Source organism: Paramicrobacterium agarici (assembly GCF_002563955.1).
In the GTDB taxonomy this organism is placed as follows: Bacteria; Actinomycetota; Actinomycetes; order Actinomycetales; family Microbacteriaceae; genus Paramicrobacterium; species Paramicrobacterium agarici.
On sequence record NZ_PDJE01000001.1, the window covers coordinates 846,509 to 1,072,214 of the forward strand.

The window sequence follows — 225,706 nt, forward strand, 5'->3', positions numbered from 1 at the left end:
CTCGAGCAGGCGGTGATACTTGTAGGAGTCGAAGAGTGAGGAGCGACTGTGGGGGAACAGGCCGTCGGAAATGGGTCTGAGATCCAACGTGAGCTGCCGGTAGCGATCCATGCTCAGATCTCGGATCGTTTTCGTTCGCGAATCGCTTCGGGGGAATGGCCGGCCAACTACAGGCTGAAGAGCGAGCCGGAGCTCTCACGCGAGCTCGGCGTAAGTCGAGGCACGCTCCGACGCGCGATGACCACCCTTATCGAAGAAGGGCTGCTAAAACAGGTGCGCGGTCGGGGAACGTTCGTGACCTCGACGACAATCGAACCCGCAATTGCGCAGAAGCTGAGCACGCTGACCGAGGACTTTGCAAATCAGGGTATCGAGACGAATACCGAAGTGATCGAGGCGACGCTGATCGACCCGCCTCGGCCGATCGCGGCTCTGCTCGACGTTGGCCCCGGGGGCTCAGTGCTCAAGCTTGTGCGGCGCCGCAGCACCGTCGAAGGGCCCGTTGCCCTGCTCTACAACTACGTGCGCGCGGATCTTGCGCCGGGAATTCAGAAGGTGGACTTTTCGAAGGCCAGTCTCTTCGGAGCCCTCGAAGGGCAGTTTGGGCTCAAGATCGCGTCAGCGCGGCGAACATTCAGTGCCCGAGCGGCCGAGGGAAATGTTGCTGAGTATCTCGAGCTGCCGACCGGATCGCCGGTGCAATATCTCGAGCAGGTCACCTACCTTTCGGATGATCGGCCCATTGAGTACTCGGATGTCTGGATTCATTCAGGGCGCCTTCGTGTGACGTCGTTGCTCTCGCGCCGCTGAGCGTCGCGGAAAGAACCTTGGTCGCGTTGCTCGCCGGGCTGTACGCAGCAAGATAGCGAGACGACATAGGGAAAGGTCGACGTTCGTGCGTTCAACGATGCTTTTCCGTTAGTTGATGTCGAACTCATTGCCCTCCGGATCGCGCATCGCGATCGCGTAGTGGTCGAGACCTTCCGTTTCGAGGACGCGGATGACCGTGGCGCCAAGGGCGGTCAGCCGCTCGGCCTCGTCGTCGATGCGTCGCTTGCGCTCCGGCATCGGCACTTTGCGCCCGCCACTCGCGTTGACGTCGAGGTGCAGCCGGTTCTTCAGCGACTTCTTCTCGGGCACGATCTGGAACCAGATGCGCGGACCATCTCCCTCGGGATCGATGATCGAGTCGAAGCCGACGCCGAGCTCGTCTTCAGAAACGCCGACGCTTCGCCAGTACTCGTTCCAGTCGTCGAAGCCCTCGGGTGGCGGCTCGAGCTGGTAGTGCAGTGCCTCTGCCCAGAAGCGTGCAAGCAGTTCGGGGTCACTGCAGTCGATCACCATTTGGAAGCACACCATTGTCGTCCTCCGCTCGACGGCTCTGATCTGCTCGCAGTATGACACCGACCGCTGACAGGGGGCGTCGTGGAGATCAGCCGAGGCGCGTGCGCGTGTCGGGCGGGACGTTGAAGGCGATCAGCTGCGGGTCGGCGTTCGACGTGAGGCGGAACGCCGTGACCGCTGCGTTCGTGACGCCCGGGAACAGTGCGCGGTAGCGGTCGAGGTCGAGACCCAGCAGGTGGCAGAGCAGCAGTCGCATGAGCGTCGAATGCATGACGACGAGCACACGGCCGTCAGGATGCTGCGCACAGAGGTCGTCGAGGGCAGGAGCGCAGCGCGCGACAGCATCCGCCCCCGGTTCGCCATCCGGCAGCGGTACGGTGCCGGGGGCACCGAGGAACGCCTCAAGCTCGACGGGGAAGCGCTCGCGCATCTCGGCGCGCGTGAGGCCGTCGCCACGCCCGAAGTCGACCTCGACCAGGCGCGGGTCTTTCGTGAGCGGAAGACCCGTCGCCTCGGCTGCCGGTGTCGCCGTGAGTACCGAACGGCTGAGCGTCGAGCTGCACACCGCGTCGAGTTCCGCGCGGGCGGCCCACTCGCCGAGCTGCTCCGCCTGCTCGTATCCGCGCGGCGTCATGCCGACGTCACTGCGGCCGGCGTAGCGGTTCTCGGCATGCCACTCGGTTTCGCCGTGGCGACTCAGAAACAGCGTGGTCACGTCAGATCCACCCCTTCTCAGTGAGAGCATCGCGGAACGCGGCATAGGCGTCGGCGAGGCGCGTTGCGCGAGCAGCATCCGGTTCGACAATGGTGCGGATGCGGCTCATCGACGACGCTACATGGTCGAGTGCGAGTGGGGTCGAGGATACTTGCGCGGCACCCCACCGTGCGAGGATCGCCATGCCCAGGCTGCCCTCTGCCGTTTCGGGGAGCGCGATCGGGCGATCAAGCAGCGCTGCCCGCATGCGGTTCCACGTGGCGCTGCGCGTACCGCCTCCCGACGACGAGAACCGGCCGGTCAGCGGGGCACCCTGCTCGGCGAGCACGTCGAAACATAGGCGCTCCACGCACGCGATACCCGTCCAGATGGACTCGACGGCTTCGTCGAGAGGACGCGAGCGGAGGGCGTCGAGAGGCCGGAGGCGGTATCGGTCGGAGCCGGTCGCGGGGAACAGTGCGAAGCCAGACGCGTCAGGCGAGAGAAACGGGAAGCGCTCGCCGCGGCGCGTGAGCGGATAGCTCGGGGTGATGGCGCTCGTGCGCTCGCCGATCACGGCGTCGAGCGCAGAGAGGTCGGCGTCGGGAAAGACGCTCGTGAGCGCACCCGCGCCGACGTTCGACGCGCCTCCCGGAAGCCAGAGGTCGCCATGTGGTGCGCGATGCGAGTACACCGCTCCCGACCCATCGCTGACCGGCTTCGGCGTGACGCCCTTGATCACGAGCGTCGTGCCGACCACCGTGTGCCAGTCGCCCGGAGCGAGAGCGCCCGCGCCGAGCTGGGCCGCGCAGCCGTCGGTGAGCCCCGCGAACACGGCGGTGCCCTGCGGCAGACCACTCGCACGTTCCCAGACGGCCGAGGTCTCGCCGATGCGAGTGCCGGGCGCGACGACGTCGGGCAGCTGGCTCAGGGCGATGGATGCTGTCGCCAGCACCTCCGTCGGCCACTCGCCCGCCCGAACGTCGTACCCGCTCTTGAGCGCACTCGTCCAGTCGGTGGGCGCGGCGTGCCCGAGCATGGCCGCGGCGAGCACGTCGCCCTGGAGCGCGACGCGGTGGCCAGGCGGCAGGAGCCCTTCGGCGGCGAGCCAGGCGATGCGGCAGAGTGCCCAGCTCGGCTGAATGGAGACCCCGAGCTTCTGCCAGCGGTCGGCGCCAGCGTCACGCAGAGCGGGTGCGAACGCGGCGCCGCGCGAATCGTCGTACATGAGCCCCGGCGTCGTCGGGGTGCCGTGTTCGTCAAGCGCGACGATCGTTCCGCTCGTTGAGCAGTACGAGACGCCGCCGATGAGGGCGCGCTCAGCGTCGGTGAGCTCACGCAGTGCCTGCGCGAGCGCTGCTGCCGCAGCATCCGTCCACTCTGTCGGATTCTGCTCGTGCCGCTCGGCGTCGCGGGTGCTCGTCAGCGGATGCTGCCCGGTCGAACGGATCGTGCCCGACTCGGTCGCGACGATGGTCTTGACACTCTGGGTGCCGAGGTCAATGCCGACCCAGAGCCGTTCGGCGTCAGACGTGTCGCCGCCGGTCATGCGTTGTTCCAGCGCGTGCGCGCGGCCCCGAGCTCGGCGAGGTACTCGCGGTAGACCGCGTCGAGCGCGGCGTGGGCGTCGGGGTTCGGGTCGAGACGCGTGCGCTGTTGCCGCCACGCATCGGTGTCGACCGGGGTGCCGAGGCGCTTCCACGCCACCTGCGCGGCGCCGCGGATGCCGACCTGCGCCTCATGGGGAATCCAGATGGGCGTACCCATGGTGTCGGCGAGCAGCTGCGCCCACGCCGTCGAGCGCACGCCTCCGCCGCTTGCTGAGAGCTCGCCGTCGAAGCCGGGCACCTCGAGGCAGTGCCGGGCGGCGAACACGACCGATTCGCACAGCGCTCGCACGACATCCGCACGCGTGTTCGCGATGGTGAGCCCGGTGAACTGGCCGCGCGCGAGCGGGTCGACGAAGGGAGCGCGCTCGCCCGCGGGTGAAAGGAACGAGAGCGCTCTGACGCCGTTCGCGCCTGGAGGACTCTGCTCCAGCAGCCCAGTGAGGTCGCTCGGCTCGAGCCGGAACATCGACAGCATCCAGTCGATGCCCGCGGTGCCGACCATCGACGGCATGACCCGCAGGTAGAGGTCGGGGTCGGGCGTGCAGAGCCACATGCCCGCGGGTTCGAACTCCGGGCGGATCGTCGTGTCGCGTGTGAACACCTGGCACGCGAGAGTCGTGCCGATGATGACGGTTCCATCGCCCGCGTGCTCAGCGCCGGCCCCGAAGCTGCACGCCTGCAGGTCGTAGGGACCGCTCGACACCGGTGTGCCGGCAGGGAGCCCGAGAAGCTCTGCTCCCGCAGCATCCAGAGTAAAGACCTTGTCGACGGCAGCGGGCGCGGAGAGCAAGTGCTGCCACTTGGCAATGCCGCATAGCTCGAGGGCCTCGGTGACGTACTCGCGCGTGGTCACGTTGAGAAACGGCAGCGACGCGTCAGAGGCATCGACGGTGATCTCTCCGGTGAGACGCTGCAGCACGGCATCGGCGCAGTACCCGGCGACGGCCGCCTTCTCGAGCGACTCGGGCTCATGCTCCGACAGCCACGCGAGCAGCCCCGCGTGGCTTCCGGGAAACACGCCTGACCCGGTCAGACGGAAGACGCGCTCGGTGACGCTGTCGGCGCCGCCCTCGCCCCACCGCGCCACGATGCTCGATGCCCGAGCGTCCATCCACGACATTGGGTTGCGCACGGCCCGGCCCTGAGCGTCGCGCAGCCAGAGTCCGTCGCCCTGTGCCGTGATCGCAACAGCATCAATGGGACCGGATGCTGAGTGCACGACCTCACGCGCGACGCGTGCGACCGAATCCATGACGTCATCGAGGTCTTGCTCGACCTGCCCATCGGGCCCCTTGATGAGCGCGGAGCTCGTCGACGCGTGGTGGTGCGATGTGCCGTCACGGTCGATGAGCGCAGCCTTGGTCACCGAGGTGCCGATGTCGATTCCGAGAATCATGTCTCACCCTTCTCTTCGCCCGCGAGCGGTGGATGTCAGCGGTTCAGGACGTCTGGGTTGGCGAGATGCTGCAGAGGTTCGCCCGCGATGAAGCGAGCGGCTTCGCCGGCGATGATGGATGCTGCCCGCTCGGCGGTCTGCCGCGACGCGCCCGCGAGATGTGGTGAGAGCACGACGTTCGGTGCGTCGAAGAGCGGCCACTCCGGCCCCGGCGGCTCTTCGTCGTAGACGTCGAGTGCGAGCGCGCCGATGTGCCCGGAGCGCAGCAGCTCGGGCAGTGGCGCGTAGTCGAGCAGGCCGCCGCGCGCAGCGTTGACGAGCACGGTGCCCGGCCGCATCCGTAGCAGCCTTTCGCCGTTGATGATGTGCTCGGTCTCGGGGCTGAGGCGCGCGTGCAGACTCACGACGTTGCTGCGGTCAATGAGCTCGTCGAGCGACACCGCGCTGACGCCGTCGGACTCGATGCTCGCAGCATCCGCATAGGGGTCATACGTCACGACGTCGGCGCCGAACGCGAGAAGCACGCGCGCGACAATGCGGCCGATCGCGCCGTATCCGACGAGACCGACTGTCGACCCGCCGAGCTCGGTGCCGGCGCTGTCGTGACTGTAGTAGTCGCCGCGCCACGTGCCGCGCTTCATCTCGGCATCCGCGTCGCTGATGTGCCGCATGCCCGCGAGCATGAGTCCGATCGTGAACTCTGCCGCGGCCTGCGCGTTGCGCCCCGGAGCGAACGACACGCGCACACTCGCTGCCGTCGCCGCCTCGAGGTCGACGTTGACGGGACCGCCGCGGCTCACCCCGACGAACTTGAGGTTCGGGCACGCATCGAAGACCTCTTTCGTGAACGGCGCGAGCTGCGTGACCGCGATGTCGGCGTTCCCCACCGCCTCGATCATCTCGTCGATCGTGCCCGTGGCCTCGGCGACGTTGCCGACCGGGCCGAACGGCACTTGCGGCCATGGGAACGTGACTTCAGAGAAGGTCAGCTCGGCCTGCGCACCGGTGCGCTCGCGCAGCGCGTTGACGAAGAGTTCGGGAAGAACGAAGTTGTCGCCCGCGGAGAGTACGTGCATGGTCCCACCTTCCTGCATCGGACCCGACGGCCTCGATTCAAAATAGCATTCTGGGTGGTAACAATAACAAGCTTGTTGAAAATTGCCTACACCCGAGCGAGATGCACGGCGACGGTTTCGTCGACATCGTCGATGAAGCCCTTCTCGACGTCGTCGGTGACGACGAGGTCGGTGAACTCAGATACCTCGACGTACCGGTGCAGTGAGGACTTGCCGACCTTGCTCGAGTCCATCATGAGAATGCGCCGGGCACCCGCGCTGAGCATGACGCGTTTCATCGACACGACGTCTTGCTCTTGATGGAACGTCCACGACGCGTTCATCGTCGACGTCGACTGGAACACGATGTCGACCGAGTAGCTGCCCAAACCCGTGATGTCGGGCGGCCCGATGTATGAGTCGTGCGAGCGCGAGTAGGTGCCGCCGATCATGATCAGGTGGATGCTCTCGCTGAGGCGCAGTTCCTCGCCGAGCTGGCGGAAGTTCGTGAGTACCGTGAGGGGGCCGATTTCCGCGAGAAACGGAGCGAGCGCGAGGCACGTCGTGGAGTCGTCGACCATGACGGACATGCCCGGTTCGATGAGTTCGGATGCTGTCTTCGCGAGCGCGCTCTTCGCGGCGGGGTTGCGGGTGCGGCGAAACTCGGCGCTCGACTCGAAGACGCTCGTGGGCAGCGCCGAGACGCCACCGTGGAACTTGCGGATGAAGCCCTTCGCTGCGAGCTCGTCGATGTCGCGATGGATCGTCATGAGGCTGCGACCCGTGAGCTCGACGAGTTCTGCCGCGCTCGCGCTGCCCTCGCGCGTGAGGTGATCGATGATGCGGTTCTGCCGCGCCTGGCGGCTCAGTCGATCGGGTGCGTCCGATGCCATGGTTGCCTCCTCGGGTTTCATCCAAGCATTTCCCGCTCATCGGCGACGATTTTCTCTCACTCAGAGAATGGATCTCGCAGCCCTCTCGATACTCTACGCCGAGAAATATCATCGCGTGTGTTAACTTTCCCGAAGTTTTCGAGTACTGTCATGGCTCAAGGTCACATTTCAACGAAGGAGACTCAACGATGAGGGCACAACTGACGAAGGTGGCGCTCATGGGCGCCGCGGCTTCGCTCCTCATGGGTTCGCTTGCGGGGTGTTCGGCAGCCGATTCCGGCGCAGAGTCGGGCGGCAAGATCGCCTTTCTCATGCCGGACCGCGCATCGACGCGCTATGAAGAGCAGGACTCGCCGCTATTCAAGAAGAAGGTCGCAGAGCTCTGCGAGAACTGCGAGGTTCTCTACCAGAACGCCGATGGCGACGCCGCGAAACAGCAGCAGCAGGTCGAGTCGATGATCGCCCAGGGCGTCGACGTGATCGTCATTGACGCTGTGGACACCACGGCCGCAGCATCCAGCGTTCAATCGGCACAAGCCTCAGACATCAAGGTCGTCACGTACGACCGCCCCGTTCCCAGCGTTCCCGCCGACTTCTACGTGTCGTTCGACAACAAAGAGATCGGATCGCTGATCGCCCAGTCGCTCGTCGATCACCTCACCGAGCAGGGCATCACCGACGGCAACCTGCTCATGGTCAACGGTTCGCCCTCCGACGACGCCGCCATGCTCATCAAGGAGGGCTCCGTCGAGGTCGTCGAAGACAGCGGCTTCACGGTGCTCGCGTCGTACGACACCCCGGACTGGGTACCGCAAAAGGCTCAGGACTGGGTCTCGGGGCAGATCTCGCAGTTCCGCGACCAGATTGACGGCGTTGTCGCCGCCAACGACGGCACGGCCGGCGGCACCATTGCCGCATTCAAGGCAGCCGGAATCGGCGACGTTCCGCCCGTGACGGGCAACGACGCCGAGGTTGCTGCGATTCAGCGAGTGATCGCGGGCGATCAGTACAACACGATTTCCAAGCCGATCAGCATCGTCGCCGAGAAGGCGGCGGAGGTCGCGGTCGGCTACATCAACGGGGAAGAGCCCAAGGCGGATGCTGAACTCTTCGAGACGCCGTCGGCCCTGTTCGTTCCCGAGGTCGTCACAGCCGAGAACGTCAAGGAGGTCATCTTCGACGGCGGAATCTACACCGCTGAGGAAGTATGCACCGACGAGTACGCGGACGCGTGCACGGAGCTCGGAATCGAATAATCGCACGGGGACGGCTTGGCGGAGGCACCAAGCCGTCCCTGATGCATGACCAAAAGTGAGTGCACATGCCACAAGAGCAGACTGACGCCCCGGTTCTCCGCTTGAGAGGGGTGAGTAAGAGGTTCGGTGCCGTCGCGGCACTGTCCGACATCGAGCTGGAAGTGCGCGCGGGTGAAGTCGTCGCGCTCGTCGGTGACAACGGCGCCGGAAAGTCGACGCTCGTGAAGATTCTCGCAGGAGCGCACGCGCCGACCGAAGGCGAGATCTTCTTCGGCGGTCAGAAGGTGTCAATCGAGGGTCCGTCGAAGGCGATCGAGCTCGGTATCGCCACGGTCTTTCAAGACCTCGCGCTGTGCGACAACATGACGGTCGTCGAGAACCTGTTCCTTGGTCGCGAACTCTCGCCATGGGCCGTTGACGATGTCGCCATGGAGGTTGAAGCGTGGCGCCTTCTGCGACAGCTGTCGGCGAAGATCCCGTCCGTGCGCATCCCCATCGCCGCGCTCTCGGGTGGACAGCGCCAGACCGTCGCGATTGCGCGGTCACTTTTGGGGAAGCCGCAGCTGATCATTCTCGACGAGCCAACGGCCGCGCTCGGCGTCGCACAGACGGCTGAGGTGCTGAACCTCGTCGAGCGTCTGCGAGAGAACGGCCTCGCGGTCATCATGGTGAGTCACAACATGGCTGACGTGCGCGCGGTCGCCGACCGTGTCGCCGTGCTGAGGCTCGGCCGTAACAACGGAACCTTTGACGGAAAAACCACGACGAGCGATGAGCTCGTGGCCGCCATTACCGGCGCGAGCGACAACGTCGTCACGCAGCGCGCGAGCCGCAGCGCGGCACCAGCGGCGGGAGAGAACTCATGAGAACGAAGACCGATACTCGCGGCCCGGCAACGGTCGCCACCGACCTCGCCGACGAACGCCTGCTTCAGCGCGACGGTGTACGCGGTGTCATTCAGCTCGGCATCGATCGCGTGCGAGGTGGGGAGCTTGGTCCGCTTCCGATCATCGTCGGTCTCGTCGTGATCTGGTCGATCTTTCAAGCGCTCAACCCGGTGTTTCTGTCGCCCGCGAACCTCGTGAATCTGCTCATGCAGAGCGCCGCGCTCGGCGTGATCGCGCTTGGTGTCGCCTGTGTGCTGCTTCTGGGGGAGATCGACCTTTCGGTCGGCTCGGTGAGTGGTCTGTCAGCCGCCGTGCTCGCCGTGACCATGGTGAACCTGCAGTGGCCCACGATCGTCTCTCTGCTTGCGGCCGTGGCAACAGGATGCCTCATCGGACTCGTCTATTCGGCCGTGTACGTGCGGTTCGGCGTTCCGTCATTCGTGATCACGCTGGCCGGACTTCTCGCCTTTCTCGGACTGCAGCTCTGGGTGCTCGGACCCGAGGGTACGATCAACCTTCCGTACGACTCGTTCATCGTCTGGTTCGGGCAGCTCGCCTTCGTTCCCAAGTGGCTGTCATATGTGCTGAGTGTTGGGGTGGGAGTGGCGTTCCTCGCTGCCCGGCTGCGCACGGCGCAGCGTCGCCGTGCCGCTGATCTGTCGGCGACGCCGTTCGGGTACATCCTTGCCCAGGCCATCGCGCTGACGGTGCTGATCGTCGCGGTCGTCTGGTATCTCAATCAGGCCCGTGGCGTTGGCTGGATGTTCGTTCTGTTCGGCGCTCTGGTCTTCACGGTGCAGTACGCGCTTCGGCGCACGAAGTGGGGGCGCTCGGTCTTCGCGATCGGAGGCAACCGTGAGGCGGCGCGACGTGCGGGCATCAACGTGTCGGGAATCATCGTCTCGGTGTTCGTGCTCGGTTCAAGCCTTGCGGCGCTGGGCGGGACCCTCGCTGCAGGTCGTCTCGCGGCGGCAGCGCAGAGCAGCGGCGGCGGCGATGTGAACCTGAATGCGATTGCGGCCGCGGTGATTGGCGGAACGAGCCTCTTCGGCGGTCGCGGTTCTGCCTACTCGGCGCTGCTCGGCGTGATCGTGATCCAGTCGATCTCAAGCGGTCTGACGCTGCTGAACCTCGACTCATCTTTCCGCTACATGATCACGGGCGCCGTGCTCTTGCTTGCGGTTATCCTCGACGCGGCGTCACGAAAGTCGCGCGCCGCCCACGGACGCGGCTAAGCCTGTCGTCCTGGCGCGGGCCGCGGTGCTGTGCACCGCGGCCCGCCTCGTTTAAGTCAGACGAAACCGAGCAAGAGACCTTGAAGTCGTGCACCCTCGTTCGTTAGCAATTGTGCATTCCGAAGCATCGGCGTCTGCCTTCGAAACCTGATTCTGCCCCCAGCGCTTTCGGTGAGCACTTGAGTAAAAAGCTTGACACTCGTCGGTGACCTTGTCTAATGTCCCGGTCATGGGAGTTGCACTCAATGAAGAGGGACTTGCACTCAGTGGAAGTCCAAAGCCCAGCTACATGGGTCGGATTCTCGATGTTCTCGAGCTCGCGGTCATCTCGGACGATGCGCCGTTGACGATGACCGAGATCTCCGAACGCGCCCGCGTCCCGATCTCAACAACGTCGCGCCTGATCAAGAACCTCGAGGAATGGGACTTCCTCGTACAGGACGGGCACGGAAAGTACCTTCCCGGTGGCCGCGTCGTCAGGATGGCCGTCGTCGTGAGCGCACAGCTGCACACGCCGCAGCGCATCGAGGCAGCGACGACGCGCATCACGCAGGCGACGGGGGAGAGCGTGACTGGCGGTCTCATCATCGGCGACCGAGTCGTGATCGTCGCGCGCACCGAGTCGGAACATCCGCTTCGCGCCGTTCACCGCGTCGGCGAACAGGTGTCGCCGACAGCATCCGCTTTGGGCAAAGCCATCCTGTCTCGCTCGTCTGAGCAGCGGAAGCGCGAGCTCGCGGCCGCCTGGGAGCGCGACGACGACAGCCCGAGCCTCGAGGAGCTCGACAGCGAACTGCAGCAGGCACTCGAGGACGGGTACACGAAAGACGAAGAGACGTTCGCGCCCGGACTGCGTTGCCGCGCCGTTCCGATCATCGGTCAAGACGGCATGGCCGTCGGCGCGGTCTCGGTCGCGGGTCCCGCGGCGCGATTCCGACCCGAGATCGCAGACGAAGCAGCACAACTGCTCATGAACGAGGCGTCCGCCCTGTCGTCTCTCCCCACTGACCACGTCGTCACGTTCTCCCGGGAGGTATCCCATGTCGACTGAGCTTGATATCGATGCGCGTAATGTGCGCAAGGTCTTCGGTGGCAGCGTCGTGGCGTTGGACAAGGTTGATCTGACGGTCGAGCGCGGGTCGTTCTTCTCGCTTCTCGGCCCGTCAGGATGCGGTAAATCGACGCTATTGCGGCTGCTGTCCGGACTTGACGAGCCCACCGAGGGTGAGATTCTCATTCGCGGAACCTCCGTGAAAGACACCCCGGGGCACAAGCGGGCCACGAACCTCGTGTTCCAGCGCCTCGCCCTCTTTCCGCAGATGACGATCGCCGAGAACGTGGCGTTCGGACCGAAGGTTCACCGCCGCGGGCGTGATGAGATTCGGCGGACCGTTGATGAGAAGCTCGAGCTCGTCGGGCTCTCGGAGCTTGCGAAGCGGTATCCGCACGAAATCTCCGGAGGGCAGCAGCAGCGGGTCGCGATTGCGCGAGCACTGGCAAACGAACCAGCCGTTCTGCTGCTCGATGAGCCGCTGAGCTCTCTCGATCAGAAGTTGCGTGTTCAGATGCAGCGCGCACTCAAGCGCATTCAGAAAGACTCGGCGACCACGTTCGTCTACGTCACGCATGATCAGCACGAAGCGTTCACGATGTCCGACGCCATCGCGGTCATGAACAACGGCGTCGTCGAGCAAGTCGGCTCACCGCGCGAGGTGTACAACCGCCCCGCCAGCCGCTTCGTTGCGTCGTTCGTCGGCGATACGAACGTCATCGAGCAGAGCGACCTGCCGCCAGCGTCCAGGGCAGGCGAGGGAGCCATTGCCGTCAAGGCGGAGGTCGTGCAGATCGGGACGACTCTCGCGAACGAACTCGAGAATCGGTTCGCTGGAACAGTGACCGACGTCTCATTCGGTGGGTCGAAAGTCAGTTATCGCGTCGGTATCGAGAGTGGCGCGACCATCGCCGTCGAGAGCTCTGCGGTCTCGGCATTCCACGCCGATGTGGGAGAAAACGTTGAAATCGGGTGGCCGTCCGACGCAGTCGTCGAGTTGAGCCGCTAAAGCTTCGAATGGATTGGGGAATCACTCATGGGTTACACGGACAACAGCAGTACGCAGGGCCTTGACGCGATCCGCAGCAGGCTGTCACGGCGAGGCTTTCTCGTCGGCGCTGCCGGACTTGCGGCGGCCTCGACGCTGAGCGCATGCTCGTCGCCTTTTGAACAGGGTGGCGGAAGCAGCGGCGGCGGTGGAAAGAAGCTCACGATCACGATGTTCGTGTTCCTCGGCGGAGATCTGGCAAAGATGCCCAAGGAATTCGCCAAGGAGTACATGGAGAGCAATCCGAGCGTCTCGATCGAGTTCTATGAGCAGTCGAACTCGGTCGGGTACGGAAAGATGCTCGCTCAGCGAAAAGCGGACCCGGAGAAACCGCTAGTGAACATGGGGTTCTTCAATACGAACACGTCGATCCAGGGTATCGGCGACGAGATGTGGGAGCCTCTCGATTACTCGGCAATGTCGAATGCCGCCGACATTCGGCCGATCTTCCAACGCGACGATTCAATGGGCATTGGAATAGGCACCGACCAATACGGACTGCTCGTGAATCCTGACGCGCTTGGAAGCACTCCGAAGTCGTGGTCCGCACTGTGGGACCCGGCCTACAAAGGACAGGTCAGCTTCTTCAACTTCCCCTGGTACGCCGTTTACACTGCGGCGCTCGCGAACGGTGGCGGGCTGGACAACATGGAGCCGGGCTGGGAGCTCTGGGAGGAGCATGCAGACCAGATCAAACTGATCGTGGAGTCGAACCCGCAGTACATGAACGTTCTCAGTGACGGAACTGCTCCGTTGACGTCGTACTTCGCAGGCACCGGCCAGCAGTGGATCAATGGAGGCGCGCCTCTCGAATATGTGGTCCCCGAGGAAGGCGCGATCCCTCTTCCCGTTTTCTTGCAGTCAGTCGCCGGGCAAAGCGACGACGAGAAGGAAGTGTGCCAGGACATCATCAATGAAATGCTGTCGCCGAAGTGGGTGACACGGTGGGCAGAAACCTCCATTGAGATCCCTGCGAACGAGAAGTCAGAGACCCCGAAGTCGCTGGCCGACCTCCCCGCGTTCCAGCAGTCGACAGTCGATGGGCTGATGGAGATTGACTACGACATCGTGGGCAATAGTCAAGCCGAGTGGACAGAGCGCTGGAATAACAACGTCGTCTCGAAGATCTAGGGCGAGGTCATTGTGGTCTCTCAGATGACGGTACGGGGCGGTGCACGCGCGCAGACCCGCGAGGGTGGCGGGGTCGAGCGGGCGAACCGACCGCGTTGGGTCGGGCTCGCACTTGCCTCCCCGACGGCGCTTTTGCTGCTCACCCTGTTTCTCGGATCCATCGCGCTCCTCGTTGATCAGTCTCTGCAGGAGGACATGAACGGCGGGTCCGCGGCAACACTGACGCACTGGACATCGTTCTTCGGCTCAAGCAGCAGGATCGCCGCCATCGGCGAGACGTTTCTCATCGCGGGGCTGAGCGCCGTCATCTCGACGGTGATCGCGGTGCCCACCGCGTACGGACTCCATCGTATGAAGAGCTCGACGTGGCGCTTCGTGGGAATCTTCATCGTCTTTGCACCGCTGATGACGAGCGTCATCGCCCGCACATACGGGTGGAGCCTGCTTCTCGGTCAGCAAGGAATCGTGAACTGGGCCGTTGGCCTGTTCGGGATGCCTCCGCTGGAGATGCTCTACGCGCGACCGGCCGTTGTGATCGCGCTCGTCCACATCTTTCTCCCGTTCGTCGTGTTCCCGATCCTCAGCTCGCTCGGGCAGGTTGATGGAGCGCTGCGGGATGCCGCGATGGACCTCGGTGCACGGCCGTGGACGACATTCCGCCGCGTCATTCTTCCGCTTATCCTTCCGGGCATCATTGCGGGAACGCAGATCACCTTCGCACTGTCGATGAGCTCGTTCGCGACGCCCTCGCTGCTCGGCGGCGGACGCGTTGCCGTACTCGCGACGCTCGTCTACAGCGACGTCAACACGGTGCAGTGGCCGATGGCCGCGGTGACGAGCATCGTTCTGCTCGTCCTTGCCGTGATCGTGCTCGGCCTGTTCACGCTCGCTCAGCGTCGCGCGCAGGTGGGAGGCGCACAGGGCGTCACCGCCGCGCCGGGCGAGAAGGGGATCAAAGCGGGACTGAGCATCTGGCTCATCGCCGTGTACGTGTTTGTGCTCTCGCCATTGGTCATCATCATCATCTCGTCGTTCTCGTCGGCATCCTATGGCGCCTGGCCGTTGCCTGGCTGGTCGACGAAGTGGTACACGAACCTGCTCAGCCAAGACGGTCTCGCCGAGGCCGCCTACGCGAGCGTCTTCATTGCAATCTGGTCGACGATCATCGTGCTGGTCATCGGCACGATGGCCAGTGTCAGCTTCCATCGCTATCGGAGCATCGTTCTGCGCGGCGTCTCGGTCTTCAGCCTCGCGCCCATGGTCGTTCCGAAAGTGACGATCGGGCTCGCCGCCTTCCTGCTACTGAACGTCACTGGCGTGCTTGACGGTGTGGCCGGGATTATCGCCATGCACGTGGTGATCACCCTTCCCTTCGTGATCATCGTCGTGACCTCGGCGCTCTCGCGGACAGATGCCACCCTCGATGACGCAGCGCGCGATCTCGGGGCCGGCCCGCTTCGGGCGTTCAGAGCCTCAACGCTGTTCGCGATCCGGCCATCGCTGATCGCTGCGGGGCTGTTCGCCTTCATCGTCAGCTTCGACGAAGTCGACATGACAGTGTTCCTGCTGAAGCCTGGCCAAGAGACGCTACCCGTCTGGATGTTCACCTACATGCAGAAATACCAAGACCCGACACTAGCGGCGTTGGCCTCGTTGCTCATCGCGCTCTCGCTCGTCATCGCTTTTGTCGCCGGTCTCTTCCTCTTGCGCGGCGAGAAGGCCGCACTCACACCGTCACACTGACGGCACGTCGTCGCCGCGGCGACGGCATGCATCCACGCACACGTCCATCACCAGATACAAAGGAGAATCATGGGTACTGCATCTCGCACTCTTGACCACAAGCACATCACCACAATGCCCACCGGCGCAGACATCTCTCTGGCCATCCACACGATCACGGGAAGCGAGCCCGGCCCTCGGTTCCTCATCTTCGGGGGAATCCACGGCGACGAGGCCACGGCGGTCGAAGCCGTCAGGCGCATCGTCGAAGCCGTCGACGAGAACGAGCTGAAGGGAACGCTCGTTGCGGTGCCCGTCAGTAACCCATACGCGTATGAGAGCATGACGCGGCACACGATGCAGGACGGGCTCAACCTGAACCGCATCTTCCCCGGCGACGCCGCGGGCTCCTTGACGGAGCAGCTCGCCGCAGCACTTGTCGAGATTCAGGAGGGTGCCGACTACTTCATCGACTTCCACAGCAGCGGTCTGTATTCGACCGTCGACTATGCGTACGTTCACTCCGGTGCCGAAATACTGGCGCGCAACTACGGCACGTCGCTGCTCTACCACCACGACCCGTACTCCGGGTCGTCAGCAGAGATGATGCTGTCGGCCGGCAAACCGGCGATGGTGAGCGAACTCGGCGGTGGCGGGCAACTGACCACCGACTTCCTCGACCGTTCCGTCGCCGGAACTCTGAACGTGCTGCGGGCCGTCGGGATGCTTCCGGGCGACCCGGTTGATCCGCCGGAGCAGAAGGTCATGACGAAGCTCGTCACCCTGCGGCCCACCACCGGAGGGGCAGTCATCTCGGATTACGGACCCGAGACGCTGGGAACCGTCGTGCCGGGTGGTACGGTGCTCGGCCGCGTCGTGAACCCTCACACGTTCGAGGTGATGGAGGAGCTCGTGGCGCCGTTCGACGAGACCATCATCGTTCTCACGCGAGAGCAGTACACGCGCTGCGCACCGGGCGACTACGGGTTCATGGTTGGCGACAACGGCAGCGTCACATCAGTCGACGCCATCTGAGCGCGGCGCGCAACTCATTTAGATCAGGAAAGAAGGGGAAATCCATGATCCGCACGATTCTCACGTTCGATGTTCCGCTCGATCGTATCGACAGCATCCTCGACGCCTATGAGCGTGAAGACATCCTTCAACGCTCGATGGATGAGGCTGGAGGCGTAGCCGCAGACATCTCCGTCGCCACCGACGGCTCGGGTCGTGTGCTCGTGACAGCGTTATGGCCAGACGAGGCCGCATACCAGCGGTGGGTGGATAACCCGTTCCGCGCCGAGTCGAACGGACGGCTGGGTGAGCTCATGAACGGCGTTGTCGGCGTCGGTCAAACGTTTCGCGTCATGAGTGGTGCAGAAGGATGACTGGTGACCTGACCATCACCAATGCTCTCGTCTTCGACGGGGCATCGGCTGACCTCGTCGAGACCTCGATCGAGGTTCGCGGCGGACGAATCGTCGAGATCGGAGGCGCGTCACGCGGCGCGGCTGTCGTCGATGCCGCGGGCCGTGTGGTGATGCCTGGTCTCATCGATGCCCATTTTCATGCCTATGGCATCACGCTCAACGGGTTCTTCAACGACCACGCGCCGCTGAGCTATGTCGCGCTCGTCGGCGCGAACCGGGTCCGCGCTGCTCTGCGACGCGGATTCACGACGGTGCGCGACGTTGCAGGAGGAGATAAGGGGTTCGCGATGGCCCTCGCTAAAGAGGTGATCGACGGGCCTCGATACCTCTATACCGGCCCAGCGCTCAGCCAGACCGGCGGCCATGGTGATCCCCGCTCCGACGAGATGGAGCTGGAATTCTGCTCGGGCCATTCCAACCAGATTGTCGACGGCGTCACCGATCTCAGGCGGGCCGTGCGCGATCGATTCCGCACGGGAGCGCACGCGATAAAGATCATGGCGTCCGGCGGCGTGATCTCGCCCGTTGACCCTCTGGAGATTCCGCAGTACTCGGCAGAAGAGATCCAAGCGGTCGCAGACGAGGCCGCACGGCGCGGCAGCTACGTCGCCGCGCATGCGTACTCGGCCGAGGCAGTTCAGCACGCCGTGGCGAACGGAGTGAGGTCGATCGAGCACGGCAATTTGATGGATGCCGATGCGGCACGAGCGATGGCGGCGACCGGCAGCACGCTGGTGCCGACGCTGATCGCCTACGACGCCATGCGGAGGCGCGGTGCGGAACTCGGACTCCCCGAGACGGCGCAGCACAAGAATAAGGAGGTATTCGCGTCTGGTCAGCGGGCGATCGAACTTGCGAGGGACGCAGGCGTGCGGATCGCCTATGGATCGGATCTGCTCGGCGGGCTTGAGGAAGAGCAGCTCAACGGGTTGCGGCTGCAAGCCGAGATTCTCGGCAATCTCGAGACGTTGAAGTCAGCGACATCGGTCGGCGCAGGGCTGATCGGGCGTAGCGATTTGGGTGGTGTCAGCGAGAACGCGGTCGCCGACCTGCTGATTCTCGATGGGAACCCGCTCGACGACATCGATGTCCTCGTCGATGCGGATCGTCCGCGAACGGTTGTGCAGGCAGGCCACGTTGTCTTCGACAGCCTCGAGCTGGAGGGCACGGAATAACACGGCGTCACCTAAAGCGCGCCGCGACATTCACCCGAATGTCGCGGCGCACTGCTTCGCCACGCTCATAGAAACTGAGTTGGAAATCGGCGGGGCCGGTGCCTCATGAGGAGTCTTAGCTCGAGAGTTGATCGATGAGGGCGGGGAGGTCGGCCATCGAGCGGAAGACCGTGATGTCTGGCCTGTCGAACCAGCCGGAGGGTGTCATGTCAGTTTGGTACGCGAGGACAGTCATACCCGCCGCGCGTGCTGCCTGCACGCCGAACCTGCTGTCTTCGACGGCGATGCAGCGTGCGGGGTCGACGCCGAGCGTTTCGGCCGCCTTGAGGTAGACATCGGGTGCCGGCTTGCCGTTCGGTACGTCTTCCGCGCTGCAGATGCGCCCCTCGAACCGGGCGAGAAGACCGACGGTCGTGAGCGATGACCGGATGCGCTCGTGCTTGCTATTCGATGCAACCGCCGTGGGGAGTTCGATGCTGTCGAGGGCTAGCGAGATTCCCTCGATCTCGCGGAGGTCTTCAGCGAATGCCTTGTCGTACCAAGGCTGATACGGGACCGACCAGTCGTCGTCGAGTGCACGCCCGATGTTCTTCTCGATCTGCGCGATGTAATACTCGTGGGAGCATCCCATGAACGTCTCGACGAGCGTGGGAAGGTCGGCCTCCCAGCCCAGATCGGCCATGACCTTCTGCCCAATCTGCAGCGAGAGAACTTCGCTGTCGACGAGGACTCCATCGCAGTCGAAGACCACGGCATCAATGACACTTCGCACGGGACATCCGTTCTCGGCCGTGACGGCCGCCTAGATTCTCGGTTGAGCACACCAACGTTGGGACGCGAACCGTATTCGCGCTCATCGCGAGCCATCCTACTGAGCTTTCTTCAACCGAAGCCGGGCGTGAGGCGAGGGTTGGCCCGCGGGATCGTAGGCGGACAGAGAGCTCAGGCCGGGGCCGCGGATGAACGTGCGCTCGCCACGGCAGCGGCATAGCGAGCCGAGGTGATGAGGGGGTCCGTCAGGGCGCGACCCACCACCGCCGCATAGGCACCGAGGTCGAGGACGCGCACCACATCGGCGGGGGATCGCAGACGGCCCTCCGCGATCACGCGGACGCCACGGGCGGCGAGCTGCTCGACCAATGCAAAGTCCGGGTGCTCGGGATCCGCGCGAGTGTAGGGCGTGTAACCGGACAGGGTGGTGCCGACCAGTGCGGCACCGGCATCCCATGCCCTCAGTCCCTCATCGAGGGTCGAGACGTCGGCCATGACGGGAAGCCCTGTCAGATCGCGTACCGCGCCGATGATCGACAGGTCTCCGCCGCGGATCTCGCGCGAGGCGTCGACGGCGACAATGTCTGCTCCCGCCTGTGCGAGTTCGAGCGCATGCTCAACCAGGGGCGTGATGACATCACGGGTGCCGTTGTGCTGCTTGTGCAACCCGATGACCGGCAGATCGGTGATCTCCCGCACGGCGCGAATGTCGGCCGGGGAGTTGATGCGCAGTCCGTTGGCTCCGCCGAGCACGGTAGCGTGCGCAAGCGCGGCGATCAAGCGGCTGTCGCGCAGCGGGCTGCCCTCGTCAGCCTGAACCGAGGCGATGAAGCCGTGCTTGAGCTGGGCTATGCGTTCGTGCATCACTTAATGGCTCCCGCACTGATTCCGCCGATGAAGAACTTCTGCCCGATCAAGAAGATGATCAGCGCAGGAATGGTGAACATGGTACAAGCGGCCATGAGCGGACCCCACGCGACGTCGTTCTCGCCGAAGAACGCATAGAGACCGATGGACAAGGTGTACGTCGACTCGTCATTCAAATAGATGAGGGGATTGAGGAAGTCGGTCCACGCCCACACGAACTGAAACACCGCGGCCGTGACGATCGCGGGACGCGCGATGGGCAGAACGATGGTCGCGTACGTACGAAATTCGGATGCTCCGTCGAGACGCGCGGCCTCGATGAGGTCGTCGGGAACGTTCATGAGGAACTGCCGGATGAGGAAGATGAAGAACGGCGTTCCCAGGAACGCGGGGACGACGAGCGGCAGGTAGGTGTTCGTCGCGCCGACGCCGTTCCAGATGAGGAAGAGGGGGATGAGCGTTACCTGCGGCGGCAGCATCATAGTAGCGAGAACCATGATGAACAGCGGCTTCGCTCCGGCCCACTTCACCTTCGAGAGCGCGTAGGCGACGAGCGGGCACGACAGGGCGGTGCCCAGCACGCTGAGCCCGGCAACGAGCATGGTGTTGCCCAGGTACCGCCAGACCGGAATCTGGTCGAATGCCGTTGCGAAATTATTGAACGTCCACTCCGTGGGAATGAGCGTCGGTGGCGAACTGAAGACGTCTTGCGGTGACTTGAGTGCCGTTGACAGCATCACGAGCAGCGGAAAGACGAAGACAAGCGCCAGTGCGATGACGAGCCCGTGCTGCCGCAGCCTGCGGAGAACCTTCGGACGACGCTTGTTCGCCGCGAGCTCACGTGGCGAGCGAGCATCCGTCATGATCTGCGTGTCACTGAGAGCCATAGTGCACCCACCGTTTCGAAGAAGCCAGCACGACGAGCGTGACGATAAGCGTGACGATAAAGAGCACCCAAGCCATGGCGGAGGCGTAGCCCATCTTCAGGTACACGAACGCGTTCTGGTAGAGGTACATGGCATACGTCAGCATCGACTGGTCGGGGCCGGAGCTGATGTTGTTGAGCCGTTCCTGCGCCAAGACGTACGGCTCGGTGAAAATCTGCAGGTAGGCGATGAGGCACACGATCACCTGGAACAGCGTGACTGGCGAGACCGTTGGCCAGCTCACGTTGAGAAAGCGACGCCAAGGGCCGGCGCCATCAATGGATGCTGCCTCGTAGAGTTCGTGCGGAACATCCTTGAGCGCGGCGAGGTAGATGATCATGGTGCCGCCGACCGTCCAGAGCACGACGAGCACGATTGCCGGCTTCGTCCAGTCCGGCTCCTGCAGCCAGCTCGGCCCGGTGATGCCGAACCATGACAGAAAGTAGTTGACGAATCCGTACTGCGTGTTCAGCAGCCAGCGCCACAGATAGCCGCCGACGACGACCGGAATGATCGAGGGTAGATAGATGAATGCCCGGTAGAGCGGCTGCCCTTTGATGGGAGTGTTGAGCAGGTGCGCCCCACCCAGCGCGATGGCGATGGTGAGGGGCACACCCATGACGGCGAGGACGAGCGTGTTCGCCAGTGACTTCCAGAACACATCGTCGTTCGCCATCTGCTCGTAGTTGTCGAGCCCAACCCAGTCCGGCGACTGGAAGAGGTTGAAGTCCGTGAAGCTGTAGTACCCCGACGCGAGAATCGGGTACGCGAAGAGACCGAGAAACCCGATGATGAACGGCGACGCGAACGCCACGCCGATCCAGAAGGATCGACGTCGCGTGCGCGGCCGCTTCGGGGCACCGGCTCGCGTCTGCGCCCGGGCTTCAGGGCGTCGCCTCGTGAGCATCGACATCAGCAGGTCACTTCGCGTAGCTCTTCGTGCGCGATGTCACGTAGTCGAGCGCCTTCTCGGCCGTTGACTTTCCGCGCACGACGTCATCGAACGCGTTGCCGAGGTCCGTCGAGTACTCCGCGCTGTACGGAGCGCTGGCGAGCGACTGGGCATTCGGGCTCGTCAGAGCGTTGGCCCAGACCTCGAAGTTCGGCAGGTCCTTGTACGCATCGCTGTCGAGCAGCGACGTTCGCGCCGGCAGATTTCCGAGCGTGAGGCTGAACTTCTCCATCACCTCGGGGCTGAGCAGATACGCGAGGAACGTTGCAGCTTCGTCTTTGTGCTTCGAGTTGGTGGGGATGAACAGGGTGCTCGAGGTGACCTGCGTAGAGTTCTCGAGCTTCGGGCTCGCTGCGGGAATCGCCGTGACGCCCCAATCCAGGTCGGGAGCGACCTCAGACGCGGATGCTGCGCGCCACTCGCCATCGATGATCATCGCGACTTTTCCGCTGAAGAACGAGTCTTCTGCCGAGAGATACTGACCCTCACCCGCCTTGAAATCTGCGAGGTTGTCGGCGCCGACGAGCTCGACAACGTTCTTCTGCCACCAGTCGACTGCTTCAACGTTGCCGGGATCGGTCGGTGTGGGTCCGTCATCATCGCTCCACGCGCCGCCAAAAGCGAATCCCAGCGTCGTGAGGGTTGTCGTCGTGTTCGCGTCGCCGATTCCGAGCTGCGTGATCTTGCCGGAGTCGTCGGTGATGGTCAGCTTCTCAATGGCATCCGCGAGCTCGTCCATCGTCGTGGGCGGTTCGACGCCTGCCTCGTCGAGGAGTGTCTTGTTGTAGAGAAGCTGGAAGCTGTGAACGGCGATCGGTAATGCGTACGTTTGGCCATCGTGCTTCATCTGCTCGAGGGCCGCCGGGGCGAAATCGTCGAGGTCGATGCTCTCAGACTCGATGTACTCGTCGAGCGGCGCGAGCACGCCCTTCGACGCCCACGACCCGACGTTCTCGCCGAAGTTGTCGGAGATGTCGAACGATCCGTTCGATGACGACATCGATGTGAGCTGCTTTTGCTGGTCGGGGCTGGAGACGCCCTTGACGACGATGTCGTCTTGACTGTCGTTGAAGTCCTCAATGATCGATTCGAGCACCTCGGCTTCAGGCCCGGACCAGAGGTACGAGAATTTGATCGTCGTTGGGCCGTCGGAGTTACCTCCGCCCGAGCATCCAGCGAGGGTAAGCGCGGCGGTGGCCGCGATGGCGACCGCCCCCAAACGGCGGGAACGTGCTGTGCTGAAGAAGCTGTTCTTCATGATGCCCTTTCCATCATTGGCTATGGCAGGTGAGAGAGTGGTATATACCAATCGAAGTGGATGCTGGAAATCTTGACACACAAGCATCGGAAACGTCAATATTGGTCATAACCATTTTTCGCGAAGGAGCCGAATTGGCGGGGTCACCACGTCAGACGAAGCACACGCAGGTGCGTGAACACCTCGTCGAACTGATTGCCGAAGGGCTGCAGCCTGATGAGCGGCTTCCCACAGAACGCGAGCTTGCCGAGACGCTAGGCGTCACCCGGGTCACGGTACGCAAAGCGCTCGACGAGCTCGAGAAGGACCACCTCGTCTACCGCGTCCAGGGCGCGGGCACCTTTGTGAGCCAACAGCGCATCAGCAAGACCTTCGAGTTTCACTCGTTTTCTGAAGACATGCTGGCGCGCGACCTGACGCCCGGGTCGTCGGAGACGCAGATCTCGCTCGAGAGCGCCGGCGGCCGTGTCGGCTTCGCACTCGGGCTGAGTCCCGCTGAGCAGGTCGTGCACATCATGCGCGTACGTACCGCCGACGGTCGCCCGATGTGCCTTGAGCATTCCTACCTGCCCGCGGCGCTCGTTCCCGGACTCGCGGAACGCTTCTCGGGGGACTCGCTTTACCGCGAGTTGCGCGATTCATACAGCATCCGGCTTGAACGTGCCGACCAGACGATTCACGCTGTCGTGCTCGAGGAGCCGACCGCTGAGCTGCTGAAGGTTCCGCCGTTCTCGCCCGCATTCAACGTGCAGCGCACCGCATACGACCAGCGCAACCGGGCGATCGAGTACGCCGAGTCGCTGTACCGAGGCGACCGCTACTCGTACGACCTTTCCATCAACCGACTCTCAACCTGACGAGACAGGACGCTATGAACTCTGACGACCGCCGAATCGCCCTGATGCCGCTCGACGATCGCCCCGTCAACGTGCTGCTGCCGCAAGATGTTGCGAACGTCGCCGGCGTTGCGCTCGATGTGCCCGATGCGTCGATGCTGCCCCGCTACCGCGAGCAGGGGGACACGGATGCTCTCGCCGCGTGGCTGCGCGAACGGGCGGCCGACCCCAGCACAACGCATCTCGTCGTTTCGATCGACATGCTGCTCTACGGCGGGCTCATCGCGAGCCGAACGTCGCAGGATTCGGTGCGCGAGGTCGTGGGAAGGCTCGATGTGCTGCGTGACATCAAGCGGGAGCGGCCGGAGTTGACGATCTTCGCCGTCTCGCTCGTGATGCGCGCGAGCAATTCGTACTCCAACGCCGAGGAGCCGGAGTATTGGAAGGACTACGGCAAAGATCTGCACGCGCTCGGCGGCGCGCTGCACCAGCAGCTCGACAGCGCCGACGTTGGCGATGTTGATGCATTGGCCGAGGTGCCCGATGGCGTCGTCACCGACTACGCGTCACGTCGCGTGCGCAACCACGTTGTCAATCTCAATGCGCTGCTGCTGCGCAGTGAGGGCACGATCGACTTTCTGGCGATCACGGCCGACGACACGGCGACGTTCGCCGCTGGCTCGGCCGAGCAGGTGTGGCTGCGGCACTGGATGCGCTTCCTGCCCGGAGCGCGTGACACGCTCATGTACCCCGGAGCCGACGAAGTGGGTGCGGCCCTCGTTGCGCGCGCGATCGCGTCGGCCGACGGCATCCGACCCCGCTTTGAGGCGCGGACCGCGCAGGAGGGCGGGTTCGAACTCGTACCGCCGTTCGAGAACCGCCCGCTTATCGAGTCAATCGAGCGACAGATCCGCGCAGCGGGTGCGGAGCGCGTCGAGTCTGGCGCCGACATCGTGCTTGTGCTGCACGCACCGGACCCGGCGCGTCACGATATGTTCCGGGGATACCCCGAGACGCCAGACGTGGATGCTGCAGAGGCGACGGTCGAGCTGGTGGGGCGCTCTCTTGATGGCGGAAGCCGCGTCGCGCTCGCCGACGTGCGGTTTCCGAACGGCGCTGACGCGGAGCTGCTGTCGCGCCTCGCCGCGGCGGGTCTGCTCGAGCGCCTTGAAGCGTTCGGCGGCTGGAACACGGCGGGCAACACGATTGGCAGCGTGGTTGCGCTCGCTGTCGCGGGAGAAGCGGGTCGTGCATCGGGAGCGTTCGACGCCGAGGCGTCGAAGCGCGCACTGTTGACGCGCCTGCTCGATGACTATGCGTACCAGACGGTGATCCGCAGCGAGAAGGGTGCCGATCTCTTTCCCGACCGCTTCCCGCTCGCCGACGAGGCACATGTGGAGAACGCGCAGTCCGTCATTCGTGATGACATGAATCGGATGCTGCGCGACACGCTACCGGGCGGCGACTGGTCTGTGACCTCGCTGTCGTTGCCGTGGCGCCGGAGCTTCGAGGTCGCGATCATGCTGGAGCCGCGCGTTTAGAACCGTCGCCTCGTCGGTCGGGCACGCGACCGTAGAACGTGGTGGGCCGATGCCTTACGTCGCCGGAATCGTCAGTGGAATGTGGGACGGATACGCCCAGATTCCTCCGCGATGGGTATCTGGACGGATCACGGTGAGCCCGGCCTCTTCGGCGATCAGGGCTCCGGCCGCCCAGTCGAACTCGTAGAGATCAGTCTCGACGAAGGCGCTCGTCGAGCCGTCGGCAGCCATGCAGAGGCCGAGAGCGGCCGAGCCGACGCTGCGTACGTCTGTGAAGTTCTGCATATAGTGCGGCAGCTGGGCGAACTGCGTAGCCCGCATCTCGCTGCTGTATGAGAAGCCCGTGCCGAACAGCACGGTGCGCGCGTCGGGGTCCGGCCCGGTCAGCTCTGCCGTGCTTCCGCGCGAGACGCGCCAGGCGCCCATGCCCCGCTGCGCGTAATATTCCTGCCGCAAAACAGGGGCGTTCACTGCCCCCGCGATCCAGTGCCCCGACTTGGCCTCTTGCACCGCAACAGACGAGCCAAAGTACGGGATGCCCGTGACGAAGTTCGACGTGCCATCGAGTGGGTCGATCGACCAGCGGTAGCGTGAAGCATCACCGCCCGTCGCGTCGAGCTCTTCGCCCGTGATGGCGTCGTCGGGGCGGCGCGCGCTGATGTAACTGCGGATTGTCTGCTCTGCGCGACGATCGACGTCAGTGACGACGTCGCCCAGCTCGCTCTTCGCCGTCACGCTGATGTGGGCGCCGACGGAGTCGTCGAGAATCAACGCTCCGGCCTGGGCGGCGCCGCGGGCGATGGTGAGTAGCTCGTCGTCGATTGATGCATCCATGTGTGCTCCGTTCACAAACAATGCGAGAACCTCACACGGTACCAACAGTGTGCGAGAAAATCTCAGCTAGGGTGGGAAAAATGATGGGGACGTCAGAGAGGACAACACCGGTGGCACTGGGCATCAACACGTGCTTCGCTGTGAAGCGGTGGACGCGACCAGACGAGATACTGCACATCGTCAGAGACCAGCTCGGCCTGCAGATGTGCCAGCTCAGCGTCGACACACTGCCGTTGGCCGACCCTCGGTCGGCAGAAGCACGTACGTACGTTCGTGAGTTCGCGCGGGCGGCCGAGGTTGCGGGCGTTGAGGTGCATTCGATCTTCACCGGTCTCGCCGCATATGCGACGAACCTCCTGCTGAGCGAAGACGTTGCCGCGCGCGACGCAGCCGAAGTCTGGTACGCGAGCCTGATCGAACTCGGCGGCATCGCTGGAGCGCGCTCGGTCGGCGGGCACATTGGCGCGCTCACGATCACGACGGCTTCAGAGCCTGCGCATCGCGCGCGTGCGCTCGATGAGCTGCGTGAGCGGATGCGGCGGCTATCGGACCGCGCCAAGGCCGAAGGGCTGTCGACGTTGCTGTTCGAGAACATGGCGGTCGAACGTGAACCGGGGTCGCTGCTCGAGGATGCTGTGGAGTGGGAACGGACGCTTTCGACAGCATCTGTTCCCTGGCAGCTGTGTCTTGACGTGGGGCACCCCGTGGCGATGGCGCCGAGTGAGGATGATGACGCACTCGCGCCCTGGCTCGCCACCCGTTGGGCCACGGACCCCATGCTGCAGCTGCAGAATTCGCGCCCTGGTGCCGACATGCACGCAGGCTTCGAAGACGCAGACCCGACGAACGGCGTGAATCCCTCTCGCGTTGCCGCGGCGCTCGCCGATGCGGGATGGCGCGAGAGCCCGCTGCTGATCGAAGTCATGCCCGCACACGAGCTGCGCGACGACGCCGTCGTGCCGATGCTGCGCCGCACTGTTGATGTCTGGGCGAAGGTGCTCGCCTGATGCCCAGTCACTGCGCTCCAGCTCGTGACACGACGGCGTCTGCATTTCACTGCTACGCAGCGGCCTCCGCGCGGTACGACCGTGCTGCTGACATGAGCTCTTCGACGCGCGACTGGTCGGCAGAATTCTCGAACTTGCCATCCTTCTTGAAGAACGTGCCCACGATGGCGCCGTCTGCGACGGAGAGCTGGTCGGCGACATTCTCGGCTTTCACGCCGGTGTTCACGAACACGGGAACGTCGCCTGCTGCCTGCTTCACAATCGACACCGACTGGGTGTCTGTCGGAGCGCCGGCGGTGAGGCCAGACACGCAGAGTGCATCAGGGAGAGTTGCGAACACCGTCGAACGGGCGATCGATGAGAGATCGCGGTCGGCGAGGTATGCGGCCGACTCCGGAACGATGTTGAAGAACAGCTTGACGCCGCCAGCCCCGATACGATGACGATGACGAGAAACCTCACCGACGTTGGTGTTCCACAGGCCGAAATCGCTCGCATAGACGCCCGTGAAGATCTCGCGCACGAACGCGGCATCCGTTGCGACGGCCAGATCGATCGACGCACGCGCATCCCACAGCACGTTGACCCCGTAGGGCACCGAGAGGTCGCTGGACAGCTCGCCGATGACACGCGCCATCGTCACCGATGTGATGCGCTCGGTGTCGGTCAGATACGGAAGGCTGAACTCGTTCGAGATCAGCACGCCGTCGACGCCGCCGCTCTGCAAGGCGTCGAGTTCGCGCTTTGCCCTGTCGACGATTGCGGCGATACCGGCGTTGGAGTCATAGCCTGGATCACCGGGCAGTGCGGAAAGATGAAGCATCCCCACAACGGGTTTCGGTGATGAGAAGACGTCGGGCAGCCAGTTGGTCATTGTTCCTCGTTTCAGCTCTGACGCAGAGGTGATGGTATGAATTCACAAGAGCCTAACCATAAGTGAACAATTAACACAAGAGAGATCCCCATCGGGGTGAGAAGGGACGGATGCTATGGCGATGGAAGCGCACGAGCGTCGCGCACGCGTCGAGCAGCGGGTGCTCGCTGACGGAGAGGCGGAGTTCAGAACGCTCGCCCTGGAGTTCGATGTGTCTGAGATGACGATCAGGCGAGACATCGAGCTGCTCGAAGAGAAGGGCAGCGTGCGCCGTGTCGTCGGCGGCGCCATCGCCTCGCGGGGAAAGGCGTCAGAGCCGACGTTCACCTCGCGTGCGCTGATGGGCGCACGCGAGAAGGCGCACATCGCAGCGGCGGCGGTGGAACTGCTGAAGCCGGGTGAGACCGTCGCGCTCGACAGCGGCAGCACGGTGCTGGCCGTCGCTCGCGCGATCAGGGGGCGCGGTCTCGGCCTCACGATCATCACGCCGAGCATCCTTGTCGCTCTTGAGCTTCATGATGAACCGAATACGAAAATCGTGATGACCGGGGGAATGGTTCGCCCGGGTGAGCTCAGTCTCATCGGGACGCCGTCTGTGGCGTCGTTCGCCCAGTACAACTGCGACGTCTTCGTCATGGGCGTCGCCGGCGTTGATGGCAAGCGGGGGCTCTCCGACTACAACGGTGAAGAAGGCGCCGTGAAGAAGGCGGCGATGCAGACGGCCGACCGCGTCATCGTCGTTGCCGACGCCTCGAAGCTCGGCCGTGTGCAGCTGATGAACGTCGCAAGCCCTGGCGAGATCACAGCGCTTGTCACAGACGGGGACGCCGAGCACCCCGCACTCGCGGGATTCCGCGCTGCTGGCGTTGCCGTCGAGTGCGTGCCCGCGCGCTGACGGCAGGCGCTGGCGTTACTTAATTGTTGTTAATTCACATAGCGGCGTCACATTGACAAATTGCCACAGATGCATTTAGGTTCCTGGAAGGGTGTCATTTAATCCCGTCATCGACCCGCGATGAGGGAATATCACAAAGGAGTGCACATGCATCGCAAACTTACCTCGGGCCTCGCGCTCGGGGCCGTCGCCCTTCTCGCTCTCACCGGCTGCGGAACCGTCGGTGGTGGCGGAGGAGGTGGAGCTGACGACGGCGAAGCGCTATCGCCCGAAGATATGACGATGGTCACCGTCGTCAAGATCACCGGCGTTGGCTGGTTCGACCGCATGGAAATCGGCGTCAACGAGTTCGCAGACGAAACGGGAATCGACGCTCGCCAGGAGGGCGCTGACGACGCGAGCCCTGAGAAGCAGGTTCAGATCATTCAGGACCTCATCCCGCAGGCCCCGACGGCGATCACCGTCGTTCCGAACTCGCCGAAGGCCCTCGAGACGGTTCTTGAGCAGGCACGCGATCAGGGGATCATCGTCGTCACCCACGAGGCCGCGGGAATCGAGAACGCAGACATCGACATCGAGGCGTTCGACAACAAGGCGTACGGTGCGCAAATCATCGACAGCCTTGCCCAGTGCATGGGCGAAGAAGGGCAGTACGTCTCGTTCGTCGGTGGTCTGACGGCGAAGACCCACATGGAATGGGTCGGCGGAGCTCTCGAGCGGCAGGAAGCCGAGTACCCCGACATGGAGCGCGTCGAGGACCCGATTGAGAGCAAAGAAGACGAGAACGTCGCCTACCAGCGCGCGAAGGAATTGCTTGCGAAGTACCCCGACCTCAAGGGCTTCCAGGGCTCGGCTGGGACCGACGTCGCCGGCATCGCCCGTGCGGTGCAGGAGGCGGGCCTCGAAGACAGCGTCTGCGTGATGGGCACCAGCATCCCGTCTGTCGCCAAGAAGTACCTCGAGGATGGTTCGATCGACAAGGCGTTCTTCTGGGATCCGGCACTCGCAGGCAAGGCGCAGCTGAAGATCGCCGAGCTGCTGGCCAGCGGCAAAAAGATCGAAGAGGGAACCGATCTCGGCATAGACGGCTACGAGTCGCTGACGAAGCTCGATGGCTTCGACAACGTGTACGTCGGAGATGCCGCGATCGAAGTCGACGCCGATAACGTCGACGACTTCGACTTCTGATCCTTTTCATCCCAGGCTGGCGGTGGGGCTCGCAGGAGCCCCACCGCCGAAAGGACAACAATGGCCGAACGCAACGAAGCACCCGTTCTCGAGGTGCGCGGCATCGTCAAAGTCTTCGGAGGAGTGACAGCGCTCGACGGGGTATCCATGTCGCTTCTGCCGGGTCGCGTGCACTGCCTCGCGGGCGAGAACGGCAGCGGCAAATCCACGCTCATCAAGATCATCAGCGGTGCGGACGCCCCGGATGCGGGGGAGATCCTCATCGACGGCGAGGCGATGAGCGGCATGACCCCCGCTCGAGCATTGCGAGCAGGCATCCAGGTGATCTACCAAGACTTCTCGCTCTTCCCCAACCTCACCGTGGCCGAGAACATCGTGCTTCCCGCCGCGATCGCATCACGAAAGAAGCTGTTCAATCGCGCCAGAAGCCGTCCCGATGCCCAGCGCATCGTCGACGAGCTGGGGCTCACCCTGAACTTGGACGCTGACGTTGAAAAGCTCTCGGTCGCCGACCGCCAACTCACAGCAATCTGCCGTGCTTTGGTGCAAGACGCCCGCATACTCTTTATGGACGAACCGACAACCGCGCTGACCCACTCCGAGGTCGAGAGGCTCTTCGGCCTCGTGCGCAAGCTGCAGGAGCGCGGTGTCGCGATCGTGTTCGTCAGCCACAAGCTCGACGAGGTGCTCGAGGTATCGCACGACATCACTGTGCTGCGCAGCGGCGAGCTCGTCGCGAGCGGAGACGCCCGTGAGTACAGCGTGCAGTCGCTGACCGTCGCGATGACCGGGCGCGAGGTCGACACCACACGTCTGGTGAATGAACCAGGCGAGCCGGGCGCGGCTCTGCTCAAGGTGACGCAGCTGGATCTTCCCGGTGCCTTCACTGACGTCTCGTTCGACCTCGCGCCGGGCGAGATCCTCGGCATCACGGGGCTTCTCGGCTCGGGCCGCGGCGAGATCGTCGAGGCACTGTTCGGGCTACTGAAGCCTGACTCCGGAACCGTGACGGTCAACGGGGCACCGTTGCGCCCCGGCAGCATCCGCTCGTCGATCTCGGCTGGAATCGGGTACGTTCCCGAAGACAGACTGACGCAGGGCCTCTTTCTCGAGAAGTCGATTGCAGACAACATCATCGCTGGGTCGCTCGACAGCCACGCACGGGGAAAGATCGTGCTCAGCCAGAAGCGTATCGCCGAGACGATTTCGACGCTCTTCACCCGGCTGCGCATCAAGGCCCCCAGCGTCGCCGCGCCCGTGCGCTCGCTCTCCGGTGGCAACGCGCAGCGCGTCGTACTGGCGAAGTGGCTGGCGACGAAGCCGAAGATCCTGATTCTCAATGGACCAACCGTCGGCGTCGACGTCGGGTCGAAGAACGAGATTCTCGCCATTCTGCGCGACGCGGCCCGCGAGGGCATGGGAGTCATCATGATCTCTGACGACGTTCCTGAGCTCGTCTCGATCTGCAACCGCGTGCTCATCGTGCGACGCGGTTCGCTTGTCGCCGAGTTCGACAGCGAACAGATCGAAGCCAAGCGAATTCAGGAGGTGATGGCCGCGTGACACTCGCGAAGCGCATGAAGTCACTCGCGCCCCGGCTGATCGGCGCGAACAACGAGGGCGTGCTTGCCGTCATCATCGTCGTACTCGTCATCGTCATGAGCGTGCTCAGCCCGTCATTCTTCACGGTGCACACGCTGTTCTCGATCGTGCGCTCTGCCCTCGTGCCGAGCATCCTCGCGATCGCCGTGCTGCTTGTCATCATCTCGGGCGGCATCGATGTCTCGTTTGCCGCGATCGCGATCTTCGCCGCCTACACGACAGTGCATCTGGCGTACACAGGCCAGTTCGATCCGGGGATCATCGGCATTCTGCTGTTCGCGTGCGCGATCGGAGCCGTACTCGGGCTCGTGAACGGCGCTGTGATCGCGCGCTTCCGATTGCCGACCCTCATCGTCACCCTGGCCACACAGGGCATCTTCCGCGGCATCCTTCTGGTGTACATCGGATCGCGCTATATCGCGCAGCTGCCCGACAGCATGGCCGGCCTCTCGACGGCGAACCTGATCGCCATCGAGAGCAGCCGTTCCTACCTGCCGCTTCTCGTGGTTCCCGTTGCCGTGATCGTGCTGATCGTGGCCTGGATGCTGCGCCGCACGATGTTTGGGCGCGGAATCTACGCCATCGGCGGTGACACCGAGGCGGCACGTCGCGCCGGCTTCCCTGTCATGCGCTTTCAGATAATCCTCTACATGATGGTCGGAGCGATTGCGGCAATCGGAGGTCTCATCCATGTGATCCTGAACCGCAATGCGAACCCGCAAGACATCGTCGGCACCGAGCTCGACGTCATCGCAGCCGTCGTGCTGGGCGGTGCCTCCATCTTCGGTGGTCGCGGCTCAGTTCTCGGCACCGTGCTCGGCGTTGTGCTGGTGCAGCTCATCAACAACAGCCTGCTGCTGATGGGTGTTCCGACGGCGTGGCAGCGCGCTGCCGTCGGCATCCTGCTCGTCGTCGGTGTGGGAATTCAAGCGCTCTCGGCCCGGCGCGCATCACGACGAACCTTCGTACTCGACACAGTGGAGGCGTAGCCCATGCCTACTCGCACTCATCAATCAGCAGCCGGCCGGGTCAATACGCGCATCGACAACACGGTGCGCACCTGGATGTCGCACATTCACGTCGACCGCGGAATCGGTCGGATGCTTGTGCTGCTCGTCATCGCCTTCGCCCTGTTCGCTGTGCTGAACCCGCGGGTCTTCATGAATCCGCTGAACCTGCAGAACATCATGGTGTCGGCGCCAGAGGTCGGGATTCTCGCGATTGCGATGACTCTGGCGATGCTCACGGGCGGGATTGACCTGTCTCTCGTCTCGATTGCGAACCTCACGGCCATCACGATCAGCACGATGTACACAGGTCTCGTCGCCAGCGACCCGGCGCTCGCCGAATCGCTGGGCGGGGTGATCGTACTCGTCGGCGTCGCCGTCGGAGTGCTCGCCGGGCTCATCAATGCGTTTCTGATCAGCACTGTCGGTATCACTCCGATTCTGGCCACGCTCGCGACGATGCAGATCTTCAACGGCATCGCCATCGTGTGGACGGGAGGCAAGACTCTCTACGGTGCGCCTCAGGCGCTGTCCGCCGTCGGCAAGTCAACCGTCGCGGGCGTCCCCGTGCTGTTTCTGCTGTTTCTCGTCGTCGCCATCATGATCGGGCTGCTCGTGAACCGCACTCCATTCGGGCGCAAGACGCAGCTGCAGGGTGCGAACCCGACGGCAGCGCGCTTCTCCGGCATCCAGAGTGCATCGGTGCTGTACGGCACCTACCTCACCACCGGTCTGCTGGGCGGTCTCGCTGGAGTGCTGTTCATCACGCGCAACCCGACGGCCAGCGCCGACTACGGAACCTCGTATGTGCTGCTCGTCATCGTGATCGCCGTGCTGGGCGGAACGAACCCCATGGGCGGGTTCGCGACGGTCACGGGCGTCGTGCTCGCCACTCTCGTGCTGCAGGTCGTGCAGTCGGGGTTCAATGCGATTCGCCTCTCGTCATACGAGTACTCGATCGCGCAGGGCGTCATTCTGATCGGGGTGATGGTGTTCGACCAACTGCGGTTCCGACGACGATCGCGCTACGTCGCCTCGACGCAGACACGCAACATCGCGTCGATGTCGAACGTCGGCGAGGATGCCGAAGAGGCCCCTGACACAGCGGGTGCAGATGCGGTGGAGACGAAGTGACGCAGCTTTTTCTGGGAATCGACATCGGCACCTACGAGACGAAGGGAGTTCTCGTCGACTCGGCGGGAGCGGTGTTCGCGACAGCACGCTCGCGCCACGGCATCTCGACATCGCTCCCCGGGCATGTCGAGCAGGATGCCATGGATGTCTGGTGGAGCGACTTCACGCGCGTCTCTCGTGAGCTCGTCGGGCAGCTGGCGCCGGACGACGAGATTCTGGCCGTGTCGTGCAGCGCGATCGGGCCGTGCGTCCTGCCCGTCGACGCACAGCTGAATCCGCTGCGGCCCGCCATCCTCTATGGCGTCGACACGAGGGCGGACGCGCAGATCGCTGACTTCGAGCGTCGCATCGGGCGCGACGAGATCGTGCGACGGTCGGGCAACACGCTCACGAGCCAGTCAGCCGGGCCCAAGATCGCGTGGATCATCGAGAACGAGCCCGAGGTGGCCGAGGCGACTCGGTGGTACATGACGAGTCAGAGCTTTCTGGTGGCCAGGCTCACGGGCGAGGTGGTGATCGACCACGCGACGGCCGGCTACTACCACCCGTTCTACGACCTGGCACGAGGATCCTGGGATCTCACCGGCTTCACCGATCTGCTGCGCGTCGAGCAGCTGCCGGCACTGCGCTGGTCTAGCGAGGTCGCCGGGCGTGTCAGAGCTGAAGGCGCTTTCGAAACCGGCATCCCCGCAGGCACGCCCGTGCTGACGGGAACGACGGATGCCGTCGCCGAGGCGATTGGGGCGTCAGTTCTCGACGACGGCGATCTCATGCTCATGTATGGATCGAGCGGATACATGATTCGCGTAGTATCCGAGCCGATCGCGGACCCTGTGTTGTGGTCGGCGCCATTCGCCTTCCCCAACAGATACGTGCTCGCCGCAGGAACTTCGACTGCCGGAACAGCGACGCGCTGGATCGCCGACGTGCTGGGGCTCGACGAGGGGAAAGGAGACGCCGCGCTCTTCGCCGAGCTGATGCGTCTCGTGCACGACGCTCCGGTGGGGGCCGGCGGCGTCGTGCACATTCCGCACTTCAGCGGTGAACGCACGCCGTTTCACGATGCGGGCGCCCGGGGCGTGTTCGCCGGGATCTCACTGACGACGAGCCGGGCCGACATGGCGCGCGCCGTGGTCGAGGGCGTGGCCCACTCGGTCGTCGCGGCTGTGCGCTCTTACGCCGAGATCGGCATGGAGCCGAAGCGGGTCATGTCGATCGGCGGCGGCACGAAGAACGATGTGCTCATGCAGACTGTGAGCGATCTGCTCGGGTTCGAGCAGAACCTCGCCGCGACGATCGGGGCTGCCTACGGCGACGCGATTCTCGCCGCCCTCGCGCTCGACACCACCTCGCAGGCTGACATCCGCGACAACTGGGTATCGATCGACGCGACAGTCGCGCCACGGGCTGGCGATGACCCAGCCGTCGCCACGTTGAGCCGTGCACACGATGAATTTCTCGCAACCTACCGTGCGCTGCGTGGCCGATTTGCCGAAGAGGAGACGACTGAATGAGCAGGTGGCCCGAGTTGGCTTCGCATCTCGCCAATGTGAACGACGTGACCGAGGGGAGCCGCGTCAGCATCTTCATCACATCACCCGCCGTCACCGATGCCGCCGACGCGTTCGTTCGCGAGGTCTATCGCCGTGGCGGCCTTCCGCAGGTGCAGCTGACAGACGAGACCTACGACAGGCATGCTCTCGACTTCGCGTCAGATGACGTGCTGGGCGCTCCGGGGCCGATGGAGCTCGCGTCGATGAACTGGGCCGATGTGCACGTGTCGTTCCGCGGCATGGTAGTGCCGCCCGACACTATCGACGAGCGCCGGCTCAGCCTGCAGCGCGCGGGCAAGGGAGCCGTGTCGACGGCGCGCTGGCAGAACACCAGGTGGACGCTCGTGCGAGTTCCGAGCCCCGAGTGGGCCGAGCTTATTGGCGTGGACTTCTCTGACCTGATGACGGAGTTCTTCGCGTCGACGCTGGCCAATTGGCCGGCGCACAGGCGCTCGCTCGACGAACTGTGCGCGCGGCTCGACACGACATCGGTTGTGCGCATTCAGGATGCCGATACCGACCTCGTTCTCAACTGCGTCGGGAGAACCTGGGTGCCTTTCGCTGGCGATGCCAACCTCCCAGATGGCGAGATCGCGACGGCACCTCGTGAAGACGGCGTCGACGGTGGCATCGTGTTCCCGGGTACGTTCTGGTTTGGCGGTGCTCGCATCACCGATCTCGAGCTTGAATTCGAGCACGGTGTGGTCACCGCCTCGAGCGCCCGCGAGGGAAGCGAATTCGTCTCGCGCATCCTCGACGCACCGGGCGCCCGCACGGTCGGCGAACTCGGCATCGGAACGAACCCGGCGATGACGACGCTGACCGGAGACCTGCTGCTCGACGAGAAGATCCTCGGTACGGTGCACATCGCGCTCGGGCGGTCGTATCCGCAATGCGGCGGCCTCAACGAGTCGACGATTCACTGGGACATCGTCAAAAATCTGCGCGGCGGGGGCAGCCTCTTCGCCGATGACCTGCCGCTCATCGAGAACGGCGAGGTCCAGCCTGTGCTTCAGCGCGACTACGACGGAGGGTGAGCATGCGAAAGATCATCAACACGGCAGACGAGTTCGTCGACGAGGTTCTCGACGGGATTCTTCTCGCGCATGGCTCGCAGTTGCGTGCCGCGACCAGAGACGGACGCGCGCTCATCCGGGCCGATGCTCCCGCAGAAGGACGCGTAGGCATCGTGACGGGCGGCGGTTCGGGTCACCTACCGTTCTTCCTCGGCTACGTCGGAACGGGTCTGTGCTCGGCCGTCGCGGTTGGCAACGTCTTTTCGTCTCCATCTGCTGCCCAGATCCACGCAGCATCCGTCGCCGTGTCATCGGGCGCGGGACTTCTCTACCTGTACGGTAATTACGGGGGAGACGTTTACAACTTCGACATGGCCGCCGACCTCTGCCGATCAACGGGAATCGATGTTCGCACGGTGCTGGGAACCGACGACATCGAGTCGGCTCCCGCGGAAAGCGAAGACACGCGCCGAGGAGTTGCCGGTCTCGTACTCGTCTACAAGGCGGCAGGCGCCGCAGCTGAGCGGCTGTACTCGCTGGATGACGTCGAGCGCATCGCACGTCGCGCCGTGGCGGTAACGCGCACGATGGGCGTCGGCATCTCGCCCACCGTTCTGCCCACCGCTGGCGAAGAGACGTTCTCGCTCGACGATGGCGAGATGGAGATCGGCGTCGGAATCCACGGTGAGAGGGGAACGCATCGCGGGCCACTCGAAACGGCAGACCAGATCACAGACCGATTCCTGACCCGCATCGAGACCGAACTCGACCTGACCGAGGGCGCACGCGTGGCCGTTCTCGTCAACGGGCTCGGCGCGACTCCGCTCGAGGAACTGTACGTCGTGTACCGCCGGGTTCACCGGGTTCTGGCCGATCGAGGCGTTACCGTCGCGTACAAACTAGTCGGCGAGTACGTGACGAGCCTCGAGATGGCCGGAGCGTCCTTGTCGATCATGCGACTCGACGACGAGCTCGAAGAGCTGCTCAAGGAGCCGGCGGCGTCGCCCTTCTTCAAGCAGGGAGCGGTCGCTGAGCTCGACGTTCCTGCCGACAGCGACGGCGTGGATGTCGAGACTGCGAACGTTGTAGAGGCCGGTAGAACAGGGCGGCGCAGCGCACTGCGAGACGTGCTTCTCGACGCCCTGCCGCGCATGGCCGCGCACACAGACGAACTGCGCGATCTCGACGCCGCCCTTGGCGACGGCGACTTGGGGATCACCGTGGCCGCGGGAAGCGACGCAGTCGTCAATGCGCTCTCCGAGCTGCCCGACGACGCTGATGCGCGCAGCATCCTGACCTCGGCTGGGCTGGCATTCTCGGCGGCGAACCCGTCGACGTTCGCCGCGCTCATTGGTAGCGGTCTGATGGGGGCAGCGGAGACATTTGAGCCGGGTGACGATCTGACGACGGATCGTGTCGCGCCGTTGCTTCGCGCCGTTGTGGAACGAATCGCCGAGCGCGGAGGTGCGGACGTCGGTGATAAGACGCTTCTCGATGTGCTCGACGCCGTTGCTCGCGAGGCAGAGAGCGGAGCGTCGCGCGAGCAGATCGGCGCTGCGGCTCGATCGACGGTCGAATCGACGACGCGACTGCAATCGAAGCGCGGCCGCGCTGCGTGGCAGCAGGAACGGTCGATCGGTCAGCCCGACCCGGGCAGCGTCGCAGTTCTCCGTTTCGTCGACGAGATTGTCGGGACCCGAGGTTGAACTCGGCGGCGCCACCGACGAGCTCGAGCCCGCTCACCGAGATGAGCGTCTTATCGAGACGGGTGTCTCTGTAGCGGTCGAACGCTCAATGGTCGTCTGACCACAGTGGTCTGAAGATCCCCCTCTCAGCGAGTCGAAGGAAGAAGTCGCTGAGGTAACCGCCGTACAAGACGTTTGTGTCCAGCAATGCGGAGAGGGACATGTCAGTGGTTGAACTCGTTTAGTCGAATGAGGCCGAGGTGCTCGACCGCACGAGCTGCTGCGTTCCGAGCACGATCGCGAGAGCAAGGCGTTCCGCGTCGGCCGTGCCCGGCTCCGCCGAGTAGACCATGACCCGGAGGTCGTCTTCGGCGACGACGAGCGTGTCACAGTCGAGCGCGATCGGCCCGACCGCCGGATGCTCGATGACCTTATTTCTGCCTGTTCGCGGAGCAGGTGCGTCCGAGTTCCAGAGCTCGACGAAACGGGGGCTCGTCGCGCCGAGTTCGTTGATAAGCCGGCGAAGGCGCCGGTCGGCGGGATAGCGGGCTTCGGCGAGCCGCAGATCGGCGACCAGCTGCATTTCAAGCTCGGCCTTCTCTGAAGCTGTCTGAGCCGAACGATTGCCTGACCCGACCAGATTGCGCCAGACAGCGTTGCGCTCGATGCCGCGCAACGATGACGTCTCTCCCATAAGCGCGTCGTAGGGGGCGTTCGCGACGACGAGCGTCCACGTCGCGTCGTACACCGCGACCGGCGTGCTCGCCAGGCGGTCGAGCAGGCGCTGCACACTCGGCGCGATGCGCATGGAGACGAGGTCGCTGCCCGGCGCCGTCTGCCCAGAGAGCCGGAAAAGGAGTTCCCGCTCGCGATCGCTGAGTCGGAGCCCGCGAGCAAGGGCTTCGACCACCTGCGTGGACGGCGACGTCGCCCGCCCCTGCTCAAGACGCGTCAGGTAATCGACAGAGATGCCGACGAGACCAGCGAGTTCTTCGCGACGGAGCCCCGGCGCACGGCGCCGCTCGCCGGTCGGAAGTCCGACAGCATCCGGCGTCACGCGTTCGCGCCAACGTCGCACCGCGCTGGCGAAGTCCCAGTTCTCCACGTATCCAGTGTGCCTCTGAGAGCGAAGGATGTCGTAGCCCTGCCAGTCCTACGACAAGCGGAGGACTGGCTCCGCGTTTGCGGGGCGGCGAGGCTTGACCCATGACTACGACACTGATCACCGGGGCGAACAAAGGCCTCGGCAAAGAAACTGCCCGTCGGCTGATCGCGGCCGGGCACACCGTCTATCTCGGAGCGCGAGACGCCGATCGGGGACTCGCTGCCGCGCGTGAACTCGGTGGCCGCTTCGTGCAGATCGACGTCACGGATGATGCTTCGGTTCGCGCCGCTGCCGCGCACATCGAGGTCGAGGGTGGGCTCGATGTTCTCGTCAACAATGCCGGAATGGAGCCGCGGCTGCCCGACAACAGTTTTCCGCCACCTGCAGGCACGACCGCTGACGACGTGCGCGCAACGTTCGACATCAATGTGTTCGGCAACGTGCGAGTGACCCACGCGTTCCTGCCGCTGCTGCAGCGTTCGGCCGAGGCCGTCATCGTCAATGTCTCCAGCGGGTTGGCGTCGCTCGCGGGTCTCAGCGACGTCGCGAGCCACACCCACTTCTACCCGGGCATCAGCTATCCCGCATCGAAGGCCGCCGTCAACGCGCTCACCATTCAGTACGCGAAGGCGTTCCCCGGCATGCGCATCAACGCGATCGAGCCCGGCTTCACGAAGACGGATCTCAACGGACGCACCGGAACGCAGACCGTCGAAGAAGGCGCTGAGATCATTGTGCGCATGGCGCAGCTGGATGCCGACGGCCCGACGGGATCGTTCGTCTCGGTGAACGGACCGCTGCCCTGGTGAAGGCTCGTTGCGCACGTTTGCGTGCAGCGACGGAGAGGGGGTCAGTGGCCCGGAATCGGGCCAAACGCGAGGATGCCGGTACCCGCCCCCGCGAGCTCGCCACGCGCCGGAAGCAGAGCGTCACCCGCACGCCGCGCGGTGGCTTCGTCGCCCACCACGTCGGCCGCTCGCGCGACGAGCGTCCACAGCGCCTCGAGCAGATGGTCGCGCGGCGGGTCGGGGAGTGCGTAGAGCGCTGCCCTGGCAGCATCCAGTTCGCCGTGTTCTGCCCGCAGGAGGGGCTCGACCCATGGAGCGTAAGGACCGAGGTCGAGGGTGCCGGGCTCGGGGAGCGGCCGGCCGTGCTGAACGCGTACGCTCAGCAGAGCGAGCGACAGCATCCCACGCTGCATTCCCGGCATGCCCGAGCGGTCAAGCAACGGGGATGCAGCGCGGTAAGCCTCGGCGACATCGGATGCTGCGGCTCCCGTGAGTGCACGACGCAGAGCGCGATACCACGTGGTGAACACGGTGATCAGCGGGGAATCGTAGCGGCCGGCGAGTTCGTCAGCGGCGCGGGCCTGCGCGTCAGCGCCCGCGACATCACCCCGTGCACAGCATGACTGCAGCCGGATGAGGCGACCGAGCAGCTCATACGCTGGCAGGTCATGGCGTGCGGCCAGATCGATGAGCTCAGCGCCGATCTCCTCGCGCTCGGCGGCAAGACCGGCGCGGTAGAACGTCTGCATGAAGAGGCCGTTCAAGGCGAACGCCAGCAGCGCCGGGTTGTCGAGCCGCCGCGCAATGCGCACGGCCTCGAGCGCGGCCGTGCGCGGCTCGTCACGTGAGCTGCCGCGCGACTCGATTGCGACGATCGCGAGCAGGCGGACTCGCGTTGCGTCGTTCTCGGCGACGGGCAGCGCATCGAGCGTGCGCTGCGCTGCCGCGACGACCTGGGCGGCCAGCTCGGGGGAGTCGGAGCGCGACCAGATGGCGGGAACGTCGTATGCTCCGATCACGCGGGCCGTGAGGTGCGGGTCGCCGAGGTCTTCAGCCGCGTGGATCGCGGAAACGCGCTGCTGCTGCGCCGCTTCGAGGCCCTCGCCTCCCGCGATTGCGAGGCTGCGCAGCAGGTCGACGGTGGAGCGCAGCCGCGCACGCTCACCCAGAACGGCGCCGTGCGCGTGACTCTGCGCCGCTTGAGCCCACAGTCTGCTCGCAGCATCCGCTGGGTGAGAGGTCGAACCGAGCGATGGAGCGTGCGTGAGGATGTCGGATTCCATGCGCACGAGCTCGTCGCTCGGGTCGAGACCCAGCTCGTCGGCCAAACGCGTGCGCGCGCGGCGCACGACGTCGAGCGCGTCTTTCTGCCTGCCCGCGCGGTAGAGCGCGAGGGCAAGCAGTCGCCACGCCGACTCGCGCCACGGGTGCTCGGTCACGTGCGCGTCGAGGTCGGGAATCGCGTCAGCCGGACGCTCGAGGCGAAGGAGCGCATCGGCGCGAGTCTCGACGGCGTTCAGGCGCAGCTCGGTCAGCCGGGCGCGCTCGGCCTGTGCCCACTGCTCGGCGTGAAAATCGGCGTAGGCAGGGCCGCGCCACTCGGCCAGTGCGCGCTGCAGCAGATCGAGGGCACCGCTCGCGTCGAGACGGCGCGCCTCGGCGACGGCGCGCTCGAAGCGCGTCGCGTCGACAGCATCCGGAGCCATTGTGAGCGAGTACCCGGTACCGCTTGTCACGAGAATTCGGGATGCTGCGCGCGGCGGCCTGTCGGGTTCGAGCGCTCGCCGCAGATCGCCGACGAACGTGCGGATCGCCCCCGTGGCACGCGGTGGTGCGATCTCCCACAGGTCGTCGATGAGTGTCCCGATCGGCACGACGCGGCCGTGTGCCACAAGAAGCCGGGCGAGCACGGCGCGATGCTTGGGGCCGCGAAGAGCGATCGGCGTGCCCGCAGCATCCTGGGCCTCGAGCGAGCCGAGAACCGAGAAGGTCACCATGCTCCGCACCTCCAAGCCTCGAAGCGAGTCTAGGGCGACGGCGCAGGCTTGGCGGTGGATGCTGATTCGTTGCTGATCGGTGTGCGCCATCGTATGACGTCGATACTGACGCGTCGACACTGACGAAAGGACACCCCATGACCCTGACCATTCCGAACTTCGACTACCACCGCATCCCCGTCGACGATGGCGTCGAGCTGAACGCCGCCGTGGGCGGAAGCGGCAGCCCGATCATGCTGCTGCACGGTTTTCCGCAGACGCACCTGATGTGGCGGCACGTTGCCGCGGCACTCGCTGCTGACCACACCGTGATCGTTCCCGACCTGCGCGGATACGGTTCGAGCGACAAGCCCGACGATGATGGTGAGACGTATTCAAAGCGCACGATGGGGGCGGATGCTGTGAAGCTCGCCGCCGCGCTCGGGCACGAGCGATTCGCCCTGGTCGGTCACGACCGCGGCGCGCTCGTGGCGTTTCGCGCGGCGATGGACCACCCGGATGCTGTCACGCACGCGGCATTTCTCGACGTGCTGCCAACGCTCGACTCGTGGACCGCGCTGCACGGCGCATCCGGCGCGGTGGGCTTTCACCTCTACCTCATGGCGCAGCCGTCCGGGTTGCCCGAGACGATGATCGCGAACAGCGCCGACGCGTTCTTCGGCTACTTTCTTGACCTGTGGACGAAGAATCCCGAAGCGATCCCGGAGAAGTACCGGCGGGCGTACCTCGAGGCGAGCGCTGCTGCCGTGCCGTCGATTGTCGCTGACTATCGCGCGACGGCGGGCATCGACATCACGCTCGACCAGGCGGATGCTGACCTGGGCGCTCAGCTGCGCATGCCGGTGAGCGTCGTGCAGCAGGATTGGGGCGCGGCACTTGGCTATGACGCCACTGCGCTGTGGAAGCGGTGGGCGCCGAACCTCGCGCACTACACGACCGATGCCGGACACTTCATGGCGGAGGAGTCTCCGACCGAAATCGAGGCGGTGATCCGCGAACTGCTCGCGCGGTAACGCAGTCGTGGTCAGGTCGTGGATGCCTCGCGTGGAGGCAGCGCCGTCACGGCCGGATGGTCTTCGACCGGACCATGCGCTGCCGCTCCACCGGGAGAGCCGACCTTGTCGAAGAGCTCATACGCGATGCCGACGAACTTCTCGTCTTCGGGCTCCACATCGTCGACATACGTGATGGCCTCGACCGGACACACGGGCTCGCACGCGCCGCAATCCACGCACTCGTCGGGCTGAATGTACAGCGTGCGATCACCCTGGTAAATGCAGTCCACCGGGCACGCGTCGATGCAGCCCAGATCCTTCACGTCGACACACGCCGACCCGATCACGTAAACCACTGGTCACTCCTTTATATAGGGGCTTGTCTGCGAGGCGCCTACTGCACGGCGCCACTTGCGACGAGTTTGTCAATGCGCGCCGCGTCATAGCCGAGGCCCTGCAGCAGCTCACGGCTGTGCTCGCCGAGCCGCGGCGGGGCGTGCCGGATCTCGGGCGGAACCTCCGACATCGCAATCGGCGACGCGATCGTGCGCACGGCCTGCCCCGTGCCGTTGTCGAACTCGATGATCATGTTGTTGTGCGCGGTCTGCGGGTCGGCGAGCGCCTCGGCGAGGCTGCGCACCGGCCCGCACAGCACATCGTGCTTCTCGAGCGCCGCGAGCCACCGCTCGGCCGTGCCGTCTTTGAGGCGGTCGGCGATGATCTGCCGGATCTCGCGCCGGTTCTCTTTCAGGCGGTCGAGCGTCGAAAAGCGTTCCTCGAGCGACAGGTCCGGCAGCTCGAGCGCGGCACAGATGTCGCGCAGTGGATTGGGCTTGAATGCCCCGACGATCACGATCTCAGAATCGGCAGTCGGGAAGCACCCGCTCAGCGGCATGAGCGCCCAATTGAGCTCCTGGTCGTACATGAGACGCGTCGTCGCCTCTTGCATCTGCATCGCGAGCATCGAGTTGTACAAGCTCACCTCGACCTTCTGACCCTCACCCGTCTTCTCGCGGTGCAGCAGGGCGAGAAGAATCCCCTGCACGAGGTGCTGGCCGGCCGTGTAGTCCGCGAGGGGCGTCGCATAAATCGAGACCGGATGCTCTGGGTCAGCGAGCCGCTTCATGACACCCGAGTACGCCTGCCCCAGAATGTCCTGGCCGCCCTTGTGCGCGTACGGCCCGGAGGCGCCGAACCCGGAGCCCGCTGCCCAGATGATTGCCGGGTTGATCGCGGCGACGGCGTCGTAATCGAGGCCGAGCCGTTCCATGACACCGGGGCGGAAGTTGCTCACGACGACGTCCGCGGTGCGCAGCATGTCGCGAATGACCGCGCGACCAGCATCCGTGCTCAAATCGACAGCGATGCCGCGCTTGTTGCGGTTGAGACTCAAGAAGACCGGGTTGTCCTGCCCCGTGTGCGCGAGGACGCCGCGCCGCGAGAGATCGCCGGATTCGGGGCGCTCGACCTTGATGACATCGGCGCCGAAATCGCCGAGCGCCTGCGTGCACGACGGGCCGAGCATTACCTGGGTGAAGTCGATGACGGTCACGCCGTCGAGTGGCCTGGACATGCTGCCCTCCTGAACTGTCGGTGGGTGGTATTGAGGGCCGATGCGCGCCTCCCGGCGGACATCGACCCCCAAGCGGTGGTGTCTCTCACTTACATCTTGGACTCCGCCGACCACGTCACGACCAGGCGTTCGCCGATCGTGACGATCGAGAAGAACACGACAGCGACGAGCGACGCCATGATCATGGTCGCGTACAGCAGCGGGGTGTCGAAGTTGTAGGTGGCCTGGATGATCATGTACCCGAGCCCGCGCTGCGAGCCGATCCACTCCGCGACGATCGCGCCGATGACCGACGTGGTGGCCGTGATGCGCAGTGACGAGAACAGGAACGGCATCGACGCGAACACCCGAAGCTTCCAGAACGTCTCGCTGCGCGACGCCGAGAGCAGGCGGAACAGCTCGAGGTGCTCCTTCTCGACCGCTTTGAGGCCCTTGACCATGTTGACGAGCGTCGGAAAAAACGAGATGAGCGCGGCGATGACGACCTTCGGCGCGTACCCGGTGCCGAGCATCAGCACGAGCACGGGAGCGATCGCGACGATCGGCACCGTCTGAATGAAGACGGCGACCGGCATGAGCGCGTCTTCTGCGGCCTTCCAGTGTACGAACAGTACCGCCAGCAGAATCGCAATCGAGTTGCCGACAAGAAAGCCCGCGCCCGCCTCGATGACCGTCGGGACCGAGTGCTCGAGCAGTGTCGAGATGTTGTCGCCGAACGACTGCCCGACTTCGAGGGGCGAGGGCACGATGTAGTACGGCACCTTGAAGACAACGCACACGATCTGCCACAGCACCACGAGCACAAGCACGGCCAGTAGTGGAGTGCCCACGCGTCGAAGCGCTGAGCGCTTGGGCTTCGGCTTGCCGCCGCGACGCGTTGCGCTCAGCACGAGGTTCTCTGTCTGTGTTCCGACCATCGTGATCACACCCCTTCCAGCAGGTTGCGCAACTGCGTCACGTAGCCGGCGAACTCGGGCAGCGCACGCACCTCGCGGGTACGGGCGTCGGGCAGGTCAATGTCGACAACATCCCGGATGCGGCCGGGCTGCGCAGACATCACCACGACCTTCTGCGACAGAAAGACTGACTCGGCGATGCTGTGCGTGACGAAGATGATCGTCGTCTTCGTCACCTGCCAGATGCGCAGCAGCTCTTCGTTCAGACGGTCGCGCGTGATCTCGTCGAGCGCCCCGAACGGTTCATCCATGAGCAGCACCTTCGGCTGGGTGATGAGCGCTCGCGCGATCGAGACGCGCTGGCGCTGACCGCCCGAGAGCTGTGACGGCAGCGCGCCCTCGCGACCCTCGAGGCCGACGAGAGCGAGCAGTTCGCGACCGCGCTCTTTGTCTGCATCGGTGACTTTGCCGTTGCCGACCTCGAGCGGAAGCGTGACGTTTTTGAGCGCGTCGCGCCACGGCAGCAGCGCCGCATCCTGAAACACGAAGCCGAGGTGCCTGCTCGTGCGCGCCGACTCCGGAGTCTCGCCAAGCACACTCACCGAGCCGGCGGTCGGCTCCAGCAGATCGGCGATGATGCGCAGAAGCGTCGACTTTCCGCACCCGGACGGACCGAGAAGCGACGTGAAGCTCTGCGCCGTGAGATCGGTCGTCACTCCCTCGAGCGCCGTGACGCGGCCGTCTGTCGTGTCGAACGTGATGCCGACATCGTCAATGCTGATGGGCTGCATTCTGGTTTCCTCTTTCACGGTCATGCGCGTCGCCTCAGCCCAGCTTCGGCCGCGCATCGGCCGTGGCGTCGAGGATCTCCCACGTCGCGAGCTCGTCGACGGTGGGCGGAGCCGAATCGAACTGCCCGAGCTCGTCCCACAGGGCGATCTGGTTCTCCCAGATCGAGGTGTCCATGGTTCCCCAGCCCTTCTCGGCCGTCGACTTCGTGAAGACGTACTGCATCATCGCCTCGCCGTCGTCTTGAATGTCCTTGAGCTTCGACTCGGGAGACATCTCGACGATCGCCTTGGCCGCGTCTTCGACGTTGTCGTACGCGAACTCCCAGCCGCGCGCCGTCGCCGACGTGAACTCCTTGATGACGTCTCCCTGCTTCTCGAGCGCATCGTCGGTGGAGTAGTAAATGTAGCCGTAGAGCGGAACGCCGAAGTCGGCAAGGCGCATCGACACGAAGTCATCGCCAAGGGGGCGGCGCTGCGAGATGGAGTTGAGCCAGGTTCCCCACGCGTCGATCTTGCCGGTCATGAGCGGGGCGACAGATTCGCCTGTCGCGACGAATTCGACGTCGTCGGGGTTGACCTTGTTCGCCGCGAGAAGCGCCTTGACGAGAATGTCGGATGTTGCAGGGCCGCCGACCGTCTTGCCGACGAGATCCTGCGGCGTCTCGATCGGACTCTCGGTCTTCGAGAGCCACGCATAGGGGTGATCCTGCACGCAGACGGCGAACGCCTTAACCGGGATTCCCTGCGATCGGGCGAGCATGTGCGAAGGGCTCGACGAGATCTGGCCGATCTGCGATTCGCCCGCAGCGACGAGCGCGATGCCGTCGATGCTCGGCCCGCCGGGGTTGATCGAGAAGTTGATGCCCGCCTCGTCGTACCAACCCTTCGAGAGCGCAATCGCCTCGCCAAACTGACCCGAGTTGATGAGCCAGCCCAGCTGCATTCCGAGCGCGGTGCCGTCACCTCCGCCCTTTCCCGCGCCTCCCGGACCGCGACCGGGTTCGCTGCACGCCGTGAGCAGTGTCGAGCCGAGCGCGAACGCTCCGAGCGACAACCCTGCTCCGGCCAGGAGGTTTCTGCGTGAGAACTGCTGATGTGTAGACATGTGTGCTCTCCTCGTTGAGATGCTGCTGTGTAAGGTCACGGCCACCTGCGTGGACATGACGATCTGAGGTATCCGCGGGCACCGGGCATGACCAGGCGCCCCGCTGTCTCAGGGACTGAAATTGGGATGCTGCACAAGCGCTGCCGTGAAAGGCAGAGCAGGTGATCTTCGTGTGCGCGCGGTGTCACTCTCGCGCTGGGATCTCCAGCTGCCGGTTCAGCCACGAGCTCTGTGAGCCGAACCGTGAAAGTGACTTTAGTATATTGAACATTTTTAGCGAGTCAACAGTTCCGGGAAAGGATTGCGCCGAATCGACGAATCAACGGTCGCGACGCGCGTGCCGTCGGTAGCCTGGGTGAGCGTGGTTGTGCATGGCGGGCGCCTGCTTTCGCAGCATCCTGTCGCCCGGATGTTTTCGCAAAGGAGCGAAAACATTTGACCCAGTAAAAAACTTCAATATACTAAAATCATTCGCACCGATCAGGGAGTTGCATTCATGGCCTTCTCAACTAGCGAGACGTCGCAAGGGCCGGCCGTTGATGCGATTCTGTCTAGCGTGGGGAGCCAGGTGCGCTCGCTGCGCAAAGAGAAGGGGCTGACGCTGCAGGAACTGTCTGAGGTCACACACCTCAGCCCGGCAATTGTCAGCCAGATCGAGCGAGGACTCGCCAACCCGTCATTCACAACAATGGCGCAGCTGGCACATGGTCTGGACATCCCCGTGGGGAAGCTCTTCCCCAGCCATGAAGAGAAGCGATCCCCCGTGGTGCGCAAGGCAGAACGGAGAGATCTCAAGGGAGTGGCTCCCGAGGCCGTCGGCGAAGCAGCATATGAGCTGCTGACCCCCGACCTCAATGGAACCCTCGAAGCGCTCTGGGTCGTGACCCCTCCGGGACACGACACCAGTGACATTCCGTTCACACACGGAGGCGAAGAGTTCGGGCTCATCATCTCGGGCAAGAAAGATGTGTACCTCGATGGCCAGAGGCACCAGCTTGACGCCGGAGACTCGATCACCTTCGACTCCACGATTCCGCACTGGTTCAGAAACGACTACGACGAAACGTGCGTAGCGATCTGGGTTGTCACGCCACCGACCTGGTAAGTCGGCGGCTGGGCGACTCCCACCGCATCCTATTCATCACCTCCGCACGCCTCCCGCCTGGGATGTGCGTTGATGGAGCCTGCCCTCAAGCGCAATGACGATGCTTGATTAAGGAGCACCATGATTGACACCGGCGTCAACAGCAAAGACCGCAAGCGTGAGCGGCTCACTCCAGAAGTGAGGCGCGGCATTCTGGGCCTCGGGCTCGGAAACACGCTCGAGTGGTACGACTGGATGATCTTCGGACTGCTGTCGTCATACATCGGCCCGCACTTCTTTCCGAGCGTCGATCCCGTCGTCGCAACGCTCGACGCGCTCGCGATCTTCGCGGTCGGATTCCTCTTCCGGCCCCTCGGCGGTGTCGTGCTCGGCACGTTCGCCGACCGCATCGGCCGGCGCAAGATCATGATGCTGTCGATCACGATGATGGCACTCAGCACGCTCGTGATCGCCGTCGCCCCGACGTTCGAGACGATCGGAATCTGGGCGCCGATTCTGCTGCTCGTCTGCCGCGTGGTGCAGGGTATCTCGACGGGCGTCGAGGCCCCGCTGTCAACGGCGCACGCCGTCGAGCTGGTACCTGAGGGCCGTGAGGGCTTCGTGGCCGGCATCATCTCGTTCTTCGTGAACGTCGGCATTCTGCTCGCGCCCCTCGTGAGCTTCATCGTCACCACCAGCATCGGCGCCGCGGCGATGGACGAGTGGGGCTGGCGCATTCCGTTCATCGTCGGCGCTGTCTTCGGCTTCGTCATTCTCTACCTGCGCCGCACGCTTCCCGAGACCATGAAGCAAGACGAGCTCGAGCAGGCCACGACCGGTTCCGTGTGGATGGGCGTGCGCAAGAGCTGGCTCAGCGTTTTGGCGATCGTCTTCGTCGTCGGCGCCGTTCAGGCGTACAACTACGCGTGGAACGTCGGCCTGCCCAACGCCGCTCGTTCGACCATGAAGGAAGACCCGTCGGCCGTGTTCGCGCTGACGACGATTCTCGGGCTGATCCTCGTGGTCGGAAGCCTCACTGTCGGGCGTCTCGTCGACGGTCGGGCCATCTCGAAGTGGTTCATCGTCGCGCGCATTCTCGTCATTCCCTCGGTGTTTCTCATGCTGCTCTACGTGGAGCCCGGCATCGGCGGGTTCGCTGCGGTGCTGCTCGGCGGGTCTGTCGTGCTCGTCGTCAACATGACCCTCTACAACGTCGTGTCGGCATCGCTCATGCAGAAGAGCTACCGAGGCGCGGGCACGTCCCTCGGATACGGCCTCGGCGTCGCCATCTTCGGTGGAACCGCCTCGTTCCTGCTGGTCTGGTTCCAGTCCATCGGCCTGGATTGGGCCTTCCCCGTCTACGTCGCCGTGCTCTCTGCACTGAGCGTCGTCTTCTACCTGATTGCACGCCGTGTCAACGGCATCCACGTTGGAAAGTGAGAAATTCAATGACAACCCTCGATCTTCGCGTCACCAGTGATGACCTGAGAGCGCCGATTGCCTCTCGCTCGAACGTGCTCGTCGTCGGCGGCGGGCCTGCCGGAGTCGCGGCTGCCGTCACGGCCGCGCGCTCCGGAGCATCCGTCACCCTTCTCGAGCGCTACCCGTCACTCGGCGGACTCGCCTCCGGCGGTATGGTGCTCGTGCTCGACGACATGATCAACGGCCAGGAGATCACCGTCACGGGCGTGGTCTCGGAGTACATCGAGCGCCTCAAGAAGCTCGACCTCGCGATTGTGCCGCCGGCCGAAGACCGCAAGGCCTCGCAGGAGCTGTGGAACAAGTGGGGCCGCTTCGGCACCTTCGACTTTCACACGCACGTCAACCCGAAGCCCATCTGCTATGCGGCGGCCTTCGATCCCGACGGGTGGAAGCGCGTGTCGAACGATCTCGTGCGCGAGTCGGGCGTCAACCTGCTGCTGCACTCGTGGTTCTCGCGGCCGATCGTCGACGACGGCGTCATGAAGGGCGTCATCGCCGAGACCAAGGCCGGCCCTCAGGCGCACATGGCCGACGTCGTGATCGACACGACCGGCGACATCGACGTCGCCTCGCGGGCCGGAGCCGATTTCATTCACGGCAGCTACATCACGACGCTCGTGTTCCGCCTCGCCGGCGTCGACACCAAGCGCGCCGAAGAGTTCGAGCAGGCCGACCCCAAGGGCGCCCGCGCGATCAACCGCAAGGTCAAGCGCATTCTCGGCGGAGCGTGGGAGCTGTGGTGGCTCAAGACGCCGCTGCCGGGAGTCGTGTGGTGCAACGCGCCGCACATGTCCGGGTACGACGGCGCCGATCCGGCATCCCTCACCGAGGCCGAGTTCGCGGCCCGTGAGCGCATCGCCGAGGCCGTGGAGTACGTCAAGGAGTACCTGCCCGGCTTCGAAAACTGCTTCGTCATCGACACGGCTCCGCAGATGGGCGTGCGTCAGACGCGCCTGCTGCAGGGCGAGTACGTCATGACGAAAGACGACGTCACGCAGCGCCGTCACTTCCGCGACACCGTCGCCCGGGGCCGCGACTACTACTACCCCTACCGTTCGCTGCTGCCGAAGAACGTCGACCAGCTGCTCGTCGCCGGCCGGCACTACTCGGCCACCTCAGACGCGCAGAAGGCCTCGCGCGAGATCCCGCCGTGCATGGCCATGGGGCAGGCCGTCGCGTCGGCGGCTACCCTCGCGATCGAGCAGAAGACGCTCGTGCGCGACGTCGCGATCGAAGAGATTCAGCAGCGCATGCGTCAGCACAACGCCGACCCGGGCGACATTCCGTCAGAGAATGCGACCATCAACGAAGAGGAAACGGTGGCGGTATGACCATGCATGACACGACACAGGCTCAGGATGCTGCCACGCCAGCGTCCCGCGCCCTGCCGCTCGATGGCGTCACGGTCGTCGACTTCACGCAGGTGTTCATGGGGCCGAGCTGCACCCAGCTGCTCGGCGACTTCGGGGCCGACGTGATCAAGATCGAGCGACCGGGCCGCGGTGACACCTCGCGCAACTCGCTTCCCGACAAGGACGGGCAGGACAACCCGATCTTCCTGTCGATCAACCGCAACAAGCGCGGCATGTCGATCGACACGAAGTCTGACGAGGGGCGTGCGGCGCTGCGCGACATCATCGCCCGCGCCGACGTCGTCGTCAGCAACTTCCGTGCCGGCGTCATGGAGCGCATGGGTTTCGGATACGAGGAGCTCAAGCAGCTCAACCCACGGCTCATCTGGGCGTCGGGGACCGGCTTCGGCACAACGGGACCGTACTCCTCCCTTGGCGGGCAAGACGTCATCAACCAGGCCTACTCGGGCGTCATGTGGCGGCGCAGCTCAGACGACGACCCGCTCACGGTCTACCCCACGACGCTGTGCGACTACACGACGGGCATGCACCTCTTCCAGGGAATCCTGCTCGCTCTGCGCTCGCGCGACGAGACGGGCGAGGGGCAGAAGGTCGAGGTCACCATGTACGACTCGATGCTGCACATGCAGATGCAAGAGGCCGCGATGCAGCTCAATCGCGGGTTCGAGGTGAACTGGGGGCGCATGCCGCTCACGGGCGTGTTCCCCACCACGGACTCCGCGGTTTGCATGGTGGGCGGGTTCGCGGCCGATCCGCTGCTGCATATCTCGCGGGCGCTCGAGCTCGACGACGACCTCACTCAGCGACCGGAGTTCGCGACGCACGACAAGCAAGTCGAAAACCGGGCAGCGCTGCAGACGATCTTCGCCGACCGCTTCGCGACGAACACCACGGCGTATTGGACGCAGCGGCTGGAAGACGAGGGGATTCTCAACGCGCCGGTTCGCACGCTCGCCGAGACTCTCGCCGATGAGCAGACCGCCGCGAACGAGATGGTCATCGAGGCGCAGCATCCGACGGCCGGCTCCTTTCGCATGCTGAACGCGCCGATCCATCTCTCGGACACGCCCGCAACCGTGCGCCGCGTCGCCCCGCGACTCGGCGAGCACAACGACGAGATCCTCGCCGAGAACGGCTTCAGCGACGACGAGATCCGTCGCTTGCACGATCTCGGCGTTCTGAAATGACAGGGGTGTTGACATGACAGACCAGCAGACAGACGCGCAGCCCGACGAGGTGCGCTTCGACATCGACGACCGCGGCGTCGCTTCAGTCGTGATCGACCGGCCGCGCGTGCTCAACGCCGTCGACCGGGCGACGCACGACAGGCTCAACGAGATCTGGGCGGCGATCGAGGCAGACGACCGCGTGCGTCTCGTCGTCGTCACCGGCGGCGGCGAGAAGGCATTCTGCGTCGGGGCCGACATGTCGGCGGATGCTGTCGACAAGACGGGCCTCGAGTACTGGGCAGAGCTTGATCCGAACGGCTTCGGCGGGCTCAGCCTGCGCACGACGCTTGACGTTCCCGTGATCGCCAAGGTTAACGGGTATGCGCTCGGTGGCGGCATGGAGATTGTGCTGGGTGCCGACGTCGTCGTCGCCGCCGACCGGGCACAGTTCGGGCTGACCGAACCGCGTGTCGGCCGGCTCGCGTTGGACGGCGGCATCCACCAGCTTGTGCGCCGGATTCCGTACACGCAGGCGATGGGTCTTCTCGTGACGGGGCGCAAGGCGCCGGCCGACGAGCTGCAGCGCATGGGCCTCGTCAACGAGGTCGTGCCCGCCGCCGACCTCGACGCCGCCGTTGAGCGGTGGGTTGAGCAGGTTCTCGCGTGCGCGCCCACGTCGGTGCGCGCCGTTAAGCAGATGGTCACGCGCACCGCGCACCTCAGCGCGCACGAAGCACGTGCCATGCGTCTGCCCGCGCTCATGGACGCCCTCGACAGCGAGGACTCCGCCGAGGGCGTCGCCGCGTTTCAGCAGAAGCGCTCGCCCGTCTGGCCGGGGAAGTGATCGCATGACGACACGTGTTGAACCCTTGGCTCGCGGTGTCTGGGGAGTGGTCGCCACTCCCTTCACGGATGCTGGTGAGATCGACGAGGCGAGCCTCGGCCGTCTCGTGCAGTTCTACGAATCCGTCGGTGCTGCCGGTCTCACCGTGCTCGGCGTCTTCGGTGAGGCTGCCGCACTCACGGCCGCCGAGCGCATGCAGGTGCTCGGTGTCGTCGCGGCGAACAGCCGACTGCCGATCGTTGCCGGCGTGACGTCGCTGTCGACCGCCCCGGCCATCGCCGAGATCGAGAACGCCCAGGCCGCGTCGGGAGATCGCCTGCGAGCCGTCATGGTGCAGGCGAACTCGGGCAGCGCCGATCGCGTCATCGAACACCTGCGCCGCATCAACGACGCCACGGGCGCTGCGATCGTGCTGCAGGATTACCCCAAATCGAGCGGCGTGACGATCTCGACAGACAACCTCGTCGCCGTGGTCGAGGCAAGCCCCTTCGTCTCGGCCGTGAAGGCCGAAGCCCCACCGACAGCCGCAGCGATCGCCCGCATCACCGCGCGCGTTGACGTGTCGGTGTTCGGCGGGCTCGGCGGGCAGGGCTTGCTCGACGAACTCGCCGCGGGATCCGCCGGTGCGATGACCGGGTTCTCGTACCCCGAGGCGCTCGTCGGCTGCGTCAGCGCGTGGCTTGCCGGAGACGAGGATGCTGCACGGGCAGAGCTGCTGCCGTACCTGCCGCTCATCAACTTCGAGCAGCAGCCGGGCATTGCGCTCGCGCTTCGCAAAGAGCTGTTCCGCCGGAGGGGGCTGTTTGCCACGGGGATCGTGCGCGCTCCCGCAGCATCCTTCCCTGCCGAGCTCGACGCCATCGCGACCGATCATCTCGCTCAGCTCGACGGATCGGAGGTGCGCTGATGGATCTGCAGCTTCAGGGAAAGACCGCGTTCGTCGCGGCATCCACGGGCGGACTCGGCCGCGCGATCGCTGAGGCACTCGGTGCCGAGGGCGCGAACGTCGTGGTCACCGGTCGCCGCGGCGACGTGGCCGAGCAGATCGCCGCGGGGCTGCCCTCAGCCGTCGGCATCGAACTCGACGTGACCGACGCGGCCTCGCGGGCCGCTGCGGTCGAGAAGGCGACGCACATCTTCGGCCCCATCGACATTCTCGTCATCAACGGGCCTGGACCTCGACCGGGAACGGCGGCGGATTCGACGGCGGCAGACGTCGCCGATTCATTCGAGCGGCTCGTCGCGCCGGGGCAGGACCTCGTCTCGCGCGTGCTTCCGGGCATGCGTGAACGAGGCAGCGGCCGCATCGTCGCGGTGGGCTCGAGCGGCATCGTCTCGCCGATTCCCAACCTCTCGTCGTCGAACATGGGGCGGGCGGCGCTCGCGGGCTACCTCAAGACGCTCGCCGCAGAGGTCGCCGCCGACGGAGTGACCGTCAACCTCGTGCTGCCCGGACGCATCGCCACTGACCGCGTCGCCCAGCTCGACGCGGCTCAAGCCGAGCGGCAGGGAATCGACCCCGCCGAGGCACGGGCGCGCTCTGAACAGACCATTCCTGCGGGCCGCTACGGTGACCCGAGCGAGTTCGGCGCCGCTGCCGCGTTTCTCTGCAGCGCCCAGGCCGCCTACATCACCGGCGTCGCCCTGCGCGTCGACGGCGGCCTCGTGCGCACCCTCTGACTTCAACCGACCGTTCGCGAAAGGACGATTCTCATGACTTCACCCGCTATCGCCCAGCACCTCATCGGCGGCGAGCTCTTCGGCGACGCCGCCAAAGAGCGCCGCAACCCGGCACGTCCCGGTGACGTCGCCGTGCTCGCTCCCGTCGGGGGAACGACAGAGACGGATGCTGCCATCGCAGCGGCCGTCGATGCTCAGCGCGCCTGGGCGACGACGCCCGCGCCCGCCCGCGGCGCCGTTCTGCTGAAGGCTGCGCAGCTGCTCACCGAACGCAAGACGCAGATCGCCGAAGACCTCGTGCGCGAAGAGGGAAAGACCCGCGCTGAGGCCGAGGGTGAAGTGGGGCGCGCGATCGGCGTTTTCCAGTTCTTCGGCTCGCTCGGCTGGTCGGCGAGCGGCTCGGTCTACCCGAGCGGCATGCCGAGCACCACCGTGACCACGCGGCGCGAACCCCTCGGCGTTGTCGGGCTCATCACCCCCTGGAACTTCCCCATCGCGATTCCCGCGTGGAAGACCGCGCCAGCGCTCATCAGCGGCAATGCGGTCGTGCTGAAGCCCGCCGAGATCACGCCGATGTCGGCAACGCACCTCGGCATGGCGCTGCGCGACGCCGGACTGCCCGCCGGCATCTTCAATGTCGTGCATGGCCGCGGGAGCGTCGTCGGCGACGCGCTCGCTCGTGACCCCCGCGTGGCGGCGCTCTCGTTCACCGGATCAACCGCCGTCGGCCTCAGCCTGCAGCAGACCCTGCACGCCCGCCGCGCCCGCGCGCAGCTCGAGATGGGCGGAAAGAACGGTGTTCTCGTGCTCGACGATGCCGATGCTGCCAAGGCGGCGCAGGTCGTCGCGGCCGGCGCGTTCAGCCTCACGGGCCAGGCGTGCACGGCGACGTCGCGCGTGTATGTCACGCCCGGGGTTCGCCAGGCGTTCCTCGACGAGCTCACGACACTCGCCGGCACGTATGTTCCGGGCGATGGGCTCGATGCCGGCACAAAGATGGGCCCGGTGGTCAGTGACGCGCAGCTTGAGCGCGATGTCTCTGCGGTTCAGGATGCTGTCGACGGCGGGGCTCGCCTGGCCTACGGTGACGCGAGTGCCGACGGTCTGCGCTTCGCCCCCGTTGTCGCCACCGACGTCGCGCACTCGGACCCGATCGCGACAGACGAGATCTTCGGACCGGTCGTCGCCGTTCTCGACGTCGACGACTACGAATCCGGTCTCGCGGCGATCAACGACTCGCCGTACGGCCTCACGGCGGGCATCTGCACAGACAGCCTTACGCATTCGACGGACTTCGCCGCGCGCGTGCAGGCCGGTGTCGTCAAGATCAACCGGCCGACGTCGGGGCTCGACCTGCACGTTCCGTTCGGCGGCGTGAAGGACTCGTCGTCCAACACGTTCCGCGAGCAGGGGCACACGGCCACGGAGTTCTACACGTGGGAGAAGACCGTCTACACAGGACTCGAGTAGGCAGGGCGGCGAATATGCAGACGCTGACGAGTGCCGATGACGAGCTGCGCGAGGCAGCATCCGCTGTGCTTGTGCGTGCACACGATTCGCGGCAGCATCGTGTCGCGGCGGCCGTGCGCGGCACGTCTGGTGCAATTTACACGGGGCTCAGCCTGTCGACGGCCCGCGTGAACGTGTGCGCGGAGCCGACGGCGATCGCGAATGCGCGCATCGCGGGGGAGGACGCGGTCGACACGATCGTCGCCGTGGGGCTCGACCCAGACGACGTGCCGATTGTGATCAACCCCTGTGGCGTGTGCCGTGAACTGGTGCCGAACTTTGGCGACAGCATCCGCGTGATCGTTTCGGACGGCGGCGATGTGGGAGCGGTGTCGACGTCGGACCTGCTGCCGATTCCGTGGGTGCGGGCCCGCTCGTACGACTGAGTCTCCTCTCGGCGAGCTGAGTGATATCATTGATATCGAGTGGAGGTGCGTAGCGTGGCTCAAATTCTGATTCGCAACCTGCCCGACGAGGCGAAAGAAGCTTTGCGTGCGCGGGCACAGGCTCGCGGGCATTCGATGGAGGCCGAAGCGCGGCGGATTCTCCTTGACGCCGCGCTTCCAGATCGTGACGCTCCCGTGCTCGCCTGGCTCGATCATGCAGCGCGTCTGCGAGAAGAGGTCGGGGGCGTTGAGCTGCCGCTGCCAAGCAGGAGGGAACCGCGATCAGCTGAGCTTTCATGATCATTGTCGACACAAACGTCTGGTCAGAGTCGTTGCGGCCGCAGCCTGATCAAGCAGTGCTCGCGTGGCTGCGTGAGCAGCACCGCGAAGCGCACCTGGCGGTAACCACTGTGCATGAGTTGCAATTCGGGGTGTTGAATATGCCAGAGGGAGCTCGGAAGGAATCGCTCGAACGTGCGGTGTCGCGGATGCTGGTGCAGCTCGCCCCGCGGGTGATCTCGTACGATTATGCTGCAGCGATTGCCCATGCTGAGCTACGGCATCATGCGCGAGAGACTGGTCGAGCTATAAGCAGCGAAGACGGGCAGATCCTCGCGATCGCTGCCCTGAATGGTGCTTCGATTGCTACTCGCAACGTTCGTGATTTCGATGGTTTCGGAGTTCCGATTGTCAATCCCTGGGAAGCATCCTGAACGGGCGATGTCCGCACTGCGCTCGCTTCTGATCAGCCACGCTAGCCGAGCGCGGAGTTCAGCGCCCCGACGAGGATCGCGACGAGCAAGACGGCGAACGTGCCGACCGCAATGAGCGTCGCGACGTGGTTCTCAACGAGCAGGGCGATGAACTCTCGAATGAAGGCGCTCGGCACGAAGTAGCGGGCCGTGCGCGACCCGACGACCTGAGCATCGACGTTCATGCGGCGCGCAAGCGATGCCGTACGCAGCACGTGGTAGTCGCTCGTGACGAGCATGATCGGGCCTGATCTCCCCACGCTTTCGAGAAGCTCGAGCGAGCGTGTGATGTTCTCGCTCGTGCTTGTCGACGTCGTCTCGCTAAGGATGTCTGACGCGGGAACGCCCTGGTCGCGCAGGTACTCGGCCATCGCCTCGCCCTCGGGTCGCGGCTCGTCGTCGCCCTGTCCGCCCGACGGCACGAGCAGCGGGCGATTGCCGCGCGCGAGTTCCTTGCGGTAGACCTGCAGCCCGCGATCGAGACGCCCGCGCAGAAGCGGTGGAACGCGACCGCGAATGAGTCCCGAGCCGTGCACGACGATCGCCGCCGGCGTGAACGAGTGGCGCATGCGCCCATAGACAACCGAGTAGACCGCGAACGAGACGAAGGCCACGCTCGCATACGCCGAGGCGAGGCCGATGAGCGCGGCGAGCCAGAACCCGGTCATGCCGAACTGCAGGACGAGCACGACGGAGACGACGGGCAGGGCGAGAACGATCACGCCGACGATGAGCGAGAGCTGGTTGCCCAGACTGTGCCCCTCGCGGCGCAGCATCGTGATGCCGTTGGCAATGAGGCCGATGCCGAAGACGAGGATGCTGAGGGGAATCGCGAGAGCGAGCAGCCACAGTGCCACGGCGGCGAAGAAGTTGTACTCGGCGAGCACGAGCAGAATGCCGACTCCGCCAAACGCGATGGCGGCCACAAGGAACGGTCCGTTGCGCAGCAGCCGCGGGTCCTTCTTGTGCGACACGAGATAGCACGCGCCGAACACGATCCCGATGGCCAGAAGCAGCATGGTTGTCACACTACAGACGGAAGCTGCCGCACCGCGTCGCTCGCGAGAACGAAGCACGGCAACGTCCTGATGACTTTTGCCGTGACCATTGACCGAAAGCACCGATATGTCTGGCCCAGAACTATGCGATGAGCAGGCACGCGGATTCACCATCGTTCGCATCTTTGAGGCAACGCCCGAAGAAGTGCGGAAGGCGTGGGCGGTCAGCCGGGTGATGGCTTCTTCTATGACGGCTGCGTCGGCGTGCTCGATGTGCTCGGCGACTACGTGAGCTGAGGAGTGTGGGGAGCGCGGTATGACAGCGCGCCCCAGACGGACATCTAGGGGTGGTTCGCGACCGTACTCTCGCGTGCGACGAGACGGTGAGGGGCGATAACTTCTTCTGCTGGTGTCTCGGGCTCGTCGATTCGCGTTGCGATTCGGCGCACCGCTTCTCGTGCGATGAAGGGGGTGTCGAGCGATACGGTGCTGAGTGATGGACGAGCGAATCGTCCCTCGTCCACGTCATCGATGCCGATTACGGCGATATCGCCGGGCACATCGAGACCCGCGTCGAAGACCGCGCGCATTGCTCCGATCGCGAGGAGATCGGAGAAGCAGAAGATTGCGTCGGGCAGCGGTGACAGTGCCAAGAGCGCCCGCGTTGCTTCGTAGCCGGCTTCGCGACTGTAGTGTTCGGCGGTAATGGCGAACTCAGGGTGCGTGACGAGGCCTGCTGTGTCCAGCGCCTTCGTGTATCCGGCGAATCGCTGGAGTGGCGTCGAGTATTCTTCTTGCGGCTGCGAGCCGATGGCTGCGATGCGCTCGCGGCCGATCTCGGCGAGGTGCGCTACCGCGTCCATTGCCGCTGCCACGTTGTCGATTGCGACGTGATCGTAGCGCCCGTCGAACTCGTGCTCACCGAGGAGCACGAGGGGCATTTTCGTCGAGCCGTGCATATCGAGGAGCTCAGCCTTTGTCACCAGGGGGCTGAACAGCATCCCGTCGAACAGCATCGTTCGGTCGTCGCCCATGAGGAGCTGGCGTTCCCGATCGTGGTCATGACCCGTCTGGTCGATCATGACGCGATATCCGTATTCTGCCGCTGCGTCGATGACATCACGAGCGAGCTCGCTGAAGTAGGGCACCGTGATCTCGGGCACGACGAGACCGAGCAAGCCAGTGCGCCCCGTTCGCAGCGTGCGGGCCACGGGATTCGCGCGATAATCCAGCTCTTCGATCGCAGCTAGCACCTTCGCACGCATGCGCTTACTGACATGCTCGTACCCGCTTACAACATTCGAGACAGTACGGACGGATACTGCGGCCCGTTCGGCGACATCGCGAAGAGTGGCTGGCATGAAAGCATCCTATCGTTTGCAACGTGTGCAAACAGGCGCTACAGTTTGCATACGTTGGAAAATTCACGAGGGAGTGTCCATGTACCCCAACTCCAAACGGCGCAGCCCCCGCCTCGCCGCCGCCGGCGCCGTTGCGCTTGCCGCCCTAACGTTGACAGCGTGCGGCCCGAGCATCACCAGCGGTGGTGATGATGCCGCATCCGATCGCCTTCAGGCTCCGACAGCCGAGCAACCCGAGGGCGAGATCACCATCTGGGACCGCTCAGGCGATCTCTTCGAGGTCTTTGAGGGAGTCATCGACGACTTCAACGAGAAGTACCCGGAGATCACCGTCAATCACGAAGCCGTCGACATCGACGCCAAGCTGCAGAACACGCTCATCACGGGAACCGACGTGCCCGATGGCGTCTTTCTCGACGACGCGATGGTCAGCGGATACGCCGACTACCTATGGGATCTGAGCGACGTGCTCGATCCGTACATCGACGACATCGCCCCGCAGAAGATTGATGTGAACACGATCGGCGGAGGCATCTACGGCGTCCCATACGACCTTGACCCCGGACTGCTGTTCTATAACGCTGCGGCCCTTGATGAGGCAGGGGTCGACGTCGAGAGCATCGAGACCTACGATGATCTGCTCGCTGCCGCTCAGGCATATAAGGACGTGAATCCCGACGCGCATCCGATTCATCTCGAGCAATCGGAGTTCCTCGGCCAGTTGCAGCTTGAGATGTACGCGAGCCAGATGGGCACATCAATTGCGGATGCTGACGGCACGCTGCGTCTCGATAGCCCGGAGTACGAGAAGATTCTCACATTCCTCGACACGGTTCAGTCAGAGGGTCTCGGAACCCGGGCCGAGTATCTGACGCCCACCGACATTGCCGAGATGGAGAACGGCAACCAGGTGTTCTACCCCTGGGCGATCTGGTTCAGTTTCGCACCGCAGCAGCTTCTGCCCGAGACCAGCGGAGACTGGCGAGCGATGCCCCTTCCCGCCTGGGAAGACGGCGGTGCGCGAAGTGGAGCGATGGGAGGCTCATCGTTTGTGTTGCCCAAGGATGGCGAGAACTCTGAACTCGCGTGGCTCTTCTATGAATTCCTCATGTACGACGAGGCCGGCTACACAGCGGTCTGGGGGCCGAACGACGTCTATCCGAACGGGCTCAACACGTCGATTCCTGCGTACCTGCCAGCAGCCGACCCTGAAAACCCGCTCTTCGAGCCGGTCGAAGCGCTGGGCGGCCAGGATCTCTGGGAAGTTGCCACCTCAGCCGGCTCGCAGATCCCGGCGGGCACCTCGATCCCGCCGTGGTGGAACGGTGCAGCCGAGTACCTCGGAAATGACATCCAGCGGATGCTCGACGGCGACCTCACGCCCGAAGAGGTGATCAGACAATCGTCCGACGCCATTCAGAAGAACCTCATCGATCGACAGTGACCCAAACACACGCATGACGACAACAGCCCTCCACTCCGCGGACCGGACGTTCACACGCCGCCACCGCGCAGCGAAATTCAAACGCCGCATCGCACCGTATGTGTTCGTCGCGCCGTTCATCGCGATCTTTCTCGCCTTCAGCGTCTACCCGCTGTTCTTCACCGCGAGACTGAGCTTCACGAACTGGCGCGGCACCGGGGCCGCGGAGTGGGTGGGCTGGGGAAACTACACGTATCTGCTCACGAGCCCGGGCTTCTGGAACTCACTCGCCAACTCCGGTGTGCTGTGGCTTCTGATCGTGCCCATTCAAATCGTTGTCTCGGTCATCGTCGCCGTGCTGCTCAACTCTGCGAAGCTCAAGCTGCGTGGCATGTATCGCGTTGCGTTCATTGTGCCGTTCGTCACGCCGCTGGTTGCGGTCGCTCAAATTTGGGTCGTGCTCTTCGACCAGCACTACGGGGCCATCAATGCCGTGCTCGGCACGGTCGGCATTCCTGAGATCGGCTGGCTGACGACGAGTGCATGGGCGAAGCCGACGTTGGCACTGCTCTTTCTCTGGAAGACGACGGGATTCATCATCATCATTCTGCTGTCGGGGCTTCAGTCGATCGATGGCTCGCTCTACGAGGCTGCCGAGCTCGACGGCGCGTCACGGATTCGCCAGCTGTGGAGCATCACCGTTCCTCTTCTACGGCGAACGATCATGTTCGCCGTCGTGCTGCAGACGCTTGCCGTGTTTCAGATGTTTGCCGAACCGTTCGTCGTCACTCAGGGAGGCCCCTACAACTCCACGACCACGGCAGGGTACTACCTCTACAACCACATCACGCGAGCCGATCTGGGAACGGGAGCGGCGAATTCCTTCCTTCTCGTGATCCTCGTGATGATCCTCTCGCTCTTCTTCGTCCGACTGCTGAGAGCAAAGGACTGATCATGACAGACACCGTTACGCCGCTGCCGAGCACAGCATCCGCGCGCACGCGCTCTCGTCGGCTCCGACCGTCACGCGACTCCGGCCAGCGCGATCGCCCCGCGCTTCGCATAGCGAGCCACATCTTTCTGCTTCTGCTCATGCTGCTCTTTCTCGCGCCCGTGGTGTGGGCAATCGTCTCGGCGTTCAAACAGCCGAACGACATCATCACGGACCCGCTCGCCTTCGACCCGAGCGCGTTCACGTTGCAGAACTTCACCGCGATGTTCCACGACGTACCGATCGGCCACGGGTTCGTGAACACGGCGATCGTTCTCGTGGTGAAAGGGGCGATCACTCTCTTCTGTGCACCGCTCGCGGCGTTCGCCTTCGCGAAGTACGAGTTTCGAGGCAAGAACCTGCTGTTCGGCACCGTTCTCGTCACACTCATGCTGCCCGTGATCGTGCTCATCATTCCACTGCTGCTCGAGATGAAGATGCTCGGCTGGGTGAACACGTACCAGGCGCTCATTCTGCCCGGAGCCGTCGACGCCTTCGCGATCTTCTGGATGCGGCAGGTGATCAGCGCCGTTCCTGACGAACTGCTCGACGCCGCGCGCGTTGACGGCTGCAGTGAATTCGGCATCTTCTGGCGCGTGGTCGTCCCCGTCATCCGACCGGGGCTCGCGGGCCTCGCCGTGCTGACGATCATGAACATCTACAACGACTTCGTCTGGCCCGTCGTTGTGGCCAGCTCCGAGCAGATGGCCACGCTCCAGGTCGTGCTCTCGACACTCGCGCAGAACATCACGGGCAACCGCATCGGCGCGGACTACGCCACCGTCACGGGCGAACTCCTCGCGGCAAGCTCTGTCGCACTCATACCCCTGCTGGTGCTCTTCATCGTGCTCCAGCGTCACTTCATCAACGGCATCCTCGCAGGAAGCGTGAAAGGTTGAACATGTCACTCTCCTCACCCCAGACCGTCGTCCCGGACCAGACAGTCGAGTCGACGATTCCCCGCTCCGAGTACCCGCGGCCCGATCGTGATCGCTCAGCGCGGTGGCTGACGCTCAACGGTCAGTGGGACTTCAGCGCCGACGGCATCGCCGCGCCGATCACAGTGCCCTTTGCGTGGGAGAGCGAAGCATCCGGAATCCACCGCACCTGGCTGGAACGGGGCGAGTACCGGCGATCGATCGTCGTGCCCGAGGAATGGGCGGGGTCGAGCATCGTCGTGAGTTTCGGAGCCGTGCACCACCGCGCTACCGTATCGCTCGACGGTTCGCTCGTCGGCGAGCACGTCGGGGGCTACGAATCGTTCGAGTTCGACATCACGTCGTTCATTACTCCCGGAGTCGCCGCGGAAATCTCTGTTGTCGTCGATGCTCCGGCGGACAAACGCGCCATTCCACATGGTAAGCAGCGGTCGATCCCGCGCGATGACTATGACGGCGTCTCGTTTACGCCGACGTCGGGAATCTGGCAGAGTGTCTGGCTTGAGGCTCGCGGCACCACGTATGCCGAGGGCGTCGAGCTGCGCGGAGATAGCTTGAATGGCATCGACGTCGCCGTGACGTTGTCGAGCCCGCGCGGCGCTCGCGTGACAGCCCAGGTCGAGGGAAGCGAGAGTGCTGTCACCCTGGATGCCGACGCGAACGGATGCTATCGAGGGCGCATCGACCTGCAGCATCCGCGGCTCTGGTCGCCCGAGCAGCCGCATCTCTATCGTGTGGAAGTGTCGGTCGACGACGGCCAGGGATATCCGGATGCTGTCGTCGCGACGACTGGACTTCGTCGCATCGAGACGCGGGGCGAACAACTCCTTCTCAACGGGCGGCGATTCTCAATGCGCGGTGTGCTCGACCAGGGGTACTGGGCAGACACCGGGCTGACGGCGCCGAGTGCTGACGCGTTGCGCCGCGACATCCATCTGGCACGCGAACTCGGGTACAACCTTGTGCGCAAGCATCTGAAGTTCGAAGACCCGCTGTGGCTGCACGAGGCCGACGTCACCGGCACTTTGGTCTGGGCCGAACCCGCGTGCCCGAGCCGGTTCTCCGACGAGGGTGCCCGCGCGTTCGAGGCGCAGCTGCCCGCCATGGTCGAGCGCGACGGAAACCACCCGAGCATCGTGATCTGGGGACTTTACAACGAAGAGTGGGGGCTCGATTGGGATATTCCGGCAAGCCCCGCACGAGCCGAGGCCGCTGCCCGCGCCTACGACCGGCTGCGCGAGCTCGACGCGACGCGACCCATTGTCGAGAACTCGGGCTGGTCGCACGTCAAGAGCGATCTGGTCGACTGGCATTACTACGAGCCCGACCTGGCGACGTGGAAGCAGGCGATGGCCGACATGGCAGCAGGCGCTCGTGAAACGTTCCCTGTCAGACTCGCTCCTGACTTCGTCGTCGACAAGTCTCTGTACGGTTCGGCCGAATTTCCGCGTCACGGCGTTCCGATCGTCAACAGCGAGTACGGTGAGGGCTTCACAAGCCTTGAGCGCGCCTGGCATCTGCGCTGGGAGACCCAGGAGATGCGACGGCACGATCGTTTCGCCGGTTATATCTATACCGAGTTCGCCGATGTCGAGCACGAGGGTGCTGGGTTGTTGGCCGAAGATCGCCGAGCGAAGGACTGGGGCGGGTGCATCCCCGCCGATGTCAACGCTGAGACGGTTCTCATTCTCGACCTCGTGCCGCTGCGCGCCGGGGCAGACATCGAGCCTCCCGCCGAGGAGTTCACGCTCGATGTACACGTGTCGCATCACGGCGATGCCGACGTGCGGGGTGCCTTCCACGCCGCGTGGCTGCCGTTCGGAGCGCCGGTCTCCGACGTTCCCGCAGCGCAGGCAATCTCTGACGCGCTGATAGTCACGCCGTTTGAGGTATCGGACGCTGTCAGGATCACGGTGCCGCCGGTCGCGGAACCCGCGCGGCTTCTGCTGTGGTTCGCCGACGAGTCGGGCGCGGTTCTCGCGCGCTCATTCCTCGACGCGGCCGAGGTCGAGCCGCCGAACCGACGCGGAGCCCGCCCGGGCGAGTTCGTCGGAGTCGCGCAGCCGGGAGTACCGAATTAACGGTCACCGGTAGGCTGGGGGAGTTGCGTGCGCGACGGTGAGATGCAGCTTCCCCATTCGTGATGATCGTCGAAGCGCGATATCGACCGCCCCTCACGAGGAGAGCATGAACGCGCGAAAGTCGGCCGCCCCACAGTCACAGGGCCCTGGGCGCCAGCGCGGGCTCATCGTTCTGCTCGGCGTCATGGCCGCGCTCGGCCCCATGACCGTCGACATGTACCTGCCGGCTCTGCCCGAGATCACGCGCGAGTTCGAGACGACCGAAGCGACAATCCAGATCACACTCACCGGGTCGCTGCTCGGCATGGGTGTCGGGTCTCTTCTGTTCGGGCCGATTTCGGATGCTCGCGGGCGACGCGTTCCGCTCATCATCGGACTGTCGATCCACGTGATCTTCTCGATCGCGTCGGCCTTCGCCGGCAACGTCGCAGCACTCATCGTCTTCCGCACCCTGCAGGGGGTCGGGTCGGCGGCGGCTCCGAGCATCGCCATGGCGATCGTGCGCGACATCTCGCATGGCCGCGCAGCATCCGTTCGCTATTCCCTGATCATGATGGTGTCGATGTCGGCGCCGATCGTCGCGCCGCTGATCGGATCGCTGATCCTGCTCGGCACCGACTGGCACGGCATCTTCATCGCCCAGGGTGCGATGTCAGCTCTGCTCGTCGTGCTCGGACTGCTGTTTCTGCCCGAGACGCGGTCGGAGCGGATGCCGCTACGCGAGTCGCGCGTGTTCGCCGGGGCGGCATCCCTGTTCTCTGATCGCATGTTCGTGGGCGCTGCCCTGTCGCAGCTCGCGATGATGGCCGCGAGCTTCTGCTATGTCTCCGGTCTGAGCTTCGTAGCGCAGGATTGGTACGGCGTTTCGCAGCAGGCCTACGGCGCGATTCTCGCCGTCGGAGCCGTTGTGATGCTCATGATGAACCCGCTCAGCCCACTGCTGCTGCGGCGGTTCATGCCGCACAAGGTGCAGATCATCGGGCTCGTCGGCGCACTGGCATCGTCGGCGATGATCATGGTGTCTGCCGGGTGGCTTGGGCTGCCGGGCGTCACCGCGTTCGCGTGGCTGTGCATCGGGTTTCAGCAGCTCGTGATTCCGAACAACCAGGCGATGGGGTTGTTCAATCATGCGCCGCGCGCGGGAATGGCCGCCGCCCTGATCGGCACGGCAGGCACGATCGGCGCGGCTTTGTCTGCCCCGCTGCTCGGCCTCGCCGGAACCGACAACGGCTTCAACATGGGCTTCGGCATGTTCGCGTTCTACGCGACGTCGCTCGCGGCATCCGTGTTCGTCATCGGCTTCAAGAACGACGATCTGACGACGCGGCCTGTGCCGATCGTGCGGTAGACGGATGCTGGTACCCTTCACGTCCGTCAGCGGGCGACCGGGGTGAAGAAGTTCACGAGGTTGCCGTCGGGGTCGCGAAAGAGTAGCGAGCGGTTTCCCCACGGCATCGTCGTGGGTTCATTCACGAAGTCGTCGACGACGTCGCGCAGCGTCGGGAAGACCGCATCGACGTCGTCCACACGAAAGTCGATGATGACCGAACGGTTCGCCCGCGGCTCGGCCGAACCTGCGCCCAAGAGAGGGACGGTGGCCGAGCTGGCGAACGCGAGCGTTCCAGAGTCGGTGCGCAGCTCGGCGAAGAGTTCATGCAGCTGCGTTGTCTTGATGCCGGTGATGCGCTCGTAGAAATTGACGAGGCGTGCGACGTCGTCGGTGATGATGCGAGTTGCGGTCAGGTCCATTATGGGTCTCCGTTCTGAGTCACGACGAGTTGCCGTGCGGACAACGGTATGAGCAATACCGGACAGATCTCGCCCGGTATTCTGAGATCATTGAGACATGAGCACGTCGACGTCGCGAGTGCTGCAGCTGCTCGAGCTTCTGCAGACAGCGGGAACGCGCTCGGTCGGCGAACTCGCTGAACGTCTCGATGTCGATGAACGCACTGTCCGACGTTATGTGGGTCACCTTCGAGAGCTCGAGATACCCGTTGAGACAGTTCGCGGCCGCTACGGCGGTTACCGTATTGCCGCGGGTCTTCGAATGCCGCCGCTCATGCTCAGCGACGACGAAGCGCTCGCCGTAGTACTCGGACTGCTGCACGCGCAATCGTCTCCCGCGGCATCGACCACGGCCATGCAGACCGCGATGTCGAAGGTGCGGCGCTCGCTTCCAGCTGAGTCGGCTCGCAAGCTCGGCGTTCTGCTGAGCACGGCTGCGTTCGCCGATGATCGAGACGTCTTCGTGCCCGATGCCGGAATACTGCTGACGGCAGCCGAGGCCGTGCGTCGGCGGCAACCGATCGAGCTGCGCTACCGTTCGCGCGACGGCGAGCCGTCGAAACGGACGGTGCACCCGTACGATCTGATTGCCTTCTCGGGGCGCTGGTACCTGGTCGCGTTCGACGTTGGCCGGGGAGCAGAGAGACGCTTCCGTCTCGACCGCATCGCAACGGCCCGCACCGTCTCGGGAACGTTCGCGCCGCCGAAACCACGTGACCAAGCGGCAGCGACGCGTCTCGTCGACGACTTCGCGGGAGCAGACTATGCCTGGCACGTGAAGCTGCGCGTGAACGCTGGTCGCGAGCACATTCGCGCTCATCTGCCGGCGAGCGTTGCTCGGCTCGAACCGCTTCTGGATGACGGGTCGGAGGGCGCGTGGCATCGCGTCGAGATCAATGCCGCGAGCCTCGAGTGGCTCCCGCCCGTGATCATTGCGCTCGGATGCCCCGTCATCGTCGATCAACCCGCAGAGCTTCGCACGCTCATTGCCGACGTGGCGTCGCGACTTCGCGATATCGCGGCGTCACCGTGAGGCGGCGTGCCGGCGCACCCGATCGGACCTAAGGCGCGACCGTGCGGGAGAGCGCCGTGCCCGAGTCGCTAACTGCGCTTGCGAGCGAAGCGTCGCGTCGCGACGAGACCAGCTCCGAGCAGCAAGAGTGCTGCCGCGAGGCCCAGTGGCCACGCAATATCGGCGCCCGTCACCGGGAGGTCGCTCGCGGCATCCGTGCTCGAATCATCATTTGCCGCTCCGTCTGATCCGGTACCCGGAGCGTCGGTAGAACCGTCGTCACCTGCGCCCGGGTCGTCGCCCTCGCCCGGGTCGGTGGGCTCCGGCGTCGGGGTCGGCGTTTCTGTGGCAGCATCCGTCGTCAGTTCCCAGTTCTCAACGAAGAAGTCGGCGGGGTCGATTGTGCCGCGCTCGCTGGCCCAGTCGATCAGCAGCTGACGAATCTCGAGACGTTCGTCATACACGACAGGCGCGTCGGCGACGTTGGGGAACGCCCCACCACCGCTCTGGCGGTAGTTGTTGACGGCAAGCACGAACGTGTCGTCGGCGGCAACGGGTGTGCCATCGGGGTGCGCGAGGTCGAGAATGCGCTCACCGACCGGCTGTGAAATATCGATGGTGTAGCTGAGGCCCGTCAGAACGTCGTAGTTGTAGTCGGGAACGCCGTCCGGACGGTCGGGATACACGGCGTTCGTGCCGGTTGCGGGGTCGAACTCCGCGCCGGGCTCAGTCTGCACGAAGTAGCGGGCTGAGTACTCGAGGTACTCGGCGATCTCGGCACCGGTCATCTGCACGCCGACGAGCGTGTTCTCGTAGATGTACAGTCCAGCGATGTCGCGAATCGTCACCTCGCCCTCGGGGAACAGCGCGGTGCGCGAGAACGGAGAGGCTTGGGAAATCACGGGAACGTCGGCGTACTCGGTGCCGTCGAGCGCAGCATCCACGGTTTCTAGCTGGATGCTGTTGATGAAGTCGATGATCGCGGTGTCTTCGTAACGCGAGGTCGCTGCGGGCAGCTCTTCCACCGAATCGGCGACGGGCGTGTTGACGTACTCGATTGTCGCCTCGTGCTCCTCGCTGATGACCTCGAGCACCTGCGGGTCTTCGGGCGTTCCGTCGGTGCCGTAATGCGGTGTGACGACGGGAGCGTATCCGTCTGACCAGTCCACCTCGAACCCGTCGGCGGTTGGAGCGAGGCTCAGTGTGACTTCGCTGACGCTGCGCGCCCAGTAGTTGGGCTGTGTGATGAGCGTCTGCTCGCCCGCCGTGTTTGTGATGAGGGTCTGCGGTTCGTCCTGGTGGCTGTGGCCCGCGACGAGAACGTCGATTCCCGGCACCTGGAAGGCGATGTTGTTCGCGACGTCTTCGTTGAGGTCTGCGGGGTCGTACGCGTCATCCGGCACTGTTCCCTGACCGGTGTGCGCGAGAACCACGACGACGTCTGCCTGAGCATCCACCTCGGGGACCCATTGCTTGGCGGCCTCGACCATGTCTTGGAATTCGAGGATGCCCTCGACGTGCTGCTTGTCCCAGATGCGCACGCCCGGCGTGACGAGCCCGATGACGCCGATCGTCACCTGTTTGCCGTCGATCTCGCGGTCGATGAGCGTGTAGGGATCGTGGTAGGGCTCACCTGTTGCAGCGTCGATGACGTTGGCGCCGAGCAGCGGTGCCTCGAGGTCTTCGTCGTAGGCCTGCAGCAGGTCGAGGCCGTAGTTGTACTCGTGGTTGCCGACGACCTGCGCGTCGTACCCGATGGTGTCGAATACCTGGGCCATTGGATGCTCGATGGTGTCGTTCAGTACGGAATCGCGGCTGTCGCCGTAGCCGTAGAGGTAGGTCAGCGGCGTTCCCTGAATCGCGTCGCCGTTGTCGAGAACCACGACCGATTCGTCGCCTTTCTCGGCCCGCACATCGTCGACGACGGAGGCGACGCGTGAGAGTCCCAGGGAGTCGTCGGTGGGGTACGGCGCGTTCTGAAAGTAGTCCCAGTCGGCGACATGCCCGTGGGTATCGGTTGTGGCGAGCAACGTGAGCTCGACGCCGCCTGGGGGCGTCGCGGCATTCGCCGCGGTTGGTGCGATGAGTGCTGTGCCAAGAACGGCAAGCGTGCTGACGAGGGCGACGCGGCGTGCGGCGGGCATGTGGTCCTTTCGAGGGCCAAGATCCAGTTGTGTGCCGCCACACTATCGGCGGAGCGTGAACTGGGGAAGACCTGAATCTGTCGAATCAGGGATTCGCCCCCCCGCTCATTCGAGCAAAGCGAGAACTGTACAGAATTATGCGGCGTCGTTCAGCGGCCGGTCGACGCCCTCTCTGCCGGTTCGCTCGGCCTCGAAAGTGAGAGCGACCGTCGAACCCTTCGCGAGGCGCGACCGTTATGATCGGCCCTGCTCGTCAGCGATGTGGCCGTCTTCGCTCACGGATCTTCCGACCGCCTCGAGGGAGGTCTGAGCCGCAGCGACGATCGCAGAGACTGTTACGCCCTTGCGCGCGAGCACCTCGTCTCCGGCACCCGATTCCCCGAACTCGTCAATGCTGACAACGCCGCCCTCGCGACCGACCCAGCGGTACCAGGCGTCGCCGCACCCGGCTTCCACCGCGACGCGAGCGCGCATCGCAGCCGGCAGCACCGACTCTTGCCAGTCTGCTGACGATTGCGCAAACCACTCGACGCACGGCATGGAAACAACTCGAGAGGTGACGCCCTCGCGCGCAAGGTCGCGAGCCGCTTCGATAGCGAGAGCGACCTCGCTTCCCGTCGCAATCAGGGCGACGTCATTTCCGGCGCCCTCTTGCCATGCCACGTACGCACCGTTTCTCACCTTCGCGTCGAGGTCGTCGCGATGCGCAAGAACGGGGACGTCCTGCCGCGAGAGTATGAACGCCGTCGGTGCCGGTGGCAAACTGACAACGGCCTTCCAGGCGGACACGACCTCGGCAGCATCCGCCGGTCGAACAACAGCGAGCCCCGGCACGGTGCGCAACGAAGCGATCTGCTCCACAGGCTGATGCGTCGGCCCATCTTCGCCTACAGCAACGGAATCGTGGGTGTAAATGTACGTCGCGGGGAGTCCCATGAGCGCGGCGAGTCTGATGCTGGGCCGTTGGTAGTCGCTGAACGCAAGGTACGTCGACCCGTATGGTCGCCACAGACCATGCAGCGCAATGCCTGACAAGATGGCGGCCATGGCATGCTCGCGGATGCCGAAATGCACAAAGTCGCCGCCCGGGTTGTCCGCGGTGACAGCGTCTCCGGGAAGGGCGACGTTTGTCGACCCCGAGAGATCCGCTGAACCTCCGAAGACAAGGCCAGCGCGCGCGAGTGCGGCCACGACCGCTCCGTTCGTCTTCCGCGTGGCAACCGACTGCCCTTCGTCGGGGAGGGGCACCGTGTCGAGCGCCGACGATGCCTCGTCGGGAGCCGCTGCAGCGAGACGGTCGCGCTGAGAAGCGAGTTCAGGATGCCGTGACCGCCACGCATTGAGGCGGACGGTCCATTCCCGTTCCAACCTCTCGCCGCGACGCTTCGCCTCACGCATGACGGTGTACGTGTCGTCGTCGACGAGTTCGTCGAGGGTCGCATTCGGCGGGAAACCGAGCGTCTCAAGCACGGTCTGCGTCTCTTCAGCGCCGAGCGCGCCCGCGTGTCCCGCACTCGTACCGCCGATCTTCTCGGAGGGCGATGCGATCACACTGCGCACCGCGACGAGCGTCGGCGCCCCCGTGGTGGAGCGCGCTGTCTCAAGCACGCGTTCGATCTCATCGAGGTTACGGAAGTCCTCGATCTCGAGCACGTTCCACCCGTATGCACGAAAGCGCCCGCGCACGTCCTCAGAGAAGGCGAGGTCGGTTGCGCCGTCGATGGTGATGCGGTTGTCGTCCCAAATGGCTACGAGGTTGTCGATTCCCAAGGTCCCAGCGAGACTTGCGGCTTCCGCCGAGACTCCCTCCTCGAGGCATCCGTCTCCCGCAAGAGTGAAGACGGTGCTGCCCCAGACTCCCTCGCCCGAATCGTGCAACGCAGCATCGCGTCGAAGCGCGAGTGCGAGGCCGACGGCGCTCGCGAATCCCTGTCCCAGTGGGCCGGTCGACATCTCGATGCCGGGCGTTACGCCCAGCTCGGGATGGCCCGGTGTGCGAGCGTCGAGTGTCCGGCTCTTCGCGATGTCATCAAGAGTGACGTCGTATCCCGAGAGATGCAGCTGCGTGTACAGCAGTAGACTCGCATGGCCAGCCGAGAGGATGAACCGGTCGCGTCCCTCCCAGCCCGGGTTCGCCGGGTTGTGGCGGAGCACACGGTGAAAGAGCGTATGTGCGAGAGGTGCCATGGCCATGGCCGTTCCCGCGTGCCCGTGCGACTTCGCCTGCACTACGACGGGCGGAATCGCGATGGCCGCGGCGACGGCGCGCTTCTCGCTCTCATCGCGGGCGCCGCGGACAACCGCACGGCCGGAATCATCAGCGACAGTGGTGAGTGACATAGCGTGGACTTTAGTCTATGAATAGACTAAAGCCAAGGGGAAGGCGCACAGACTATGCCGGGCAGAATCATGACGGGGTCGGGAATCGTCCTCGACCTCATTCGGTCGGGGAAAGCGACTACGCGTTCGGGCCTTCTTGACGGGCTCGGCTGGTCACGAGTGACGTTGAGCCGGCGTCTCGACGAGCTTCTCGAACACGAGATCGTGATTCAAGCCGGCCATACATCAAGCGGCGGAGGGCGACCTCGCGAAGAATTCGAGGTGAATCCGGCGCTCGGACTTGTGCTCGCCGTCGACATCGGCAGCTCTCACACCCGTGTGGGCATCACCGACGTCGTCGGCGCCGTGCTGACCGAGGACGAGGCGGATATCGGGCTCTTCGACGGTCCGGAAGAAATCTTCAGATGGGCAGAGCAGGTCTTCGATTTTCTTCTCATCAAGGGTGGGTGGTCGCGGGCCGACGTTCGAGGCATCGGGATCGGAGTGCCGGGCCCCGTCGATTCGCACACGGGCAGGCTGGGCAGCCCTCAGCTCGACCCCCGCTGGGACAACGTCCGCGTTCGCGATTACCTGGCGGAATGGCCTGATGACATCGTGATCGCAATCGATCGGGACGTTAACGTCCTCGCCCTCGGCGAAGCACGGTTCGGCTGGCCCGAACTCAGCGATCTCGTCGTTGTGAAGACGGGGATCGGAGTCGGGTGCGCCTTTGTCATGGACGGCAACGTCGTGCGCGGGAGCCGGGGTGGCGCGGGACAGCTCAGCGCGCCGCTGCGCGATCGGCTGAGTGAGCCCCTTCGTCGGCTCGAGACCGTCGCGAGCGGCGGGACCATTCGGGACCGCCTCGTGCGCTCAGGAGAGTACGTGCGCACGAGCGCCGATATCGTTGCGCTCGCTGATGACGGCAATCCCGATGCCCTCGCGCTTCTCGAGGAGGTGGGCGAAATCATCGGCTACGCGCTCGCCGACGTCGTGGGGCTGCTCAATCCGTCAGCGGTGATCGTGGGCGGCAACCTTGCCGAGGCGGGGGAGCGCTTTGTCGCTGCTGTCCGGCGGTCACTCTTCGGTGCGGCGCACGTCTACTCGCGCCAGAGCCTCGTCGTCGCCCAGTCGCGCCTTGCAGCGAAAGCAGGTGTCCGCGGAGCCTCGGCGCTCGCTCTGGACGCGCTCTTCGACCCGGACCGCATCAGCGCTCTGACGCGATCTCGAGCGGCCTGACTCCGCGTGCGCGATCACGTGGCAATCGTTGCCCTCTAGCGCTTTGGCATAGAAGTGTGCAAAAGTGGGATGCCACAGTGCAGGTGGTGGTGCACGTGCCAAAGGAGGACCGCACATGACTCTCGCTGATCAGCTTCCCGACGCAGCGGTAGCGACGCGTGCCCATGCTGCAGATTGGCGCGACGCAGTGAAACTTGCGGGGCGTGGGCTCGTTGACCAGGGGGCGACGACCGACCGCTACACCGACGAGATGCTTCAGGCGATCGACGATCATGGCCCGTACATCGTCATTGCGCCAGGGTTCGCACTCGCGCACTCGCGTCCGAGTGATGCTGTGCTTCACACGGGGCTGAGTTGGGTCGCGCTCGACGAGCCCGTGGAGTTCGGAAGCGAGGCAAACGACCCGGTGAGGCTCGTGGTCGGCTTGGCTGCAACGGACCACAAGGCCCACCTTGACGTGATGGCGGAGCTGGCCGGCGTGCTCGCAGACGAGGCCGTTCTCGACGAGCTCATGCACGCCGACACCGCGGGGGATGTTCGCGCGATATTGAGACGCGTTGCCGACGATGCGTCGTGAACCGAATAAGACAGCCGAATGTGAGGAGTAAGAAATGAAGATTGTCGCTGTGTGTGGCATGGGAATCGGAACGTCCGTGCTGCTCAAGATGAATGCCGAGAAGGCCCTGCGTGCTATGGACGTCGATGCGGATGTCGAGGCCGCTGACATCGGAATTGCGCGCGGCGCTGCCCGAACGGCAGACATCGTTCTGACCTCCGCCGAACTCGCTGAAGAGGTCGGCGACGTGCCGGCGAAGGTCGTCGTCATCAACAACTTCACCGACGTGAACGAAATTACGGAGAAGCTCGAACAGAGCATGGAGCGCTGACGGCGAAGCCGTAGCGCGAGAGGAAAGGAGCCCCAATGGAGTGGCTGGTTGTCGTCCTGAATTTCATCGGGCAGCAGATTCTCAACGTTCCCGCGTACTTGATCGGGATCATCACCGCCATCGGTTTGATGGCACTTCGCCGGTCCGCCGGGCAGGTGATCGGCGGTGGCCTGAAAGCCGCACTCGGATTCCTCATTCTCGGGGCAGGTGCGAACGTCGTTGTGGGATCGCTGGATCCGCTCGGCAAGCTCATTCTCGAGGTGACGGGTGCGCAGGGCGTGATTCCGACGAACGAGGTGATCACGGCACTGGCCGCGGAGGAGTACGGTGCGACGAGCGCCTACGTTCTCGTGCTCGGCTTCATTGTGATGCTTCTACTCGCTCGATTCACGCCGCTGAAGTACATCTTTCTCACTGGCCACCACATGGTCTTCATGTCACTGCTGTTGAGCGTGGTGCTGACGGTCGGATTCGGCGAGGAATTCAGCTGGCTCGTTGTGATCATCGGGGCCATGTTGCTCGGCGTGATCATGGTGGTGATGCCGGCCTTCGCGCACCCCTGGATGAAGAAGATCACGGGTGATGACACGATTGCCATGGGGCACTTCGGCTCAGCCGGCTACATCGCCGCAGGTGCGATCGGGCAGGCGACGGGCGGTCGGAGCCGCTCGACGGAAGAGATCAAGTTCCCCAAGGGTCTGAGCTTCCTGCGGGACTCGATGGTCGCGACGGCACTCTCGATGGTGCTGATTTACATGGTGTTCGCGATCTGGGGACTGATCGTCGACCCCGCAGCAACTGCAGAGTTGCTCGGCGGTGACGACGCAGGAGCGACGATCATGGCTGGCTTCGCCCTTGCGCTGCAGTTCGGCGTCGGTGTGGCGGTGATCCTCTACGGTGTTCGCACGGTACTGGGTGAACTCGTCCCCGCCTTCCAGGGCGTTGCCGAGAAGATCGTCCCGGGCGCGAAGCCCGCGCTCGACGTTCCCATCGTGTTCCCGTTCGCCGCCAACGCGGTGCTGATCGGATTCATCAGTTCGTTCGTGGGTGGTCTCGTGTCGCTTGTGCTGCTGGCGATCTGGCTCAACCCGATGTTCGGACTCGCTCTGATTCTGCCCGGCATGGTTCCGCACTTCTTCACGGGCGGTGGCGCCGGCGTCTTCGGCAATGCCTCGGGCGGCAGAATCGGCGCAGCTCTCGGCGGCTTCGTTAATGGCATCATCATCACGATCCTCCCGGCGATCCTGCTGCTGGTGCTCGGCGAGTTCGGCTTCGCCAACAGCACCTTCGGCGACGCGGACTTCGGCTGGTTCGGGTCTCTCGTCGGTCTCAGCGTGATCGGACCCACCGGCCTCGGCGTCGTGCTGTGCATTGTGCTCAGTCTCGTGCTCGTCGCAGGCGCGTCGATCTTCCAGAAGAAGGTCGTCGACACCGGGTGGGTGCCTGGGGCGAAGCGCGACGCGTTCCTCGCCGAGAAGAAGGAGCAGCCGACTCACTAGGGCGCAGCTGCGAAATGCGGGGCGGGGAGACGCGTGGCGGCTCCCCGCCCTCACTCGTCGAGGAGGTTCGCGATCGCCGTCGCAAGGGCGAGGTCTTCCCACGACATGCCCGTCGTCTTCACGACAATGGGAGCATTGCGGTGCAACTCGTGCTCTCCGCGGATCACCGCCCGCATCGGAATCAGATCGCCGCGGGTGATCGAGCCGTCAGCGGCCGCCATCACGATGTCACCTCCGCTGCGGTAGGCCGTGTCGACGTCTTCGACGACGATCTGCGCACGACGCATGAGGGCGCTCGGCAGCTCGCGCTCCGCGGGGTCGTGTGAGCCGAGCGCGATCACGACAGCATCCGGGCTCACCCCGTCATCGTCGAGCACAGGGGTCTTCGCCGTACTCGCGCACACGATGAGGTCTGATGCTGCAATGGCAGCACGCGCCTGGTCCGAGCCCGTCGCGGCCCACCGTTCGCACCAGTCGGGCTGCGTGCGGCTCACATATGTGACAACGGCCTCACGCTGCCCGCCGAGAACCGCCCGCAGCGTCGACTCGTGCGCGACGCCCTGAGCGCCGGTTCCGACGATCACGACGGTGAGCGGCTCGGCGCTCGCCGTGAGCAGCGGCGCGACCGGCGCGAACGACACCGCCGGGGTACGCAGCGACGTCAGGGCGATGCCGTCGAGCATCATGTGCGGCGACAGCGTCTCGGGGTGAAACAGCAGGTACTGGCCCTGAATGCGCGGCACCGTGCGGCTCGGGTCGTCGGGCCCGACCGTGAGCACCTTGATGCCCGTGGCCTGCTCGGTCGCGGACGGCATGACGAGCAGTTCGCCGCCGGGAATCGGCAGCAGCTGCCGCGGAATGTCGTCGGCCGGGTCAAAGCCTTGCAGCAGGGTGTCGCGGATCGCTGCGACGGCAGCATCCTCTGTCAACGTGGCACGAACGGTGTCGGCGTCAACGTAGGTCATCATTATCGGCACTCGCTTTCTCAAACGTCGCTACCTCAGCACGAAGCCGGGGGTCAGGGGGTCTCGCGGGTCAACGGTGAAGCGGCTCTCGCCCGTGCGGTAGGCCATGCCGGTCACCTGCGGAATCACAGCGTCGCGGCCGTGCACGTAGGTTCGATTCAGGATGCTGCCGGCAAACGTCGAGCCGACGATCGAGCCGTGCTGCAGTACGTCGCCGTCGCGCATCGTTCCGGCCGCGGCAAGCGTCGCGATGCGGGCCGCCGTGCCGGAGCCGCACGGGGAACGGTCGACCTGTCCGTCGGCGAAGATCGCGACATTGCGCTGCGCGATGACGCCCGACGCGCTGTCCGGCGCAGCATCCGGTGTCTCGAGCTGCTCGAAGAGGATCGTGCCATAGATGCCGCTCAAGCGCGGGTCGGCAGGATGCTGCGCGACATCCGCCTCGTTGAGCGCCCACTTGATCTCGCGGCCGAGCGCGATGAGGGCGCTCACGTTCTGCGGCTCGATGGTGAGGCCGACGGATGCTGCGTCAAGCTGCGCGTAGATTGCGCCGCCGTACGACACGTCGACCCGCACCTCGCCGAGCGAAGCTTGCACGGCAACGTCGGTCGCGATGACGAAGCTCGGCACGCTCACGAAGTCGACGGCGGTGACGTTTCCCTCCACGGTGTGCACGCGCGCGGCGACGCGGCCGGAGGGAACATCGATCACGACGTCCGTCGTGCCCGTGTCGGGCGCTGCGACGAGTCCGGTCTCGACGGCCCACACGCCGAGCGCGATCGTGCCGTGTCCGCAGGCCGTCGAGAAGCCGTCCTTGTGCCAGAACAGCACACCGAAGTGCGCGCCGTCATCGTCGGGCGGCACGATGAAGCCGCCGTACATGTCCGCGTGCCCGCGAGGCTCGTGGCAGAGCACCCGCCGCAGGTCGTCGAGCTCTGAGCCGGGGCGCATCGCGTGGACGCGTCGCTCCGCAACGGTGAGACCCGGCGCAGTCGCGTCGGCGCCGCGCGTTGTCGTCGCACGAAGCACCGTGGCAGAGGGCAGCGCTTCGACAATGCGAAACGGCTCGCCGCCCGTGTGGTAGTCGATCGTGCTGACAGCATCCATGTTCTTGAGTCTCCCAGGTTGCGTGCGCAGCAGGTCACCGCGTCTCGTCGTCGAGCAGGCCCTCGGACTCGGCCCGCGCGATCGTGCCCGTGTGATTCTCCATCCAGAAGTGCGCACGCTTGATGCCGAGCGCCTCCGGATTGAAGCTCAGGTCAGTGCCCGCACGGCGCTGGCGGTCGTAGTCGCGCGTGACCTTGAAGACGATGGGGCTCAGCAGCAGAATGCAGATCATGTTGACCCAGCCGATCGAGCCGTAGCCGATGTCGCCGATCGCCCAGATAAGCGAGGGTGACTCGACGCTTCCGTAGAACGTGATCGCGATCATGCCGGCCTTGAGCACCCAGTCCGCGATGATGACGGCCCGCCCGCGGAACAGGTAGACGAGGTTGGTCTTGGCAATGTAGTAGAACGCGATGAGCGTTGTGAAGGCGAAGAAGAACAGCGCAACGGCGACGAAGCCCGGCCCGATCCCCGGCGCTATCGTGTCGATCGCGGCCTGCGTGTACGCGGGTCCCGCCTCTATGCCGTTCGCTCCGCTGAAGATCAGAGTGCCGTTCTCATCTGCGACATCGTAGATCCCCGAGATCAGGATCATGATCCCCGTCGCGTTGCAGACGACAACGGTGTCGATAAAGATCGAGAATGCCTGCACGAGGCCCTGCTTGGCGGGGTGGCGAACGGCAGCGGATGCTGCGCCGAACGTGCCTTCACCGACACCCGCGACATTGGAGAACACGGCCCGTCGTACACCCCACGCGACAGCAGCGCCGAGAATACCGCCGAACACCTGGTTGACGCCGAACGCGCTCGAAAACACAAGCTGCAACGTCGGCCAGATCTGCTCGGCATTCATCGCGAGCATAATGATCGTCGCGATGATGTAGCCAGCGGCCATGAAGGGCACGAACACCTGGGCAACGGCGACAATGCGCTTCGTGCCGCCGATGATGACGAAGGCGAGCAGCGCCGTCACGAAAAGGGCGCTGGCCCAGAGCGGGATGCTGAAAGCTTCGTTCACACTCTGCGCGATGTTGTTCGACTGCACGCCGGGAAAGACGAATCCGTAGCCGATCAGAATCATGGCGGCGAGAATGACCGCGAGCCACTTCGCCTTGAGCCCCTTCTCGACGTAGTAGGGGACGCCGCCTCGATGCTCGCCGTCGATCTTCGTCTTGAACACCTGCGCGAGCGTCGACTCGGCATACGCGCTTGCCGAGCCGAGCAGGGCGCACAGCACCATCCAGAACATCGCGCCGGGACCCCCGGCGTAGATGGCGGTGGCGACGCCGGCAATATTTCCCACGCCGACGCGGCTCGCGAGAGTCAGCAGCACAGCCTGAAGAGGGGAGTTGCCATCTGGCGTGTCTTTCTTGGCCCCGAGCTCGCGAATCATGTCGGGAATACGTCGGAACTGGATGCCGCGGGTGAGCACCGTAAAGAACAGGCCAAGGCCGAGGGCGAGGTAGGCCATCGGGTTCCAGATGAGGTCGTTTATCGCAGAGATGACGTCCATGTCTTCCTTACTTCCGGCGCCGATGACGCCGCATTCGTCGGCGAATGGGAGCGATTGCGTTTAAAACATGTGACATATTACATATCACCTGCGCGTGTGGGAAGAGGACAGGGCACATTTGCCAGAGGTGTGCTTTGCGCCTCGATACCCTGAGGGTGGTGCAGATCGTCGTGCGGCTGCATGTGAGAGAAGTGGAGGATGACCATGAAGGCACATGCTCTTGGCGGACCTGTGGCGTGGCACGGTGAAGGGCCGGTGTGGGATAGCGCCGGCGGGCGCCTGCTCATCGTCGATATGACCGCCGGAGTCGTCGTCGACCTCGGCTCGCCCGAACAGGAGCCCGAGGCTGCGGCACGCCACGATGTGGGAAGCACAGTTGCCGCAGCACTCAGGCCGAGGGCGAGCGGCGGATTCGTTGTTGCGACCGAGCACGGCTTCTCGCTCTTCTCGCGGGATTTCACCCGAGAGCGGCGTTTCGACGATGTGATCACCGACGACGGAATTCGCATGAACGATGGCGGCTGCGACCCTCAGGGGCGCTTCTACTGCGGCACGATGGCCTACGACGCCGAACCCGGGCGAGGCGAGTTGTTTCGGCTCGACGCCGACGGCAGCACGCGCCGTATCTTTGGCGGCGTCACCATTTCTAACGGACTCCAATGGAGCGAAGACGGAACGCTGGCGTACTACAACGATACCCCGACAGGGCGCATCGACGTGTTCGACTTCGACGGAGATCAGGGAACGTTCGAAAACCGCAGGCCATTCGTCATTCTTGACGAGGGAGTGGGCACTCCCGATGGTCTCACCGTCGACGCTGAGGGAGGCGTCTGGGTGGCGCTGTGGGGTGGCAGCGCTGTTCGTCGGTACGACTCCGACGGTGGCTTAAGCGAGGTCGTCGAGGTTCCCGGAGTGACGAATACGTCGGCGTGCTGCTTCGGCGGGACCGACCTGCGCACGCTGTTCATCACGACGTCTCGAGAGGGCGTCGCCGAGGGTGACCAGCCAGCCGCTGGCGCGGTCTTCGCCGTCAATCCAGGAGTTGCCGGTCGCCCCCTGCCGGTGTTCGCCGGCTGAGCACGTGCAGGCGCAGGGGACCGTCATGACCGCCCTGCGCCTGCATCGCGCTACTGCCGGTTGCCCGCGGAATTGCGGCGGCGCATGAGCATCAGCCCGGCTCCGGCCATGAGGGCGAGAACCGCTGCAGCAACGGTGCCGGCGATGTCAGCACCCGTGCGCGGTAGTTCGCCCGCGGCATCCGATGCCGGATCTGCTGCATTGCCGGGGGAGGTTCCCTCGTCAGCACCATCCGCATCGCCTGGCTCAGCTGGATCTGTTGTCGGCGGCGTCACCGATGCGGGCTCCCATACAGCTTCAAGAGAGAGCGCCGTCGTGCCGTCGGGAATCACCCAGTCGGCGGGGAGGATGCTGTCGTCACTGACGACCCGCCAGCCAGAGAACGTGTAGCCGTCACGGGACCAGTCTGCACCGAACACGTCCGTGATGTCAGGCAGCGTGAATCCCTGCTGGGCAACGTCGATTGTGACGGCATCCTGAGCCGCAGCGGCGGCATGAACTCCGGTCGCGCGCGTCGCGGCCGGTTCGGCCTCTGCATCTTGCGCGCGCGGCGTCAGGGTCACCGTGACCGGGGTGATGTACGCCGCTGTTCCCTGCGCCTCGGTGCGCGTCGTGTCTTCGAGCATCCAGCGCGTGCCTTCGTCGGCGGTTCCGAGTGTCAACGACACTCCGGTCGCAGCTCGATCACTGAGAGTGAGGGCGCGTCCATTCGCCTCGTTGATGAGCTGCCCGTCGAACGGAGCATCCGGTGTCGAAGTGTCGGGCGAAAGCCGCCACTTCTGCGCGTCGTCCGTCGCATCCGCTTCGATACCGGCGTAGCGCACCTCGGTGTCTGAGATCGCCGAAAGAACGCCACTGCCGTCGGAGGCGCTGATCGTGTAGAGACCGTTGTCGTAGTCGATCGACCACACGCCATCGCCCCATGTGAACCAGACGCAGACATCGCGGTCCGGGTGATTGGCGTCGCCGGCGAACCTGTCGATTTGGAAGTCCCCGCTCACAGTCTGGGTCGAGATGCGAAAGAGATCACGTCCGAACTCGACGTCCGTGGCCGACACGCGCGGCTCCTGCTCGGGAAGCTCCGTGTAGTCGCCGTGGTACTCGTCGGGAGCCGGCTCGTCCCACGGGGCGGGCAGCGTGAGATCTGCCGGATAGATCTTCTCGAAGAACGCATACGACGTGGGGTCGTACTCCTTCAACTCTGCCCGGGTGTTGATCGGGCTGCGCACGCCGTCTGACCAGTCGGGCTTCTCGGCCATGACGTTGAACCAGATCGCCGACAGTGTGGCGAAGAACTCGTCGCTGTTGCCGATCGCGTACGTGTTGGGCCAGAGCCCCGTGAGGTACGCATTCTCGTATGCGGCATAGAACTCGTCCGACAGCGTCGTGTCGTCCATTGTCTCGATGCCGACGAGCCGCACGGCGTGGCCGAACTCGTGGATCAGGATGTTCTCGTTCGGGTAGCTCGTGTTGAGGAACGGGTCGGCGTTGCCGCGAGTTCTCAGCACATTGCGCTCGGAGATCGACGAGACGCAATTGTTGTATGTGCTCCCTCCGTACCCCTCGACGTCATACATCTCGGGGTCGTAGCCGCCACGGTGCTCCGGAATGAGGTACGCGTTCTCACGCGACGCGTAGACGGCGAGCGAACAGCCGAAATCGGCCATCTGCTGGGCGATCCCGGTTTCGGTCTTCGCCAGTTCGACATCGACTTGTTCTGCAGCGAGAGTCAGCGTTTCTGGGGCGACCCGCGCGTTCGCCTTGACGACGATGCCCGTCTCGGTCGTCACCGACTGCGTGTAGTAGTCGAGCTTCGGGACGTCTGTGTACACAGCATCCTTCGCTTGCCTGCCCTGCTCGTCGACGATCGCCGAGCCGGTCACGGTGAGCGTGAGCGGCTTGCTCATGTCGATCGTTCCCGTGTAGGCGATGCTCGCGAGGTGCAGATCGTCCGGCAGGCGCTCCATGCTGTTGGCATCGGTCGCGGCCATCTGCTTGTTGTTCTGATCGAAGAAGATCGTGTCCGTGCGACCGGACGCGGGCTTCGGCGTCAGCGCGACCGTCTCATCGCCATTGGTTAGCGTAATGTTCGACGGCGAGACCGCCTCGATCTCATCGACGTACCGATCCCAGTAGATCTCGAGGTACTTCTGCTCATTGATCACACGAATCTCCGTGATTTGCGGACCGTCGTACGCGGGATCTGTCGCGACGCTGCCGTCTGCGCCGACGTTGATCGGTGAATCTGTCTCGGCCGCCGCTGCCGGACTGGCGCCGAAGAGAAGCGCGGGCGTCATCAGCAAGGCCGTGGCCAGCGCACCTCCCGCTGTATATCGTGATCGTGTCATGTGGGTTCTCCTGTGAACTCAACTGCGGATACATGAGTGAGTTCGCGCCCACCGCGTGACATGTAACACATCACAGATACGCGCAGGAAACTCCAGAACCCCTGAGGGCAAACGACTCGGTGGATCAAGTCGTGCAGCGGCGTCGCCTGCGGTCGTCCACCACTGCGCCGATGGTCGGCGGAACTCTCAAGCGGCTGGCAAGAGCTGCCTTGCTCCTGCCGTGCGCTTGATTGCCCGTGACTCTACACACTGCTCGCGCTCTTCGGCACCCCTTGAGGGAGATTGGCCGCTGCAGTGTGTGAACGGTCACATTTCTTGTCACAGTTTGGTCACGAGGCATTGACGGCGGCGGACAAGTGCCGTGTAACATATCACCCACTACAGTCCACCGCTGGGTCCCGCTCAGCGCCCGAAGCAGCACACTCCGCGTGCATCCGTCACAGAGCAGTGAGGTACCGTGCCGAACCCGACAGAAGCCCGATCCGCCGCGAGCGGCGTCAGGATGCGCCCCGCCGTCGCTTCGGCAGCATCCCGTTTCACCTCTCTGGGCTCCGCCGAGGTGGTGCTCACCGACGGGCTCCTCGGTCAGTGGCAGCGCCGCAACCGCGAGCAGACGCTCGTGCACAGCGTTGAACAGCTGCGGCTCGCCGGCAACCTCGACAACTTTCGCGCCGTCATCGGCGGCGCGACGGAGCCGTACCGCGGCCGCTACCCGTTTCTCGACACCGACGTGTACAAGACCCTCGAGGGCATCGCGTATGAGCTTGCGCGCGCCGACGTAGACGTCTACGCGTCGGTGCGCGACTTCTACGAAGAAGCCATCGACCTGATGCAGCAGGCGCAGCTGGCCGACGGCTACCTCAACACGTACTTTCAGGCGGACTCGATCGACAAGAAGCCCTGGAGCGACCTCGCGTGGGGACACGAGCTCTACTCGCTCGGCCACCTCATTCAGGCGGCCGTCGCCGCGAATCGCCAGCTCGGCGACGCGAGACTGCTCGACATCGCCGTTCGTTTCAGCGACCTGGTCTGGCAGAAGTTCGGCCCAGACACGGAGGAAAAGCTCGCGTTCTGCGGCCACCCCGAGGTCGAGATGGCGCTCGTTGAGCTCTTCCGCGAGACCGACGACCGCCGGTACCTCGAGCTCGCCGACCTCATGGTGCGTCGTCGCGGTCACCAGACGATCGACTCGACGATCTTCACGAGCGAGTACTTTCAAGACCTCGTTCCGTTCGTCAACCTCGACTCCGTCACGGGGCACGCGGTGCGCATGATGTACCTCGCCTCGGGCGCGACAGACGTCGCCACCGAGACCGGAGCCGATGACCTGAACGCCGCCGTTCTGCACCTCTGGAACGACATGGTGGCCAGCAAGCTGTACATCACGGGAGGCCTCGGTAGCCGGCACTCAGACGAGGCGATCGGCGACCGCTTCGAACTGCCCAGCGAGCGCGCCTACAACGAGACGTGCGCGGCCATCGCCCTCATGCAGTGGGCATGGCGGATGCTGCTGAACACGGGCGAAGCCCGGTTTGCCGACATCTTCGAGATTGTGCAGTACAACGCGTTCGCAGTCGGACTCTCTGACGACGGCTGCGCCTTCTTCTACGACAATCCGCTGCAGCGCCGGGCCGACCACATGCAGCGCTCGGGCTACGAGTCCGACGGACCGCTGCTGCGCCGTGCGTGGTTCGGCTGCCCGTGCTGCCCGCCGAACATCGTGCGGTGGGTCGCCGAACTGCAAGACCACGTCGCCTTCGTCGGTGACGGTGCCCTGCACATCGCCAACCTCACCGCCGCCGAGATCAGCCACGACGGGCTCGAGCTGAGCATTGCGACCGCGTACCCGTGGGACGGCGACATCCGACTCGACGTCACGGCAGCGCCGGACGCCGGTCGCGACATCGCCGTGCGCATCCCGGCGTGGGCGCGCGGTGCGACCGTCGTGCACCGCGACGCGACGAGCGAGGCGGCGGCGGGAAGCTGGGTGCGCCTGGCAGACGTCGCCGCGGGCGACAGCATCCGTCTCACCCTGCCGATGCCGGCACGCGCCCACGGGGCAGATCCGAGAGTGGATGCTGCTCGCGGCAGCCTCGCCGTGGCTCGCGGCCCCCTCGTCTACTGCGCCGAGCAGCAGGACAACGCTGCCGACATCGACACGATCGTCGCCACGCCCGCCGACGTGCGCGCGCTCGAACCAGAGCGGCGAGACATCGTCGCCTCCGGTCCGAGCGTCGTGCTGCACGGCGCCGTGGAAACGGCGGCGATCGACCCCGCAGAGCTCTACCCAGAGCTCCGCGATGACACAGCCCACCCCGACCCGGCTGCACGGGAGGCAGCCCGAACCCACCTCACCCTCGTTCCCTACTTTCAGTGGGGAAATCGTGAGGCCCAGGCCATGCGCGTATGGCTGCGCACGGTCTAACCCCCTGAAACACCCACCGTGCGGGCAGAGACGCTCGCATCAAAGGAGAGTGAATTCCATGAAAAAACGCAATGTCGTGCTGGGCCTTGGCCTGGCGGCGGCCCTCGCCCTGACGGGCTGCAGCAGCGGAGGTGACTCCGCCAGTGACGGAGGAAGTTCTGGCGAAGCCGTGAAGGGCGGAACCCTCCACGTTCTCGCCACGACCGACTTCTCGCACCTCGACCCCGCTCAAGGCTGGGACGGCGGAGTCAACAACTTCTACCGGCTGATCTACCGTCAGCTGACCATGTTTGCCGGCGGAGATTCGGAGAACCCGACAGAGATCGTTCCCGACCTCGCCACCGATCTCGGTACCCCCAACGAAGACAACACGGTGTGGACCTTCACGCTGAAGGACGACATCTTCTTCCAGGACGGCACGCCGATCACGAGCGAAGACGTGCGCTTCGGCGTCGAGCGTTCACTTGACCCGGACATCGCCGTCGGCTCGCCGTACGCGAAGATCCTGCTCGACGGCGCAGACGAGTACGAGGGCGTCTACAAGGACGGACACCTCGACTCGATCGAGACGCCGGACGACAAGACGATCGTCTTCCACCTGAACCAGTCGTACGCAGACTTCGGCAGCGCCGTCGCACAGCCGGTGTACACGCCGTTCCCCGCCGAGGGAGACGTGACGACCACCAGCATCGACAAGCAGCCGATCTCGTCTGGACCGTACGTCGTCAGCGAGTACAAGCCGGGCAGCTCAATCGTGCTCGAGCGCAACGAGTACTGGGAGCCCGACAGCGACGAGGTGCGCAAGGCGTACCCCGACAAGTTCGTGTGGACGCTCGGCCTCGACAACTCGACGATCGACGAGCGCATGATTGCAAACCAGGGTGACGACAAGAACGCCATCTCGGGCATCATTCTCGCGTCGTCGCTGTCGCGCATCCAAGAGCCGTCGATCCAGGAGCGCACCCTCGAGGGTCTCAAGGGCTGCACGACCTACCTCGCGCTCAACACCACGAAGGAGCCGCTGAACGACCTCAAGGTGCGCCAGGCAATCTCGTACGCCATCGACAAGAAGTCGGTTCAGACGGCGACAGGCGGACCAGCGCTCACGGACATTGCGAACACGATGCTCCCGCCCACCGTCAAGGGTCACCAGGACTTCGACCTTTACCCGAGCGAGGGCGGCGAAGGCGATCCCGAGAAGGCCAAGGAACTCCTCGAGGAGGCGGGATACGCGGACGGCTTCGAGCTGAGCCTCGATATGCGCGCAGTTCCCGTCACGCAAGCTCAGGCCGAGTCGATCCAGGAGTCGCTCGCGAAGGCGAACATCGATGTGAAGCTCAACGTCGTCGACACGGCGAAGTACTGGCAGATCATCGGTACGCCGAGCCAGCAGACGGATGCTGCCATCGCGGGCTGGTGCCCCGACTGGCCCACCGGTGCGACGTTCCTGCCCCCGCTGTTCGAGGGAAGCCAGATCTTCGATCAGGGCAACTCCAACATCGCGCAGTTCGACAACGAAGAGGTCAACAAGCGCATGGATGAAATTCGTGCGATGACCGATGTCGAGGAGGCGAACAAGGCCTGGGGCGAACTCGACAAGCAGATCCTCGAGTCGGCGCCCGCCGTGCCCCTGACCTGGGAGAAGGCGGTCACCGTGACGGGCAGCAACATCGCCAACGCGCACCTTCACGAAGGCTACTCCGGCGGTATCGACTACGCCGTGGTCGGGCTGAAGAGCGTGGACGAGTAGCGGTATGTCAGCACCTGCGAGTGAACTCGCGGGCGGCACGCGCAAGGGGGTGCTGTCGTCGCTCGACGGCGGCAGCTCCCCCAGCCCCGTCAAGCGTGTCGTCGCCGCGCTGAGAAGCACGCCATCCGTCGTCGTCAGCTTCGGATGGATCGTATTCATCGTTCTTCTGGCGCTGGCCGCGCCGCTGCTCGAGCAGATCACGGGAATGAGCCCGTACGCCTATCACGAGAATGCGATCGACCCCGCGCTCGGCGGTCTTCCCATCGGTCCATGGGGAGGCGTCAGCGCCGAGCACTGGTTCGGCGTCGAGCCGGGAAGCGGTCGCGACATCTTCATGCGCATCGCGTATGGAGCGCAGGTGTCTCTGACGATCGCCGTGTCGGCGACAATCGTCACCACAACGCTGGGTGTGGTCTTCGGCATGCTCGGAGGATTCTTCGGCGGCGTGCTCGATCAGCTCATCTCGCGGCTCATGGACTTTCTCATGGCCTTCCCCGCGCTCATCTTCATGATCGCCCTTCTCTCGGCACTGCCCGCGGGCAACCGGCCGCTGCTGCTCGTGATCGTGCTGAGCATCTTCGCCTGGCCGTACACGGCGCGCGTCATCCGCGGCCAGACGATGTCGCTGCGCAACGGCGAGTTCGTCGAATCGGCCCGTGCCTCGGGAGCGAGTCCCGCGCGCATTGCGTTCAAAGAAATCTTGCCCAATCTTCGCGGCACGATCATCGTGCTCTCGACACTGTCGGTTCCGCAGTACATCGGAACAGAAGCGGCGCTGTCATTCCTTGGTGTCGGCGTCACTCCGCCGACGCCGTCATGGGGTCAGATGATCGCTTCATCTGTTTCCTGGTACGCGGTCGATCCGATGTACTTTGTGATCCCCGGTCTCTTCCTCTTCTTCACGGTGCTCTCGTTCACCGTTGTGGGCGACCACCTGCAACGCCAGCTCGACGAGGGGGATGCTGCCTGATGCTGCTTTACATTCTCAAGCGCGTCCTCGCGGGCGTTGTCGTTCTCTTCCTCATCACGGTCTTCACGTACACCGTCTTCTTCGTGCTGTCGCCCGATCCGGCCTACATGATCTGCGGCAAGACCTGCACGCCAGATCGCATTGCGGACATCCACGAGAAGCTCGGGCTCGACAAACCGTTCTGGGAGCAGATCTGGGTCTTCCTCTCCGGTCTCTTTGTCGGGCGTGACTACGGCGAAGGCGTCAACGCGTTGCACTGCGCGGCTCCCTGCCTTGGCTACAGCTTCCAGACAAGCCAGTCGGTGTTCGAGATGATCGTGCAGCGTCTGCCTGTCAGCGCAACGCTCGCCGTCGGTGCAGCCGTGCTGTGGCTCTTCGCCGGCATCGGCGGCGGTCTGATCGGTGCCGTCAAGAAGGGCACCTGGTGGGACCGCGGCATCATGGTCGTCGCGCTCTCCGGTATCAGTCTGCCCAACTACTTCGTCGCACTCGCCCTGCAGTATCTTCTCGTGGTCAAGCTGAAGTGGCTGCCGTTCCCGACTGCGGTTCCGTTCGCAGACGACCCGCTCTTGTGGTTCCAGTCGTACATCATGCCGTGGTTCGTTCTGGCCTTCATGTATGCCGCCATGTACACGCGTCTTGTGCGATCGAACGTTATCGACACGCTCGGCCAGGGCTTCATTCGCACAGCCAGGGCGAAAGGGCTCGACACCAACGTCGTGATGGGAAAGCATGCTCTCCGTCCGGCCCTGACGCCGGCGCTGACGCTGTTCGGAATGGACTTCGCCGCGCTGCTCGGCGGCGCGCTCATCACCGAGACGGTCTTCGGGCTGAACGGTGTCGGAAAGCTGACCGCCGACTCAATCACACAGAACGACCAGCCGGTCATCATGGCGGTGACACTGCTCGCCGCAGCCCTCGTCGTCGTGGCGAACATCGTGGTGGACCTGCTCTACTCCGTTCTCGACCCGAGAGTGAGGGTGAAGGCCCAATGAGACGCGCCAAGCAGAAGAGCACAGCGCCCAAGACGGGCTCGCTCAAGACCGTGTCGATTCCCGTTGAGGGGTCAACGCTGCTCGAGGTGGAGAACCTCGCCGTCACCTTCCCGACCGTGCGCGGACCCGTCGACGTCGTCAAGGACTCGTCATTCCGAATTGAGCCGGGCAAGACGCTCGGCATCGTCGGGGAGTCGGGGTCGGGAAAGTCCATGACGTCCCTCGCCATCATGGGGCTGCTGCCCGAGGGCGGAACGGCGAGCGGCCGCATCCGGTTCTTTGGCCACGACCTGCTCGACCGCAGCGATAACGAGATGCGCCGTGTGCGGGGAGAAAAGATCGCCATGATCTTTCAAGACCCGCTGTCGTCGCTCAACCCGTACTTCACAGTCGGCATGCAGATCAGCGAGGCCTATCGCGCGCATCGCGGCGGATCGAAGAAGCAGGGCAGACAGATCGCGATTGACGCGATGCGCCGGGTCAAGATCACCGACCCCGAGACGCGCGTCGACCACTATCCGCATCAATTCTCGGGCGGAATGCGCCAGCGCATCATGATCGCCATGGCGTTGTGCCTCGAGCCCGACCTCGTGATCGCCGACGAGCCGACGACAGCGCTCGACGTCACGGTGCAGGCGCAGATTCTCGACCTCATGAAAGAGCTGCAGCAAGAGACGGGGACGGGGATGCTGTTCATTACGCACGATCTCGCCGTCGTCAGCGAGGTGGCCGACGATGTTCTCGTCATGCAGAACGGCGAGACGCGTGAGCACGCTCCCGTGGCCGAGATCTTCTCGAACCCGCAGTCGTCGTACACGAAGGCGCTGCTCGACGCCGTGCCGCGCATCACCGACGTCGTCGGAGACATCAAGGGAGTGAGTCATGACTGACGCTCACACACCGCTGCTGCAGGTTAAGAACTTGACGAAGACGTTCATCACGCAAGGCAGCGGCGTCGTGTTCTCGGGAAAGAACGAGTTCACCGCCGTCGACGACGTGAGCTTCGACGTGAACCCGCGCGAGACGCTCGCGATCGTGGGGGAGTCGGGCAGCGGCAAGTCGACGATGGCGCGCATCGCGGCGAAGCTGCTCGAGCCGACGTCAGGCAACGTGCTGCTCGAGGGCAACGACGTCACGCAGGCAAAGGGCAAAGAGCTCGCGCACTTCCGCTCGAAGGTGCAAGTGGTCTTTCAAGACCCGTTCTCGTCGCTCAACCCGAAGCACACAGTCGAGCGGATCATCATGGCCCCACTCGACTACCAGGGCGTGAAACCGCCGAGGAAGCGCCGCGACTTCGTGCGCGACCTCATGGACCGCGTCGGGCTCAACCCCGACCACAGTCAGCGCTATCCTGGGCAGTTCTCTGGCGGTCAGGCGCAGCGCATCGGCATCGCCCGCGCGCTCGCCGTCGGGCCGAGCCTCGTCGTGTGCGACGAAGCGGTGTCTGCGCTCGACGTCTCGGTGCAGGCCGTCGTGATCCGGCTGCTGAAAGACCTGCAGCGCGAGCGCGACCTGAGCTACATCTTCATTGCCCACGACCTTGCCGTCGTGCGGCACATCGCCGACCAGGTCGCCGTCGTGCACAAGGGAAAGATCGTGGAGCAGGGTGATCGCGACAGCATCTTCGATGCTCCGCAGCACGAGTACACGCGCGAGCTGCTGAGTGCCGTGCCGCAGATCAATCCCGAGTGGGAGGCCGCTCGCGTGGCCAACGCAGAAAAGGAGCGCCAGTGATCACCGCGCAGTACACGATGCCGGGCATCCACGTCGTCGATCACGAGTGCGAGGTTCCGCTGAACTGGTTTGACGACGGCGACTCGAGGCGCATCACCGTGTTCGCCCGCGAGCTCGTCGCGCCAGACAAGAAGAACGACGACCTGCCGCTCATCGTCTACCTGCAGGGCGGACCTGGCGGCAAGTCGCCGCGGCCGACGGATCGTTCGGGGTGGATCGGCGAGCTGCTGACGACGCATCGCGTGATTCTCCCCGACCAGCGGGGAACGGGGCGCAGCAGCCGCCTCGACGCTCGCGGCATCCAGACCATCGAGGGCACGCAGAACCAGGCGGACTACCTCGCGTGCTTCCGTGCCGACTCGATCGTGCGCGACCTTGAGCACCTGCGCGTCGCCGAGTTCGGTGGAAAGCGCTGGGAGACCCTCGGGCAGAGCTACGGCGGGTTTCTCACACTCACCTACCTCTCGCAGGCACCGCAGGGGCTTGCCGGGTGCTACGTGACCGGCGGGCTCGCGAGCATCGATCCGAGTGCCGCAGAGGTGTACCGCCGCACGTACCCGCGTACCGCAGTGAAGAACCGCATTTTCCGCGAGCGGTACCCGGACGACGTCAGCATCGTGGCTCGCATTGCAGACCGGCTCGACGCGGGGGACGTGAGACTGCCCGACGGCGACGTGCTCACCGTGCGGCGGTTGCAGAGCCTCGGCATCGACTTCGGCATGAAGCCGGGATTCGAGCGCATGCACTGGCTCTTCGACGAGGCGTTCGCGACGGGTGCGGGCGACGACGAGTTGAGCGACACGTTCCTCGCGCAGGTGCTCGCACGCACGTCGTTTGCCGACAACCCACTGTTCGCCGTGATGCAGGAGAGTATCTACGGCAACGCAGGCGGCGGAGCGACGGCGTGGGCCGCGCAGCGTGAGCGCGAGCAGCATCCGGAATTCTCTGAATCAGCCCGGCCCCTGCTGTTCACGGGCGAGATGATGTACCCGTGGATGTTTGACGAGATCCGGCTGCTGAAGCCATTTAAGGATGCTGTTGAGAAGCTCGCCCGCCGGGAGGACTGGAGCCCGCTTTACGACCGCGACCGGCTGCGCGACAACGCCGTGCCGGTCGCCGCTGCCGTGTACTACGACGACATGTACGTCGACGCGCACCTGCAGCTGGACACCGTGAGCCGCGTCGGCAATGCGCGCGGCTGGGTGACCAACGAGTTCGAGCACGACGGCATCGGGTCGGAGCGCGTGGTGCCGCGGCTTCGCGAGATGGTTGCCGAGTTCGGCGGCCCGATCAACGATGAGAAGGGGGCACGATGACCGCACGGTCCATGCCAACGGGAAAGGATGCCCGCATGCCGCGGCTTTCGCAGATCGATGCGTTCACGCGGTTCATGGGCACGGGGTGGGCGACTCCCGATCGCTCGCCGCAGGTGGAACCGGGAGTTGCCGGCGCCTCAGCACAGCATCGGGAGCGGCTGAGTGCGCAGTTCGCGGGCGAGACCGTTGTGGTGTTCTCGGGAACAGCGCCGATCCGGGTGAACGACTGCGCATTCGACTTTCGCCCCGACAGCGGCTTCTTCTGGCTGACAGGGTGCACGGCAGAGGATGCCGTCATCGCGCTGTACCCGCGAGACGGCGGCCACGATGCAGTGCTCTACGTTCCGGAGCCCGCGTATCCCGGCGACACCGACTTCTTCGGCAGCGCACTGCACGGTGAGCTGTGGGTGGGCCCGGCTCCGTCGCTGGGGGAATGGTCGACCGCTCTGCAGATCGAGGTGCGCGGGCGCCGTCAGCTCGACGCCGATCTGCGCGGCGCTTCCGATGCGCACGTCGCGGGACGCCTCGACACCGCGACGCTGCCTGACACGCTCGTGGGCGCGGCAGCATCCGATCGCCTTGAACGCGAGTTGTCAGAACTGCGCATGATCAAAGACGCGTGGGAGATCACGCAGCTGCGGCGCGCCGTCGATGACACGATGGCCGGCTTCGCCGCCGTGGCGCGCGAGATTCCGCGCGCTGTTGCCGGGGGAGGCGAGCGGTGGCTGCAGGGAACGTTCGAGCGGCACTCGCGCACGCACGGCAACGGGCCGGGGTACTCGACGATCGTCGGCAGCGGCGACCACGCCCCGATTCTGCACTGGGTGCGGTGCGACGGCGACGTGAACTCCGACGATGCGCTGCTGCTCGACATGGGCGTTGAGGCGCGCACGTTCTACACCGCCGACGTCACACGCACGCTTCCCGTGTCGGGCACGTTCTCACCAGCGCAGCGGCACGTGCACGATCTCGTCGAGAAGGCGCACCGTGCAGGGCTCGACGCCGTGCGGCCGGGTGCGCTGTTCAGCGACTTCCATTCGGTGATGATGGAGGTCATCGCGCAGGGGCTGCACGACTGGGACCTGCTGCCGGTATCCGTCGACGAGGCTCTGAGCGAGCGTGGTCAGCACCACCGCCGGTACATCGTGTGCGGCGTCGGGCACCACCTCGGGCTCGACGTTCACGACTGCGCGCGCGCCGACTACTCGGCGTACCAAGGTGCGCCGCTCGCCGACGGAATGGTGCTTACGGTTGAGCCCGGGTTGTACTTCCACGCCTTCGACGAGACGGTTCCCCCCGAGTTGCGGGGCATCGGAGTTCGGCTCGAAGACGATATCTTGGTGACGGAACGCGCCACTGAGGTTCTCTCTGAGTCGCTCCCGATCAGCGCGGACGGGATCGAGGCCTGGACGGCCGCACACCTCACAGCCGCGGATTCCTGAGGGGATGAGAACGAGATGACGACGAGCGCAATTCAGCCCATACCGCAGCAGTCGAGCCTGAGTGATTACGTGCAGCAGATGCTGTCGACCGGAATCATCTCGGGTGAGCTGGCGCCGGGGGAGCTGCTGACGGTACCGACCCTCGCGGGCAAGTTCGGTGTGTCGGCGACGCCCGTGCGCGAGGCGATGCTGGGACTTGCACGGCGCGGCTTCGTGGAGTCGGTGCGCAACAAGGGCTTTCGCGTCACGAGCGTGAGTGACGAAGAGCTGTCGCACATCGTGCAGGTGCGGCTGTGGCTCGAGCCGCCCGCCATGTACGAGCTCGCCGCCGATTTTCCTGAGGCACGCGCTGCCGAGCTGCGCACGCTGGCCGACGAGATCGTGGCCGGTGCCGCGGGCGGAGACCTTGTCGCGTACCTGCAGTCGGATCACGCGTTTCACATGGCGCTTACGCGGCTGCTCGGCAATCACACGCTCGCCGAGATGGTGGCAGACCTGCGCTCGCGCACGCGACTCGTGGGACTCGCGTCGATGATCAAGACCCAGCGGCTGCAAGACTCGGCCGCTGAGCACGTCGAGTTGCTCGACTTCTTGGCGGCGGGCGACCAGGAGGGTGCGCGTGACCTCATGGCCAAGCACATCCACCACACGCTCGGTTGGTGGTCGGGTAAGCCCGAGGATGCTGTCGAGTGACGTGCGACGCGAGCATGGTTCGTTGTGACGTGGTCGCCCCGCCGGCCGTTGCCACTCGATGCCGCTTTGACGCCGCGAAAGCAGCGCCCAGTGGCAACGGCCCCGTCGCAGCTGGGTGCGGAGCGGCTCACCCTCCGCGGTGAAGCGGGTTTCGCGGCGCGTCCCACAGAACCCGGGCCGCGGCACGTCGTACAGGACCCGGGCAATGCGCGCGGAAGTGCGCTTCACTTTTCCCGCAATGTGTGACATATTACATATGACAGAGCTCACGATGAGGAGGGCGACATGGGCAACCGCGGAGCGACGTACGACGTTGCTGTGATCGGTGCCGGCATTGTCGGCGCGGCGATCGCGCGCACCCTTAGCCGCGACGGCGTGCGCGTCGTCGTTCTCGAGCGCAGTGCGGCTGCATCGGGCACGAGCGGTCAGGGCGAGGGGAACCTCCTCGTCTCAGACAAAGCTCCCGGCCGAGAGCTCGAGTTGGCTCTGCACGCCAATCGTCGCTGGGCGGAGCTCGCCGACGAGCTGGCAGACGAGCTCGGTCCTGACTTTCCAGACATCGAATTCGAGCGCAAGGGCGGCCTGGTCGTCGCGACGACCGAAGCGGGCGCCGAGCCGCTGAAGAACTTCGCCCGCTCGCAAGCCACGGCCGGTGTCGATGCGCAGATCATCGCGCCGAGTGAGGCGCTGCAGCTCGAACCAGACCTCAATCCCGCCATCACCGCAGCTGTCGCATACCCGCAGGACGCCCAGGTGCAGCCGGTCATCGCGACAGAAGCGCTGCTGGCGTCTGCGCGTCGTGCCGGCGCAGAGGTGCGCTGCGGCGTCGACGTGCTCGGCAGCATCCGCTCTGCCTCGGGCGAGCTCACGGGCGTGCAGACGACGGCGGGCGCCGTGACAGCATCCACCATCATCAACGCCGCGGGCCCGTGGGCCGGCGATGTCGCATCGCGGCTCGGCGTCACGCTGCCCGTGCGCCCGCGCCGCGGCGTCGTGCTCGTGACCACGCGCATGCCGCACCGCATTTTTCGCAAGGTGTACGACGGCGACTACTTCGGCGCGACGCAGTCGAACGATGCTGCCCTGCAGACCTCGAGCGTCATTGAATCGACGGCAGCCGGCACCGTGCTCATCGGGTCGAGCCGCGAGCAGATCGGCTTCGATTCGCGGCTGCGCGCCGAGGTGATCCGCGAGATCGCCGCCAAGTCGACGTGCGTGTTCCCCTTCTTGCGCGACGCGAGTGTCATGCGCGCGTACGGCGGTTTTCGCCCGTTCATGCCCGACCACTTGCCCGTGATCGGACCAGACCACCGCGTCGCGGGACTCTGGCATGCGACAGGCCACGAGGGCGCCGGAATCGGGCTCTCGGTCTCGACCGCAGATCTCGTGAGCGACCTCTTCGCGGGGCGTGCGCCCGAGCTGAATGCTGCCGCGTTCAGCGTCGCGCGCCCGACGCTCGCCGCAGCACTCGCCGCAGAGGAGGGCGCCGCATGACCGCGTACCGCCTGCCTCCGCAGAACGATCCAGCCGAGCGCGTCGAGAACGAGCGCGTGCACATCACTGTCGACGGCGAGCAACTCAGCGGCCCTGCCGGCAGCACGATCGCCGGCGTGCTGCTCGAGAACGGCCGCGACTCGTGGCGCACGACGAGCCGTGACCGTCGCCCGCGCGGCATCTTCTGCGGCATCGGCGTCTGCTACGACTGCATTCTGCAGGTGGGCGACGAGCGCGACGTGCGCGCGTGCCAGCGGCGTGCGTGCGAGGGTGACGTCGTGTCGCTGCAGAACGAAGGGCGGCCGGATGCTGCGGGCAGCCCGCGCCCCGGCAGCGACAGTTCGGCCCCAGCATCCGAGTCGATCGCGGGGGAGGCATCATGACCGTCGTCGTCATCGGAGCCGGTCCCGCCGGACTCGCCGCGGCCAGCGCAGCGCTGCGCGCCGGAGCCGATGTGACACTGCTCGACTCGTCCGACCAGCTTGGCGGGCAGTTCTGGCGGCACCTCCCCGACTCCGCGCACGCTGCGAAGCAGCACGTGCTGCACCACAAGTGGGGAACGTTCGAGGCGCTTGCGCGCGAGGTCACGCAGCATCCGTCGTGCTCTGTCGTGGCGAACGCGCAGGTGTGGCTCCTCGAGCAACGAGCTGCCGGGGCGCCCCGCGTGCACGCGCACGTCGGCCCCGTGGACTCGGGCGGACGCGAAACGCTCACGCTCGACCCCCACGCTCTCGTTCTCGCGACCGGTGCGCACGACCGTACGCTGCCGTTCCCTGGCTGGACGCTGCCCGGCGTGTACACGGCCGGAGCGGCGCAGGCCCTCGCGAAGTCAGAGCGAATCGCGCTCGGCTCGCGGGCCGTGGTCGCCGGAGCAGGGCCGTTTCTGCTGCCCGTCGCCCAGTCGCTTGCGCTCACGGGCGCCCGCGTTCTCGGCGTCTACGAGGCGACGACCACGGCCGCTCTCCTGCGCGGCTGGGGCGCGAAGCCCTGGCAGCTCACGGCCGCCGTCGGAAAGATGCCCGAGCTCGCCGGATACGTGGCGGGTCACGTGCGTCACAGCATCCCGTACCGCACCGGGCGCGCCGTCGTCGAGGCGCACGGCACCGATCGCGTCGAGGCCGTGACGATCGCCCGCGTCGACGAGACCTGGGCGCCGATCGCGGGAACCGAGACGACGATCGAGACGGATGCTGTCTGCGTCAGCCACGGCTTCACACCGCGCCTCGAGCTCGCGATCGCCGCGGGTTGCACGATCAGCGCCGACCGCTTCGTCGAAGTCGACGCGCGTCAGCAGACCAGCATCCGCGGTATCTACGCAGCGGGGGAACTCACGGGCATCGCCGGCGCGGACGCCGCGCTCGCAGAGGGTGCTCTCGCCGGACACTTCGCGGCGAACGGCCCGCGCTCGGCGCACATCGGACGCGCCGCTCGCGCCCGCGACCGCTTCATCGACTTCGGCACCAGACTCGACGCCGTGCACTCGCCGCGCCGCGGGTGGACGCAGTGGCTGCGCAACGACACGACGATCTGCCGGTGCGAAGAAGTGACGAACGGCGAGCTCACCAGCATCCAGTCGCAAACCGCGTCGTGCGGACTGCGCTCCCTCAAACTCTCGACGCGCGCGGGCCTCGGCATCTGCCAGGGCCGCATCTGCGGGCGCAACGTCGAGGAGCTGCTCGGCGAGGACTTCGCCGACGGCGTCACAACCGACCGCAGACCCATCGTCTCCCCGGTGCGCATCGGCGATCTCGCCGATGCTGCCGCCGCGGAACCTCCAACCGAAGACCCGCACACAGCAGGCGATCTTCACCCACGAGAAACACTGAAAGGTACGTCATGAGCAAGAAGTTCGACCTCGGAGGCGTCGTCGTCGCGACAACGCTTCCCTTCACAGAAGACGCGAGCGCCCCGGCCGGCCTCGCCGTTGACTACGACAAGTTCGCCGAGCACTGCAATTTTCTGATCGAGAACGGATGCCGCGGCGTCGGCCCCAACGGCTCGCTCGGAGAGTACTCGTCTCTGACGGACGAGGAGCGCCGCAAGGTCATTCAGGTTGCCGTTGAGGCCGTCGGAGGCCGCGGCATCGTCGTCGCGGGCGTTCACGGTGTCGGCTGGCACCAGGCTGTGCAGTGGGCCGAGTACGCGAAGGAAGACGGGGCCGACGGCGTTCTGTGCCTGCCGCCCACCATTTACCGCGCCAACCGCGACGAGGTTATTGAGCACTACACCAAGGTCAACGAGGTGGGCCTGCCGATGATGCTCTACAACAACCCCCTCGACACCAAAGTCGACCTGACGCCCGACATCATCGCCGAGCTGTCGAAGCTCGAGAACGTCGTGGCCGTCAAGGAGTTCTCGACAGACATTCGCCGCGTCATGGACATTCAGGACGCGTGCGACATCGACGTTGTCGCGGGAGCCGACGATCTGCTCTTCGAGTCGCTCGTCGCGGGCGCCGTGGGCTGGTTCGCCGGATACCCGAACGTGTTCCCCAAGGAATCGGCCGAGATCTGCGAGCTGGTGTACGCGGGAAAGATCGACGAGGCGCGCGACCTCTACCGCGAGCTGCGCCCGGTGTTCTACTGGGACTCCGAGACCGAGTTCGTGCAGGCGATCAAGCTGTCGCAGGATGTTGCGGGCAACACGTTCGGCGGCAAGACCCGCCCGCCGCGCGGCCCGCTGTCGGCCGCGCAGGTCGAGGCCGTCACGCGTGACACCAAGCGCGCCCTCGACTACATCGCGAGCCGCTAGGGTTTCACACATGAGATCAAGCCGTGTGATCACCGCGGTCGATTCACACACCGAGGGGATGCCGACGCGCGTCGTGACCGGCGGCGTCGGTGTCATCCCTGGCGCGACCATGAACGAGAAGCGCCTGCACGTCATCGAGCACATGGATGACGTGCGGCAGTTTCTCATGAACGAACCGCGCGGTCACGGCGCCATGAGCGGGGCGCTGCTGCAGCCGCCCACGCGGGACGACTGCGACTGGGGCATCGTCTACATCGAAGCATCCGGCTGCCTGCCCATGTGCGGTCACGGCACGATCGGCACCGCGACGGTGCTCGTCGAGACCGGCATGGTCGAGGTCGTCGAGCCGGTCACGACGATCAGGCTCGACACCCCGGCCGGACTCGTCATCGCCCGCGTTGACGTGACCGATGGGCATGCAGACTCCGTCACGATCGAGAACGTGCCGAGCTTCGTCGACAGAATGGATGCTGTCGTCACGGTGCCCGGCCTCGGCGACGTTCCGTATTCCCTCGCGTTCGGCGGCAACTACTACGCCATGGTGAACCTCGACGACGTCGGGCTGCCCTTCGACCGCTCACGTCAGCAGGAGATCCTCGACGCGGGGCTTGCAATCATGAGCGCGATCAACGAGACCGCTGCCCCGCAGCATCCGTCGATCTCTGGCGTCGACCACTGCCACCACGTCGAGTTCATCGCCCCCGGTTCGACGGCGCAGCACTCGCGCCACGCCATGGCGATTCACCCCGGGTGGTTCGACCGGTCGCCGTGCGGAACGGGAACGTCCGCACGCATGGCCGAACTCTGGGCGCGCGGCGAACTCACGCTCAACACCGACTTCGTCAACGAGTCGTTCATCGGCAGCCGCTTCGTCGGGCGGCTGATCGCCGAGACCGACGTCGCGGGCACGCCGGCCGTCATTCCGACGATCACCGGCCGCGCCTGGGTCACCGGCATGGGGCAGTACATGCTCGACCCGACCGACCCCTTTCCGACCGGATTCGTCTTCTAGGAGGAACCACATGAGCACCGAAAACACCGACGTCGACCAGATCGCGCAGAACGCCGACCGCGCGTTCCGCGAGCTCTCGCACATCGAACCGGCCGTGCGCGCCCGCGCGATCGTCGCGGCGGCAGACGCCCTCGAGGCGAACGCCGACGCGCTCGTGCCGATCGGCATGCGCGAGACAGGGCTCGCCGAGGCGCGTCTGCGGGGCGAACTCAAGCGCACGGCCGTGCAGCTGCGCATCTTCGCCGACACGGTCGTCGACGGCTCGTATCTCGACGTGCGCATCGACGCGGCCGACCCGGACTTCGCTCTCGGGCCGCGGCCTGACGTGCGCAGGTATCTGCAGCCGGTGGGCCCCGTGCTCAACTTCGCGGCGAGCAACTTTCCGTTCGCGTTCTCTGTTGCCGGCGGCGACACGGCAGCCGCGCTCGCCTCGGGCTGCTCGCTCGTTGTCAAGACGCACTCAGGGCACCCCGAACTCTCGGCCGAGACCGCGCGCGTGATCTCAGAGGCGCTCGTCGGCGCAGGCCTGCCCGAGCACGTGTTCCAGACGATCTCGGGCCAGCAGCAAGGCGTCGACCTTCTCAAGCATCCGCTCATCGCCGCAGGCTCATTCACGGGGTCGACAAAGATCGGGCGGATGCTGGCGGACATCGCCGCCGCGCGCCCGAAGCCGATCCCGTTCTATGGCGAACTCGGCAGCGTCAACCCGGTGTTCGTCACCGAGCAGGCGCTCGCCGAGCGCGCCGACGATATCGCGGCGGGCCTCGTGACGAGCGTCGGAGGTTCTGCCGGGCAGCTGTGCACGAAGCCCGGATTCGTGTTCGTTCCCGACGCGGCGCCGCTCGAGCAGGGTATCGCGACGGCAGCATCCGGAGCCGAACCACATCGCATGCTCAACCCGCGAATCGCCGACGGCTACGCGGACCGCCGCGATGAGATCCTCGCTACCGACGGGGTGCGGGCGATCGTCGAGGGCACGGTTTCACGGGATGCTGACGGGCAGGGCTGGGTGACGCCGACGATCGTCGTGACCGATGCAGCGACGCTTGCCGCGCAGCGCGACCGTCTGCTCGACGAGAGCTTCGGACCGCTCACGGCGCTGGTGCAGTACTCGGCGCGCGATGACCTGGGGGCGATTGCCGAGGAGCTGTTCCCGGGCAACCTGACCGCCACCGTTCATCATGGCGACGGTGAGGCGTCCGACGCGCTGCGCGACCTCGTCGCGGTGCTCTCGGAGACCGCAGGACGTGTGCTGTTCAACGGATGGCCGACGGGCGTCGCCGTGACACCGGCGATGCAGCACGGTGGTCCGTGGCCCGCGACGACGAATGACTCAAACACCTCGGTGGGCACGGCAGCGATCACGCGCTTCGTGCGCCCCGTGGCGTACCAGAACGCGCCGCAGGCTCTGCTGCCCGAGCCGTTGCAAGACGCCAACCCGTGGAACGTGCCGCAGCGGCACGCTGCGGCCGGCGAGTCGGCTCACTGGGGTGACGCCGCCCGCTGATCTGCTTGCCGCTCACAATCGGGTGCCAACTTTTCCCACGAAACGTAGCGTTCTTATGGGCAAAGTTGGCACCCGATTGCTGTGACACACGCCAGATGTCGAGAGTTCCTCGCGAGCAGCATGTGCCGCGGCACTCTGGGCGTCAGACGCGGCGGCCCGCCAAGAAGTACGTCAGGGGGCCGACGATGTCGATCATGGTGATGAGGCGCCACGCGGTTTTGGATGCTGTGAGCTCGCGTTCATCGCGCTTCGAGATGTCGCGGTAGGCAGCGACAGCCAGCGTGACCTGCACCGCGGTGAGGGCGACGACGCCGACGCGCTGTCCTGTGCTGAGTTCGTTCCACTGCTTCTTCTTCGCCATACGTCAAACCTACGCGTTCGATCGCCGACCGGCGAGCCTCTCGCGCCGTTGCGTCGGCTCGATCTCGGTGCCCGCGGCAGGTTCGCGTGCCATCAGGCGGGCGAAAGCGCGACGGATGCTGTCGCGAATTACGCGCCGTCGATGCTGCGGTCGAGCCAATCGACGAGAAGCTGCCGCTCGGCGTCGCTCAGCGCGGGCAGATTCGGCGCAATGGCCCGAAACGCGATGGTCGTCGCCGTGCTGCTGTCGCCGCCGCGCGGGGGTGCGTCGGTGAGGATCTCCCGCATCACCGTGTCGATCATCGATGATGCGAGATCGGGGTCGCGATCTTCGGGCGACGTGGTCAGCAGTGTGAAGACAACGCCAGCTCCAGCGGAGCGGATGAGGCCGACGGCGCGTTGCTCGCTGACCCGCAGCCGACCGGCCGTCGCCACGCGATGCACTCGTTCGCGCAGAATGTCGAGTCCTGCGAGCGCCGCGGGCGATGGCGCTCCGCGGCCCGGGGCGTTGACGAGCGAGAAGAGCACGGGGTTGCTGAGCCCGAACTCGATCTGCATCTCCCACCCGGCGCGCAGGTCGTCGACGGGGTCGACGTCATTCGCCGTTGCGGCACTGGCCTCAGCTGCTTTGGTCGCGACGAACGTCTCCATGACGTGTTCTGCGACGGCGTCGAGAAGGCCATCTTTGTCACCGAAGAGGCGGTAGAGGGTTGGAGGCTGCACGCCGGCCTCGGCCGAGACGCGTCGCGTCGTGACGGCATCCACGCCCCTGTCTGTGAGAAGGCGCGCGGCAGCGTCGATGATCGTCGATCGGGCTGCGGGCTGCTCTGCGCTCTGCATGGCGTCGTCCATATTCCAATGATATCGATGCATTGCTATCGGCGATATTCCAGTGGTAACGTCTAACGGTTATCACTGATATAGAAGGAGCACTATCGATGATTGTCATCACGGGAGCAACGGGCGCGCTGGGCGGAGCGGTTGTCGACCATCTACTCAAGACGCACGCACCCGAGCGGATCGCTGTCGCCGTCCGCGATCCGCAGAAGGCGCAGCGCTTCGCCGACCGCGGCATCGAGGTGCGTCACGCCGACTACGCGGAGCCGACATCACTGCCCACGGCGTTTGCGGGGGCAGACCAGCTGCTGCTCGTGTCGTCGAGTGACCCGGCCGCCGACGCCGTCGCGCTGCACCGAAACGCTGTCGATGCCGCCGCCGAGGCACGGGTCGGTCGCGTTCTCTATACCAGCCATCAGGGCGCACACCCGCTGAATCCGTTCGCTCCCGGGCGCGATCATGCCGCCACCGAGTGGATGCTGCAGGAATCGGGTCTCGCGTGGACGTCTCTGCGCAATGGGTTCTATGCGCACAGCCTCGCGTGGCTGCTTGGCCCGTGGCAGCAGACCGGTGTCATGACTGTTCCTGGCGAAGGGCCGGTCTCGTGGACGGCTCGAGAGGATGCCGCGGAGGCCGCTGCGGCGATCATCGCCAGCGAGGCCCCGCATGACGGTCCGATCACGCTCACTGCAGGGCACGCGCCAACGTTTGCCGAGATATCGTCGACGGCGTCAGAACTCGTCGGGCGCAGCATCCGTGTCTCTGTCGTCGATCCTGAGGAGTGGGTGGCTTCTCAGATTGCGGCGGGCTCACCTGAGGGAGCGGCGCGCTTCACATTGGGCATCTATCTGGCGGCGGCGGAAGGGTATTTCGCTGGCGTCGACCCGTCGCTGCGCACGATTCTCGGCCGTGAACCGCGGACGGTGCGCGACGTGCTCGGGGACGTCGTCGCCTGACAGTCGGGCGGCGAAGCCATTCCGCCGGGTCCTATCGCCTCCGGCACGTTGACGCTGATGCCTTGAAAGCGGCGATGAGAGGCACTGAATGGACAGTGCCTCTCATCGCTTGCTCTACCGAGATGTTGGCGTTGGTGCGTTCTGGCTCAACGGATGCGTGGGAGCTCACACGTCGACGAGGCCCGCCCTGATATCGAGCTGCTGCTGAGCTTCTTTTTCGCGCTTCTTCTCGGCGTCGGCGAGAACCGTCTCGAGGTCTGCGCTCGGAATCACCGCAATGCCATCGCTATCGCCCACGAGCCAATCCCCCGGCGACACGACAACGCCACCGATGGCAACCGGCACGCCGATCTTTCCTGGGCCATTGCGGTACGGGCCGGCCGGAGTCACGGCGCGCGCGTATACGGGGAACTCCAGCGCGCCGATCTCGTCGACGTCGCGAATGGCGCCGTCGATCACGTAAGCAACGCACCCCCTGCGCTGACCGCGCTCGGCCACGAGCTCGCCGACGAGTGCCCGCGAGGTGGCGCTCTGCCCGTTGATCACGAGAACGTCACCCGGCTGCAGAGTCGGAATGACATCATGAATGACCTTGTTGTCGCCTGCTGCCGTCAGCACCGTGACCGCGCGACCGGCGAACCGCGCCCCTTTCCAAGTGGGAGCGATCGAACTGTCGACAAGACCGAGCCGATCCATGACGTCGCCGATCTGGCTCACCGCCACCTCGCTCAGGCGGCGACGGATCTCCGATTCCGCACCGCTCATTGCTACTCCTTCACCTCATCCCAAACAATGTCGGAATACGCAGGACCTTCCGGAATCAAGCCTGAGTTCACGTGGAAATCCACGGCCTTCTCGTAACCGTCCTCAGGCACGGTCGTCGAGGTCGCCATCTCCTCGGGGAGCAGCTTGATGAGAGCATCCACTGTCTCTTGGTCGGTCGCCTTGAGGTATGTCTTCAGCAGTTTGGCCGCGTCGTCTGGGTTGTCGGCAATGAACCCGAGGGCAGAGTCGATCGCCTTGTTGAATCCCTGAATCTGCTCCGGCTTGGCGTCGATAGCGGTCGTGGTGCTGAAGAGCGCACCGTGAAGCTGCCCCGCCATCTCTGGAATGTCCCCACGCTGTGGCGAGATGTAGATCTCACCGACGCCCTGTGTCTCGGCCATCTGACCGACGGGCTGGAAGAAGGCAAGAGCGTCGACCTGCCCCTCCGAGAGCGCGCCGATCGCACCTGTTGTCGAACCGCCGAGGTTGACGAGGGTGGAATCTTTCGACGGGTCTTTGTCGATGGTTCCGAACAGGTACTTCACGAGGGCTTCGGTTCCTGAGCCAGGGCCCGTAATCCCGATGTTCTTGCCGACGAGTGACTGCACGCGCTCTTCGAGTGGTGCGTCGACGCCGGGGCCGTCGTAGTTCTCACCGACGATGATGTCGACGTAGTACTCCGTGACAAGAGAGCCCGTAATCCGGGTCTTGTCATTGTTTTCGTGCAGGTTGAACGCGTCGGTGATGACTCCCGCCGCGATATCGATGCTGCCCGACGTCAGCGCGGCCGCGAGCTTGGCACCTGTTCCGAGGCGGGGACGCTCGCCGAGGTTGACTCCTTCGTCGTCGAAGTATCCGTTCTCTTCTGCGACGTAGAGAGGGAAGAAGGCGACCGAGTCGCTGATCTGTCCCACGTTGAGAACATCGGCGTCTTCGCCTCCGCCGCCTCCGCCGCCGGATGAGCACGCTGTGGCCGATATGCCGAGGCTGAGCACCGCCGCGGCCGCCGCAAGCGACCTCCAGATCGTTCTTGAGCTGTGTTTCGTCATGATTGTGAACTCCTCACTGAGTTTGCGGGATAGGGGACGTTGAGGTCAGGCGTCGCCCAGCGGCTTCCACCGGCTGGTGCGCGACGAGATCAAAGCCACGACTCCATTGAGGAGCATGGCGAGAACCGTCAGCACGGCAACGGCCGCGAAGACGCCCGCCGTGTTGAACTGGGCGGCCGAATCATTGATGAGGTACCCAAGACCACGGTTCGAGGCAACGAGTTCACCGATCACGGCTCCGATGAGCGCGTAGGGAATCGATACCTTGAGTCCCGTCAGCAGACCGGCCATGGATGCTGGAAGGACAACCTTGAATGCAACATCGCGTTTGCTGCCGCCCATGAGCCGGACGGCATCAATGAGGCCGCGGTCTACCTCTCGGACACCGGATGCTGTGTTGAGAAACACGAGGAAGAACACACTGACTGCGGCGAGGATGATCTTCATGTCGATGCCGATGCCGAACCACACGATGAAGAGAGGGGCAAGCGCCACTTTCGGAATCGAGTACAGCGCCATCATGAAGGGTTCGAAAACGTCGTAAATGAGGTGAATTGACGCGAGAATGAATCCTGTAACTGCTCCCGTGAGTACGCCGATGACGTAGCCGAGCGCGACTTCCTGAATGGTGATCCATGAGTGGAACGCGATCGTACCGTCGACGACCCATTCGACAAGCTGCTCCCAGACCGCGAGGGGCGTCGAGATGAACATCGGGTTTGGCACAACGAGGCTCGCGATGTACCAGACGACGATAAACGCGACGAACAATGCGACCCGCAGCATCCAGACTGTCGCTTGTCTTCCGTTCTTACCCCACCATGAGCGCTTGCGCGCTTCTTTGACGGGGCCGCTGGCGGCGGGAGCATTTGTGGTTTCAATCATAGACATGGTCTGCACGGCAGTCATTGCCGAGCCCCTTCTTTGAGAGCGGTTGCCAGTTCAAGGTGAAGTTCGATGAATCGCGGGTCGACAGTTGTACTGTCGGGATCCCGAGGCCTGGCGATGTCGATCTCGCGATCGAGTAGGACAGTGCCGAGAGCGCCGAGCACAACCACGCGGTCGCCCAGCAGCAGTGCTTCGTCGATGTCGTGTGTGACGAAAATGATCGTCTGCCCGGTCTGCGCCCAGAGCCGGAGTAACTCGCCCTGGAGCTCTGTGCGCAGCTGCGCATCAAGTGCTCCGAACGGTTCGTCCATGAGGATCGTCTCGGCGCCGTACGCGAGCATGCGCGCGAGACTGGCCCGTCGCCGCATTCCGCCGGAGAGCTCCCTGGGGTAGCTGTCGGCAAACCCGTCGAGCCCAACTCGCGAAATGAGGTCGCGCGCGATCTCGGAACGCTCTGACTTGTCGCGGCCCGCGATTTCGAGGGGCATCTCGACATTGCGAAGCACCGTGCGCCACGGCATGAGCGTGTCGCTCTGTGTCAGGTACCCGATTTCGGGTGTGGGACCCGTGTGCGCGTCCCCGTTGTGGAGCACGCGCCCCGATGTCGGCTTGGAAAGGCCGGAGAGCAGGTTGAGCATGGTCGACTTGCCGCATCCCGACCTGCCGAGCACCGTGACGAACGTACCGCGTTCGATGGTGAGGCTGAAGTCGCGCAGGGCGACTGTCGCGACATCGTCGCGCTGAAACTCCTTTGTCAGATGCTCGATCTCGAGGACGGTGCTCATCGCTGGGCCTCCTGTGCACGCGCCGGTTCGGCTGGCGCGTCATCGAGCGGCTCCGCGCCCGCCAACCAGCGTGAGTTGTGCACCGTCATGAGGCGAACCTCGTCACTCGAGAAGCCGTTCTCAAGCAGAATGTCCGCCGCGATGGCCAGTCCATCTTCAACCGGCGGGTTGAAAGGCTGTCCAAGGTCTGAACTAATGACCGAGTTCTCCGGTCCTGCAGCTCTGATGTTGCCGAGCCAGTCTTCCCAGCTGACCTTGCCCGTGAGGGGAGTCGTCAGGCAACGCTCGAGAAGAGCACCGAACGGCACGAGGCTGCGCTGATTCTCGACGGGAATGCGCTGCGACGTGAACTCGGGGTGTGTGATCACGATGCGGCGAACGCCGCGGTCGCGCGCGGCTTCAACGACGCGGGCCGACTCGTCGCCGTGCAAGTGGCCCGTGGCCAGAGTCATGTCATGCTTCGCGATGACGTCGAGCACTTGGAGCGTCTGCGTCGTGACAGAACCGTCAGCCTCGAGAACGTCGACAACCGGGCTGGCCATACCCGCATCGCGCAGGTCCTGCTGGAGCTGCGCCCACATGGGTGGCGTCGCGCCATCTGGCTCTTCGGCGAGACAACTGCGCTGGTTATCGCTGTCGACGGTGGGGAGCCACACGAACTGTGCCCCGCTGCGACCCGCGATCTCCACGGCTACCGGATTCATGCCTCCCACGGAGGCATTGAGTGTGATGGCGCCGAGAGCGTCGACCTCGGGATGCACGGCCCTCACGACGCTGGCGCGCTCCGCGGTGGGGACGTAGTGAGATTTCAAAACGAAGCCGGCCATCTTGAGCTCGGCGTAGCGCTCAGCCAACTCGAGGTCTGTAATGCGACGCTTCATGACGTCGGGCGCGATATGCACGTGAACGTCATACGCGCCCATCACGAGTTCGCGTGCTTTCTCACTGGGCTGCGGGTGTGCAGACATGGCGCTCCTTTGCGATCAATTTCGTTGTCTACATTGTCAACATTTTTGTAGACAGTGTCAACGGTCAGTTTCTGACCGGTCGAAAATGATCGCGAAGCGTCAGGAGAAGTACGTGCGCGTGGCCTCGAGGACGCTCTTCAGGTGTGTCTCCATTGCGGCTGCTGCGCGAGGGGCATCGTGGTTGCTGATCGCCTCGATGATCTCGAGATGCTCGGGCAGTGAGACCGTTGGCCGGTTGTGGTGGCGCGCAAGCCGAATGCGGTATCGCACGTTCTGGGCTCGGAGTCGGCTTACGACTCCTGGCGCGACCTTCATCGCGCTCAGGCGCAAGATGAGCTCGTGCAATTCCTTGTTGCCGGCCGAGTATGTCTCGGTATCGCCCTCCTCGACAGCGTTGCGCATGCGCTCGCCGATCGCTTTGAGCCGGGCTATTCCAGCATCGTCCGCGCGTTCGGCTGCCTTGGCCGCGCAAATCGACTCGAGTGCGGCGCGCAGCTCCACGATCTCCAGTGCCTCGTCGAGATCGATAGCGCGCACGCGAGAGCCGCGATTCTGAATTCGCTCGATGAGACCTTCGGCTGCGAGATTGGCAAGAGCGAGTCGCACGGCACCGCGACTCGCTTCGTACTGTTCTGTCAGATCTGCCTCGATCAGGCGCTGGTTGGGGGCTAGTTCCCCAGCTGTGATTGCACGGCGTAGCTCGTCGGTGACGTAGGTGCCGTCGTGTCGCTGCGCCGTCTCGGTATTCGGCATTACCAACCCCCTGTGGTCGAAAGTGTTGCAACAACTGTAAACAAAACTGCTCACAGTCGACGTATTCTCATGGGTCCATTATGTGCCCATTTTTGATTGCAAAATTGTTGACAATGTACTACGTTCGTTCCGACACCGCCGCGCCAAAGGAGGAACGCTGATGACAGCAGCCGTGATCATCGGGCTGGGTGAGGCCGGTGAGCTCTACGCTCGCGGGTTGAGGGACTGCGGCTACACGACGGTCGGCTTTGACCCATTTGTGACTCTTAACGCTGACGGCATTGCGCAGGCGGCGACCATCGAAGAAGCTGTGGCATCGGCAGATCTCGTTCTGAGTCTCGTCGGCGCTCGTGCCGCTTCGGCTGTCGGTGAGCAGGCAATTCCCGTCATGCAACACGGAGCCGTCTTCGCCGATCTCAATACAAGCTCCCCAGAGCTGAAGGCGCGATTGGCGCACATCGCGTCGGCACACAAGGTCCTCTTCGCTGATGTCGCTGTGCTCGCACCTGTCCCCCGCGAGGGTGCTCGCACTCCACTGATGGCAAGCGGTGACGGCGCGGATGAATTCGCCGACCTGATGAGTCAAGTGGGAGCGCCCGTCGAATCGATAGGTGGGGAGCCGGGCGATGCCGCCGGGCGCAAGCTTCTGCGGAGCGTGTTCATGAAGGGACTGGCTGCGGTTCTGCTCGAAAGTATGACGGCCGCAAGCGAGGTCGGGCAGGCGGCGTGGCTTCGAGACCAGATCGCGTCAGAGTTCTCCGGCGACGCTCGGCAGCTCATCGAGCGCCTGATCGCTGGCTCTCGCGAGCATGCGGAACGGCGCGTGCACGAGACAGAGGACGCGAACGCCTATCTTGACTCTCTTGGCGCGCCGAACTGGTCGACCAAGGCCGCCCACGCGTGGCTGTCCCGGCTGCGCGATGAGCCACGAACAAGCGACGGATTGTCGTCCGTCGTATCACAAGGAAAGGATGCCGCGTCAGAATGAGCACACGAAGGATGCTGGTTGTCGGAGCCCACAGTGCGGACTTTGTCTGGCGCGCAGCCGGCGCCATCGCCAAGCACACTGAAGCGGGTGGAGAGGCGCGCGTTGTCTCGCTGTCGTACGGAGAGCGCGGCGAGTCGGGCGAGCTTTGGAAGATTCCGGGGCAGACGGAGCAGAACGTCAAGAAGCATCGGCACGCCGAAGCCACGGAGGCAGCCGCAGCCGTCGGAGCGAGCTTCGAGTCCCTAGATCTCGGCGACTACCCACTCAACGTTGATCAAGCCGGAGTCGATCGACTCGCAGAGTTTATGCGCGACTACGCGCCGGACGTCGTGCTCACGCACGCAGACAAAGATCCGTTCAACCCCGATCACCCGGTCGCGTATGCCGTCGTTGCCAAGGCGCGTCTTCTGACGGCCGGCGCCGTTGTCGAGGCGGGCTTCCGAACAGCGCCGCCGAGCGAGTTTCTCGTCTTCGAGCCACATCAGCCCGACCTCTGTGGTTTCGTCCCGTCGGTATTCGTCGATATCACGAGCGTGTTCGAGAAGAAGAAGCAGGCGATGTCTGCGATGAAGGCGCAGTCCTATCTGCAGCAGTACTATGCAGAGCGCGCTGAGCACCGCGGAAATCACGCTCGCAAGGTCACCGGCAACAAAGAGATTCGCCAGGCAGAGGCGTTCCAGCGCATCGTGCCCAACGTCGTCACTGGGCTCTGATCGCGCTTAGTCCAACGGCCGAAACAGCTCCGCCACGTGTCAGGACGTGACGGAGCTGTTGCGCAGTGAGCGTTACGCCGCCGACCACCCTCCGTCAGACGGAAGCACGACACCGTTGAGGTTCACGCCGTCGTCACTGAGGAGGAAGGTGATGGATGCTGCAAGGGCGCTAGCCTCGACAGCATCCGTCATCACCGCCATGCCCTTTCGCATGCGTGCCTCACCGAGAGGCGACGCGAACCGCGCTTCGATGTTGGTGATGACGCCTCCCGGCGCGACCGCGTTGATGCGCAGGCCGAGCGGGCCGTACATGTAGGCGCTGCTCTTGGTGAGGCCGATCACCGCGTGCTTCGATGCCGTGTATGCCGCTCCCGCCGCCGAACCGCGCAGCCCGGCCTCCGACGCGATGTTGACGATCGTCCCGGTCGCGCGCGGCAGCATGTGGGGAACGACCGCTCGCATGAGCTTCATGGTGCCGTCGACGTTGACGCGGAAGACGCGCTGCCACACGGCATCCGTCAGCTCGCCGACGGGCGTCATGTCGTCCATGATCCCTGCGATGTTCGCGAGACCGTCGATCGTGTCACCCGCGGCCGCGACGATCGACTGCACGTCGGCGTCATCGGCGATGTCGGCTCCCACTGCCACGATGTCGGCATCGGGCAGCTCGGCGACCAGTCCGTCAAGGCGGTCGGCCGCGATGTCGACGGCGATGACGCGGCCTCCTTCGCGCGCAATTCGCGACGCTGTCGCCTTGCCGATTCCGGAGCCCGCGCCTGTGACGATGATCGTCTTGCCGGCGAAACGGCCTTCGGTGATGCGCTCCGACCATGCCGGGATGGGCACGGCGGGCTCGTCGACGGCAGGCTCAGAGCTGGATGCTGTTGCAGCATCCTCTTCGGGAATCTCACCCGCTTCGATGCGGCGAACGAGCTCGGTGACGAGCTCTGCGGGGAATGCGCCCTTGCTGAGCTCGACCATGCGCTCGAGAGGCATGCTGCGCACGGGGCGGAGTGCGTCTGCGGTCTGGCCGGACTCGGCGAGAACGGCGCGGAGCACGGGGCCGCCTGCTGGGTGGGCCAGCCACTCGCCAATTGTCGATTGCGAACTGAGGGGGGTGGAGTTCTGGGGCATGGGTGCCTGGCTTTCCGTCGGATGGTGAGCGGCGCGCTGGTCGCCACCGGATAACACTGTCCGGTATCAGCGTAACTCTGTTCTGGCGGATTGCGGCTGAGAGTTTGCGGAGTCGCCGGGTGCGGAGCGGTTGCTGCAGGCTCGGATCTATGGGTGGACAACGAGGGATCAAGATCGTTGACTGAAGACGCAAGTGACACCGACGACCCGAGCAAGGAGTGCAGCATGGCAGCATCCGTTCCCGAACCCGTTCAGTCGTTCATCGACACTGTCAACGCGCATGACGAGGATGGTTTTCTCGACGCCTTCACGCGCGATGGTTTCGTCGACGACTGGGGCAGAATCTTCACGGGTCGCGATGAGATCAAAGCATGGAGCGACAAGGAGTTCATTGGCGCCACCGGTGTGCTCACTCCCGACGAGGTCGCGGAGCAGGGAAGCGCGATCACCGTCATCGGAGACTGGGCAAGCACCTGGGCGAATGGGCGAAGCAGCTTCACCTTTCAGGTTGATGGCGACAAGATCACGTCGATGACGATTCGCGAGGGCTGAGCGCAATAGATGAAGTGCGCGAATCCTGGCGAGGGGGAGCGCGTACCGCAATTGAGGTAAACTTAGCCTGATGACTTAGTCCACGGGGACGTCTGGGAGGCGGAAATGGAAGCTGTCGTGAATGTCCATGTTGCCAAGACGCAGCTGTCACGGCTGCTCGAGCGGGCACATGCCGGCGAGGAGATCGTCTTGGCGAAATCCGGTAAGCCGTATGCGCGGCTTGTGCCGCTTGCGCCGATCGAGGGGAAACGCGTACCCGGCGGATTGGAAGGCCAGGTCGACGATAGCTTCTTTGAGGACCTGCCTGAATCTGAGCTCGCCGCGTGGAACAACTGATGCAGGGCTTCCTCATCGACACGCACGTTCTGCTGTGGTGGTTCACGAACGATGACCGGCTCTCAGCGACAGCGCACAGCATTATTGAGGATCAGTCGAACGTTGTCTATGCCAGCGCCGCAAGTGCGTGGGAGGTTGCGACGAAGTCTCGTCTCGGCAAGCTGTCCGGCGTACCGAAGGTGACCGAGATGTTCGGCGAGCTGGCCGCGAAGCATGGATTCAGTCATCTACCCATCACCCATCGCCATGCGCTGCTCGCCGGAGGGCTTGAGGCTCCGCATCGAGATCCGTTCGACAGAATGCTCGCCGCTCAGAGTCTGATCGAGGGCCTTCCTCTCGTCAGTCGGGACCGGACCTTCGCAGGGTTCGACATCGAGGCTGTCTGGTAAGGGCCGCAACAATAACGCCGCGTGTCATGCGTCTTCCGGTGCGAGGTCGCCCTCCCCCTCGTCTCCGAGGTCGGCGATCACGGGATCGACACCCTGTGTCTCTGGTCGCACCATCGTTCGGGGCGGATCTTCTGCGGGGATCTCGCCGTCGGTGCGCTCCCACTCCTGCTGTGCAGCGTCGTCCTGCGCGCCCGTTGACGTCGCATCGTCGTCGCGCAGCGGCTGAACAGCGTCGGCATCACCCGAGGGGGAAACAGCATCCGGTGTAGAGTTCATGGCTCCTCCTTCGTCTTCGTGACGGCCGCAAAATCCGTTCCGTCACCGCCCACTCTGAACGCCGGGCGGCGTACCGTTCAGGGGGTTGAATATGCGCATCGTGCGGGCTAGAGTGCCTCGGATTCGAGCGAGCTACGCTTGTCGCCGCTCCTGGATTTCAACGCGCGACGGTAGCGGAACTCCGTAGGCGACGCCCGCGAGGGTGAGAGCGATCGCGATTCGGTATCTCTGAGGCACGACGAGAGAGTGTCGAACTCGCGTGAACGAACGGTGAACCCGTCAGCTGCCCGCGAGAGAGACGAGGGTCGAGCAGCTCGCGTTTGGCCGATGGGCCCCTTTCGTTCACGTTCATGTCATTCAGCCTCCATACGGTTTCTCGGTGGGTCCCAGACGGGATCCAAGGCCGCGGCCGCCCCGGCCGACAACGTGGAGGAAGAATGACCGCACCGCACACAGCGGTTCCGCGCACGAGAGCATCGCACCGCTCTCGACGCACCATCGCGACAGCCAGCGCAACAGCCCTGCTGGCGACACTGTTTGGCACGTCGGCAGCCACAGCATTCGCCGCCGAGCCGCCCGAGAGTTACATCGATACAGCATCCACCGTGTGGAGCTACTCCGACAACGACACCGACCCGGCAGCAGGATCTGACGATCGGCTCTCGTGGACCACAGCCGCCTTCGACGATGCAGAGTGGAAGACCGCGACGGGCCCGTTCGGCGCAAAGAACGGCGAGGCCGACGGCATCGGCACAGACTTTCCGATCACAACGCTGCTGAACCAATATGTCGACGGTGAGGCCGCGCCGAACGTGCGCACCTTCCACTTCCGCACCGCCATCGACATCAGCGCAGACGAGCTCACCGAGCTGACGAGCCTCACCGGCACGGTGACCTACGACGATGCGATTCAGATCTTCGTCAACGGCACACAGGTGGCTGGCTTCGTCGACGACAAGGTGGATGCTGCGCCCGAGGCCGAGCGCAACCTGATGTATGCGGGCGACAGCAACGGGTCGCCGCTCACCTCCAACTTCACGGTCCCGGTTGACGTGCTCCATGACGGCGCGAACACGGTGGCCGTGGCCCTCTACCAAGACCGCGACACCAGCTCGGACATCTACTTCGACATGAGCGCGCTCGCCCCCACCGTCGTTCCCGAGCACGCGAGCTTCGACAACCTCGTCATGACGATCGGCAGCGACGAAAGCTCACGCAACCTGACCTGGTACACCGATGTCAACGAGGCGCAGTTCGTGCAGTACGCCGTGGCACCGGCATCCGGCTCTGAATTCCCCACCGACAGCGCGATGACCGTCGAAGCCTCGGGAGGCGAGACGACGAGCGGCGAGCAGAACCGTCGCGCCGCCCTCGAGGGGCTGAGCGAGAACACGACCTACGTGTACCGCGTCGGCAGCGATGCACTCGGCTGGTCCGATGTCGAGACGTTCAGCACAGCCGACTTCTCGGGCGACTACAACTTCTTGTTCTTCGGTGACCCGCAGATCGGAGCCTCGGGCAACGTCGAGTCCGACCGTATCGGCTGGCAAGACACCCTCGACGTGGCGCTCGAGCAGTTCCCCCAGAGCGAGATGCTCTTCTCGGCCGGCGACCAGGTCAACACGGCGTCAAGCGAGAACGAGTACGACGCGTTCCTGTCGCCGCAGCAGATGCAGCAGATTCCCGTCGTGCCCGTCAACGGCAACCACGACGTGGGATCGAAGGCCTACGAGCAGCACTACACGACGCCGAACCTCGACACCGAAGCCGGCGCCGCGCTGAGCGACTCATCGTCGGGCGGCGACTACTGGTTCATGTTCAAGGGCGTGCTCTACATGGTCATCAACTCGAACAACCCCGACATCGACGCGCACGAGCAGTTTCTGCGCGACGTCGTCGCCGAACAGGGTGACAAGGCGCGCTGGTCAGTCGTCGCGTTCCACCACTCGATCTACTCAGTTGCCGCGCACGTGAACGACTCCAACATCATCTCGATGCGCAACGAACTGCCCACGCTCATCAGCGACCTCGATGTCGACCTCGTGCTGCAGGGTCACGACCACAGCTACACGCGCAGTTACCTCATCAACGACGGCGAGCTCGCGAACCCCGACGAGACAGCGGCCTCGAACGAGGTCGTCGCGGGTGAGGGCGACGTGCTCTACGTCACGGCGAACTCTGCAAGCGGCTCGAAGTACTACGACGTTCAGGCTCCTGACGCCTGGTACGCCTCCGTCATCAACCAAGAGAAGGTGCGCAACTACACAAATATCGAGGTCACAGACGACGCCATCACCATCACCACCTACCGCAGCGAGCAGACGAACGCGCGTGCGGCCGTGAATAGTGTGGTCGACGAGGTGACGCTCATGCGTGAAGACACCGAAGCTCCGCAGCTGACGGTGCCCGAATCTGGCGAGGTGCAGCGGGGTGCCGACTTCGATCCGATGGCCGGCGTGAGCGCCGTTGATGCACGCGATGGCGACGTGACGAATGCTGTCACGGTGACAGGCAGCGTCGACACGGCGACCCTCGGCACGTACTCGCTTGAGTACAGCGTCACGGATGCTGCGGGCAACACGCAGACCGCCACGCGCGAGGTGACTGTTGTCGCCGCGGGCGCCGCAACCGGGCCTGGATCAGAGCCCGGCGACGGACCGGGAGCCGGTTCAGGTGACGACGCAGCTCCCGGCGGATCAACCGACGACGCAAGCGGCGAGCTGCCGTTCACGGGGGCCGACGCCCTGCCCGGTCTGATCGCCGCGGCGCTTCTTGTGATGCTCGGCACCGGGCTCGCGGTCACTGCGGCCGTGCGTCGCCGTCGCGAGCAGAACGCGTAAAACACGGGGGCGGCTGGTGTCGGCTCACCGTCGGCGCCGGCCGCCCCGTGCATTCCAGCGATGATCGGAGAACCTGTGTCCCCTCTCACACGCATCGGCGCGGCGGCGCTCGTGCTCGCCGCCGCGTTGACGGCGACCGCGTGCACGACCACCGGCCAGGCGAGTGACCACGCTGCGACATCACAGGTGCCCGGTGCTAGCGGCTCTTCCGAGCCGAGTGCGGAGCCGTCGCCGGGGAGCACGATGCCCGTCCCCGAGAACCTGCCGGCAGTCGCGCCAGGACTCGACATTGCACTTGTCGTCTCTGCTAGCCCGGGCACTGAGATTCCGGATGCTGTCACGGCGGCCGCCACCGAGATCGACGCCACGGTGGACGTCATCAGCTCTGAGCCGTCGAACGTCATCGACGGGCTCGTCGCCGCGGCAGAGGGCGCCGACGTTGTGTTGATGACCGGAGCCGACCTTCTCGTGAGTGTTGACGCGGTGTCGTCGCAAATGCTCGACACGCAGTTCCTCATCATCGGCGCGCAGCTGCCCGAACCGACGGGCAACGTCACGGCGGTCGTGTGGCGCGGGGCTAACGCGCGAACGGCCGGCGCGGCAGCATCCGCTGATCTTGTCGATCGGCTGCCCGCAGCACTGCGAGCAGGGCTGGCGATGATCGGCGACGGCAGTGCCGGAATGGTCTACGAACTTCCCGAGTGATCCCGCCGCTGTCGCCCTGCTGCGCGGATCCCACGTCGCGTGCGGCGCGTGAGTCCGCAGTGCGGTGACGATTCGCCCCGTACACCGCTGTGCGCTAATGTTTAGGGCACGAAGCATTTACGAGGAGTGACATGGGCGAGCGTTTTTGGCGTTTCTATGAGCTGATGAACCGCGGCATCCGCACGTTCACGGGCCCCGCGCAGATCGGCGCCGGCTACGCCGAGGGTCCCGATGTGAGACCGGCGGACCCCGCGTGCCCCATGTGCTCCAAACTCATGTCTCTGCACACCATCAGGCGCAGCAACGACCAGTACCACGCGACACGAGTGCTGTGCCCGCGATGAACGACGCCGGTACGACCCAGGATGCTGCCGCGGACGCTGTACCGACAGCATCCACTGGTGCTGACCCGCTCGCCCTCGAGAGCCAACTGTGCTTCGCGCTCGCCGTGGCGTCGCGCACGGTCATCGACGCGTATCGCTCCGAGCTGGAGCCGCTCAATCTCACACACCCGCAGTACCTCGTCATGCTCGCCCTGTGGGAGCACCGTTCGCTCTCGCTGACCCGGCTCGGCGAACTGCTGATGCTCGAGCGGGCGACGCTGTCACCCATGGTCAAGCGCCTTGAACGGCTCGGCTACGTCCATCGTGCGCGAAACCCGCACGATGAGCGGCAGCTCGCGATTGAACTGACGGAGGAGGGGCGGGCTCTGCGCGAGCGGGCGCAACAGGTTCCCGTCGCCATGATGCAGAAGTTTCAGATGACGCCGTCAGACGTCGAGGCCCTGCGCGACGCCGTGAGCGGTGTGATCGCGGCAGCGAGCCCGGCTTCGCGGTGACCGCTCAGCGGGGCCACACACCTGAGCTGCCGCGACGGTGACTATCGACGAGGTGCGTGTCGACAATGCCGACGGCCTCCATCAGCGCGAACATCGTCGTCGGACCGACAAACCTGAAACCGCGTTTGCGCAGCGCCTTCGACAGCGCAATCGACTCAGAACTCGTCGTGGGGACCTCAGCGGGAGTGCGCGGTTCCGGCGTCTCGACCGGCTGAAACGACCACACGAAATCGACGAGGCTGCCCTCGTCGCGAAGCTCGATCGTCGCTCGGGCGTTGCCGATGGTCGCGAGAATCTTCGCCCGATTGCGCACGATGCCGGCGTCGGCGAGCAGACGATCGATGTCGCGGTCGTCGAAGGCGGCAACAGCATCCGGATCGAAACCGGCGAATGCCGCGCGAAACGCCGGACGCTTGCGCAGGATCGTCGCCCACGAGAGACCTGACTGGAACGCCTCAAGACTGATGCGCTCGAACAGTCCCCGTTCGTCGCGCACCGGCATGCCCCACTCGGTGTCGTAGTACTCGCGCATGAGGTCGTCTGCGGCAGCCCACATCGGACGTACCAGCCCATCGTCGCCACGCACGGTGCCGTGTGTCATCTCGGTTGCCATGCGTGAGATGCTATCGCCGGTCGGTGACAGCGTGAGCGCGCTCGAGCTGAAGCAGACGAGACTTCGCCTCGGGGCCTCCCGCGTAGCCTCCGGTGCTGCCGTCGCTGCGCAGCACGCGGTGACACGGCACGACGATCGGCAGAGGGTTCACGGCGCACGCGGTGCCGACCGCCCTCACCGCGCGGGGGCTGCCGACCTCGCGAGCGACGTCGGCGTACGTCTGCGTCGCGCCGTACGCGATGTGCGGCAGGTGCTCGTGCACCTGCCGACGAAAGCCACGCGAGAGTGCGCGATCGAGGGGCAGGTCGAAGTCGGTTCGTCTGCCCGCGAAGTACTCATCGAGCTCTCGGCGGGTGTCGTCGAGTCGTGCGGGCGCCTCGAGAATGCGCGGGCTGATGCGCTCGCTCAGCGTCGTGAGAACGTCGTCGAAACCCTGCACCTCGAACGCGATGCGAACGAGCCCGGCGGGCGTCGCAGCAACGAGCAGTGTTCCGAGCGGCGAGTCCGCCGTCGCGTAGGCGACGTCGAGCACGTCGTCGGCCTCGGCGCGTGAGGCGAGCTGGTCGTGCAAGTGCGAAAGGTGGTCGGGCGTCGGCTGTGTCAGCTCGCGCAGCCGATCGGCTTCATAGGGAGTCTCGGTCACGAGTGCCTCCTTCGGTCTGGTCGGGAAGTGGATGCTGTCGCCGCAGCGACGCGATGCCGTCGGCTGCCGCGCGGCGAGACGCTGCGGCCGTGCCGCCGACGATGAGCGCGATCTCGCTGTAGGGCAGCCCGGCGAGGTAGTGGTACGCGATCACCGAGCGCTGCTTTGTCGGCAGCGCTGCAACGTGCTTCCACAGGTCGAGATCGCGAGAAGCCGGGTTGCCGTACGAGCTCTCGGTCTCGGGAAGCTCCTCGACGGTCACGGGGAGCCGTGCTCGAGAACGCGTCACGTCGATCGCCTTGCGGTGCGCGATCGTCACGAGCCACGCTTCGACGTTGGCGCCGTCGGGCAGCTGCGGGTACGCGCGCATCGCCGAGACGAAGGTCTCCTGCCACGCGTCGTCGGCGTCGGTGTGCGGTCCGAGAACGGCACGACATACGCGCAGCACTGTCGCGCCGTGGCGGGCGACGACGGATTCGAACGGCGGTTTAGCGGTCATCACTGGGCAGACGCGCGGTGACGCCGAAATGTGAGATCTCTCGCCCGCATCACTCGATCGTGTAGAACTCGAGCGCGATGTTGTCGGGGTCGCGGAACGACAGAACCCGGCCCGAGAGGCCGTCGACGATGGGTGACCAGGTGACGCCGTGCGACTCGAGGTGCTCGGCCCAGGCCTCGATGGCGTCGGCATCCACACCGAAGCTGAGGTGATCGAGCCCGACGCGTCGTTCTGAGAACTCTCCCGGCTCCGCCGCGTCTCCGTGGCCGACAAACGTCACCAGAACGTCGCCGATATGCAGAAGTGCCTTCTCGAGGCCGTTGTGCCGCAGCTGCTTGATAACGTCGAAGCCCAGAACATCGCGGTACCAGGCGACGCTCGCGTCAATGTCAGAGACCGAAAGCGTCACATGATGGATGCTGCGGATTCCCGGAGTGCTCATGCGCCGAGCCTACGCCGCCGCAGGGCATTGTGCGTTCCCTCGGTGGTTCTTTACCGCGCGGCCACCGTGTTCCGACTCTCTCTTCAGCTTTGACCGTCGATACTTGTAGTCGGCAAATCGCGTCGACATCGAAGGGAGTGACCGTGGCGAGCAGAACCCGAAGCATCCTGACCGCCGTCGTGGCTGCCCTCGGCTTTGGCGTCGCGTTCTACATGGGCGTGCAGACGCACCTCGGGCAGCGCGTGGAGGAGCGCGTTCTCGACTCGTCGATCTACAGCGAACGGTCCCCGTTGCTCGCACTCGTGACCGTGCCGAACCTCGCCATCGCGCTCGGCGTCGTCCTGGTGCTCGGAGTTGCGAGACGGGCATGGGCAGATACCGCGGTTGCCGCAGTGGCCATGGGACTCAGCAACGTGTTCGGCCAGCTGCTCAAGCACCAGATTCTGCAGCGGCCCGACTTCTCCATCGACACCGTCAATACGTTCCCGAGCGGACACACGATCGCGTTCACGTCGACGGCGTTCGCCCTCGTCATTGTGCTGCCCCACGTGGTGCGACCTCTTGCCTTGCCACTCGCTGCGGCGGTTGCCGGGATCGTCTGCGCCCAGCTTGTCGTGTTCGGGTGGCATCGCCCGAGCGACGTTGTCGGGGGAGTGCTGCTCGTCGTCGCGGTGACGGCGGCGGCCAACGCACTGCGCCCGGCGCGAGGGCGGTTCGCGCAGCGTGCCGCAAAAGCACCGGCCCGACGCGCGCTGAACCTCGTGGCGCTCATCATCGCGATTGCAGCCGCGGTGGCGATCGCGCTCGCGGGAACGCTCGCCGCACTGCACCTGCTCGGTCCGCTCGAAGACAGTGCGTGGACGCTCACGGTGGCTGCAGCATCCGGAGTCATCGGCGGTGCACTGGCCTCATCAGCCGCCATCGGGTGGATGCTGGCGGCACGACGCTCCCGTTAGCATGCTCCGAGCAACGCGCTACTGCGGGTAGATGGTCTCTTCGCGTTCGAGCATCTCGACCATCGCGGCCGCCCGACGCGCCCGCGTCTCGGTACTCTTGGCCGAGCTGACGCGAAAGAGCACGGCATAGCGATTGCGCCCCGAGAGCGTGTGGAAGAAGTCCGCTGCTCGAGGGTTCTCTGCCAGCGCGGCTTCGAATTCGGGAGGGGTCTGCATGGTCGACGGCGGGGCGTACGCCGACTCCCAGCTGCCGTTCGCCTTGGCGCGGTCGATCTCGCGCTGCCCCGCGGGACGCATGCGTCCGGCAGCGATGAGTGCGTCTGCACGCTCGCGATTGAGGCGCGACCAGCGGCTTCCCTCGCGGCGCGGCATGAATGACTGGGCGATCCAGCTCTGGTCGATGCGGGTGCGCACGCCGTCGATCCAGCCGTAGCAGAGCGCCACCTCAAGAGCATCCTCATGTGTCACGCTCGTCTTGCCGCTGCTGGCTTTCGCGATGGCGAGGTCGACACCCGAGGAGGTGGCGTAGCGCTCCACGAGCCATGCTTCCCACGCCGCCGCGTCCTCGAACAGAAGGGGCTCACCATCGACCATCTCGGCTCCTTGCACTGGTGTTGCTGACGGGGATTCCCCGAGTCTACGTGCGCCACCTGAGTCCCGTAGCTGACTAGGCTGACGGTCGTGACGAAACAGCCGAAGGCCAATCGAGGGCCGAGCGCCGGGCCCGAGAACAGGCGGGCGCTCGTGGCTGCCGCGCGCGAGATCTTTGGCGCGCGGGGTGCCGACGCGCCGCTCAGCGCTGTTGCCAAGCGGGCCGGGGTCGGGCAGGGGAGCCTGTATCGCCACTTTCCCGACCGCGTCGCTCTCGCAGCCGCCGTCTTCGATGAGAACATCGGTGAGCTCGAACAGCTGCTCGCCGGCGACGAGAGCGGCGTCTTCGAGCTGCTCGACGGCGTCGCCGAGCAGGCCGCTGCGTCAGCGTCGCTCTTCGAGATGGTCGTGGCGCACAGACACGACTCGTCGCTCGCGCACCTGGACGCGCGCATTCGAGATCTGGCCGAGAGGATGCTGCGCAACGATCGGTCGCGCGGCACGCTGTCGGCGTCCGTCGACGTCGACGACGTGCTGCTCGCCGTGTTCATGATGGCGTCGGTGCTCGCGCGCACGAGCGAGAGCGAACGCGGGAGCGTGCAGGAACGGGCGCGGGCGATGTTCCGCGCGGCGTTCGTGGCAAGCTGACGCTCGGCTTCGGAAGCGCGAACCTCTTATGCTGGACGCATGCCCGAGATCAGCCGAGACGACGTCGAGAAGCTCACGACAATGGCCATCGACCTCGCCCGCAACGGCGAGACGACAGAGCTGCTGGAGTTCTTCGACCACGGCCTGCCGCTCAACGTGCAAGACGCCAGCGGCAACACGGCGCTCATGATGGCGGCGTACCACGGCTACGCCGATGCCGTGCGCGGGCTCATCGACCGGGGCGCTGACGTCGACCTGCGCAACGGTCGCGACCAGTCGCCCATCGCCGGCGCCATCTTCAAGGGCGAAGACGAGATCGTCAGGATGCTGCTGGGCGCCGGAGCTGACCTCGACGCAGGCACGCCGCCCGCCCGTCTTGCCGCCGAGATGTTCGGCAAGAAGCACCTTCTGGAGCAGCAGAACTAAACGAACTCAGTCGCGACGGCGAGAGCCGCGTATGTGGGCTGAGCGCGACGGTCACACGAAAGAAGAACAGTTCCGGCGTCCTTCGCGGCGAGTCCAACGAGCCCATCGTAGACGGAGCCACCCGCGATATTGGCAGCCGCGATTGTCTTGAGCGCCGATGCGGCAGCGCGTGCTCCGAGCTGGTGTGTCGCCGGGAAATTCTCATCGATGACTCTGGCAGCAGTTCTCGCGCTCAACCGCTGTGCGCCGGGCAAACGCGTGAGCACGGAGTACGTCTCGAACGCGGCATGCCCCGACAAACCGAGGATGAGGCCGTGCGTTCGTTTCGAAATGCTGCCATGGAGCTCCGAACTCGCCAAAACAAGAGCGATCGCGGCGCTCGTGTCGAGCAGGATGTCAGCGTTGGTCGGCAACTCGAAGCTTTCGGATGTCATCTGCCGTCAGCGATGGTCCTTCAGCGGTGATGACGAGTCGGCCATCCTGCTCTTCGACGTTGTCTGCCGTGGGCATCTCGAGTCTGACTCCGGTGCCATCGACAACGATATCAATCGGACCAGGGCGAAATCCGAGAGAGTCTCGGATCGCGGCCGGAAGTACGACGCGTCCTGCCTTATCCATGGTTGACCGCATACCATTAACATACCACCTCAATGGTTGAGAGCTCGTTTGCGAGAGTGCTCCGTCGTCGTTGTGCTTTCAACGATGGAGCCCGTAGGATGCTCCTCATGTGTTCGTGCACGATCTACATTCGTATCCGCAGCCTCTAAGCGGCGGTTCGAAGACGTTCGCCGTCGCTCTTACGGTTCATTGCCGGAGCGGCCTCTTTGTGCTGCCCGGCTCCACCTCGAGCAGCGGAGCACGCGCATGCCACGAGCAGCATCCTTCGGCCGACACGAGAACGGCCAGAACTTTCTCGTCAACTCAGCAATCATTGACCGCATCGTCGCCCAGGTCGCATCCATCACCGGACCGATTCTCGAGATCGGGCCGGGCGGCGGCGCTCTCACGGTGCCCCTCGCCCGATTGAACCGTCCGCTCACGGCAATCGAGATCGACGCCCGTCGCGCCCGCGATCTCCAACGGCGACTCGAGGGCCGCGCGCGCGTCGTGCGGCAGGACTACCTGCATTACGCGCACCCGGCGACCCCGCACACGGTCGTCTCGAGCGTTCCCTTCCACCTCACAACCGCCATTCTGCGCAAGCTGCTGCGTGAGCCGGGCTGGACCCGCGCGACGCTGCTCGTGCAGTGGGAGGTTGCGCGTCGCCGGGCGGGCGTCGGCGGTGCCTCGCTTCTCACGGCGCAGTGGTGGCCCTGGTTCGACTTCGCGCTGCTGGAGCGCGTGCCCGCCCGGGCGTTTCGCCCCGTTCCGAGTGTGGACGGCGGCATCATAGTGATCAGCAGACGGGTGCTGGTGCCCGCGCGTGAGCGTGAGGCGTACCAGCGCTTTGTGCAGCGCGTCTTCTCGGGGCGCGGTCGAACTCTCGCCCAGGTCATTGCCGGAGCGACCTCGCTGAGTCCCCGCGAGGCCGAGAGCTGGATCGCTCGAACGGCTCCGAAGGCACGCCTGCCGAAGCAGCTGAGCGCGGCGAATTGGGTGGAACTGTGGACAGAGCACTCCGTCAGGAGTGGATCGTCTCGCCCCGCTCGAGCATCTCGACGAACGTCGCGGCGCGACGCTCACGCGTCTCGGCGCGCTTCGCCGTGACGATGCGAAACAGGATCGCGTATCGGTTCTGCCCTGAGAGCGTCGCGAAGAACTCCGCGGCCTTCGGGTTTGCCGCGAGCGCCGCCTCAAGCTCGGGCGGAACCTCGATCGAGGATGCCGGTGCGTAGGCAGCATCCCATCGCCCGTCTGCCTTGGCACGGTCGATCTCACGCTGTCCGGCGGGGCGCATTCGGCCCTCGGCGATCAGCCGCTCGACGCGATCACGGTTCACCTGCGACCAGGTGCTGCGCGGCCGCCTCGGCATGAACGATTGCAGAAAATGCGTGTCGTCGAGGCGGTTGCGCACGCCGTCGATCCACCCGTAGCAGAGTGCGCTCTCGAGTGCCTCGAGATTCGTCGGCCCCGGCTCGCCGCTGTTCTTTTTGGGAACGGCGAGCCTGACGCCGTCCGACGAGTCGTGGTTCTCGGCGAGCCACTGCTCCCAGGCCTCGGCCGATTGCATGTATACGATCGCTCGGTCGACCATGGTGCTCCTCACGTTCGGCGTCGTGGTGAGAGCATACGGGGCACCGCCGACGCGTGCACTATTTCGGAGATCTCGGCGCCGACTGAGGTCTGCGCTGCCGTGACCAGGAGTTTTGCGCGGCGGTGTACTGCGGCGTGTTCAGAATTCCGAAATACGTGCACGCGGGAGAACTCGCGCGTCGTCTTCTACTGCACCTCGCGCACGCGCAGATCGCGCGCGAGGTGATCACGCTGCTCGGTGACGAGACGCACGAGTGCGGCTGGAGCATCCACGTTGTCGGTCAGCCAGGCATCAACGGGCTCGAGCGACTCGCTCGCCGGAAACAGTCCGAGCACGAGGCGCCGCGCGATCTCGATGCTGCGCGTCTGCCAGGCAAGACGGATGCGGTCGAAGTACTCAGCGTCGTACTCGGCAATCATGTCGCGCCGCCCACCCGCGCGGAATCCGTCGATCGTGGCGTCGAGATGGTCGTTGGTGAGGCGCGTGTCTGTCCACGCCGAGCGCCACGCAGCATCCTTCACCTCTGCCTCCGGCCTGGAGGCGAGCGCCTTAACGTGCGCGGTCACGCCGCTGGCTGTGTTGTCGCGCTGAAGCTCGGCGTCGGCCTCGGCCGCGGTCGCATGGCCGGTCGCGGTCAGGGCTGTCAGCAGCATCCAGCGCAGGTCGGCGTCGAGCGCTAGACCGTCGGGGATGCGCCCTGAGCCGTCGAGCATTGCCGCGATATCAGCAGCGTGAGCGTCGTCGACGGTGGCGGCGGATGCTGTGGCACGCGCCCACGCGAGCTGCTCACCCGATCCGGGGCGCGACATGAAGACGGTGTTCCAGCAGATGTCGAGCCACATGCGGCGCTGCGCCGTCCGTTCGTCGTCGGCGACGTAGTGCTCGATGGCGAACGCCGCGTTTGCGAGCACGGAGCCGAGCAGGCCGACGTTGGTCTCGAGCGGAGCAAAGCTGCGCGCAATCGTGAGGTATCGCGCCGCGGGCAGCACCCCGTCGCGCGTGGCATTCCACAGGGCAGACCAGACGATGCCGCGCGCGAGCGGGTCGGTGAGGCGGTCGAGAAAGCCTTCGACGGTGGTGAGCGAGCGGTCGTCGAGGCGCACCTTCGCGTACGTCAGATCACCGTCGTTGAGAAGGGTGAGCGGGGCAGCGGCGAGTGACAGCGCGGTGCGGTCGCTCGAGATGTCGAGCTCGACGCTGTCGGTGCGCTCAAGCTGCATCGAATCGGTGAAGTCGTAGGCGGTGACGGCGAGGCGATGGGGGCGCGGCTGCTCGCCCGGAGCGACGGACTGGGTGACGACGCGGCGGCCGTCAGCATCCGTCTCGATGTCGAGTGTCGACACACCCGTTGTCTCGAGCCACGCGCGCGACCATGCTCGCACATCGCGTCCGGAGGTCTCTTCGAGCTGCACGAGCAGATCGTCGAGAGTCGTGTTGCCGAACGCGTGCGCGCGGAAGTACCGGCGTGCGCCCTCGAAGAAGGCGTCGCGCCCCACGAACGCGACGAGCTGTTTGAGCACCGCAGCGCCCTTGGCGTAGGTGATGCCGTCGAAGTTGAGCTTTGCCGCCTCGAGGTCGACGATGTCGGCGACGATCGGGTGCGTCGTTGGCAGCTGGTCCTGGGTGTACGCCCACGCCTTGCGCCGATTGGCGAACGTCACCCAGGCATCGGAGAACCGCGTTGCCTCGGCAGTGGCGAGCGAGCCCATGTAGTCGGCGAACGACTCCTTGAGCCAGAGGTCGTCCCACCAGCGCATGGTGACGAGATCGCCGAACCACATGTGGGCCATCTCGTGCAAGATGGTGCTGGCCCGGCCCTCGTGCTGCGCCTCCGTTGAGGCCCCGCGGAACACGTACTTCTCGGTGAACGTGACGAGTCCCGGATTCTCCATGGCGCCGAGGTTGTACTCGGGCACGAAGACCTGGTCGTACTTTCCCCACGGATACGCGTAGTCGAAAGCGTCGGTGAAGAAGCCGAGCCCCTGCTGCGTGACCTCGATGATCTCGTCGGCGTCGAGGTGCTCGGCGAGTGATGCGCGGCACAGCACGCCGAGCGGAATCGTCTGGCCTCCGCGTGTCCACTCGGCGTCGACGCGGTGGTACGGTCCGGCAACGATCGCCGTGATGTAGCTCGAGAGCGGCAGCGTCGGCGCGAACTCGACGGTCTGCGTCGCGGCCGAAGCCGTGCGCGGCTCTGTCGTGCCGACCGTCGCGTGCCCTGATTCGCCGGACTCCGTCGATGAGGTGCTCGACACGCTGGACTGGTTCGAGAGCACTTGCCAGCCGGCCGGAGCGTGCACCGTGAACGTGAAGCGCGCCTTCATATCGGGCTGCTCGAAGCACGCCATGACGCGTCGCGAATCGGCGGGCTCGTACTGCGTGTAGAGGTACGTCTCGCCGTCGACGGGGTCGACAAAGCGGTGCATGCCCTCGCCCGAGCGCGAGTACACGCCGCGCGCGACGATGGTGAGTGAATTGGATGCTGCCAGGCCAGCGACCTGGATGCGCGCGCCGTCGTACTGCACGGGAACGTCGACGCCGTTCAACGTGACGCTCTCGATGCTCTCGCCGATGAAGTCGACCCAGGTCGCGCCGCCGCGCTCGAGGTCGGCGTCGAACTCGAGCGTCGTCGTGGTGCCGAACGTCGTTGCGGCAGCATCCGGAGCCCGACGCAGGTCAAGCTCGACGTGCGCCCGGCGCAGTGTCAGCGCGGCCGAGCGTGCGGTGGTTTCAGAACGGGAGAGATTCGCAGAGGCGTTGGAACTCATGCCTCCATGTTTTCACGCGGGCCGCACACATCGGGGCGAGCGCTCGTGGGGCCGCCCACTGGGCCGTTGCCGCTGCGTGCTGCTCTCGCACCCGCAATAACACCGCTTTTCGGCAACAGCCCGCTGGCACGCGTCGAGACGTGGCGAGTTCGTGTGCGCACACCTGGATAGGCTGGGCGCGATGAACACCGCACGTTGTTATCCGTCGACGATCGCCGCACCGGTCGTGAACGAGATCGTCATCAAGAAGTCGCGGTTCATTGCCCACGTCGCTCCCGCTGCGTCGCCCGATGCTGCGGATGAGGTCATCGCGGGCATCAAGAAGCAGCACTGGGATGCTCGGCACAACTGCGTTGCGATGGTCACGGGACTGCTCGGCGACCAGGCGCGTTCGTCCGACGACGGGGAGCCGTCGGGCACCGCGGGCGTGCCGATGCTCGAGGTTCTTCGTCGCCGCGAGCTGACCGACCTGGTCGCCGTTGTCGCGAGATACTTCGGCGGCGTCAAACTCGGCGCGGGAGGGCTGATCCGCGCGTACTCGAGCGCGGTATCCGAAGCGCTCGATCGGGCCGTGCTGCTGCGCAGAGAGTCGCTGACCCGGGTGACGCTCGAGGTGGCGCACGCCGACGCGGGACGCATTGACAACGTGATGCGCGAGTGGGCCGCGCAGCACGGAGCACGATTCGGCGACCCGACGTACGGTGGCACGGTCGCATTTGAACTCTGGGTTCCGCCTGAGCAGCTTGAGCTGCTGCGGGCAGACGTCGCGGCGACTTCGGCTGGCGCGATCGTCCCTGTCGAGGGCGAACAGCGCATCATCGACGTTCGGTAGCGTCGCCCGGCCGGTGGCAGAATGTGCGAGGAAGCCCGATCGTGTGACGTCTGCGCGTCACGCATCGGCCGCGGCGGAGGAGGGTTCATGACAGAGACGTTCGCGAACACGGCGCTTCCCGTGCGCACCGAGCGGTTGACGCTTCGCAAGGCGACGGAGGCCGACACAGAAGCGGTGCGCAGCTATCGACAGCATTCGGACGTCAGCATGTGGATGCCGTCAGACGGTCTCGATGCCGATGCATTCCGAAGCCGATTCTGTGAGCCGGCCAAGCTTGACGGCAAGCTCGTGATCGAACGCGACGGTGCGATCATCGGCGACATCATGGTCGCGATCGCGGACGGCTGGGCGCAAGACGAGGTGCGGGAGCGCGCGCAGAACGTGCAGGCTGAACTGGGCTGGTGCCTTGCGCCGAGCGCGCAGGGGCGGGGTTTCGCACTCGAGGCGATGACCGAGGTGCTGCGCATCTGCTTTACCGATCTCGGGCTGCGCCGGGTGACAGCAGGATGCTTCGCCGACAATGAGCCGTCGTGGCGGCTGATGGAGCGGCTGCACATGCGTCGAGAGAACCACACGGTGCGCGAAAGCCTTCACCGCACGCTCGGCTGGCTCGACGGCTTCGAATACGCGCTGCTCGCCGACGAGTGGGCCGAGCGCACCGCCACGACTGACCCTCAGTAGTAGTACGGATCCGCAATCGCCGACGTCATCATGGCGATGAGCCAGAAGAGCGTGACCAGCACGATCAACGCGACGGTCACATATCCGGTGGCGAGCCCCGCAATCGCCTGACCTCGCCCGATGCCGTTCAGCTGCTTCGCTCGCGAGAGACCGATGTGCCCGAAGACGACGCCGAGTCCGGCTGGCACAAAGCCGAAGATCGCGGCGAAGAGTCCCAGAAACGGAATCGGAGTCCAGATGCCGATCACGATACCGACAATGCCGAGAATCATCGACGTCACGGCCATGCCGTTCGATGGCTGCGGCGTGTACTGCGGGTAGGGCGAGTACGGCTGCTGCTGGTACGGCTGGCCCTGCGGTGCGAAGCTCATACGTCAAGATTAGAGGAGCGCGCGGCGCGGCATCCGTTCTGATCCCCGTACTGGGGGCACAGAGATCGGGCGAAGGAACCTGAGTTCCTTCGCCCGATCGGCGGCTGACGAAAGACGATCATCCATTCGTAGCCGTGTGCGTGGTGATTAGCCCATCGACGGCGGCATCAGCACCGAGTCGATGAGGTACACGGTTGCGTTCGCCGTGTGCACGCCACCGCAGATGACGCTCGCGTCACCGACCATGAGATCGTCGCCGCTTCCGGTGACCTCGACGGTCTCGCCCTGCACGGTCTCGTGCTCGCCAGCGATCGCGTCAGGCGCGATCTGGCCAGGAACCACGTGGTAGGTCAGGATGCTCGTGAGCGTCTCTGCTCCCTCGGGGGTCTTCAGCATCTCGAGGGTTTCGGCATCGATCTTCGAGAACGCGTCATCGACAGGTGCGAACACGGTGAACTCGTCGCCGTTGAGCGTGTCGACGAGGTTCACGTCGGGGTTCAGCTCACCGGAGACAGCCGACACGAGCGTGGTCAGCATGGGGTTGTTGGATGCCGCAACCGCGACGGGATCCGACGACATGCCCTCGATCGACCCCGGGCCGTCGGGGACTTCTTCGGCGTACGCGGAGCAACCGGGGCCGACGAGATCTGCGGCAGGATCCGCCATCGACTCGTTCGATTCGCTCGACTCGCTCTCCTGCGGCGAAGACTGGCTCTGACTCGACTCGTCGTCACCCGACATGTCACTGCTGCTTGAGCAGCCCGCGAACGTCAGCGTTGCCGCAGCCGCGAGCGCGAGTGCAGCGAGTGCTTTTCGTGATGTGGTGCGCATGATCACTCCTTTGTCTGCCGCTGCCGGTCTGGAGCGGCTGGTTACATACGGGGTTCGGAACCCCGCCGGGAGCGGATTGGAAGTTTTTCGCAACCGGTGCTGACCAATCAGATGCGCCTTACGCTCCGAACTCCTCCAAACGCGTCAGGAGGACACCGTGCTGTCGATCATTCTCATCGGGTTTCTCGGAGGTCTCGTCACGGGAATCTCACCGTGCATTCTCCCCGTGCTGCCCGTCGTCTTCTTCTCGGGTGGTATGCAGTCGGGGAGGGGAGAGGATGCTGCGAAGGCGCCGTCGCGCTGGCGGCCGTTCGTCGTGATTCTCGGTCTCGTCGTGAGCTTCAGTCTTGTGACGCTTGTCGGCTCGCTGCTGCTCTCGCTGCTCGGGCTTCCGCAAGACGTGCTGCGGTGGGCGGGCATCGTCGTGCTCGTGCTCATCGGGGTCGGGCTCATGGTTCCGGCGTTCCAGCACCTTCTCGAGAAGCCCTTCTCACGCATTCCGCAAAAGGCTGTCGGCACCGACCGCGGTGGCTTTGGGCTCGGTCTGGCTCTCGGAGCTGTCTATGTTCCGTGCGCGGGCCCGGTGCTCGCCGCGATTACGGTCGCGGGGGCGACGGGACGCGTCGGCTGGGACACCGTCGCGCTCACGCTGTCGTTCGGCATCGGCGCGGCAATCCCGCTTCTGATCTTCGCGCTCGCCGGACGTGGTGTCGCCGAGCGAATCAAGGCGTTCCGGTCGCGCCAGCGCGGCATCCGCATCACTGGCGGAGCCCTCATGATCGCGCTCGCCGTCGGTCTCGTCTTCGATGTTCCCGCTCAGCTCCAGCGTCTGGTTCCCGACTACACGGCCACGCTTCAAGACCAGTTCGCGCAGTCCGACGAGGTGAGCGAAGCGCTCAACCTCGGCGGCCTCGTCAACGACGAGAACAAGCACCTCGACGAGTGCACGAACGGCGCTGACGAGCTGGAGTCGTGCGGTACCGCGCCGAGCCTCACCGGAATCACCGAGTGGTTCAACACCGATGGGAATCAGCCGCTCTCGCTCGACGAGCTGCGCGGCCGCGTCGTGCTCATCGACTTCTGGGCGTACTCGTGCATCAACTGCCAGCGTTCCATTCCGCACGTGACCGCGTGGTACGACGCATACAAAGATGCCGGGCTCACGGTCATCGGCGTGCACTCACCCGAGTACGCGTTCGAGAAAGACATCGGCAACGTGAAGGCCGGTGCCGAGAAGCTCGGCATCGGATACCCGGTTGCGATCGACAACTCGCTTTCGACGTGGACGAACTACCGTAACCGCTACTGGCCGGCGCACTACCTCATCGATGCTGAAGGCACTGTGCGGCACATCAAGTTCGGTGAGGGCGGCTACGACACAACCGAGAAGCTCATTCGACAGCTGCTCACAGACGCGACCCCCGATGTCGATCTGCCGGAGCCGACGGACGTCGCCGATACGACGCCCGACGGATCGCAGACGCCCGAGACTTTCCTCGGCACGACGAAGCAAGTGAACTTCGCGGGCGACGAAGCGTACTCCGCGAAGACCACGGACTTCTCCTTACCCGACGACCAGCCGAGCGACTCATTCGCGCTCGACGGCGCATGGGCCCTCGATACGAAGTCCATCTCTCCACGCGACGAGCAGGCGAGGATCCGGCTCGAATACACAGCATCCACCGTGAAGATGGTGCTCTCGGGAAGCGGAACGGTGACCGTGAAGCATTCCGATGGAACGACAGACAGCATCTCGGTCTCGGGTGTTCCGCGTGCATACGAGCTGGTGACCGACCATGAGGGCGCGGGCACCCTGACGGTGACGGTCAGCGCGGGTGTCGACGCCTATTCATTCACGTTCGGATAGCAGTGTCGGAACCGGCACGAGCGCGGGAGCATCTGCTCCCGCGCTCGTGCGCGTCGCGGTCTCGGCTGCTTCTGGTTTACGCCGTCTCGAAGACCATGATCGGATCGCTCGTGGGCTGCTCTGAACCGCCCTCGGGCTCGATCGTGATGCCGATCACGGTTCCCGGAGCGAACTCCCCGTCGAGAACGTGCCACGTCGTGTCGTGTGCGTCGGCGGCGAAGGTTCCGGCAGGCACGGCTCCGGCGTCGTCGATGTACCACGCCTCGTAGACCTTGCCCTCGGGTGCGTCGGGCAGGCCGTCCATGACGACCGCAGACAGCTCGAGGGCCGCCGACCACACGACAGTCGCCGTCGTGCCGTCTGCCTCGATGCTTGTGCGCTGCACATCGTCGGCGGCGTTGATCGCCGCGAGTTTGTCGGCAGCCTCGGATTGAGCAGTCACCGAGTTCCCGGTGACGAGGGATCCGACCGTGGCGCCTCCGGCGAAAATCAGGGCGGATGCTGCGACAGCAGCCACCGCGATCGCAGCAGGCCTCGTGTACCAGCGCCTCTGGGCGCGCTGCTCTGCGCGCGTCGGAAGAGTCGTGCGCGCGACAGCGTCCGTGTGACTGTCGTGCTGTGGCGTGCGCTCCTGCGCGGGCTCATCGGTCTCGGCGTCCGCCGGAGTGTCAACGGAAGCTGCTGGCGTCTGCTGCGGCAGATCGGCAATGGACGCCATGAGGCGCGACTTCATGTCGGAGGGCGGAGTGACCGGCGTCGTCGCCTGGCCAAGCTCGCGCGCCACGGCGTCGAAGCTTGCCTGCTCGGCCTGCAGCTCGGCGTCGTGCTCGAGGGCGCGCTCGTGCTGGGTACGCTCGTCGTTTGGCAGGGCGTCGAGGGCGTGCGCGGCTGCCGCGTCAGCATCCTTGTCGTGCGTCATGATGTCACCCCCAGCAGATCTCGAAGTCTGATCATTCCGTCTCGGAGGCGAGTCTTCACGGTTCCGATCGGAGCGTTGAGGCGCTCTGCGATCTCGCTTTGCGAGAACCCGCCGTAGTAGGCCAACGTTATCGCCTCGCGCTGGGAGTCTGACAGCTGCATAATCGCGCGATGCACGCGCTGGCTCTCGACGCGCGCATCGCCCTCTTCGGCGACGGGGTCGTACGCGATGTCGACGTCGCGCTTGGCGATTCGCTCATCGCGCTCTCGGCTCGACTGGGCCGAGCGAACACGGTCGACGGCGCGTCGATGCGCGAGAGTGAAGATCCAGCCAAGCGCGCTGCCGCGTGACGAATCGAAACGCGGTGCGGACTGCCAGAGTTCGAGAAATACCTCTTGCGTCACTTCTTCGGACTGCGCGTCGTCGACGAGAACTCGGCGCACAAGGCCGTGCACGCGCGCAGCGACAGCGTCGTAGAGATCGCCGAACGCCTGTTGATCACCAGTTGCGACCGCCGACAAGAGCACGGTGACGTCGTGAGGAGGCTCATCTCTCGATACTCGAGGTGCTCCGGTCTCCGCTGTCACAGGTGCCAGTATTGCACGCGCGGCGCGCAGTGCATGTGTGGTGACGCTATGCGTCACGGGCTCGGCAAGTGTGATCACGTCAGGGATTCGTTGCCGAACCCCTGACGGATTGGCTCAGCCTTTGACGACGTCGACGGTCACGGGGGTGGCGTTGGCGAACAGATCGAGCACGGGGCAGTGCGCGTCGACGGCCGCGTGCAGTTCGTCGTAGCGCTCCTGCGTCTCAGGGCCCGTCACGGTGATGGTCAGCCGAACGTCGTTGAAACCGGGGCGCACGGCGGCATCGACGCCGAAGAGTCCCTTGACGTTGAGGTTGCCTTCGGCTGTCGCTCGGATGTCGTCGACCTGAATGCCGAGGTTCTGTGCGTAGAGGCGGTAGACGACGATCTGACAGGAGATGAGGGCGCCGAGTGCGAACTCGACGGGGCTCGCGGCGATGTCGTCTCCCGCGAGTGCGGCTGGTTCGTCGACCGTGAATGTGTGCTTGCCTGCGGTGATCGTCGATGCCACCGACCCGGTGCCCTCTCCCGTGACGGTGTAGGTGAGGTTGGCGCTCGACGGTGCGTTCTGAATGCGCTCGCTCCATGCGGTGCCCGCGGATGTGAGGCGCTCGGCACGCTCCTCGGCGGAGACGGCGGGAATGGATGCTGGTGCAGCAGTGTCGGTGAGGGTCATGGCGTGTCCTTTCGTTGCGCTCAGGCTACGAATGCCGCGACGAGCCGCCAATACTCCGCCGTCATGCACCGTAATACGGCTGGCGAAACCGAACAGAAAAGGTGGTTCACGGACGATTCACGGGTTCTTTCTGCCGAAGTCTTGACGGAAAAATGACACTTCGCTTCGATGATGACAACCACCGAATGGGGACACCGGGCGGCCGATTGACGCAAGCGATCGGTATCGCCGAATGACACGCCCCGATCTCTCAGTCGTGCCGCGAAGTCGCGCGTGCCGACGATGCTGCGCATGCCCGCGCAGCGACTTCAACGAAGAAGGAGAACGCCACGATGCGTTGGAAATCATTGGCGGTGCGAGTCGCGGCGGTTGTCGCGACCGCCGCATTCATCGGCGGAGCGGTTCCGCCTGGGGCAGCGTCAGCCGACCAGCATCCGGCCCCCGCTGCGAAGAAGGTCGCAACCACGTACACCAACCCAGTCAGCGAGGGGGTCGTCGATTCTTTTCCCGACCCCACGATGATTCGTGGCAAGGACGGCGCGTGGTACGCATACGGCACGACGAACCCGATCTTCAACAGCTCGGGTGAAGACGGCGAGCGCATTCTCCCGATCCTGCGATCGACCGACATGGTCACGTGGGAGCACGTGGGAGATGTCTACGCGGTGGATGCTGCCAGGCCCGACTACTGGTCAAACGGTACTCGCCCGTGGGCTCCGGACATTCGCTACCTCGACGGCGAATATCACCTGACCTACTCACTGTCGAACGGCGGTGTCGCGCTGCTGACGGCTGAGTCACCGACCGGGCCGTGGACAGACCACGGGCTGCTCATCGACGGCGACGTCGAGGGCTGCCCCACCGGCAACATTGATCAGTCGCTGTTCACCGACACAGACGGTACGCACTACATCTACTGGGGCAGCTACGACGTGCTGTGCGTCTCGGCTCTCAACGAAGACGCGACGGCGCTCACTGGCGAGGTGACGCAGGTCGCGCAAGGGCGGCGCATGGAGGGCGGCATCGTCGTCAAGCACGACGACATGTATTACCTCATGTATTCAGACGGCGGATGCTGCGACGGGTCGTTCAGCGGATACACGGTGAAGGTCGGCCGCTCCGACAGCCCGCGCGGGCCCTTCGTCGATGACGCGGGGGTCGATCTCATGGCGACAAGCAGTAATGCCGGCTTCGTTCTCACTTCGAACGGCAACGGATTTGCCGGCCCGGGGCACAACACGATCCAGACCGACCTTGCCGGGCAGGACTGGCTCGTGTACCACGCCATCCCCGAAGCGGATCCCGACTTTCCTCCTGTCGGCAATCTTCACCTGTCCAAGAGGCCTCTCATGATCGACAGGCTCGACTGGATCGACGGCTGGCCGGTCGTGCGTGCTGGCCAGGGACCGTCCTCGGGCGAAGAGGCCGCTCCGGTGACGACGCCCGCGATCGGCAGCGACTTCGCCGACGGCTCATTGCGATCCTGGAAGAAGCGCGGCCGAAGCAGCGTTGACATCGCGACGGACAGCGATGCGGGAAAGCACGTCCGCATGACAGCGGAGGGAAGAGGATCGAGCGCGATGACGGGAGCCGCGACGCTCACGAGCCACTCGAAAGTCTCCGGTGACGTGCGGGTGCAAGCTGATGTTCGCTTCACGCCGACGGATGCTGGTGCGTCTGCGGGCGCCGGCGGAATCGTGCTGGGCGCTCGCGGCCAGAACGGAACGACGGCCTGGATCGACGCGGAGGAGGGCGAACTGCGCCTTGAGATCGTTCACGGCAGCCACGTGGCAACCGAAGCGGCGGCGCTGCCCGACGACTTCGACGCCGCCACGTGGCACGTGGTGTCTGTCGAATGGCGAGGCTCTACGGTCGTGGCGGAGGTCGCGTCCGATGGACTCGGCGAACCGCTCGCCGTCGTCGAGGTGACGGCGCCGAAGCAGGCGAGTTCCCACGGGTCAGTCGGCTTCGCCGCCGCCGGCGCGACCGTCGACGGCGACAACATCAGCGCGGCTGAGCTGTTCACGCCGGTCACCGAGCGCGTGGCCGACCCGCAACCGGGTGACCTGCTGCCGGAGTACTCCGACGACTTCGACGCTGCCGGAGATCCTGCCGTCGCAGACGATGAGTGGAGCTGGGTCAGAGGGCGTCCCGAGGGTGCTTCGAGTTCTGACGGTTCGCTCACGTGGCCGACGGACGGGACCGAACTGTTCCGCGGCACGAACTCGGCGCCCGTTCTCGTGCGCGATGCTCCGTCGACCGACTACATGGTCGAAACCAAGGTCACATTCAATGGAACACGCGCCGCTCAGCAGGCCGGGCTCGTGCTGTACGAGCACGACGACAGCTATCTCAAGCTCACGCACACGGTGATCGGGCTCAACCGCGTGGGCAAAGTGGCGCACCAGACCGAGTTCGGCAAAGAGGGTCAGCGGCCAACCACGACGCCGCCTACTGATGTTGCGAACGGGCCGATGTTCGGTGCTGCGCCCGCAGAGACGACGTGGTTGAAGCTGTACGTGCAGCGCGACGATGCGGGCGAGGAATACGACGTACGTATGGCGTCGAGTACTGACGGGGAAACGTGGCAGTGGGGTGGCGTGTGGTCGCTCGAGACGCTCGGCAATCTTCGCATCGGCCTCATCTCAATGAACGCGAAGGGAGCAACAGCGAGCATGGACTACGTGCACACATATGACATGGGCGGCGAGGCATCCGAGTATCCGGAGAGCTGGCCGCAACCCATGCCGTACGGCGCGGCCGATGACCGGTCAGAGCTCATGCCGCGTGACGACAACTCGATGGTGCTCGACCTCGAGCTGCGCCCGCAGGACGAAGAGCTCGGGCGCGTGTGGATGCGCGACACCTACGTCAACCGATTCGAGGTCGACGGCGAGACCATGTATGTCGCGACCGGAACGACGAAGCCGGCCGAGCTCGACAAGGCCGCACCGTGGAACGACGGAATCTATATGTGGACAGCGCCGGCGCTCGATGGCCCGTGGACGCTCGTCGATACCACCGGCATCCGCCCAGACGAGCAGAAGGGAAAGGTCTGGTCGCCCGAGTTCGTCGACGAGAACTCTGCGGGCCGCGTCGTCGTCGCCGACTGGCAGGCATACCAGCATCCTGACGACCCCGAAAAGCGTGCGGGCAACGCGTGGGCTCCCGAGGTGCAGTACATCGACGGAAAGTGGTACATCGTCGCGACGATGGGAGACCAGTCAACACTCACCGGGTCGTTCATGCTCGTGAGCGAGGGCGGGCCTGAGGGACCGTATCGCAACATCGAGGCGAGCATCGAGCATCCGCTCGGCGACCCCGTTCGCGCCTCGAATCCGCAGTATTACCACATTGACGGCGGGCTGTTCCATGAAGGTGACGACACATATCTCGTTCTGCACAACGATCTGTACTCGAAACTGACTCCCGACATGGAGAACCTCGAGCACCCGACGAATCTGCCCGAGTTTCAGCAGCGGGCATACGAACCAGAGCCCTACCTCGAGGGTGCGTCGGTGACGAAGGTCGGCGATAAGTATTACCTCATGCACGCGGCGTGGTCGTTCCGATCGGGTACGGGGGAGGATGCTGTCTGCTCGTACCTTCCGGGCAGCGGCCAGAAGTATCAGTACGACGCGATTGTTGCCGTCGCGGACTCATTCGAGGGGCCGTACTCGCTGCGGTACACCGCGGGCGTCGGAGCAGGGCACAACAATATGTTCGTCGACGAGGAGGGCACTGTCTGGATGACGTTCTTCCGCAACCCGGCGCACGGGTACTGGGCGCAGCCGGATCGCATCGGCGATGCCGCCGTCGCGGGCGTCGTGCGGCTGGAGCAGTCCGGTCCGTTCGGCGGCCTCCTCACCGTGGAGCGACCTCAGAGCTAGGTCGTGCCTCAGAGAAGCGGGTGTTCGCAGACGGTGGACACCCGCTTCTCGTCGCCCGAAACTTTACTTCTGACGGCGGCAGAATTAATTCGAAAAGTTTTTTGCCGGATAGTTGACGGAAAAATGCGATGCTGGGAATCTAGCTCGTATGTCAATGACGAATGGCGTTCGCGCCCTGGTGCGACGGACGCACGAGGAGCGGGTTCTCTCAGCCCTGCGCGCCCATGGTGCCCTCAGCCGCGGTGAGCTCGCTGCGAAAGTCGGTCTGTCACGCACGACTCTCTCGGAGATCACCGCGAGCCTGTTGCAGCGAGGCGCCATCGTCGTTGCCGACACGGATGCAGCCGTGCGTGAGGGCAGCGGACGCCCTGCCGAGCGTCTGGCGCTCGACCCCGGGGCTGGCCAGGTGATCGGCGTCGACTTCGGCCACCGCCGCGTGCACATCGCCGTCGCTGACGCCTCTCACAACGTCATCGCCTCTGGCCTCGAGGAATACGCGAACGGAACCCCGTGGGACGAGCGGCTCGCAATCGCCTTTAAGCTGGTTGAACGGCTCAGCCAGGAGACCGGTGTGCACTACGGCGCTCTGCAGGCCGTGGGAATCGGCGTTCCCGGGCCATACACCGGCACCAGCAGCGTCTCACCGGCCGTCAGCTGGAAGAACCAGCTCATGCCGCACGGCGTCGACGCGGCGTTCGAGGAGCGGTTCGACGCACCCGTGTTCGTCGACAACAACACGCGACTCGCCGCGCTCGCCGAAGCAAGCAACCGTCCGGACGTCGTCGATAACCTCGTCTACCTTCGGCTTTCTGACGGTGTCGGAGGAGGGCTCGTCGTGTCGGGCCGACTTGTCACGGGAACCAAAGGCTTCGCGGGCGAGCTCGGGCACATCATGGTCGACCCCAACGGATCGATGTGCCGCTGCGGCAAGCGAGGCTGCCTCGAGACGGTGGCATCGGCCCCCGCCATCCTCGCGGCGTGCCGCGATCGAGGCGTCTCTGTCGAGACGATCGCCGATCTCGGCCTCGAAGTCGCCAAGAGCAATCCAGCCGTCGACGTCGTACTACGCGACGTCGGCACGGCGATCGGGCGTGTTCTCGGCGCGGCTGCCATGACCCTCAACCCTCGCGAGATCGTACTCGGCGGCGAGATCGTGCGTATCGCGCCCGTGCTCGTCGAGCAAGCCGCTTCCACAATCCGCTACGAGCTCTACCCGATCCCCACCGACGAGCCGCTCGTTGTCAGAGCCGCTCAGTTAGACGACAGCGACGGCGCGCTCGGTGCCATCGCCGCGATCTTCCACCAATCTCCGCTTCTCGCCGGATACCCCGAGCCCTCGGCTTCCGGTGACCACGACCAGCCGCAAAGGAGCGCGCAATGACCTCCCGCACCCGAACAAAGATCTCAGCACCATGGAACGAGTAGCCGACATGACGAATCCCGCAGAGAAGCGGCGCCTGGGGCCAACGGCCGCTGGCGGTTCCGCGACAGTCGCCATGGCGGTGCCGGGTGGCGCTCCCGGTGAGCCGCCGCGCAAGAAGAAGATGACAAAACGCGCCAAGCTGCTCACGTTGAACGTGATCTCGGTCGTCGGAGGCATCGGGATCTGGTGGACGCTCTCGCTGGCCGGATTCCAGTTCCCGACTCCGCCAGAGGTCATCGAGAAGGCCGTGCAGCTGTGGAAGTCCGGCCTTCTGCAGCAGGACCTGCTGGCCAGCCTCGGTCGAGTCCTCACCGGCTTCCTGGTCGGTTCCGCCCTCGCGATCCCCGTTGGCTTCGTTATGGGCTGGTACACCGTTGCGCGTGGACTCTTCGAACCGTGGATCCAGTTCTTTCGCACGATTCCGCCGCTCGCGCTGCTGCCCCTTGTGCTTGTTCTGCTGGGCATCGGTGAGGTGCCGAAGATCTTCGTGATCTTTCTCGCGGCGTTCCTCGTCTGCGTGATCTCCACGTACCAGGGTGTGGTGAGCGTGGATCGCACCCTCATCAATGCGGCGAGAGTGCTGGGAGCGAAGGACGGCACGATCTTCGTGCGCGTCGTCGTGCCAGCATCCACGCCCTTCATTCTCGTCGGCATGCGCACCGGCCTCGGCTCGTCATGGGCGACGCTCGTCGCAGCTGAGCTGCTCGCCGCGCAGGCCGGGCTCGGCCACCGGATGCAGCAGGCTCAGCTCTATTACGATCTCGCCACGATCTTCGTCGGCATCGTGGCGATCGGCATTCTCGGGCTCGTGATGGACAGGCTGCTGCTCTTCGCAGAATCGAAGCTCACCGGATGGCAGGAACGGATCTGAACACCATGAACGCAGCCACGACAACGACCAAGATCTCGGTCCAAGACGTCCGCAAGACCTTCCAGTTGAAGAATGAGGAGTTCGTCGCTCTCGAGAAGGTGAACCTCGACATCGGCGACAACGAGTTCGTCACCGTGGTCGGCCCCTCCGGATGCGGTAAGTCGACGCTCATGAACATTCTCGCGGGCCTCGAGACCGCCACCTCGGGTCGCGCGATCGTCGACGGAAAAGATGTCTCGGGCCCAGGGCCGGAGCGCGGTGTGATCTTTCAGCAGTACGCCCTCTTTCCCTGGCTGACCGTGCGCAAGAACGTGGAGTTCGGGCTCAAGGTCGCCGGCATCGCGGCAGGCGAACGCCGAGAGCGCGCCGAGCATTTCATTGAGATGGTCGGGCTCGGGCAATTCGCGGATGCGCTGCCGAAGATGCTCTCGGGCGGTATGAAGCAGCGCTGCGCCATCGCTCGAGCGTATGCCGTCAACCCGTCGATCCTTCTGATGGACGAGCCATTCGGAGCCCTCGACGCTCTGACCCGAGTGAAGCTGCAGGAGCAGCTGCTCGACACGTGGAATCGAGAGAAGCGCACCGTGATGTTCATTACGCACGACGTAGACGAGGCTGTGTTTCTCGCGAATCGCGTCGTCGTCATGGCGGCGCGACCCGGTCGGATCCACGAGGTCATCGACGTGGGCCTGCCCTACCCCCGCACTGAAGACGTCCGGCTGAGTCCGGAGTTCGCCGAGCTGCGCAATCGCGTGTGGCACGCGGTGTACCACCAATAGTCCGGTAACAGCACCGGCACTCCCATCGCCCGAAGCCGGGCGATCACAACCCCATGAAAGGGAACTGCACCATGTCAATCACCAAAAAGATGCTCGGCACTGTCGCCGCAGGCGTCGCGGTGGCCCTCACCCTCGCCGGATGCTCGGGCGAGGCGGCCACAGACGAGAACGGCAACGAGCTGAAACCGGTCGATGTGAACTTCGGGTACATCGCCGACTACAACGGAACGAGCCTTCTCGCGATCGCCGAAGACCAGGGTCTCTGGGAGAAGCACGGCGTGAACATCACCACGACGTCGTTCACGAACGGTCCGCTTCAGATTCAGGCCCTCGGCACCGGCGACCTCGACTTCGGGTACATCGGACCAGGAGCGTTCTGGCTGCCAGCATCCGGCCAGGCGAAACTCGTGTCAATGAATACCCTCGGGCAGGCCGACCGTGTCGTCGCGCAGCCAGGCATCGAATCGATGGAGGACCTTCGCGGCAAGACGGTTGCCGTGCCGGAAGGGACCTCCGGAGACATGATCCTCACACTTGCGCTTGAAGAAGCCGGCATGACGAAGGACGACATCAAGGTCGTCAACATGGAGCCGGCGGCGATCGTGTCGGCGCTGGCATCGAAGAAGGTCGACGGGGCGGGGTTCTGGTACCCGGCGCTCGCGACCGTCAAGGAGCAGGTGCCGGGTCTTATCGAGCTCGCCGAGAACAAGGACTTCGAAGACACCGTGGCCTTCCCCACAGCATTCGTCGCGGGAAACGACCTCGTTGAGAACGAGCCCGAGAAGCTCGAACGCGTGCTCGGAGTGCTGCGCGAGGCGATCGATTACCGCGCCAAGAACGTCGATGAGTCGATTCAGCTGACCGCTGAGTTCTCGGCTCTGGACCCAGAGCAGGTGAAGGCGGATGCCGGAAACGTTCAGATCCTCGGCCTCGACGAGATCGACAAGCTCACGAAGGACGGCACGGTGAACGAGTGGCTCGAGAGTATGAACAACTACTTCGTCGAGGCCGGAAAACTCCCGGAGCCGGTTGAGCCCTCGGAGTACTACACAGGTGATCTCTTTCTGAAAGCAGGCAAATAAGTTGTCCCAGGCCAGGAACATCCTCTTCGTGATGACCGATCAGCACCGAGCGGACACGCTCGGGGCGTATGGGAATCAGCTCGCGGAGACTCCGGTGCTCGATGAGCTCGCCCGGACGGGAACGCGGTTCGACCGGTGGTACACGCCAACGGCGATCTGCACTCCCGCCCGCGCGAGTCTGCTCACCGGGCAGGCGCCGTTCCGTCACAAGCTGCTCGCGAACCATGAGCGCAACGTCGGCTATATCGAAGACCTGCCCGAGGACCAGTACGCGTTCTCGACGGACCTTCGTGCGGCGGGCTACAACTGCGGTCTCATCGGAAAGTGGCACGCGGGCACGGAGCGCACGGCCGCCGACTTCGGGTTCGACGGACCCGACTTGGCGGGCTGGCACAACCCGGTCGAGCACGAGGACTACCTGGCCTACCTGGAGGAGAACGACCTGCCTCCCTATGAAATCAGCGATCAGATTCGCGGAGTGCTGCCGAACGGCGGGCCGGGCAACCTGCTCGCCGCTCGGCTGCACCAGCCGGTCGAGGCGACGTTCGAGCATTACCTGGCGACGCGCACGATCGAGCACCTTGAGCGGTACGCCGACGACTATCGCTCGAGCGGAAAGCCGTTCTACCTCGCACTCAACTTCTTCGGTCCGCATCTGCCCTACGTCGTGCCGAACGAGTACTTCGACAAGTTCTCAGCAGACGACATCGAACTGCCGAAATCGGTGGCCGAGACGTTCTCGGGCAAGCCGCAGGTGCAGCAGAATTACAGCGACCACTGGGCGTTCGACACCATGCCCATCGAGACGAGCCGCAAGCTCATCGCGATCTACTGGGGCTATGTCGCGCTCATCGACGCCGAAATCGGTCGCGTGGTCGACGCGATGAACCGACTCGGCCTCAGCGACGAGACAGCAGTGTTCTTCAGCTGCGATCATGGCGAGTTCACGGGCTCGCATCGTCTTCACGACAAAGGCCCGGCGATGTACGAGGACATCTACCGCACGCCCGGAATCGTGCGCATTCCCGGTGCTCCCGCTGGTCAGGTGCGCGACGAGTTCGTCAGCCTGCTCGACTGCACGGCGACGTTCCTCGATATCGCGGGTCTCGACCCGAGCCCGGCCGTGGACTCGCGCAGCCTCGTGCCTCTCGTCAACGGCGAGCACACCGAGTGGCAGGACGATATCGTGTGCGAGTTCCACGGGCACCACTTCCCGTACCCGCAGAGGATGCTGCGCACGGATCGCCACAAGCTCATCGTCAACCCAGACTCGGTCAACGAGCTCTACGACCTTGAGCGCGATCCCGACGAGTTGCTCAACGTCTACGAGCTTCCCGATATGGCAGAGATCCGCGACCGGATGATGCAGCGCCTGTACGCTCTGCTCGTCGAGCGCGGCGACAAGTTCTTCCACTGGATGACGTCGATGTACCCGGTCGGCGGCGTGGCTTACGACCCTTCTCTCAGCGGGTTCGACGACGAGGCATATCAGTAGCGGAGCGCCGTGCACGCGGCATCCGCTCGTCAGGGAGCGATCATGAGCACGCGGGATAAACGACCCAACATTGTCTTCATCCTCACCGACGATCACGCGTCACACGCGATCGGCGCCTACGGCTCCGTTGTCAACGACACCCCGCGAATCGACGAGATCGGTGAGAACGGGGTCAGGCTTGACAACTGCTTCTGCACGAATTCGCTGTGCACGCCGAGCCGGGCGTCGATTCTGACCGGGACCTACAGTCACGTCAACGGGGTCACGACGTTGGAGACTCCCATCGACGCGAGCCAGCCGACGTTCATCTCGCAACTGCGCGACGCCGGGTACCGCACGGCGATCGTCGGCAAGTGGCACATGGGCGAAGGTGACGGTCACAACCCCCAGGGCTTCGACTACTGGGCGGTGCTGCGGGATCAAGGGGAGTACGTCGACCCGCAGATTCTCACGAGGGACGGCGTCGAGATCGTCGAGGGGTACGCGACGGATGTGATCACGGACCTCGCGCTGAACTGGCTCGACTCGCTCGACGGTGACGAGCCCTGGTGCGTGCTCATTCACCACAAGGCACCGCATCGGCCCTGGATTCCCGATGAGAAGCACAAGGGAATGTACGCTGGCCCGATTCGCGTGCCCGAGACGTTCGACGACGACTATTCGACGCGTACCTCTGCGGCGCACAGAGCAGCGATGCGCATCGCCGACCACCTCACGCTCGAAGACCTCAAGCAGACACCGCCGGCCGACCTCACGTATGAGCAGGCGGCTCTGTGGAAGTACCAGCGCTACATGGAGGATTATCTGGCGTGCGTGGCCTCGGTCGACGACAACGTGGGGCGCGTCATCGACGATCTGCGCGAGCGCGGCGAGTTCGACGACACACTGCTCATGTACAGCTCGGACCAGGGGTTCTTTCTGGGCGACCATGGCTGGTTCGATAAGCGATTCATGTACGACGAGTCTCTCAGAATGCCAATGCTGATCAGCTGCCCGTCCCGCATTCCGCAGCGCGACGAGCCTCTTGAGCACATCGTCACGAATGTCGATTTCGCGCAGACCATCCTCGAGGCTGCCGGGGTCAACGCCCTCGACCGCATGCAGGGGATCAGTATCTGGCCGCAACTCACGTCGGACCCGGCACGAACCACCCGCGACGCGATGTACTACCGCTATTACGAGAACGACGACGTCAACCACCACGCGTTTGCGCATTACGGCATTCGCACCGACCGCTACAAGCTCATCTACTTCTACAACGACGGCCTCGGCCTGCCGGGCAGTTCCGGTCGCAGCTACCCGCCGGAATGGGAGCTCTACGACCTGCACGACGCTCCAGAGGAACTGCGCAACCTCTACAACGATCCGGCGTTCGCCGACATTCGCGAAGACCTCAAGGCCAGACTGTGGGTTCTGCAGGCAGAACTCGGCGATGAGCCGCATCCGTCGCAGCCAGTGCCTTCCAGGCTCGCCGAGTCTGCGTGATCGCGTCACGGCTCCGGATGCTGCAGAGGCGAACACGCTGGGCCGCACGCCCGCTCTGCTCAGGGCTTGAGAAGAACCTTGCCGACCCGGCCCGGGGCGAGACTCGCTGCAACGGCCTCGCGAACGTCGTCGAAGCTGTACACCGCTGCGACAGGAAGAGTGAGCTTACCCGACGACACGCGAGCCAAGAGCTCTGCGAAAAGGTCGGCGCGTGTCGCAGCATCCATCTCGCGATTGACGACGCTGCCCCAGAAACCCGTCACCGTGATCTGCCTGAAAATGAGGTCGCCCGACGAGATTTCGAGCGCGGGCGAGTCCATCGCGCCGAATGCGATGAGGGTGCCCTTCTCGGCAAGCAGCGAGATCATGTCGCTCGCAGCGGCCCCGCCGACCGAGTCGACCCCTGCGACGATAGGCGCTCCGCCCGTGACCGTCGTCACGCGATCCTGCCATCCATCGTCCGCCGTCGAGATGACGTTGGTGATCCCTTGATCGTGCAGCTGGTCAACGGCCTCCTGTCGTCGGACGAGTCCGACGACGCCGATGCCGCGCGCAGCAGCGAGCTGCGCGACCAGGCGTCCCACCGCGCCGTTCGCCGCGTTCTGTGCCATCCACTGCCCCTCGTCAAGACCAAGCGAGTGCAGAAGACTGAGCGCGCTGAGCGGCATCGCCACGAGCTGGGCCGCGGCTTCGTCTGGCAGCCCCGCGGGCACGGGGATGAGTCCGCTCGCCTTCGCCGTGAAGTACTCTGCCCACACGCCGAACGTTCCGCCGCTGACGACGCGCTGCCCGACCTCGAGACCTTCGACACCGTGACCAAGGGCCTCAACGGTCCCAACCGCCTCGGTTCCCGCTTGCGCGGGAAGGTCTGGCACAAAGCCGTACGTGCCGCGAACCGTCCACAGATCGTGGTTGTGGATCGGCGAGAGGATGGTCTTCACGCGAACCTGTCCCGCGCCCGGTTCAGGGAGCGTGCGTTCTTCGACGGTCAGGACCGATTCGGGTTCGGCGAAGCTGTGGTGAACGATAGCGCGCATGAGATTCCCTTCGGGTCAATCGTCTGGGACGTCGAAACGGACGTCGCTCTTGCCACAGTGCACACACCTGGAGCCAGGGCACAACCTCGATACGACAGAGTAGGCGCGAATGATGCGTACGCTTAGGCTAGAGGTGGCGCGAGCCCACGGCTGTGTGCCGCAACGGGAGGTCTTTATGCACGACGACATGGTGCTGATTCCCGCGGGCGAGTTCCGCATGGGATCCGAAGGCTACTACCCTGAAGAAGCTCCCGTCTTCACCGCGCACGTCGACGACTTCTCCATCGACAGGCACCCGGTGACGAATCGGCAGTTTCGTGAGTTCGTCGAGGCGACCGGCTACGTCACGGTAGCTGAGAAAGGCCTCGACGCGGCCGAGTTCCCGCAGCTGAGCGAGGCGGATCGTGCGCCCGGAAGCCTCGTCTTTCACGAGACGGAAGGTCCTGTCGACCTGCGCAACTGGCGCGCGTGGTGGTCGTGGGGGACCGGTGCCGATTGGCAGCATCCATTTGGCCCTGACTCGTCGATCGAGGGCAAAGACGACCACCCTGTCGTTCAGGTCTGCTATACGGATGCTGTCGCCTACGCCACCTGGGCGGGCAAACGGCTGCCGACTGAAGAGGAGTGGGAGCGCGCCGCGCGCGGCACCCTCGACGGCGCGGACTTCGCGTGGGGCGACGACCTCACGCCAAACGGCGAACTGCGGGCGAATACCTGGCAGGGTAGCTTTCCGTACGACAACACGGGCGCGCTCGGGTGGAAGGGAACGTCGCCGGTCGGCACGTTCCCCGCGAACGACTTCGGCCTTGTCGACATGATCGGAAATGTGTGGGAGTGGACGTCGAGCCGATTCACGCCCAACCATCGCGAGGCGGCGCTCGCCGCGAGCCTTGCTGCGCCGATCGGCCGATCGCTCGTGACGACGGCCGCGGGCGACGACAGCGGGCAGGGGTGCGGCTGCGGATGCGGCCCCGAGTCGTCGCGCTCAGCGGCGACGGGTGCCGTTCCGGCAACCTCCTCCCCGGATTCGAGCATCAGCCACGTGACGAAGGGTGGCTCGCACTTGTGTGCCCCCGAGTACTGCCAGCGGTACCGCCCAGCGGCACGTTCGCCGCAGACGGAGGACTCGGCGACGACGCACCTCGGGTTCCGCTGCGCGCGTTCGGCGTGACCGGGTGAAAACGCAGGGTTGCCATGCGCTCCGAGCAGGAGGGACACTGGAGAACCAGTGATCGGAGTAGATGATGTATCCCGCACCGATGGCGATGGCGCCCGAGGTTCAGGCAGTTGTCGAGCGTGAGAGGCTGAAGCCGCCCGGATGGGTGATCCAGGCCCACCGGCACTGGCGGCGAAGCCGACGCCGTATGCGCAAGGCCGCGCGCACGAGCTGAGTTCTTCCGTTGCTGAACGGGAACGCTTCGCGCCCAGCATGTCAGGCAGCGTCCGGAATATATTCCCGCCGCACGCGTTGATCTTCTCGCCGAACGCCGACGAGAGGACACCTATGCCCGAATCAACGCAGCTCGACCACAGCATCGCCCAGCAGATCCGACGACTGAGCGAGAGGGGCATCGCAGAGTTGGCGGGGCTCACCGGCCACGAATTCCGGATGCTGGCGAAGGACACCCTCGCCAGTGCAGCAGAAGCCTCGAGCGACGAGCGGACGGCGACCGTCGTCGTGCACCCGTCGCTCGTGCCTGCAGCATCCCTCGCCGCTCTTCTCGAGCGTGACGGCAAACCGGGATTCGTCGTCGAAGACATGACCGACCTCGAGGAGTTTCGGCCGATCGGCGACGCGCCCGTGCCCGATCAGCCGCTCTACCTCGTGCACGACATCGATCGTGGCGATGATATGCAGAACTGGAGCCCAGACGAGGCGCTCGCCGAGCTGCGCACGCGAGGCCGCCGACCGCTCACGGTCACCGAGGGGATCTCGTGGCTGCTGCAGCATCCTGACCGCCTTGAGCCCGGAAGCTGCTTCATGACGATCGGGTCGCGGCGACGCACGGCGCGCGGTTTGGACGCTCGGACGCCCGCGATCTGGATCAGCGGTGGCACCGGGCGTGACGGCAGAGAGCGCAGGGGCGCCCCGAAGGTCGGATGGTGCTGGGCGCGCAATCGGCACACGTGGCTTGGTTTCGCCTCGGCGGCGCCGATCGTGAGCGACTGATCAGCCGGGCACGGGTGCGAGCTGGTCCGCGAGCTCTGCCAGCGCATCGGTGCCCGCGAGGTCTCCTGCGAGAAGGGGAACCTGCGTCACCGGGATGCTGCCAATGGCGGCGTGCAGGCGAGCGAGGTGTTCGTCTTCTCGCGCACGCCGCTCGGCAAGAAGTTCACCAGCGTCGGCGGGGGAGCGACGGTTGACGACGACGGCAGCCGGATCGATGCCCAGCGTTGTGAGCTGCGCGACGACGTCGATCGACTCTGCGACGGGGAGCCGCTCGGCGATGCTCACGACGAGGAACGCTGCGGCATCAGCATCCGTCACAAGACTGCGCAGGAGTGCAAAGCGGTCACGGCGGGCGATGAGGGTACGGCGCAGCTCGGCATCGGCCGTCGGCTCGTCGTCTTTCGTGCCCACAACGCTTCGCGCGGCGGCGGCGAAGCGCTCGGAACGGTCGCGGCTCGCGAGAAGCGTCTCGGTCCAGCTCGTGAGCTTCTCGGGAAGCGAGAGCAGACGCAGAGTATGCCCGGATGGTGCCGTGTCGAAGATCACGAGATCGTAGGTGCCGCGGCTGGACTCGACGAGCTCCGCGATGCGCTCGAGTACCGCGGACTCGTGGCTTCCGGGGGCCATCTTCGCCTGGTCGAGATGCTGGTGTGCCGAGTCGTGCAGGCGCTCGGGCAGCAGCCGCATCATCGTCGCGGCGACCGTGGCGAAGTGACGGTCGATCGTGGCCGCCGGGTCGATTTCGACAGCATCCACGTGCCCTTGGCCGGCTGAAAAGACGCGCGTTGACTCGTCGGAGAGCTCGCGGTCCCACGCGTGACCGAGATTGTGAGCGGGGTCCGTGGAGACAAGCAGCACGCGTCCGCCGTCACGTGCACGCGCGAGAGCGAGGGCAGACGAGACGGATGTTTTGCCGACACCCCCCTTTCCGCCGACAAAGAGAATGCGCCGGGAGCGAGCCAGGTCTAGCAGCATGCGATGTGATCCAGGGGTGAGTCAGGGATGCCGATGCGGCGATGCCATGCGTGAAAGTCCTCCCACACCGCGGGCATGAGCTCTGCCGAGTAGAACGCGGCCGGGTCGGGAACGCCGAGGGCCTCGCCGAGCACGACGATCATGAACAAGTCGTCTTCGTCGCGTTTCTCGCGCAGAAACATGTTGCGGTACGGACCGACGTAGAACTCGTGCAGTCCGTCGCGAAAAGCGGCCCAGCGCCGGGAGAGGTCCTCCCGGCGCTGGGGTGCGCTATCGGCTGCTGCCACGTCGTCAGACGTCCTCGCGGACCGCTGAGAGCTCGGCATCCTCGTGCTCTGGCTCTGGAGGTTCCTTCGCGGCTCGACGCATTGCGAGCACAGCCTCGATACCGACCCAGACACTCGCGACGATGATGATGACATCGAGCGCAAAGAGCAGCCAGTCCGCGTTGCCCGGTTGCGTGAAACTCACGAGCTGATCGATCGCGGCCCAGAACGAGAGCACGAACACCAGCACAAGCGGAATGATCGCGGGAAGCGGGTTGCGCCGCTTGCGAATGAGCATCACCGCGATGATCGAGAGCGTTAGCGACGCCATGATCTGGTTCGTCGTGCCGAACAGCGGCCAGATGCGCAAGCCGCCCTCGCCCCCGAGGCCCTGCGAGAACGTCAGCCCAAGACCGACGACAACGACGATGAGCGTCGCCGGTATCTTGGTGATCTTGACCTTGACGGCGTCACCGATCTCTTGCACCACGAAGCGCAGCAGGCGCATGCCGGTGTCCATCGTCGTCGCGGCGAACAGCACGGCCATCGTCGCGAGCACGGTGGCGCTCAGGGAAGCCGGCAGACCGAGGCCGTTCTCCATGAGATAGCCGCCACCCTTCACGAAAGCATCGACGCCGCCAGCCCCGAACGAGCTGTAGATCTCTTCCCAGTCGGCGACCGACTTGATGCCGCCGATGACGGCGAGAATCGTGCCGAGCGAGAGCAGGCCCTCACCAACAGCGCCGAAGTACCCGACGAATCGAGCATCCGTCTCTTTGTCGATCTGCTTCGAGCTCGTTCCCGACGAGACCATGCCGTGGAATCCTGAGATCGCGCCGCAGGCGATGGTCACGAACAGCAGCGGGACCATGCTCGGCGTTCCCTCAGGCAGGTTCGTGTTGAACATGGGAGCAACGATCTCGGGCTTAACAGCTGAGAACAGAGTGGCGATCAGCACCGAGCCGAAGAGCAGGATCAGACCCACAAAGAGTTGCACGCCATTGATGTAGTCGCGCGGCTGCAACAGCACCCAGACGGGAAGCAGCGAGGCAATCGCACCGTAGATGAAGAGCGTGAGGATCCAGAACGTGGCCGGGCTCATGCCGAGGAACGACTCCGGAAGCACGACGGGGACGCTGTTGCCCAGCACGATCAGTGCATACAGTGCGACGACACCGACAACGGTCACCGGAATCAGCGGCCAGCGCATGCGGTAGACCGCGATGCCGACGAGCAGCGCGACGATGATCGCTCCCCACGTCGGAATGACTGCTGTGGGTGTGCTGATGAGCAGGTTCTTGATGACGACGGCGAACGCCGCAATCACCATGAGCAGCAGCAGGAAGATGACGATGAGAAACAGGTTCGCCCCGCGCTTGCCGATGTAGCGGCCCGAAAGGGCGCCGATGGAGCGCCCCTTGTTGCGCACCGACGCCCACAGAGCGCCGAAGTCGTGCATGCCGGCGAAGAACACTGTGCCGAGCGTCACCCAGAGGAACGCTGGCAGCCATCCCCAGATAACCGCGATTGCGGGCCCGACGATCGGGGCGGCTCCGGCAACGGACGTGAAGTGGTGGCCCCACAAAATGTATTTGTTCGTGGGGACGTAGTCGACGCCGTCATTCATCTCGTGAGCGGGCGTCTTGAACTTGTCGTCAAGCTTGTATACCCGTTTTGCGAGGTACTTCGAATAAACCAGATACCCGGCGACGAACATCGCCAGCCCGATGATCATAAGAACAAGGGAACCCATGGAGTTCTCCCCTTTCGCTGCGTGCGCCTATGCAACCGCGCGGTGGCCCCGATGCCGCCGGCTCTTCGAGGCTAGCAGAATCTGTGAATAACCTGTGTGCTTCTCCGTGTCGGCCGTGATGCCGGCAGATCGCGCTTATTCGGCGGCGCGGAGCTCCAAGGGAATCCTGTCGGCGCCAACGACCCCGCACAAAATCTCGGGTTCGATCAGTTCGCCGCGTTTGAGCACGCTGATCTGCCCGGTGGGCTCGAGAATGACGCACGCCACCTCAGACGTATTCCTCACTCCAGCACGCCGCAGCGTCGAGTACACCTCGTCAGAGACGACATGGGTGCGGGCTAGATTGTCGACCAGCAGATCGTTGCCCGCCATCAGGACGATTGCGGGGCTGTTCACGAAGCGTGTCGCTCCCTTGATGCGCCTGATCTGCCCGGTGAGTGCCTGCAGCACCAGCAGGGTTGCCAGGCCGAGCAGCCCGGCAAAGAGCGTCGGAGTGTCTCCGAGGATCGCACGACCGATGACGGCGCCGAGGGCGATGATCGCGGCGAGGTCAAAGCTTGACAGGCTCGCCAGTGTTCGCTGCCCGAGCACGCGCACGAGCAGTAAGACGCCTCCGTAGAAGACGATGCATGAGACAACGACGCGGATCGCATCGATCCAGTCGAGTCCGTATTCAGCCCACATGACGCACCTCCTGTCTGCCGAGCAGACGCGCGCGATTATTCCACAATGGTGCTCGGGAGTTGAACGTCAGCGTTTGGGGTCGACGTCCAGCACGACCTGAAATTCCAGCACGTTCGCCTCGGTGAAGACGGGTCTTCCCTGCTCGCCCTTGTGTGCCGCGCGTGCGTCTCCGTCCCGCCAGGCTTCGTAAGACTCGTCGTCTTCCCACCGGGTCACAATGAAGTAGCGGTCATCGCCGGCGACGGGTCGCAGCATTTCGAAGCCGAGAAAGCCGGGCGCGTCATCGATGGTTCTCGCGCGGTTGATGAAACGGCGCTCGAACTCGGCGTGTGCCTCATCGGGAACCTTCACTGCGTTGATCTTCACCACGGCCATGGCTGAATTCTAGATTCGGATGCTGACGGTGAGCAGTGGAGCATTCGTGAAAGACCCGTGCGCAGCGGCGTCCATCCGATAGTGTTCCCTCACCACGAACGAGGGAGCGTTCACGCGCGAGCGCTGCAGGGTCGAGGGCTCGCTGTCGAACTAGTTGACCCGGTTGCAGCGCAGGTCGGCGATGCCCGTGACTTGCCGTTCGCGGATAACGAGTTTGACGCAGCTCTGCTTCTTGGCCCCCTCTACCATCTCGCCGGTGCCCGTGAACGGTTGACTGCCCTTACAGAGGCAGCACGCGTCACCCGACCGGGCGGAGTCGTCTTCGCGGCAGCGCTGTCGCGCACCGTCGCATTCCAGGCGGCGACGCTCGGGAGAAAGCCATGCATGACGCCTGAGCTCGCGCAGTTCTTCGAGGCGGCACTCCGATTCCAGGCGGTCGATTTCCCTCCGGTCACTTTCATACGGCTGACGAGCTGGCGGCCGAGGTCGTCGCGGTCGGCCTCGAGCTGATCGAGGTGCACGGTATCGAGGGGCCCGCGGGCTTACTTGCTGAGCAGTTCCCGGCCGGCGATGAGTCAGTGACGGATGCTGCTCGCGCACTCGCTCGCGCGGGCAGTGCGATCCCGGCAATCCGCGACCTTAGCACTCATCTGCTTGCTGTCGCCCGCGTGGTTTAAAGAGAGCTGCGAAAAGACCTCACGGTGCCACTCTCTGTCCACAGGGAGACTGCCTGCTGAGTTTTACACAATGCTTGTCTGACCGGGTTTTCTGTCGGTGGCAATGTCGGTGGGTGCTGGAAGACTGTTGGCATGGAAAACACGGCAGCAGCACCGGGATTCGAGCCGATGGACGGCCCGGATGCTGTCGCATCGGCGGCAGGCGAACAGCTGCTGGATGCCCTGACGGAGTTGCGTGAGGTTGACCCGCAGGCTCTCTCCGGGAATGGGCTGCTGCACTACGTGGGACTGTTAGCCACCGCGACCCGCTTTCTCGAGGGCCGCCAGGTCGGTAACGTCGGCGACATCGCCCGACGCTCCGACACCGACGCCGGGTTTTCCGGTCTCGCCGCCCGCCATGGATGCTCCTCGCCGGCAGCGTTGTTTGAGAAGATCACGGGGGCGAAGAACTCGACCGCGTACCGGTATACGAAACTCGCCACTCATACGACACCACGAGTTTCCGACACGGGGCTGCCCCTTGATCCGGTGTTCCCGCAGACCGCGCAAGCGTTGAGCGACGGTGTCATCGGCCTCGACGCTGCCGAAGCCATCACCACGACCCTCGCGCCAGTGCTCCCTCGTGCGGTGCCGGAGCAGATGGACTGGGCAGAAGCCACGCTGCTGGGCAACGCGACCGGCGCGAACGGGGAAGCACCCGTGTCAGCGGATAATCTCCGTCAGCAGGCGAGAGCGTTCTGCGCCGTTCTCGACCCTGACGGTGTCGAACCTACCGCCGACGAACTGCATGAGGCGCGGAAGCTCGTGTTCCGGCACCAAGAAGACGGCACCTTGAAGATCACGGGCACCCTGTCCCCGGAGCAGGCGGCACAGGTGACACCCGTGTTCGACGCCTACATGTCCAAACGCACCAGCCCGACGTTTATGCATGCCGACGAGCAAGCCGACAACGAGCAAGCACCGGAGGAGCGGTCGAAACCGCAAGAACGCGCCGACGTATTCACGACGATCATCGGCGGCACCGGGAAACAGAAGACCGCACCCAAACTCCACGGCCGAGGCCCGACCGTGCTCGTCACCGTGGACGAACGCAACCTCAACACAGGGACCGGGGCAGCGTGGTCACCGGGGACACAGGCACCGTTGCCGATGAGCTTTGTGAAGCAAATGCAGTGCGACGGAGACACGAGAACAGTCACCATCGACGAGCACGGGGAAGTGCTCAATCTCGGGACCGCCGAACGGTTCTTCAGCACACAGCAGCGTTTGGCGTTGATCGCCAGAGACGGACCCACCTGCGTCGCACCCGACTGCACCATCCCCGCCTGGCTGTGCGAAGCACACCACATTCACGGGTGGGAGAACGGCGGCAAAACGGACCTGTCCAACGGCGTCCTCGTCTGCTGGTTTCATCACAGGCTGCTCGAACGCGGAGAATGGTCGATCGCCCGCGACAACAACGGCCGACCACGCGTGATCCCGCCCGGCTGGTATGTCAGCCGACGGTATCTGGGGCAACGGAGAGCGCCACGCGACGCGAGCGCGGGCAGGCCAGGCACGAGTGCGACGGGACCAGAGACGAGTGCGCCCGAAGGCACGACCAACGGTGAAGACGGCAACCCGCCCGACGGCGGACGAGATACCGGGCCGCACTCCTGACAGTGCGGCGGCTCCAAGACACGATACGCACGAGTGAGACCACTCGAAGCGTTACTCGGAGTGCCCGGAGCGCCGTTTCAAACGGGGATAGAGCCAGAACAGCGCAATCGTTCCGATGACCGCGCGAACGGCGGCGAACACGAGAACCCACCAGCCAACTGCGTTGTCGACGAATAGCAACGCGGCGCCGATGATCACAAGCGCGACGTCGGCCACATAGGGAACCTTGAGCCAGAACAGCAATCGCGCCTCGGCGGAACGAGCAGGGTCCGCATCACTCGAATGTTCCGGCTCAGCCACAGTTCACCTCCGCGCCGTCTGACTTGAGCTGAGGCTCAAGACGTTTGGACAAGATACGTGCGCAGTTCCGCAACTTTTGCGGATTTTGACGCGCCAGCAAACCGGAACACATGGCTGAAAGCGATGCGCGTTGTCCCTGCCTCTAGATAACCATCACAGGAGGCGAACCGCCCGTGGGCCACGATTGAGAGCACATCAAGGCGTTCCGCTGTGATGCGAGGAATTGCTTCTCTCGAGCCGCGGGGGCCGAGATGCGTGCCCTCACCAACGATTGACCAGCGTGCCTCGTCAGCGAGCCATTCTGCAACGGCATCCGATTCACCTTGTGCCCACTTCGCCACGAACTCGCCGACGATGATCGTTCGCGGAGCATTGCCGCAATCCGAAGGAAGATTGATCTCCATGTGCGCTCCATGCTCATCAACGGAACTCTCAGCGCCAGCCGAGTTCTGGCGCAACGTACTTCACGACACTCTCAAGAAGAGTGGCGTTGTAGTCAACACCGAGCTGATTCGGCACCGTCAAAAGCAGAGTGTCCGCTTCGGCAATCGCCGAATCCTCAGCGAGTTCTCGCACGAGCGCATTCGGCTCACCGATATAGCTCTTGCCAAAGCGCGCGAGACCACCATCAAGGTGGCCGACCTGATCGGCGCTCTCTGCCTGTGCGCGGAGCCCGAAGTAACGCACGTCGTCGTCGGTAACGAGGGGCATGATGCTGCGGCTCACCGATACCCGCGGTTCGCCGTCGTGACCGGCATCCGCCCATGCCTTTCGGTAGAGCCGGATCTGCTCCGCCTGCAGCTCGTGGAATGGAATGCCGGTGTCTTCGGTGAGCAGCGTCGAACTCATGAGGTTCATGCCCTGCTGTCCGGTCCATTCGGCAGTAGCTCGGGAACCGGAGCCCCACCAGATGCGCTTCTCGAGGCCCGGCGACCTCGGCTCGATTGCAAGCGCCCCGCTGTGCCCCGCCATCTGAGGGTTCGCCTTCGCAACCCCGGCGCCGACGATCGCCGCACGGAATAATTCCGCCTTGTGTCGTGCCACATCAGCGTCTGTCGTGTCGTCTGGAGTGACGTATCCGAACGATTCGAAACCACGATCCGCGTGCTCAGGCGATCCTCGACTGATGCCGAGCTGGAGACGACCGTTGCTGATCAGATCTGCCGCCGCCGCTTCTTCTGCCATGTACAGCGGGTTCTCGTAACGCATGTCGATCACACCGGTGCCGAGCTCGATGCGACTCGTTCGAGCACCCATCGCGGCTAGCAGCGGAAACGGCGATGCCAGCTGCGTGGCAAAGTGGTGAACGCGAACGTACGCGCCGTCAACACCGACCTCTTCAGCAGCCTCGGCCAGCTCGATCGTCTGCATCAGGGCATCTTGCGCCGACCGTACGCGAGAGCCGGGCACGCTCTGGTAGTGGCCGAACGAGAGAAACCCGATTTTCTTCATACCAGGAGCAGCGTCACGGTTGGCGGGCGTATTCCCTGTTCATGCTGAACCTCCGAATACGGTGCACGCGGGCGGCACGTAGCATGGGCGCATGAGAACACCCGCGACGCTTTCTGACATCGTCACCGCGTTTCTCGACGTCGTGCACGATCGGCTGCTCAGCGACCGCCGCGGCGACGTCGCCGATTACATCCCGGAGCTTGCCGACGTCGAACCGGACGCTTTCGGCATCGCATTGTGCGGACTCAACGGACGTGTCTACGAGAGCGGTGACACCGACCTGGCATTCACGATTCAGTCCGTGTCTAAGGCCTTTGTGTACTCGCTCGCGCTCGACGACATCGGCATGAACGCCGTACACCACCGCGTCGGTGCCGAGCCCAGCGGCGAAGCGTTCAATTCTGTGAAGCTTGAATCGGGCACCGGGCGTCCCCCGAACCCCATGGTGAACGCGGGCGCCATCGTGACAACTGCACTCGTCAATGGAGCATCGCCCGAGCACCGCTTCGAGCGAATCCTTGAGCGTCTGAGCGCGTTCGCCGGTCGCGACCTCACAGTCGACGCTTCTGTCTTCACTTCCGAGCATGCTTCGGGCGACCGCAACCGTGCGCTCGCCTACCTCATGCGCAGCGCCGGTTCGCTCACCGCCGACGTCAACGAGACGCTCGATGTCTACTTCCGTCAGTGCTCCGTGCTCGTCACATCTCGCGACCTCGCCGTCATGGGCGCGACGCTCGGCAACGGAGGCGTCAACCCCGTCACCGGTCGCCGCGTCACGAGCGCCGAGACCTGCCAGCACGTCATGACGATCATGGCGACCTGCGGCATGTACGACTATGCAGGGGAGTGGTTGCTGCGTGCGGGACTCCCGGCCAAGTCCGGTGTGGCGGGCGGCCTTGTCGCAGCATCCCCCGGTGAATTCGGACTCGGGCTCTACAGTCCGCGACTCGACCATAGCGGGGCGAGCGTGCGCGGCGTTGTCGCGGCCCAGCAGCTCGCACGTCGCTTCGGTCTGCACATTCTGCACCGCCCGTTGTCTTTGTCGGCCGCCGAAGTGACGGCGGCGACGGAAGAGCTCGACGAAGGGCTCGGAGCGATGCAGGATGCTGATGCTGCGCAGCTCTTGGCCGAGAACGCCGACGATCTCGCCGTGTGGCGACTGCGTGGGTACATCGACTTCGACGGTGCAGAACGGCTGATCCTCGACCTTGAGGAATGGCTCGAATCGCGCCCGCCCGATCGTGTTGCCCCCGCCGTGATCGTGCTCGATCTCACCGAAGTCACGCAACTGCAGTCCGTCGCCGTGTGGATGCTCGCGGCCCTCGCCTCGTGGTGCAACGAGCGCGGAATGCGTGTGATCGCGAGCGATCCGCAGGGCCGAAGCCTCGGCGTCGCAGGCCTGTCGCAAGCGGCCGACTTTGAGGCGGCGGTGCAGGATGCCGCTGACGCGACGTCCGCCGACGACTGAGCACGACGTACACGAGTGCGATTGAATAGACCGACGCAGATTCGCGAGCGAAAGGACACTCCTATGCGCATCGGACTCATCGGCGCCGGCGCCGTTGCCGGCTACTACCGCCACGCTGCACACGAACTCGGAATCGAACTCGCCGCTGTCTGCGACGTGAACACGGATGCCGCTGAGGCCGCTGCACCCGAGGGCGCTCAGATCTTCGGAGACCACCGCGAACTCTACGAGAGCGGCCTCGTCGACGCCGTCGTCGTCAACACTCCGCACGCACTGCACGCTCCTATGACGATCGAAGCTGCAGAAGCAGGCCTTCACGTTCTTGTCGAGAAGCCCATGGCGATCTCGCTTGAAGAGTGCGATCAGATGGTGCAGGCTGCCGAAACCGCGGGCACAACACTCATGGTCGGGCACATTCAGCACTACATGCCCGACAAGCTCGCCGCAGCCGCCGCGATCGCCGAAGGCGAGATCGGGCAGCCGATACTGCTGCGCGATTACCGAACGACCGACTACCGCACGGGCATGCGATCGGCATGGTTCTTCTCGAAGCGCATTGCAGGAGGCGGCGCACTCATCAACATCGGCGCGCACTGCATCGACCGCACACTCTGGCTCGCAGGGTCATGGGCGAGCTCTGTGAGCGCCAACGTCGTGAACCGCCACGACGTGGCCGTCGAGACCGACGGCATCGTTCACCTGCAGCTGCAGAATGGCGCGACAGCATCCATCACCGTCGTCTCTGATGCTGACGAGTACTCGGACGAACTCGTGATCGTGGGAGAGAACGGTCTCATCGTCGCCGATCCGAATAAGGGAACCCGCTCGCACATCGACGGGTACACACGGATGCTGTGGGAGCCCGACGGTGATCCCGTGCAGCAGGCGTTCACCGCAGAGCTCAATGACTTCTCGGCGGCGATCGGTGGCGTTCAGCCGTCGGTGTCGCTCGAGCACGCGCGGCACGTCATCGACGTCGTGCTCTCGGCGTACGCTTCTGCCGAATCGAAGGCGCCGGTTGCGCTGAGCTGATCAACGAACGGCTCGTTCACGCGCTCCCGTGTGCCTCCGCAGCCTTCGCGCGCTCGACCGCTGACGGAGCGGGCTGACCGGTCGACAGACGGTCGATGAGTTCATCGAGAATCAGCGCGACCGTGCGCGGCATGTCGACAGCATCGGGGTCGAGAAGCCACTGCACCTGGAGGCCGTCCATGACCGCGATCACCGCATTCGCGGCATCCTGCACCTCACTGTCGACGTCGCGGTTCGCGACGCTGGCGATGACGCCCGCGACCTTGCGGCGCAGACCCGCGAACCGACCTCGAAAGTAGTCTTGCGCCGGATGGTCGTCGGTCACCGACTCGGCGGAGAGCACAGCATATGTCTGCACGACGCCTGGGCGCGACATGTTCTCGATGACCGTGTCGAGCATGTGCTCGAGAAACGCGGGGCCTTCGACCTGCTCGCGTGCTTGCACGCCGCTCGTCTCTTCGCCGTCGCGATACTTGAGCACCGCGACGAGCAGGCCCTCTTTTGAGCCGAAATGGTGCAGCACTCCGGCGTGCGTCATCCCGGCCTCAGCCGCGATCTCTGCGAGCGCTGCGTTGTTGTAGCCGCGGGTGCCGAACACACTCAGGGCAGCCTTCAAGATGCTCTCGCGCTTTGCCGCCGTGCGCGCCTGTGGTCTCACGGCCCGCGATGCGGCTGGCACGACGGAGCCGCCTGCTGATTTCTTGCTCATTCGCGGACCTCTCCCGATCACTCAAGCTTACGGTGCTGTTACCAAACTGTGACAGAAAAAACTTACTGACTTGTTTGTAAGTATTGCTACAGTCTCACTCACGAGTCAATGTCGATTCCTCAGAGCGGAGTGAACGTGGGCACTGCCACCGTGGCGAGCGAGCAGCCGAATGCAGAGCCGAGCGCCGTCGTCCATGACGGACAAGCGGCAATCGGTGCCGACCAGGAGCTGCGCCAGCGCATTCGCGCTGTGCCTCTCGAGAGCCGCGTCCGGCTGCTCACGGGAGCGACGCCGTGGGCGCTGCACGCACTTCCCGAACTCAGCATCGGCACCATGATCGTCTCTGACGGCCCGATCGGCGTGCGCGGCGTCGACGAGGAGCTCACCTCCTCGGCGCAGCTGCCCAGCCCATCGGCTCTTGCCGCCACGTGGAGCCCGCGCCTCGCTGCAGAGCTCGGCGCCCTCGTCGCTCGCGAGGCACAGCGAAAGAACATCGATGTCGTGCTCGCTCCCGTCGTCAACCTGCAGCGCACTCCCGTCGGCGGGCGCCACTTCGAGTGCCTCTCTGAGGACCCGCTGCTGACCACGGCGATCGCGTCTCCGTACGTCGCCGCGATGCAGCGCGGGGGAGTCGGCGCGTGCATCAAGCACTTCGTCGGCAATGAATCCGAGACCGACCGCACGAGCTACATCGCGCGCATCGACGAGCGCACCCTTCGCGAGGTCTATCTCGCGCCATTCGAAACGCTCGTGCGCGAGGGCGCCTGGAGCGTCATGGCGGCCTACAACCGCGTCGATGACGGCGCCGAGACGAACCTCGCGACCGAGCACACGCATCTGCTCACCGACGTGCTCAAGGGTGAATGGGGTTTCGACGGAGTCGTGGTGAGTGACTGGCTCGCGACCCGGTCAACGGTCGAGAGCGCCAACGCGGGACTCGACCTCGTCATGCCGGGGCCCGGTGGTCCGTGGGAGCAGAATCTGCTCGACGCCGTGCGCGACGGGCGCGTGAGCGAAGATGTGATCGACGAGAAGGTCGAGAGGATGCTGCGGCTCGCCGAGCGCGTCGGAGCGATCGGACGCGGTGCCTCGATTCCGCCGGGCGTTGACGTGCCCCGCGGTGACGTCGACCCCGACACACCCGTCAGCGACGAGACGCGCGCGCTTCTGCGCGACGCCGTCGCCCGCTCGATGGTCGTGCTGCGAAACGATGGTGTGCTGCCGCTCGATCCCACGGCGTCGCAGCGCATCGCCCTCATCGGTCCCAACGCTGTCGATCCGTTCGTGCAGGGCGGCGGCAGCGCGTTCGTGCACGCGCCGTACGAGTCGCGCCCCGTCGACGCGCTGCGCGCCGCGTTCCCGAACGCTGAGGTCAGCCTCTCGCGAGGCGGTTCCGCGCGAGCACACGCTCCGGGCATCGACCCGTCTCTCGTGGAGACACCCGACGGTGAACCCGGCTACGAGCTCACGCTGCTCGACAGCGCCGGCTCTCCTCTCAACGACCCGGTCGTCGTTCCCGGTGACGAAGCGTGGAACCGCCACGTCGACGATCGTGCGCGCAGCGCCCTCGTTCGCGCACGGGTGCGCCTCACAGCAGGAACGCACCGCATCGATCTCGGCACGTGCGGCGCTCACAGCATCCGGTTCAATGGCCAGCGTGTCTCGCAGTCCGAGCATCTCGCGGGTTCCGAGGTGATCCTCAACTCGAGCGCCAACAATCCCGACGGTCCTGCGCGCATGTTCTCGAACGACGAGCCGTTCACCGTCAGCATCGAGGCTCGACTGCAGGTCGTCGACGCCGACGGTTACGGCACGTTCGTGCGCTTCGCCCTGCGCCACGAGCCCGACGCCCTCACGCTCGACCAGGAGATTGCGGATGCTGTCGCCGCAGCCGAGAACTCGGACGTCGCCGTCGTGATCGTCGGCACAAACGAAGAAACGGAGTCGGAGGGGTGGGATCGCGAGAACATCGACCTGCCCGGCCGGCAAGATGACCTCGTGCGGGCCGTCGCCGCGACGGGAACGCCGACCGTTGTCGTCGTCAACGCGGGCGCGCCCGTGGTGCTGCCGTGGATCGACGAGGTCTCGGCTGTGCTCTGGTGGTGGCTGCCAGGGCAAGAGGGCGGCAATGGTCTCGCCGACGCGCTCGCCGGGCGAACCGAGCCCGCGGGTCGGCTGCCGTGGACGCTGCCCGCCAGGCTCGAGGATTGCCCCGTTCCCCACGCGGTCCCGCACGACGGCTCCGTCGACTACGTCGAAGGCGTTCACGTCGGATACCGCGGCTGGCTTGCCGGCGACGCCGCACCCGCACGAGAGTTCGGTTTCGGCCTCGGGTACGGAGCGTGGCGGTATCTCGACGTGCGCGAGGTGGCTGCCGCAGACGGGAACGTGCATCTCGAGGTCGACATCGAGAACGTCGGCCAGCGGGAGTCGACCGAGACGGTTCAGGTCTACATCGAGGATGCCACGGGCGACCGGTCGCGACCCGTGCGGTGGCTCGGGGGCTTCGCCCAGACGCAGCTCGCCGCGGGAGAGTCAGCGACCGTCGAGGTCGTGCTGCCGCGCCGCGCGTTTGAGATCTGGGACGTCGAGAACAGGACCTGGCTGCGCCCGGCGGTGCCCTACCGCATCCGTGCAGGCCGATCGAGCGCCGACCTGCCACTCGGACTCATGCTTGCCAGCTCACACGACCCAACACAGAGATGACCCCACCGCCCGTTCGGGCGCTATGTGCAAGGAGGCACACCGTGAAGAAAGGAATGATGGCGAAACTCGCCGTCGGGGCGGCAGCGTTCGCCCTGGTACTCACCGGCTGCAGCGGATCAGGAGGCGACGACGGGGGAGGCGCGAAGCATCCCCTCACGATCGGCATGCCGAACGGTCCGCAGACCGACAACAACAACCCGTTCATCGCTACCTCAGCGGCAGCCAGCCTCGGGTACACGTGGCTCATGTACGAGCCGCTCGCCCAGTGGAACCCGACGGATCCGGCGACGGAACCCGAACCATGGCTCGCCGAGTCATGGGAATGGAACGACGACTACACGTCCGTGAGCATCACGCCGCGCGATGACGTCACGTGGTCTGACGGCGAGAAGATGACGGTCGACGATGTCGCGTTCACGTTCAATCTCATCAAGGACACCGAGGGCTTCAACGCGAACGCCATTTCGTATAAAGACGTCACCGTCGATGGCGACGCGGTCACGCTGACGTTCGAATCGTCGCAGCTGCTCAACAAGACGAAGGTGCTCGGAACGTTCATCGTGCCCGAGCACGTCTGGTCGAAGATGGACGATCCGACGAAAGACACGAACCAAGACCCCGTGGGAACGGGCCCGTACACGCTCAAGTCGTGGACGCAGCAGGTCATCACGTTCGAGCCGAACGAGGACTACTGGGGAGGGACTCCTCCGGTTCCGGAGATTCAGTACACCTCGTACACCGACAACAACGCTCAGCTGACCGCCCTGCTGTCGGGCTCTGCGCAGTGGAGCTACGTGTTCATTCCCGACATGGAGAAGACCTACCTGTCGAAGTCTGAGACCAACAACGCCTACATGCCGACGGGCCTCGGAATCGACGCGCTCTTCCTCAACACACAGGAGGCACCGTTCAACAACGTCGCCATGCGCCAGGCGACGAACATGGTCATCGACCGTGAGGCCGTGCACACCCAGGGATACTCCGGGTTCAAGGGACTCGTCGACACCGTGACGGGACTCCCGTCGCCCGCGGGTGACGCGTTCACGGCCGAGCAGTACAAGGGCAAGACCGTCGAGGTCGACGTCGAGGGCGCCAAGGCGGTTCTCGAAGAAGCCGGCTACACGTGGAACTCCGACGATAAGCTCATCGACCCTGACGGCAACCAGGTGACGGTGGAGTTCATCGACCCCGCCGGCTGGTCCGACTACCTCGCGAGCCTGCAGATCATGGCCGACAACCTCTCGGAGATCGGCGTTGACGCGACCGTCGAGACGCCGACCGTCGACGCGTGGACGAGTGCGCTCGCCGAGGGAGACTTCCAGGCATCGCTGCACTGGACGAACACGGGCGCGACGCCGTGGGACATCTACTCGAACATCATGGACGGCGCGCAGCTCAAGCCGATTGGCGAGGCAGCGTCGTGGAACTTCGGACGCTTCGAGAACGACGAGGTAACGAAGCTCCTCGCAGACTACGCGGTCACGCCAGACGAGGCAGCGCGTCAGAAGATGATGGATCGCATTCAGGAGATCTTCGTCGAAGAGGTGCCGGCCATTCCGATGGCAGCGGGCCCGATCGGTGCGCAGTACAGCACGAAGTACTGGACGGGCTTTCCGAGCGAAGACGACCCGTACGCCGTGCCACAGCCGACGCAGCCGAGCATCTCGAAGATCGTGATGAACCTCACACCGGCGAAGTAAACGACACCGGGGCGGGTTCGCGCCCGCCCCGGACGTCTCCCACGTTAGGAAGGCACTCACCGTGAGCTCCCACTCTCACCACGGCGACACCGGTCGCACGTCAGAGACACCGCTGCTCGCCGCACGCGAGCTGACGAAGCACTTTCCCGTGAAGGGCCCGAGCCGCCGCGTCGTGCACGCCGTCGACGGCGTCGATCTCGACCTTCACGCGGGCGAGGTCGTCGCGCTCGTCGGCGAATCCGGATCGGGCAAGTCGACCGTGGCCCGCCTGCTCGCCAAGCTCATGCCGCACACGTCTGGGGAGGTGCTGCTCGAGGGCGATCCGGTCACCTCCCGGTTCGGGCGCAGATTTCGCGCGTACTGCCGGCGCGTGCAGATGATCCTGCAAGACCCGTTCGCCTCGCTCAACCCCATTCACCGGGTGCGATACGTGCTCACGCGGTCGCTCAGCATCCACCGTGGCCGCATGTCGCGTGACGAGCGAGAGAGGATGCTGTTCGAGCTGCTCGAACGGGTCGACCTCACTCCTCCCGAACGCTACCTCGAGAAATTTCCCCACGAGCTCTCAGGCGGGCAGCGGCAACGCGTCGCCATCGCCCGCGCGCTCGGTGCCGACCCCGAGGTGCTTCTCGCAGACGAGCCCGTGTCGATGCTCGACGTGTCGATCCGCATCGGTGTGCTCAATCTGCTGCGCGACCTCAAAGACCGCTTCAATCTCGCGGTGCTGTACATCACGCACGACATCGCCTCCGCGCGGTACTTCGCCGACCGAACAGTCGTCATGTACGCCGGGCAGATCGTCGAGCGCGGCCCGAGCGAGGCCGTGACACAGCATCCTCGTCACCCCTACACGCAGCTGCTCATCGCGTCTGCTCCCGACGCCGACCGGCTCGAGGAACTCGAGAAGACGGAGGCGCAGGGCGAACCACCGAGTCTCATCGCGCCGCCGAGCGGCTGCCGCTTCAACCCGCGCTGCCCATTCGCCATGGAACGCTGCCGCACCGAAGCCCCGCCCATGTTCGCCGGTGACGACGGCAACGAGGCGGCCTGCTGGCTCTACGCCGACGACGCGAAGGCACAACGTGAAGCAGCATTCGGAGCGAAGGCATGACGTACTTTCTGCGCCGGCTCGGCTTCTACCTCTTCACCGCGTGGGCGGCGATCACCCTCAACTTCTTCATTCCGCGGATGCTGCCTGGCGACCCCGTGCAATCACTCATCAACAAGTTTCAGGGGCGGCTCAACACGGATGCTGTCGAGTCGCTGTACGTGCTCTTCGGCCTCGACGAGAACCGCACGGTGTGGCAAGACTACGTCGCCTATCTGAACAACCTGTTCCACGGCGACCTTGGCATCTCGTTCACCTACTTTCCGACGCCCGTGAGCCAGATTCTCGGGCAGTCGCTGCCGTGGACCATCGCACTGGTCGGCCTCTCGACGGTCATCGGGTTCGTGCTGGGCACGCTCGCGGGCGTCGGTCTCGGCTGGCGCCGCGGCACCTGGGCCGACAACCTGCTACCGATCGCCAACTTCTTCTCGGCGATTCCGTACTTCTGGCTCGGCATCATCGCGATCGCCGTGTTCGCTGTCGCCTGGCCGATGTTCCCCGCTGCGGGAGGCTACGACCCGGGAACGCTGCCCGGATGGAACATGGAGTTCATCGGCGGGGCGATCTACCACGGCATCCTTCCCGCTCTGACCATCATCATCAGCTCAATCTCCGGGTGGATCCTCGGCATGCGCAACATGATGGTCACGGTGTCGAGCGAGGACTACGTGACCGTGGCGCAGGCCAAGGGGCTCCCCGAGCGCAAGGTCATGTTCGGCTACGCGGCACGCAACGCCGTGCTGCCGAGCATCTCGGGGTTCGCGCTTTCGCTTGGCTTCATCGTCGGCGGCACGCTCGTTGCCGAGATGGTGTTCAGCTATCCGGGCATCGGCTACATGCTGTTCCAGGCGATCGGATCGAAGGACTACCCGCTCATGCAGGGCGCCTTCCTGGTCGTGACCATCTCGGTGCTCGTCGCGAGCATGCTCGCCGACTTCGTCTACGCGTTCCTTGACCCGCGCACGAGAGTGGAGGGCTGATCATGTCCGTTCAAGCAGACCCCATCGGACTCAGTGAGGTGGAGCCCGAGAAGAAGCAGCGCTCTCGCGGCACGCGCAGCCTCGGCATCCTGCGTAACCGCAAAGCACTCATCGGGCTCATCATGCTCGCCTTCTTTCTCGTGCTCGCCGTGATCGGTCCATGGATCGCGCCGCACGACCCGAACGCCGTGACGCAAGACTCGCTTCAGCCGCCGAGTGCTGACCATTGGCTCGGCACGACGAACACCGGGCAGGACATCTTCTCGCAGCTGCTCGTCGGCACGCGCGGCGTCATGCTCGTCGGGCTCCTCGCGGGTGTGCTCGCCACTATGATCTCCGTGATCGTCGGTGTCACGGCGGGCTTTCTCGGCGGCATCGGCGACGAGCTGCTCTCACTGCTCTCGAATGTGTTTCTCATCATTCCGGCGCTGCCGCTCATCATCATCGTCGCGGCCCTCGTGCCGTCGGCGGGTGGCGTGACGATCGCCCTCATCATTGCGCTCACCGGGTGGGCGTGGGGCTCGCGCGTTCTTCGAGCGCAGACGCTCTCGCTGCGCAAGCGCGACTTCGTCGAGGCGGCGCGGGCGAACGGTGAGCCGATGTGGCGCATCATCTTCTTCGAGATCATGCCCAACCTCACGGCGATCATCGCCTCTGGCTTCATCGGCACGGCGATCTTCGCGATCCTCTCCGAGGTGACGCTCGCGTTCATCGGCGTCACGAGCATTTCGGAGTGGAACTGGGGAACGATCCTGTTCTGGGCGCAGTCGAGCCAGGCGCTCGTGCTCGGGGCGTGGTGGTGGTTCGTTCCGGCGGGGTTGTGCATCGCGGCCGTCGGAACGTCGCTCACGCTCATCAACTTCGGCATCGACGAGTTCGTCAACCCGCGGCTGCGCAACACGGCGGCGTCCGCGTCGCTGCTGCGCAAGAAGGGAATCAGGGCGCGCATCGGCTTCACTCCTGTGTATCGGGGCGGCGGCTCGCAGCATCCGGAGCCTTCTCGTGCTCGCGGAACCGATGTCGAAAGCGGCGACCAGGCCAGGACGGATGCTGCAGGTTCCGGTCCCTCGAGCGACACTGCCCATTCAGGCCGAACGACGAACACCGAGGAGGTCACCGCGTGACCATCACAACCCCACCGCGCACGCAGACGGAGCCGCTGCTCGAGATTCGCGACCTCTCGGTCGACTATGGGTACGACGAGAACGCCGTGACCGCGCTGTCGAACGTCAACCTCACGCTGCATCGGGGTGAGATTCTCGGTCTGGCAGGCGAGAGTGGATGCGGCAAGTCGACGCTCGCCTACGCGGCGACGCGGCTGCTGCCACCGCCCGGCGTGATCACGGGAGGGGAGGTGATGTTCACGAGTTCGCGTGGTGGTGGATCGGGCGACCTGCTGCGCATGAGCGACAAGCAGCTTCGGGCGCAACGATGGCGAGACACCGCGATCGTATTTCAGGGTTCGATGAACGCGCTCAACCCCGTGTACCGTGTGGGCAAGCAGCTCATGGACGGCATTGCAGCGCACGAGAAGATACCGCGCAAGGCCATGCGCGAGCGAGCGGCCGAGCTGCTGACAATGGTGGGAATCTCTGCCGATCGGCTCGACAGCTACCCGCACCAGCTCTCGGGCGGCATGCGGCAGCGCGTGATGATCGCGATGGCGCTGGCCCTCGAGCCGGAGCTCGTGATCATGGACGAACCGACGACGGCGCTCGACGTCGTGATGCAACGGCAGATCGTCGAGCAGATCATCGAGCTGAAAGATGAGCTCGGGTTCTCGGTGATCTTCATCACGCACGATGTGTCGCTGCTGATCGAGCTGGCCGACCGCATTGCGATCATGTACGCGGGCGAGATTGTCGAAGACGCCGGGAGTCGTGAGGTGTACCACGAGCCGCGGCACCCGTACACGGCGGGATTGCTGCACTCATTTCCGCCGCTGCGCGGGCCGAAGCGCGAGCTCGGAGGCATTCCAGGGTCGCCGCCCGATCTGCTGTCGTTGCCGAGTGGATGCCGGTTTCGCACTCGTTGCCCGTACGCGTTCGGTGCGTGTGCGCGCGTTGTGCCGCAGTTGGGAGACACCCTTTATGGCGACGATGAAGCGCACCGTGGTGTCGCGTGCCACCTGCATGACGCCACGATTGACGGACCGTCGGTGCCGCCGGAGCTTGCCGTGCGGCCGGAGGGAAGGACGCTGTTGGGCGTCAATCCGCGCGAGAGCGGGAAGATCTCCTGACGCTGCCGCCGCCTCAGCTGAGGGCCCTAAAGCGGCGCAGCAAAAGGCTGTTCGACACCACGAAGACCGATGAGAACGCCATCGCCGCACCCGCGAACATCGGGTTCAGCAAACCGGCCGCCGCCAACGGCAACGCCGCGACGTTGTACGCGAACGCCCAGAACAGGTTGCCCTTGATCGTGCCGAGAGTGCGGCGTGACAGCCGCACGGCGTCGGCGGCAGCTCGCAGGTCCCCGCGAACGAGCGTGATATCGGATGCTTCGATCGCGACATCCGTTCCCGTGCCCATCGACAGTCCCAGATCGGCCTGCGCCAGCGCAGCAGCATCATTGACGCCGTCACCCACCATCGCTACACGCTTGCCCTCGCCCTGCAACCGCGTGATCACAGCGACCTTCTCTGCGGGCAACACCTCGGCGATCACATTCTCACTGTCGACGCCGACGGCCTCTGCGACTGACCGCGCAACGGTCTCGTTGTCTCCGGTCAGCAGCACGGGGGTCAGCCCCAGCGAACGCAACCGCGCAATCGCCTCGGCAGAGGTCGGCTTGATCGCGTCAGCGACAATGAGGATGCCGCGGGCGGCGCCATCCCAGCCCACGGCGACCGCTGTCTGGCCCGACGCGGCCGCAGCATCCATCGCCGATTCGAGTTCTGGTGTGAGAGGCTGCGACCAATCGGCGAGCAGGCGAGGTCGACCTACCAGAACCGCATGGCTCGACTCGCCGTCGGTAACGACGCCCTGAACGCCCAGGCCCTCGACGTTCGTGAAGTCTTCGACACGAGGGAGCGTGCCCGTGCGTTCGGCAGCTGTCGCGATGGCGCGTGCAATGGGGTGCTCCGATGCATCTTCGAGTGCTCCGGCCAGGCGGAGTACCTCGGCTTCATCAACTCCATCTGCGGCGACCACGTCGACGAGCGTCATCTGACCCGACGTGACCGTGCCGGTCTTGTCGAGAACGATCGTGTCGACTCGACGGCTCGTCTCGAGAACCTCGGGCCCTTTGATCAGGATGCCGAGCTGCGCGCCGCGACCTGTCCCCACCATGAGCGCCGTCGGCGTTGCAAGACCGAGCGCGCACGGGCAGGCGATGATCAGCACGGCGACCGCGGCGGTGAATGCCGCGGCAATGCCATCACCGAAGAACGCCCAGAATCCGAACGTCGCGAGGGCGAGCACGATGACGATCGGCACGAAGATGCCCGAGATCGTGTCGGCGAGCCGCTGCGCTTGCGCCTTGCCGTTTTGTGCCTCTTCGACCATCGTGGCCATCTGCGCAAGCTGCGTGTCGGAGCCGACGCGAGTGGCCTCGACAACAAGCCTGCCACCGGCGTTCACTGTGGCACCAATCACCGCATCGCCGGGTCTGGCCTCGACCGGGACGGATTCGCCCGTGACCATGGACGCATCAACGGCAGACGTGCCCTCGACAATGGTTCCGTCCGTCGCGATCTTCTCGCCCGGGCGCACGACGAAGCGGTCACCGACGACGAGAGAGTCGACGCTGACGAGCTGCTCGTGGCCGTTCCGCAGCACCGAAACGTTCTTGGCTCCGAGCTCGAGCAGAGCGCGCAGCGCATCTCCGGCTCGACGTTTCGACCGCGCCTCGAAATATCGACCGAGGAGGATGAACGTGATGACCCCCGCACCGACCTCGAGATAGATGTTTGCTTCCCCATCGGAACGAGCGATCGTGAACTCGAATGCGTGCGTCATGCCCGGCATTCCCGCCGAGCCGAAGAACAGTGCGTACAGCGACCACAGGAACGCTGCTCCTGTTCCCATCGACACAAGCGTGTCCATCGTGGCGGCGCCGTGCTTGAGGTTCGTCCACGTCGCCTTGTGGAACGGATAGCCACCCCACACGATCACCGGCGCAGCGAGTGTCAGCGACAGCCACTGCCACGAGGTGAACTGCAACGGCGGAATCATCGCCATCGCAATCACGGGAATGCTCAGCACGGCCGAGATGATGACGCGATTGCGCAGCGCCCGAACGGGATCGCGCGTTTCGCCGCCTGCCGCCTCATCGTCGCCCCGAGGCGTCGGCAACTGCGCTGTGTAGCCGGCCTGCTCTACCACTGTCACGAGAGACGACCGCTCGACATCGTCGCTGTAGGTGACCGTGGCCTTCTCCGTCGCATAGTTGACGGTGGCCGTCACGCCGTCGAGCTTGTTCAGCTTGCGCTCGATGCGGTTCGCGCACGACGCGCAGGTCATACCGCCGATGGCGAGCTCGACCTCCCGAGCCGTCGGGGCTGATGTCTGCGGGTGAGTCTTCATCTCATGTCCTCGTGCGTCGACGTCCGGTGCCTCGGTATCAGGCCAGCTGGTAGCCGGCCTCTTCGACGGCGGCTCTCACGCCCTCGGCGCAGACGGGCTGGTCAGCGGACACCGTGAGCCGGCCGCTCGCCAAATCGACGTCGACGCTCCTCACTCCGGCGACCTCGCTCACCTCTTCGCTCACCGACCGCACACAGTGTTCGCACGTCATTCCCGTGACGGTGAAGTCAGTGGTTGTCATTGTCGAGCTCCTCCTCTTTCGATCCTATACCGTTACCGGGTGGGGGTATGTTTAGACGAACACCACGCTATACCCCCGCGGGGTATCCGTGCAAGCGGGTGACAGGGCCCATCCGGCCGGTCCGGGCGCGCACAACGGGCTTCGCGGTGCGCGCACGGAGCGGCGCAGCCGACGCGAGTGGCGGGAAGAGCGTCAGTCGATACGGCACGCGCACGGAGTGGCGCAGCCGACGAGAGTGGTGAGAAGAGCGTTAGTCGAGACGGCGCGCGTCGTACTGCTGCATGATCACAGGACGGTAGTCGGATGCCGGTTGTGCAGCGACCTCGACGGGCCACGTCGGACGTTCACCCTGCAGCGCCCACGTCGCCTGCCGCGCGGCTCCGTCGGCAACGTACTCGCCAGGCGTCGGCACGACGATCGGACGACGAAACACCTGGGAGGCGATGGTCTGCACAGCCGCGTTCTGCGCGGCTCCGCCCACGAGAAGCAGGCGCTTGGCGGTAACGCCGTGCCGCTCGACGGCGTCGACACCTGCGGCGAGAGCGCACAGCATCCCCTCGACTGCGGCCCGTGCCAGGGTGGGTCGCGTCGTTGAGGCCATCGTCATGCCGAACAGGCTCGCCGTGGCATCGGGGAGATTCGGCGTGCGCTCGCCCTCGAAGTATGGCTGCAGTACAAGACCGTTCGACCCGGGCTCCGCCTGCAGCGACAGCTCGGCCAGCTCGGCATGGCCCACATCGAGCAGTCGAGCGATCGTGTCGAGCACACGGGCCGCGTTGAGCGTCGCGACGAGCGGGAGAAAGCGACCGCCCGCATCGGCGAACCCGGCGACTGTGCCGCTGGCATCGATCACGGGGTCGGGAGTGACGGCGAACACGGTTCCGCTCGTGCCGATCGAGATCACGACGTCGCCGACTCCGGCATCGAGCCCGAGCGCTGCGGCCGCATTGTCGCCGGCGCCGGCGCCGACAACGGTGTTTCTGAAGTCACCGGCGCCGATCCCTGCGCGTTCGTGAGGTGCGAGAACGCGCGGCAGAACGGCGTCGTGCCCGAGCGCGAGCGCAAGAAGCTCGTGGTCGTGGGTGCCTGTCGTCGGAGACCAGTAGGCCGTTCCCGAAGCATCCGATCGATCAGTCGTGAGCTCATCGAGATCGGGGCCGAAATCGCTCGACGCCCGTGGCCCGAAGCCGCGCATTCGCCACGTCAGCCAGTCGTGCGGAAGGGCGACCGCGGCAACACGCTTGGCGTTCTCGGGTTCTGCGTCGCGCAGCCATCGCAGCTTCGTCGCCGTGAACGATGCCACGGGCACGACGCCCGTGCGCGCGGCATACGCCGCTGGTCCGCCGACCTCATCGATGAGGGCGAGCGCCTGCGGAGCGCTGCGCGTGTCGTTCCAGAGCAACGCGTCACGCACGACGTCCCCGTCAGCATCCAGGGCAACCATGCCGTGCTGCTGCGCGGCAACGCTCACCGACGACACGTCGTCGAGCCCGCCGGCGTCAGAGACCGCCGCGTGCAGAGCGCGCATCCACGCTTCGGGGTCGACTTCGGTTCCGTCGGGGTGCGGGGCGCGGCCGCGGCGAATCACGGCGCCTGTCTCTGCTTCGCGTACGACGACCTTGCAGCTCTGGGTTGACGAATCGATGCCGGCGACGAGCGTCATTGCACACCTTTCACTGCGAGTACAGGGGCCACGGGCGCGGGGGAGCAGCCCGTGACCTGAATGGGCGCGAGCGCTGCTCGCATGCTCCAGTCTGCCAAATGTTCGCGTCGCTCGTCTTCGCTCACACCGCGACGAGCTCGGGGCCGGCCGTGTGCAGGGCATCCGCGGTTTCGCGGTCGATTCTGCTGTCGGTGATGATCATGTCGAGTTCTGCCAGATCCGCGACGTGGCAGAACGAGGTCACGCCGATCTTGCTCGCTGTGATCGTCAGCACACGTCGCTTGGCCGAAAGCAGCATCGCGCGCTTGACCTCCGCCTCGTCGGGGACGGTCGTTGTGACGCCCGCCGTGGCGGTGAGCCCGTTCGATCCGAGCAGTACGAGATCGACGTTGAGCGTGCTGAGCCGCTGGCGGGTCCATTCGTCGACGGCGCCCTGGCTGATCGTGCGCACACGTCCGGGCAGCGCCATAACGGACACATTCGGGCGTTGGCGCAACACAGGGATCGCGGGGAGGTTGTTGGTCACGACAATGATCGAGGCATCGGGAAACACGGATGCTGTCACCAGCGCGAGCGACCCGGAATCGAGAAGCACGACACCGTCTCGGGGGAGCTCTTCGACGGCACGGAGCGCAATGCGGCGCTTCTCATCGGCCTCCTCGGCTTGCCGCTTCGCGAGTGAGAGCTCAAACGGCATCCCGTGCGCCAGCTTTGCTCCGCCGTGAGTGCGCACGATGACGCCTTGGCGCTCGAGCACGGCAAGATCGCGGCGAATCGTCTCGGTCGTGACGCCCAGATCGTTGCTCAGGGCGGCAACGGAGAGCACGCCATCGTGCTCGTGCACGGCCGCGACGATCGCGGACTGTCGTTCGGCTGGGTACATCGGGGCTCCCTTGCTGCGGTGTGCTCGCCTTATCGTGACGATTCAACTCTAAATCAACAAAAGGCCACAGAAAACGGGCACATATGGTTACAATAGCGTCACGAACCAACATTACTGGTTGCTTAAACACACATATTCGGACGAATCTGAGTGTGCGTCGCGAAAGCGGCGAGTCGACGATGACGAAAGGCAATAACGATGACGAAGTCGAATCTTCGCGGAAGGCGGTGGCTCTCCCTGGCCGCCGTCGCCTCGGCCGGCGTAATGCTCGCCGGCTGTTCGGGTGCCGGAGGCGGTGCAGGTGGCGGTGGAGGAGAGACGGTGACGCTCACTCTCGCCACGGTGAACAACCCGCAGATGAAGGACATGGAGCAGTTGAAGGGGAAGTTCGAAGAGAGCCACCCCGACATCAAGGTCAAGTTCATTCAGATGGAGGAGAACGACCTTCGGGACGCCGTGACCAAAGACGTCGCGACGAAAGGCGGTCAATACGACATCGTGACTGTCGGCAGCTACGAAGTGCCGATCTGGGGCCAGAACGAATGGCTCACAAACCTCAACGACTATACGACGGAAGACAGCGACTACGACGTCGACGACATTCTGAAGCCGGTACGCCAGGCCCTGACCGTCGACGACAGCCTGTACGCCGTTCCGTTTTACGGCGAATCCTCGTTCCTCATGTACAACAAGCAGATCCTCGCCGACGCGGGACTCGAGGTTCCCGAGCACCCCACGTGGCAGCAGGTCGCCGACATGGCGCGTCAGGTGAACAACGATGAGCACGCGGGAATCTGCCTGCGTGGCAAGCCTGGCTGGGGCGAGCTCTTCGCTCCGCTCACCACGGTCGTTCAGACGTTCGGCGGCAACTGGTTCGACGAGGACTGGAACGCGACCGTGGATTCTCCGGAATTCACCGAAGCCGTGCAGTTCTACACGGATCTCGTGAAGGATGCCGGTGAGTCCGACCCGGTCTCGTTCGGGTTCACCGAGTGCCTCAACCTGTTCTCGCAGGGCAAGGCGGCGTTCTGGTACGACGCGACGAGCGCCGCAGGTTCGCTCGAGTCCGAAGACCTCAGCGAGGTTGCCGGAAACGTCGGGTACGTGCACGCTCCGACCGTCGAGACGGAAGAGTCCGGCTGGCTCTGGTCGTGGAACCTCGCGATTCCCGAGACATCCAAGAAGAAGGATGCCGCGTGGGAGTTCGTGAGCTGGGCGACGAGCAAGGACTACATGAAGCTCGTCGGTGAGGAGCTCGGCTGGAGCCGCGTTCCCCCGGGCTCGCGCGCCTCGACGTACGAGATCCCGGAGTATCAGGATGCAGCTGGAGCATTCGCCGGCATCACGAAAGACATCATGCTGGCCGTTGACCCGAAGCAGCCGGGTGTGAACCCGCAGCCGTGGGTCGGCATTCAGTACGTCACGATCCCAGAGTTCCAAGACCTGGGCAATCAGGTGTCGCAGAAGATCGCCGATGTGTTCGCGGGCAGGTCCTCTGTTGAGGAAGCCCTCTCTGCCGGTCAGGCGCTCGCCGAGAAGGCCGGCGCCGCTCAGAAGGAATAGCGCGCCAGGCGCTGGCCGCCCGGCCCGTTCGAGCTGATCGGACGGGCCAGGCGGCCCCCCCATCGACTTCGCGAGAAAGACGACAATGACTGCGACAGCGATCCGGCCCGGACGGGTCGAGAACGACGGCGAGGTAAAACCTCAGCGCACCAAGCCGGTGCTCACACGGCGAGAGCGCAAGGGACTGCGACTGGCACGAGCCCTCGTATGGCCAGCGCTCGCCGCCGCCATCATCATCACCCAGATTCCGTTTCTCGTCACGATCTACTACTCGTTCCAACAATGGAACCTGCTGAGGCCAGGCGACCAGAAATTCGTCTGGTTCGACAACTACGTCACGGTGCTCACGAACGGGGCGTTCGTGAGCTCGCTGCGGGCGACCGTGGTCATCGTGGGCGCGAGCGTGCTCATTTCGCTCGTCTTCGGCATGGTTCTCGCGCTTCTGCTCGACCGCAAGTTCATGGGGCAGGGCCTCGCGCGCACGCTGCTCATCACCCCATTCCTCATGATGCCCGCCGCGGCATCGCTCATCTGGAAATGGTCGATGCTCGACTCCAATGTCGGCATGGTCAACTGGGCGCTGGGGCTCATCGGCATCGACCCGGTCGCGTGGAACACCGATGTTCCGATCCTCACGATCATCATGGTGCTCACGTGGCAATACACGCCGTTCATGATGCTCATTCTTCTCGCGGGGCTGCAGAGCCAGCCGCAGGACGTGCTCGAAGCAGCATCCGTTGACGGTGCCGGGCCGATTCGCACATTCTTCTCGATGACGCTTCCGCACATGCGGCAATACATGGAGCTGTCGATTCTGCTCGGAACGATTCTTCTGCTGCAGGTCTTCGACCCGATCGCGATCATGACGCGCGGGACGGGCGGAACGAAGACGCTCTCGTACCTGCTGTACGAGCGGGCATTCGTGGGGCTTGAGATCGGCGAGGCTGCCGCGTATGGCGTGCTGACCGTGCTGCTCACGATCATCGTCGCCATGGTGGCGCTACGGTCGCTCTTCAAGATCTTCAAGACGGAAGGAACGCGCTGATGGCGTCGACAATGCTGCTCACGACCGGGCGTTCAACGACCCGGCGCACGAAGCCCATGCGCAAACGCGCCGGCTCCGCGGCACTCACCTTCATCACGTGGGTGCTCACCGTCGGCATGTTCTTTCCAATCGCGTGGATGGTGTTCACGGCGTTCAAGACCGAGAAGGCCGCGGCAACCAACCCGCCGACGTTCATCACGCAGCTGACACTCGAGAACTTCGAGGCCGTCTTCGACCGCGGATTTCTCGTGTACCTCACCAACTCGTTCACGGCGAGTGTCGTCTCGACGCTCATCGTCATGGTTCTGGCCATTCCGGCGGCGTACGGGCTCTCGGTGCGACCGCTCATCCGCTCGACAGACGCGCTGTTCTTCTTCATCTCGACGAAGTTCATGCCTCTCGCCGCGATCGTGATCCCGATCTACCTCCTGCTGCAGAACATGGGTCTGCTCGACAACATCTCGGCCCTCTCGATTCTGTACGTCGGCATGAACCTGCCGCTCGCCATCTGGATGATGCGCTCGTTCCTCAGTGAGGTGCCCGGCGAGATCATCGAGGCGGCACAGGTCGACGGCGCGAGCTTCTGGACCGAACTCGTGCGCATCGTGATGCCGATCGTCGCTCCGGGCATGGCCGCGGCAGCGCTCATCTGCTTCATCTTCGCGTGGAACGAGTACTTTCTCGCGAACCTGCTCACGTCAACTGTCGCGCGCACGACTCCGCCGTTCCTCGGCAGCTTCGTCTCGGGTCGCGGGCAGTTTCTCGCGGTGCTCTCCGCCGCAGCCACGCTGGCCGTTCTGCCCGTGGTCATAGCAGGATGGATTGCTCAGAAGCGGCTCGTGCGCGGACTGGCCATGGGAGCCATCAAATGACGGCGCGTCGCTGGCCCCGACGTTGGAAGGAGCACGCATGATACTCGCGCCGGCTCCCGGGCTCCCCGTCGAGCAGAGGCACGCTGTGATTCTGTCGCTCCTCGAGCGTGACAAGCGGGTGGAAGTCTCTGACCTTGCTGAGGCGTTCGCCGTTGCTGAAGAGACGATACGGCGCGACCTGCGCACGCTCGAGCAGGGCGGGCGGCTGACGAGAGCGCACGGCGGAGCGATCCTGCAGACGTCCCTCGTCGACGATTTTCCGGCGCTCACAGGGGCCACAGCACCGCAGCTCGATCTCGCGCGTGCTGCCCTCGCGTACGTTCCCGAGGTGGGGAGCATCTTCATCGACTCGGGCGAGGCATGTCAGTCGCTCGCGGCGATGCTTCCCGATACCGCTGGACTGCAGGTTGTCACCAACGCCGTTCCCGTCGCGCTCTCAGCAAGCCGCAAAGAGCACGTCGCGGTCTACAACCTCGGTGGCGCTGTTGGCGACGACGGTGAGCAATCGGGTCAGTGGACGCGAGAGGCGCTCGCGAGCGTGCGCGTCGACGTCGCGTTTCTGTCGTGCACGGGAGTCGATGCGGCGGGCAGCCTGACAGCATCCACCCCTCGTGCCGCTGCCATCAAACGTGCAGCTTTCGACGCGGCAACCACACGAGTCGCGCTCGTGCACGGCGACCATCCCGCGAACGGCCTCGTGACGTTCGCGACGCTGAGCGATTTCACGGCAGTCTTCGCCGACCCTCCGCTTTCTGCCGCCGTTGAAAGCACGATCCGCGAGGCAGGCATCGACTTCAGGGCCATCGATACACGCACGACGAAGCAAGAGGAAGAAGGACCTTCATGACCACCCAGATCGCGACACAGCTGAGCGCGGCCTCGCTTGAGGCGCTCTCGGGGGTCGCCGTTCCCTCATACGATCGCAGTCGCGTCACCGCCGGGATCGTGCACTTCGGCGTCGGCGGGTTTCACCGCGCTCACCAGGCGAAAGTCATCGACGACCTGCTCTCGCAAGGGGTCGCCGACGACTGGGGAATCTGCGGTGTTGGCGTTATGCCGAGTGATAAGCGCATGCGCGACGTTCTTGAGGCGCAGGACCACCTCTACACGCTCGTCGAGAAGCACGCAGACGGCGAGCTGACGGCGCGCGTGATCGGGTCGATCGTCGACTACCTCTACGCACCAGACGATCCGGAGGCCGTGATTGAGCGCATGGCCGATCCCAGCATCCGCATCGTGTCGCTCACCGTCACCGAGGGCGGGTACAACATCAATCAGGTGACGGGAGAGTTTCAGCTCGACGATGCGCGGGTCGCTCATGATCTGACATCGGATGCTCCCGAGACGGTGTTCGGGCTCGTCGTCGAGGCGCTGCGCAGACGTCGCGACCGAGGAATCACGCCGTTCACAGTGATGTCGTGCGACAACCTGCAGAACAACGGCGAGGTCGCACGGCACGCGTTCACAGCGTTCGCGCACGCGAAGGATGCTGATCTCGCGGCGTGGATCGACGACAACGTGCTGTTCCCGAACAGCATGGTCGACCGCATCACTCCCGTCACGACCGACGCGGACCGCGCCGAGATCGCACGGCAGTTCGGCATAGACGACGCTTGGCCTGTCGTGTGCGAGCCGTTCTTCCAATGGGTGCTGCAAGATCGATTCACCGACGGGCGGCCGCCGTACCAGGATGCTGGCGTCGAGGTCGTCGACGACGTCGAGCCGTACGAGTTCATCAAGCTTCGTCTACTCAACTCGAGTCACCAGGGTCTCTGCTACTTCGGCTATCTCATGGGTTACCGCTACGCGCACGATGCGACGCAGGATCCGCTCATCTCGGAGTTCCTGCTCGCGTACATGAATATCGACGCGACGCCCACGCTCAAGCCCGTGCCCGGACTCGACATCGAGACCTACAAGCCGCAGCTGATCGAGCGGTTCTCCAACCCGGGAATTCGCGACACCGTCGCGCGACTGTGTGCCGAGTCGTCAGATCGCATTCCCAAGTGGCTGCTTCCCGTTGTGCGCGACCAGCTTGCGATGCCGGAGCCTCACGTGCAGTTCGCTGCCGCGATCGTGGCCAGCTGGGCGCGCTACGCCGAGGGCGTCGACGAGCAGGGTGAGCCTATCGACGTCGTCGACCGGCTGAAAGAGCGGGTCATGGCGGCGGCGCAGCGTTACCCCGACGACAAGCACGGCTTTCTGCGCGACGAGGAGCTCTTCGGCAACCTCGTCGACGAGCCCGTGTTCGTCGAGGCATACGATCGCGTGCTGTCATCGCTGCAGGAGGTCGGCGCACGAGAGACACTACGGATGCTGCTGGCCGCCGCGTAGCGCCCGCAGAACGTCGGGCGCTCGTCGTAGGGTGTTCGCGTGACTGAAACGCGAAGCCTCGAGGAGCGACCCGTGCGGGTGCTGCACGTCTCTGACACACATCTGTACGGCGACGACTCGCTGCACTACGGCATCGTCGACACGCACGCGGCTCTCGTGCGAACGCTCGAGCGCGCCGAGACCATTGAGGGTGTCGACGTCGTCGTGCTGAGCGGCGATCTCTCCGACGATATGACGGTTCGCTCATACGAACGTCTGCGCGACCTCGTCGGCCCGTGGGCGGCGCGGCACGACGCCGAGGTCGTCTACGCCATGGGCAACCACGACAGCGCTGCGGAGTTCGAGCAGGTTCTCGGGCCGCGCACTCGCGTGGTCGACGTTCGGGGTGTGCGCGTCATCACCCTCGACTCCGCCGTTCCGCACGCGGGCTACGGGCATGTCGGCGATGAGCAGCTGCGGATGCTGCGAGACGCGCTCGCGACAGCATCCGGCCCTTCACTCGTCGTCGTGCACCACCCGCCGACGCCCGCGTACGGGCCTCTGCTTGCCGCGCTCGAGCTGCAGAACGCGCGCGAGGTGCTTGATGTGTGCGCTGCCGGGGGAGCGACGGCCGTGCTGAGCGGTCACTACCACCACAGCCTCGTCGCGCACGAGCGGGGCATTCCGGTGATCGTCGCACCCGGCGTCGCGAACACCTCAGACGCGTGCCCGCCCGCGGGGCATGAGCGCTCGACGATCGGCTCGGGGTTCGCGATTGTCGATGTTCCCGCGAAGGGTGAACCGACAACGACGTTCTTCACGGCACCGTCTGAGCAGGACGGCACTGAGATCTTCAATCTCGATGCTGACGAGGTGGCGCAGATCGCTCGTGTGGCGGGTGTTACTGCCTGACCGGCACGCGACGGTGCGTCTCGTGTGACGTATGACGTCGTTCGTGCGGCGTGGACAATGCCGGAATCGCATGCTCGTGTCACACTATCTGGGTTGCTGATGTTCACCGACTACTGATGTTCACTGAGAGGAACCGTCGTGTCCACGCCTGAGGAGCCCCAGCCCGGACGCACAATCGCGCTGCTGGGCAGCAGCGGTGGCAATCTGCGCAGCCACGGCGGCGACGACCCGGACCGTCTGCTGCGAGATGTCGTGAGGCAGGCGGATGCTGCGGGCTTCAGCATCGCCGCGGCACAGTTCGTCGCGGCCGAGTCCTCGATGGAGCAGGCGTCGTGCGATACTCCAGCCTCGCTCTGGAGTCTTGTCGACGGCACGCCCACGGTGGTCATGCGAGGGACTCTTTCTGAGGTGAACACGGCAGCACGAGAAATGGATGCTGCGATCGCCAATCAGGTCGTCGCGGGCGAGATCGACGGGCTCATTCTCATGAGCGCCGATCCCGACGACACGAATGAGCGCACCATGGTCGCCGCTGCCGCAAGTGAGATTCCGGCAGCGGGAACGGGTGGCACCTCTATTGCGGCCGCACAGAAGCTCGGCGTGCGCCTCGTCGCGGCTTCGGGAACAACGGGGACGACGAGCACCACGCGCGCCGTTTCGTACATCTCAGGTCTCGCGCGCTACTGGGGCACGAGCTACCGGCCGTCGCTCGGCGGGGGCTCATCGAACGCGAGTGCGGCGCCCGAATCAGCGTGGCGGCGCATCAGCATCCGCGGCATCATGGTCGGCAGCATCCCCGCCTTCATCGCGCTCGCCCTCGTACTCGCGCTGAGCCAGATTCCCTGGCTGTCCGGTCTGACTCCCGTGTTCGACGCTCTCATCGCGGGCCTTCCGATCGTGGTCTCCGCCGTGGCCGCGCGCAAGATCTCGGGTCTCGGTGAGGTCGGCCTCGTCGCGGGCGCCGTCGCGGGCATTCTGGCGACCGAGGGCGGGCTTCTCGGCGGCCTCGTCTCAGGAATTCTCGCGGGACTGCTCAGCGCGTGGTTGCTCAAATGGACGCTGTCGCACAGCTTTCCCGCGACGACCGCGAACATCGTCACGGGAGCGGTCGCGGGTCTTGTGCCCGGTCTGCTCGTGTACTTCGCGCTCGCGCCGGTCACGGACGCGCTGGGTCTCGGGGTGAAGTCGGGGATCGAGTGGGCGGTCGGCGTCAATCCGGCACTTGCCGGAGCGATCGCCGGGCTCGTGATCTGGCCGGCGATCATCGGCGGCGTCTACCACTCGGTGATCCTTCCACTCGTGCTTCTCGAAATGGGCGAGAAGGGCTACAGCTTCTTCGGCGCGATCGACATGGTTTCGCTCGTCATGGTCTCGCTCGGCATCACTCTGGCCAACGTGATTGTGCCCCGCTCAAGCGGAGAGCGTGCGCTCGCGGGCTCGGGCGTCGCCGTCAACTTCTTCTTCGGAACGTTCGTCGAAGCGTCGTATCCGTTTATGTTCGGCGATAAGAAGGTGTTCGCGATTGCGCTGATCGCTGCCACGGGCGGCGGTGTCGTGGTCGGACTCACGGGCGCTGAAGCGACCGCTTACCTTCCCGCCGTCGTCGCGCCGTTCGTCTCGACGACAGCGCTCGGCATGACACTCTCGATGGCCGTCGCGTTCGGCATCGCTTTCGTGCTGACGTTGCTCGCCGGGCTGGCGTATCGCCGGGCTCGCGGTCGTGCAGCAGTCGCGGCCTGATGGTGACGCTGTTTTGCGCGTCGATCCCGTCCTGCGAACCCGAGTCGCGCGCACCCCTGCCGGGGGCGTAACCTTGATTCCCGGTCGGCGAGCAGAAGCCCCGCGGCCGCGGTACGAAAGGTTCCCTTGAGCGACGAATGTAGGCACGGCTTCGAGCCCGAGTTGTGCGCAGTCTGCAATCCCCCGAAGATCCCCGAGAAAACCGTTGCGGCGCGCCCCAGCCGCAGCACCCGTCCCACGCGTTCCCCTCGCCCTACCCCGCAGCGCAGTTCTTCGTCGAAGCCGGTGCGCGTCGACCAGCAGCGTCTGTTTCACGTGACGCACACGCGCAACCTGCCGTCGATTCTCTCTGGCGGAAGCATCCTGAGTGACGACCTGCTCAGCGACGATGACGCAGAGCTGTCTGCTGTCGTCGAGGTGCCGCTCTCGTCTGACGAGAATCGCGACGCTCGCCGCCGAATCACCGTTGACGACGCTCCCGTCTCGGCATACGTTCCGTTCTTCCTCTCTCCCGACGCCGCGGTATGGAGCAGCATCCGCTCGCGCGAGCCCAACGTGCGCCTCAATCCCGACCTCGTGCGCACCTCACCCACCGACTACGTCATGCTCGTCGCGACGGTTGCAAGCGTGCGCGCGCTCGACTCCGAGCTTGTCATCGCCGATGGTGATGCGGCAGCAGGTCTCACCCGGTTTGCGAGCGACCCGGCTCAGGCTGATCGGATGCTGGCGCGCTTCGCCCTTGATGAGAGCGGCGCTCAGAAGCTCGTCGCCGAGGCCCTCGTGCGCGGTGAAGTTCCAGTGTCTGCCCTGAGCATCATCGGAGTCTCGAGCATCAAGCAGCGCGAGCGAGTGAAGCAGCAGCTGGCAGAGGCCGGTCTTCGCACAAAGGTGGCGGCGCACCAGCCGTGGTTTGCGTCGTCGTGACACACCTCACGGCGCTCGCAGCTCGAGTCCCATCACCTGACGGTCGTCGCTGAGCACGCTGAGCGTCTGCCAGCCGCGCGAACGGTAGAGCCTGCAGTAGCCCGATTGCGCGAGGCTATTCCGCCGTCACGAGCGGATCGGGAGCGCGCGTCAGATCGACGACCGCACCGCTCGCATCGACTCCCTCGACAGCAAACCCGTTCTCGACAGCAAACCCGTTGCGCGCCCAATACTCGTACCCGCCGATCATCTCGCGCACGTCAAAGCCTCGCGCGAGAAGCGCACGCGCCGTGTACGTCTCGCCATTGCAACCCGGCCCCCATCCGTACACAATGAGCGTACGCTCGGCCGGCAGGTCGCTCAGGTCGCCGTCGAGCCGCTCTTTCGGCAGGTGCACGGCCCCAGCAACATGCCCGTGATCCCACGACCGCTGTTTGCGCGTATCGACAATGACCGCTCCCGCACGCTGGGCCTCCCGAGCCGCGACGACATCGATCTCGTAGGCAAGTCGCGCTTCGACATGAGCAAGACGAGCGAGGATGCTGTCGGCAGAGCCGCCCTCGGCATCCGTCATGATCAGCGCTTCAGAAGTTCGGCGAGCTTGGGCAGCTGCGTCTCGTCTTCGAGCGCCGATCCGACGGCGACCACGCGAACACCTGCGTCAAGAAAATCGGCCGCATTCCCAGCATCCATTCCACCGGTCGCGACGAACTTGGCCCCGGGGAACGGACCCCGCATCGCGCCGAACCACGGCGTACCGAGCAGTGACGCGGGGAAGGCCTTGAGCCAGGTCAGTCCTTCTTTCATGGCGAGCTGAACCTCGCTCGGCGAGGCTACGCCGGGCAGTGCGGGCAGGCCGGCCTCGGTCGATGCGCGAACGACATCGACGTCGAAGCCTGGGCTCACGGTGAACTCGGCGCCGGCTGCGGCGGCCTGGGCCACGTGGTCGACCGTGATGACGGTTCCCGCGCCCACGCGCTTTCCGCGCTCGCGACCGGCTTCGGAGACCGCGCGCAGTGCTTCGAGGTCGTCGGCGGTCTGAATCGGCAGTTCGACGACCTCGATGCCGAGATCCCACGCCGCTGTCGCGACGGTGAGGCTGCGCTCGACTCCCATCCCCCGCATGATCGCCATGAGCGGCGCTTCTGCGAAGATTGCGTCGAATTCGGTGTTCTCGGCCATGGTCAGCCCTTCTGTACCTGGACTTCGATGATGAAGTCTGTTGTCGATTGCAGAACGAGTCGTGCTCGCTCGTGTCCCGCGGTCAGCCGCGCCTTGGCGGGCTCGCCGTTGAGTGCGGCGGCGAGATATGCCGCCGCAAACGCATCGCCCGCACCGACAGCCTCAACGACTTCGGCGGGGAACGTCGGAACAAAGATGCGCTCGTCGTCACCCGAGCTCGTCCGGTGAAACTCCGTTGCTCCGACGTCGCCGTCTTTGACAATGAGCCGGGCGGGAGTCGGGAGCTGTGCGCGCACATCGTCGGCGGTCTCGCAGCCCCAGAGAGCCTGCGCCTCGTCAAGCCCGACGAACACGATGTCGGCCCGTTCGGCGAATGTCCGCAGCGCGGGCGCCGCGGCGCCGGGCTGCCACAGCGCCGGGCGGTGATTGACGTCGAAGCTCAGTGTTGCAGCGCTCGCGGCGACGCGTTCGAAGACGTCGTCGACGAGGGCAGAGCACGTCGACGACAGCGCCGGCGTGATGCCGGAGAGGTGTACGACCTCGGCACTCTCGAGGGGGACGTCGCGAAGGGACTGCGGTCCCATGCGGGAGGCTGCCGATCCGCGGCGGTAGTAGAGCACGCCGTTTCCCGGGTCTTTGAAGTAAACGCCCGTCGGTGCGTCAGCATCCGATGTCACCCAGCGCGTGTCAACGCCGCGCGCGGTGATCGTTGCGCGCAGACGCTCACCCAGCGCATCGTCGCCCACCGCGCTCACCCAGGCGGCGTGCACCCCGAGGTGGGCGATGTGCGAGGCGACGTTGGACTCCGCGCCGCCCGCATCGAGTCGAAAATCGCTCGCCGTCACGATGGGCTCCGGCGTCGCAGGCGTGACGAGCATCATCGTCTCGCCGATGGTGATCAGCCGCGGAGTAGCCTCTGAGGTCATGAGTCAATAATGCACGCCATGTGCGAAGCGTGCAATCTACGTTGCAATATCTGCACAGGGGTGTCGCTGTTGCGCCGCTCGAGTACGCGAGTTAGCGTTGCATGACGCGCGCAACACCTTGTGCAAGAAATGCAACACCACGTGAGTAGGGTCCATGACGACAACGCTGAATCTCGATGAGCTGGCCGACGAGCGACTGAGCGCTCGAGACAAGGGGCTCCCCGCGCGGGGCTTCGGGCTCACGGTACGCGAGTTTCTCGACAGCGACCCCCGCATCGGCGAGTTCTGGACGCCCATCATCGCCCTCGACGACGAGGCGATGCGCAGCAATCTCGCCGTCATGGCCGAGTGGAGCAGCGCACGTGGACTTGAGCTGATGCCGCACGGCAAGACGACAATGGCACCCGCGCTGTGGCAGCGTCAGCTCGACATCGGATGCACAGGCATCACGCTCGCCACGATGGGCCAGGTGCGCACGGCGCGGTCGTTCGGCCTGCAGTCCATCATGCTCGCGAATTCCGCTGTCGACGCGCGATCGCTGCGCTACCTCGCGGCAGAACTCGCAGACCCGGAGTTCCGGTTCACGTGCTGGGTCGACTCGGTCGCAACGATCGACGCGATGGAGCGCGCCCTCAACGGCGTCGAGCTTGCGCAGAAGGTCAACGTGCTCGTCGAGCTCGGGCAGGACGGCGGGCGCACGGGAGCGCGCACGATCGACGAGGCCACCGACGTGGCGCGTCGGGCGGCAGCATCCGATGTGCTCCGGCTTGCCGGCGTTGGCGGCTACGAGGGAAGCCTCGGTCACGATCGCTCCGTGCACTCGATGGATGCTGTTCGGCGCTACCTCGAGCGTCAGGTTGAACTGCACGAGACGCTCGGCGCGCTCTATGACGACGGCGACATCATGGTCACGGCCGGTGGAAGCGCCTACTTCGACGTCGTCGCCGACGTGTACGCGAGCGCTATGCCTGGCGACGAGCGCACGCACTGGACGTTGCGATCCGGCGCCTACATCACCCACGACGACGGCTTCTACCGGGGCATCTCGCCGCTCGATGAAGCGGGCACCGACGTGCAGAACCCCCTGCGGTCGGCTATGCGCGGCATCGCGCGCATTGTCTCGCGCCCCGAGCCCGGCCTCGCCCTGATCGACGCGGGCAAGCGGGACTTCCCGTTCGACGAGGGACTTCCGATTCCTCGCGCGCACGCAGCCGAGCTCGGGCAGCCGTGGCGGCCTCTCACGGGCGCCACGATCACGGCGATGAATGACCAGCACAGCTATCTTGCGCTGCCGAAGGGGTCAGAGGCACAGGATGCCGCCATCGGCGACGTCATCGCGCTCGGTCTCTCGCACCCGTGCACGGCGTTCGATAAGTGGCACTACCTTCCCGTCGTCGAGTCGGCGGAGTCCGATCGCGTCGTCGACCTCGTGCGCACATTCTTCTAGAGCATCCGACCCCACTGGCATTCGAAGGAGCACGCGTGCGCATCATCTTGCAGGGCGGAACCGTCGTCGACCGCGACGGTGAACGAAGGGCAGACGTCGCCGTCGAGGGCGAGAGTATCGTCGAGGTCGGTGCCGATCTGGCGCGCGAGGGCGACCGGGTCATCGACTGCGCGGGACGCTACGTTCTGCCCGGCTTCGTCGACGCCCACTCGCACGTCGACGGGCTGCTCGCCGACGATGATGTGCAGCGCGCTCAGCTCAAGCAGGGCGTCACGAGTGTTATCGCGGGGCAAGACGGTGTCTCGTATGCACCGGGCGACGGGGCGTACGCGACGGAGTACTTTGCCGCTATCGACGGGCCGCATCCGAGCTACGCGGGCGGTGGCGTCGCGGAGTACCTGGCTGCCGTCAACGGGACGACGCGACTCAACGCCGCCTACGTGATTCCCGCGGGAACGGTGCGCTGGGAGGTCTGCGGCCGTTCGACTGCGCCCGCGACCGCCGCCGAGCGCGACACGATGGCGGAGCTCGTCGCGCAGGGAATGCGCGACGGCGCGGTGGGGCTCTCGACGGGGCTCGACTACGTTCCGGGAATCTTCGCCGACGCCAACGAGATCGCCGCGCTCACCGCCCCCGTCGCGCAAGCGGACGGCGTGTACGTCAGCCACATGCGCGGTGGTTACGAGGCGAACTCCTCCGAGGGCATCGACGAGATCGCGTCGATTGCTCGCGCAACGGGTGCCCGGGTGCACGTCTCGCACTTTCACGCCGAAGCGCACATCGTGCTCGCCCAGCTCGATGCGCTCGAGGCCGCGGGCGTCGACGCGACGTTCGACGCCTACCCCTACACGCGCGGCTGCACGCTTCTCGCGATGCCGCTGCTGCCGCCCGAACTCTCCGCTCAGCCGATCGACGACGTCGTGCGGGTGATCAGCGATCCCGCCGAGCGCGAACGGCTGCGACGCGACTGGTTCCCCGAAGTCGACCGCAAGGCGAGTCTCGGTCCCGCATGGCCGAGCATGATCACGCTGGCGCACATCGCCTCGCCCGAGTACGCGTGGGCCCACGGCATGACGGTTCAGGATGCCGCGGTACGCGCGGGCGTCGACGCGATCGACCTTGCACTCGACGTGCTCACGGCGTCGCGGCTTCAGGCAAACGCCGTCATGGCGGTGCGCTACGACCGCCCCGTCTCAGAGCTCGCGCAGATCTTCGCTCACCCCGGCCACATGGGCGGCTCCGACGGCATCTTCATTGGGGCACATCCGCATCCGCGCGCCCGAGGCACCTTCGCGCGATACCTGCGCGAGTACGTGCGCGAAACCGAGACGTGGACGTGGCCAGAGGCGGTCGGCCACCTCTCGGCGGGTCCGGCCGAGCGTTTCGCGCTCGGTCGCCGCGGCCGTGTCGTCGAGGGGTGGGTCGCCGATCTGATCGTCGTCGATCCGCAGGCCGTTGCCGATACAGCATCCTATGATCACCCGCTCGGCGAAGCTGAGGGCATCGACGACGTTCTCGTCGCCGGCGTTCCCGTGCTTGCGGGCGGCGAGCTTCAGCAGGCCACACCGGGGCGCGGGCTGCGACGCTCGAGCGATCGATAGAGTCATGCAGCATCCTGTCGCCGATGTCGCACACGAGGAGAGCACATGTCGCAGAGCGTGAAGCGGGCAGCCCGCATCGTCGATTCGATCGCCGAGGAACCGAAGACGGTCGTGCAGCTGGCTGAGGAGTTCGAGCTGCACCGGTCGACGATGTTCCGTGAGCTGCAAGCGCTCGAAGAGGTGGGGTACGCACGGCGGCGTAAAGACGGCACGTACACGCTCGGGTTTCACCTCGTGTCGCTCGCGCAGAGCTCGCTTGAGAGCGTCGACCTGCGTGAGGTTGCCTCAGCGCCGCTGCGGCGGCTGCATCGGGTCGTGGGGAACACGGTGCACCTGGCTGCGCTGATGGACGACGCGATCATCTACGTCGACAAGGTCGAAGACGCGAGCGGAGTGCGCATGTACTCGCGCGTCGGTGCGCCCGTGCGTACGCATTGCAGCGGTGTCGGCAAGGCGATTCTGGCGAACCTCGACGACAGCCAGCGGGATGCCGTGCTGGCGACGACGGACTGGGCGAAGTACACGGAGAACACGATCACCACGCGTGAGGCGCTCGACGTGGAACTCGCGGCCATCGCCGAGCAGGGCTGGAGTGTTGACGACGGTGAGTTTGAGGACTTCGTCAATTGCGTCGCTGTGCCGATCGTGACGCGAGCGGGCGTTGTCGGTGCGCTGTCGGTCACGGCAATTCGCATGGTCGAAGATCTCGAGCAGCTCAAGACGCGTCTGCCGCTCATGCAGCAGACCGCTGCGCAGATTGCACGTGAGCTCGGCTGACGCGTCGCCGCGATCCAATCTCGTGACGCGCGGACATTGTGGGCGCGCATAACCGACGTTCTTGTCCGCGGCTGCCAACCTTGCACGGACGCGTGGGCCGTCAGGCGGTGACGCGCAGGCGGAATCCGCCCTCGACGAGCTCGACGCTCAGGTGGTCGAGGCTCGTGAGCACGAGGTCGGCGTCGAGCTGATCGGGAGTGTGCGTTCCGGGCAGGCCGACCGTGAAGCATCCTGCCGCTCGCGCCGAAGCGAGGCCCGCCGGCGCGTCTTCGAACGCGACGCAGTCGCTCGGGTGGGCGCCGAGTCGTGCGGCGCCGGTCTCGAACGGCTCCGGGTCGGGCTTTCCTGCCACGACGTCGTCGAACGTCACGAGCGAGTCGGGGCGCGGAATGCCGGATGCTGTGATGCGCACGTCCGCGAGGGCGAGCGTGCACGATGTGACGATCGTCCACGAGTGCTCGGGCAGTGTTGAGAGCAGGTCACGTGCGCCGGGCAGGGCGACGACGCCGTCTGTATCTTCGATCTCAAGCTGCGTGACGCGGGCGAGAGCCGGTTCGACATCGTCAGCGGGAAGGATGCTGGCGAGCAGTTCCCTCGCGGGGCGACCGTGGTGGTTGCCCGATCCGAGGTCGGGCATCACGCCCCACTCCTCGGCGAGGCGCGACCATGAGCGTACGACGGCGGGCGTCGAATCGATGAGCGTTCCGTCCATGTCGAAGAGCGCTCCGCGAAATGTGCGCGTCTCAAGGCCGTGAGTCGTGTCGAGGTCGAGCGTCACCAGGGTCTCCGTTCGTCTGCTGAGATCGTAGCGACCCGACCCGGGGAATTCCTCAACCAGCAGGGTTGCTTGTGGCCTACTGGTTAGCGCGATCGTACGCCTCTTGCGACGCCGATACGTCGCCGAGGTGCCTGATCGACCAGTCCTGGAGTGCATAGAGCGGCTCCAAGAGGGAGCGCCCGGAATCGGTGAGAGCGTACTCGACGCGTACCGGCACTTCGGGAAAGACCGTGCGACGCACGAGCCCGTCGCGCTCGAGGCCGCGCAGCGTCTGGGTCAGCATCTTCTGCGAGATCCCTCCGACGTGTCGGCGCAACTCCGAGAATCGCGCATCACCGCGACCCAGGATGCCGATGATGAGCACCGTCCAGCGGTCGCCGATGCGATCAAGAATGTGTCGCGTCGGGCAGTCGGCATCGTACGGATTCGCGACGTAGTCCGGCTCAGAACAAGTGGTTACCACAAAGTGCCTTCTTCCCAAGAGAAACATGCTCTCTTATGGTAACTATTGGCAGCCGCAGGGCGCCACTGGTTCACCCCATCACCGCTTCGAAGAAAGGTATTCAATGCTCCGCATCACTGTCATCGGCGGTACCGGATACGCAGGATCTGCCATCGCCGCTGAGGCCGCAGGCCGTGGACACGAGGTCACCGCCTTCAGTCGTTCGCTCCCCTCAGCGCCAATCTCGAACGTCACCTACGTTCATGGCGACGCGACCGACGAAAACACGCTCGACGCGGTCATCGCCGGTTCCGATGTCGTTGTCGATGCACTCGCCCCGCGCGCTTCGCGCGGTGTCAGCTGGCGCGATGCGCATCGTACGATCGCGCAGAGAGCGGATGCCGCAGGTGTCCGCCTGTTCATCGTCGGCGGCGCCTCGTCGCTGCGCCCGGCGCCAGGTGCGGATCGTTTCGTCTCTGATCTCACGGGAATTCCCGCAGAGCTTCACGACGAGATTCGGTCGGGGGCCGCGTTCATCATCGAGGACCTTCCCGCGACGCCCGCGTCGCTCGACTGGGTCTTCGTGAGCCCGGCGCTCAGGTTTGGCGCGCGCATGCCGGGGGAGCGGCTTGGCCGATACCGGCTGGGCGACGACGTTGCGGTCGAGCCGGACGGCGGAGCTATCTCTGCGGCCGACTACGCTCTCGGGCTGGTCGACGTGATCGAGGCGGGCGATCACCACCGGACGCACATCAACATCGGCCACTGAAGGGCTCGATCTGCGGCGTTCCCGCGAGTGGCATGACGTGCGACGGCGGCGTCAGATACCGTCGCAGCTTACGGCGACGAGCGTCGTTTCGGCAGCATCCGCCCGGCCACGCCGATCACCAGCACAGCGGCACCCGCGACGAGACTCTGCCAGGGCACAGCAGCGGCAAGCACGAGGCACCCGATCATGCCGAGCCCCTGCAGCCACTTCGGGTAGCGCCGGTGGTCGGGCGTCTGCGTCCACGCCGAGACATTCGCGATGAAATAATACAGCAGCACGCCGAAACTCGAGAAGCCGATCGCGCCGCGCAGGTCCACCGTGAGCACGAGCGTGATCGAGACCGCAGCGAGCACGAGCTCGATGCGGTGTGGCACTCGCCGCCTCTCGTGCACCGCGGCGAGCGGTCGAGGCAGGTCCCCCTCCCGGGCCATCGCGAGACCGGTACGTCCGATGCCCGCCATGAGGGCGAGCAAGGCACCGAGGGATGCTGCGGCCGCGCCGATCCGCACAACAGCGCGCGCCCATGCAGGCACAGCGTCGGCAAGCGGTGACGTCGTGCTCGCGAGCTGCTCTGGACCGAGCACCGTGAGAACCGTTACCGCAACGAGGGCGTACACGACGAACGCTCCGGCCAACGCGATCACGATCGCTCGGGGTATCGTGCGCGCGGGGTCGCGCACTTCTTCGCCCATGGTCGCGATGCGCGCATACCCGGCGAAGGCGAAGAAGATGAGCGCTGCCGCCTGCAGCACCCCATAGGGACCCGCTGCGAAGACCTCGCCGAGCGGCGCGCGCTGCACGTCGGCGTTCGCCGCAATCAACGCGGCGCCGAGGCACGCGAGCACGACGATCACGATGACGCGCGTGGCCATGGCAGTACGCGTGACGCCCAGCAGATTGACGATCGCCACCGCCGCGACCGCGAGTGCGGCAATGGGCTTCTCGCCGCCTGTCGGGGCAGCGTATGCGGCGAATGTGAGCGCCATCGCCGCCGTCGACGCGGTCTTGCCGATGAGAAAGCACCACCCCGCCGCGAATCCCCACCACGGTCCGAGCTGGGCGCGGCCATACGCGTAGGTGCCACCCGAGACCGGATGTTGCGCGGCAAGCTGCGCCGACGATGTCGCATTGCAGAATGCCACGATCGCGGCTATCGCCAGGCCCACGAGAAGGCCCGACCCGGCAGCCTGCGCAGCAGGACCGAACACGGCGAAGATGCCCGCGCCGATCATCGAGCCGAGACCGATGACGACGGCGTCCTTCAGCCCGAGTTGGCGCGCGAGAGTGGTCATAATGCCCAGAGTATGACCGTGAGGTGTCTGTTCGGAAACAACGGTTCGGGGCGGGGCGGCGGCCCGCGGCATCCGTCAGCTGTGCTCGATGTACCCGTAGAGGTCGGATTGGGCGCCGTTCACCCAGAGATCCGGCCCTTCGGGCGTTGCCGCTCGAAGCGTGCGGTTGTATGCCTCGTCGACGACGACGCTTTCGATTCCGGATGCTGCCAGGTGCTCAGCAATCGCATCGAGATCGCCGCGGTGCTCAAACGAGAGTCCCGCCCGCTCGGTCACCGGGGTCGACGCCGTCCCGAGGTCGTGCAGCGCAACGGAACCGCCGCCTGCCGCATCGAACACCGCCCAGCCGCCTCCGTCGGACGTGATCCGCAGCGTTAGTCCCAGCGCGGCGAGCACGTGTGAGGCGCTCTCGACGTTCGCGGTGAAGATGAGCGGCAGAAGCGTCACGTCGCCGTGTGGTGGACGTGCGGTACCGACAACGGCGTGCATCACGGCGACGTCATCGACGGCGATCTCCAGGGTGGCGCCAACGCCCTCCATCTCGCCTCGGGCGACAGCGATGCTCTCGGACACCATGCGTGACTCGAGGGCATCGAGAGCGGCGACGTCGTCGACCAGCATCCAGATTTCTGCCGTTCCGGAAAGCGAGTCGTTCGCGTCGACGCCGTGCACCGCGAGCATGCCGTCACCGTCGAACTCCGACCATGCATCGTTCTTCTCGCCGTGTGCTGACAGTCCGAGCCCTTCGGCCAGCACGTGCCAGTCGCGAGGATGCTGTGTGAACTGAATCACCTGGATGGACGTCATGATGTGCCCTCCTTCGAGACGTAGTCGATCATGATGCGCTCAACGAGTGACGACAGCGACGTGCCCTCGTCGATCGCCGCGTGCTTGATCTGCTTCACAAGTGCGGCTGGGAGATACACGTTGAACTGCACCTTCTTCGCGTCGCTGTTTTCTACCATGCTAGCAATCTAGGGCAGCGAAGTGGATGCCGCCAACTCGTGCGTCCCAAATAGCGTGCGGAACCGGTGCCCCGCGACATTTGGGACGCATGAACTACGCGGCCGGAGGGAGGGGCTCTGGTCGGAAGGCTCGCGCAGTAGTGACTTACAGAAAATGGCTGCGATCGCACATCCGGTTCGCAGCCACTTCCTGCAAGTCACTATGAGGGCGGGGCGGGGAACGGGAAGAGTACCGCCGGGTGGGAATCAGATGCGAGGGCGTACCGACGGCTGTCGCACGCACCCGGTAGCGTCGAAACATGCGGATTCTGCACACCTCCGATTGGCACATCGGGCGCTCGTTTCACGGGCACCCGACGCTCGACGCACTTGACGGTGTGCTCGAGGAACTCACGCGCATCGTTCGCGAGCGCGACGTCGACGTGGTGCTCATCGCGGGCGACGTGTTCGATTCTGCGACGCCGTCCGCCGACGCGTATCGCCTTCTGACGCGCGCGCTCACGCGACTCCGCGAAACGGGCGCCCAGATCGTGGCGACGAGCGGCAATCACGACTCGGCCGCACGGCTCGCATTTCAATCGGAGTTCGCCCGGCTCGCCGGCATCCATGTGCTGACTCGCGACGAAACGCTCGACGTTCCCGTCACCCTCGACGACGACCACGGGCCCGTTCACATCTACGGCATCCCCTACCTCGAACCTGCGCTCATCAGGCACAAGTACCCCGACGAGACGCTGCGGACGCAGGCGGATGCTGTGGGCTTCGCGATGCGCCGCATTCACGCCGACGTCGCTGTGCGGGGCGGGCGCTCCATCGTCGTGTCGCACTGCTTTGCGCAGGGGGTGGGGGATGCCGCGAGCGACGTCGAGCGGGACATCACGTCGGGCGGCATCGACCTCGTACCGGCAAGCGTCTTCGACGGCGTCGACTACGCCGCCCTCGGGCACATACACGGGCGCGCCACGTTGACCGACAGCATCCGCTATTCGGGCGCGCCGTTGCACTATTCTTTCAGCGAGGCGCGCAAACCGCGCGGCGGCTGGCTCGTGGAGCTCGACGCGTCCGGGCTCGCGGACATCGAGTGGGTCGACCTACCCGTGCCGCGGCGGCTCAGCATTCTGACCGGAACGCTCGAGCAGCTTCTCACTGACGAGGCGCACACGGATGCCGAGGGCGACTGGGTGAGCGCCGTGCTGACCGATACGGTGCGGCCGATCGACGGAATGCGCAAGCTGCAGCGGCGCTTTCCATACTGCGCCACCATGGTGCACGAGCCAGCCGAGGTCGCCGACCACGGCACGCGCACCTACGCGCAACGCGTGCAGGGCAAGAGCGACGTCGACATCGTCAACGAGTTTCTCGCCTACGTGCGCAACGGGCAGGGCGCGAGCGAGGCCGAGGGTGACGTCATTCGCGAGGCGATTGATGGCGTGCGGTCCGAGGAGGCGAGCGCGTGAAGATCAACCGGCTGAGCATCACGGGGTTCGGCCCGTATCGCACGACTCAGGTTATCGATTTCGACGCGTACGCCGACGACGGCCTGTTTCTGATCTCAGGAAAGACAGGTGCGGGCAAGTCGAGCATTCTCGATGCCATCGCCTTCGCGCTGTACGACAGTGTTCCGCGGTACGACGGCACGAAGTCCCGCCTGCGCAGTGACCATTGCGCTCCGGGTGATGAGACTCGGGTAGAACTCGAGTTCACCATCGGTGACACGCGGTACCGGGTGGCGCGCTCGCCGGAGTATGAGGTTCCGAAGAAGCGCGGCGCGGGCATGACGATGCAGAAGTCGGCGGCGCAGCTCGACGTGCTCGACGGCGCTGACTGGGCTGGCATCGCCTCGCGCCCGGTCGATGTGGCGAACGAACTCGCCGAGATTGTCGGATTGAAGAAGGAACAGTTTCTGCAGGTGATTCTGCTCGCCCAGAACCGTTTTCAGCAGTTTCTGCTAGCGAGCAGCCGCGATCGTGAGGCTGTGCTGCGCAGCCTGTTCGGCACGGCGCGGTTCGCCGACTACGAAGACGCGGTGGCCGAGCGCCGTCGCGAGCTCGAGAAGCAGCTCGCCGCGGCTCGCGCGCAGGCTGAGCAGCTCATTGCCGACGCCGCGCATCTGGCCGAGGGGCAGGCGCCCGAGACCGGCGCGATCGAGTGGCTCGAGGAGCGCGTGTTCGAGCTGGGCGCGCGCATGGCGAGTGCGATTTCTGAGGCCAGTGCCGCCGACCTTGTGCGCGACGCTGCCGAGGCCAAGCACGCGGAGGCAACTGAGCTGCGGCGCCGGCAGCAGCGCAGGGCCGACGCCGAGAAGCGTTCGGCCGAACTCGACGACGCCGAACCCGCGATCAGCGAACGGCGCTCGGAGCTGGAGATAGCCGAGAGCGTTGAACGCGTGTGGCCGTACATCGTGAGCGCCCACTCCGCACGGTCAGCCAGCGAAACAGCGCGGGGAAGTCTCGAAACTGCTCGTGAATCGCACGTCGCTGCCGGGGGAAGCGCAGATGCCGGCACCGACGAGCTCGACGCTGTCGCCGACTCGCTGTCAGGGCGTCTCGCTCTGCTTCACGAGGTTCTCGAACAAGAGTCTCGCCTCGCCGCGCTCACCGAGGCCGAGGCTGAGGCGGCCCAGCGCAGGCAGGCTGCCGATGCTGCGATCGTGGAGCGTGAGCAGAGGCTCGCGGCTCTTCCCGCTGAGATCACAGCGGTTCACGACGAGCTCACGGCTGCCCGCGTCGAGGCGGCGCGTGTCGACGGAACCGCGACCGATGTCGAGCGCCTCCTGTCCGCGCGAGCGGCTGCCGAACGTGCTGACGAGATCGAGGACTCTCGCGACGAGGCCCGAAAGACCGAAGCGCAACGCGTGCGTGAAAACACAGAGGCGTCGGCTTGCCTGCAGCGAATGCTCGACGAACGGCTTGCCGGGCATGCGGCCGAGCTCGCAGCCGATCTGCGCGATGGAGAGCCGTGCGCGGTGTGTGGCTCGACGCAGCATCCGTCACCCGCGGAGCACACCGGTGACCCCGTGAGCGAGGCCGACATCGAGACGGCACGCGACGCGCTTGCAGATCGTGAGCAGGCAAAGGCGGATGCTGCGCGAGAAGTGTCTGCGCTCGAAGCGAAGCTCGCCGAGCAGCGTGCGATCGCGGGCGAACGTTCGGTGGAACAGATCGACAGCGAGCTGGAGCCGGCACGCGAGCGCCTTGCAGCCGCGCAGCACGAAGCATCGCGGGTCGGCGACATCGCGAAGCGGCACACGACGCTCCTCGAGGAGCGCGATGCCGGCGATGCCGAACGTGAGAAGCTGCGCGCCGAGCGCGACGCGCAGGTGGCGGCTGAGAAGGAAGCACACACCGAGGTTGCTCGAATCAGGCGGGCCGTCGATGAACAGCGGGGCGACGAGGCGTCGGTCGCTGATGCCGTGCAGTCGGCTACTCGCCAGCGCGAAGCGGCCGTCGCGCTCGCGTCGGCGCTGCGCACGCGTGACGATCGTGACCGCTCGGCGGCGCAAGCCGAGAGGTCGCTCGCCGAGAACCTCGCTGAGCACCGCTTCGCGGACGAGGCGTCGGCGGAGGCCGCGAGACGGTCTGCTCCCGACCGGGAGCGTCTGCGCGACAGCATCCGGTCCCATGATGACGCTCGAGCAGCGGTGAGAGCGATCCTCACCGAACCAGAGCTCGCCGACCTTCCCGTTGAGCAGCCGGACACCGACGCCACGGCGGCAGCGGTCGCCGAAGCGCGCCAGGTTCGCGATGAGGCGCGACGCGTTCGCGACACGATAGCCGAGCGTCACACGCAGCTCGTGCGAACCGTGACGACGGTCAAGCAGAGGCTCGTCGACAGTGCGGCGGCGAACGCTGAGTTCGAGATTGTGCAGAACCTGTCGAAGACCCTCGCGGGCGACGGGCCGAATACTCGCAAGATGCGGTTGGAGGGCTTTGTTCTCGCGGCGGAGCTTGAGCGCATCGTCGAGGCGGCGAACGCGCGGCTGCGTACCATGACGGGCGGCCGATACTCGCTCGAGCACGACGACTCAGTGCAGTACCGCAACGTGAAGTCGGGCCTCGGCCTCGCGATCTTCGACCAGCACACCGGTGTCGCCCGGGCCACGCACTCGCTGTCAGGAGGCGAGACGTTTCTCGCCTCCCTTGCCCTCGCGCTCGGTCTCGCCGAGGTCGTCACCGCGCGGTCCGGAGGCATCACGCTCGACACATTGTTTATCGACGAGGGCTTCGGCTCGCTCGATGCCGACACCCTTGAGGTTGCCATGTCGACGCTCGACTCGCTGCGAGCCGGCGGTCGGACCGTCGGGCTCATCAGCCACGTTGAGGGGATGAAAGAGCAGATTCCGGCAAAGCTGCGCATCAGGATCGCGGACGGCGGATGGAGCGAGATTCAACAGGGTACCTGACATGAAATTTCCGATTGGGTCTGGCCAAGGCGCTCGTATCGTGCAATCCTGAGCCAGACGGCAGTTTTCTGGCGGCAAGCTTCGGGGGGAAGCATGCGATCGGCAACGGTAGGCAACTTTCGCCTCACCCGTGTGCTTCTGGCCGCTGTCGCCCTCGCGTTCGTCTGGTTCGTGGCGCAGATGTTCTTCGGCGCCTCGGCGGCGCACGCCGATGACGGCGACGAGGTCGATTCCACGAGCGTGACCGACATCGTCTCAGACGTCACGAGCGCCGTGAAAGACGAGGTGACCGAGCCTGTGACGGATGCTGTCGACAGCACGACGTCCGGCGTTGTCGACCTCGTCACCGACGTGACGGATGCTGTTCAGCCCCCGGCTGAGAAGCCCGCTGATCCGCCGCAGACCGCCCAGGAAAGTGCTGCGAAGACCGTGCCGGCCCAGGCAAGCAGCGCGAATTCTGCGGCAGAGCCGACGACGCAGCCGAGCGGGAACGAGCAGGCCGCGGAGCCTGGCTCGGCGGAATCGGCCAGCGACGTCCCAGCGCAAACCAGCACAAAGCCCTCGGCCTCGAGCGCTGAGCCCGATGGTTCGGCTGAACCCGACGATTCGACGGGGCCGTTGAGCGACATTGTCGGCTCGACGACGGATGCTCTCGCTGCTGCAGTGACAGACACACCTGTTGAGAACGCGGTTTCCCCTATCGCACAGGATCTCGACGAAGCGATTGATCCGCTCATCGCCTCGCTTCCTCTCGTTGGAGATGACCTCAGTCGACTCGTAGGCACGGACCTTGTCGCGACGACAACGGGCGCGGTCTCCGACATCGCAGACCCGCTCGTGGTCGACCTGGTGTCAACCGTTCGTGGCACGACGGCGGCGGCGACAGATGCCGTCGACGGCGCAGTCGTCGGTATCGGCGACACTGTGGCCGACACTGTCGACCAGACCAGTGGTCTCGAGCCGCCGAGTGAACTGCAGCCAGCCGGCGCCAAGGGCGACTCTGTCTTGACATCGGCGCAGATCGGCGAAGACCTCACCCACACGGGTCCGCGCGACGTCAATGCATTGGAGGCCGCGCTCCCGATCGCGCAAAGCGTCGAGAAGACGGGTCCCGTTGACGCCGCGCTCGCGCCGACACACGCTCCAATGCTGCCGTCAGCGCCGAATGCGGCGATCGGCGCCAGCGCAGCCGTGACCGGGTCCGCGAGCGGAGCCGGCTCTGTGGCCGCTGAGCGCGCCGTTGATGGCGCGGGAGCGGCGAGCGACAGCATCCGTTCTGAACTCATTGACGACGACGATCTTCCAGAATCTCTGACCCTGACACTCACCTGCTCTCCTGATTGACGGGCGCGCGGTCGCCGTGAGGGCGACGCGCAACCCATCTGCCTGATGGGTCCGTTTGAATATCAGGAGAGAGAAATGAAACGCACATTGACAAGGTGTCTCTATGGCACCTTGCTTGCCGGAGGAATAATTTTCTTCGGCGCTACTGCGGCGAATGCCGCGGAGCAATCGCCCGACGATGAGAGCACGGCCTGCGGCTGTGTCACCAACATCGTCAGCGACGTGACCGATACTGCGACGGATGCTGTCGATGACATCGTCTCGTCGGTGACGGATCATGCGTCGTCACCAGCGGAGGACACTGCGGCGCCGGCTGAGGAAACAATGCCGCCTGCGGAAGATTCGACGCCTCCGGCTGAAGACACAACGCCGCCTGCGGAAGAATCTGCACCGCCGGCTGAGGAGACGGCGCCTCCTGCTGAGGAGACGGCGCCTCCCGCTGACGACGCAACACCGCCAGCCGATGCTTCCGGGTCGTCAGACGCCACAACGTCTGGTGATGACAGCGTGGCTGGCGGGTCCGCAGTGAGCCCCGACGTGGAGCTGCCGATCACTGTTGACGGGCTTGCCCTGTCGCTCGTCGGCGACTCCACATCGTCGGGAGCGACGTCCAATTCGGCAACAGGTGACGCGGCGAATGCTGAAACCGAGGCCACCACCTCGGGTGACGACAGTGTCGCGGGCGGGAGCGCAGTAAGCCCGGTCGTGTCCGTGCCGATCACCGTGAACGGCATCGCTGTCTCTGCCGTCGGTGATTCCGCAACCGCAGATGCTGCAGCACACGCTGACGGCGCCGACGGATCCGAGGATGCTGCCGCGACGACGTCGGGTGACGACAGCGTGGCGGGCGGAACCGCGGCGAATCCAGTCGTCACCGTTCCGATCACAATCGACGGCATCGCCGTCTCAGGGCTCGGCGACGCGGCGACGTCAGCAGCGACGGCTGATGCGGAATCGGCTGACGGCATGAGCAATACCGGCGCGATGACGTCGGGTGACGACGGAATCCTCGGTGGCACCGCCCTCGGCGGCGTTGTCGGGCTTCCTGTGACCGTGAACGGAATCGCGGTCTCCGGTCTCGGTGACTCGATGACTTCGGGTGCCATGTCCGAGAGCGCAACTGGAGGATCCGGTGCAGCCGATGCTGATTCGGTGACTTCTGGCGATGAAAGTGTTGCTGGCGGTACGGCCGTGAGTCCGGTGGCGACTGCACCGATCAACCTGAATGGTGCCGCGGTTTCGGTTCTTGGCGACGCAATGACGTCGAGTGCCATGGCCGAGTCAGGCGCGGCTGACGCTGATACTGCTGACGCTGGTGCCGTCACTGCCGGTGACGAAAGTGTTGCTGGCGGTACGGCCGTAAGTCCGGCCGTGACTGCTCCGATCAACCTGAATGGTGCCGCGGTTTCGGTTCTCGGCGACGCAATGACGTCGAGTGCCATGGCCGAGTCAGGCGCGGCTGACGCTGACACTGCGGACGCTGGTGCCGTCACTGCCGGCGACGACAGCGTTGCTGGTGGCACTGCCGTGTCTCCGGTGGCGGATCTGCCGATCTCGGTGAACGGTTCCGCTGTTTCCGTTCTCGGTGACTCGATGACCTCGGGTGCCATGGCCGAAACTGCAACTGGAGGCGCCGGTGCAACCGATGCTGATTCGGCGACCTCCGGCGACGACAGCGTTGCTGGTGGCACTGCCGTGAGTCCGGTCGTGACTGCACCGATCGACCTGAATGGTTCCGCCGTTTCGGTTCTGGGTGACTCGATGACGTCGGAAGCTATAGCTGGCACCGGTGCTGCGAGTTCCGCTGACGACGGCGTTGCCACCTCGGGTGACGACGGTGCTCTGAGCGGTACTGCTGTTGACGGTGCGGTTGGTCTGCCGGTTTCGGTGAACGGTTCTGCTGTTTCGGTTCTCGGTGACTCGATGACCTCGGGCGCCATGTCCGAGACCAGCACGGCTGACGCTGGAGAAGCGGATGCTGGAGCAACGACAACCGGTGACGACGGCGTTCTCAGTGGCACTGCTGTTGATGGTGTCGTTGGTCTGCCTGTTTCGGTGAACGGTTTTGCTGTTTCGGTTTTCGGTGACTCGATGACCTCGGGTGCGATGGCCGAGACCGGCACCGCTGTCGCTGGTGCTGGCACTGCGGAGGCTGGTGCCGTCACGGCCGTTGGCGACAGCGTGGCTGGTGGCACTGCGGTGTCTCCGGTGGCGGGCCTGCCGGTTTCGGTGAACGGTTCTGCTGTTTCGGTTCTAGGCGACTCGATGACCTCGGGTGCTATGGCCGAGGCCAGTGCCGTTGACGCTGCTGATGGCGGCGTTGTCACTTCTGGTGACGACGCCGCCCTCGGCGGCACTGCCGTTGACGGTGTTGTCGGTTTGCCGGTGTCGCTGAACGGTACAGCTGTTTCGGGCGTCGGCGACTCGACAACGTCGAACGCAACTGCCGGCTCCAATTCGCCAGGCGACTCGGGTGCATCCGAGTCGTCAGGTGATGACAGCATCCTCGGGGGTACGCTCCTTGACCTTGGCGTTGATGCTCCCGTCACGATCAACGGAGATGCAATCTCTGTTGTCGGCGACAGCACAGTCGATGGAGCAACAAGCGGCGGTTCCGGGCCGGATGACCCGGGTGCTGACGACCCGGGTACGGATGACCCGGGTACGGATGACCCGGGCACCGATGACCCGGGTACCGATGACCCGGGTACTGACGACCCAGGTACTGACGCACCCGGACCTGATGACCCCGGCATCCATGTTCCGGACGTTGACGGGCCTGACTCCGAAGGACCGGCATCAAGTGCAGCGGAGACTACTGCGGCAGGCGCCAGCGAGTCGCCCGCCGGGTGGGTCAACGGTGCGATGGACGAAGAGCTGGCCGAGACCGGCGCAGACGGCAGCTCAGCGATCTTCGGCATCGCCGCGTTGCTTCTGCTCATCGGTGTGGGGGTGAAACTCATCGGGCGCAAGCGTTCGCTTCGCCGTCACTAGGTCATGAGTGAAGGGCGGCCGCCGCGCTGGCGGCCGCCCAAAACCCTGCGCAAAAGCGCCCTTCGAGTGCGTACTCGCTTCCCCGGGGCTCCTGAATTCGCCCCGGGGTTGACGTGTGCGCGGTTCTATGGTTCATTAGTTGAGTAATGAACCACGGAGGTAAAGCGAATGCTCGATGAAGGACGGCCACTTTTCGTTCAGATCGCAGAGCAGATCGAGAACGACATTCTTGACGGGACCTATCCCGAAGAGACCGCAGTGCCGTCCACGAACGAGCTCGCCAACTTCCTGCGAATCAACCCTGCGACCGCCGGCAAAGGACTCAACCGGCTCGTCGACTCCGGGGTTCTCTACAAGAGAAGGGGAATCGGAATGTTCGTCGCCGCCGGCGCCAAGCAAACGCTCATGGAAGCGCGCCGCCAAAGCTTCTCTGACGAATACATCGTCCCGCTTATGCAGGAGGCCGCAAAGCTCGGCATCTCTGCAGATGAACTCACCGAACTCATCACGAAAGAGGCCCGCTCATGACCGCCATCACCACACGTGACCTCGCGAAAGTCTATAAGGACGTCCGAGCCGTCGACGACGTTTCGATTGACCTCGAGCCGAATCGCATCTACGGGCTTCTCGGCCGCAACGGAGCCGGAAAAACCACGCTGATGCAGCTGCTCACGGGCCAAGTCTTCGCCACGTCGGGAAACATGCGTGTCTTCGGAGAATCTCCGGTCGAGAACGCGCAGATCCTCGCGCAGACCTGCTTCATTCAGGAGAGCCAGAAGTACCCCGACACCTTCCGCGCGAAGGACGTCATCGCCGTGGCAGCGTCCGTCTACCCCAACTGGGATGCTGTCTTCGCCGAAAAGCTCATCGCCGATTTTCGGCTGCCCGTGAAGCGACTCGTGAAAAAACTCTCGCGGGGACAGCTCAGTGCCGTCGGCATCATCATCGGTCTCGCGTCGCGTGCGCCTCTGACGTTCTTTGACGAGCCGTATCTGGGTCTGGATGCTGTCGCACGCCAGATCTTCTACGATCGGCTCCTCGAAGACTTCGCGAGCTATCCTCGCACTGTCGTGCTGTCGACGCACCACATCGACGAAGCCGCGAATCTTCTCGAACACGTCGTCGTACTTGACGAGGGAAAGCTGCTGCTCGACGCCGACACGGAGGAGCTCCGCGGTCGAGCACTTCAGGTCGCAGGCAAGGCAGATGCGGTTGACGCGTTCCTCGCGGGTCGCGACGTGCTCTCGCGCGACGAACTGGGCGCCTTGTCTTCCGCAACCATCATGGCGAGCGAAGGAGATGCAGAACGGGCCGACGGCGCTGGCCTCACCGTCTCCTCCGTCTCACTTCAGAACCTCATTGTCCACCTGACGACGGACGCTCAGCGCTCCGCCGTCGCCGTTTGAAAGGCGTGACCGTGCGCATCAAATCAGTCGTCAAACTGCACACCGCGAACCGCTTCACGTTCTTCGGTATGCCCTTCATGATCGCTGGCATCGCGTTCGCGATCATTCTCACCGTCGGCATCTTTGCCAACGTCGTCACAGGGGGTCAAGACCTCGAGGACATGTACATGGGAATGACCTGGAACGGCGCGATCTTCGCTCTGCTCGGGCCGCTCATGGGATTCGGCATCACGTCAATGACGCAATACTTTCCGCTCGCAACGGGTCTCGGCCTGACGCGCTGGGAGTTTGCCCGCGGTACCGGTCTGATCTTCGTCGCAAACGCCGCAATGTTCTCGGTGTTCGTCACACTCGGCAAGATGATCGAGGAGGCCACCTCCGGGTGGGGCCTCCAGGTACGATTCTTCAACGTCTTCTACACGGGAATCGGGCCGGCATGGCAGACCCTCGTGCAGACGTTCCTGCTCATTCTCGCTTTCATGTTCATCGGCGCCGCTGCCGCGACGGCGGTCAATCGCTGGGGTCAGATGGCTCTCTGGGCTGGCCTGCTCGTGATGCTCGTCGTCATACTCGTGGCAGGTATGACCGCCTTTATCAACGAGGAGTTCCTCGCGTGGCTGATCTCCCTGCTCTCCATGGGGTGGCTCCCGTGGATGGGCGTGCTTCTCACGGTGGGGGTCGTGAGTGCGGTCGCCTGGATGACTCTGGTTCGCAGGGCTCAAGCACGGTAGGCACCGGGCTACGTGCCCCTCGGCGGGTCGGACATCAGCTGAATGTCCGACCCGCCGAATAGTGTGAGAGGGCACCACGAGGGGAGCACATGTTCTTTCTGAACGAGACAGCTGAGCCGCGCATCGTCACGAGCGCGAGCGACCTGACGCAGGCGTCGCAGTGCGAGTGGGCGTTTCTGCGCAAGCTCGACGCCAAGCTCGGCCGCATCCCTCTCATCGTCGAAGAGCGCGACGCCATGAATAAGCGCACCTCAGCTCTGGGCGACGAGCACGAAGCCCGGGTGCTTCAGCAGTACCGCGATCGGTTCGGCACCGGGGTTGTCGAGATCGATCGGCCAGCTTCCATGACTGCCCGAGACTTGCAGGATGCCGCTGACTCGACGCTCCGCGCTTTTGAAGCCGGTGCCGACGTTGTGTTTCAGGCGACGTTCTGGGATGGCGCGTTCGTCGGGTTCGCCGACTTCATCGTTCGTCAGCCTGACGGCAGCTACGAGGTGCAAGACACCAAGCTCGCGCGCTCCGCGAAGATCACGGCGCTGCTGCAGCTCGCCGCCTACGGTGAGAAGATGGCGGCGCTCGGCATTCGCGTCAGCCCCATTGCGCGACTCATCCTCGGCGATGGCCGCCATAGCGAGCACCGCCTGCGAGACATCGTCCCGGTGTATCGGCGACGCGTCGCGCGCCTGCAGCGCATTATCGACGAGCGCGTCGCCGACGCAGGCGCGATCGCGTGGGGAGCGACGGGTTACATCGCCTGCGGCCGATGCGACCTGTGCGAAGAGGCCGTGCACGAGCACCGGGACGTGCTTCTCGTCGCGGGGCTCAGCGTGCGGCAGCGAGCCAGGCTACTCGAGGCTGGAATTACGACGATCGATGCGCTCGCCGCAGCATCCGACCCCCTTCCCGACATGACCGAGTCGACGTTTGCCGGTCTACGCGAGCAGGCACGTTTGCAGCTCGAATCCGACGGTAGGGATGCTGCGGACGCAGCGAGCGCAGGTTCGCCCGCTGTTCGCGTCTTCGCTCCTGACGCTCTCGCGGCGATCCCCGAGCCCGACGAAGGAGACATCTTCTTCGATTTCGAGGGAGACCCGCTGTACAGCGAGACGCGCTCCGACGGCACCGTCGAGTGGGGGCTCGACTACCTGTTCGGTCTCATCGAGGCAGACGGGACGTTCCGCGCGTTCTGGGCGCACAGTTTTGCAGAAGAGCGTCAAGCGCTGCTGGATTTTCTCGAGTATGTGCGTGAGCGCCGCGAGAAGCACCCGGCCATGCACATCTATCACTACGCGTCGTACGAGCGCACCCATCTGCTGTCCATCGCCGCTCGGCATGGTGTCGGCGAGCAGGCGGTTGATGAGCTGCTGCGCGCGCACGTGCTTGTCGATCTGTATCCGATCGTTCGTCACAGCGTTCGCGTGGGATCACGCTCATACTCGATCAAGAAGCTCGAACCGCTGTACATGGGCGACGAGCATCGCGATGGAGACGTCACGAACGCGGGCGATTCCATCACCGAGTACGCGGAGCTGAGCGTGCTCAGGGCAGCGGGTGCGGCGGGGGATGCACGTGCTGCCGCCGAAGCTCAGCGCATGCTCTCCTCGGTCGCTGACTACAACGAGTACGACTGCGTCTCGACGCTGCGCTTGCGTGATTGGCTGCTTGGTCACGCTCGCGCCGCCGGCGTGCATCCCCTTGGCGCGGCCGACCGCGATGAGCTCGACATCGAACCGTCGCCTCTGCACGACACACTCATCGGCTTCGCCGGTGATCCGCTGGACCCCGCGCGCACAGCCGACCAAGCAGCGCTCGCGATCTCGGCGGCCGCGATCGACTATCACCGACGCGAGCAGAAAAGCTTCTGGTGGGGGCACTTCTCGAGGCTCGTCGACCCGATTGATGATTGGGCCGACACGCGTGACTGCTTTGTCATCGACCGCGCCGTGCTCGACACCGATTGGCATCGCGAAGGCAGGCAGCGCAGCGACCGCAGGCACCTCGTCGTTCGCGGGTCATGGGCTCCGGGCAGCACCGTGAAAGCCGGCGCGAAGCCCTTCGCGCTCTATGATCAGCCCGCTCCATGGCCCGACCTGCACGCTGACCCGGGCGCTCGCGTTGCGCGGCAAGTGACGATTCTCGACGTCTTCGACGACGGCCGGATGCTGCTGGAAGAGACGCTCGGGCGCGACATCGAACCGTACACGAGCATGCCCGTGGCGCTGACTCCCGAGAGTCCGCCGCGCCCCGGAACCCAGGTCGATGCGATCGCCTGGTGGGGGCAGAGCATCGTCGACGCCCTCGGCGACGCCGCTGTTTCCGCAGCATCCGACCCCGCTGAGATCTCGAAGGCGCTCACGGCCGAGCCGGTGCTCGACCTTCTGCGTCGAGTGCCACCTCGGACGCACACCGGCTTGCTGCCGCGAACCGGCGACAACCTCGCCGACGTCACGAACGCGGTGCTCGACCTCGACGACTCGTACCTTGCCGTGCAAGGGCCGCCCGGTACGGGCAAGACCTACCTCGCCTCTCATCTCATCGCCGAGCTTGTGCGGCGGCACAAGTGGAAGATCGGTGTCGTCTCGCAGTCTCACGCCGTCGTCGAGAACGTGCTCGATCGCGTTGTGACGAGTGCGGGACTCGATGCCTCGCTCGTGGGCAAAGCGCTCAAGCAGGGCGACGCCGCCGATGCCCACGCGTTCACCGCGCTCGACAAGAAGCAGTACCTGACGTTCGGCCTCGACAACGATGCGACCGGCTACGTCATCGGCGGCACCGCGTGGGACTTCAGCAATCCGGCGCGCGTCGGTCGTCGAGGCCTCGACCTTCTCGTCGTCGACGAGGCGGGCCAGTATTCGCTCGGGTCGACGATCGCTGCGAGCGTCGCCGCGCGCAACCTTGTGCTGCTCGGTGACCCGCAGCAGTTGCCGCAAGTGAGTCAGGGCACGCACCCAGAGCCCGTCGACGAGTCGGCGCTGGGCTGGGTGAGCGCGGGGCACGACGTGCTGCCCGACGAGCTCGGCTATTTTCTGGCCGAGAGCCGTCGCATGCACGATGACGTCACCGCTGTGGTCTCGGAGCTGTCCTACGAGGGGGCGCTGCGCTCGCATGAGTGCGTCGGTGAACGCACCCTCGAGCAGGAGTTGCCCGGCCTGCACGTGCGCCCCGTGAATCACGCGGGCAATGCGACGGCGTCCCCGGAGGAGGCCGCGCGCGTGGTCGAGATCGTCCGCGACCACGTCGGTCTCGCGTGGACGGATCCCGACGAAAAGCGCGTGCGAGACCCGCTCACCGAACGAGACATCATCGTGGTCTCGCCGTACAACGCGCAGGTCGCCGAGATCCGCGAAGCGCTCGACCGCGCCGGCCACCGAGACGTTCGTGTTGGCACCGTCGACAAGTTTCAGGGGCAGGAGGCCGTGATCGCAATCGTGAGCCTTGCAGCATCCGACCCCGGTGAAGTCCCGCGCGGCATGGCCTTCTTGCTCATGAAGAATCGGCTGAACGTGTCGATCTCGCGGGCGCAGTGGGCCGCGTATCTCGTCTATTCGCCGGCGCTCACCGACTATCTGCCGACGACGCCGGGCGAGGTCGCGCAGCTCAGCGCCTTCATCAGCATGGTCGACGGCGCCGAGGGGTAGTCGCCTACTCCGCCGAGATGTCGAGGTTGCGCGCCGCGACGGAGATCTGCTTCGCCAGGTCGATGTCGCGCTGTGTCAGCCCCGACACGTCATGGGTCGACAGCGTCACTGTGACGTTCGGGTAGCGCAGGCCGACGTCGGGGTGGTGGTTCGCCTGGTCGGCGAGCTTGCCGATTTCGACGACAAACTCGACGCCCTTCGCAAACGACCCGGTCTCGAACCGCGCGCGGGCACTGTCCCCTTCGGCGTGCCAGTCGGCGACTCCCGATTGCTCGGCAAAGCGTTCTGCGGAGATTCGATCCATCATGCCTTCAGGGTAGCCTCGCGTATCGTCAGAGAACAGGGGGTTGCCGACTGGCAGCGTGCAGTTCATCCTGTGCGGGCACGGTGATTGTGAGGGCATTGTCACGGATGTACTCGAGGGCGTGCGTGATCGCCCCCACGCTGACGATGCTGTCGCTCAGAGTGGACGCTCTGAGCTCTGGAGCGGGAGGATGCGTGAGCTTCGCCATTCGAGGTGCCGTGCGCCCCAGCAGGGGGTCGATCGCTGTCGCAACAGCTCCCGCGATGATGATCCGCTCCACATCCAGAAGCCCCGCAAGAACAGCGCAGATGCGCGCGAGGCGGTCAGCGATGCGGTCGATGATCGAGAGTGCGAACGCGTCATCCGCATCGGCAGCGTGGAAGACCGCACGGGCATCCTGCTGTGTTTCGGGAAGATGAGCGAGCGCACTGGATTCAGGAACTTCCCCCTGACGCAGAGCCTCGCGCAGCCAGTCCCGCGCGAGCGCGCCGATTCCGTCAGAGTTTCCGACGCCGTCCACGAGGGAGAGCAACCGCATCTCACCTGCCCCGCCACGCGCGCCGCGGACAAGACGACCGTCGACGACGTATCCGGCGCCGAACCGCTCTCCCGACAGGAGCGTCACGTACGAGGTGGCTCCCGAGCCCTGACCGCGAACGCCCTCGGCGACAGCAGCGAGATTCGCATCGTTCTCGACCACCGTGGGCCAGCCGCGCAACGCGAAGTGCTCGGCGTACCCCGGATTCATGCGACGCCAGAAGCTGTTCTGCCCTTCAGGGGAGTGCCCCTCCGCGTCCGTGGGTGCCGGGACTCCGACGACGATGCACAGAACGTGTCCTGCCGGAACATCGGCCTCGCGGAGTGCGTCATCGACGACGCCGTCTGCGGTCGCGAGGCGTGCCTGAGCATCCTCGGAATCGGGGTCGACCGCGGCCTGCGTCCGTGACAGTTCCCGAGCGCTGAGGTCGCTGACAATCGCGGTCAGATGGTGCTGACCGGCATCCAGCCCGATGACGACTCCGGCGTCCGCGCGCAGCGCATACCGTCGCGCCGGGCGCCCTTTGCGGTACTCGCCCGCGGCACGCGCGTTCTCCAACTCGCGCAGCCACCCCGATGCCACGAGCAGATCGCAGAGCGCGATGACCGTCGAGCGGGTGAGACCCGTCGCGGTCATCGCGTCGCTGGCGGTGAAAGCTGGGACATCCCACGCGTAGCGCAGAATCGCACCCGCGTTCTGGGGACCGCGCGGGGACACCGGCTGTTCTCGTGTCATCGGTGCGCTCCCTCGGACTCGGCTCCTACTTGATCGTAGCGATGAATCAATTCTTCTGCCCGCGTCGAGAGGGTGGGACTAGATAAATTGTGCTCTTACATTTAGTATCTAAATCTAATGCTCGACGAAAGGACAATGGTGTCTATGAGAATGAAGCGCGCGGTGCGTGCGCTTGCGGCTGCTGCCGGAGTTGCGGTCGCGGCGAGCCTGCTGACAAGCTGCAGCGCCGACGGTGCGGAGACGATCCGCTTCACCTTCAGCAAGCGCGAGGCGATCTCGTTCATGACGGATCTGGTTGCGAAGTACAACGCCTCGCAGGACGACGTGAACGTCGAACTGGACACGTCGGGAGTCGACGTGGTCTCGGCCAGCTTCGTCCGAGGCAATCCGCCGGACCTCATGCTTGCGAACTACAACATGGAGGTCTCGCGATTCGTCGAGCGGTGCGCGCTGAGTGATCTGTCCGGAACCAATGCCGCGAGCAGCATTCGCGAGGACCTGCAACCCTACATGGATCAGTACGGTCACTGCGAGGGCCGGACAAGCGCGCTGCCGTACTCGATCATGGCGGCATCGGTGATCTACAACAAGGCGATCTTCGACGAGCACGGTCTCGAAGTGCCCAAGACCTGGAGTGAGCTTGTCGACGTATGCGAGAAACTGAAGGATGCCGGCGTCACGCCGTTCTACGCCACGTTCAAAGACGACTGGACCGTCGGCCAAGGTTGGTTCGACTACGCGGTCGGCGGCAGCCTCGACGTCATTGACTTCTTCGAGGCGCTGGAGGAGGAAGGCGCGGACGTCGGTCCGGACTCTGACGTCTCCTTCGCCAAGGAATTCGCCGAACCGCTCGACAAGATCAGCGAGCTCGGCAACAAGTACGCCAACAAGGATGCCGCCAGCCGTGCGTACGGCGACGGCAACCTGGCCTTCGCCAAGGGAGAGGCGGCGATGTACCTGCAGGGTCCGTGGGCTTTCAGCGAGATCGCGAAGACCGATCCCGACCTCGACCTCGGAACCTTCCCTCTGCCGATGACGGACGACCCCAATGACCTGCGCGTGCGCGTGAACGTCGACCTGGCCGCGATGATCCCGGAGGGATCGAAGCACAAGGAAGCCGCTCGAGACTTCCTTGAGTACCTGTATCAGCCGGAGGTCATCGAGAAGTACAACGAGTCCCAGCTGGGCTTCACTCCGACTACCGATGCGCCTGATCCCAGCGATCCAAGGATTGCGGGGATGATCCCGTATTACAACGACAGCAAGATCTATCAGGGTCCGTCCGTGCTGATCCCGAAGACGATCCCCGTGTTCAGCTACGCGCAGTCGATCATGCTCGGAGCCGACCCGGAAAGAGTTCTGCGCACGCTCGATGCTGACTGGGCGCGCCTCGCATTCCGTCAGCCGGCACGTGACAGCGAGACAGAGGAGTCCGCGAAATGAGCACAACCGCACGCATCGTCACTCGTGGCGGTCATTCGGCGCCTCGGTCGAAGCGCCGCGTCGAGCCGATTTACTATCTCTTCCTTCTCCCGAGTCTGGCTCTCTTCACGCTTGCGATTACGATTCCCGGAATCATCGGAATCTTCTTCAGCTTCACTGATTCCATTGGCATCGGAGACTGGCAGTTCATCGGGTTCATCAACTACATCGCGGCGTTCAGCGACCCAGCGATTCTGGAGAGTTACCTGTTCACATTCGGGTTCTCGATCGCCACGGTCATCCTGGTCAACGTGATCGCCTTCCTCCTCGCTGTGGGGCTGACATCGCGAATCCGGATGAAGACGGGACTTCGAGCGATTTTCGTGATTCCCATGGTCGTATCGGGCATCATCATTGCCTACGTCTTCAACTTCCTGTTCTCCAACTCGCTGCCCGATGTCGGAGCCGCCCTCGGCATCCCGTTCCTGTCGACGAGCCTGCTGGCGAACGCCGATCTCGCATGGATCGCTATCGTCATCGTCACGGCATGGCAGGCCGTGCCAGGAACCCTGCTGATCTACATCGCCGGGCTACTGGCGATTCCCGTCGACGTGTACGAAGCCGCGGACATCGATGGTGCGTCGAAGGCTCAGCAGCTGATGCGCATCACGTTGCCGCTCGCCGCCGGGTATGTCGTGATCAATGTGATTCTCGGCTTTAAGAACTTCCTGAACGCCTATGACATCATCGTCGGACTCACGAACGGTGGGCCGGGCACCGCGACACGCAGCGTCGCGATGACCATCATCGCCGGCTTCAACGGAGGGGACTACGCGTACCAGATGGCCAACGCCACGATCTTCTTCATCGTGGCGATCCTCGTTGCTCTCCTGCAGCTCTCAGTCACACGCGGAAGGAACGCACTCTGATGTCTACGCGAACTGAAGCCCCGAACAGCACCCGCCTGCTCACCGTCGATGGAACAGCGAAGCGTTCGCGCTACGCCATGGAGCGTGTGAACTGGTCGGGCACGATCATCCTCATGCTCTGTGCCGTTACAGTGTTGCTTCCGCTGTACGCGACCGTGACGATGGCGTTCAAGACGACCGATCAGGCCGTTGACGGGAACGCTTTCTCGTTGCCTGCGCCCTTCACGATCCAAGGATTCATCGACGCGTGGCAGTTAACGAAGTTCCCCGTCGGGTTCGCGATGTCGGTGCTCGTCACAGCGGGAACCGTTGCAGCAACAATCATCCTGGCCTCGTTCGCGTCCTATGCGATTATGCGCAACTGGGACAGACGACTGTTCCGCTGGTCGTTCTTCTACCTGCTTGGCGCAATGTTTATCCCGTTCCCGGTCGTCGCCCTGCCGCAGATCCAGCTCACCGGCCGCTTGGGACTCGATAACCCGCTGGGCGTCATCTTGCTCGCCACGATGTTCCAGCTCAGCTTCAGCGTGCTGCTGTTCACTGCGTTCCTGCGCTCCATCCCGATGGAGCTCGAAGAGAGCGCGCGCATCGACGGAGCATCCACCTGGCAGACATTCTGGAAGCTCATCTTCCCTTTGCTGGCACCGATGAGCGCCACCGTCGGCATTTTCGCGTTCCTCTACGCATGGAACGACTTCATGATGCCGTCACTCATCATCTCCGACCCTAGCCTCCAGACACTCCCAGTCAGGCAGAACCTTTTCCAGACCCAGTTCAGCAACAACTACAACGTGGCGTTCGCCTCATATCTGATGGCGATGGCCCCGGCTATCGTCGCCTACCTGTTCGCTCAGCGCTGGGTGATGGAAGGAGTCATTCAAGGAGCTGTGAAAGGCTGAATGACAGTGATATTCGGCACGTTCCCCGCACGCATACCGAAAACGCACGAAAGGCAGTAGAACAAATGACCACAGTGATCGACAGCAAAGCCGCCGACCACCCCGCCGAGGCAGGCGATGCCACTTGGTGGCGCCAGGCGACCGTCTACCAGATCTACCCGCGCAGCTTTGCCGATGCGAACGGCGACGGCATCGGCGACTTGAGCGGAATCACGAGTCGCGTGCCCTACCTGAAGCGTCTGGGAGTGGATGCTGTCTGGCTGAGCCCCTTCTACCCGTCAGCGCTCGCCGACGGAGGGTACGACGTCGACGACTACCGCGACGTCGACCCGAAGATCGGCACCCTCGACGACTTCGACGAGATGGTCGCGGCTCTGCACGCGGCAGGCATCAAGCTGATCGTCGATATTGTGCCGAACCACAGCTCGAACCGGCACGTGTGGTTTCAGCAGGCGCTCGCCGCAGGCAAAGGGTCGCCGGAGCGTGACCGCTACATCTTCCGCGACGGACTCGGCGAGAACGGGGAGCTTCCGCCGGCGGACTGGACGGCGATGTTCGGCGGACCGGCGTGGACGCAGGTTGATGATGGCCAGTGGTATCTGCACCTCTTCGCCGAAGAGCAGCCGGACTTCAACTGGCAGAACCGCGACGTGCGCGATGACTTTCTGACGACGCTGCGGTTCTGGAGCGATCGCGGGGTCGACGGCTTCCGCGTCGACGTGGCGCACGGGTGCGCCAAAGACCTTCCCGACGTGCTGCCGTCGCAAGCCGCACTCGATGCGACGCCGACGACCGACGGGCAGCATCCGCTCTGGGACCGCAACGAAGTGCACGACATCTATCGCGAATGGCGCGAGGTGCTGAACGAGTACGATCCACCGCGCATCGCCGTGGCTGAGGCATGGGTCGCCTCCGCTGAACGACGCGCACGCTACGCCAGCCCAGACGAACTCGGTCAAGCGTTCAACTTCGACCTGCTCGAGGCCGACTTCGACGCCGGGCAGTTTCTCGAAATCGTCAGCACGAACCTCGCCGAGGCGAAGATCGCCGGCTCGTCGACGACCTGGGTGTTCTCAAACCACGATGTCGTGCGGCACGCCACGCGCTATGGTCTGCCTCCGCTGAACGGGCGCGACGTCAAGCAGGGCGCTGACTGGCTGCTCTCCGGAGGCACGACGCCCGAGCTCGACATCGTGACGGGGCTGCGGCGCGCTCGCGCAGCATCCCTGTTCATGCTCGGCCTGCCCGGCTCGGCCTACCTGTACCAGGGCGAGGAGCTGGGGCTGGGCGAAGTTGCGGACATTCCGGCTGACCGGCACCAGGACCCCGCGTTCTTCCACAACCCCGGTGTCGACCCCGGTCGAGACGGATGCCGCGTGCCGCTGCCCTGGACGCGGTCGGGTGACTCGTTCGGCTTTGGTTCTGCCGAGGCGCACCTGCCCCAGCCCTCGTGGTTCGCCAGGCTGTCTGTCGAGGCGCAAGACGACGATCCCGCCTCGACACTCAACCTCTACCGTCGAGCGCTCGCGCTGCGCGATGAGTTGCAGACGGCGGAGTCGCTCGAATGGCTTGAGTCCGAGTCGGCAGATGTGCTGCACTTCCGACGTCCGAACGGCTGGGAGGTCGTCACGAACTTCGGCACTGAGCCGATCGCGCTGCCCGAGGGTGAGGTGCTCATCTCGAGCGGCGATCTCGGCGACGGGATGCTTCCCGGAGAAAGCACGGTGTGGCTCAAGAACTGAGGTCGGTGCGCCGCCGCCTGCGGCTCCAGCTAGGCCGATTGTGCGACCCGGGCACGCAGCGTCGCTGCGCCGGGTCCGCTCAGATCGTCAAGGTAGGCCGTGCGTCCGGGCATGCTCATCACCAGTGCGAGAGTTGATCCGCTCACACGTGGCCCGCTGCCCGCCCGGCTGGCCCGTCGCGTTCCACATAGAGTATCGACATGAGCACCGACACCGTGGTGAGCGAGGCAGCATCCGACCCGCTTTTCACGCCCCTGCGCATCGGAAACGTCATCGTGCGCAATCGGCTGATGCAGGCGGCGCACTCGAAACTGTACGCGGTTGGCGGGCGGGAGTCTCAGCAAGAGATCGACTACTTCGCCCGGCGTGCAGAAGGTGGCACGGCGCTGTTCATCGCAGGCAACCGGTTCGTGCATCCGTCGAGTGCGATTCGCGGCTTCGTCGACGGCTGGCGCACCGACATCGTCGAGGCGGACACGGCGTTGACGGATGCTGTTCACGAACGCGGCGCTCGCATCTTCGCTCAGCTGAACCACCACGGCGCCCAGGCATCGCCCGACGGTCCCGAGGGTCCGCGACCAGTGATCAGCGCCAGTCGAATGATCTCGCCATCGACCGGCGCAGCGACGATTGAGGCGACGGATGCTGACATCGCGGCGTTCGTCGACGGCTGGGCGCTCACAGCCGAGAACGCGATACGTGGCGGGTTCGACGGCGTCGAGGTGCACATGGCGCACGGATACCTGCTGCACCAGTTTCTCTCTCCGCTCTACAACCGCCGCACCGACGAATACGGCGGTTCGCTCGAGGCTCGGACTCGGTTTCCGCTCGAGGTGCTCGCCGCGGTGCGGGCCCGCGTGGGAGACAAGCCGGTTGTCGGAATCCGCATCGTCGCGAACGAATTCGATGAGAGCGGACTGAGCCGCGACGATTGCCTCGCCATCATCGACCACCTGCGGCACCACGTGTCGATCGATTACATCAACCTCGCAGGCGGCGAATACCATCAGGTGCACTATGTCTTTCCGTCATCGGCGATGCCGTCGGCCTGGTTGCGAGACGACGTTGCGGCGGTCAAGCGACGAAACCCTGACATCCCCGTCTTCGGCGTCGGCGCGGCCGCGACGGTCGATGACGCCCGCGCCGTGATCGCCGAGGGCGTCGCCGACATGGTCGCTCTGACCCGAGCGCAGATCGCCGATCCGGATCTCGCGACAAAGCTGCGCACGGCTGCCCCCGTGACGCACTGCATTCGGCTCAACCAGGGGTGTCTCGCGCGCACGGGAGCAGGGCTTCCCATGGGCTGCACCGTCAATCCCGTTGTCGGGCGCGAGGGTCAGCGAAGCATTCCGGCACCGGCGTCGCGTGTCGCGCACGTCGCCGTCATCGGGGGAGGAGCAGCGGGTCTGAAGGCGGCGGCAGAACTCACTCGCAACGGCCATCGCGTGACGTTGTTCGAAGCGACGGCGCAGCTCGGCGGGCAGCTTCATCTCGCCCGCCGCGTCCCGGGTCGCGAGACGGTGCAGCTGCTCATCGACGACCTCGTTCGCGATTCCGCCGACGTCGACATCCGGCTCGAAACGCGAGTCACGGCGGAACAGCTTGTCGCAGCATCCGACACCTATGACCACGTGATCATCGCAACCGGGTCGCGACCTGCGCAGCGCGGCACGAGCGTCGGCGGTGTGACGGATGCTGCCTCGGCAGCGCTCTCGATGCTCAACGACGCGCCGGGCATCGTGTCTGCATGGCAGGCGGTCGCCGAGCCGCACCAGCTGCGATCTCCCGCGCTCATCGTCGACCACGACGGCACGCCGTATTCCGCGGGCGTGGCGCTCGCCGTGGCCGCCGCGACAGACGACGTGCGGCTTGTCACCCGCTTTGACACCGCGTTTCCGTTCATTCGGGGCAGCCAGGACCGCGACCACCTGCATCGGCGCCTGTTCCGCACGCCGGGCACGCCGGGGTCGCTGCCCGACGGAGCATTCACGATCAACGTCTCTGAGACGGTCGTCGATTTCGACCCGGATGCTGAAGTGGCGATGCTGCGCAGTCTCGCCACGGGACGAGAGCGCACGGTGACGGCGCGCAGTGTCGTTCTGGCGACGCCGCGTGAGCACGTGCCGTTCGAGAGCGCGCCGCTGTCGGAGCTCGGCATTCCCGTGTCGGTGATCGGTGACTCGCGTGCGCCGCGCACCATCGATGCGGCGATCTTCGACGGCTTCGAGGCAGCGTTTGCGCTTGGAAAAGCTCCTGCCTCCGAGCGCGCAGCGTCCGTCAGCTGAGCGTCAGCACGATCTTGCCCCGCACGTGTCCTGCGATCTGACGCTCGTAGGCGTCGCGCACCTGCTCGATCGGGTAGCGTGCTGCGATCGGGAGCACGATGGCGCCCTCGGCGATGCGAGCCGCGAGGGCACGCAGCTCATCGGTTGTGCTCTCGGCTCGACCGAACGTATTGAATCCGCGCGTGGCCCCGTAGGGCTTCTCGGCAATCGTATTGATGCGGTCAGCGGGGATTCCGAGCGCCTCTGCCGTGTCGAGCGTTTCGCGGCCCGCGTGGTCGAGCACGATATCGACACCGTGTGGCGCAGCATCCCGAATTCGCTCAATGAGTCCGTCGCCGTATGCGAGCGGTAGCACGCCGAGGTCGCGAAGAAAGTCGTGGTTGCCCGTGCTTGCTGTGCCGATCACTGTCGCTCCGAGTCGCACGCAGAGCTGGCTGACGAGCAGGCCGACGCCTCCCGCAGCGGCGCTCACCAGAACCGTGTCGCCGTCGGCGACGTCCATGCGTCGCACGATCGCCGTTGCCGTGCGCCCCGCGATGTCGAGGCAGGCAGCCTGCTCGATGGGCATGCCGTCGGGCACTGAGTTCAGCGTCTCCGCGCGAGCGAGGATGTAGTCGGCTTGCGCATGCATGCGGGCGCCGCCGAACACCGGATCGCCCACCTTCCACTGCGACACGCCATCGCCGACGCGATCAACGACACCGGCAAAGTCGTTTCCGTTGCCGGCCGGAAGCGTCACGTTGAACCGGCTGGCGTTCTGAGGGTCAGCCGCGATCTTCCAATCCACCGGGTTCAACCCGGCGGCGTGTACACGCACTCGCACCTCGCCGGGCCCTGCGTCAGGAACCTCCTGTTCGACAACCTCGAGGACCTCTGGCCCACCGAACTGGGCAAACTGCACTCGTCTCGCCATGACGCTCCAATCGACTGTTCCAGGTTCTCACTGCGAGGTGCGCTTGTCAGGAGCGAAGGTGCGAGGCGCCGTTCGCATCGAGGATTGTGCCCGAACACCACGCGGCCTCGGGCGACGCGAGCCAGAAGACCGCCGCGGCGATCTCGTCGGGTGTGCCGACTCTGCCGAACGGACTCTGAGCACGCAGCGCGTCTCCCTCTACGCCCGTGAGTTTCGGACGCTGCCGGGGAGTGGCGACGAAACCCGGTGCAACCGACGTTACTGAGATGTCGTGAGGAGCGAGGGCGACGGCAAGCGACTGGCCCAGAGCGTGCAGAGCCGCCTTGCTCGCGGCATAAGCAGGATGCTCCGGCTCGCCGCGGAACGCACCGCGTGAACCGATATTCACGACCGCGCCCGGCGCCTGCCGCTCAATGAGGTGCGTCGCCACCGCCCACGCGAGATTGGCTGCTCCCAGAAGATTGACGTCGAACATCTGGCGAAACACGGCGGACCAATCGGAGTAGGACGACTCGCCGATCACGTGCCGATTTGCTGCAGACGGCGCGATGCCGGCATTGCAGACGAGTACGTCGATCGTTGCGAACTGTTCGAGTGCCGCGTCCACGATGCCTCTCGCGCCATCAGCGTCGCCGATGTCGCCCGACACGAGCGTATGGCCACGGCCCGGCAGGCCACGCAGCGTCGCTTCGGCGCCCTCCCGATTGCTCACGTAGTGAACAGCGATGCGGTCGCCGGCCTCGGCAAAGCGATGCGCAACCGCTGCCCCGATTCCGCCGGTCGCGCCTGTGACGAGGATCGATCTCACGCATGCTCCCAGGGTCTCGGCATCGAACTGTCGTGCACAACGCTCGCACTTCGGCACCGGGCCGTCAACATGAGCGCGTCCCCGGCAGCTCCGCGGCAGGTGGCACACTCGAAGGGTGGCACAAGCACTCACTGAACTCGCGGCGGCGATCCGCAGCATCCGTCCCCTGGGTCAGCGCACGATCGTGGGCATTTGCGGTGCTCCAGGTGCGGGCAAGACAACCGTGGCTCGCACGCTCGTGGCCGAGCTTGGAACGACCGCCGCGAACGTGCCCATGGACGGCTTCCACCTCGCAGATGTGACGCTTGACGACCTCGGCATTCGAGACCGAAAGGGTGCTCCGGAGACTTTCGACCGGCACGGCTATGCCCGGCTGCTTGCCACGCTCGCCGCGCGTCTCGACCACACCGTGTATGCACCCGGATTCGAGCGAGACATCGAGCAGCCGATCGCGGGAGCCATAGCGATCGAGCAAAGCGTGGACGTCGTCATTACCGAGGGCAACTATCTGCTGCTCGATGGCTGGGAGAGCGTTCGCGATGCGCTCGACGAGGTGTGGTTCGTTCGCGAGAACGATGCCCTGCGTCGCGAGCGGCTGATTGCCCGGCACATTGAATTCGGCAAGAGCTTGGATGCTGCCACAGCATGGGTCGAGCGGGTCGACGACGCGAACGCTCACCTGATCGAGGCGACGGCGGCTCGCGCAGACCGCGTTGTCGAACTCTCCGCGGAATCGTCGGTACGATCGTCGGGTGAGTAGCGCCCTGACTCCAGCCCTCGTCGCCGTTCTCGTCGGGTGCGGTCTCGCCGTGCTCGCGTTCGTGCCTTTCGTCGCCGTGAGCTACCGGCGTCGCGGCGAGATGACGCTGTGGCGCAGCATCCTGTGGTTTGCGGCGCTCATCTACAGCATGGCTCTCTGGACCTACACGCTCCTTCCGTTTCCGCAGAGTCATGACATCACGTGCGTTCCGCCGCAAACGGTGCCGTTCATGTTCGTGAACGATGTCGCGCACCACGGCGTCGGCAGCGTCGGCGCCCTCATGCAGAACCCCGCGGCCGTGCAGGTTGCTCTCAATGTCGTGCTCTTCATGCCCCTCGGCTGGTTTCTGCGGCGATTGGGCGGCCGCGGTTTCATCGTCGCGACGATCGCGGGTTTCGTGGTGTCCATGCTGATCGAGATCACCCAGGTCACGGGCATTTGGGGGCTGTACTCGTGCGCCTACCGCGTCTTCGACGTTGACGATCTCATCGCCAACACCGCGGGCGCGCTGGCCGGGTCGATTGTCGGCACGCTGCTTGGAAAGCGGCGGGAACAGCGAATGGATGCTGGCGCACCACGCCCCATCACGGCAACGCGGCGCCTGCTCGGGATGCTGTGCGACGTCGCTCTCATCTGGCTGCTTGGCTGGATTGTGGTCGCCGTGAGTCTCGTGCTCGCCCTGTTCGACGGGCGGTCAGAACTCGCGGTGCCGATGTTCGTGTTCGACGCCGCGGCCTTTGCCGTGCCGTTCGTGGCACAGTTGATCTCAGTGCTGATCGGCGGCGTCACTCTCGGTGAACGCATCGTGCTGATCCGTGCGCTGCACGGCGTGACGCCCGCTGCCGTTGCGCGCCCCCTCAGGTTTCTGCTCGGCATCGGCGGCTACATGCTGCTGCTCGAGTGGCAGACATCGATCGGCGGTCTGCTTCTCGCGGCGCTCGTTGTCACGTCGTTCATCATGGTATTCACGACCCGGGGACACCGCGGTTTCGCACTCGCGGTGGCCGCGATGGAGGTCGAGGACGCACGCATGCCTCACGAGCGCGGCGACGCGCGGCGGCCCTGAACCGGCGCTGACTACTCCACGAACTGAGCGAGCTGCAGCAGGTTTCCGCACGTATCGTCGAGCACGGCAGTAATGACGGGGCCCATCGGTGTCGGCGGCTGCGTGAACGTGACCCCGAGTCCTGTGAGCCGCTCGAACTCCGCGGTGATGTCGTCAACGGCGAGCATGCAGAAGGGGATGCCGTCGTGAACGAGCGCCTCGGTGAACGGACGCACTGCGGGGTGGCCTTTCGGCTCGAGTGAGATCTGCGTGCCGTCCGGCCGTTCAGGGTCGACCACCGTGAGCCAGCGTGCGTCGCCGAGAGGGATGTCATCGGCGACCACGAAGCCGAGCTTCTGGGTGTAGAAGTCGTGGGCGCGCTGCTGGTCATCGACGAAGATCGTCGTTGCCTGGAGTTTCATTGTCATGCCTTTCTGAGAGGCCAGCGCTCCGCAATCTGAGCAAGAGGCGTGGTGTCGATGGAGTGGATCTTGTACCGGCCGCGGCGCTCGGAATGCACGAGACCTGCGTTCTCGAGCACATCAAGGTGCTGCGACACGGCCTGACGCGACAGCGTCAGGTTGTGCCGCATCGCCAGGCGCCCGCAGATCTCGAACAGCGTCTGATTGTCGCGTTCGAGCAGCTCGTCGAGAACGATCCTGCGTGTCTCGTCTGAGAGCGCCTTGTAGACGTCGGCCATGTCTCAAAGATAGGCAAGTGGACGCTTGCATGTCAAGACCGTGAAGAACGGCACCCCAGCGGCGAAGGGAGAGCCGTCGGGGTGCCGTGGTCTATGAGTGACGGAGGTCAGCTTGTCAGGCCGCTCCAGATGTCGTCGCCACGAAGCGAGGCGTCGGCCCCGCCGTCGATGTAGATGGTCTGGCCCGTCACGTGCGAGTTCTCGTCGCTGGTGAGCCATGCAAGCAAGCGCGCGATCACCACCGGCTCCGAGTGCCCGTTCAGCGGCATCGGCACGTTCGCGTCGACCATCTGCCTGCCTTCGGGGGTCGAGAGCAACTCGGCGGTCATCGGGCTCAGCACCGTTCCGGGCGCGACGGCGTTGAGGGGGATCCCCGCGCCCGCCCACTGGTCGCTGATGGCAGCTCGACGCACCCACCGCGACAGAGCGCGCTTGCTTGAGGGGTAATTCAGGTAGCCCGACTGCGGTCCCTTGTCAGCAAGCTCCTGGCCGACGCGCAGTGCGTGGTCTTCGTCGCCCGAGAGGATGGCTTCGACCAGTTCGGGTGAGTTCGGCTGGATGGATGCCATCGAGCTGACGACCGCGGCTCGCGGGGCGTCAGACCTGGCGAGCACGGGCTGCAGGCCGTCGAGCAGCGCAACGACTCCGAAGAAGTTCACGGAAACCGTGAGCGGCTTCGGCGCCGAGATGCCGGCCGCGGCGACGATGCTGTCCAGACTGCCGTCGGCGAGCGCGGTGACCTCGCGGACCGCTGACGCGCGGCCATCGGCAGTGGACAGATCGGCGGTGACGTCGGCGTCTCGCAGATCCACTCCGATCACACGGTGCCCGCGTTCACGCAGTAGGTCGGCCGTTGCCTTGCCGATGCCCGATGCCGATCCGGTGACGACGGTTGTGCGAGTCATGAGTGTTCACTTTCTGTAGGGAGGTTTGATGCTGCGGAGCGGTGCTTCGCAGCATCCGGTAATGGTGACTGGGTCGCATACGCGGTGCTTGCCCGGTCGAACTTGATGAGGAGGCGTTCGAACGTGGCGCGATCGGCATCGGTCCAACCGCGCAGCAGCGAATCAGCGAGTTCATCACCCGCGCGCGCGAGAGAAGCGGCAACGTCGCTGCCCGAGGGTGTCAGATGAACGAGGCTGGCGCGAGCATCGTCGGGATCGGTCTCGCGATGGATGAGACCCGCGCGTTCGAGGCGCGCAATGATCTTCGAGACGTTCGACGCTCCTGTGACGAGTGCCTCTGCGAGGGCGGACGGGCGCTGCGGGCCGTGCATGCCGATGTGCGTGACCGCGACGATGGCGGGGCGGTCGAGGTCGACGCCGCCGTCGCGTGCGACAGCGGAGACGAAATCGCTGCTCGTCCACGTGCTCATGATGCGCGTCAGAGCGTTGACGATGTCGGAGCGATAGTGCCACCCGGATGTCGGTGTCATGGCGCCTCCAGAATTTACTGTCCTGACGACATTATATCTGCAGCGCTGAGAGATGACTGGACGTTCAGCCCGCTACCGTTGGCGGGAACTCTGCACGACCGTCGTGACCGCGAGTGCCGTGATGACGGCCAGAACCGCGATGCTAAGCATGATCGTCGGAACGTGATCGAGCCAGAACAGCGAACCTGCCCCGATGAGCAACAGCAAGGCCATCGCGACGAATCGCGAGGCTGCGAGGCGACCGAAGCGCGAGCGCAGAAAAAGCACGTTGCCCATGAGGTAGACGAAGGGGCCGGCTATCGTGACGACGACGGTGGCTGGTGTGAGGTGCTCGTGTGAGAGGCGGAGTTCGGTGGAAACGGCGACAAGGATCGCGCCAAGCACCATGAACGCGTGGGCGTACGCGTACGCCGAGCGCAGCGCTGCCGTTGAGCCGTCTCCGCCCTGCACGTTGTGCCCGGCCAGGGCGAAGTAGTTCCACCACAGCACGAAGAGTGCAGCGAACCCGAGAAGCAGGCTCGTGACGAGTCCCGGTGATACTGCTTCTGCATCGACGATGGTGCCGCCCATCATCAGGATGGACTCGCCGAGGGCGATTATGAAGACGAGGCGGTTGCGCTCCGCCAAGTGTTCGGGCTCGGTATCCCACAGGTGCATCGGAGCAGAGCCGACGCCCGGAACCCGGAATTGCAGCAGGGGTGCAGCGTAGTCGATCGCGACGGCGATGATCCACAGAGCAAGTCGTGCTGAGGGATCCAGTGCGGCTCCGACGACCCAGAAGACGCCGGCGAAGAGTGTCCAGGCCAGCAGCATCCGATAATTGTGGGCGATCTGCGTTCCTCGGAACGATGCGATGACGAGCAGGGGTCGCATGACGCCCATCAAGAGGTAGCACCCAACAAAGAGGCATGCGGCATTGCCGAACGCGTCGGGGATCGCGATCGCCATGCCGAGTGCCATGAGCATGAGCACGCCGGTCGAGACCTGAACGGTCGTGCGACTTGGGTCGAGCCAGTTCATCGCCCACGCCGTATAGTTCCAGCCCCACCACACGGCGGCGAAGACCACGACCATTTCGAGAGCGCCGAGCCAGGATAGATGGGCCACGAGCAGGTGCGAGAGCTGAATGATCGCGAAGACGTAAACCAGGTCAAAGAACAACTCGATCGGCGCAACATCGAAGCTACGGCGACCGACACGCTGGGATGGTGGAGTATGTGTCACGGCGCCCCCCACACTCGTTCGATCGGAAACATGCTACAGACGCGACGCCGTCTGCGGTGGGAACTCCTGCTTCGTCGTCCACAGGTGATCAACGTGGAAAGTTACCCACACCTGGGGTTTTACGTCGCTCTGGGCGGGTCGGAATGTCGGTGGCCCTTGACAGACTAGGGGCATGGAAAAACCGGTCGAACAGAGCGCCACTGCGGTCGCGGCTACGGCTGCGTCGGCGGCCGGTGCCCTGCTTGACGCGTTGCCGCGATCAGCGACTGCGGCAACCGACGAACAGCTTCTGGGTGCTGTGAATGATCTTGCTGCGCTGGGCCGGGCGCAGCAGGCGGCGATGGCTGTTCTTGCGACAGAGGTCTCCGCCCGTTCGGTGAAGCTCGAGGGCTCGCAGACCCTGGCGACACGGAACGGGCAGAAAGACGCCGCAGGGCTGCTGCAGTCGGTAGCGCGGATTCCGAAGCGCACCGTTCGTCAGATCCTCAGTTACGGCGACGCAATCTGCGGACGTGATTCTCTGACCGGGGCAGCGTTGCCCCCTCGCTGGGAACACATCGCCGAGGCGGCGTTCTCTGGAACGGTCGATGTGGAAGCTGTCACGCCGGTGATCCGCCACCTCGACGACGTGCGTCTGCACGCCGATGCCGACATGCTCGAGGCGGCCGAATCGGGAATGATGCGTATCGCGAGCCAGGGGACACCTGAGTACACGGCATCGCAGATGCGGGTATGGAAGGAAGCGCTCGACCCAGATGGTGCGCGCCCAAGGGAGCAGATGCAGCGCCAGAAGCGGTTCTTCAGCATCGGCAAAGAGAACCGTGACGGAATGACACCGGTCCGCGGACTGCTCACCCCGGACGCGCGAGCGAACCTCGTCGCTGCGATCTCAACGTCGACCAACCCGCGCACACGCGTCAGCTTCGAACCGGCCGATGCCGCGAGCGGCAGCGCCAGTCTCGGTAAAGACTCCGATGCTGTGAGCGACGAGGGCGATCGCTCGCCCGACTGTACCGAGACCGCTGACAGCGCGGTCGAGAGCGTCGACGCCGCAGATGCTGCGGCAGAAGCATCCTTACCTGTTGGGGTGGGCTCGCACGATCTCGACCCGCGCACGCAAGGGCAGAAGCTTCATGATGCTCTTGATGCTGTCGTCACCGCCGGACACAGAGCTGCGGTCACCGGCGCCCGAAGCAGGCGAACAATGACGCAGGTGATCATCACCGCAAGCTTGGACGATGTCCGGATCGGAAATGCGACGGGCTGGGTGAACGGGGGCACCGAGCCGGTCGGCCCGGTCACGACCGAGCGAATCATCTGCGACAGCGGTTCCCGGGCCCTGGTACTCGGCGAGAACGGGGAGGCGCTCTGGCTCGGCACCACCCAGCGCGCGTTCACGCCTCAACAGAAACTCGCGATCGCGGCCCGCGATGAAACGTGCGCATGGCCTGAGTGTGACATACCCGCCGACTGGTGCGAAGTGCATCACGCGGTTCCCTGGAGCATGGGCGGGAAGACCAACATCGATAACGGACTGTTGCTGTGCAGTGCTCATCACCATATGCTGCATGCTCAGAACTGGCACATCTACATGCGCGACGGCATTCCGTACCTGACGCCGCCGCCCTTCATGACGCGGTCGAATCAGCCGATCCGCCTCGGGCGCAATAGGGCGCGCGCTGTGAGGAGAACTCGTCGGCGCGCAAGACATCGAGCGACGGCAGATGGCAAGGACCCACCCGATACGTCATGATCACAGCAGCGAGCAGGTGTCACAGCTCAGCGCGAGAGGTGACGCTATGCGAGTGTGTATCCGGCGTCTTCGATCGCTGCACGCACGGATGCTGTCGCGAGCGGTTCCTCGCTCGTGACCGTCACCCGCGACTCTTCGCCCGGCTTCAGATCGACCGACACACCGGTAACGGTTCCCAGGGCGGACAGCTCCTCTGTCACGGCCGAGGCGCAATGGCCGCAGGTCATGCCCGTAACGCCGATCGTTGTCGTCACCGAGCCATCGACCGAGTCGACGGCTCGCGAGCCCGAGTCGTGACCGCCGCACATGCAGGCGCCGCCTCCGCAGCATCCGCCACCTGTCGCGTTCTTGTCGGTGAGCCCAAGGTCGGTGAAGGCCATATCGTTCCTTTGCGTATCGGTCAGCGCACGAGGCGGGCGATAGCCGCAGACGCTTCTTTGAGTTTTTCGTCGGCAACCGGGCCGCCCTCTTGCGTCGCCTGGGCGACGCAATGGTTGAGGTGGTCGTCGAGCAGTTGAAGAGCGACGGTCTCGAGGGCCTTTGTCGCTGCGGAGACCTGCGTGAGCACGTCGATGCAGTAGGTGTCGTTCTCAACCATCTTGTGGATGCCGCGAACCTGCCCCTCGGCGCGCTTCAGGCGCTTGAGCAGAGCTTCTTTGTCGTCGACGTAGCCGTGTTGCATGATGCCTCCCACACGCAGTATACCCCCTCCCCGTATGGTCGAGCGTCACGCCCCGTCATGCTGTTCAGCGCGCTCTGCTCGACGAATCAGAGCCCGGGTCGCCGCCTCCCGACGGATTGTCGTCCATTGCGTGGCGGTCGGGCCTGGTGCGGGATGCTGAACCGGGATCGCCATGCGATATCGGGTTCTCGCCCTGCTCGAAATGCGCCTCGCGGTCCGAGGAGTCC

Annotated in this window: 213 protein-coding genes (1 of these 213 only partly in view); 126 read left to right on the forward strand and 87 right to left on the reverse strand. The window is 64.9% G+C overall.

Translation table 11 applies throughout. The features are described from left to right. Positions 1–48: 48 nt before the first annotated feature. A complete protein-coding gene (locus tag ATJ78_RS04215; RefSeq protein ID WP_245836198.1) occupies positions 49–810 on the forward strand; it encodes a GntR family transcriptional regulator in 762 nt (253 codons plus the stop codon). 108 nt (positions 811–918) lie between these two features. Here the strand turns inward: ATJ78_RS04215 and ATJ78_RS04220 are convergent, their stop codons facing one another. The 6 genes from ATJ78_RS04220 to ATJ78_RS04245 form a co-directional block, all read right to left on the reverse strand. Continuing rightward, entirely contained in the window at positions 919–1,344 is a 426-nt protein-coding gene (locus ATJ78_RS04220; RefSeq protein ID WP_245836199.1) for a VOC family protein, read from the reverse strand. Positions 1,345–1,432: 88 nt separating this feature from the next. Beyond that, positions 1,433–2,059 (reverse strand): histidine phosphatase family protein, encoded by a 627-nt coding sequence (locus ATJ78_RS04225; RefSeq protein ID WP_098406457.1) that lies wholly within the window; start codon positions 2,057–2,059, stop codon positions 1,433–1,435. Between the two features lies 1 nt (position 2,060). After that, positions 2,061–3,587 (reverse strand): FGGY-family carbohydrate kinase, encoded by a 1,527-nt coding sequence (locus ATJ78_RS04230; RefSeq protein ID WP_098406458.1) that lies wholly within the window; start codon positions 3,585–3,587, stop codon positions 2,061–2,063. Beyond that, positions 3,584–5,044: an FGGY-family carbohydrate kinase gene (locus ATJ78_RS04235; protein ID WP_098406459.1), complete on the reverse strand. Its 1,461-nt coding sequence runs from the start codon at positions 5,042–5,044 to the stop codon at positions 3,584–3,586. Before ATJ78_RS04235 ends, ATJ78_RS04230 begins: the two co-directional genes overlap by 4 nt. A 35-nt stretch (positions 5,045–5,079) precedes the next feature. Continuing rightward, positions 5,080–6,120, reverse strand: a complete 1,041-nt coding sequence (locus ATJ78_RS04240; RefSeq protein ID WP_098406460.1) for a 2-hydroxyacid dehydrogenase — start codon at positions 6,118–6,120, stop codon at positions 5,080–5,082. An 86-nt stretch (positions 6,121–6,206) separates the two neighbouring features. Then, complete coding sequence (locus ATJ78_RS04245) at positions 6,207–6,992, reverse strand: DeoR/GlpR family DNA-binding transcription regulator (protein WP_098406461.1); 786 nt, start codon at positions 6,990–6,992, stop codon at positions 6,207–6,209. Between the two features lie 188 nt (positions 6,993–7,180). Between ATJ78_RS04245 and ATJ78_RS04250 the strand changes: the two genes are divergently transcribed. The 10 genes from ATJ78_RS04250 (at position 7,181) to ATJ78_RS04295 (ending at position 17,927) form a co-directional block, all read left to right on the forward strand. Then, positions 7,181–8,248, forward strand: a complete 1,068-nt coding sequence (locus ATJ78_RS04250) for an ABC transporter substrate-binding protein (protein ID WP_211288427.1) — start codon at positions 7,181–7,183, stop codon at positions 8,246–8,248. Between the two features lie 65 nt (positions 8,249–8,313). Continuing rightward, a complete protein-coding gene (locus ATJ78_RS04255) occupies positions 8,314–9,114 on the forward strand; it encodes an ATP-binding cassette domain-containing protein (RefSeq protein ID WP_098406462.1) in 801 nt (266 codons plus the stop codon). Further along, on the forward strand, positions 9,111–10,370 hold the full coding sequence (locus ATJ78_RS04260; RefSeq protein ID WP_098406463.1) for a sugar ABC transporter permease: 1,260 nt from the start codon (positions 9,111–9,113) through the stop codon (positions 10,368–10,370). Before ATJ78_RS04255 ends, ATJ78_RS04260 begins: the two co-directional genes overlap by 4 nt. A 229-nt stretch (positions 10,371–10,599) precedes the next feature. Then, the gene (locus tag ATJ78_RS04265) at positions 10,600–11,421 is read left to right on the forward strand and encodes an IclR family transcriptional regulator (protein WP_098406464.1); all 822 of its coding nucleotides are present in this window, start codon (positions 10,600–10,602) and stop codon (positions 11,419–11,421) included. Then, complete coding sequence (locus ATJ78_RS04270) at positions 11,411–12,430, forward strand: ABC transporter ATP-binding protein (RefSeq protein ID WP_169923385.1); 1,020 nt, start codon at positions 11,411–11,413, stop codon at positions 12,428–12,430. The genes ATJ78_RS04265 and ATJ78_RS04270 overlap by 11 nt, the downstream gene beginning before the upstream one ends. Before the next feature lie 27 nt (positions 12,431–12,457). After that, positions 12,458–13,600, forward strand: a complete 1,143-nt coding sequence (locus tag ATJ78_RS04275) for an ABC transporter substrate-binding protein (RefSeq protein ID WP_098406465.1) — start codon at positions 12,458–12,460, stop codon at positions 13,598–13,600. A gap of 24 nt (positions 13,601–13,624) precedes the next feature. Beyond that, entirely contained in the window at positions 13,625–15,343 is a 1,719-nt protein-coding gene (locus ATJ78_RS04280; RefSeq protein ID WP_098406466.1) for an ABC transporter permease subunit, read from the forward strand. 69 nt (positions 15,344–15,412) lie between these two features. After that, positions 15,413–16,357 (forward strand): succinylglutamate desuccinylase/aspartoacylase family protein, encoded by a 945-nt coding sequence (locus ATJ78_RS04285; protein ID WP_098406467.1) that lies wholly within the window; start codon positions 15,413–15,415, stop codon positions 16,355–16,357. Positions 16,358–16,401: 44 nt separating this feature from the next. After that, positions 16,402–16,710 carry an antibiotic biosynthesis monooxygenase gene (locus ATJ78_RS04290; protein WP_098406468.1) on the forward strand — a complete coding sequence of 103 codons (309 nt, stop codon included), beginning with the start codon at positions 16,402–16,404 and terminating at the stop codon, positions 16,708–16,710. After that, positions 16,707–17,927 (forward strand): metal-dependent hydrolase family protein, encoded by a 1,221-nt coding sequence (locus ATJ78_RS04295; RefSeq protein WP_098406469.1) that lies wholly within the window; start codon positions 16,707–16,709, stop codon positions 17,925–17,927. Before ATJ78_RS04290 ends, ATJ78_RS04295 begins: the two co-directional genes overlap by 4 nt. Before the next feature lie 115 nt (positions 17,928–18,042). Here the strand turns inward: ATJ78_RS04295 and ATJ78_RS04300 are convergent, their stop codons facing one another. The 5 genes from ATJ78_RS04300 to ATJ78_RS04320 all read right to left on the reverse strand — a co-directional run bounded on the left by ATJ78_RS04300 (position 18,043) and on the right by ATJ78_RS04320 (position 22,701). After that, complete coding sequence (locus ATJ78_RS04300) at positions 18,043–18,699, reverse strand: HAD family hydrolase (protein ID WP_098406470.1); 657 nt, start codon at positions 18,697–18,699, stop codon at positions 18,043–18,045. Positions 18,700–18,869: 170 nt separating this feature from the next. Next, positions 18,870–19,562, reverse strand: a complete 693-nt coding sequence (locus ATJ78_RS04305; RefSeq protein WP_098406471.1) for an N-acetylmannosamine-6-phosphate 2-epimerase — start codon at positions 19,560–19,562, stop codon at positions 18,870–18,872. Next, positions 19,562–20,452 (reverse strand): carbohydrate ABC transporter permease, encoded by an 891-nt coding sequence (locus ATJ78_RS04310; protein WP_098406472.1) that lies wholly within the window; start codon positions 20,450–20,452, stop codon positions 19,562–19,564. Before ATJ78_RS04310 ends, ATJ78_RS04305 begins: the two co-directional genes overlap by 1 nt. Beyond that, positions 20,439–21,404, reverse strand: a complete 966-nt coding sequence (locus ATJ78_RS04315; protein WP_245836200.1) for a carbohydrate ABC transporter permease — start codon at positions 21,402–21,404, stop codon at positions 20,439–20,441. Before ATJ78_RS04315 ends, ATJ78_RS04310 begins: the two co-directional genes overlap by 14 nt. Positions 21,405–21,411: 7 nt before the next feature. Beyond that, the gene (locus ATJ78_RS04320; RefSeq protein WP_169923386.1) at positions 21,412–22,701 is read right to left on the reverse strand and encodes an ABC transporter substrate-binding protein; all 1,290 of its coding nucleotides are present in this window, start codon (positions 22,699–22,701) and stop codon (positions 21,412–21,414) included. A gap of 134 nt (positions 22,702–22,835) precedes the next feature. On the opposite strand from ATJ78_RS04320, the gene ATJ78_RS15760 reads away from it, so the two are divergent. Both ATJ78_RS15760 and ATJ78_RS04335 read left to right on the forward strand, forming a co-directional pair. Then, positions 22,836–23,558, forward strand: coding sequence for a GntR family transcriptional regulator (locus ATJ78_RS15760; protein WP_169923387.1), 723 nt, complete (start codon positions 22,836–22,838; stop codon positions 23,556–23,558). Between the two features lie 14 nt (positions 23,559–23,572). Further along, positions 23,573–25,078, forward strand: coding sequence for a DUF4127 family protein (locus ATJ78_RS04335; protein WP_098406474.1), 1,506 nt, complete (start codon positions 23,573–23,575; stop codon positions 25,076–25,078). Positions 25,079–25,132: 54 nt separating this feature from the next. On the opposite strand, the gene ATJ78_RS04340 is transcribed toward ATJ78_RS04335, so the two are convergent. After that, on the reverse strand, positions 25,133–25,912 hold the full coding sequence (locus ATJ78_RS04340) for an inositol monophosphatase family protein (RefSeq protein ID WP_098406475.1): 780 nt from the start codon (positions 25,910–25,912) through the stop codon (positions 25,133–25,135). Between the two features lie 110 nt (positions 25,913–26,022). On the opposite strand from ATJ78_RS04340, the gene ATJ78_RS04345 reads away from it, so the two are divergent. Further along, the gene (locus ATJ78_RS04345) at positions 26,023–26,919 is read left to right on the forward strand and encodes a sugar phosphate isomerase/epimerase family protein (protein ID WP_169923388.1); all 897 of its coding nucleotides are present in this window, start codon (positions 26,023–26,025) and stop codon (positions 26,917–26,919) included. 52 nt (positions 26,920–26,971) lie between these two features. Here ATJ78_RS04345 and ATJ78_RS04350 read toward each other — a convergent pair whose 3' ends face one another. Next, positions 26,972–27,793: a BtpA/SgcQ family protein gene (locus ATJ78_RS04350; RefSeq protein ID WP_098406477.1), complete on the reverse strand. Its 822-nt coding sequence runs from the start codon at positions 27,791–27,793 to the stop codon at positions 26,972–26,974. Between the two features lie 115 nt (positions 27,794–27,908). Between ATJ78_RS04350 and ATJ78_RS04355 the strand changes: the two genes are divergently transcribed. The 8 genes from ATJ78_RS04355 (at position 27,909) to ATJ78_RS04390 (ending at position 37,894) form a co-directional block, all read left to right on the forward strand. Continuing rightward, entirely contained in the window at positions 27,909–28,688 is a 780-nt protein-coding gene (locus ATJ78_RS04355) for a DeoR/GlpR family DNA-binding transcription regulator (protein ID WP_098406478.1), read from the forward strand. Between the two features lie 147 nt (positions 28,689–28,835). Beyond that, a complete protein-coding gene (locus tag ATJ78_RS04360; RefSeq protein WP_098406479.1) occupies positions 28,836–29,876 on the forward strand; it encodes an autoinducer 2 ABC transporter substrate-binding protein in 1,041 nt (346 codons plus the stop codon). Between the two features lie 60 nt (positions 29,877–29,936). Beyond that, positions 29,937–31,439: a sugar ABC transporter ATP-binding protein gene (locus tag ATJ78_RS04365; RefSeq protein ID WP_098406480.1), complete on the forward strand. Its 1,503-nt coding sequence runs from the start codon at positions 29,937–29,939 to the stop codon at positions 31,437–31,439. Further along, positions 31,436–32,467 (forward strand): ABC transporter permease, encoded by a 1,032-nt coding sequence (locus tag ATJ78_RS04370; RefSeq protein ID WP_245836201.1) that lies wholly within the window; start codon positions 31,436–31,438, stop codon positions 32,465–32,467. The genes ATJ78_RS04365 and ATJ78_RS04370 overlap by 4 nt, the downstream gene beginning before the upstream one ends. Before the next feature lie 3 nt (positions 32,468–32,470). Further along, positions 32,471–33,619, forward strand: coding sequence for an ABC transporter permease (locus tag ATJ78_RS04375; RefSeq protein ID WP_245836202.1), 1,149 nt, complete (start codon positions 32,471–32,473; stop codon positions 33,617–33,619). Beyond that, positions 33,616–35,133, forward strand: a complete 1,518-nt coding sequence (locus ATJ78_RS04380) for an FGGY-family carbohydrate kinase (RefSeq protein ID WP_098406481.1) — start codon at positions 33,616–33,618, stop codon at positions 35,131–35,133. The genes ATJ78_RS04375 and ATJ78_RS04380 overlap by 4 nt, the downstream gene beginning before the upstream one ends. Continuing rightward, positions 35,130–36,209, forward strand: a complete 1,080-nt coding sequence (locus ATJ78_RS04385) for an aminopeptidase (protein WP_098406482.1) — start codon at positions 35,130–35,132, stop codon at positions 36,207–36,209. Before ATJ78_RS04380 ends, ATJ78_RS04385 begins: the two co-directional genes overlap by 4 nt. Before the next feature lie 2 nt (positions 36,210–36,211). After that, on the forward strand, positions 36,212–37,894 hold the full coding sequence (locus tag ATJ78_RS04390) for a dihydroxyacetone kinase family protein (RefSeq protein WP_098406483.1): 1,683 nt from the start codon (positions 36,212–36,214) through the stop codon (positions 37,892–37,894). 220 nt (positions 37,895–38,114) lie between these two features. Here ATJ78_RS04390 and ATJ78_RS04395 read toward each other — a convergent pair whose 3' ends face one another. Continuing rightward, complete coding sequence (locus ATJ78_RS04395) at positions 38,115–38,978, reverse strand: helix-turn-helix transcriptional regulator (protein WP_098406484.1); 864 nt, start codon at positions 38,976–38,978, stop codon at positions 38,115–38,117. A 101-nt stretch (positions 38,979–39,079) separates the two neighbouring features. Between ATJ78_RS04395 and ATJ78_RS04400 the strand changes: the two genes are divergently transcribed. Next, positions 39,080–39,787 carry an SDR family NAD(P)-dependent oxidoreductase gene (locus ATJ78_RS04400; RefSeq protein ID WP_098406485.1) on the forward strand — a complete coding sequence of 236 codons (708 nt, stop codon included), beginning with the start codon at positions 39,080–39,082 and terminating at the stop codon, positions 39,785–39,787. Positions 39,788–39,828: 41 nt separating this feature from the next. Here ATJ78_RS04400 and ATJ78_RS04405 read toward each other — a convergent pair whose 3' ends face one another. Beyond that, positions 39,829–41,763, reverse strand: a complete 1,935-nt coding sequence (locus ATJ78_RS04405; protein WP_098406486.1) for an AfsR/SARP family transcriptional regulator — start codon at positions 41,761–41,763, stop codon at positions 39,829–39,831. 137 nt (positions 41,764–41,900) lie between these two features. Between ATJ78_RS04405 and ATJ78_RS04410 the strand changes: the two genes are divergently transcribed. Next, the gene (locus ATJ78_RS04410) at positions 41,901–42,776 is read left to right on the forward strand and encodes an alpha/beta fold hydrolase (protein ID WP_098406487.1); all 876 of its coding nucleotides are present in this window, start codon (positions 41,901–41,903) and stop codon (positions 42,774–42,776) included. A gap of 11 nt (positions 42,777–42,787) precedes the next feature. Here the strand turns inward: ATJ78_RS04410 and fdxA are convergent, their stop codons facing one another. The 5 genes from fdxA to ATJ78_RS04435 form a co-directional block, all read right to left on the reverse strand. Then, positions 42,788–43,114, reverse strand: coding sequence for a ferredoxin (gene fdxA / locus ATJ78_RS04415; protein WP_098406488.1), 327 nt, complete (start codon positions 43,112–43,114; stop codon positions 42,788–42,790). Positions 43,115–43,152: 38 nt separating this feature from the next. Continuing rightward, positions 43,153–44,331: a CaiB/BaiF CoA transferase family protein gene (locus ATJ78_RS04420; protein ID WP_098406489.1), complete on the reverse strand. Its 1,179-nt coding sequence runs from the start codon at positions 44,329–44,331 to the stop codon at positions 43,153–43,155. Positions 44,332–44,420: 89 nt separating this feature from the next. Beyond that, the gene (locus ATJ78_RS04425; RefSeq protein ID WP_141898083.1) at positions 44,421–45,248 is read right to left on the reverse strand and encodes an ABC transporter permease; all 828 of its coding nucleotides are present in this window, start codon (positions 45,246–45,248) and stop codon (positions 44,421–44,423) included. Positions 45,249–45,253: 5 nt separating this feature from the next. Further along, the gene (locus tag ATJ78_RS04430) at positions 45,254–46,042 is read right to left on the reverse strand and encodes an ABC transporter ATP-binding protein (protein ID WP_245836203.1); all 789 of its coding nucleotides are present in this window, start codon (positions 46,040–46,042) and stop codon (positions 45,254–45,256) included. Positions 46,043–46,052: 10 nt separating this feature from the next. Further along, complete coding sequence (locus ATJ78_RS04435; RefSeq protein WP_169923389.1) at positions 46,053–47,123, reverse strand: ABC transporter substrate-binding protein; 1,071 nt, start codon at positions 47,121–47,123, stop codon at positions 46,053–46,055. A 496-nt stretch (positions 47,124–47,619) separates the two neighbouring features. On the opposite strand from ATJ78_RS04435, the gene ATJ78_RS04440 reads away from it, so the two are divergent. The 11 genes from ATJ78_RS04440 (at position 47,620) to ATJ78_RS04490 (ending at position 57,363) form a co-directional block, all read left to right on the forward strand. Next, complete coding sequence (locus ATJ78_RS04440) at positions 47,620–48,228, forward strand: helix-turn-helix domain-containing protein (protein ID WP_098406493.1); 609 nt, start codon at positions 47,620–47,622, stop codon at positions 48,226–48,228. A 120-nt stretch (positions 48,229–48,348) separates the two neighbouring features. Next, positions 48,349–49,647, forward strand: a complete 1,299-nt coding sequence (locus ATJ78_RS04445) for an MFS transporter (protein WP_098406494.1) — start codon at positions 48,349–48,351, stop codon at positions 49,645–49,647. Between the two features lie 8 nt (positions 49,648–49,655). Continuing rightward, complete coding sequence (locus tag ATJ78_RS04450; protein ID WP_098406495.1) at positions 49,656–51,020, forward strand: FAD-dependent oxidoreductase; 1,365 nt, start codon at positions 49,656–49,658, stop codon at positions 51,018–51,020. Next, positions 51,017–52,249, forward strand: coding sequence for a CaiB/BaiF CoA transferase family protein (locus ATJ78_RS04455; protein WP_098406496.1), 1,233 nt, complete (start codon positions 51,017–51,019; stop codon positions 52,247–52,249). The genes ATJ78_RS04450 and ATJ78_RS04455 overlap by 4 nt, the downstream gene beginning before the upstream one ends. A gap of 13 nt (positions 52,250–52,262) precedes the next feature. Further along, positions 52,263–53,075, forward strand: coding sequence for an enoyl-CoA hydratase-related protein (locus tag ATJ78_RS04460; RefSeq protein ID WP_098406497.1), 813 nt, complete (start codon positions 52,263–52,265; stop codon positions 53,073–53,075). A 4-nt stretch (positions 53,076–53,079) separates the two neighbouring features. Further along, entirely contained in the window at positions 53,080–53,982 is a 903-nt protein-coding gene (locus tag ATJ78_RS04465) for a dihydrodipicolinate synthase family protein (RefSeq protein ID WP_098406498.1), read from the forward strand. Beyond that, positions 53,982–54,755, forward strand: a complete 774-nt coding sequence (locus ATJ78_RS04470; RefSeq protein ID WP_098406499.1) for an SDR family oxidoreductase — start codon at positions 53,982–53,984, stop codon at positions 54,753–54,755. Before ATJ78_RS04465 ends, ATJ78_RS04470 begins: the two co-directional genes overlap by 1 nt. 33 nt (positions 54,756–54,788) lie before the next feature. Next, complete coding sequence (locus tag ATJ78_RS04475) at positions 54,789–56,225, forward strand: aldehyde dehydrogenase family protein (protein WP_098406500.1); 1,437 nt, start codon at positions 54,789–54,791, stop codon at positions 56,223–56,225. Positions 56,226–56,239: 14 nt separating this feature from the next. After that, positions 56,240–56,650 carry a cytidine/deoxycytidylate deaminase family protein gene (locus ATJ78_RS04480; protein WP_098406501.1) on the forward strand — a complete coding sequence of 137 codons (411 nt, stop codon included), beginning with the start codon at positions 56,240–56,242 and terminating at the stop codon, positions 56,648–56,650. Positions 56,651–56,704: 54 nt separating this feature from the next. Continuing rightward, complete coding sequence (locus ATJ78_RS04485; protein WP_098409203.1) at positions 56,705–56,950, forward strand: FitA-like ribbon-helix-helix domain-containing protein; 246 nt, start codon at positions 56,705–56,707, stop codon at positions 56,948–56,950. Further along, a complete protein-coding gene (locus ATJ78_RS04490; protein ID WP_098406502.1) occupies positions 56,947–57,363 on the forward strand; it encodes a type II toxin-antitoxin system VapC family toxin in 417 nt (138 codons plus the stop codon). Before ATJ78_RS04485 ends, ATJ78_RS04490 begins: the two co-directional genes overlap by 4 nt. Before the next feature lie 41 nt (positions 57,364–57,404). Here the strand turns inward: ATJ78_RS04490 and ATJ78_RS04495 are convergent, their stop codons facing one another. After that, positions 57,405–58,421: a YdcF family protein gene (locus ATJ78_RS04495; RefSeq protein ID WP_169923390.1), complete on the reverse strand. Its 1,017-nt coding sequence runs from the start codon at positions 58,419–58,421 to the stop codon at positions 57,405–57,407. A 320-nt stretch (positions 58,422–58,741) separates the two neighbouring features. Continuing rightward, entirely contained in the window at positions 58,742–59,761 is a 1,020-nt protein-coding gene (locus ATJ78_RS04500) for a LacI family DNA-binding transcriptional regulator (RefSeq protein WP_098406504.1), read from the reverse strand. A 79-nt stretch (positions 59,762–59,840) separates the two neighbouring features. Between ATJ78_RS04500 and ATJ78_RS04505 the strand changes: the two genes are divergently transcribed. From ATJ78_RS04505 to ATJ78_RS04525, 5 genes are all read left to right on the forward strand, one after another. Further along, positions 59,841–61,205 carry an ABC transporter substrate-binding protein gene (locus ATJ78_RS04505; RefSeq protein ID WP_098406505.1) on the forward strand — a complete coding sequence of 455 codons (1,365 nt, stop codon included), beginning with the start codon at positions 59,841–59,843 and terminating at the stop codon, positions 61,203–61,205. 13 nt (positions 61,206–61,218) lie between these two features. Then, positions 61,219–62,136: a carbohydrate ABC transporter permease gene (locus ATJ78_RS04510; protein WP_098406506.1), complete on the forward strand. Its 918-nt coding sequence runs from the start codon at positions 61,219–61,221 to the stop codon at positions 62,134–62,136. 2 nt (positions 62,137–62,138) lie between these two features. Then, positions 62,139–63,074 (forward strand): carbohydrate ABC transporter permease, encoded by a 936-nt coding sequence (locus tag ATJ78_RS04515; protein WP_098406507.1) that lies wholly within the window; start codon positions 62,139–62,141, stop codon positions 63,072–63,074. A gap of 2 nt (positions 63,075–63,076) precedes the next feature. Continuing rightward, on the forward strand, positions 63,077–65,194 hold the full coding sequence (locus ATJ78_RS04520; protein WP_098406508.1) for a glycoside hydrolase family 2 protein: 2,118 nt from the start codon (positions 63,077–63,079) through the stop codon (positions 65,192–65,194). Between the two features lie 106 nt (positions 65,195–65,300). After that, a complete protein-coding gene (locus tag ATJ78_RS04525) occupies positions 65,301–66,542 on the forward strand; it encodes a multidrug effflux MFS transporter (protein WP_098406509.1) in 1,242 nt (413 codons plus the stop codon). A gap of 26 nt (positions 66,543–66,568) precedes the next feature. Here the strand turns inward: ATJ78_RS04525 and ATJ78_RS04530 are convergent, their stop codons facing one another. Next, complete coding sequence (locus ATJ78_RS04530; protein ID WP_098406510.1) at positions 66,569–66,943, reverse strand: VOC family protein; 375 nt, start codon at positions 66,941–66,943, stop codon at positions 66,569–66,571. Between the two features lie 97 nt (positions 66,944–67,040). Here ATJ78_RS04530 and ATJ78_RS04535 point away from each other — a divergent pair, with 97 nt between their 5' ends. Beyond that, positions 67,041–68,015, forward strand: a complete 975-nt coding sequence (locus ATJ78_RS04535) for a helix-turn-helix transcriptional regulator (protein WP_098406511.1) — start codon at positions 67,041–67,043, stop codon at positions 68,013–68,015. Positions 68,016–68,083: 68 nt separating this feature from the next. Here the strand turns inward: ATJ78_RS04535 and ATJ78_RS04540 are convergent, their stop codons facing one another. Further along, positions 68,084–70,138: a bifunctional metallophosphatase/5'-nucleotidase gene (locus ATJ78_RS04540; RefSeq protein ID WP_098406512.1), complete on the reverse strand. Its 2,055-nt coding sequence runs from the start codon at positions 70,136–70,138 to the stop codon at positions 68,084–68,086. Between the two features lie 234 nt (positions 70,139–70,372). Then, the gene (locus tag ATJ78_RS04545; RefSeq protein WP_098406513.1) at positions 70,373–72,478 is read right to left on the reverse strand and encodes a transketolase family protein; all 2,106 of its coding nucleotides are present in this window, start codon (positions 72,476–72,478) and stop codon (positions 70,373–70,375) included. A 54-nt stretch (positions 72,479–72,532) separates the two neighbouring features. Here ATJ78_RS04545 and ATJ78_RS04550 point away from each other — a divergent pair, with 54 nt between their 5' ends. The 4 genes from ATJ78_RS04550 (at position 72,533) to ulaA (ending at position 76,082) form a co-directional block, all read left to right on the forward strand. Beyond that, entirely contained in the window at positions 72,533–73,696 is a 1,164-nt protein-coding gene (locus tag ATJ78_RS04550) for an ROK family transcriptional regulator (RefSeq protein ID WP_098406514.1), read from the forward strand. A 115-nt stretch (positions 73,697–73,811) separates the two neighbouring features. Continuing rightward, positions 73,812–74,273, forward strand: a complete 462-nt coding sequence (locus tag ATJ78_RS04555; RefSeq protein ID WP_098406515.1) for a PTS sugar transporter subunit IIA — start codon at positions 73,812–73,814, stop codon at positions 74,271–74,273. 34 nt (positions 74,274–74,307) lie between these two features. Further along, the gene (locus tag ATJ78_RS04560) at positions 74,308–74,583 is read left to right on the forward strand and encodes a PTS sugar transporter subunit IIB (protein WP_098406516.1); all 276 of its coding nucleotides are present in this window, start codon (positions 74,308–74,310) and stop codon (positions 74,581–74,583) included. Between the two features lie 35 nt (positions 74,584–74,618). Further along, entirely contained in the window at positions 74,619–76,082 is a 1,464-nt protein-coding gene (ulaA, locus tag ATJ78_RS04565) for a PTS ascorbate transporter subunit IIC (protein ID WP_098406517.1), read from the forward strand. A 50-nt stretch (positions 76,083–76,132) separates the two neighbouring features. On the opposite strand, the gene ATJ78_RS04570 is transcribed toward ulaA, so the two are convergent. Genes ATJ78_RS04570 through ATJ78_RS04580 form a run of 3 tightly spaced genes read right to left on the reverse strand, consistent with a single transcriptional unit; the run spans position 76,133 to position 79,667 of the window. Then, on the reverse strand, positions 76,133–77,050 hold the full coding sequence (locus ATJ78_RS04570; RefSeq protein WP_098406518.1) for an ornithine cyclodeaminase family protein: 918 nt from the start codon (positions 77,048–77,050) through the stop codon (positions 76,133–76,135). A 27-nt stretch (positions 77,051–77,077) separates the two neighbouring features. After that, a complete protein-coding gene (locus ATJ78_RS04575) occupies positions 77,078–78,154 on the reverse strand; it encodes a proline racemase family protein (protein ID WP_098406519.1) in 1,077 nt (358 codons plus the stop codon). Between the two features lie 34 nt (positions 78,155–78,188). Next, positions 78,189–79,667 carry an alanine/glycine:cation symporter family protein gene (locus tag ATJ78_RS04580; RefSeq protein ID WP_098406520.1) on the reverse strand — a complete coding sequence of 493 codons (1,479 nt, stop codon included), beginning with the start codon at positions 79,665–79,667 and terminating at the stop codon, positions 78,189–78,191. Between the two features lie 204 nt (positions 79,668–79,871). On the opposite strand from ATJ78_RS04580, the gene ATJ78_RS04585 reads away from it, so the two are divergent. Further along, positions 79,872–80,744 carry an SMP-30/gluconolactonase/LRE family protein gene (locus ATJ78_RS04585; RefSeq protein ID WP_098406521.1) on the forward strand — a complete coding sequence of 291 codons (873 nt, stop codon included), beginning with the start codon at positions 79,872–79,874 and terminating at the stop codon, positions 80,742–80,744. Positions 80,745–80,794: 50 nt separating this feature from the next. Here the strand turns inward: ATJ78_RS04585 and ATJ78_RS04590 are convergent, their stop codons facing one another. Next, positions 80,795–83,092: an LAVTG motif-containing sortase-dependent surface protein gene (locus tag ATJ78_RS04590; protein WP_098406522.1), complete on the reverse strand. Its 2,298-nt coding sequence runs from the start codon at positions 83,090–83,092 to the stop codon at positions 80,795–80,797. 457 nt (positions 83,093–83,549) lie between these two features. Here ATJ78_RS04590 and ATJ78_RS04595 point away from each other — a divergent pair, with 457 nt between their 5' ends. The 15 genes from ATJ78_RS04595 (at position 83,550) to ATJ78_RS04665 (ending at position 101,181) form a co-directional block, all read left to right on the forward strand. Continuing rightward, a complete protein-coding gene (locus tag ATJ78_RS04595) occupies positions 83,550–85,517 on the forward strand; it encodes a glycoside hydrolase family 127 protein (RefSeq protein WP_245836204.1) in 1,968 nt (655 codons plus the stop codon). A 58-nt stretch (positions 85,518–85,575) separates the two neighbouring features. Continuing rightward, positions 85,576–87,267 carry an ABC transporter substrate-binding protein gene (locus tag ATJ78_RS04600; protein ID WP_098406524.1) on the forward strand — a complete coding sequence of 564 codons (1,692 nt, stop codon included), beginning with the start codon at positions 85,576–85,578 and terminating at the stop codon, positions 87,265–87,267. A gap of 4 nt (positions 87,268–87,271) precedes the next feature. After that, positions 87,272–88,237: an ABC transporter permease gene (locus ATJ78_RS04605; RefSeq protein WP_098406525.1), complete on the forward strand. Its 966-nt coding sequence runs from the start codon at positions 87,272–87,274 to the stop codon at positions 88,235–88,237. Beyond that, on the forward strand, positions 88,237–89,232 hold the full coding sequence (locus ATJ78_RS04610; protein ID WP_098406526.1) for an ABC transporter permease: 996 nt from the start codon (positions 88,237–88,239) through the stop codon (positions 89,230–89,232). Before ATJ78_RS04605 ends, ATJ78_RS04610 begins: the two co-directional genes overlap by 1 nt. Then, positions 89,229–90,122, forward strand: coding sequence for an ABC transporter ATP-binding protein (locus tag ATJ78_RS04615; RefSeq protein ID WP_098406527.1), 894 nt, complete (start codon positions 89,229–89,231; stop codon positions 90,120–90,122). The genes ATJ78_RS04610 and ATJ78_RS04615 overlap by 4 nt, the downstream gene beginning before the upstream one ends. Continuing rightward, positions 90,115–90,966, forward strand: a complete 852-nt coding sequence (locus ATJ78_RS04620) for an ATP-binding cassette domain-containing protein (RefSeq protein ID WP_098406528.1) — start codon at positions 90,115–90,117, stop codon at positions 90,964–90,966. Before ATJ78_RS04615 ends, ATJ78_RS04620 begins: the two co-directional genes overlap by 8 nt. Beyond that, the gene (locus ATJ78_RS04625; RefSeq protein WP_434061485.1) at positions 90,963–92,282 is read left to right on the forward strand and encodes an alpha/beta fold hydrolase; all 1,320 of its coding nucleotides are present in this window, start codon (positions 90,963–90,965) and stop codon (positions 92,280–92,282) included. Before ATJ78_RS04620 ends, ATJ78_RS04625 begins: the two co-directional genes overlap by 4 nt. Then, positions 92,279–93,724: an aminopeptidase P family protein gene (locus tag ATJ78_RS04630; protein WP_098406529.1), complete on the forward strand. Its 1,446-nt coding sequence runs from the start codon at positions 92,279–92,281 to the stop codon at positions 93,722–93,724. The genes ATJ78_RS04625 and ATJ78_RS04630 overlap by 4 nt, the downstream gene beginning before the upstream one ends. Positions 93,725–93,739: 15 nt before the next feature. Then, positions 93,740–94,417 carry a GntR family transcriptional regulator gene (locus ATJ78_RS04635; protein ID WP_098406530.1) on the forward strand — a complete coding sequence of 226 codons (678 nt, stop codon included), beginning with the start codon at positions 93,740–93,742 and terminating at the stop codon, positions 94,415–94,417. Positions 94,418–94,702: 285 nt separating this feature from the next. Continuing rightward, the gene (locus ATJ78_RS04640) at positions 94,703–95,911 is read left to right on the forward strand and encodes an NAD(P)/FAD-dependent oxidoreductase (protein WP_098406531.1); all 1,209 of its coding nucleotides are present in this window, start codon (positions 94,703–94,705) and stop codon (positions 95,909–95,911) included. Beyond that, a complete protein-coding gene (locus ATJ78_RS04645) occupies positions 95,908–96,294 on the forward strand; it encodes a (2Fe-2S)-binding protein (RefSeq protein WP_098406532.1) in 387 nt (128 codons plus the stop codon). Before ATJ78_RS04640 ends, ATJ78_RS04645 begins: the two co-directional genes overlap by 4 nt. Beyond that, positions 96,291–97,751: an FAD-dependent oxidoreductase gene (locus ATJ78_RS04650; RefSeq protein WP_098406533.1), complete on the forward strand. Its 1,461-nt coding sequence runs from the start codon at positions 96,291–96,293 to the stop codon at positions 97,749–97,751. Before ATJ78_RS04645 ends, ATJ78_RS04650 begins: the two co-directional genes overlap by 4 nt. Then, a complete protein-coding gene (locus ATJ78_RS04655; RefSeq protein WP_098406534.1) occupies positions 97,748–98,662 on the forward strand; it encodes a dihydrodipicolinate synthase family protein in 915 nt (304 codons plus the stop codon). Before ATJ78_RS04650 ends, ATJ78_RS04655 begins: the two co-directional genes overlap by 4 nt. Before the next feature lie 10 nt (positions 98,663–98,672). Further along, complete coding sequence (locus tag ATJ78_RS04660; RefSeq protein ID WP_098406535.1) at positions 98,673–99,674, forward strand: proline racemase family protein; 1,002 nt, start codon at positions 98,673–98,675, stop codon at positions 99,672–99,674. A 10-nt stretch (positions 99,675–99,684) separates the two neighbouring features. Then, on the forward strand, positions 99,685–101,181 hold the full coding sequence (locus ATJ78_RS04665) for an aldehyde dehydrogenase (NADP(+)) (protein WP_098406536.1): 1,497 nt from the start codon (positions 99,685–99,687) through the stop codon (positions 101,179–101,181). A gap of 142 nt (positions 101,182–101,323) precedes the next feature. Here ATJ78_RS04665 and ATJ78_RS04670 read toward each other — a convergent pair whose 3' ends face one another. Together ATJ78_RS04670 and ATJ78_RS04675 are read right to left on the reverse strand one after the other, a co-directional pair. Then, positions 101,324–101,542 carry a PLDc N-terminal domain-containing protein gene (locus tag ATJ78_RS04670; RefSeq protein ID WP_098406537.1) on the reverse strand — a complete coding sequence of 73 codons (219 nt, stop codon included), beginning with the start codon at positions 101,540–101,542 and terminating at the stop codon, positions 101,324–101,326. Positions 101,543–101,670: 128 nt separating this feature from the next. Then, positions 101,671–102,393 (reverse strand): TetR/AcrR family transcriptional regulator, encoded by a 723-nt coding sequence (locus ATJ78_RS04675; RefSeq protein WP_098406538.1) that lies wholly within the window; start codon positions 102,391–102,393, stop codon positions 101,671–101,673. A gap of 86 nt (positions 102,394–102,479) precedes the next feature. Between ATJ78_RS04675 and ATJ78_RS04680 the strand changes: the two genes are divergently transcribed. Then, positions 102,480–103,334 (forward strand): NmrA family NAD(P)-binding protein, encoded by an 855-nt coding sequence (locus ATJ78_RS04680; protein WP_098406539.1) that lies wholly within the window; start codon positions 102,480–102,482, stop codon positions 103,332–103,334. A 165-nt stretch (positions 103,335–103,499) separates the two neighbouring features. Here the strand turns inward: ATJ78_RS04680 and ATJ78_RS04685 are convergent, their stop codons facing one another. From ATJ78_RS04685 to ATJ78_RS04710, 6 genes are all read right to left on the reverse strand, one after another. Beyond that, entirely contained in the window at positions 103,500–104,099 is a 600-nt protein-coding gene (locus ATJ78_RS04685) for an RraA family protein (protein ID WP_098406540.1), read from the reverse strand. A 2-nt stretch (positions 104,100–104,101) separates the two neighbouring features. Continuing rightward, on the reverse strand, positions 104,102–105,148 hold the full coding sequence (locus ATJ78_RS04690) for an ABC transporter substrate-binding protein (RefSeq protein WP_098406541.1): 1,047 nt from the start codon (positions 105,146–105,148) through the stop codon (positions 104,102–104,104). A 45-nt stretch (positions 105,149–105,193) separates the two neighbouring features. Then, the gene (locus ATJ78_RS04695) at positions 105,194–106,033 is read right to left on the reverse strand and encodes an ABC transporter permease (RefSeq protein WP_098409205.1); all 840 of its coding nucleotides are present in this window, start codon (positions 106,031–106,033) and stop codon (positions 105,194–105,196) included. A 20-nt stretch (positions 106,034–106,053) separates the two neighbouring features. Then, complete coding sequence (locus tag ATJ78_RS04700; protein WP_098406542.1) at positions 106,054–106,821, reverse strand: ABC transporter ATP-binding protein; 768 nt, start codon at positions 106,819–106,821, stop codon at positions 106,054–106,056. Continuing rightward, entirely contained in the window at positions 106,818–107,789 is a 972-nt protein-coding gene (locus tag ATJ78_RS04705; RefSeq protein WP_098406543.1) for a DUF6282 family protein, read from the reverse strand. The genes ATJ78_RS04700 and ATJ78_RS04705 overlap by 4 nt, the downstream gene beginning before the upstream one ends. 99 nt (positions 107,790–107,888) lie before the next feature. Next, entirely contained in the window at positions 107,889–108,542 is a 654-nt protein-coding gene (locus ATJ78_RS04710; protein ID WP_098406544.1) for a GntR family transcriptional regulator, read from the reverse strand. A 160-nt stretch (positions 108,543–108,702) separates the two neighbouring features. Between ATJ78_RS04710 and ATJ78_RS04715 the strand changes: the two genes are divergently transcribed. Together ATJ78_RS04715 and ATJ78_RS04720 are read left to right on the forward strand one after the other, a co-directional pair. Beyond that, a complete protein-coding gene (locus tag ATJ78_RS04715) occupies positions 108,703–109,530 on the forward strand; it encodes an NAD(P)-binding domain-containing protein (RefSeq protein WP_098406545.1) in 828 nt (275 codons plus the stop codon). Continuing rightward, on the forward strand, positions 109,527–110,243 hold the full coding sequence (locus tag ATJ78_RS04720) for a PIG-L deacetylase family protein (RefSeq protein ID WP_098406546.1): 717 nt from the start codon (positions 109,527–109,529) through the stop codon (positions 110,241–110,243). The genes ATJ78_RS04715 and ATJ78_RS04720 overlap by 4 nt, the downstream gene beginning before the upstream one ends. A gap of 72 nt (positions 110,244–110,315) precedes the next feature. On the opposite strand, the gene ATJ78_RS04725 is transcribed toward ATJ78_RS04720, so the two are convergent. Continuing rightward, positions 110,316–111,377 carry an SDR family NAD(P)-dependent oxidoreductase gene (locus ATJ78_RS04725; protein WP_098406547.1) on the reverse strand — a complete coding sequence of 354 codons (1,062 nt, stop codon included), beginning with the start codon at positions 111,375–111,377 and terminating at the stop codon, positions 110,316–110,318. A 177-nt stretch (positions 111,378–111,554) separates the two neighbouring features. On the opposite strand from ATJ78_RS04725, the gene ATJ78_RS04730 reads away from it, so the two are divergent. The 3 genes from ATJ78_RS04730 to ATJ78_RS04740 all read left to right on the forward strand — a co-directional run bounded on the left by ATJ78_RS04730 (position 111,555) and on the right by ATJ78_RS04740 (position 112,654). Further along, positions 111,555–111,929 carry a Cif family virulence factor gene (locus ATJ78_RS04730; protein WP_245836205.1) on the forward strand — a complete coding sequence of 125 codons (375 nt, stop codon included), beginning with the start codon at positions 111,555–111,557 and terminating at the stop codon, positions 111,927–111,929. Between the two features lie 105 nt (positions 111,930–112,034). Further along, a complete protein-coding gene (locus ATJ78_RS04735) occupies positions 112,035–112,265 on the forward strand; it encodes a type II toxin-antitoxin system Phd/YefM family antitoxin (protein ID WP_098406549.1) in 231 nt (76 codons plus the stop codon). After that, positions 112,253–112,654, forward strand: a complete 402-nt coding sequence (locus ATJ78_RS04740; RefSeq protein WP_245836206.1) for a type II toxin-antitoxin system VapC family toxin — start codon at positions 112,253–112,255, stop codon at positions 112,652–112,654. Before ATJ78_RS04735 ends, ATJ78_RS04740 begins: the two co-directional genes overlap by 13 nt. A gap of 24 nt (positions 112,655–112,678) precedes the next feature. On the opposite strand, the gene ATJ78_RS04745 is transcribed toward ATJ78_RS04740, so the two are convergent. Further along, the gene (locus tag ATJ78_RS04745) at positions 112,679–112,930 is read right to left on the reverse strand and encodes a hypothetical protein (RefSeq protein WP_098406551.1); all 252 of its coding nucleotides are present in this window, start codon (positions 112,928–112,930) and stop codon (positions 112,679–112,681) included. Between the two features lie 437 nt (positions 112,931–113,367). Here ATJ78_RS04745 and ATJ78_RS04750 point away from each other — a divergent pair, with 437 nt between their 5' ends. The 4 genes from ATJ78_RS04750 to ATJ78_RS04765 all read left to right on the forward strand — a co-directional run bounded on the left by ATJ78_RS04750 (position 113,368) and on the right by ATJ78_RS04765 (position 117,313). Beyond that, on the forward strand, positions 113,368–115,770 hold the full coding sequence (locus ATJ78_RS04750; RefSeq protein ID WP_169923391.1) for an immunoglobulin-like domain-containing protein: 2,403 nt from the start codon (positions 113,368–113,370) through the stop codon (positions 115,768–115,770). A 75-nt stretch (positions 115,771–115,845) separates the two neighbouring features. Next, positions 115,846–116,475 carry a type 1 periplasmic-binding domain-containing protein gene (locus tag ATJ78_RS04755; protein WP_098406553.1) on the forward strand — a complete coding sequence of 210 codons (630 nt, stop codon included), beginning with the start codon at positions 115,846–115,848 and terminating at the stop codon, positions 116,473–116,475. Between the two features lie 131 nt (positions 116,476–116,606). Next, the gene (locus ATJ78_RS04760) at positions 116,607–116,819 is read left to right on the forward strand and encodes a hypothetical protein (RefSeq protein ID WP_098406554.1); all 213 of its coding nucleotides are present in this window, start codon (positions 116,607–116,609) and stop codon (positions 116,817–116,819) included. Beyond that, a complete protein-coding gene (locus ATJ78_RS04765) occupies positions 116,816–117,313 on the forward strand; it encodes a MarR family winged helix-turn-helix transcriptional regulator (RefSeq protein ID WP_098409206.1) in 498 nt (165 codons plus the stop codon). Before ATJ78_RS04760 ends, ATJ78_RS04765 begins: the two co-directional genes overlap by 4 nt. A 4-nt stretch (positions 117,314–117,317) precedes the next feature. On the opposite strand, the gene ATJ78_RS04770 is transcribed toward ATJ78_RS04765, so the two are convergent. The 4 genes from ATJ78_RS04770 to ATJ78_RS04785 are packed head-to-tail and all read right to left on the reverse strand — an operon-like array spanning position 117,318 to position 119,510. Continuing rightward, a complete protein-coding gene (locus tag ATJ78_RS04770) occupies positions 117,318–117,926 on the reverse strand; it encodes a DNA-3-methyladenine glycosylase I (protein WP_098406555.1) in 609 nt (202 codons plus the stop codon). A 10-nt stretch (positions 117,927–117,936) separates the two neighbouring features. Next, positions 117,937–118,569 (reverse strand): methylated-DNA--[protein]-cysteine S-methyltransferase, encoded by a 633-nt coding sequence (locus tag ATJ78_RS04775; RefSeq protein WP_098406556.1) that lies wholly within the window; start codon positions 118,567–118,569, stop codon positions 117,937–117,939. Next, the gene (locus tag ATJ78_RS04780; RefSeq protein ID WP_098406557.1) at positions 118,550–119,068 is read right to left on the reverse strand and encodes an RNA polymerase sigma factor; all 519 of its coding nucleotides are present in this window, start codon (positions 119,066–119,068) and stop codon (positions 118,550–118,552) included. Before ATJ78_RS04780 ends, ATJ78_RS04775 begins: the two co-directional genes overlap by 20 nt. 49 nt (positions 119,069–119,117) lie before the next feature. Then, positions 119,118–119,510, reverse strand: coding sequence for a VOC family protein (locus ATJ78_RS04785; RefSeq protein ID WP_098406558.1), 393 nt, complete (start codon positions 119,508–119,510; stop codon positions 119,118–119,120). Positions 119,511–119,653: 143 nt separating this feature from the next. Here ATJ78_RS04785 and ATJ78_RS04790 point away from each other — a divergent pair, with 143 nt between their 5' ends. Continuing rightward, a complete protein-coding gene (locus ATJ78_RS04790; RefSeq protein ID WP_143741373.1) occupies positions 119,654–120,466 on the forward strand; it encodes a phosphatase PAP2 family protein in 813 nt (270 codons plus the stop codon). A gap of 18 nt (positions 120,467–120,484) precedes the next feature. Here the strand turns inward: ATJ78_RS04790 and ATJ78_RS04795 are convergent, their stop codons facing one another. Next, entirely contained in the window at positions 120,485–121,060 is a 576-nt protein-coding gene (locus ATJ78_RS04795; RefSeq protein ID WP_098406560.1) for a YdeI/OmpD-associated family protein, read from the reverse strand. An 87-nt stretch (positions 121,061–121,147) separates the two neighbouring features. Between ATJ78_RS04795 and ATJ78_RS04800 the strand changes: the two genes are divergently transcribed. Both ATJ78_RS04800 and ATJ78_RS04805 read left to right on the forward strand, forming a co-directional pair. Next, positions 121,148–121,705 (forward strand): TetR/AcrR family transcriptional regulator, encoded by a 558-nt coding sequence (locus tag ATJ78_RS04800; protein WP_098406561.1) that lies wholly within the window; start codon positions 121,148–121,150, stop codon positions 121,703–121,705. Between the two features lie 39 nt (positions 121,706–121,744). Next, positions 121,745–122,131 carry an ankyrin repeat domain-containing protein gene (locus ATJ78_RS04805; protein ID WP_098406562.1) on the forward strand — a complete coding sequence of 129 codons (387 nt, stop codon included), beginning with the start codon at positions 121,745–121,747 and terminating at the stop codon, positions 122,129–122,131. Here ATJ78_RS04805 and ATJ78_RS04810 read toward each other — a convergent pair. Then, the gene (locus tag ATJ78_RS04810; RefSeq protein WP_098406563.1) at positions 122,128–122,565 is read right to left on the reverse strand and encodes a PIN domain-containing protein; all 438 of its coding nucleotides are present in this window, start codon (positions 122,563–122,565) and stop codon (positions 122,128–122,130) included. The two genes, ATJ78_RS04805 and ATJ78_RS04810, sit on opposite strands and share 4 nt — an antisense overlap. Next, a complete protein-coding gene (locus ATJ78_RS04815; protein WP_245836207.1) occupies positions 122,528–122,761 on the reverse strand; it encodes an AbrB/MazE/SpoVT family DNA-binding domain-containing protein in 234 nt (77 codons plus the stop codon). Before ATJ78_RS04815 ends, ATJ78_RS04810 begins: the two co-directional genes overlap by 38 nt. A gap of 234 nt (positions 122,762–122,995) precedes the next feature. Between ATJ78_RS04815 and erm the strand changes: the two genes are divergently transcribed. After that, positions 122,996–123,838: a 23S ribosomal RNA methyltransferase Erm gene (gene erm / locus ATJ78_RS04820; RefSeq protein WP_098406565.1), complete on the forward strand. Its 843-nt coding sequence runs from the start codon at positions 122,996–122,998 to the stop codon at positions 123,836–123,838. Here the strand turns inward: erm and ATJ78_RS04825 are convergent. Next, positions 123,753–124,325 carry a YdeI/OmpD-associated family protein gene (locus tag ATJ78_RS04825; protein WP_098406566.1) on the reverse strand — a complete coding sequence of 191 codons (573 nt, stop codon included), beginning with the start codon at positions 124,323–124,325 and terminating at the stop codon, positions 123,753–123,755. The genes erm and ATJ78_RS04825 overlap by 86 nt on opposite strands. A 185-nt stretch (positions 124,326–124,510) precedes the next feature. Then, positions 124,511–127,093: an aminopeptidase N gene (gene pepN / locus ATJ78_RS04830; protein WP_098406567.1), complete on the reverse strand. Its 2,583-nt coding sequence runs from the start codon at positions 127,091–127,093 to the stop codon at positions 124,511–124,513. A gap of 181 nt (positions 127,094–127,274) precedes the next feature. Here pepN and ATJ78_RS04835 point away from each other — a divergent pair, with 181 nt between their 5' ends. After that, a complete protein-coding gene (locus ATJ78_RS04835) occupies positions 127,275–127,925 on the forward strand; it encodes an IMPACT family protein (RefSeq protein ID WP_098406568.1) in 651 nt (216 codons plus the stop codon). An 87-nt stretch (positions 127,926–128,012) separates the two neighbouring features. After that, complete coding sequence (locus tag ATJ78_RS04840; protein ID WP_098406569.1) at positions 128,013–128,606, forward strand: GNAT family N-acetyltransferase; 594 nt, start codon at positions 128,013–128,015, stop codon at positions 128,604–128,606. On the opposite strand, the gene ATJ78_RS04845 is transcribed toward ATJ78_RS04840, so the two are convergent. Both ATJ78_RS04845 and ATJ78_RS04850 read right to left on the reverse strand, forming a co-directional pair. Next, on the reverse strand, positions 128,600–128,977 hold the full coding sequence (locus ATJ78_RS04845) for a DUF4190 domain-containing protein (RefSeq protein WP_098406570.1): 378 nt from the start codon (positions 128,975–128,977) through the stop codon (positions 128,600–128,602). The two genes, ATJ78_RS04840 and ATJ78_RS04845, sit on opposite strands and share 7 nt — an antisense overlap. Before the next feature lie 147 nt (positions 128,978–129,124). Beyond that, on the reverse strand, positions 129,125–129,808 hold the full coding sequence (locus ATJ78_RS04850) for a fasciclin domain-containing protein (RefSeq protein ID WP_098406571.1): 684 nt from the start codon (positions 129,806–129,808) through the stop codon (positions 129,125–129,127). Between the two features lie 157 nt (positions 129,809–129,965). Here ATJ78_RS04850 and ATJ78_RS04855 point away from each other — a divergent pair, with 157 nt between their 5' ends. Continuing rightward, a complete protein-coding gene (locus ATJ78_RS04855) occupies positions 129,966–131,675 on the forward strand; it encodes a cytochrome c biogenesis protein DipZ (RefSeq protein WP_098406572.1) in 1,710 nt (569 codons plus the stop codon). 76 nt (positions 131,676–131,751) lie between these two features. On the opposite strand, the gene ATJ78_RS04860 is transcribed toward ATJ78_RS04855, so the two are convergent. The 3 genes from ATJ78_RS04860 to ATJ78_RS04870 form a co-directional block, all read right to left on the reverse strand. Next, a complete protein-coding gene (locus ATJ78_RS04860; protein WP_098406573.1) occupies positions 131,752–132,594 on the reverse strand; it encodes an anti-sigma factor in 843 nt (280 codons plus the stop codon). Continuing rightward, the gene (sigK, locus tag ATJ78_RS04865; RefSeq protein ID WP_098409207.1) at positions 132,591–133,181 is read right to left on the reverse strand and encodes an ECF RNA polymerase sigma factor SigK; all 591 of its coding nucleotides are present in this window, start codon (positions 133,179–133,181) and stop codon (positions 132,591–132,593) included. Before sigK ends, ATJ78_RS04860 begins: the two co-directional genes overlap by 4 nt. A gap of 114 nt (positions 133,182–133,295) precedes the next feature. Beyond that, positions 133,296–133,856, reverse strand: a complete 561-nt coding sequence (locus ATJ78_RS04870) for an OsmC family protein (RefSeq protein WP_098406574.1) — start codon at positions 133,854–133,856, stop codon at positions 133,296–133,298. A gap of 332 nt (positions 133,857–134,188) precedes the next feature. On the opposite strand from ATJ78_RS04870, the gene ATJ78_RS04875 reads away from it, so the two are divergent. From ATJ78_RS04875 to ATJ78_RS04905, 7 genes are all read left to right on the forward strand, one after another. Then, positions 134,189–137,746 carry a family 43 glycosylhydrolase gene (locus ATJ78_RS04875; protein ID WP_098406575.1) on the forward strand — a complete coding sequence of 1,186 codons (3,558 nt, stop codon included), beginning with the start codon at positions 134,189–134,191 and terminating at the stop codon, positions 137,744–137,746. A gap of 148 nt (positions 137,747–137,894) precedes the next feature. Next, positions 137,895–139,127: an ROK family transcriptional regulator gene (locus ATJ78_RS04880; RefSeq protein ID WP_245836208.1), complete on the forward strand. Its 1,233-nt coding sequence runs from the start codon at positions 137,895–137,897 to the stop codon at positions 139,125–139,127. Positions 139,128–139,176: 49 nt separating this feature from the next. Beyond that, positions 139,177–140,040, forward strand: a complete 864-nt coding sequence (locus ATJ78_RS04885) for an ABC transporter permease (protein WP_245836209.1) — start codon at positions 139,177–139,179, stop codon at positions 140,038–140,040. After that, the gene (locus ATJ78_RS04890) at positions 140,022–140,819 is read left to right on the forward strand and encodes an ABC transporter ATP-binding protein (protein ID WP_169923392.1); all 798 of its coding nucleotides are present in this window, start codon (positions 140,022–140,024) and stop codon (positions 140,817–140,819) included. Before ATJ78_RS04885 ends, ATJ78_RS04890 begins: the two co-directional genes overlap by 19 nt. 71 nt (positions 140,820–140,890) lie before the next feature. Then, positions 140,891–141,901, forward strand: coding sequence for an aliphatic sulfonate ABC transporter substrate-binding protein (locus ATJ78_RS04895; RefSeq protein WP_098406576.1), 1,011 nt, complete (start codon positions 140,891–140,893; stop codon positions 141,899–141,901). Position 141,902: 1 nt separating this feature from the next. Next, the gene (locus ATJ78_RS04900; protein ID WP_281253367.1) at positions 141,903–143,396 is read left to right on the forward strand and encodes a sulfatase family protein; all 1,494 of its coding nucleotides are present in this window, start codon (positions 141,903–141,905) and stop codon (positions 143,394–143,396) included. A 42-nt stretch (positions 143,397–143,438) separates the two neighbouring features. Continuing rightward, on the forward strand, positions 143,439–144,881 hold the full coding sequence (locus ATJ78_RS04905) for a sulfatase family protein (protein WP_098409211.1): 1,443 nt from the start codon (positions 143,439–143,441) through the stop codon (positions 144,879–144,881). A 59-nt stretch (positions 144,882–144,940) separates the two neighbouring features. On the opposite strand, the gene ATJ78_RS04910 is transcribed toward ATJ78_RS04905, so the two are convergent. Beyond that, positions 144,941–145,918 (reverse strand): zinc-binding dehydrogenase, encoded by a 978-nt coding sequence (locus ATJ78_RS04910; RefSeq protein ID WP_098406578.1) that lies wholly within the window; start codon positions 145,916–145,918, stop codon positions 144,941–144,943. Positions 145,919–146,030: 112 nt separating this feature from the next. Between ATJ78_RS04910 and ATJ78_RS04915 the strand changes: the two genes are divergently transcribed. The 3 genes from ATJ78_RS04915 (at position 146,031) to ATJ78_RS04920 (ending at position 148,088) form a co-directional block, all read left to right on the forward strand. After that, complete coding sequence (locus ATJ78_RS04915; RefSeq protein ID WP_491522964.1) at positions 146,031–147,089, forward strand: formylglycine-generating enzyme family protein; 1,059 nt, start codon at positions 146,031–146,033, stop codon at positions 147,087–147,089. Between the two features lie 70 nt (positions 147,090–147,159). Then, positions 147,160–147,309, forward strand: a complete 150-nt coding sequence (locus ATJ78_RS16000; protein ID WP_156088586.1) for a hypothetical protein — start codon at positions 147,160–147,162, stop codon at positions 147,307–147,309. A gap of 113 nt (positions 147,310–147,422) precedes the next feature. Further along, the gene (locus ATJ78_RS04920) at positions 147,423–148,088 is read left to right on the forward strand and encodes a DUF5701 family protein (protein WP_098406580.1); all 666 of its coding nucleotides are present in this window, start codon (positions 147,423–147,425) and stop codon (positions 148,086–148,088) included. Here ATJ78_RS04920 and ATJ78_RS04925 read toward each other — a convergent pair whose 3' ends face one another. From ATJ78_RS04925 to ATJ78_RS04945, 5 genes are all read right to left on the reverse strand, one after another. Next, positions 148,089–149,063 (reverse strand): ArsA family ATPase, encoded by a 975-nt coding sequence (locus ATJ78_RS04925; RefSeq protein WP_098406581.1) that lies wholly within the window; start codon positions 149,061–149,063, stop codon positions 148,089–148,091. Then, positions 149,054–149,350, reverse strand: a complete 297-nt coding sequence (locus tag ATJ78_RS04930; protein ID WP_245836210.1) for a cory-CC-star protein — start codon at positions 149,348–149,350, stop codon at positions 149,054–149,056. Before ATJ78_RS04930 ends, ATJ78_RS04925 begins: the two co-directional genes overlap by 10 nt. A gap of 4 nt (positions 149,351–149,354) precedes the next feature. Continuing rightward, the gene (locus tag ATJ78_RS04935; protein WP_098406582.1) at positions 149,355–151,082 is read right to left on the reverse strand and encodes a carbon starvation CstA family protein; all 1,728 of its coding nucleotides are present in this window, start codon (positions 151,080–151,082) and stop codon (positions 149,355–149,357) included. 135 nt (positions 151,083–151,217) lie between these two features. After that, positions 151,218–151,766: a DUF421 domain-containing protein gene (locus tag ATJ78_RS04940; RefSeq protein ID WP_098406583.1), complete on the reverse strand. Its 549-nt coding sequence runs from the start codon at positions 151,764–151,766 to the stop codon at positions 151,218–151,220. A gap of 66 nt (positions 151,767–151,832) precedes the next feature. Further along, positions 151,833–152,141: an antibiotic biosynthesis monooxygenase family protein gene (locus tag ATJ78_RS04945; protein ID WP_098406584.1), complete on the reverse strand. Its 309-nt coding sequence runs from the start codon at positions 152,139–152,141 to the stop codon at positions 151,833–151,835. Between the two features lie 81 nt (positions 152,142–152,222). On the opposite strand from ATJ78_RS04945, the gene ATJ78_RS16275 reads away from it, so the two are divergent. Beyond that, the gene (locus ATJ78_RS16275; protein ID WP_169923393.1) at positions 152,223–152,651 is read left to right on the forward strand and encodes a methyltransferase domain-containing protein; all 429 of its coding nucleotides are present in this window, start codon (positions 152,223–152,225) and stop codon (positions 152,649–152,651) included. 299 nt (positions 152,652–152,950) lie between these two features. Further along, positions 152,951–154,477 (forward strand): HNH endonuclease signature motif containing protein, encoded by a 1,527-nt coding sequence (locus ATJ78_RS04955; RefSeq protein WP_098406586.1) that lies wholly within the window; start codon positions 152,951–152,953, stop codon positions 154,475–154,477. 51 nt (positions 154,478–154,528) lie between these two features. Here the strand turns inward: ATJ78_RS04955 and ATJ78_RS04960 are convergent, their stop codons facing one another. The 3 genes from ATJ78_RS04960 to ATJ78_RS04970 are packed head-to-tail and all read right to left on the reverse strand — an operon-like array spanning position 154,529 to position 156,229. Then, complete coding sequence (locus tag ATJ78_RS04960; protein WP_098406587.1) at positions 154,529–154,777, reverse strand: hypothetical protein; 249 nt, start codon at positions 154,775–154,777, stop codon at positions 154,529–154,531. A 35-nt stretch (positions 154,778–154,812) separates the two neighbouring features. Beyond that, positions 154,813–155,181, reverse strand: a complete 369-nt coding sequence (locus ATJ78_RS04965; protein ID WP_098406588.1) for a nuclear transport factor 2-like protein — start codon at positions 155,179–155,181, stop codon at positions 154,813–154,815. A 28-nt stretch (positions 155,182–155,209) separates the two neighbouring features. After that, positions 155,210–156,229, reverse strand: a complete 1,020-nt coding sequence (locus ATJ78_RS04970) for an LLM class flavin-dependent oxidoreductase (protein WP_098406589.1) — start codon at positions 156,227–156,229, stop codon at positions 155,210–155,212. 91 nt (positions 156,230–156,320) lie between these two features. Between ATJ78_RS04970 and glsA the strand changes: the two genes are divergently transcribed. Together glsA and ATJ78_RS04980 are read left to right on the forward strand one after the other, a co-directional pair. After that, positions 156,321–157,697, forward strand: a complete 1,377-nt coding sequence (gene glsA / locus ATJ78_RS04975) for a glutaminase A (RefSeq protein WP_098406590.1) — start codon at positions 156,321–156,323, stop codon at positions 157,695–157,697. A gap of 63 nt (positions 157,698–157,760) precedes the next feature. Further along, a complete protein-coding gene (locus ATJ78_RS04980) occupies positions 157,761–158,729 on the forward strand; it encodes a Gfo/Idh/MocA family protein (RefSeq protein ID WP_098406591.1) in 969 nt (322 codons plus the stop codon). A 16-nt stretch (positions 158,730–158,745) separates the two neighbouring features. Here the strand turns inward: ATJ78_RS04980 and ATJ78_RS04985 are convergent, their stop codons facing one another. Further along, a complete protein-coding gene (locus ATJ78_RS04985) occupies positions 158,746–159,438 on the reverse strand; it encodes a TetR/AcrR family transcriptional regulator (protein WP_098406592.1) in 693 nt (230 codons plus the stop codon). A gap of 135 nt (positions 159,439–159,573) precedes the next feature. Between ATJ78_RS04985 and ATJ78_RS04990 the strand changes: the two genes are divergently transcribed. From ATJ78_RS04990 to ATJ78_RS05015, 6 genes are all read left to right on the forward strand, one after another. After that, complete coding sequence (locus ATJ78_RS04990) at positions 159,574–162,144, forward strand: beta-glucosidase family protein (RefSeq protein ID WP_245836211.1); 2,571 nt, start codon at positions 159,574–159,576, stop codon at positions 162,142–162,144. A gap of 41 nt (positions 162,145–162,185) precedes the next feature. Next, positions 162,186–163,844 carry an ABC transporter substrate-binding protein gene (locus ATJ78_RS04995; protein ID WP_245836212.1) on the forward strand — a complete coding sequence of 553 codons (1,659 nt, stop codon included), beginning with the start codon at positions 162,186–162,188 and terminating at the stop codon, positions 163,842–163,844. A gap of 61 nt (positions 163,845–163,905) precedes the next feature. Beyond that, positions 163,906–164,955 carry an ABC transporter ATP-binding protein gene (locus ATJ78_RS05000; RefSeq protein WP_211288428.1) on the forward strand — a complete coding sequence of 350 codons (1,050 nt, stop codon included), beginning with the start codon at positions 163,906–163,908 and terminating at the stop codon, positions 164,953–164,955. Beyond that, positions 164,952–165,932: an ABC transporter permease gene (locus ATJ78_RS05005; protein ID WP_098406595.1), complete on the forward strand. Its 981-nt coding sequence runs from the start codon at positions 164,952–164,954 to the stop codon at positions 165,930–165,932. The genes ATJ78_RS05000 and ATJ78_RS05005 overlap by 4 nt, the downstream gene beginning before the upstream one ends. 2 nt (positions 165,933–165,934) lie before the next feature. Beyond that, complete coding sequence (locus ATJ78_RS05010) at positions 165,935–167,056, forward strand: ABC transporter permease (protein ID WP_098406596.1); 1,122 nt, start codon at positions 165,935–165,937, stop codon at positions 167,054–167,056. After that, entirely contained in the window at positions 167,053–168,171 is a 1,119-nt protein-coding gene (locus ATJ78_RS05015; protein ID WP_211288429.1) for an ABC transporter ATP-binding protein, read from the forward strand. The genes ATJ78_RS05010 and ATJ78_RS05015 overlap by 4 nt, the downstream gene beginning before the upstream one ends. Positions 168,172–168,184: 13 nt before the next feature. Here ATJ78_RS05015 and ATJ78_RS05020 read toward each other — a convergent pair whose 3' ends face one another. From ATJ78_RS05020 to ATJ78_RS05035, 4 genes are all read right to left on the reverse strand, one after another. Next, on the reverse strand, positions 168,185–170,455 hold the full coding sequence (locus ATJ78_RS05020; protein ID WP_098406597.1) for a heavy metal translocating P-type ATPase: 2,271 nt from the start codon (positions 170,453–170,455) through the stop codon (positions 168,185–168,187). Positions 170,456–170,492: 37 nt separating this feature from the next. Further along, positions 170,493–170,696, reverse strand: a complete 204-nt coding sequence (locus ATJ78_RS05025; RefSeq protein WP_098406598.1) for a heavy-metal-associated domain-containing protein — start codon at positions 170,694–170,696, stop codon at positions 170,493–170,495. A gap of 250 nt (positions 170,697–170,946) precedes the next feature. Then, entirely contained in the window at positions 170,947–172,359 is a 1,413-nt protein-coding gene (locus ATJ78_RS05030) for a xylulokinase (RefSeq protein ID WP_098406599.1), read from the reverse strand. Between the two features lie 121 nt (positions 172,360–172,480). Continuing rightward, a complete protein-coding gene (locus tag ATJ78_RS05035; RefSeq protein WP_098406600.1) occupies positions 172,481–173,242 on the reverse strand; it encodes a DeoR/GlpR family DNA-binding transcription regulator in 762 nt (253 codons plus the stop codon). A gap of 198 nt (positions 173,243–173,440) precedes the next feature. Here ATJ78_RS05035 and ATJ78_RS05040 point away from each other — a divergent pair, with 198 nt between their 5' ends. The 8 genes from ATJ78_RS05040 (at position 173,441) to ATJ78_RS05075 (ending at position 182,611) form a co-directional block, all read left to right on the forward strand. Continuing rightward, positions 173,441–174,805 carry an ABC transporter substrate-binding protein gene (locus ATJ78_RS05040; protein WP_098406601.1) on the forward strand — a complete coding sequence of 455 codons (1,365 nt, stop codon included), beginning with the start codon at positions 173,441–173,443 and terminating at the stop codon, positions 174,803–174,805. Between the two features lie 85 nt (positions 174,806–174,890). Then, positions 174,891–175,850 (forward strand): carbohydrate ABC transporter permease, encoded by a 960-nt coding sequence (locus ATJ78_RS05045; protein WP_098406602.1) that lies wholly within the window; start codon positions 174,891–174,893, stop codon positions 175,848–175,850. Then, entirely contained in the window at positions 175,850–176,722 is an 873-nt protein-coding gene (locus ATJ78_RS05050; RefSeq protein ID WP_098406603.1) for a carbohydrate ABC transporter permease, read from the forward strand. The genes ATJ78_RS05045 and ATJ78_RS05050 overlap by 1 nt, the downstream gene beginning before the upstream one ends. A gap of 37 nt (positions 176,723–176,759) precedes the next feature. Beyond that, positions 176,760–177,569: a DeoR/GlpR family DNA-binding transcription regulator gene (locus tag ATJ78_RS05055; RefSeq protein ID WP_098406604.1), complete on the forward strand. Its 810-nt coding sequence runs from the start codon at positions 176,760–176,762 to the stop codon at positions 177,567–177,569. Then, positions 177,566–179,056, forward strand: coding sequence for a mannitol dehydrogenase family protein (locus ATJ78_RS05060; RefSeq protein WP_098406605.1), 1,491 nt, complete (start codon positions 177,566–177,568; stop codon positions 179,054–179,056). The genes ATJ78_RS05055 and ATJ78_RS05060 overlap by 4 nt, the downstream gene beginning before the upstream one ends. Before the next feature lie 39 nt (positions 179,057–179,095). After that, a complete protein-coding gene (locus tag ATJ78_RS05065) occupies positions 179,096–179,947 on the forward strand; it encodes a metallophosphoesterase family protein (protein WP_245836213.1) in 852 nt (283 codons plus the stop codon). 138 nt (positions 179,948–180,085) lie between these two features. Beyond that, entirely contained in the window at positions 180,086–181,687 is a 1,602-nt protein-coding gene (locus tag ATJ78_RS05070) for a PTS sugar transporter (RefSeq protein WP_098406607.1), read from the forward strand. Positions 181,688–182,002: 315 nt separating this feature from the next. Then, the gene (locus ATJ78_RS05075; RefSeq protein ID WP_169923394.1) at positions 182,003–182,611 is read left to right on the forward strand and encodes a DarT ssDNA thymidine ADP-ribosyltransferase family protein; all 609 of its coding nucleotides are present in this window, start codon (positions 182,003–182,005) and stop codon (positions 182,609–182,611) included. A gap of 115 nt (positions 182,612–182,726) precedes the next feature. Here ATJ78_RS05075 and ATJ78_RS05080 read toward each other — a convergent pair whose 3' ends face one another. Genes ATJ78_RS05080 through ATJ78_RS05090 form a run of 3 tightly spaced genes read right to left on the reverse strand, consistent with a single transcriptional unit; the run spans position 182,727 to position 184,719 of the window. Next, entirely contained in the window at positions 182,727–183,185 is a 459-nt protein-coding gene (locus tag ATJ78_RS05080) for a rhodanese-like domain-containing protein (RefSeq protein WP_098406609.1), read from the reverse strand. A gap of 2 nt (positions 183,186–183,187) precedes the next feature. Then, positions 183,188–183,793, reverse strand: a complete 606-nt coding sequence (locus ATJ78_RS05085; RefSeq protein ID WP_098406610.1) for a bifunctional 4-hydroxy-2-oxoglutarate aldolase/2-dehydro-3-deoxy-phosphogluconate aldolase — start codon at positions 183,791–183,793, stop codon at positions 183,188–183,190. Positions 183,794–183,795: 2 nt separating this feature from the next. After that, a complete protein-coding gene (locus ATJ78_RS05090; RefSeq protein ID WP_098406611.1) occupies positions 183,796–184,719 on the reverse strand; it encodes a sugar kinase in 924 nt (307 codons plus the stop codon). A gap of 154 nt (positions 184,720–184,873) precedes the next feature. Here ATJ78_RS05090 and ATJ78_RS05095 point away from each other — a divergent pair, with 154 nt between their 5' ends. From ATJ78_RS05095 to ATJ78_RS05105, 3 genes are read left to right on the forward strand one after another with little or no spacing between them, the layout of a single operon-like run. Further along, positions 184,874–186,166, forward strand: coding sequence for a type III PLP-dependent enzyme domain-containing protein (locus ATJ78_RS05095; protein ID WP_098406612.1), 1,293 nt, complete (start codon positions 184,874–184,876; stop codon positions 186,164–186,166). A gap of 35 nt (positions 186,167–186,201) precedes the next feature. Next, on the forward strand, positions 186,202–187,767 hold the full coding sequence (locus ATJ78_RS05100) for an N-acyl-D-amino-acid deacylase family protein (RefSeq protein WP_098406613.1): 1,566 nt from the start codon (positions 186,202–186,204) through the stop codon (positions 187,765–187,767). A gap of 45 nt (positions 187,768–187,812) precedes the next feature. Further along, entirely contained in the window at positions 187,813–188,544 is a 732-nt protein-coding gene (locus tag ATJ78_RS05105; RefSeq protein ID WP_098406614.1) for an IclR family transcriptional regulator, read from the forward strand. A 100-nt stretch (positions 188,545–188,644) separates the two neighbouring features. Here the strand turns inward: ATJ78_RS05105 and ATJ78_RS05110 are convergent, their stop codons facing one another. Next, positions 188,645–189,322 carry an HAD-IA family hydrolase gene (locus ATJ78_RS05110; RefSeq protein ID WP_245836214.1) on the reverse strand — a complete coding sequence of 226 codons (678 nt, stop codon included), beginning with the start codon at positions 189,320–189,322 and terminating at the stop codon, positions 188,645–188,647. A gap of 76 nt (positions 189,323–189,398) precedes the next feature. Further along, positions 189,399–189,785 (reverse strand): winged helix-turn-helix transcriptional regulator, encoded by a 387-nt coding sequence (locus tag ATJ78_RS05115; RefSeq protein ID WP_245836215.1) that lies wholly within the window; start codon positions 189,783–189,785, stop codon positions 189,399–189,401. Positions 189,786–189,888: 103 nt separating this feature from the next. On the opposite strand from ATJ78_RS05115, the gene ATJ78_RS05120 reads away from it, so the two are divergent. After that, complete coding sequence (locus tag ATJ78_RS05120; RefSeq protein ID WP_098406616.1) at positions 189,889–190,533, forward strand: NAD(P)-dependent oxidoreductase; 645 nt, start codon at positions 189,889–189,891, stop codon at positions 190,531–190,533. 68 nt (positions 190,534–190,601) lie between these two features. Here ATJ78_RS05120 and ATJ78_RS05125 read toward each other — a convergent pair whose 3' ends face one another. The 3 genes from ATJ78_RS05125 to ATJ78_RS05135 all read right to left on the reverse strand — a co-directional run bounded on the left by ATJ78_RS05125 (position 190,602) and on the right by ATJ78_RS05135 (position 192,790). Continuing rightward, a complete protein-coding gene (locus ATJ78_RS05125) occupies positions 190,602–191,825 on the reverse strand; it encodes an APC family permease (RefSeq protein WP_098406617.1) in 1,224 nt (407 codons plus the stop codon). A gap of 75 nt (positions 191,826–191,900) precedes the next feature. Then, positions 191,901–192,632 carry a VOC family protein gene (locus ATJ78_RS05130; RefSeq protein ID WP_098406618.1) on the reverse strand — a complete coding sequence of 244 codons (732 nt, stop codon included), beginning with the start codon at positions 192,630–192,632 and terminating at the stop codon, positions 191,901–191,903. Next, on the reverse strand, positions 192,629–192,790 hold the full coding sequence (locus ATJ78_RS05135) for a ribbon-helix-helix domain-containing protein (RefSeq protein ID WP_098406619.1): 162 nt from the start codon (positions 192,788–192,790) through the stop codon (positions 192,629–192,631). Before ATJ78_RS05135 ends, ATJ78_RS05130 begins: the two co-directional genes overlap by 4 nt. 299 nt (positions 192,791–193,089) lie before the next feature. Between ATJ78_RS05135 and ATJ78_RS05140 the strand changes: the two genes are divergently transcribed. From ATJ78_RS05140 to ATJ78_RS05175, 8 genes are all read left to right on the forward strand, one after another. Continuing rightward, positions 193,090–194,247, forward strand: a complete 1,158-nt coding sequence (locus tag ATJ78_RS05140) for an exonuclease SbcCD subunit D (protein ID WP_098406620.1) — start codon at positions 193,090–193,092, stop codon at positions 194,245–194,247. After that, positions 194,244–197,192: an AAA family ATPase gene (locus ATJ78_RS05145; RefSeq protein ID WP_098406621.1), complete on the forward strand. Its 2,949-nt coding sequence runs from the start codon at positions 194,244–194,246 to the stop codon at positions 197,190–197,192. The genes ATJ78_RS05140 and ATJ78_RS05145 overlap by 4 nt, the downstream gene beginning before the upstream one ends. Positions 197,193–197,285: 93 nt before the next feature. Then, positions 197,286–198,536, forward strand: a complete 1,251-nt coding sequence (locus ATJ78_RS05150) for a hypothetical protein (RefSeq protein ID WP_098406622.1) — start codon at positions 197,286–197,288, stop codon at positions 198,534–198,536. Between the two features lie 75 nt (positions 198,537–198,611). Further along, a complete protein-coding gene (locus tag ATJ78_RS05155) occupies positions 198,612–201,530 on the forward strand; it encodes a beta strand repeat-containing protein (protein WP_143741374.1) in 2,919 nt (972 codons plus the stop codon). A gap of 168 nt (positions 201,531–201,698) precedes the next feature. Beyond that, positions 201,699–202,058, forward strand: a complete 360-nt coding sequence (locus tag ATJ78_RS05160) for a GntR family transcriptional regulator (protein WP_098406624.1) — start codon at positions 201,699–201,701, stop codon at positions 202,056–202,058. Further along, a complete protein-coding gene (locus ATJ78_RS05165) occupies positions 202,055–202,936 on the forward strand; it encodes an ABC transporter ATP-binding protein (protein ID WP_098406625.1) in 882 nt (293 codons plus the stop codon). Before ATJ78_RS05160 ends, ATJ78_RS05165 begins: the two co-directional genes overlap by 4 nt. A gap of 11 nt (positions 202,937–202,947) precedes the next feature. Then, positions 202,948–203,667, forward strand: coding sequence for a hypothetical protein (locus ATJ78_RS05170; protein WP_098409216.1), 720 nt, complete (start codon positions 202,948–202,950; stop codon positions 203,665–203,667). Positions 203,668–203,756: 89 nt separating this feature from the next. Beyond that, complete coding sequence (locus ATJ78_RS05175; RefSeq protein WP_098406626.1) at positions 203,757–207,305, forward strand: TM0106 family RecB-like putative nuclease; 3,549 nt, start codon at positions 203,757–203,759, stop codon at positions 207,303–207,305. Between the two features lie 4 nt (positions 207,306–207,309). Here the strand turns inward: ATJ78_RS05175 and ATJ78_RS05180 are convergent, their stop codons facing one another. Next, positions 207,310–207,612, reverse strand: a complete 303-nt coding sequence (locus tag ATJ78_RS05180) for a 4a-hydroxytetrahydrobiopterin dehydratase (protein ID WP_098406627.1) — start codon at positions 207,610–207,612, stop codon at positions 207,310–207,312. A gap of 25 nt (positions 207,613–207,637) precedes the next feature. Beyond that, positions 207,638–208,882 (reverse strand): ROK family protein, encoded by a 1,245-nt coding sequence (locus tag ATJ78_RS05185; RefSeq protein WP_098406628.1) that lies wholly within the window; start codon positions 208,880–208,882, stop codon positions 207,638–207,640. Positions 208,883–209,017: 135 nt separating this feature from the next. Here ATJ78_RS05185 and ATJ78_RS05190 point away from each other — a divergent pair, with 135 nt between their 5' ends. The 5 genes from ATJ78_RS05190 (at position 209,018) to ATJ78_RS05215 (ending at position 216,159) form a co-directional block, all read left to right on the forward strand. Beyond that, a complete protein-coding gene (locus ATJ78_RS05190; RefSeq protein WP_434061486.1) occupies positions 209,018–210,325 on the forward strand; it encodes an ABC transporter substrate-binding protein in 1,308 nt (435 codons plus the stop codon). Next, a complete protein-coding gene (locus ATJ78_RS05195; protein WP_098406629.1) occupies positions 210,322–211,233 on the forward strand; it encodes a carbohydrate ABC transporter permease in 912 nt (303 codons plus the stop codon). The genes ATJ78_RS05190 and ATJ78_RS05195 overlap by 4 nt, the downstream gene beginning before the upstream one ends. Next, positions 211,233–212,132: a carbohydrate ABC transporter permease gene (locus ATJ78_RS05200; protein ID WP_098406630.1), complete on the forward strand. Its 900-nt coding sequence runs from the start codon at positions 211,233–211,235 to the stop codon at positions 212,130–212,132. The genes ATJ78_RS05195 and ATJ78_RS05200 overlap by 1 nt, the downstream gene beginning before the upstream one ends. A 65-nt stretch (positions 212,133–212,197) precedes the next feature. Then, entirely contained in the window at positions 212,198–213,874 is a 1,677-nt protein-coding gene (locus ATJ78_RS05205; RefSeq protein ID WP_098406631.1) for a glycoside hydrolase family 13 protein, read from the forward strand. A gap of 200 nt (positions 213,875–214,074) precedes the next feature. Continuing rightward, positions 214,075–216,159, forward strand: coding sequence for an oxidoreductase (locus tag ATJ78_RS05215; protein WP_098406632.1), 2,085 nt, complete (start codon positions 214,075–214,077; stop codon positions 216,157–216,159). Here ATJ78_RS05215 and ATJ78_RS05220 read toward each other — a convergent pair. Both ATJ78_RS05220 and ATJ78_RS05225 read right to left on the reverse strand, forming a co-directional pair. Further along, the gene (locus tag ATJ78_RS05220; protein WP_098406633.1) at positions 216,152–217,072 is read right to left on the reverse strand and encodes an NADP-dependent oxidoreductase; all 921 of its coding nucleotides are present in this window, start codon (positions 217,070–217,072) and stop codon (positions 216,152–216,154) included. The two genes, ATJ78_RS05215 and ATJ78_RS05220, sit on opposite strands and share 8 nt — an antisense overlap. Before the next feature lie 46 nt (positions 217,073–217,118). Next, entirely contained in the window at positions 217,119–217,880 is a 762-nt protein-coding gene (locus tag ATJ78_RS05225; protein ID WP_098406634.1) for an SDR family NAD(P)-dependent oxidoreductase, read from the reverse strand. A gap of 115 nt (positions 217,881–217,995) precedes the next feature. Here ATJ78_RS05225 and ATJ78_RS05230 point away from each other — a divergent pair, with 115 nt between their 5' ends. Together ATJ78_RS05230 and ATJ78_RS05235 are read left to right on the forward strand one after the other, a co-directional pair. Next, positions 217,996–218,640, forward strand: a complete 645-nt coding sequence (locus tag ATJ78_RS05230; RefSeq protein ID WP_098406635.1) for a nucleoside/nucleotide kinase family protein — start codon at positions 217,996–217,998, stop codon at positions 218,638–218,640. Then, on the forward strand, positions 218,633–219,706 hold the full coding sequence (locus ATJ78_RS05235) for a VanZ family protein (protein WP_098406636.1): 1,074 nt from the start codon (positions 218,633–218,635) through the stop codon (positions 219,704–219,706). Before ATJ78_RS05230 ends, ATJ78_RS05235 begins: the two co-directional genes overlap by 8 nt. Before the next feature lie 11 nt (positions 219,707–219,717). Here ATJ78_RS05235 and ATJ78_RS05240 read toward each other — a convergent pair whose 3' ends face one another. The 5 genes from ATJ78_RS05240 to ATJ78_RS05260 form a co-directional block, all read right to left on the reverse strand. Beyond that, positions 219,718–220,107, reverse strand: a complete 390-nt coding sequence (locus ATJ78_RS05240; RefSeq protein ID WP_098406637.1) for a VOC family protein — start codon at positions 220,105–220,107, stop codon at positions 219,718–219,720. Between the two features lie 2 nt (positions 220,108–220,109). After that, positions 220,110–220,385 (reverse strand): ArsR/SmtB family transcription factor, encoded by a 276-nt coding sequence (locus ATJ78_RS05245; protein WP_098406638.1) that lies wholly within the window; start codon positions 220,383–220,385, stop codon positions 220,110–220,112. Between the two features lie 107 nt (positions 220,386–220,492). Next, positions 220,493–221,290 carry an SDR family oxidoreductase gene (locus ATJ78_RS05250; protein ID WP_098406639.1) on the reverse strand — a complete coding sequence of 266 codons (798 nt, stop codon included), beginning with the start codon at positions 221,288–221,290 and terminating at the stop codon, positions 220,493–220,495. Further along, positions 221,287–221,820, reverse strand: a complete 534-nt coding sequence (locus ATJ78_RS05255) for a MarR family winged helix-turn-helix transcriptional regulator (RefSeq protein WP_098406640.1) — start codon at positions 221,818–221,820, stop codon at positions 221,287–221,289. The genes ATJ78_RS05250 and ATJ78_RS05255 overlap by 4 nt, the downstream gene beginning before the upstream one ends. 72 nt (positions 221,821–221,892) lie before the next feature. Continuing rightward, on the reverse strand, positions 221,893–223,044 hold the full coding sequence (locus ATJ78_RS05260; protein WP_245836216.1) for a low temperature requirement protein A: 1,152 nt from the start codon (positions 223,042–223,044) through the stop codon (positions 221,893–221,895). Between the two features lie 172 nt (positions 223,045–223,216). On the opposite strand from ATJ78_RS05260, the gene ATJ78_RS05265 reads away from it, so the two are divergent. After that, the gene (locus ATJ78_RS05265) at positions 223,217–224,797 is read left to right on the forward strand and encodes an HNH endonuclease signature motif containing protein (RefSeq protein ID WP_098406641.1); all 1,581 of its coding nucleotides are present in this window, start codon (positions 223,217–223,219) and stop codon (positions 224,795–224,797) included. 44 nt (positions 224,798–224,841) lie between these two features. On the opposite strand, the gene ATJ78_RS16225 is transcribed toward ATJ78_RS05265, so the two are convergent. The 3 genes from ATJ78_RS16225 to ATJ78_RS05280 form a co-directional block, all read right to left on the reverse strand. Continuing rightward, the gene (locus ATJ78_RS16225; protein WP_098406642.1) at positions 224,842–225,177 is read right to left on the reverse strand and encodes a heavy-metal-associated domain-containing protein; all 336 of its coding nucleotides are present in this window, start codon (positions 225,175–225,177) and stop codon (positions 224,842–224,844) included. A 20-nt stretch (positions 225,178–225,197) separates the two neighbouring features. Beyond that, positions 225,198–225,479 (reverse strand): metal-sensitive transcriptional regulator, encoded by a 282-nt coding sequence (locus ATJ78_RS05275; RefSeq protein ID WP_098409219.1) that lies wholly within the window; start codon positions 225,477–225,479, stop codon positions 225,198–225,200. Positions 225,480–225,543: 64 nt separating this feature from the next. After that, positions 225,544–225,706, reverse strand: partial view of a hypothetical protein gene (locus tag ATJ78_RS05280; RefSeq protein WP_141898212.1) — the 3' portion only. 128 nt of this gene lie beyond the right edge of the window; the window shows 163 of its 291 coding nt (coding positions 129–291); the start codon falls outside the window, past its right edge — the gene reads right to left on this strand; the stop codon is at positions 225,544–225,546.

Excerpts from the sequence above, each read along its gene's own strand:
- ATJ78_RS04885 (WP_245836209.1), top strand. The coding sequence starts at position 139,177 with ATGACGAATCCCGCAGAGAAGCGGCGCCTGGGGCCAACGGCCGCTGGC.
- ATJ78_RS05195 (WP_098406629.1), top strand. The coding sequence starts at position 210,322 with ATGAGCACAACCGCACGCATCGTCACTCGTGGCGGTCATTCGGCGCCT.
- ATJ78_RS05200 (WP_098406630.1), top strand. The coding sequence starts at position 211,233 with ATGTCTACGCGAACTGAAGCCCCGAACAGCACCCGCCTGCTCACCGTC.
- ATJ78_RS04845 (WP_098406570.1), bottom strand. The coding sequence starts at position 128,977 with ATGAGCTTCGCACCGCAGGGCCAGCCGTACCAGCAGCAGCCGTACTCG.
- ATJ78_RS04335 (WP_098406474.1), top strand. The coding sequence starts at position 23,573 with ATGAACTCTGACGACCGCCGAATCGCCCTGATGCCGCTCGACGATCGC.
- ATJ78_RS04970 (WP_098406589.1), bottom strand. The coding sequence starts at position 156,229 with ATGAAGAAAATCGGGTTTCTCTCGTTCGGCCACTACCAGAGCGTGCCC.
- ATJ78_RS04710 (WP_098406544.1), bottom strand. The coding sequence starts at position 108,542 with ATGCCGAATACCGAGACGGCGCAGCGACACGACGGCACCTACGTCACC.
- ATJ78_RS05175 (WP_098406626.1), top strand. The coding sequence starts at position 203,757 with ATGTTCTTTCTGAACGAGACAGCTGAGCCGCGCATCGTCACGAGCGCG.
- ATJ78_RS05165 (WP_098406625.1), top strand. The coding sequence starts at position 202,055 with ATGACCGCCATCACCACACGTGACCTCGCGAAAGTCTATAAGGACGTC.
- ATJ78_RS04355 (WP_098406478.1), top strand. The coding sequence starts at position 27,909 with ATGGCGATGGAAGCGCACGAGCGTCGCGCACGCGTCGAGCAGCGGGTG.
- ATJ78_RS04640 (WP_098406531.1), top strand. The coding sequence starts at position 94,703 with ATGGGCAACCGCGGAGCGACGTACGACGTTGCTGTGATCGGTGCCGGC.
- ATJ78_RS05025 (WP_098406598.1), bottom strand. The coding sequence starts at position 170,696 with ATGACAACCACTGACTTCACCGTCACGGGAATGACGTGCGAACACTGT.
- ATJ78_RS04480 (WP_098406501.1), top strand. The coding sequence starts at position 56,240 with ATGCAGACGCTGACGAGTGCCGATGACGAGCTGCGCGAGGCAGCATCC.
- ATJ78_RS04745 (WP_098406551.1), bottom strand. The coding sequence starts at position 112,930 with ATGAACTCTACACCGGATGCTGTTTCCCCCTCGGGTGATGCCGACGCT.
- ATJ78_RS04230 (WP_098406458.1), bottom strand. The coding sequence starts at position 3,587 with ATGACCGGCGGCGACACGTCTGACGCCGAACGGCTCTGGGTCGGCATT.
- ATJ78_RS04785 (WP_098406558.1), bottom strand. The coding sequence starts at position 119,510 with ATGAGCACTCCGGGAATCCGCAGCATCCATCATGTGACGCTTTCGGTC.
- ATJ78_RS04465 (WP_098406498.1), top strand. The coding sequence starts at position 53,080 with ATGACGACACGTGTTGAACCCTTGGCTCGCGGTGTCTGGGGAGTGGTC.
- ATJ78_RS04500 (WP_098406504.1), bottom strand. The coding sequence starts at position 59,761 with ATGCCAGCCACTCTTCGCGATGTCGCCGAACGGGCCGCAGTATCCGTC.
- ATJ78_RS05240 (WP_098406637.1), bottom strand. The coding sequence starts at position 220,107 with ATGAAACTCCAGGCAACGACGATCTTCGTCGATGACCAGCAGCGCGCC.
- ATJ78_RS04750 (WP_169923391.1), top strand. The coding sequence starts at position 113,368 with ATGACCGCACCGCACACAGCGGTTCCGCGCACGAGAGCATCGCACCGC.
- ATJ78_RS05190 (WP_434061486.1), top strand. The coding sequence starts at position 209,018 with ATGGTGTCTATGAGAATGAAGCGCGCGGTGCGTGCGCTTGCGGCTGCT.
- ATJ78_RS05055 (WP_098406604.1), top strand. The coding sequence starts at position 176,760 with ATGATACTCGCGCCGGCTCCCGGGCTCCCCGTCGAGCAGAGGCACGCT.
- ATJ78_RS05085 (WP_098406610.1), bottom strand. The coding sequence starts at position 183,793 with ATGGCCGAGAACACCGAATTCGACGCAATCTTCGCAGAAGCGCCGCTC.
- ATJ78_RS04290 (WP_098406468.1), top strand. The coding sequence starts at position 16,402 with ATGATCCGCACGATTCTCACGTTCGATGTTCCGCTCGATCGTATCGAC.
- ATJ78_RS04940 (WP_098406583.1), bottom strand. The coding sequence starts at position 151,766 with ATGTGGGCTGAATACGGACTCGACTGGATCGATGCGATCCGCGTCGTT.
- ATJ78_RS04670 (WP_098406537.1), bottom strand. The coding sequence starts at position 101,542 with ATGGCGAAGAAGAAGCAGTGGAACGAACTCAGCACAGGACAGCGCGTC.
- ATJ78_RS04390 (WP_098406483.1), top strand. The coding sequence starts at position 36,212 with ATGCGAAAGATCATCAACACGGCAGACGAGTTCGTCGACGAGGTTCTC.
- ATJ78_RS05080 (WP_098406609.1), bottom strand. The coding sequence starts at position 183,185 with ATGACGGATGCCGAGGGCGGCTCTGCCGACAGCATCCTCGCTCGTCTT.
- ATJ78_RS04895 (WP_098406576.1), top strand. The coding sequence starts at position 140,891 with ATGTCAATCACCAAAAAGATGCTCGGCACTGTCGCCGCAGGCGTCGCG.
- ATJ78_RS04965 (WP_098406588.1), bottom strand. The coding sequence starts at position 155,181 with ATGGAGATCAATCTTCCTTCGGATTGCGGCAATGCTCCGCGAACGATC.
- ATJ78_RS04525 (WP_098406509.1), top strand. The coding sequence starts at position 65,301 with ATGAACGCGCGAAAGTCGGCCGCCCCACAGTCACAGGGCCCTGGGCGC.
- ATJ78_RS04870 (WP_098406574.1), bottom strand. The coding sequence starts at position 133,856 with ATGACCCTCACCGACACTGCTGCACCAGCATCCATTCCCGCCGTCTCC.
- ATJ78_RS04695 (WP_098409205.1), bottom strand. The coding sequence starts at position 106,033 with ATGATTGAAACCACAAATGCTCCCGCCGCCAGCGGCCCCGTCAAAGAA.
- ATJ78_RS05135 (WP_098406619.1), bottom strand. The coding sequence starts at position 192,790 with ATGGTAGAAAACAGCGACGCGAAGAAGGTGCAGTTCAACGTGTATCTC.
- ATJ78_RS04635 (WP_098406530.1), top strand. The coding sequence starts at position 93,740 with ATGACGACGAGCGCAATTCAGCCCATACCGCAGCAGTCGAGCCTGAGT.
- ATJ78_RS04260 (WP_098406463.1), top strand. The coding sequence starts at position 9,111 with ATGAGAACGAAGACCGATACTCGCGGCCCGGCAACGGTCGCCACCGAC.
- ATJ78_RS04450 (WP_098406495.1), top strand. The coding sequence starts at position 49,656 with ATGACAACCCTCGATCTTCGCGTCACCAGTGATGACCTGAGAGCGCCG.
- ATJ78_RS04915 (WP_491522964.1), top strand. The coding sequence starts at position 146,031 with ATGCGTACGCTTAGGCTAGAGGTGGCGCGAGCCCACGGCTGTGTGCCG.
- ATJ78_RS05045 (WP_098406602.1), top strand. The coding sequence starts at position 174,891 with ATGACTGCGACAGCGATCCGGCCCGGACGGGTCGAGAACGACGGCGAG.
- ATJ78_RS04555 (WP_098406515.1), top strand. The coding sequence starts at position 73,812 with ATGACTCTCGCTGATCAGCTTCCCGACGCAGCGGTAGCGACGCGTGCC.
- ATJ78_RS04980 (WP_098406591.1), top strand. The coding sequence starts at position 157,761 with ATGCGCATCGGACTCATCGGCGCCGGCGCCGTTGCCGGCTACTACCGC.
- ATJ78_RS04495 (WP_169923390.1), bottom strand. The coding sequence starts at position 58,421 with ATGCTGCTTCTGGCCATCGGGATCGTGTTCGGCGCGTGCTATCTCGTG.
- ATJ78_RS04515 (WP_098406507.1), top strand. The coding sequence starts at position 62,139 with ATGACAGACACCGTTACGCCGCTGCCGAGCACAGCATCCGCGCGCACG.
- ATJ78_RS04630 (WP_098406529.1), top strand. The coding sequence starts at position 92,279 with ATGACCGCACGGTCCATGCCAACGGGAAAGGATGCCCGCATGCCGCGG.
- pepN (WP_098406567.1), bottom strand. The coding sequence starts at position 127,093 with ATGAGTTCCAACGCCTCTGCGAATCTCTCCCGTTCTGAAACCACCGCA.
- ATJ78_RS04765 (WP_098409206.1), top strand. The coding sequence starts at position 116,816 with ATGAACGACGCCGGTACGACCCAGGATGCTGCCGCGGACGCTGTACCG.
- ATJ78_RS04590 (WP_098406522.1), bottom strand. The coding sequence starts at position 83,092 with ATGACACGATCACGATATACAGCGGGAGGTGCGCTGGCCACGGCCTTG.
- ATJ78_RS04275 (WP_098406465.1), top strand. The coding sequence starts at position 12,458 with ATGGGTTACACGGACAACAGCAGTACGCAGGGCCTTGACGCGATCCGC.
- ATJ78_RS04620 (WP_098406528.1), top strand. The coding sequence starts at position 90,115 with ATGACTGACGCTCACACACCGCTGCTGCAGGTTAAGAACTTGACGAAG.
- ATJ78_RS04920 (WP_098406580.1), top strand. The coding sequence starts at position 147,423 with ATGCCCGAATCAACGCAGCTCGACCACAGCATCGCCCAGCAGATCCGA.
- ATJ78_RS04320 (WP_169923386.1), bottom strand. The coding sequence starts at position 22,701 with ATGAAGAACAGCTTCTTCAGCACAGCACGTTCCCGCCGTTTGGGGGCG.
- ATJ78_RS05060 (WP_098406605.1), top strand. The coding sequence starts at position 177,566 with ATGACCACCCAGATCGCGACACAGCTGAGCGCGGCCTCGCTTGAGGCG.
- ATJ78_RS04350 (WP_098406477.1), bottom strand. The coding sequence starts at position 27,793 with ATGACCAACTGGCTGCCCGACGTCTTCTCATCACCGAAACCCGTTGTG.
- ATJ78_RS04610 (WP_098406526.1), top strand. The coding sequence starts at position 88,237 with ATGCTGCTTTACATTCTCAAGCGCGTCCTCGCGGGCGTTGTCGTTCTC.
- ATJ78_RS04575 (WP_098406519.1), bottom strand. The coding sequence starts at position 78,154 with ATGGATGCTGTCAGCACGATCGACTACCACACGGGCGGCGAGCCGTTT.
- ATJ78_RS04880 (WP_245836208.1), top strand. The coding sequence starts at position 137,895 with ATGTCAATGACGAATGGCGTTCGCGCCCTGGTGCGACGGACGCACGAG.
- ATJ78_RS04760 (WP_098406554.1), top strand. The coding sequence starts at position 116,607 with ATGGGCGAGCGTTTTTGGCGTTTCTATGAGCTGATGAACCGCGGCATC.
- ATJ78_RS04700 (WP_098406542.1), bottom strand. The coding sequence starts at position 106,821 with ATGAGCACCGTCCTCGAGATCGAGCATCTGACAAAGGAGTTTCAGCGC.
- ATJ78_RS04875 (WP_098406575.1), top strand. The coding sequence starts at position 134,189 with ATGCGTTGGAAATCATTGGCGGTGCGAGTCGCGGCGGTTGTCGCGACC.
- ATJ78_RS04890 (WP_169923392.1), top strand. The coding sequence starts at position 140,022 with ATGGCAGGAACGGATCTGAACACCATGAACGCAGCCACGACAACGACC.
- ATJ78_RS04540 (WP_098406512.1), bottom strand. The coding sequence starts at position 70,138 with ATGCCCGCCGCACGCCGCGTCGCCCTCGTCAGCACGCTTGCCGTTCTT.
- ATJ78_RS04675 (WP_098406538.1), bottom strand. The coding sequence starts at position 102,393 with ATGGACGACGCCATGCAGAGCGCAGAGCAGCCCGCAGCCCGATCGACG.
- ATJ78_RS04250 (WP_211288427.1), top strand. The coding sequence starts at position 7,181 with ATGAGGGCACAACTGACGAAGGTGGCGCTCATGGGCGCCGCGGCTTCG.
- ATJ78_RS04535 (WP_098406511.1), top strand. The coding sequence starts at position 67,041 with ATGAGCACGTCGACGTCGCGAGTGCTGCAGCTGCTCGAGCTTCTGCAG.
- ATJ78_RS05090 (WP_098406611.1), bottom strand. The coding sequence starts at position 184,719 with ATGACCTCAGAGGCTACTCCGCGGCTGATCACCATCGGCGAGACGATG.
- ATJ78_RS05140 (WP_098406620.1), top strand. The coding sequence starts at position 193,090 with ATGCGGATTCTGCACACCTCCGATTGGCACATCGGGCGCTCGTTTCAC.
- ATJ78_RS05125 (WP_098406617.1), bottom strand. The coding sequence starts at position 191,825 with ATGACCACTCTCGCGCGCCAACTCGGGCTGAAGGACGCCGTCGTCATC.
- ATJ78_RS04255 (WP_098406462.1), top strand. The coding sequence starts at position 8,314 with ATGCCACAAGAGCAGACTGACGCCCCGGTTCTCCGCTTGAGAGGGGTG.
- ATJ78_RS05185 (WP_098406628.1), bottom strand. The coding sequence starts at position 208,882 with ATGACACGAGAACAGCCGGTGTCCCCGCGCGGTCCCCAGAACGCGGGT.
- ATJ78_RS04615 (WP_098406527.1), top strand. The coding sequence starts at position 89,229 with ATGAGACGCGCCAAGCAGAAGAGCACAGCGCCCAAGACGGGCTCGCTC.
- ATJ78_RS05255 (WP_098406640.1), bottom strand. The coding sequence starts at position 221,820 with ATGACACCGACATCCGGGTGGCACTATCGCTCCGACATCGTCAACGCT.
- ATJ78_RS04220 (WP_245836199.1), bottom strand. The coding sequence starts at position 1,344 with ATGGTGATCGACTGCAGTGACCCCGAACTGCTTGCACGCTTCTGGGCA.
- ATJ78_RS04315 (WP_245836200.1), bottom strand. The coding sequence starts at position 21,404 with ATGTCGATGCTCACGAGGCGACGCCCTGAAGCCCGGGCGCAGACGCGA.
- ATJ78_RS04240 (WP_098406460.1), bottom strand. The coding sequence starts at position 6,120 with ATGCACGTACTCTCCGCGGGCGACAACTTCGTTCTTCCCGAACTCTTC.
- ATJ78_RS04780 (WP_098406557.1), bottom strand. The coding sequence starts at position 119,068 with ATGACCGCTAAACCGCCGTTCGAATCCGTCGTCGCCCGCCACGGCGCG.
- ATJ78_RS05020 (WP_098406597.1), bottom strand. The coding sequence starts at position 170,455 with ATGAAGACTCACCCGCAGACATCAGCCCCGACGGCTCGGGAGGTCGAG.
- ATJ78_RS05220 (WP_098406633.1), bottom strand. The coding sequence starts at position 217,072 with ATGGCGAGACGAGTGCAGTTTGCCCAGTTCGGTGGGCCAGAGGTCCTC.
- ATJ78_RS04460 (WP_098406497.1), top strand. The coding sequence starts at position 52,263 with ATGACAGACCAGCAGACAGACGCGCAGCCCGACGAGGTGCGCTTCGAC.
- ATJ78_RS05005 (WP_098406595.1), top strand. The coding sequence starts at position 164,952 with ATGACGTACTTTCTGCGCCGGCTCGGCTTCTACCTCTTCACCGCGTGG.
- ATJ78_RS04295 (WP_098406469.1), top strand. The coding sequence starts at position 16,707 with ATGACTGGTGACCTGACCATCACCAATGCTCTCGTCTTCGACGGGGCA.
- ATJ78_RS05245 (WP_098406638.1), bottom strand. The coding sequence starts at position 220,385 with ATGGCCGACGTCTACAAGGCGCTCTCAGACGAGACACGCAGGATCGTT.
- ATJ78_RS04935 (WP_098406582.1), bottom strand. The coding sequence starts at position 151,082 with ATGGGTTCCCTTGTTCTTATGATCATCGGGCTGGCGATGTTCGTCGCC.
- ATJ78_RS04665 (WP_098406536.1), top strand. The coding sequence starts at position 99,685 with ATGAGCACCGAAAACACCGACGTCGACCAGATCGCGCAGAACGCCGAC.
- ATJ78_RS04650 (WP_098406533.1), top strand. The coding sequence starts at position 96,291 with ATGACCGTCGTCGTCATCGGAGCCGGTCCCGCCGGACTCGCCGCGGCC.
- ATJ78_RS05130 (WP_098406618.1), bottom strand. The coding sequence starts at position 192,632 with ATGACGTCCATCCAGGTGATTCAGTTCACACAGCATCCTCGCGACTGG.
- ATJ78_RS04605 (WP_098406525.1), top strand. The coding sequence starts at position 87,272 with ATGTCAGCACCTGCGAGTGAACTCGCGGGCGGCACGCGCAAGGGGGTG.
- ATJ78_RS04470 (WP_098406499.1), top strand. The coding sequence starts at position 53,982 with ATGGATCTGCAGCTTCAGGGAAAGACCGCGTTCGTCGCGGCATCCACG.
- ATJ78_RS04585 (WP_098406521.1), top strand. The coding sequence starts at position 79,872 with ATGAAGGCACATGCTCTTGGCGGACCTGTGGCGTGGCACGGTGAAGGG.
- ATJ78_RS16000 (WP_156088586.1), top strand. The coding sequence starts at position 147,160 with ATGATGTATCCCGCACCGATGGCGATGGCGCCCGAGGTTCAGGCAGTT.
- ATJ78_RS04795 (WP_098406560.1), bottom strand. The coding sequence starts at position 121,060 with ATGGTCGATGGTGAGCCCCTTCTGTTCGAGGACGCGGCGGCGTGGGAA.
- ATJ78_RS04850 (WP_098406571.1), bottom strand. The coding sequence starts at position 129,808 with ATGCGCACCACATCACGAAAAGCACTCGCTGCACTCGCGCTCGCGGCT.
- ATJ78_RS05265 (WP_098406641.1), top strand. The coding sequence starts at position 223,217 with ATGGAAAAACCGGTCGAACAGAGCGCCACTGCGGTCGCGGCTACGGCT.
- ATJ78_RS04440 (WP_098406493.1), top strand. The coding sequence starts at position 47,620 with ATGGCCTTCTCAACTAGCGAGACGTCGCAAGGGCCGGCCGTTGATGCG.
- ATJ78_RS05105 (WP_098406614.1), top strand. The coding sequence starts at position 187,813 with ATGTCGCAGAGCGTGAAGCGGGCAGCCCGCATCGTCGATTCGATCGCC.
- ATJ78_RS04435 (WP_169923389.1), bottom strand. The coding sequence starts at position 47,123 with ATGTCTACACATCAGCAGTTCTCACGCAGAAACCTCCTGGCCGGAGCA.
- ATJ78_RS05150 (WP_098406622.1), top strand. The coding sequence starts at position 197,286 with ATGCGATCGGCAACGGTAGGCAACTTTCGCCTCACCCGTGTGCTTCTG.
- ATJ78_RS04905 (WP_098409211.1), top strand. The coding sequence starts at position 143,439 with ATGAGCACGCGGGATAAACGACCCAACATTGTCTTCATCCTCACCGAC.
- ATJ78_RS05180 (WP_098406627.1), bottom strand. The coding sequence starts at position 207,612 with ATGATGGATCGAATCTCCGCAGAACGCTTTGCCGAGCAATCGGGAGTC.
- ATJ78_RS04420 (WP_098406489.1), bottom strand. The coding sequence starts at position 44,331 with ATGTCCAGGCCACTCGACGGCGTGACCGTCATCGACTTCACCCAGGTA.
- ATJ78_RS05095 (WP_098406612.1), top strand. The coding sequence starts at position 184,874 with ATGACGACAACGCTGAATCTCGATGAGCTGGCCGACGAGCGACTGAGC.
- ulaA (WP_098406517.1), top strand. The coding sequence starts at position 74,619 with ATGGAGTGGCTGGTTGTCGTCCTGAATTTCATCGGGCAGCAGATTCTC.
- ATJ78_RS04510 (WP_098406506.1), top strand. The coding sequence starts at position 61,219 with ATGACGACAACAGCCCTCCACTCCGCGGACCGGACGTTCACACGCCGC.
- ATJ78_RS04805 (WP_098406562.1), top strand. The coding sequence starts at position 121,745 with ATGCCCGAGATCAGCCGAGACGACGTCGAGAAGCTCACGACAATGGCC.
- ATJ78_RS04430 (WP_245836203.1), bottom strand. The coding sequence starts at position 46,042 with ATGACCGTGAAAGAGGAAACCAGAATGCAGCCCATCAGCATTGACGAT.
- ATJ78_RS04660 (WP_098406535.1), top strand. The coding sequence starts at position 98,673 with ATGAGATCAAGCCGTGTGATCACCGCGGTCGATTCACACACCGAGGGG.
- ATJ78_RS04835 (WP_098406568.1), top strand. The coding sequence starts at position 127,275 with ATGAACACCGCACGTTGTTATCCGTCGACGATCGCCGCACCGGTCGTG.
- ATJ78_RS04770 (WP_098406555.1), bottom strand. The coding sequence starts at position 117,926 with ATGGCAACCGAGATGACACACGGCACCGTGCGTGGCGACGATGGGCTG.
- ATJ78_RS04400 (WP_098406485.1), top strand. The coding sequence starts at position 39,080 with ATGACTACGACACTGATCACCGGGGCGAACAAAGGCCTCGGCAAAGAA.
- ATJ78_RS04285 (WP_098406467.1), top strand. The coding sequence starts at position 15,413 with ATGGGTACTGCATCTCGCACTCTTGACCACAAGCACATCACCACAATG.
- ATJ78_RS04715 (WP_098406545.1), top strand. The coding sequence starts at position 108,703 with ATGACAGCAGCCGTGATCATCGGGCTGGGTGAGGCCGGTGAGCTCTAC.
- ATJ78_RS04985 (WP_098406592.1), bottom strand. The coding sequence starts at position 159,438 with ATGAGCAAGAAATCAGCAGGCGGCTCCGTCGTGCCAGCCGCATCGCGG.
- ATJ78_RS04685 (WP_098406540.1), bottom strand. The coding sequence starts at position 104,099 with ATGAGCGGTGCGGAATCGGAGATCCGTCGCCGCCTGAGCGAGGTGGCG.
- ATJ78_RS04925 (WP_098406581.1), bottom strand. The coding sequence starts at position 149,063 with ATGCTGCTAGACCTGGCTCGCTCCCGGCGCATTCTCTTTGTCGGCGGA.
- ATJ78_RS04550 (WP_098406514.1), top strand. The coding sequence starts at position 72,533 with ATGCCGGGCAGAATCATGACGGGGTCGGGAATCGTCCTCGACCTCATT.
- ATJ78_RS04705 (WP_098406543.1), bottom strand. The coding sequence starts at position 107,789 with ATGTCTGCACACCCGCAGCCCAGTGAGAAAGCACGCGAACTCGTGATG.
- ATJ78_RS04235 (WP_098406459.1), bottom strand. The coding sequence starts at position 5,044 with ATGATTCTCGGAATCGACATCGGCACCTCGGTGACCAAGGCTGCGCTC.
- ATJ78_RS04405 (WP_098406486.1), bottom strand. The coding sequence starts at position 41,763 with ATGGTGACCTTCTCGGTTCTCGGCTCGCTCGAGGCCCAGGATGCTGCG.
- ATJ78_RS04860 (WP_098406573.1), bottom strand. The coding sequence starts at position 132,594 with ATGACGCACGACAAGGATGCTGACGCGGCAGCCGCGCACGCCCTCGAC.
- erm (WP_098406565.1), top strand. The coding sequence starts at position 122,996 with ATGCCACGAGCAGCATCCTTCGGCCGACACGAGAACGGCCAGAACTTT.
- ATJ78_RS04455 (WP_098406496.1), top strand. The coding sequence starts at position 51,017 with ATGACCATGCATGACACGACACAGGCTCAGGATGCTGCCACGCCAGCG.
- ATJ78_RS05040 (WP_098406601.1), top strand. The coding sequence starts at position 173,441 with ATGACGAAGTCGAATCTTCGCGGAAGGCGGTGGCTCTCCCTGGCCGCC.
- ATJ78_RS05050 (WP_098406603.1), top strand. The coding sequence starts at position 175,850 with ATGGCGTCGACAATGCTGCTCACGACCGGGCGTTCAACGACCCGGCGC.
- ATJ78_RS04810 (WP_098406563.1), bottom strand. The coding sequence starts at position 122,565 with ATGACATCCGAAAGCTTCGAGTTGCCGACCAACGCTGACATCCTGCTC.
- ATJ78_RS04680 (WP_098406539.1), top strand. The coding sequence starts at position 102,480 with ATGATTGTCATCACGGGAGCAACGGGCGCGCTGGGCGGAGCGGTTGTC.
- ATJ78_RS05035 (WP_098406600.1), bottom strand. The coding sequence starts at position 173,242 with ATGTACCCAGCCGAACGACAGTCCGCGATCGTCGCGGCCGTGCACGAG.
- ATJ78_RS04520 (WP_098406508.1), top strand. The coding sequence starts at position 63,077 with ATGTCACTCTCCTCACCCCAGACCGTCGTCCCGGACCAGACAGTCGAG.
- ATJ78_RS04840 (WP_098406569.1), top strand. The coding sequence starts at position 128,013 with ATGACAGAGACGTTCGCGAACACGGCGCTTCCCGTGCGCACCGAGCGG.
- ATJ78_RS04725 (WP_098406547.1), bottom strand. The coding sequence starts at position 111,377 with ATGCCCCAGAACTCCACCCCCCTCAGTTCGCAATCGACAATTGGCGAG.
- ATJ78_RS05275 (WP_098409219.1), bottom strand. The coding sequence starts at position 225,479 with ATGCAACACGGCTACGTCGACGACAAAGAAGCTCTGCTCAAGCGCCTG.
- ATJ78_RS05155 (WP_143741374.1), top strand. The coding sequence starts at position 198,612 with ATGAAACGCACATTGACAAGGTGTCTCTATGGCACCTTGCTTGCCGGA.
- ATJ78_RS04365 (WP_098406480.1), top strand. The coding sequence starts at position 29,937 with ATGGCCGAACGCAACGAAGCACCCGTTCTCGAGGTGCGCGGCATCGTC.
- ATJ78_RS04580 (WP_098406520.1), bottom strand. The coding sequence starts at position 79,667 with ATGGACGTCATCTCTGCGATAAACGACCTCATCTGGAACCCGATGGCC.
- ATJ78_RS05030 (WP_098406599.1), bottom strand. The coding sequence starts at position 172,359 with ATGACGCTCGTCGCCGGCATCGATTCGTCAACCCAGAGCTGCAAGGTC.
- ATJ78_RS04385 (WP_098406482.1), top strand. The coding sequence starts at position 35,130 with ATGAGCAGGTGGCCCGAGTTGGCTTCGCATCTCGCCAATGTGAACGAC.
- ATJ78_RS04945 (WP_098406584.1), bottom strand. The coding sequence starts at position 152,141 with ATGGCCGTGGTGAAGATCAACGCAGTGAAGGTTCCCGATGAGGCACAC.
- ATJ78_RS16225 (WP_098406642.1), bottom strand. The coding sequence starts at position 225,177 with ATGGCCTTCACCGACCTTGGGCTCACCGACAAGAACGCGACAGGTGGC.
- ATJ78_RS05250 (WP_098406639.1), bottom strand. The coding sequence starts at position 221,290 with ATGACTCGCACAACCGTCGTCACCGGATCGGCATCGGGCATCGGCAAG.
- ATJ78_RS04375 (WP_245836202.1), top strand. The coding sequence starts at position 32,471 with ATGCCTACTCGCACTCATCAATCAGCAGCCGGCCGGGTCAATACGCGC.
- ATJ78_RS04360 (WP_098406479.1), top strand. The coding sequence starts at position 28,836 with ATGCATCGCAAACTTACCTCGGGCCTCGCGCTCGGGGCCGTCGCCCTT.
- ATJ78_RS04425 (WP_141898083.1), bottom strand. The coding sequence starts at position 45,248 with ATGGTCGGAACACAGACAGAGAACCTCGTGCTGAGCGCAACGCGTCGC.
- ATJ78_RS04280 (WP_098406466.1), top strand. The coding sequence starts at position 13,625 with ATGACGGTACGGGGCGGTGCACGCGCGCAGACCCGCGAGGGTGGCGGG.
- ATJ78_RS04655 (WP_098406534.1), top strand. The coding sequence starts at position 97,748 with ATGAGCAAGAAGTTCGACCTCGGAGGCGTCGTCGTCGCGACAACGCTT.
- ATJ78_RS04720 (WP_098406546.1), top strand. The coding sequence starts at position 109,527 with ATGAGCACACGAAGGATGCTGGTTGTCGGAGCCCACAGTGCGGACTTT.
- ATJ78_RS04815 (WP_245836207.1), bottom strand. The coding sequence starts at position 122,761 with ATGCGGTCAACCATGGATAAGGCAGGACGCGTCGTACTTCCGGCCGCG.
- ATJ78_RS04690 (WP_098406541.1), bottom strand. The coding sequence starts at position 105,148 with ATGACGAAACACAGCTCAAGAACGATCTGGAGGTCGCTTGCGGCGGCC.
- ATJ78_RS04570 (WP_098406518.1), bottom strand. The coding sequence starts at position 77,050 with ATGATGACCTACGTTGACGCCGACACCGTTCGTGCCACGTTGACAGAG.
- ATJ78_RS04505 (WP_098406505.1), top strand. The coding sequence starts at position 59,841 with ATGTACCCCAACTCCAAACGGCGCAGCCCCCGCCTCGCCGCCGCCGGC.
- ATJ78_RS04645 (WP_098406532.1), top strand. The coding sequence starts at position 95,908 with ATGACCGCGTACCGCCTGCCTCCGCAGAACGATCCAGCCGAGCGCGTC.
- ATJ78_RS04910 (WP_098406578.1), bottom strand. The coding sequence starts at position 145,918 with ATGCGCGCTATCGTTCACCACAGCTTCGCCGAACCCGAATCGGTCCTG.
- ATJ78_RS04305 (WP_098406471.1), bottom strand. The coding sequence starts at position 19,562 with ATGCACGAACGCATAGCCCAGCTCAAGCACGGCTTCATCGCCTCGGTT.
- ATJ78_RS04245 (WP_098406461.1), bottom strand. The coding sequence starts at position 6,992 with ATGGCATCGGACGCACCCGATCGACTGAGCCGCCAGGCGCGGCAGAAC.
- ATJ78_RS05205 (WP_098406631.1), top strand. The coding sequence starts at position 212,198 with ATGACCACAGTGATCGACAGCAAAGCCGCCGACCACCCCGCCGAGGCA.
- ATJ78_RS04735 (WP_098406549.1), top strand. The coding sequence starts at position 112,035 with ATGGAAGCTGTCGTGAATGTCCATGTTGCCAAGACGCAGCTGTCACGG.
- ATJ78_RS05120 (WP_098406616.1), top strand. The coding sequence starts at position 189,889 with ATGCTCCGCATCACTGTCATCGGCGGTACCGGATACGCAGGATCTGCC.
- ATJ78_RS04310 (WP_098406472.1), bottom strand. The coding sequence starts at position 20,452 with ATGGCTCTCAGTGACACGCAGATCATGACGGATGCTCGCTCGCCACGT.
- ATJ78_RS04340 (WP_098406475.1), bottom strand. The coding sequence starts at position 25,912 with ATGGATGCATCAATCGACGACGAGCTACTCACCATCGCCCGCGGCGCC.
- ATJ78_RS04265 (WP_098406464.1), top strand. The coding sequence starts at position 10,600 with ATGGGAGTTGCACTCAATGAAGAGGGACTTGCACTCAGTGGAAGTCCA.
- ATJ78_RS04490 (WP_098406502.1), top strand. The coding sequence starts at position 56,947 with ATGATCATTGTCGACACAAACGTCTGGTCAGAGTCGTTGCGGCCGCAG.
- glsA (WP_098406590.1), top strand. The coding sequence starts at position 156,321 with ATGAGAACACCCGCGACGCTTTCTGACATCGTCACCGCGTTTCTCGAC.
- ATJ78_RS04955 (WP_098406586.1), top strand. The coding sequence starts at position 152,951 with ATGGAAAACACGGCAGCAGCACCGGGATTCGAGCCGATGGACGGCCCG.
- ATJ78_RS05215 (WP_098406632.1), top strand. The coding sequence starts at position 214,075 with ATGAGCACCGACACCGTGGTGAGCGAGGCAGCATCCGACCCGCTTTTC.
- ATJ78_RS04545 (WP_098406513.1), bottom strand. The coding sequence starts at position 72,478 with ATGTCACTCACCACTGTCGCTGATGATTCCGGCCGTGCGGTTGTCCGC.
- ATJ78_RS05160 (WP_098406624.1), top strand. The coding sequence starts at position 201,699 with ATGCTCGATGAAGGACGGCCACTTTTCGTTCAGATCGCAGAGCAGATC.
- ATJ78_RS04600 (WP_098406524.1), top strand. The coding sequence starts at position 85,576 with ATGAAAAAACGCAATGTCGTGCTGGGCCTTGGCCTGGCGGCGGCCCTC.
- ATJ78_RS04560 (WP_098406516.1), top strand. The coding sequence starts at position 74,308 with ATGAAGATTGTCGCTGTGTGTGGCATGGGAATCGGAACGTCCGTGCTG.
- ATJ78_RS05010 (WP_098406596.1), top strand. The coding sequence starts at position 165,935 with ATGTCCGTTCAAGCAGACCCCATCGGACTCAGTGAGGTGGAGCCCGAG.
- ATJ78_RS04410 (WP_098406487.1), top strand. The coding sequence starts at position 41,901 with ATGACCCTGACCATTCCGAACTTCGACTACCACCGCATCCCCGTCGAC.
- ATJ78_RS04530 (WP_098406510.1), bottom strand. The coding sequence starts at position 66,943 with ATGGACCTGACCGCAACTCGCATCATCACCGACGACGTCGCACGCCTC.
- ATJ78_RS04475 (WP_098406500.1), top strand. The coding sequence starts at position 54,789 with ATGACTTCACCCGCTATCGCCCAGCACCTCATCGGCGGCGAGCTCTTC.
- ATJ78_RS04270 (WP_169923385.1), top strand. The coding sequence starts at position 11,411 with ATGTCGACTGAGCTTGATATCGATGCGCGTAATGTGCGCAAGGTCTTC.
- ATJ78_RS04445 (WP_098406494.1), top strand. The coding sequence starts at position 48,349 with ATGATTGACACCGGCGTCAACAGCAAAGACCGCAAGCGTGAGCGGCTC.
- ATJ78_RS04825 (WP_098406566.1), bottom strand. The coding sequence starts at position 124,325 with ATGGTCGACCGAGCGATCGTATACATGCAATCGGCCGAGGCCTGGGAG.